191 protein-coding genes, 4 tRNA genes, 2 pseudogenes and 1 riboswitch are annotated in these 185,487 nt (G+C 64.0%); of the genes and pseudogenes, 101 read left to right on the top strand and 96 right to left on the bottom strand.

Going from position 1 to position 185,487, the window contains the following annotated elements:
• Positions 1-204: 204 nt before the first annotated feature.
• On the bottom strand, positions 205-1,326 hold the full coding sequence (locus tag F7P65_RS07300) for a serine hydrolase domain-containing protein (RefSeq protein ID WP_150291099.1): 1,122 nt from the start codon (positions 1,324-1,326) through the stop codon (positions 205-207).
• A 96-nt stretch (positions 1,327-1,422) separates the two neighbouring features.
• Here F7P65_RS07300 and F7P65_RS07305 point away from each other — a divergent pair, with 96 nt between their 5' ends.
• From F7P65_RS07305 to F7P65_RS07320, 4 genes are all read left to right on the top strand, one after another.
• A complete protein-coding gene (locus tag F7P65_RS07305) occupies positions 1,423-1,737 on the top strand; it encodes a hypothetical protein (RefSeq protein WP_150291100.1) in 315 nt (104 codons plus the stop codon).
• 38 nt (positions 1,738-1,775) lie between these two features.
• Positions 1,776-3,548 carry a DNA helicase RecQ gene (recQ, locus tag F7P65_RS07310; RefSeq protein ID WP_150291101.1) on the top strand — a complete coding sequence of 591 codons (1,773 nt, stop codon included), beginning with the start codon at positions 1,776-1,778 and terminating at the stop codon, positions 3,546-3,548.
• Positions 3,549-3,611: 63 nt separating this feature from the next.
• A complete protein-coding gene (locus F7P65_RS07315) occupies positions 3,612-4,040 on the top strand; it encodes a protein tyrosine phosphatase family protein (RefSeq protein WP_150291102.1) in 429 nt (142 codons plus the stop codon).
• 2 nt (positions 4,041-4,042) lie between these two features.
• Positions 4,043-5,227, top strand: a complete 1,185-nt coding sequence (locus tag F7P65_RS07320) for a BaiN/RdsA family NAD(P)/FAD-dependent oxidoreductase (RefSeq protein WP_150291103.1) — start codon at positions 4,043-4,045, stop codon at positions 5,225-5,227.
• 308 nt (positions 5,228-5,535) lie between these two features.
• Here the strand turns inward: F7P65_RS07320 and dmeF are convergent, their stop codons facing one another.
• Both dmeF and F7P65_RS07330 read right to left on the bottom strand, forming a co-directional pair.
• Positions 5,536-6,549 (bottom strand): CDF family Co(II)/Ni(II) efflux transporter DmeF, encoded by a 1,014-nt coding sequence (gene dmeF / locus F7P65_RS07325; protein ID WP_150291104.1) that lies wholly within the window; start codon positions 6,547-6,549, stop codon positions 5,536-5,538.
• On the bottom strand, positions 6,546-6,818 hold the full coding sequence (locus F7P65_RS07330; RefSeq protein WP_150291105.1) for a metal/formaldehyde-sensitive transcriptional repressor: 273 nt from the start codon (positions 6,816-6,818) through the stop codon (positions 6,546-6,548). Before F7P65_RS07330 ends, dmeF begins: the two co-directional genes overlap by 4 nt.
• A 168-nt stretch (positions 6,819-6,986) precedes the next feature.
• On the opposite strand from F7P65_RS07330, the gene F7P65_RS07335 reads away from it, so the two are divergent.
• Positions 6,987-8,468 carry a phytoene desaturase gene (locus tag F7P65_RS07335; protein ID WP_150291106.1) on the top strand — a complete coding sequence of 494 codons (1,482 nt, stop codon included), beginning with the start codon at positions 6,987-6,989 and terminating at the stop codon, positions 8,466-8,468.
• A gap of 14 nt (positions 8,469-8,482) precedes the next feature.
• Positions 8,483-9,064: an LOG family protein gene (locus F7P65_RS07340; protein WP_150291107.1), complete on the top strand. Its 582-nt coding sequence runs from the start codon at positions 8,483-8,485 to the stop codon at positions 9,062-9,064.
• A 124-nt stretch (positions 9,065-9,188) separates the two neighbouring features.
• On the opposite strand, the gene F7P65_RS07345 is transcribed toward F7P65_RS07340, so the two are convergent.
• From F7P65_RS07345 to F7P65_RS07395, 11 genes are all read right to left on the bottom strand, one after another.
• Positions 9,189-10,529: an ammonium transporter gene (locus F7P65_RS07345; RefSeq protein ID WP_150291108.1), complete on the bottom strand. Its 1,341-nt coding sequence runs from the start codon at positions 10,527-10,529 to the stop codon at positions 9,189-9,191.
• A gap of 11 nt (positions 10,530-10,540) precedes the next feature.
• Positions 10,541-10,879: a P-II family nitrogen regulator gene (locus tag F7P65_RS07350; RefSeq protein WP_013847864.1), complete on the bottom strand. Its 339-nt coding sequence runs from the start codon at positions 10,877-10,879 to the stop codon at positions 10,541-10,543.
• Between the two features lie 161 nt (positions 10,880-11,040).
• Positions 11,041-11,616 carry a DUF924 family protein gene (locus tag F7P65_RS07355; protein WP_150291109.1) on the bottom strand — a complete coding sequence of 192 codons (576 nt, stop codon included), beginning with the start codon at positions 11,614-11,616 and terminating at the stop codon, positions 11,041-11,043.
• A gap of 55 nt (positions 11,617-11,671) precedes the next feature.
• The gene (gene tldD / locus F7P65_RS07360; RefSeq protein WP_150291110.1) at positions 11,672-13,114 is read right to left on the bottom strand and encodes a metalloprotease TldD; all 1,443 of its coding nucleotides are present in this window, start codon (positions 13,112-13,114) and stop codon (positions 11,672-11,674) included.
• 45 nt (positions 13,115-13,159) lie between these two features.
• Positions 13,160-13,387: a zinc-finger domain-containing protein gene (locus F7P65_RS07365; protein WP_150291111.1), complete on the bottom strand. Its 228-nt coding sequence runs from the start codon at positions 13,385-13,387 to the stop codon at positions 13,160-13,162.
• A gap of 314 nt (positions 13,388-13,701) precedes the next feature.
• Positions 13,702-13,777 (bottom strand) — tRNA-Val (locus F7P65_RS07370).
• 86 nt (positions 13,778-13,863) lie between these two features.
• Positions 13,864-14,868 carry a MarR family transcriptional regulator gene (locus tag F7P65_RS07375; protein WP_150291112.1) on the bottom strand — a complete coding sequence of 335 codons (1,005 nt, stop codon included), beginning with the start codon at positions 14,866-14,868 and terminating at the stop codon, positions 13,864-13,866.
• A 239-nt stretch (positions 14,869-15,107) separates the two neighbouring features.
• On the bottom strand, positions 15,108-15,959 hold the full coding sequence (locus F7P65_RS07380) for a D-amino-acid transaminase (protein ID WP_150291113.1): 852 nt from the start codon (positions 15,957-15,959) through the stop codon (positions 15,108-15,110).
• A gap of 52 nt (positions 15,960-16,011) precedes the next feature.
• Positions 16,012-17,532, bottom strand: a complete 1,521-nt coding sequence (gene rpoN / locus F7P65_RS07385) for an RNA polymerase factor sigma-54 (RefSeq protein ID WP_150291114.1) — start codon at positions 17,530-17,532, stop codon at positions 16,012-16,014.
• A gap of 51 nt (positions 17,533-17,583) precedes the next feature.
• Positions 17,584-18,369 carry an LPS export ABC transporter ATP-binding protein gene (gene lptB / locus F7P65_RS07390; protein WP_150291115.1) on the bottom strand — a complete coding sequence of 262 codons (786 nt, stop codon included), beginning with the start codon at positions 18,367-18,369 and terminating at the stop codon, positions 17,584-17,586.
• A gap of 232 nt (positions 18,370-18,601) precedes the next feature.
• A tRNA-Leu gene (locus tag F7P65_RS07395) sits at positions 18,602-18,688 on the bottom strand.
• A 136-nt stretch (positions 18,689-18,824) separates the two neighbouring features.
• Here F7P65_RS07395 and F7P65_RS07400 point away from each other — a divergent pair.
• The gene (locus F7P65_RS07400) at positions 18,825-19,301 is read left to right on the top strand and encodes a hypothetical protein (RefSeq protein WP_150291116.1); all 477 of its coding nucleotides are present in this window, start codon (positions 18,825-18,827) and stop codon (positions 19,299-19,301) included.
• A gap of 9 nt (positions 19,302-19,310) precedes the next feature.
• Here F7P65_RS07400 and gltB read toward each other — a convergent pair whose 3' ends face one another.
• The 23 genes from gltB to rpsM all read right to left on the bottom strand — a co-directional run bounded on the left by gltB (position 19,311) and on the right by rpsM (position 45,266).
• A complete protein-coding gene (gene gltB / locus F7P65_RS07405) occupies positions 19,311-23,849 on the bottom strand; it encodes a glutamate synthase large subunit (protein ID WP_150291117.1) in 4,539 nt (1,512 codons plus the stop codon).
• Positions 23,850-23,948: 99 nt separating this feature from the next.
• Positions 23,949-25,400 (bottom strand): NAD(P)-dependent oxidoreductase, encoded by a 1,452-nt coding sequence (locus tag F7P65_RS07410; RefSeq protein ID WP_150291118.1) that lies wholly within the window; start codon positions 25,398-25,400, stop codon positions 23,949-23,951.
• A 165-nt stretch (positions 25,401-25,565) separates the two neighbouring features.
• Positions 25,566-26,375 carry an undecaprenyl-diphosphate phosphatase gene (locus tag F7P65_RS07415; RefSeq protein ID WP_150291119.1) on the bottom strand — a complete coding sequence of 270 codons (810 nt, stop codon included), beginning with the start codon at positions 26,373-26,375 and terminating at the stop codon, positions 25,566-25,568.
• Positions 26,376-26,530: 155 nt separating this feature from the next.
• Positions 26,531-27,457, bottom strand: coding sequence for a complex I NDUFA9 subunit family protein (locus F7P65_RS07420; RefSeq protein WP_162854562.1), 927 nt, complete (start codon positions 27,455-27,457; stop codon positions 26,531-26,533).
• 125 nt (positions 27,458-27,582) lie between these two features.
• The gene (locus F7P65_RS07425; RefSeq protein WP_150291120.1) at positions 27,583-28,161 is read right to left on the bottom strand and encodes a TMEM165/GDT1 family protein; all 579 of its coding nucleotides are present in this window, start codon (positions 28,159-28,161) and stop codon (positions 27,583-27,585) included.
• 18 nt (positions 28,162-28,179) lie between these two features.
• A riboswitch (yybP-ykoY riboswitch) is annotated at positions 28,180-28,369 on the bottom strand.
• A 33-nt stretch (positions 28,370-28,402) separates the two neighbouring features.
• Positions 28,403-28,774, bottom strand: coding sequence for a hypothetical protein (locus F7P65_RS07430; RefSeq protein WP_420853313.1), 372 nt, complete (start codon positions 28,772-28,774; stop codon positions 28,403-28,405).
• 118 nt (positions 28,775-28,892) lie between these two features.
• On the bottom strand, positions 28,893-29,456 hold the full coding sequence (locus F7P65_RS07435) for a hypothetical protein (RefSeq protein ID WP_150291122.1): 564 nt from the start codon (positions 29,454-29,456) through the stop codon (positions 28,893-28,895).
• An 8-nt stretch (positions 29,457-29,464) separates the two neighbouring features.
• Positions 29,465-30,016 (bottom strand): demethoxyubiquinone hydroxylase family protein, encoded by a 552-nt coding sequence (locus F7P65_RS07440; RefSeq protein ID WP_150291123.1) that lies wholly within the window; start codon positions 30,014-30,016, stop codon positions 29,465-29,467.
• Positions 30,013-30,498 (bottom strand): disulfide bond formation protein B, encoded by a 486-nt coding sequence (locus F7P65_RS07445; protein WP_150291124.1) that lies wholly within the window; start codon positions 30,496-30,498, stop codon positions 30,013-30,015. Before F7P65_RS07445 ends, F7P65_RS07440 begins: the two co-directional genes overlap by 4 nt.
• A gap of 70 nt (positions 30,499-30,568) precedes the next feature.
• Positions 30,569-31,918: a S41 family peptidase gene (locus F7P65_RS07450; RefSeq protein ID WP_150291125.1), complete on the bottom strand. Its 1,350-nt coding sequence runs from the start codon at positions 31,916-31,918 to the stop codon at positions 30,569-30,571.
• A gap of 397 nt (positions 31,919-32,315) precedes the next feature.
• Positions 32,316-33,551, bottom strand: coding sequence for a murein hydrolase activator EnvC family protein (locus tag F7P65_RS07455; protein ID WP_150291126.1), 1,236 nt, complete (start codon positions 33,549-33,551; stop codon positions 32,316-32,318).
• A gap of 87 nt (positions 33,552-33,638) precedes the next feature.
• Positions 33,639-34,061, bottom strand: a complete 423-nt coding sequence (locus F7P65_RS07460) for a 23S rRNA (pseudouridine(1915)-N(3))-methyltransferase RlmH (protein ID WP_150291127.1) — start codon at positions 34,059-34,061, stop codon at positions 33,639-33,641.
• A 41-nt stretch (positions 34,062-34,102) separates the two neighbouring features.
• Complete coding sequence (gene rsfS / locus F7P65_RS07465) at positions 34,103-34,492, bottom strand: ribosome silencing factor (RefSeq protein ID WP_150291128.1); 390 nt, start codon at positions 34,490-34,492, stop codon at positions 34,103-34,105.
• 12 nt (positions 34,493-34,504) lie between these two features.
• Positions 34,505-35,134: a nicotinate-nucleotide adenylyltransferase gene (locus F7P65_RS07470; protein WP_150291129.1), complete on the bottom strand. Its 630-nt coding sequence runs from the start codon at positions 35,132-35,134 to the stop codon at positions 34,505-34,507.
• Between the two features lie 144 nt (positions 35,135-35,278).
• Positions 35,279-36,712 carry a DNA recombination protein RmuC gene (locus tag F7P65_RS07475; RefSeq protein WP_150291130.1) on the bottom strand — a complete coding sequence of 478 codons (1,434 nt, stop codon included), beginning with the start codon at positions 36,710-36,712 and terminating at the stop codon, positions 35,279-35,281.
• A 62-nt stretch (positions 36,713-36,774) separates the two neighbouring features.
• Positions 36,775-37,959 (bottom strand): aminotransferase, encoded by a 1,185-nt coding sequence (locus F7P65_RS07480; RefSeq protein WP_150291131.1) that lies wholly within the window; start codon positions 37,957-37,959, stop codon positions 36,775-36,777.
• Positions 37,960-38,125: 166 nt separating this feature from the next.
• Entirely contained in the window at positions 38,126-39,685 is a 1,560-nt protein-coding gene (gene guaA / locus F7P65_RS07485) for a glutamine-hydrolyzing GMP synthase (RefSeq protein WP_150291132.1), read from the bottom strand.
• 134 nt (positions 39,686-39,819) lie between these two features.
• Complete coding sequence (locus tag F7P65_RS07490) at positions 39,820-40,344, bottom strand: hypothetical protein (protein WP_150291133.1); 525 nt, start codon at positions 40,342-40,344, stop codon at positions 39,820-39,822.
• Positions 40,345-40,409: 65 nt separating this feature from the next.
• On the bottom strand, positions 40,410-42,587 hold the full coding sequence (locus tag F7P65_RS07495; protein ID WP_150291134.1) for a prolyl oligopeptidase family serine peptidase: 2,178 nt from the start codon (positions 42,585-42,587) through the stop codon (positions 40,410-40,412).
• 111 nt (positions 42,588-42,698) lie between these two features.
• A complete protein-coding gene (rplQ, locus tag F7P65_RS07500) occupies positions 42,699-43,124 on the bottom strand; it encodes a 50S ribosomal protein L17 (protein WP_150291135.1) in 426 nt (141 codons plus the stop codon).
• Between the two features lie 120 nt (positions 43,125-43,244).
• Positions 43,245-44,309: a DNA-directed RNA polymerase subunit alpha gene (locus tag F7P65_RS07505; protein ID WP_150291136.1), complete on the bottom strand. Its 1,065-nt coding sequence runs from the start codon at positions 44,307-44,309 to the stop codon at positions 43,245-43,247.
• Between the two features lie 123 nt (positions 44,310-44,432).
• Positions 44,433-44,822: a 30S ribosomal protein S11 gene (gene rpsK / locus F7P65_RS07510; RefSeq protein ID WP_004208752.1), complete on the bottom strand. Its 390-nt coding sequence runs from the start codon at positions 44,820-44,822 to the stop codon at positions 44,433-44,435.
• Between the two features lie 75 nt (positions 44,823-44,897).
• On the bottom strand, positions 44,898-45,266 hold the full coding sequence (gene rpsM / locus F7P65_RS07515; protein ID WP_007707977.1) for a 30S ribosomal protein S13: 369 nt from the start codon (positions 45,264-45,266) through the stop codon (positions 44,898-44,900).
• Positions 45,267-45,587: 321 nt separating this feature from the next.
• Here rpsM and F7P65_RS07520 point away from each other — a divergent pair, with 321 nt between their 5' ends.
• Positions 45,588-46,133, top strand: a complete 546-nt coding sequence (locus tag F7P65_RS07520; protein WP_150291137.1) for a hypothetical protein — start codon at positions 45,588-45,590, stop codon at positions 46,131-46,133.
• Positions 46,134-46,694: 561 nt separating this feature from the next.
• On the opposite strand, the gene F7P65_RS07525 is transcribed toward F7P65_RS07520, so the two are convergent.
• Positions 46,695-48,206 (bottom strand): acetyl-CoA hydrolase/transferase family protein, encoded by a 1,512-nt coding sequence (locus F7P65_RS07525; RefSeq protein ID WP_150291259.1) that lies wholly within the window; start codon positions 48,204-48,206, stop codon positions 46,695-46,697.
• A gap of 129 nt (positions 48,207-48,335) precedes the next feature.
• Here F7P65_RS07525 and F7P65_RS07530 point away from each other — a divergent pair, with 129 nt between their 5' ends.
• Complete coding sequence (locus F7P65_RS07530; RefSeq protein WP_150291138.1) at positions 48,336-49,217, top strand: LysR family transcriptional regulator; 882 nt, start codon at positions 48,336-48,338, stop codon at positions 49,215-49,217.
• A gap of 17 nt (positions 49,218-49,234) precedes the next feature.
• On the opposite strand, the gene F7P65_RS07535 is transcribed toward F7P65_RS07530, so the two are convergent.
• The 3 genes from F7P65_RS07535 to F7P65_RS07545 all read right to left on the bottom strand — a co-directional run bounded on the left by F7P65_RS07535 (position 49,235) and on the right by F7P65_RS07545 (position 50,274).
• Positions 49,235-49,507, bottom strand: coding sequence for a 3TM-type holin (locus F7P65_RS07535; RefSeq protein WP_150291139.1), 273 nt, complete (start codon positions 49,505-49,507; stop codon positions 49,235-49,237).
• A gap of 12 nt (positions 49,508-49,519) precedes the next feature.
• Positions 49,520-50,059 (bottom strand): glycoside hydrolase family 108 protein, encoded by a 540-nt coding sequence (locus F7P65_RS07540; protein ID WP_150291260.1) that lies wholly within the window; start codon positions 50,057-50,059, stop codon positions 49,520-49,522.
• A 138-nt stretch (positions 50,060-50,197) separates the two neighbouring features.
• Positions 50,198-50,274, bottom strand: a tRNA-Pro gene (locus F7P65_RS07545).
• Positions 50,275-50,532: 258 nt separating this feature from the next.
• On the opposite strand from F7P65_RS07545, the gene yajC reads away from it, so the two are divergent.
• From yajC to F7P65_RS07585, 8 genes and pseudogenes are all read left to right on the top strand, one after another.
• Complete coding sequence (yajC, locus tag F7P65_RS07550) at positions 50,533-50,868, top strand: preprotein translocase subunit YajC (protein ID WP_150291140.1); 336 nt, start codon at positions 50,533-50,535, stop codon at positions 50,866-50,868.
• A gap of 8 nt (positions 50,869-50,876) precedes the next feature.
• Positions 50,877-52,478, top strand: a complete 1,602-nt coding sequence (gene secD, locus F7P65_RS07555; RefSeq protein WP_150291141.1) for a protein translocase subunit SecD — start codon at positions 50,877-50,879, stop codon at positions 52,476-52,478.
• A 17-nt stretch (positions 52,479-52,495) separates the two neighbouring features.
• Positions 52,496-53,482 carry a protein translocase subunit SecF gene (gene secF, locus F7P65_RS07560; protein ID WP_150291142.1) on the top strand — a complete coding sequence of 329 codons (987 nt, stop codon included), beginning with the start codon at positions 52,496-52,498 and terminating at the stop codon, positions 53,480-53,482.
• Positions 53,483-53,613: 131 nt separating this feature from the next.
• Positions 53,614-53,895 (top strand): MTH938/NDUFAF3 family protein, encoded by a 282-nt coding sequence (locus F7P65_RS07565; protein WP_420853310.1) that lies wholly within the window; start codon positions 53,614-53,616, stop codon positions 53,893-53,895.
• Positions 53,896-53,996: 101 nt separating this feature from the next.
• Entirely contained in the window at positions 53,997-55,109 is a 1,113-nt protein-coding gene (locus tag F7P65_RS07570) for a Ppx/GppA phosphatase family protein (protein WP_150291144.1), read from the top strand.
• Positions 55,106-55,777 (top strand): RlmE family RNA methyltransferase, encoded by a 672-nt coding sequence (locus tag F7P65_RS07575; RefSeq protein WP_150291145.1) that lies wholly within the window; start codon positions 55,106-55,108, stop codon positions 55,775-55,777. Before F7P65_RS07570 ends, F7P65_RS07575 begins: the two co-directional genes overlap by 4 nt.
• Positions 55,778-55,933: 156 nt before the next feature.
• Positions 55,934-56,572 (top strand): annotated as a pseudogene (locus tag F7P65_RS07580) (magnesium chelatase domain-containing protein); the annotation flags it as partial.
• A 97-nt stretch (positions 56,573-56,669) separates the two neighbouring features.
• The gene (locus F7P65_RS07585; RefSeq protein ID WP_150291146.1) at positions 56,670-57,443 is read left to right on the top strand and encodes a hypothetical protein; all 774 of its coding nucleotides are present in this window, start codon (positions 56,670-56,672) and stop codon (positions 57,441-57,443) included.
• On the opposite strand, the gene F7P65_RS22620 is transcribed toward F7P65_RS07585, so the two are convergent.
• On the bottom strand, positions 57,440-57,637 hold the full coding sequence (locus F7P65_RS22620) for a DUF5818 domain-containing protein (protein WP_420853311.1): 198 nt from the start codon (positions 57,635-57,637) through the stop codon (positions 57,440-57,442). The genes F7P65_RS07585 and F7P65_RS22620 overlap by 4 nt on opposite strands.
• 12 nt (positions 57,638-57,649) lie before the next feature.
• Positions 57,650-58,006: a hypothetical protein gene (locus F7P65_RS07590; RefSeq protein ID WP_150291147.1), complete on the bottom strand. Its 357-nt coding sequence runs from the start codon at positions 58,004-58,006 to the stop codon at positions 57,650-57,652.
• Between the two features lie 379 nt (positions 58,007-58,385).
• On the opposite strand from F7P65_RS07590, the gene F7P65_RS22330 reads away from it, so the two are divergent.
• On the top strand, positions 58,386-58,559 hold the full coding sequence (locus F7P65_RS22330) for an excalibur calcium-binding domain-containing protein (protein ID WP_150291261.1): 174 nt from the start codon (positions 58,386-58,388) through the stop codon (positions 58,557-58,559).
• A gap of 257 nt (positions 58,560-58,816) precedes the next feature.
• Here the strand turns inward: F7P65_RS22330 and F7P65_RS22625 are convergent, their stop codons facing one another.
• Positions 58,817-59,119 (bottom strand): helix-turn-helix domain-containing protein, encoded by a 303-nt coding sequence (locus F7P65_RS22625; protein WP_150291149.1) that lies wholly within the window; start codon positions 59,117-59,119, stop codon positions 58,817-58,819.
• Positions 59,120-60,394: 1,275 nt separating this feature from the next.
• Here F7P65_RS22625 and F7P65_RS07610 point away from each other — a divergent pair.
• From F7P65_RS07610 to F7P65_RS22630, 3 genes are all read left to right on the top strand, one after another.
• A complete protein-coding gene (locus F7P65_RS07610; RefSeq protein ID WP_150291150.1) occupies positions 60,395-62,815 on the top strand; it encodes a hypothetical protein in 2,421 nt (806 codons plus the stop codon).
• A 300-nt stretch (positions 62,816-63,115) separates the two neighbouring features.
• Positions 63,116-63,454, top strand: coding sequence for a hypothetical protein (locus F7P65_RS07615; protein WP_150291151.1), 339 nt, complete (start codon positions 63,116-63,118; stop codon positions 63,452-63,454).
• A 38-nt stretch (positions 63,455-63,492) separates the two neighbouring features.
• Positions 63,493-63,900, top strand: a complete 408-nt coding sequence (locus tag F7P65_RS22630; protein ID WP_420853314.1) for an HNH endonuclease — start codon at positions 63,493-63,495, stop codon at positions 63,898-63,900.
• A gap of 479 nt (positions 63,901-64,379) precedes the next feature.
• Here the strand turns inward: F7P65_RS22630 and F7P65_RS07625 are convergent, their stop codons facing one another.
• The 5 genes from F7P65_RS07625 to F7P65_RS07645 form a co-directional block, all read right to left on the bottom strand.
• Positions 64,380-64,868 (bottom strand): hypothetical protein, encoded by a 489-nt coding sequence (locus F7P65_RS07625; RefSeq protein WP_150291153.1) that lies wholly within the window; start codon positions 64,866-64,868, stop codon positions 64,380-64,382.
• 139 nt (positions 64,869-65,007) lie between these two features.
• Positions 65,008-65,208 carry a hypothetical protein gene (locus tag F7P65_RS07630; RefSeq protein WP_150291154.1) on the bottom strand — a complete coding sequence of 67 codons (201 nt, stop codon included), beginning with the start codon at positions 65,206-65,208 and terminating at the stop codon, positions 65,008-65,010.
• 131 nt (positions 65,209-65,339) lie between these two features.
• Positions 65,340-66,068: a recombinase family protein gene (locus tag F7P65_RS07635; protein WP_240334233.1), complete on the bottom strand. Its 729-nt coding sequence runs from the start codon at positions 66,066-66,068 to the stop codon at positions 65,340-65,342.
• Positions 66,069-66,355: 287 nt separating this feature from the next.
• Positions 66,356-66,901: a hypothetical protein gene (locus tag F7P65_RS07640; RefSeq protein ID WP_150291155.1), complete on the bottom strand. Its 546-nt coding sequence runs from the start codon at positions 66,899-66,901 to the stop codon at positions 66,356-66,358.
• A gap of 77 nt (positions 66,902-66,978) precedes the next feature.
• Positions 66,979-68,532 (bottom strand): recombinase family protein, encoded by a 1,554-nt coding sequence (locus F7P65_RS07645; protein WP_150291156.1) that lies wholly within the window; start codon positions 68,530-68,532, stop codon positions 66,979-66,981.
• A gap of 33 nt (positions 68,533-68,565) precedes the next feature.
• On the opposite strand from F7P65_RS07645, the pseudogene F7P65_RS07650 reads away from it, so the two are divergent.
• A pseudogene (locus F7P65_RS07650) lies at positions 68,566-69,447 on the top strand (YifB family Mg chelatase-like AAA ATPase); the annotation flags it as partial.
• A 133-nt stretch (positions 69,448-69,580) separates the two neighbouring features.
• Here the strand turns inward: F7P65_RS07650 and F7P65_RS07655 are convergent.
• Both F7P65_RS07655 and F7P65_RS07660 read right to left on the bottom strand, forming a co-directional pair.
• On the bottom strand, positions 69,581-70,720 hold the full coding sequence (locus F7P65_RS07655; protein WP_150291157.1) for a M23 family metallopeptidase: 1,140 nt from the start codon (positions 70,718-70,720) through the stop codon (positions 69,581-69,583).
• 198 nt (positions 70,721-70,918) lie between these two features.
• Positions 70,919-73,204 (bottom strand): putative bifunctional diguanylate cyclase/phosphodiesterase, encoded by a 2,286-nt coding sequence (locus F7P65_RS07660; RefSeq protein WP_150291158.1) that lies wholly within the window; start codon positions 73,202-73,204, stop codon positions 70,919-70,921.
• A 356-nt stretch (positions 73,205-73,560) separates the two neighbouring features.
• Here F7P65_RS07660 and rpsL point away from each other — a divergent pair, with 356 nt between their 5' ends.
• From rpsL to F7P65_RS07805, 29 genes are all read left to right on the top strand, one after another.
• A complete protein-coding gene (gene rpsL / locus F7P65_RS07665; protein WP_004208728.1) occupies positions 73,561-73,932 on the top strand; it encodes a 30S ribosomal protein S12 in 372 nt (123 codons plus the stop codon).
• A 13-nt stretch (positions 73,933-73,945) separates the two neighbouring features.
• Positions 73,946-74,416, top strand: a complete 471-nt coding sequence (gene rpsG / locus F7P65_RS07670; RefSeq protein ID WP_013847768.1) for a 30S ribosomal protein S7 — start codon at positions 73,946-73,948, stop codon at positions 74,414-74,416.
• A gap of 161 nt (positions 74,417-74,577) precedes the next feature.
• Positions 74,578-76,650, top strand: a complete 2,073-nt coding sequence (gene fusA, locus F7P65_RS07675) for an elongation factor G (protein ID WP_150291159.1) — start codon at positions 74,578-74,580, stop codon at positions 76,648-76,650.
• Positions 76,651-76,784: 134 nt separating this feature from the next.
• Entirely contained in the window at positions 76,785-77,975 is a 1,191-nt protein-coding gene (gene tuf, locus F7P65_RS07680; RefSeq protein ID WP_150291160.1) for an elongation factor Tu, read from the top strand.
• Positions 77,976-78,184: 209 nt separating this feature from the next.
• Positions 78,185-78,493 carry a 30S ribosomal protein S10 gene (rpsJ, locus tag F7P65_RS07685; RefSeq protein WP_007686587.1) on the top strand — a complete coding sequence of 103 codons (309 nt, stop codon included), beginning with the start codon at positions 78,185-78,187 and terminating at the stop codon, positions 78,491-78,493.
• A 276-nt stretch (positions 78,494-78,769) separates the two neighbouring features.
• A complete protein-coding gene (gene rplC / locus F7P65_RS07690; protein WP_150291263.1) occupies positions 78,770-79,525 on the top strand; it encodes a 50S ribosomal protein L3 in 756 nt (251 codons plus the stop codon).
• A 3-nt stretch (positions 79,526-79,528) separates the two neighbouring features.
• Positions 79,529-80,152, top strand: coding sequence for a 50S ribosomal protein L4 (rplD, locus tag F7P65_RS07695; protein WP_150291161.1), 624 nt, complete (start codon positions 79,529-79,531; stop codon positions 80,150-80,152).
• Positions 80,145-80,462, top strand: a complete 318-nt coding sequence (locus tag F7P65_RS07700) for a 50S ribosomal protein L23 (RefSeq protein WP_150291162.1) — start codon at positions 80,145-80,147, stop codon at positions 80,460-80,462. The genes rplD and F7P65_RS07700 overlap by 8 nt, the downstream gene beginning before the upstream one ends.
• Position 80,463: 1 nt before the next feature.
• Positions 80,464-81,300, top strand: coding sequence for a 50S ribosomal protein L2 (rplB, locus tag F7P65_RS07705; protein WP_150291163.1), 837 nt, complete (start codon positions 80,464-80,466; stop codon positions 81,298-81,300).
• Between the two features lie 5 nt (positions 81,301-81,305).
• Positions 81,306-81,584 (top strand): 30S ribosomal protein S19, encoded by a 279-nt coding sequence (rpsS, locus tag F7P65_RS07710; RefSeq protein ID WP_007686576.1) that lies wholly within the window; start codon positions 81,306-81,308, stop codon positions 81,582-81,584.
• Positions 81,584-81,970, top strand: coding sequence for a 50S ribosomal protein L22 (gene rplV / locus F7P65_RS07715; RefSeq protein ID WP_004208717.1), 387 nt, complete (start codon positions 81,584-81,586; stop codon positions 81,968-81,970). Before rpsS ends, rplV begins: the two co-directional genes overlap by 1 nt.
• Positions 81,971-81,974: 4 nt before the next feature.
• On the top strand, positions 81,975-82,670 hold the full coding sequence (rpsC, locus tag F7P65_RS07720; RefSeq protein ID WP_150291164.1) for a 30S ribosomal protein S3: 696 nt from the start codon (positions 81,975-81,977) through the stop codon (positions 82,668-82,670).
• A gap of 21 nt (positions 82,671-82,691) precedes the next feature.
• Positions 82,692-83,123, top strand: a complete 432-nt coding sequence (gene rplP, locus F7P65_RS07725; RefSeq protein WP_007686573.1) for a 50S ribosomal protein L16 — start codon at positions 82,692-82,694, stop codon at positions 83,121-83,123.
• A 3-nt stretch (positions 83,124-83,126) separates the two neighbouring features.
• Complete coding sequence (gene rpmC / locus F7P65_RS07730; protein WP_150291165.1) at positions 83,127-83,330, top strand: 50S ribosomal protein L29; 204 nt, start codon at positions 83,127-83,129, stop codon at positions 83,328-83,330.
• Positions 83,331-83,344: 14 nt separating this feature from the next.
• Positions 83,345-83,608: a 30S ribosomal protein S17 gene (gene rpsQ, locus F7P65_RS07735; protein ID WP_006960320.1), complete on the top strand. Its 264-nt coding sequence runs from the start codon at positions 83,345-83,347 to the stop codon at positions 83,606-83,608.
• Between the two features lie 177 nt (positions 83,609-83,785).
• Positions 83,786-84,154: a 50S ribosomal protein L14 gene (gene rplN / locus F7P65_RS07740; protein WP_007686569.1), complete on the top strand. Its 369-nt coding sequence runs from the start codon at positions 83,786-83,788 to the stop codon at positions 84,152-84,154.
• A complete protein-coding gene (gene rplX, locus F7P65_RS07745) occupies positions 84,154-84,465 on the top strand; it encodes a 50S ribosomal protein L24 (protein ID WP_150291166.1) in 312 nt (103 codons plus the stop codon). Before rplN ends, rplX begins: the two co-directional genes overlap by 1 nt.
• Positions 84,465-85,037: a 50S ribosomal protein L5 gene (rplE, locus tag F7P65_RS07750; protein WP_150291167.1), complete on the top strand. Its 573-nt coding sequence runs from the start codon at positions 84,465-84,467 to the stop codon at positions 85,035-85,037. The genes rplX and rplE overlap by 1 nt, the downstream gene beginning before the upstream one ends.
• Positions 85,038-85,089: 52 nt before the next feature.
• Positions 85,090-85,395 (top strand): 30S ribosomal protein S14, encoded by a 306-nt coding sequence (gene rpsN, locus F7P65_RS07755; RefSeq protein WP_007707881.1) that lies wholly within the window; start codon positions 85,090-85,092, stop codon positions 85,393-85,395.
• A 12-nt stretch (positions 85,396-85,407) separates the two neighbouring features.
• Positions 85,408-85,803, top strand: coding sequence for a 30S ribosomal protein S8 (gene rpsH / locus F7P65_RS07760; protein WP_150291168.1), 396 nt, complete (start codon positions 85,408-85,410; stop codon positions 85,801-85,803).
• Complete coding sequence (gene rplF / locus F7P65_RS07765) at positions 85,803-86,336, top strand: 50S ribosomal protein L6 (RefSeq protein ID WP_150291169.1); 534 nt, start codon at positions 85,803-85,805, stop codon at positions 86,334-86,336. The genes rpsH and rplF overlap by 1 nt, the downstream gene beginning before the upstream one ends.
• Before the next feature lies 1 nt (position 86,337).
• Entirely contained in the window at positions 86,338-86,703 is a 366-nt protein-coding gene (gene rplR, locus F7P65_RS07770; RefSeq protein ID WP_150291170.1) for a 50S ribosomal protein L18, read from the top strand.
• A 2-nt stretch (positions 86,704-86,705) separates the two neighbouring features.
• Positions 86,706-87,416 (top strand): 30S ribosomal protein S5, encoded by a 711-nt coding sequence (rpsE, locus tag F7P65_RS07775; protein ID WP_150291171.1) that lies wholly within the window; start codon positions 86,706-86,708, stop codon positions 87,414-87,416.
• A gap of 6 nt (positions 87,417-87,422) precedes the next feature.
• Positions 87,423-87,602, top strand: a complete 180-nt coding sequence (gene rpmD / locus F7P65_RS07780; protein ID WP_150291172.1) for a 50S ribosomal protein L30 — start codon at positions 87,423-87,425, stop codon at positions 87,600-87,602.
• A gap of 278 nt (positions 87,603-87,880) precedes the next feature.
• Positions 87,881-88,402, top strand: a complete 522-nt coding sequence (gene rplO / locus F7P65_RS07785) for a 50S ribosomal protein L15 (RefSeq protein WP_150291264.1) — start codon at positions 87,881-87,883, stop codon at positions 88,400-88,402.
• 189 nt (positions 88,403-88,591) lie between these two features.
• Positions 88,592-89,956 carry a preprotein translocase subunit SecY gene (gene secY / locus F7P65_RS07790; RefSeq protein WP_150291173.1) on the top strand — a complete coding sequence of 455 codons (1,365 nt, stop codon included), beginning with the start codon at positions 88,592-88,594 and terminating at the stop codon, positions 89,954-89,956.
• 45 nt (positions 89,957-90,001) lie between these two features.
• Positions 90,002-90,658, top strand: coding sequence for an adenylate kinase (locus F7P65_RS07795; protein WP_150291174.1), 657 nt, complete (start codon positions 90,002-90,004; stop codon positions 90,656-90,658).
• Positions 90,659-90,693: 35 nt separating this feature from the next.
• The gene (locus tag F7P65_RS07800) at positions 90,694-91,221 is read left to right on the top strand and encodes an SRPBCC family protein (RefSeq protein WP_150291175.1); all 528 of its coding nucleotides are present in this window, start codon (positions 90,694-90,696) and stop codon (positions 91,219-91,221) included.
• 97 nt (positions 91,222-91,318) lie between these two features.
• Positions 91,319-92,350, top strand: coding sequence for an acyltransferase family protein (locus F7P65_RS07805; RefSeq protein WP_162854559.1), 1,032 nt, complete (start codon positions 91,319-91,321; stop codon positions 92,348-92,350).
• A 51-nt stretch (positions 92,351-92,401) separates the two neighbouring features.
• On the opposite strand, the gene F7P65_RS07810 is transcribed toward F7P65_RS07805, so the two are convergent.
• Positions 92,402-93,172, bottom strand: coding sequence for a CsgG/HfaB family protein (locus F7P65_RS07810; protein WP_150291177.1), 771 nt, complete (start codon positions 93,170-93,172; stop codon positions 92,402-92,404).
• A 177-nt stretch (positions 93,173-93,349) separates the two neighbouring features.
• Between F7P65_RS07810 and lepA the strand changes: the two genes are divergently transcribed.
• From lepA to F7P65_RS07825, 3 genes are all read left to right on the top strand, one after another.
• The gene (gene lepA, locus F7P65_RS07815) at positions 93,350-95,155 is read left to right on the top strand and encodes a translation elongation factor 4 (protein WP_150291178.1); all 1,806 of its coding nucleotides are present in this window, start codon (positions 93,350-93,352) and stop codon (positions 95,153-95,155) included.
• Between the two features lie 87 nt (positions 95,156-95,242).
• On the top strand, positions 95,243-95,629 hold the full coding sequence (locus F7P65_RS07820; protein ID WP_150291179.1) for a PH domain-containing protein: 387 nt from the start codon (positions 95,243-95,245) through the stop codon (positions 95,627-95,629).
• 174 nt (positions 95,630-95,803) lie between these two features.
• Entirely contained in the window at positions 95,804-96,487 is a 684-nt protein-coding gene (locus tag F7P65_RS07825; RefSeq protein WP_162854563.1) for a hypothetical protein, read from the top strand.
• A gap of 2 nt (positions 96,488-96,489) precedes the next feature.
• On the opposite strand, the gene F7P65_RS07830 is transcribed toward F7P65_RS07825, so the two are convergent.
• From F7P65_RS07830 to rnd, 3 genes are all read right to left on the bottom strand, one after another.
• Positions 96,490-96,879 (bottom strand): DUF1801 domain-containing protein, encoded by a 390-nt coding sequence (locus F7P65_RS07830; protein ID WP_150291181.1) that lies wholly within the window; start codon positions 96,877-96,879, stop codon positions 96,490-96,492.
• A 212-nt stretch (positions 96,880-97,091) separates the two neighbouring features.
• Positions 97,092-97,388, bottom strand: coding sequence for an I78 family peptidase inhibitor (locus tag F7P65_RS07835; protein WP_150291182.1), 297 nt, complete (start codon positions 97,386-97,388; stop codon positions 97,092-97,094).
• Between the two features lie 11 nt (positions 97,389-97,399).
• Positions 97,400-98,566: a ribonuclease D gene (gene rnd / locus F7P65_RS07840; protein ID WP_150291183.1), complete on the bottom strand. Its 1,167-nt coding sequence runs from the start codon at positions 98,564-98,566 to the stop codon at positions 97,400-97,402.
• Positions 98,567-98,693: 127 nt separating this feature from the next.
• On the opposite strand from rnd, the gene aspS reads away from it, so the two are divergent.
• The 4 genes from aspS to F7P65_RS07860 all read left to right on the top strand — a co-directional run bounded on the left by aspS (position 98,694) and on the right by F7P65_RS07860 (position 103,009).
• A complete protein-coding gene (gene aspS, locus F7P65_RS07845; protein WP_150291184.1) occupies positions 98,694-100,478 on the top strand; it encodes an aspartate--tRNA ligase in 1,785 nt (594 codons plus the stop codon).
• Between the two features lie 78 nt (positions 100,479-100,556).
• Positions 100,557-101,339 carry a polyphosphate kinase 2 family protein gene (locus F7P65_RS07850; protein ID WP_150291185.1) on the top strand — a complete coding sequence of 261 codons (783 nt, stop codon included), beginning with the start codon at positions 100,557-100,559 and terminating at the stop codon, positions 101,337-101,339.
• A gap of 88 nt (positions 101,340-101,427) precedes the next feature.
• Complete coding sequence (locus F7P65_RS07855; protein WP_240334234.1) at positions 101,428-102,756, top strand: methyl-accepting chemotaxis protein; 1,329 nt, start codon at positions 101,428-101,430, stop codon at positions 102,754-102,756.
• A gap of 67 nt (positions 102,757-102,823) precedes the next feature.
• Positions 102,824-103,009 carry a dual specificity protein phosphatase family protein gene (locus tag F7P65_RS07860; protein ID WP_150291186.1) on the top strand — a complete coding sequence of 62 codons (186 nt, stop codon included), beginning with the start codon at positions 102,824-102,826 and terminating at the stop codon, positions 103,007-103,009.
• Between the two features lie 145 nt (positions 103,010-103,154).
• Here the strand turns inward: F7P65_RS07860 and greB are convergent, their stop codons facing one another.
• Positions 103,155-103,640, bottom strand: a complete 486-nt coding sequence (gene greB, locus F7P65_RS07865) for a transcription elongation factor GreB (protein WP_150291266.1) — start codon at positions 103,638-103,640, stop codon at positions 103,155-103,157.
• 21 nt (positions 103,641-103,661) lie between these two features.
• Entirely contained in the window at positions 103,662-105,698 is a 2,037-nt protein-coding gene (locus F7P65_RS07870) for a lytic transglycosylase domain-containing protein (protein ID WP_150291267.1), read from the bottom strand.
• Between the two features lie 157 nt (positions 105,699-105,855).
• Here F7P65_RS07870 and dapA point away from each other — a divergent pair, with 157 nt between their 5' ends.
• The 9 genes from dapA to F7P65_RS07915 all read left to right on the top strand — a co-directional run bounded on the left by dapA (position 105,856) and on the right by F7P65_RS07915 (position 118,043).
• Positions 105,856-106,734 carry a 4-hydroxy-tetrahydrodipicolinate synthase gene (gene dapA, locus F7P65_RS07875; protein ID WP_150291187.1) on the top strand — a complete coding sequence of 293 codons (879 nt, stop codon included), beginning with the start codon at positions 105,856-105,858 and terminating at the stop codon, positions 106,732-106,734.
• Positions 106,735-106,778: 44 nt separating this feature from the next.
• On the top strand, positions 106,779-107,261 hold the full coding sequence (smpB, locus tag F7P65_RS07880) for an SsrA-binding protein SmpB (RefSeq protein ID WP_007683053.1): 483 nt from the start codon (positions 106,779-106,781) through the stop codon (positions 107,259-107,261).
• Positions 107,261-107,854, top strand: a complete 594-nt coding sequence (locus tag F7P65_RS07885; protein ID WP_150291188.1) for a DUF2062 domain-containing protein — start codon at positions 107,261-107,263, stop codon at positions 107,852-107,854. The genes smpB and F7P65_RS07885 overlap by 1 nt, the downstream gene beginning before the upstream one ends.
• A gap of 49 nt (positions 107,855-107,903) precedes the next feature.
• Positions 107,904-110,330, top strand: a complete 2,427-nt coding sequence (locus tag F7P65_RS07890; RefSeq protein ID WP_150291189.1) for a hybrid sensor histidine kinase/response regulator — start codon at positions 107,904-107,906, stop codon at positions 110,328-110,330.
• A gap of 78 nt (positions 110,331-110,408) precedes the next feature.
• Positions 110,409-110,768: a response regulator gene (locus F7P65_RS07895; RefSeq protein ID WP_150291190.1), complete on the top strand. Its 360-nt coding sequence runs from the start codon at positions 110,409-110,411 to the stop codon at positions 110,766-110,768.
• 98 nt (positions 110,769-110,866) lie between these two features.
• Positions 110,867-111,940, top strand: coding sequence for a recombinase RecA (gene recA, locus F7P65_RS07900; RefSeq protein ID WP_150291191.1), 1,074 nt, complete (start codon positions 110,867-110,869; stop codon positions 111,938-111,940).
• Between the two features lie 202 nt (positions 111,941-112,142).
• Positions 112,143-112,973 carry an ImuA family protein gene (locus tag F7P65_RS07905; protein ID WP_150291192.1) on the top strand — a complete coding sequence of 277 codons (831 nt, stop codon included), beginning with the start codon at positions 112,143-112,145 and terminating at the stop codon, positions 112,971-112,973.
• Positions 112,870-114,462: a Y-family DNA polymerase gene (locus tag F7P65_RS07910; protein WP_150291268.1), complete on the top strand. Its 1,593-nt coding sequence runs from the start codon at positions 112,870-112,872 to the stop codon at positions 114,460-114,462. The genes F7P65_RS07905 and F7P65_RS07910 overlap by 104 nt, the downstream gene beginning before the upstream one ends.
• Positions 114,459-118,043 carry an error-prone DNA polymerase gene (locus tag F7P65_RS07915; protein ID WP_150291193.1) on the top strand — a complete coding sequence of 1,195 codons (3,585 nt, stop codon included), beginning with the start codon at positions 114,459-114,461 and terminating at the stop codon, positions 118,041-118,043. The genes F7P65_RS07910 and F7P65_RS07915 overlap by 4 nt, the downstream gene beginning before the upstream one ends.
• Before the next feature lie 249 nt (positions 118,044-118,292).
• Here F7P65_RS07915 and F7P65_RS07920 read toward each other — a convergent pair whose 3' ends face one another.
• Positions 118,293-118,541, bottom strand: a complete 249-nt coding sequence (locus tag F7P65_RS07920) for a hypothetical protein (RefSeq protein WP_150291194.1) — start codon at positions 118,539-118,541, stop codon at positions 118,293-118,295.
• On the opposite strand from F7P65_RS07920, the gene F7P65_RS21965 reads away from it, so the two are divergent.
• Positions 118,540-118,707, top strand: coding sequence for a hypothetical protein (locus tag F7P65_RS21965; protein WP_162854560.1), 168 nt, complete (start codon positions 118,540-118,542; stop codon positions 118,705-118,707). The genes F7P65_RS07920 and F7P65_RS21965 overlap by 2 nt on opposite strands.
• A 13-nt stretch (positions 118,708-118,720) precedes the next feature.
• Here the strand turns inward: F7P65_RS21965 and F7P65_RS07925 are convergent, their stop codons facing one another.
• Positions 118,721-119,116, bottom strand: coding sequence for a polyketide cyclase (locus F7P65_RS07925; protein ID WP_150291195.1), 396 nt, complete (start codon positions 119,114-119,116; stop codon positions 118,721-118,723).
• A 118-nt stretch (positions 119,117-119,234) separates the two neighbouring features.
• Here F7P65_RS07925 and F7P65_RS07930 point away from each other — a divergent pair, with 118 nt between their 5' ends.
• On the top strand, positions 119,235-119,696 hold the full coding sequence (locus tag F7P65_RS07930) for a GFA family protein (protein ID WP_150291196.1): 462 nt from the start codon (positions 119,235-119,237) through the stop codon (positions 119,694-119,696).
• On the opposite strand, the gene F7P65_RS07935 is transcribed toward F7P65_RS07930, so the two are convergent.
• Both F7P65_RS07935 and F7P65_RS07940 read right to left on the bottom strand, forming a co-directional pair.
• Positions 119,690-123,877, bottom strand: coding sequence for a translocation/assembly module TamB domain-containing protein (locus tag F7P65_RS07935; protein ID WP_150291197.1), 4,188 nt, complete (start codon positions 123,875-123,877; stop codon positions 119,690-119,692). The two genes, F7P65_RS07930 and F7P65_RS07935, sit on opposite strands and share 7 nt — an antisense overlap.
• On the bottom strand, positions 123,877-125,991 hold the full coding sequence (locus tag F7P65_RS07940; protein ID WP_150291198.1) for an autotransporter assembly complex protein TamA: 2,115 nt from the start codon (positions 125,989-125,991) through the stop codon (positions 123,877-123,879). Before F7P65_RS07940 ends, F7P65_RS07935 begins: the two co-directional genes overlap by 1 nt.
• Positions 125,992-126,129: 138 nt before the next feature.
• Between F7P65_RS07940 and recJ the strand changes: the two genes are divergently transcribed.
• The 4 genes from recJ to F7P65_RS07960 all read left to right on the top strand — a co-directional run bounded on the left by recJ (position 126,130) and on the right by F7P65_RS07960 (position 129,705).
• Complete coding sequence (gene recJ, locus F7P65_RS07945; protein WP_150291199.1) at positions 126,130-127,896, top strand: single-stranded-DNA-specific exonuclease RecJ; 1,767 nt, start codon at positions 126,130-126,132, stop codon at positions 127,894-127,896.
• Between the two features lie 124 nt (positions 127,897-128,020).
• Positions 128,021-128,096 (top strand) — tRNA-Glu (locus F7P65_RS07950).
• 115 nt (positions 128,097-128,211) lie between these two features.
• Positions 128,212-128,883 (top strand): peptidylprolyl isomerase, encoded by a 672-nt coding sequence (locus tag F7P65_RS07955; RefSeq protein ID WP_150291200.1) that lies wholly within the window; start codon positions 128,212-128,214, stop codon positions 128,881-128,883.
• 81 nt (positions 128,884-128,964) lie between these two features.
• Positions 128,965-129,705 carry a DUF72 domain-containing protein gene (locus tag F7P65_RS07960; RefSeq protein ID WP_150291201.1) on the top strand — a complete coding sequence of 247 codons (741 nt, stop codon included), beginning with the start codon at positions 128,965-128,967 and terminating at the stop codon, positions 129,703-129,705.
• A 366-nt stretch (positions 129,706-130,071) separates the two neighbouring features.
• Here F7P65_RS07960 and F7P65_RS07965 read toward each other — a convergent pair whose 3' ends face one another.
• Positions 130,072-130,257: a PspC domain-containing protein gene (locus F7P65_RS07965; RefSeq protein WP_150291202.1), complete on the bottom strand. Its 186-nt coding sequence runs from the start codon at positions 130,255-130,257 to the stop codon at positions 130,072-130,074.
• A 28-nt stretch (positions 130,258-130,285) separates the two neighbouring features.
• Positions 130,286-130,513: a hypothetical protein gene (locus F7P65_RS07970; RefSeq protein WP_150291204.1), complete on the bottom strand. Its 228-nt coding sequence runs from the start codon at positions 130,511-130,513 to the stop codon at positions 130,286-130,288.
• 136 nt (positions 130,514-130,649) lie between these two features.
• On the opposite strand from F7P65_RS07970, the gene F7P65_RS07975 reads away from it, so the two are divergent.
• Positions 130,650-131,555, top strand: a complete 906-nt coding sequence (locus tag F7P65_RS07975; protein WP_150291206.1) for a dienelactone hydrolase family protein — start codon at positions 130,650-130,652, stop codon at positions 131,553-131,555.
• Here F7P65_RS07975 and F7P65_RS07980 read toward each other — a convergent pair whose 3' ends face one another.
• Together F7P65_RS07980 and F7P65_RS07985 are read right to left on the bottom strand one after the other, a co-directional pair.
• Positions 131,556-132,101, bottom strand: a complete 546-nt coding sequence (locus tag F7P65_RS07980) for a peroxiredoxin (RefSeq protein WP_150291207.1) — start codon at positions 132,099-132,101, stop codon at positions 131,556-131,558.
• A gap of 14 nt (positions 132,102-132,115) precedes the next feature.
• Complete coding sequence (locus F7P65_RS07985) at positions 132,116-132,502, bottom strand: VOC family protein (RefSeq protein WP_150291208.1); 387 nt, start codon at positions 132,500-132,502, stop codon at positions 132,116-132,118.
• Between the two features lie 94 nt (positions 132,503-132,596).
• Between F7P65_RS07985 and F7P65_RS07990 the strand changes: the two genes are divergently transcribed.
• The 4 genes from F7P65_RS07990 (at position 132,597) to F7P65_RS08005 (ending at position 135,654) form a co-directional block, all read left to right on the top strand.
• Positions 132,597-133,070, top strand: a complete 474-nt coding sequence (locus tag F7P65_RS07990) for a hypothetical protein (RefSeq protein WP_240334236.1) — start codon at positions 132,597-132,599, stop codon at positions 133,068-133,070.
• Positions 133,071-133,182: 112 nt separating this feature from the next.
• Entirely contained in the window at positions 133,183-134,253 is a 1,071-nt protein-coding gene (recF, locus tag F7P65_RS07995; RefSeq protein WP_150291210.1) for a DNA replication/repair protein RecF, read from the top strand.
• A gap of 106 nt (positions 134,254-134,359) precedes the next feature.
• Positions 134,360-134,890 carry a CHAP domain-containing protein gene (locus tag F7P65_RS08000; RefSeq protein WP_150291211.1) on the top strand — a complete coding sequence of 177 codons (531 nt, stop codon included), beginning with the start codon at positions 134,360-134,362 and terminating at the stop codon, positions 134,888-134,890.
• 74 nt (positions 134,891-134,964) lie between these two features.
• Complete coding sequence (locus tag F7P65_RS08005) at positions 134,965-135,654, top strand: CHAP domain-containing protein (protein WP_240334237.1); 690 nt, start codon at positions 134,965-134,967, stop codon at positions 135,652-135,654.
• A 63-nt stretch (positions 135,655-135,717) separates the two neighbouring features.
• Here the strand turns inward: F7P65_RS08005 and F7P65_RS08010 are convergent, their stop codons facing one another.
• The 7 genes from F7P65_RS08010 to F7P65_RS08040 all read right to left on the bottom strand — a co-directional run bounded on the left by F7P65_RS08010 (position 135,718) and on the right by F7P65_RS08040 (position 140,674).
• Positions 135,718-135,993 (bottom strand): DUF3297 family protein, encoded by a 276-nt coding sequence (locus F7P65_RS08010; RefSeq protein ID WP_150291212.1) that lies wholly within the window; start codon positions 135,991-135,993, stop codon positions 135,718-135,720.
• A 32-nt stretch (positions 135,994-136,025) separates the two neighbouring features.
• Positions 136,026-136,883, bottom strand: a complete 858-nt coding sequence (locus tag F7P65_RS08015; RefSeq protein WP_150291213.1) for a S1 family peptidase — start codon at positions 136,881-136,883, stop codon at positions 136,026-136,028.
• A 4-nt stretch (positions 136,884-136,887) separates the two neighbouring features.
• Positions 136,888-137,310, bottom strand: a complete 423-nt coding sequence (locus tag F7P65_RS08020; protein ID WP_150291214.1) for a DUF350 domain-containing protein — start codon at positions 137,308-137,310, stop codon at positions 136,888-136,890.
• Between the two features lie 197 nt (positions 137,311-137,507).
• Positions 137,508-137,789 (bottom strand): hypothetical protein, encoded by a 282-nt coding sequence (locus F7P65_RS08025; RefSeq protein ID WP_150291215.1) that lies wholly within the window; start codon positions 137,787-137,789, stop codon positions 137,508-137,510.
• Between the two features lie 119 nt (positions 137,790-137,908).
• Complete coding sequence (locus tag F7P65_RS08030) at positions 137,909-139,150, bottom strand: SAM-dependent methyltransferase (RefSeq protein ID WP_150291216.1); 1,242 nt, start codon at positions 139,148-139,150, stop codon at positions 137,909-137,911.
• Positions 139,151-139,181: 31 nt separating this feature from the next.
• Positions 139,182-139,928, bottom strand: a complete 747-nt coding sequence (locus tag F7P65_RS08035) for a molybdopterin-dependent oxidoreductase (protein WP_162854564.1) — start codon at positions 139,926-139,928, stop codon at positions 139,182-139,184.
• Positions 139,929-139,930: 2 nt separating this feature from the next.
• On the bottom strand, positions 139,931-140,674 hold the full coding sequence (locus F7P65_RS08040; protein ID WP_150291218.1) for a cytochrome b/b6 domain-containing protein: 744 nt from the start codon (positions 140,672-140,674) through the stop codon (positions 139,931-139,933).
• A 409-nt stretch (positions 140,675-141,083) separates the two neighbouring features.
• Here F7P65_RS08040 and F7P65_RS08045 point away from each other — a divergent pair, with 409 nt between their 5' ends.
• Entirely contained in the window at positions 141,084-141,599 is a 516-nt protein-coding gene (locus F7P65_RS08045) for an outer membrane protein (protein ID WP_150291219.1), read from the top strand.
• Between the two features lie 54 nt (positions 141,600-141,653).
• Here the strand turns inward: F7P65_RS08045 and F7P65_RS08050 are convergent, their stop codons facing one another.
• The 3 genes from F7P65_RS08050 to F7P65_RS08060 all read right to left on the bottom strand — a co-directional run bounded on the left by F7P65_RS08050 (position 141,654) and on the right by F7P65_RS08060 (position 143,980).
• On the bottom strand, positions 141,654-142,094 hold the full coding sequence (locus tag F7P65_RS08050) for a hypothetical protein (RefSeq protein ID WP_150291220.1): 441 nt from the start codon (positions 142,092-142,094) through the stop codon (positions 141,654-141,656).
• Between the two features lie 108 nt (positions 142,095-142,202).
• Positions 142,203-143,462 (bottom strand): dual-specificity RNA methyltransferase RlmN, encoded by a 1,260-nt coding sequence (gene rlmN / locus F7P65_RS08055; RefSeq protein ID WP_150291221.1) that lies wholly within the window; start codon positions 143,460-143,462, stop codon positions 142,203-142,205.
• A gap of 47 nt (positions 143,463-143,509) precedes the next feature.
• Entirely contained in the window at positions 143,510-143,980 is a 471-nt protein-coding gene (locus F7P65_RS08060) for a hypothetical protein (RefSeq protein WP_150291270.1), read from the bottom strand.
• Between the two features lie 205 nt (positions 143,981-144,185).
• Between F7P65_RS08060 and dnaN the strand changes: the two genes are divergently transcribed.
• Both dnaN and F7P65_RS08070 read left to right on the top strand, forming a co-directional pair.
• Positions 144,186-145,298, top strand: a complete 1,113-nt coding sequence (gene dnaN, locus F7P65_RS08065) for a DNA polymerase III subunit beta (protein WP_150291222.1) — start codon at positions 144,186-144,188, stop codon at positions 145,296-145,298.
• 73 nt (positions 145,299-145,371) lie between these two features.
• A complete protein-coding gene (locus F7P65_RS08070; protein WP_150291223.1) occupies positions 145,372-147,981 on the top strand; it encodes an EAL domain-containing protein in 2,610 nt (869 codons plus the stop codon).
• Positions 147,982-148,098: 117 nt separating this feature from the next.
• Here the strand turns inward: F7P65_RS08070 and F7P65_RS21970 are convergent, their stop codons facing one another.
• The 3 genes from F7P65_RS21970 to F7P65_RS08085 form a co-directional block, all read right to left on the bottom strand.
• Positions 148,099-150,768, bottom strand: coding sequence for a TonB-dependent receptor (locus tag F7P65_RS21970; RefSeq protein ID WP_162854561.1), 2,670 nt, complete (start codon positions 150,766-150,768; stop codon positions 148,099-148,101).
• Positions 150,769-150,897: 129 nt separating this feature from the next.
• Complete coding sequence (locus F7P65_RS08080; protein ID WP_150291224.1) at positions 150,898-151,602, bottom strand: 2OG-Fe(II) oxygenase; 705 nt, start codon at positions 151,600-151,602, stop codon at positions 150,898-150,900.
• 28 nt (positions 151,603-151,630) lie between these two features.
• Positions 151,631-152,389 carry a class I SAM-dependent methyltransferase gene (locus F7P65_RS08085; protein WP_150291225.1) on the bottom strand — a complete coding sequence of 253 codons (759 nt, stop codon included), beginning with the start codon at positions 152,387-152,389 and terminating at the stop codon, positions 151,631-151,633.
• 127 nt (positions 152,390-152,516) lie between these two features.
• On the opposite strand from F7P65_RS08085, the gene pip reads away from it, so the two are divergent.
• Together pip and F7P65_RS08095 are read left to right on the top strand one after the other, a co-directional pair.
• Positions 152,517-153,458 carry a prolyl aminopeptidase gene (gene pip / locus F7P65_RS08090; protein WP_150291226.1) on the top strand — a complete coding sequence of 314 codons (942 nt, stop codon included), beginning with the start codon at positions 152,517-152,519 and terminating at the stop codon, positions 153,456-153,458.
• A 19-nt stretch (positions 153,459-153,477) separates the two neighbouring features.
• On the top strand, positions 153,478-153,801 hold the full coding sequence (locus tag F7P65_RS08095; protein WP_240334238.1) for a hypothetical protein: 324 nt from the start codon (positions 153,478-153,480) through the stop codon (positions 153,799-153,801).
• A gap of 26 nt (positions 153,802-153,827) precedes the next feature.
• Here the strand turns inward: F7P65_RS08095 and F7P65_RS08100 are convergent, their stop codons facing one another.
• Positions 153,828-154,394 (bottom strand): DUF1993 domain-containing protein, encoded by a 567-nt coding sequence (locus F7P65_RS08100; RefSeq protein ID WP_150291272.1) that lies wholly within the window; start codon positions 154,392-154,394, stop codon positions 153,828-153,830.
• Between the two features lie 35 nt (positions 154,395-154,429).
• Positions 154,430-156,613 (bottom strand): excinuclease ABC subunit UvrB, encoded by a 2,184-nt coding sequence (gene uvrB / locus F7P65_RS08105; RefSeq protein ID WP_150291227.1) that lies wholly within the window; start codon positions 156,611-156,613, stop codon positions 154,430-154,432.
• A 52-nt stretch (positions 156,614-156,665) separates the two neighbouring features.
• Here uvrB and F7P65_RS08110 point away from each other — a divergent pair, with 52 nt between their 5' ends.
• The 4 genes from F7P65_RS08110 (at position 156,666) to F7P65_RS08125 (ending at position 158,642) form a co-directional block, all read left to right on the top strand.
• Complete coding sequence (locus tag F7P65_RS08110) at positions 156,666-157,211, top strand: DUF3617 domain-containing protein (protein ID WP_150291228.1); 546 nt, start codon at positions 156,666-156,668, stop codon at positions 157,209-157,211.
• Complete coding sequence (locus F7P65_RS08115) at positions 157,208-157,498, top strand: HNH endonuclease (RefSeq protein WP_150291229.1); 291 nt, start codon at positions 157,208-157,210, stop codon at positions 157,496-157,498. Before F7P65_RS08110 ends, F7P65_RS08115 begins: the two co-directional genes overlap by 4 nt.
• A gap of 73 nt (positions 157,499-157,571) precedes the next feature.
• Entirely contained in the window at positions 157,572-158,072 is a 501-nt protein-coding gene (locus F7P65_RS08120; protein ID WP_150291230.1) for a DUF3617 domain-containing protein, read from the top strand.
• A gap of 96 nt (positions 158,073-158,168) precedes the next feature.
• Positions 158,169-158,642 (top strand): hypothetical protein, encoded by a 474-nt coding sequence (locus tag F7P65_RS08125; protein ID WP_150291231.1) that lies wholly within the window; start codon positions 158,169-158,171, stop codon positions 158,640-158,642.
• 4 nt (positions 158,643-158,646) lie between these two features.
• On the opposite strand, the gene F7P65_RS08130 is transcribed toward F7P65_RS08125, so the two are convergent.
• The 5 genes from F7P65_RS08130 to F7P65_RS08150 all read right to left on the bottom strand — a co-directional run bounded on the left by F7P65_RS08130 (position 158,647) and on the right by F7P65_RS08150 (position 165,168).
• The gene (locus F7P65_RS08130; protein ID WP_150291273.1) at positions 158,647-159,867 is read right to left on the bottom strand and encodes an MBL fold metallo-hydrolase; all 1,221 of its coding nucleotides are present in this window, start codon (positions 159,865-159,867) and stop codon (positions 158,647-158,649) included.
• A gap of 221 nt (positions 159,868-160,088) precedes the next feature.
• Positions 160,089-161,450 carry a methyl-accepting chemotaxis protein gene (locus F7P65_RS08135; protein WP_150291232.1) on the bottom strand — a complete coding sequence of 454 codons (1,362 nt, stop codon included), beginning with the start codon at positions 161,448-161,450 and terminating at the stop codon, positions 160,089-160,091.
• Between the two features lie 96 nt (positions 161,451-161,546).
• Positions 161,547-162,464: a DMT family transporter gene (locus tag F7P65_RS08140; RefSeq protein ID WP_150291233.1), complete on the bottom strand. Its 918-nt coding sequence runs from the start codon at positions 162,462-162,464 to the stop codon at positions 161,547-161,549.
• Positions 162,465-162,824: 360 nt separating this feature from the next.
• On the bottom strand, positions 162,825-164,345 hold the full coding sequence (locus F7P65_RS08145; protein ID WP_150291234.1) for a fumarate hydratase: 1,521 nt from the start codon (positions 164,343-164,345) through the stop codon (positions 162,825-162,827).
• 175 nt (positions 164,346-164,520) lie between these two features.
• Positions 164,521-165,168 (bottom strand): glutathione S-transferase family protein, encoded by a 648-nt coding sequence (locus tag F7P65_RS08150; RefSeq protein WP_150291274.1) that lies wholly within the window; start codon positions 165,166-165,168, stop codon positions 164,521-164,523.
• Positions 165,169-165,731: 563 nt separating this feature from the next.
• Here F7P65_RS08150 and F7P65_RS08155 point away from each other — a divergent pair.
• Entirely contained in the window at positions 165,732-167,666 is a 1,935-nt protein-coding gene (locus tag F7P65_RS08155) for a ribonucleoside-diphosphate reductase subunit alpha (RefSeq protein ID WP_205451991.1), read from the top strand.
• A gap of 61 nt (positions 167,667-167,727) precedes the next feature.
• Here F7P65_RS08155 and F7P65_RS08160 read toward each other — a convergent pair whose 3' ends face one another.
• Positions 167,728-167,976 carry a DUF2171 domain-containing protein gene (locus F7P65_RS08160; protein ID WP_150291235.1) on the bottom strand — a complete coding sequence of 83 codons (249 nt, stop codon included), beginning with the start codon at positions 167,974-167,976 and terminating at the stop codon, positions 167,728-167,730.
• 110 nt (positions 167,977-168,086) lie between these two features.
• On the opposite strand from F7P65_RS08160, the gene F7P65_RS08165 reads away from it, so the two are divergent.
• From F7P65_RS08165 to F7P65_RS08175, 3 genes are all read left to right on the top strand, one after another.
• Positions 168,087-169,142: a ribonucleotide-diphosphate reductase subunit beta gene (locus F7P65_RS08165; RefSeq protein ID WP_150291236.1), complete on the top strand. Its 1,056-nt coding sequence runs from the start codon at positions 168,087-168,089 to the stop codon at positions 169,140-169,142.
• An 89-nt stretch (positions 169,143-169,231) separates the two neighbouring features.
• Positions 169,232-169,432 carry a hypothetical protein gene (locus tag F7P65_RS08170; RefSeq protein WP_150291237.1) on the top strand — a complete coding sequence of 67 codons (201 nt, stop codon included), beginning with the start codon at positions 169,232-169,234 and terminating at the stop codon, positions 169,430-169,432.
• A gap of 174 nt (positions 169,433-169,606) precedes the next feature.
• On the top strand, positions 169,607-170,116 hold the full coding sequence (locus tag F7P65_RS08175; RefSeq protein WP_150291238.1) for a glycine zipper 2TM domain-containing protein: 510 nt from the start codon (positions 169,607-169,609) through the stop codon (positions 170,114-170,116).
• A gap of 34 nt (positions 170,117-170,150) precedes the next feature.
• On the opposite strand, the gene F7P65_RS08180 is transcribed toward F7P65_RS08175, so the two are convergent.
• Positions 170,151-170,684, bottom strand: a complete 534-nt coding sequence (locus F7P65_RS08180) for a thermonuclease family protein (protein ID WP_420853312.1) — start codon at positions 170,682-170,684, stop codon at positions 170,151-170,153.
• Between the two features lie 76 nt (positions 170,685-170,760).
• A complete protein-coding gene (locus F7P65_RS08185; protein ID WP_150291239.1) occupies positions 170,761-171,066 on the bottom strand; it encodes a hypothetical protein in 306 nt (101 codons plus the stop codon).
• 135 nt (positions 171,067-171,201) lie between these two features.
• Between F7P65_RS08185 and F7P65_RS08190 the strand changes: the two genes are divergently transcribed.
• The 4 genes from F7P65_RS08190 (at position 171,202) to F7P65_RS08205 (ending at position 173,241) form a co-directional block, all read left to right on the top strand.
• Positions 171,202-171,582 (top strand): RidA family protein, encoded by a 381-nt coding sequence (locus F7P65_RS08190; RefSeq protein WP_150291240.1) that lies wholly within the window; start codon positions 171,202-171,204, stop codon positions 171,580-171,582.
• Between the two features lie 5 nt (positions 171,583-171,587).
• On the top strand, positions 171,588-171,944 hold the full coding sequence (locus F7P65_RS08195) for an ArsC family reductase (RefSeq protein WP_150291241.1): 357 nt from the start codon (positions 171,588-171,590) through the stop codon (positions 171,942-171,944).
• Between the two features lie 99 nt (positions 171,945-172,043).
• A complete protein-coding gene (locus F7P65_RS08200) occupies positions 172,044-172,469 on the top strand; it encodes an RrF2 family transcriptional regulator (protein ID WP_150291242.1) in 426 nt (141 codons plus the stop codon).
• A gap of 115 nt (positions 172,470-172,584) precedes the next feature.
• Positions 172,585-173,241: an MBL fold metallo-hydrolase gene (locus F7P65_RS08205; protein WP_150291243.1), complete on the top strand. Its 657-nt coding sequence runs from the start codon at positions 172,585-172,587 to the stop codon at positions 173,239-173,241.
• A 3-nt stretch (positions 173,242-173,244) separates the two neighbouring features.
• Here the strand turns inward: F7P65_RS08205 and F7P65_RS08210 are convergent, their stop codons facing one another.
• A complete protein-coding gene (locus F7P65_RS08210) occupies positions 173,245-173,676 on the bottom strand; it encodes an MAPEG family protein (RefSeq protein WP_150291244.1) in 432 nt (143 codons plus the stop codon).
• Between the two features lie 213 nt (positions 173,677-173,889).
• Here F7P65_RS08210 and rpmF point away from each other — a divergent pair, with 213 nt between their 5' ends.
• The 5 genes from rpmF to F7P65_RS08235 all read left to right on the top strand — a co-directional run bounded on the left by rpmF (position 173,890) and on the right by F7P65_RS08235 (position 177,014).
• Positions 173,890-174,069, top strand: a complete 180-nt coding sequence (gene rpmF, locus F7P65_RS08215; protein WP_150291245.1) for a 50S ribosomal protein L32 — start codon at positions 173,890-173,892, stop codon at positions 174,067-174,069.
• 68 nt (positions 174,070-174,137) lie between these two features.
• A complete protein-coding gene (plsX, locus tag F7P65_RS08220) occupies positions 174,138-175,163 on the top strand; it encodes a phosphate acyltransferase PlsX (protein ID WP_240334239.1) in 1,026 nt (341 codons plus the stop codon).
• Positions 175,160-176,128: a beta-ketoacyl-ACP synthase III gene (locus F7P65_RS08225; RefSeq protein WP_150291247.1), complete on the top strand. Its 969-nt coding sequence runs from the start codon at positions 175,160-175,162 to the stop codon at positions 176,126-176,128. The genes plsX and F7P65_RS08225 overlap by 4 nt, the downstream gene beginning before the upstream one ends.
• A 151-nt stretch (positions 176,129-176,279) precedes the next feature.
• A complete protein-coding gene (gene ihfA / locus F7P65_RS08230) occupies positions 176,280-176,576 on the top strand; it encodes an integration host factor subunit alpha (RefSeq protein ID WP_150291248.1) in 297 nt (98 codons plus the stop codon).
• Between the two features lie 78 nt (positions 176,577-176,654).
• Entirely contained in the window at positions 176,655-177,014 is a 360-nt protein-coding gene (locus F7P65_RS08235) for a MerR family transcriptional regulator (protein ID WP_150291249.1), read from the top strand.
• A gap of 26 nt (positions 177,015-177,040) precedes the next feature.
• Here F7P65_RS08235 and F7P65_RS08240 read toward each other — a convergent pair whose 3' ends face one another.
• Genes F7P65_RS08240 through F7P65_RS08255 form a run of 4 tightly spaced genes read right to left on the bottom strand, consistent with a single transcriptional unit; the run spans position 177,041 to position 181,268 of the window.
• A complete protein-coding gene (locus tag F7P65_RS08240) occupies positions 177,041-177,562 on the bottom strand; it encodes a GNAT family N-acetyltransferase (protein WP_150291250.1) in 522 nt (173 codons plus the stop codon).
• A 7-nt stretch (positions 177,563-177,569) separates the two neighbouring features.
• Positions 177,570-178,112 (bottom strand): SixA phosphatase family protein, encoded by a 543-nt coding sequence (locus F7P65_RS08245; RefSeq protein WP_150291251.1) that lies wholly within the window; start codon positions 178,110-178,112, stop codon positions 177,570-177,572.
• Positions 178,109-180,859 carry an ATP-dependent DNA helicase gene (locus tag F7P65_RS08250; protein WP_150291252.1) on the bottom strand — a complete coding sequence of 917 codons (2,751 nt, stop codon included), beginning with the start codon at positions 180,857-180,859 and terminating at the stop codon, positions 178,109-178,111. The genes F7P65_RS08245 and F7P65_RS08250 overlap by 4 nt, the downstream gene beginning before the upstream one ends.
• 52 nt (positions 180,860-180,911) lie before the next feature.
• On the bottom strand, positions 180,912-181,268 hold the full coding sequence (locus F7P65_RS08255) for a PilZ domain-containing protein (RefSeq protein ID WP_150291253.1): 357 nt from the start codon (positions 181,266-181,268) through the stop codon (positions 180,912-180,914).
• Positions 181,269-181,476: 208 nt separating this feature from the next.
• Here F7P65_RS08255 and F7P65_RS08260 point away from each other — a divergent pair, with 208 nt between their 5' ends.
• Positions 181,477-183,057: a lysine--tRNA ligase gene (locus F7P65_RS08260; protein WP_150291254.1), complete on the top strand. Its 1,581-nt coding sequence runs from the start codon at positions 181,477-181,479 to the stop codon at positions 183,055-183,057.
• Between the two features lie 320 nt (positions 183,058-183,377).
• Here the strand turns inward: F7P65_RS08260 and F7P65_RS08265 are convergent, their stop codons facing one another.
• From F7P65_RS08265 to F7P65_RS08275, 3 genes are all read right to left on the bottom strand, one after another.
• Positions 183,378-183,848 (bottom strand): RcnB family protein, encoded by a 471-nt coding sequence (locus F7P65_RS08265; protein ID WP_150291255.1) that lies wholly within the window; start codon positions 183,846-183,848, stop codon positions 183,378-183,380.
• Positions 183,849-184,016: 168 nt separating this feature from the next.
• A complete protein-coding gene (locus F7P65_RS08270) occupies positions 184,017-184,694 on the bottom strand; it encodes a prolyl hydroxylase family protein (RefSeq protein ID WP_150291256.1) in 678 nt (225 codons plus the stop codon).
• Between the two features lie 113 nt (positions 184,695-184,807).
• The coding region (locus tag F7P65_RS08275; protein ID WP_150291257.1) for an RcnB family protein at positions 184,808-185,487 on the bottom strand (680 nt) is incomplete at its 5' end.

Here is a 185,487-nt window from a genome sequence, read left to right on the forward strand (position 1 = left end):
TCCAAGAAGGCGAGGCCACCTCAGTCAAGTGTGATAATTTCGTTTTATTTCAAATGTTTGTGGTACCAATTCGATGTCGTCCCCGGCACCATTATTTCCCGATTTTCATGTCAACGTCCTGAGGAATTTTCGGGCTTCGTTGGGAACAATTATCTGCCAGCTCGGGAAGAGCATCCGATCTGATGGATTCAGACGGAATATGCTCTAACGCGCATAAAGCGCTATTAGCTTGGCCAGGCCGTCCTTCACCGCGTCGCGCTGCTCCTTGGTGGGGGACATGCCCAGCCGCACCACGGTCAGCCGCTGCGATGGCGAGACCAAGAGATATTGACCGTCATGACCGACGCCGCCGAACAGGCTTCGCGGCGCGCGCCCCGGCATCAGCGCGCTGTCCGCGCTGTTCCGGTTGAGCCAGAGATGCGCGCCATAGGCCGCATTGCGAGGCGAGGGCGTGCGCATATAATCGATCCACTTTTCCGGCACGATCTGATGCCCGGCAATCCCACGTCCATGATTGCGCAGCAGTTCCCCGAAGCGCGCATAATCCCGCGCCGTCATATGCATGAAGCTGCCGCCGATCATCGTCCCGGCGGCATCATATTCGACGGTCAGGCTGGTGAGGCGCGCCGGAATTTTCAGCCGTCCATCGACGAACATCTGCATCGCCCGCCGCCGCACATCGGGATCGGCGCTGTCGGTCAGCATCCGCGTCATCAGGTCGGTGAGGATGATCGTGCTGCCGGTCGAATAGGAAAAGACCGTGCCGGGCGCATGGGCGAGCGGCTTCGCCTCGGCAAAGGCACCCATGTCCTGCGCCCCGTCGGTGAACAGCATCCGCACCGTGTCGGCTTGGGGCAGGGGTTCCGCATCCTCGACATGGTCGAGGCCGGAGGTCATCGCCAGAAGCTGCCGCAGGGTGATGCGCCCGCGCGGATCGCCGGGCTGGCCCCAGGCCGCCACCGGAACCGGCGAATCGAGCGCCAGCCGTCCGTCGGCGACCATCAGCCCGATCAGCACCGCCGTCACGCTCTTGCCCATGGACCAGGACAGCAGCCGGGTGTGCGGGCCGAAGCCCGGCGCATAGCGCTCGGCCACGACCTCGCCGTCATGCATGACGATCAGCGCCCGCGTCTCGCCGACGCTATCGTCGAACAGCGGATCGATGGCGGCCCCCAGCGCTGCTGCATCCACATCTGAATCGCCGGCGATATGGATGACCGGTTCGGGTCCTGCGGCGTGCACGGTCCACAGGCTGGCCGCCGCCAGCACCGCCAAAACGCCCCCGATCGCGCCAAGGCGCTTTACGCTGTCCCGCTCAAGCTTCATAAGCCGCGCCCTAGAGCATTTTCGAGGCGGGCGAAATGGTCCGCCGCCTTGGGAAGTGCGACATCGAACAATCCATGGTGCACAGGAAGGGGCAGCATGTCCGGCCGCCGGAAATGGACTTATGGGATCGTCATCGTGGCCCTGCTGCCGCTGGCGTTGCTTGTCTGGAATTGGAGCACCCTGCGCGCACGGGCCCAGGTCGGGGTGGGCTTCGGCGCGCGGGTCGCCTGCTCCTGCCGCTATGTCGAGGGCCGCTCGATGAAAAGCTGCCAGGGTGACAAGGAACCGGGCATGTGGGCCGTTTCGCTGAAGGACCTGCCCGAAGCGAAAGCCGTCAACGCCGCCGTCCCGCTGTTCGCCTCCCGCACTGCCCGTTATCGTCAGGGCTGGGGTTGTCTCCTCGAACCCTAAGCTGGCCCTCCGCCGATTGAGCCGTTAGAGCCGTCCCCATGCGTCCCTACATCCCCACACTCCTCCACGATGTTTTCGGTTTTCCGGGTTTCAGGGGCGTGCAGGAACAGGTGGTCGGCCGCATCATGAGCGGCCAGCCGACGCTCGCGATCATGCCGACCGGTGCGGGCAAATCGCTCTGCTACCAGCTTCCTGCCGTGGCGCTCGACGGCTGTTGCGTCGTCGTCTCGCCGTTGATCGCCCTCATGCACGACCAGCTACGCGCGGCGCAGGCGGTCGGCATCCGCGCCGCCAGCCTCACCAGCGTCGATGCCGACTGGCGCGAGACCCAGGACCGGCTGCGCAATGGCGACCTCGACCTGCTGTATGTCGCCCCGGAACGCGCCAGCGGGGAGGGGTTCCGCAACCTCCTGCGCAGCACGAAGATCGCCCTCTTCGCCATCGACGAGGCGCATTGCGTCTCCGAATGGGGCCATGATTTCCGCCCGGATTATCGTCTGTTGCGCCCGCTGCTCGACGAATTTCCGGATGTGCCGCGCCTTGCGCTCACCGCCACGGCCGATCATCACACCCGCGACGACATCCTCGTCCAGCTCGGCATCCCGCGCGAGGGCCTCATCATTGCAGGCTTCGACCGTCCCAATATCCGCTATGCGGTCCACCCGCGCGATGGCCTGCCGCGCCAGCTTTCCGACCTTATCGCCAGTCAGAACGGCCCCGGCATCGTTTACGCCCCCACGCGCGCCGCGACCGAGAAGCTGGCCGAAACCCTTGGCAAGACCGGCCGCCCGACCCGCGCCTATCATGCGGGTCTGGACCCGCAGGTGCGCGCCGCCAACCAGGCCGCCTTCATCGCCAGCGAGGATATGGTGATGGTCGCCACCATCGCCTTCGGCATGGGCATCGACAAGCCCGACGTCCGCTTCGTTGCCCACGCCGCCCTGCCCAAGTCGATTGAGGGCTATTATCAGGAATCGGGCCGCGCCGGGCGCGATGGCGAGCCGGCCGAGGCGCATCTCTTCTGGGGCGCGGACGATTTCGCCCGCGCACGGCAGCGGATCGGCGAACTCGACCCGACACGTCAGCAGGGCGAGCGCGCCCGCATCACGGCGCTCGGCGGGCTGGTCGAAACCGGCACCTGCCGCCGCGCCATCCTGCTCCGCCATTTCGGGGAAGATCCGCCGCAAGTCTGCGGCAATTGCGACAATTGCCTCAACCCGCCAGCCAGCATCGACGCGAGCCAGACCGCCCAGAAGTTCCTCTCGGCGGTCTACCGCACCGGCCAGAGCTTCGGCGTCGGCCATATCGAACAGGTGCTGACCGGCGCCGTCACCGACAAGATCCGCGAGCGCGGCCATGACAAAATCTCCGTCTATGGCATTGTCGAGGGCGAGGAAACGGCGCTGCTCCGTCCCGTCTCCCGCGCCTTGCTGGTGCGCGACGCGCTCCAGACCAATGAGCATGGCGGGCTGGCATTCGGCCCCAATGCCCGCCCCATCCTGCGCGGGGAGGAGGCGGTCAGCCTGGTCCTGCCGCCCCGCAGGGATCGCCGCCGCAAAAGCGCCCGCAATGGGAACGCTCAAAATCCGGTCGGCGATCCGCTGTTCGAAGCGCTGCGTAGCTGCCGCCGCGAACTGGCGCAGGAGGCGGGGGTGCCGCCCTACGTCATCTTCCACGATTCGACCTTGCGCGAAATGGCCGAGCAGCGCCCGACGAGCCTGACCGAACTCGGCCACATCAGCGGGATCGGCCAGCGCAAGCTCGATGCCTATGGGGATGCTTTCCTCGCGGCGATCCGTCCCTACGCCTGATCCTTTCCGCTTGAATCGACGGCCCCACAGGCGCATGGCATCGGCCAAGAAGGAGTCCCGCCCATGTTCCGCCAGATCACCAAAAGCCTCTATGTCTCCCCACAGATCAGCGTCGATCAGGTGGCGGAAGCCAAGGCGCTGGGCGTGACCATGATCGTCAACAACCGCCCCGATGACGAGGAACCGGGCCAGACCAACGGCGCGGAGATCGAAGCCGCCGCTCAGGCCGCCGGGATCGCCTATGCCGCCGTCCCCGTCGCCCATGGCGGCTTCGCCCCGTGGCAACTCGACGGCATGGCCGCCGCGCTCGATCAGGCGGGCGAAGGCAAGATTCTTGCCTATTGCCGCTCCGGCACGCGCAGCACCTTGCTCTGGGCGTTGACCCGTGCCCGTGCGGGCGATCATCCGGCCGCCCTTACCGAGCAGGCGGCATCGGCGGGCTATGACGTCACGCCCGTGCGCCAGATCATGGACGCGCTCGCCGCAGGCTGATCTTGTCCAACCCGTCCGACTCCTATGACGCCATCGTTCTGGGCGCTGGCGGCGCTGGCCTTATGTGCGCCGCCATGGCCGGTCAGCGGGGTCGGCGCATTCTGGTCATCGATCACGCCGACCAGCCGGGCAAGAAGATCCTGATCTCCGGGGGCGGGCGTTGCAACTTCACCAACATCGATACTGCGCCCGACCGCTATGTGTCGGCTAATCCGCATTTCGCGAAATCGGCGCTGGGCCGTTATACGCCGCAGGATTTCCTCGCCCTCATCGAACGGCACGGCATAGCCTGGCACGAAAAGACCCTGGGCCAGCTTTTCTGCGACCAGAGCGCCCGGCAGATCGTCGCCATGCTGCTGGCGGAATGCGAGGCGGGCGGCGTTACCCTGCGCCTCGATCATGCCATAGCCTCCGTCAGCCATGCGGATGGCCGCTACAGCGTCACCCATGGCGGCCGGACCGCCACGGCCCCCGCGCTGGTCATCGCCACCGGCGGCCCGTCCATCCCGAAGATCGGTGCGACCGGCTTTGCCTATGACCTCGCCCGTCAATTCGGACTGAAGATCGTTGAACCCCGTCCGGCGCTGGTTCCCCTGACGCTGGGCGGCGACGACCTGCTCTTCCGCGCGCTTTCCGGCGTCTCCACCGAGGTGATTGCCCGCCACGGCAAGACCGCTTTTCGCGAGGCGGCCCTGCTCACCCATCGCGGCCTGTCCGGCCCGGCGATCCTGCAAATCTCGTCCTACTGGCGTCATGGCGAGGCGATCGCCCTGGATTTCCTGCCCGACCAACCGCAGGGCTGGCTGACCGACGCCAAGCGCGAGCGGCCTCGCGGCACGCTGGCCAGTCTGTTGCGCAACCATTTGCCGGATCGTCTGGCCGACGCGCTTCAGGAACGCCTCGCACTCCCTGGCGATCTCGCTAATCTGCCCGACCGCAAATTGCAGGAGGCAGAGCGCCGCCTTTCGGCCTGGTCCTTCCTTCCCAACGGTACGGAGGGCTTTGCGAAGGCCGAGGTCACCATTGGCGGCATCTCCACCGCCGAGCTTTCCTCGCAGACGATGGAGGCGCGCCGCGTCCCCGGCCTCTACGCGATAGGCGAGGCCGTCGATGTCACCGGCTGGCTGGGCGGCTATAATTTCCAGTGGGCCTGGGCCAGCGGCTGGGCGGCGGCGCAGGCGATCTGACGCCCGCAGGACGCTGCAAAAAAAGAAGCCCCGGCGCAAGGGACGCCGGGGCTGTTCAGGGATTGTCCCGGCGGAGGGGGGAGGAAAGCCGGGACGCCACCAAAATAGGCACATCGAATTCAGTTTCAAGAAGCTACTGAAGAAAAGAAATATCGTCGGTCGCGGATCGAGGCCCATCTGCCCGGAAATGAACCCGTTCCGGGGTCATACCGAGGCGCGATGAGTTTGACTCATCGGACCTTGGTAAAGCCCGCGCGGCGCCTGAGCGAAACCCACTTGTGATCGGTCGAAGACCGAGCGCGATGGTATCAGACGGTTTCGACGGTCACATGCTCCATCCGGGGTAGGGCGTTCACGGCCTGCCGCACCGCCGCTGCGTCGGCGCCGGGGGCCAGGCTGATGATCGCGGCGTGGGCATGCGGTCCGAGCCGCCAGACGTGCAGGTCGCGAATCGTTGCACCTTCGGCCTCCGTCAGCGCCTTGATCCGCGCCATCAGGGCTGGTTCGGCGGTATCGAGCAGGATTCCGGAGGTGTCCTTCATCAATCCCCAGGCCCATTTCGCGATGACGGCGGAGCCGAGCAGGCCGACTGCCGGGTCCATCCACCACCAGCCCATATAGCGCCCGGCCAGCAGCGCGACGATGGCCAGAATGGAGGTCAGCGCATCGGTCAGCACATGCACATAGGCGGCGCGCAGATTATTGTCGGCATGGGTGTGGTGATGATCATGGCCCTGATCGTGCCCGTTCCCATCATGTCCGTTCTCATCATGCCCGTGATCATGGCTATGGTCATGGCCCAGCATCACCGCGCTGATCAGGTTGATGACCAAGCCCAGCACCGCCACGAGAGCGGCCTCCCCAAAGGCGACCGTCACCGGCTGGAACAGGCGCGTCGCCGATTCGACCGCGATGAACAGGGCGGTGAAGGCGAGGATGAGCGCCGATGCAAAGCCCGACAGGTCGCCCACCTTGCCTGTGCCGAAGGTATAGCGCGGGTTGCGCGCATGGCGCCGGGCATAGCTGTAGGCCGCTGCCGCCACCGCCATCGCGCCCGCATGGGTCGCCATGTGGAACCCGTCGGCCAGCAGGGCCATCGATCCGGTGATCCAGCCGAAGGCGATCTCCACCACCATGGTCGCGGCGGTCAGCCAGAGGACCCAGAGCGTCCGCCGGGCATTCCGGTCATGCCCGGCGGTCAGGTAGATATGGTCGAAATAATGGCTTATCTCGCCATCGCCATTGGTGAAGGCGGCGGGCAAGGCGAGAGAAGGCTCATGGGCATGGCCGTCATGGGGATGATGATCGTCGTGCATGCTCATTTCCCGTAGCGCCGGATCAGGGCCAACATTTCCTCCGCCGCTGCTTTCCGGGCCGCGTCGCTGATGCCCGGTCGCGCGACATGTTCCCGCATATGCTGCTCGATCAATTCTTCCATCAGGCTGCCGACCGCGCCGCGCACGGAGGCGACCAGTTGCAGCGTTTCGGAACAGCCGGCATCGCCCGTGAGTTGCCGCTCCACCGCGCCGATCTGCCCGGCGATCCGCCGCACGCGCGCCAACAGCTTGTCCCGATCCGTTATGATATGCATAGGATACCCCCCTATACTATATTCAGGCCGAAGACAATCCGGGCATTTTCCTCGGGTTGGCCTCTCCCTCCCCCGGACGCACAGGCATCTTGTGCGGGCGGCCCCCGGTCCCCATAAGGGGCGCCATGCGAGCCTTGATGAGCCCTTCAGCCTGATGAACAGGCCCTGATGAACAGGAAAGCGATTGTCATCGGTGCTGGCTTTGGCGGCCTCGCGCTTGCTGTTCGCCTGCAATCCGCCGGCATCGATACCACGCTGATCGAGGCGCGCGACCGGCCGGGCGGGTGCGCCTATATGTGGGAAAAGGACGGCTTCGTCTTCGACGCCGGACCGACCGTCATCACCGACCCCGATTGCCTGGGCGAGTTGTGGCGCCTGTCCGGTCGCGACATGGCGGAGGATGTGGACCTCGTCCCGGTTTCGCCCTTCTGCCGGCTGAACTGGCGCGACGGCACGAATTTCGACTATTCCAGCGACGACACCGCGCTCCGCGCCCAGATCGCCAAACTCAATCCAGAGGATGTGTCGGGCTATGAACGCTTCCTCGCTTATGCCGACAGGGCGTATGAGGAGGGCTATCGCAAGCTTGGCGTGGCCGCTTTTCCCGACTTTGCGGCGATGGTCCGGGCCGCGCCCGGGCTGGCCAGGAGCCAGGCCTGGCGCTCGATCCATTCGGTCGTCTCCTCCCATGTGAAGAATGAGAAGCTGCGGCAGGCGCTGTCCTTCCACACGCTGCTGCGGGGCGGCAATCCGTTGAAGGCCAGCGCCATCCATGCGCTGACCCACAAGCTGGAAAGGGATGGCGGGGTCTGGTTCGCGAAGGGTGGCACGAACCGTCTCGTCCAGGCGATGGCGACTCATTTCGAGCGGCTGGGCGGCATGCTGCGCCTGGCCGATCCGGCGGTGCAGATCGAAACCTATGGTGACCGCGCCGTCGCCGTGCGCACCGCGTCGGGCTGGCGAGGGGAGGCGGATGTGGTGGCGTCCAATGCCGATCTGATGCACAGCTATCGCGATCTTATCGGCCACCATCCGCGCGGGCAGAAACAGGCGGACAGGCTCGGCCGCAAGCGCTGGTCGCCCAGCCTCTTCGTCCTGCATTTCGGCATCAGGGGAAGCTGGCCGGGCATCCCCCACAATATGGTCCTTTTCGGCCCACGCTATGAGGGACTGTTGACCGATATTTACGATTATGGCGTGCTGCCGCAGGATTTCGCGCTCTACCTGCATCACCCGACCGTCACCGATCCGTCGATGGCGCCCGATGGTCATTCGACCTTCTCTGCGCTCGCCCCGGTGCCCCATCTGGGCAAGCTGCCGATCGATTGGAGCCAGTTCGCCCCGGTCTATGCCGAGCGTATCCTCGACGAGATCCAGCATCGCCTGATCCCCGACATCCGCGCGCGCATCGTGACCCAATTCCATTATGCGCCGCCCGATTTCCGCCACGACCTTTCGGCGCATCTGGGCAGCGCCTTCAGCCTGGAACCGACGCTGAGCCAAAGCGCCTGGTTCCGCGCGCATCATCGCGACGATGTCATTCCCAACCTTTATCTGGTAGGAGCCGGCACGCATCCGGGCGCAGGCATAGCCGGCGTGGTCGGCAGCGCCAAGGCCACCGCCGCGCTGATGCTGGAAGACCTTGCTTAACGATCGAAGGATGTATGAAGAGACTGGCTGTCTATTGCGGCTCGGCCACTCCGGCTGACCCCGCCTATGTCGATGCCGCCCGCCATGTCGGGCAGGTTCTGGCCCGGCGCGGTATCGGCGTCGTCTATGGCGGCGGTCGCCTGGGCCTGATGGGCGCGGTCGCCGATGCGGCGCTGGAAGCGGGCGGCGAAGTGATCGGCGTCATCCCCGAAGCGCTGGTCGGCGCCGAAGTCGCCCATCGCGGTTGCTCGGAACTCCACGTCGTCCAGACCATGCATCAGCGCAAGCAACTGTTCACCGACCTTTCGGACGGCTTCGTCACCCTGCCGGGGGGCGTGGGCACGATGGACGAACTGTGGGAAGCGATCAGCTGGGCGCAGCTGGGCTATCATCACAAGCCGGTGGGCCTGCTCAACGTCGCGGGTTTCTATGACCGGCTGATCGCCTTCAATCAGCATATGGTCGAAGCCGGCTTCATCCGGGCGCAGCATGCGAACATCCTGATCCACGCCAATGCCATCGAGGCGCTGCTCGATCATATGGCGGCCTATCAACCGCATGAAACCATCTTCGCGATGAAGGCCGACCGGCTCTGACAGGGCAGGCCGGCCGCTAAAAAAGGGACCGATACTTGCGTACCGGTCCCGAGGCATGTTCGCAGGAGGAACAGGGTGGGGCGGGCGGGCCGTGCCCCTTTCTGGGCGGCCCGCCCTGCCGAACTTAAGGGTTGTAGGCCCGCTCGCCATGTTCGCCGAGGTCGAGACCCTCATATTCGACTTCCGGGCTGACCCGCAGGCCGGTGAGCGCCTTGGCGATGGTAATGGCGATGATCGTGCCGACAGAAGCCCAGACGATGGTGGTCAGAACCGCTTCGATCTGGACGATCAGCTTGGCGCCCATGTCATAATCCGCAGCGCCCGGACCGCCCAGCGAGGGCGAGTAGACGATGGCGGTGCCGATGGCGCCGATCATGCCGCCGATGCCGTGGATGCCGAAGGCGTCCAGCGAGTCGTCATAGCCCAGCTTGGGCTTGAGGACGGTGACGGCGTAGAAGCAGATGACCGAGGCGACAGCGCCCAGGACGATCGCGCCGAACGGACCCGAGTTGCCGGCAGCCGGGGTAACGGCGACCAGGCCGGCCACGATGCCCGAGCAGAAGCCCAGCGCTGAAGCCTTGTGCCCGTTGACCCGCTCCGCGATCATCCAGAACAGCGCGGCCGAAGCGGTGGCGACGAAGGTGTTGATCATCGCCAGGGCGGCCGAGCCATTGGCTTCCAGCGCCGAACCGGCGTTGAAGCCGAACCAGCCGACCCACAGCAGGCCGGTGCCGACGCCGGTCAGCGTCAGGCTGTGCGGCGCCATCGGTTCCTTGGGATAGCCGATGCGCTTGCCGAGGATGAGGCAGGCCACGAGCGCCGAGACGCCGGCATTGATGTGGACGACGGTGCCGCCTGCAAAGTCCAGCGCGCCTGCCTTGAAGAACAGGCCGCTCGATGCCCAGACCATGTGCGCGATCGGGAGATAGGCGATGGTCAGCCAGATCACGGCGAACACCATCACGGCGGAGAATTTGATGCGTTCGACCACCGAACCCAACACCAGCGCGATGGTGATCGCGGCGAAGGTCATCTGGAAGCAGACGAATACATATTCGGGAATTGCGACGCCCGGAGTGAAGGTGGCCGCCTGCGAGGCGGGCGTGATGCCCTTCAGGAACGCCTTGTCGAAGGTCGAGATGAAGTTGCTGAGGCCGCTGGTATAATCCGGGCCGAACGCCATGGAATAGCCGTACACGACCCAGATCAGCATGGCGAGGCACGCCGCGGCGCCGATCTGCGTCATGACCGACAGCATGTTCTTGGTGCGGACCAGACCGCCGTAGAACAGCGCGAGGCCGGGCAGGATCATCGCCAGCACCAGCACGGTGGAGGTCATCATCCAGGCGGTATCGCCCTTGTCAATGGTGGCCGCGGGCGCGGCCTGTGCCCAGGCGGGCAGGGCGGCGAACAGCGACAGGCCCATGGCCCCCGCGATGCCGCAAAGCGTCTTGGAAAAGGTCATTCATTCCCCCCTTACAGAGCGGTTTCGCCGGTTTCGCCGGTACGGATGCGCACCGCCTGCTCGACATCGAGGACGAAGATCTTGCCGTCGCCAATGGCACCCGAATTGGCCGCTGCCTGCGTGGCTTCCACGACGCGCGGCGCGAGGTCGTCGTCGCAGACCACCTCGATCTTGATCTTCGGAACCATGTTGGTCGAATATTCGGCGCCGCGATAGATTTCGGTCTGCCCCTTCTGGCGGCCGAAGCCCTTCACCTCGCTGACCGTCATGCCGGCGATGCCGAGCGAGGAAAGTGCCTCGCGGACATCGTCAAGCTTGAACGGCTTGATGATAGCCATGACAAGTTTCATGTCGCCCCCCTCTAATGGTGTGCAGCGACATCTCCGCAAGGGCCGTGCCAATTTCGAAAAGGCGCGATGATACGGGGTTTTCCCACGGCAGCTCCTGCTGCGCCGCCGAAAAATTGGGCAGTGATCCTTGCCTGCCTAAAATTTAGGCAGCGTCCGCTGGCTTACCAGCTGGCCCCCTGGCGGGCCGCCTCCTGTTCTTCCGGAAGCGTCGGACGGCCGAGCAAGGCGTTGCGGTGGGGGAACCGTCCGAAATGCATGATGGTCGCATGATGCTGCCGCGCAAAGTCCAGCGATTGCGCGTCGCCAGCGCCCTCGAACAAAGTGAGCGACAGTGTCTGGTCGTCCAGATTTTCGCTGTGCTGGAAGGGCATGTAGAAAAACAATCGCCCCGCGCCGCCGATCTGGATGTCATAGCCCTGGGCGATGGCGCCGCGTGCCACGTCCCGCGCCAGTTCGTCCGTCGCAAAGGCTCGGGCCGAATGGCGAAACATATTGCGTGGCAACTGGTCGAACAGCAGCACCGCCGCCAAGGCGTCGTCGGCGCGTTCAAGGAAATCGACGGAGGGCAATGTGCGTTTTTCCGCCCACAAATGGCCGAACCGCGTCGCGCACTGTCGATCCAGCGCGGGGTCATGGCTCCACCAGCCCGCCTCGCCGACGCAATTGAACCAGAAATCCAGCAGCGCCGCGGCCCAGTCGGCCGTCACCGCATCATGACTGTCGGTCAACATGTTCATAACAGGGACAAAGATGGAAGCGTCGTCCGGTTCCTCAACCCACGGCGCGCGTGCCTCAGGTCGCCGTGCCGCCCACGGTCAGCCCCTCCATTAGCAGCGTCGGCTGGCCGACACCGGCCGGGACGCTTTGCCCTGCCTTGCCGCACATGCCGATGCCCTCGTCCAGCGCCCAGTCGTGGCCGATGCCGACCACCTTGGTCAGCGCGGTCGGTCCATCGCCGATCAGCGTCGCGCCCTTGATCGGCTCGCCCAGCTTGCCATTCTCGACCTTGTACGCCTCGGTGCAGGAAAAGACGAACTTGCCCGACACGATATCGACCTGCCCGCCGCCGAAGCTCTTCGCGAAAATGCCCGACTTCATGCGCGACAGCAGTTCCTCCGGGTCGTCCTTGCCGCCCTTGATGAAAGTGTTGGTCATGCGCGGCATCGGCGCATGGGCATAGCTTTCGCGGCGGCCGTTGCCGGTCGGCTCGACGCCCATCAGCCGGGCGTTGAGGCGGTCCTGCATATAGCCCTTGAGGATGCCGTCCTCGATCAGCACATTCTCACGGGTCGGCGTCCCCTCGTCATCGATGGAGAGCGAGCCGCGCCGGCTCAGGATCGCGCCGTCATCGACCACGGTGACGCCGGGAGCCGCGACCCGCTCGCCGAGGCGGCCGGAGAAGGCGCTGGTGCCCTTGCGGTTGAAGTCGCCCTCAAGGCCGTGACCGATGGCTTCATGCACCAGCACGCCCGGCCAGCCCGGCCCCAGCAGCACGGTCATCTCGCCCGCGGGCGCGGCCACCGAGCGCAGATTGACCCGCGCCTGTGCGAGTGCCTCGTCAATCGCCCGGTTCCAGATCGCGGGGTCCATCACCTGATCGTAGAGATAGCGTCCGCCGATGCCGAACACGCCGGTCTCGCGCCGACCGTTTTCCTCCAGGATGACGGAAACGTTGAGCCGCACCAGCGGGCGGATGTCGGTCGCGGTGAAGCCGTCGGCGCGCACGATCTCGACCACCGACCAGCTTCCGGCCAGGCTCACCGACACTTGCGCCACGCGCGGGTCGCGGGCGCGGGCGGCGGCGTCGATGGCGGCGCAGAGCGTGACCTTTTCGGCAAAGGGCACGATCTCCAGCGGATTGACGTCGGTGTAGAGGTGGCGGTTCGTATGCTGGGGCGGCGGGGCGGGCTGGCCCTTCGCCGGGTCAAGCAGCGTCAGTGTCTCGGCCGCGCGGCGGATCGCGGCTTCGCTGATGTCATTGGCATGGGCGAAGCCGGTCATCTCGCCCGATACGCCGCGCAGGCCGAAGCCCGCATCGGTCGAATAATCGGCGGTCTTCAGCCGACCGTCATCAAAGCCGAAACTCTCGCTCGCCCGATATTGCAGGTACAGCTCGCCATCGTCGCAGCTTTTGAGCGCTTCGGCGGTCAGGCGGCGCGCGCCATCGGGGTCGAGCAGGCCCGGGCGATAGAGCAGGCCACGGGCGTCAGTGAAGTGGGGAGCGGCATCGGTCATGCCGCCCGATATAGGAGCGGCAGGCTGCAAGCCCAACCGATTTGTTTACAGGCTGGCGCCCGAGGAAATATCCGGCAGCCCCGCAATTTCCGGCGTGTCGGCCGGCCCGCCCGCCAGCACGAAGCGGCGGTCGCAATAGCCGCAGTCGATATAGCCATGCTCGTCAATCTCAAGAAAGACGCGCGGATGGCCGAGCGCGGCGGGGATTTCGCCCGATCCGTCGCAGGAGACGCGGGACTTGGTGACTCGGATGATTTCAGGCGGCTGGATCATGGCGCCACCGATTAGCAGCGCTGACGGTGCGCTGCAATATCCCCGAAAGCCGGTTACATCAGCAACAGCGGCGGTCTTTTCTTGTGACACGGCTTTTTCGTCGCGACATCGACGGCCTTGCTTGGCGCTTCCCAATCCAGGCAATCGCGGGCGGCGGCCAGCGAAAGCGGAGACAAGATCAACAAGAGGGGCGCTATCGTACCGCCGAAAAGGACCGTGAGAGACATGGGATCGGGTGCCTCGCAAAAGCCTGACGGGCGGGACCATAAACCATCGGCGCCGTCCGGCAAACAGCTTTCGGAAAATGGAGGGGATGGTGGGCGATGACGGGCTCGAACCGCCGACATTCTCGGTGTAAACGAGACGCTCTACCAACTGAGCTAATCGCCCGATGTCCATGCTGACCGCAAGGCCGTCGGTGCGCGCCTATCTACGGCAATCCGCCCGCTGGTCAAGCCGCCAAAAGGCGATATTCGTCATGCGCACAGGAAACGGCGGCTGGCGGAGAACCAGTGGCCCATTGCCTCGGCGGTATGATCGGCCAGCGCGATGAACACGCGGCGCCCATCATGCGGATCGGCGTGGCGCCGGACAAAGCCCTTTTCGGTGAGCGTGCGAATCCAGCGCAAGGCCGTGGTCGGCGGTACGGCGGACGCGATGCACAGGCTGGACACCGACACCCGCTCATGGTCCAGCCGCGCCGCCAGCAGGTCCAGCAGCATGTCCCAGGCGGGATCGGCGAACAGGTCGGCGGGCAGGAAATCATCGCGCAGCCGCCTCGCGCGCAGCAGGTCGCGCACCTGCGCGGCGTCGATCTCCACGGCATCGGCATTTTTGTCCGCGCTGCCGATCGGTTCCAGCGCGGGCATGCCGATATAGTCGCTGGGCTCGTCTGAAATGCGCGGGCCAAGTTCGAAGGAGGGGGTGGCATGGCGGGGCCGCAGCGTCAGCGCCTCCAGCGTGCGGGCCAGGCGGCTCACCTCTTCGCTCAATTGCTGCAACCTGATGCCCTCGCTGTCCCGGTTCGCCTCATGGACGCTATGCGATTGCGCGCCGTTTGCGGCGGCGAGGAGGGCGGCGGCCAGATCGGCATGGGCGGGCATGCAGAGCAACTGGGTGCGATCGCTGCGGATGCAGGCATAGGCAAGGTCGATGGTATCCAGCCCCGCCACGATGATGACCGGCATGTCATTCTGCATCGCCAGCGTTTCGATCTGGACGAGCAGCCGCTCGACCATGGCATCCGGCGACGGACAGAAGCAAAGGATGACGTCGCAGCCGATCTGCACGTCCAGCCGCATCGACGCCTGATCCAGCGGCACCGCGCCCAGCAGGCGCAGGCCCGCTGCCCGGCTCAATGTTTCGGCATCGTCGAGATAGACGTCATCGGCCAGGATCAGCAGGCCTGGCCGCTCGTCCTTCGCGCCGAAGGGCTGATCCAGAAAGGCGCCGAAGCCGATATCCGATTGATCCGTTCCCATGCCCATCTCCCTGTGTTGGCCGCAGCTTATCGCAAAGGCGCCATTACGCAGCCAAACCCTTCTCCGATATGGAGAATTTAGCGCCGAACGACAGATTTCCAGCCTGCGTTTCGCAGGGCTGCCGTAGCGGAACACCGAAATGGAGCGTCCTTGACCGCCGAAATGGCGGAATCGGACTGCATCCGAAATGGATCAAGTTTTGCGTGATCCAGCCGCTTTTCTCGAATCTCAGGCCGGTTTCAGACCGCCGTGCGTCGGGCAAAGTCGATATAGAGCGCGCGCAGCCGCCTCGCGACCGGGCCCGGCGTGCCGTCGCCGATGGTCTGGTCGTCGATGGCCGCCACGGACTGGCAGAGGGTCGAGGCGCTGGTGATGAAGGCTTCGTTCGCCGTGAGCGCTTCCGCGACGGTGAAGGGGCGGCGGATGACAGCGATGCCGCTTTCCTCCGCCAGCGCGCCCAGCGCCGCGCCGGTGCAGCCCGCCAGCACCGCATGGCTATAGGGCCGGGTGACGATGCCCTCGTCCGTGACGATGAAGGCGGTGGAGGAGGCGCCCTCGGTCACGAAGCCGTCCTCGACCATCCAGGCTTCCTGGGCGCCCGCGTCGGCGGCGGCGCGTTTGGCCATGGCCTGGGCCAGCAATCCGACGCTCTTGATGTCGCGTCGCGCCCAGCGCAGATCGGGCATGGTCGCCACCTTTATGCCCTTGCGCACGGCGGGCACGTCCAGAAAGGGCTTGGCCTGGGTGAACATCACCAGCGTCGGCTGGATGCCGGGCGAGGGCAGGAAGTCGCGGGTCGCATCGGCGCCGCGCGTGATCTGAAGGTAGACCAGCCCCTCGCTCAGCGCGTTGCGGACCACCAGTTCCTTCTGCGCCGCCTCAATCTCCGCAAGAGAGAGCGGCAGGGCAATGCCGATCGCGCCGGTCGACCGTTCCAGCCGGGCGAGATGGGAGGCGCTGTCGACCAGCTTGCCGTCGATCACCGCCGCGACCTCATAAATGCCATCCGCGAACAGGAAGCCGCGATCCAGCACGGAAATCTGGGCTTGGTCCAGCGGCACGAAGCGGCCGTTCAGATAGGCGACGGACATGATGCGATCCCTTGCTATGAAGCGGGCCGTCTGGCTTCACGGGGCTTCGGGGTCAAGCCGCTTGCCCGCGCAACGCCTTCTGCCGCCGCCGCTGCACGGAGGAGCCGATGCCCATCGATTCCCGATATTTGGCGACGGTGCGCCGGGCAATGTCCATGCCCTTGGCGCGCAGCAGGTCGACCAGCGTGTCGTCGGACAGGATCGCATCGGGCGTCTCGGCGCCGATCAGCGCCTTGATATGACTCTTCACCGCCTCGGCCGACACTGCCCCGTCGCCGCCCGCTGCCGCGACGCCGCTGGTGAAGAAATATTTGAGTTCATAAAGGCCGCGCGGGCAGGACAGATATTTGTTCGACGTCACCCGGCTGACGGTCGATTCGTGCATCTGGATCGCGTCGGCCACCGCCTTCAGGGTCAAGGGTTTCAGATATTCCACCCCCTTGCGGAAGAAATCCTCCTGCTGGCGGATGATCTCGCTGGCGACCTTGATGATGGTCTTCTGCCGCTGGTCGAGTGCCTTCACCAGCCAGTTGGCGCTGGCCAGACAATCCGCCAACCAGGCTTTGGATGTCTTGTCCTGTGGGCCGGAAGCCAGTTCGACATAATAGCTGCGGTTGACCAGCAGGCGGGGCAGGGTGGCGCTGTTGATCTCGATCGCCCAGCCCTCGCGCGTGGCCTGCACGAACAGGTCGGGCGTCACCGGCGCGGTGCTGTCAGGGGAAAAGCGCAGCCCGGGCTTGGGATCATAGCCGCGCAGCTCGCGGATCATGTCCGCCATATCCTCCTCGTCCACGCCGCAGATCCGGCGCAGCTGGGGCAGGGCGCCCCGGGCGAGCAGGTCGAGATTGGCGAGCAGTTTCGCCATGCAGGGATCGTAGCGATCGGCGTCCTTCGCCTGCAGCGCCAGACATTCCGCCAGCGACCGCGCGCCCACGCCGCTGGGGTCGAAGCTGTGAATTACACCCAGCACATGCTCGACCCTCTGGAGCGGCACGCCCAGCGCATGGGCGGTCTCCAGCAGATTGGCCTCCAGATAGCCCGCTTCGCTGATCTGCCCGATCAACTGGGTCGCGATGAGCAGGTCCATGCCTGTCAGTGCGGCGCGGGCCTGATTCATCAGATGTTCCTGCAACCCCTGTTCGGGATTGGCGAAACTGTCGAAATCGGGCGCTTCGCCGCTGCCGGAGGAAAACAGGTCCATGCCGCTCGACCCGCCCGCAGGCCCCGCCATCCGGTCGCCCGGTCCATTGTCGATGAAGGTTTCCGCGCCATAATCGACGTCGAGTGGCGAATCCGCGCCGCCCAGCCCCTGCCCGATCAACTGGTCGCTTGCGCCGACCTCCGCCGCGACGGCGTGGGCCTCCACGTCCCGGTCGATGCCGTCGGCGGCGGGCGGCGCGACATCCTCGGCAGGACCGCCGGTTTCGAGCAGCGGATTCTTTTCCAGCTCGCCCGCAACAAAAGCCTCGATTTCCAGATTGGAGAGCGCCAGCAGCTTGATCGCCTGCTGAAGCTGCGGCGTCATGACGAGCGACTGGCTCTGCCGCAGGTCGAGGCGGGGTGCGAGCGCCATCAGCCGCTGCCCTTGCCGTCAAAACGGGGAAAGGGCCACGTGCCGGTCATGCTAGAGCGAGAAATTCTCGCCCAGATAGAGCCGTCGCACATCGGCATTGGCCACCAGTTCGGTCGGGCTGCCCGCGAACAGCACCTTGCCGTCATAGATGATGCAGGCGCGGTCGACGATTTCCAGCGTCTCGCGGACATTATGGTCGGTGATCAGAACGCCGATGCCGCGCGTCTTCAACTGCTTCACCAGATCGCGAATATCCGCGATGGAGAGCGGATCGATGCCGGCAAAGGGCTCGTCCAGCAGCACGATGGAGGGATTGGCCGCCAGCGCGCGGGCGATTTCGCAGCGGCGGCGCTCGCCGCCCGACAGCGCCATGGCCGAGGAATCGCGCAGGCGCGTCAGGCCGAACTCGCCCAGCAACTGCTCCAGCCGCGCGGCGCGCGCCTCCTTGTCGGGTTCGGCCAGTTCCAGCACCGCGCTGATATTCTGGGAGACGGTGAGGCCCCGGAAGATCGAGGTTTCCTGCGGCAGATAGCCCAGGCCCAGGATCGAGCGCCGATACATGGGCAGCCCGGTGATGTCCTGCCCGTCGAGGACGATGCGGCCATGGTCGGGCCGCACCAGCCCCATGACCGAATAGAAGCAGGTCGTCTTGCCCGCGCCATTGGGACCGAGCAGACCGACCACCTCGCCCTTGCCGACGGTGAGCGACACATCGGCCAGCACAACGCGCTTGTCATAGCTTTTGGCGATGGAGATGACGGACAGGCCCTCCCCCACCTCATGCGGGGCAAGGGGCGATGCCGGGGTTGTCTTGTCCTGCATCATCACGTCGTCCATCACATCATCCTTGCTGCCGGATGGTTAATCACGGGGCTGTGCCCTGTCCCCGCGCGGCAATTGGCAAGCTTTGTGCATGGGATTGCCGCCGGGGCAAGGGGAAAATGGTCTTTGCCGGTCCTTAAGGCCATGAACCGCGGCAAGATTGGGACTGGCCCGCCCGCTTTCAATGTCGATTGTCAGCCAAAACAGGCCTGCCCGAAGGCAAGGATCATCCCGATGGTTTGAAAAATGGTGCGGTCGAGAAGACTCGAACTTCCACGGCCTTTCGGCCACAACGACCTCAACGTTGCGCGTCTACCAATTCCGCCACGACCGCACATCAACAGGGAAACCGGCGTGGCCGGTGCCTTGGTAGGAGGCGGCCCTTAGCAAAGGCTATTTGGTCATGCAACAACCTATCTGCATCTGCGTTATTTTGGGTGGACAACAAATGGTGAGGGAAGGGTCATCCCATGTCTGCCCGCTTCTGGTTATTTTCCTCCGCTTGCGCGGGGGCGGCGCTGATCGGCGGCTATGGATTGGGTCTTTACGTCACCACGCCCCCCAGAGCGGCACTGGAAACGCCGTTGCCGCAAGCAGCGGTGGCGCAAGGCGCGCCCGATGATTCGGCGAGCCTGGCCGGTCCCGCCGTCATCGATTGCAAAGGCTGCGGGCCGACACTGGCCGACCGGCAAATGGCTGCGGATAGGGCGGGCTGGGACGGCATGAGCGATCCGGTGGTCCGCGATTATGCGGAGCAGGACGAAGCGATTCCGGTGGACGAAGGCGAATCCCCGCCGCCGGTCACGGCACGGACACTGCCCGCGGCGGTCGAACGCTTCGCGGCCGACGAGAGCGAGGATCGTCGGGAGCCGGTCAGGATAGCCCAGGTCCAGAACAGCAAAACGCCCGCCGAGGAAGCCCCGGCGGACGCTGCTTGGTCTTATTGATCCGTCCGCTTATTCGGCGGCGACCACTTCGGCCTGCGCATCGCTCAGCGGATGGGCCAGGCGGCTGACCATTTCCTTCGGGCAGACCTGCCAGAAATAGCGGCGCCAACGGTCCCAGTCGTCAAGGATGGTGTTCGACCATTTGCTGTCGGTCGCCACCGCATGCTGGGCGATCAGGGCCTTCAGCTCTCCCTCCCAATGGGCGCTTTCCAGCCGCTGCCAGACGATGCTTTCCGGATTGGCGCGCGTCGGGAAGCTGCCGTCCTCATCGAGGATGAAGGCCATGCCGCCGGTCATGCCCGCGCCGAAATTCGCGCCGGTCTTGCCCAGAATGACCGCCGTGCCGCCGGTCATATATTCGCAGCCATTGGCGCCGCAGCCCTCGACCACCACCTGCGCGCCCGAGTTGCGGACGGCGAAGCGTTCCCCGGCCTGACCCGCCGCGAACAGCTTGCCGCTGGTCGCGCCATAGAGGACGGTGTTGCCGATGATGGTGTTGTCCTTGCTCGACAGCGGGCTGGAGACGGTCGTGCGCACCGTGATGATGCCGCCCGACAGGCCCTTGCCGACATAGTCGTTGGCATCGCCGAAGACTTCCAGCTTGATGCCCTTGCAGAGGAAGGCGCCCAGCGACTGCCCCGCGCTCCCACGCAGGCGCACGGTCAGATGCCCATCGGCCAGCGTCGACATGCCGAATTTTTCGGTCACGGCGGCGGACAGGCGGGTGCCCACGGCGCGGTGCGTGTTGCGCACCGTATAGGTGAGCTGCATCTTCTCGCCGCGCTCGAACACCGCGCGGGCGTCCTTCATCATCTGCGCGTCCAGGCTGTCCGGCACGGCGTTGCGCCATTCGGTCAGGCTGAAACGGCGCTGATCGTCGGGTGCGTCCACCTTGGCGAGGATCGGGTTGAGGTCGAGATCGTCCAGATGCTCGGCGCCGCGATTGACCTGCTTCAGCAGTTCCGTCCGCCCGATCACTTCGTCCAGGCTGCGATAGCCCAGACGCGCCAGGATCTCGCGCACCTCTTCCGCGATGAAGGTCATGAGGTTGATGACCTTCTCCGGCGTGCCGGTGAACTTCTCGCGCAGCTTCTCATCCTGGACGCAGACGCCCACGGGACAAGTGTTGCTGTGGCACTGACGCACCATGATGCAGCCCATCGCCACGAGGCTCAGCGTGCCGATACCGAACTCTTCCGCGCCCAGGATCGCCGCGATCACGATGTCGCGGCCGGTCTTGAGCCCGCCGTCGGTGCGCAGCTTCACGCGGTGGCGCAGGCCGTTCAGCGTCAGCACCTGATTGGCTTCGCTGAGGCCCATTTCCCACGGCGTCCCGGCATATTTCACCGAAGTCTGCGGCGAAGCGCCGGTGCCGCCGACATGGCCCGCGACCAGGATGACGTCGGCGTGGGCTTTCGCCACGCCCGCCGCCACGGTGCCGATGCCGGCCTGGCTGACCAGCTTCACGCAGACGCGGGCGCGCGGGTTGATCTGCTTGCAGTCGTAGATGAGCTGCGCGAGATCCTCGATCGAGTAGATGTCATGGTGCGGCGGCGGCGAGATCAGCGTGACGCCGGGCGTCGCGTGACGCAGCTTGGCGATGAACTCGGTCACCTTGAAACCGGGGAGCTGGCCGCCCTCGCCGGGCTTGGCGCCCTGCGCGACCTTGATCTCGATTTCCTCGGCGCTGCCCAGATATTCGGCATGGACGCCGAAGCGGCCCGACGCGATCTGCTTGATCACCGAATTCGCATTGTCGCCATTTTCATAGGGCTTGAAGCGGTTCGCATCCTCGCCGCCTTCGCCCGACACGGCCTTGGCGCCGATACGGTTCATGGCGATCGCCAGCGTCTCATGCGCCTCGGGGCTGAGCGCGCCCAGCGACATGCCCGGCGTCACGAAGCGCTTGCGGATTTCGGTGGTCGCCTCGACCTCGTCGATCGGCACCGCCTCGCGGGCGAAGTTGAACTCCAGCAGGTCGCGCAGATAGACCGGCGGCAGATCGCGCACGCCGCGCGAGAATTGCAGATAGGTCGAATAGCTGTCGGTCGCGACCGAGGTCTGCAACAGGTGCATCAGCTGCGCCGAATAGGCATGCGTCTCGCCGCCATTGCGCTGGCGGTAGAAGCCGCCGATCGGCAGGCGCACCACCGCGCTGTCATGGGCGGTTTCGTGGCGCAGCTTCGCGCTGTAGTGGAGCGACTGATAGCCCTCGCCCGAAATCTTCGCGGGCATGCCCGGGAAGAGGTCGTTGACCAGCGCGCGGGACAGGCCGACCGCTTCGAAATTATAACCGCCTCGATAGGAGCTGATGACCGCAATGCCCATTTTGGACATGATCTTCAGCAGACCTTCGTTGATCGCGACGCGATAGCGTTCGAAGCAGGCGTCCAGCGCCAGGTCGCCGAACAGACCGCGCGCATGGCGATCCGCGATGCTGGCTTCGGCCAGATAGGCGTTCACCGTGGTCGCGCCGACGCCGATCAGCACCGCGAAATAATGGGTGTCGAGCGCTTCGGCGCAGCGCACGTTGATCGAGGCGTAGCTGCGCAGACCCTTGCGGACGAGATGGGTGTGGACAGCCGCCGCCGCCAGTACGCCGGCGATGGCGACGCGGTCCGCATTGACATGCTCGTCGGTCAGGAAAATCTCGGTGCGGCCTTCGCGCACCGCCTGCTCGGCTTCCTCACGGATACGGGCGATGGCGGCGCGAAGCTGCTCCTGTCCGCCCTCGGCCGGGAAGGTGCAGTCGATTTCCGCGACGGCCGGGCCAAAATGCCCCTTCAGCTTCGCCCATTCGGACGAGGTCAGCACTGGCGAATCCAGCACCAGCACATGGCTGTTCTGCGCGTCCTGCTCCAATATATTGTGGAGATTGGAGAAGCGCGTCTTCAGGCTCATCACGTACCGCTCGCGCAGCGGATCGATCGGCGGGTTGGTGACCTGGCTGAAATTCTGGCGGAAGAAATGGCTGATCGTGCGCGGCTTGTCGGAGATGACGGCGAGCGGCGTGTCGTCGCCCATCGAGCCGACAGCTTCCTTCGCATCCTCGACCATCGGGGCGAGGATCAGCTCCATATCCTCCAGCGTCAGATTGGCCGCGACCTGACGGCGGGTCAGCTCGGCCTTGTCCCATGCGGGCAAGGCAGTGGCCGCATCGCCCAGATCATTGACCGTCATGAAGTCCTTGATCAGTTCCGAATAGGGGCGTTCGCCCGCAATCTGGTCCTTGATCTCGCGGTCGTCGAAGATCACGCCTTCCTGCAGGTCGACGGCGATCATCTGGCCCGGACCCATGCGGCCCTTCCGCACGATGGTGGTTTCAGGCACCACGACCATACCGGTTTCCGAACCCACGATCAGCAGATTGTCGCCGGTCAGCGTGTAGCGCAGGGGGCGCAGCGCATTGCGGTCGACGCCCGCCACGACCCAGCGGCCGTCGGTCATCGCCAGCGCGGCGGGGCCATCCCACGGCTCCATCACGGAAGCGAGATATTCATACATGTCCGAATGCGCCTGCGGCAGTTCGGCGCTGGCCGACTGATAGGCTTCGGGGACCAGCATCAGTTTCGCGGTCGGCGCATCGCGGCCCGAACGGCAGATCGCCTCGAACACGGCGTCGAGCGCGGCGGTGTCGGAGGCCCCGGCCGGGATCACCGGCTTGATGTCCTCCGACTGCTCACCGAAGGCGAGCGAGGCCATCTTGATCTCGTGGCTCTTCATCCAGTTCTGGTTGCCGCGGATCGTGTTGATCTCGCCATTGTGCGCCAGCGTGCGGAAAGGCTGGGCCAGCCACCATTGCGGGAAGGTGTTGGTCGAATAGCGCTGGTGGAAGATCGCCACCCGGCTCTCGAACCGCTCGTCCTGCAGGTCGGGGTAGAAGACCGACAGCGATTCCGCGAGGAACAGGCCCTTGTAGATGATCGAGCGGCACGACAGCGAACAGACGTAGAAATCCTGAATCTGCGCGGCGATCACCTTCTTCTCGATCCGGCGGCGGATGAGGTAGAGGTCCTTTTCGAACTCGGCCTGATCGCGTTCTTCCGGCATGGGGCCGGCGATCATGATCTGCTCGATCTCGGGACGGGTGCGCTGCGCCTTCTCACCGATGACGGAGACGTCGACCGGCACCTGACGCCAGCCATAGATGGTGTAGCCGGCGTCGATGATCTCGGCCTCGACGATGGTGCGGCAGGTTTCCTGCGCCGACAGGTCGGTGCGCGGCAGGAAGATCATGCCCACGGCCAGACGGTTGGGCAGCGGCTTGTGGCCGGAATCGGCAATCGCATCGTCGAAGAAGCGCACCGGCAGGTCGACATGGATGCCCGCGCCGTCGCCGGTCTTGCCATCCGCGTCGACCGCGCCACGATGCCAGACCGCCTTCAACGCATCGATGGCCGAAGCGACCACGCGGCGGCTCGGGCGGCCGTCCGTCGCGGCGACCAGGCCGACGCCGCAGGCATCGCCTTCCATCTCCGGATGATACATGCCTTCGCGGGCCAGACGTTCACGCTCCTGCGCGCTCGCCATGAAGGGGGTGTGGGCCATCAATGCCTCCTCGTCGTTCCGTTCGGTTCGAGCTTGTCTCAAGACTATCGGTGCCACGTTCTCGACAAGCTCGAACCGAACGGGCTGAAATTTTGCGCTTTAGGCGGCGACCTTTTCGCTCGCCGCGACCTTGGCCTGCGCCTTGAGGTAACGGTGCATATGCTCGGTCACGTCGCGGCCGTCGCGGATCGCCCAGACGACCAGCGAAGCGCCGCGTACGATGTCGCCGGCGGCGAACACGCCGTCCATGCTGGTCATCATCGTCTTGTGATCGACGCGCAGCGTGCCCCAGCGGGTGACCGACAGGTCCTCCGCGCCGAACAGCCTGGGCAGTTCCTCCGGATCGTAACCCAGCGCCTTGATGACGAGGTCAGCTTCCAGCGTGTGCTCCGTGCCCGGATCGGCTTCCGGCGTACGGCGACCCGAGGCGTCGGGCTGGCCAAGACGCATTTTCGTCACCTTGACGCCGGTGACATGCTCCGTGCCCTCGAAGGCGATGGGGGCGGAGAGCCAGACGAACTCGACGCCCTCTTCCTCGGCATTGGCGACTTCGCGCTGCGATCCGGGCATATTGTCGCGGTCGCGGCGATAGAGGCACTTCACCGACGTCGCGCCCTGGCGGATCGCGGTGCGGACGCAGTCCATCGCGGTGTCGCCACCGCCGATGACGACGACCTTCTTGCCATTGGCGTGCAGCGAGCCATCCTCATGTTCCGGCACGGCATCGCCGAAACCGGCTTTGTTGGAGGCGATGAGGAAGTCGAGCGCCTTGACCACGCCCGGCGCGCCGACGCCCGGCGCCTTGATGTCGCGGGGCTTGTAGACGCCGGTGGCGATCAGGATGGCGTCGTGACGGGCGCGCAGTTCCTCCATGCTGGCGTCGCGGCCCACCTCGAAGCTCTCATGGAAGACGATGCCGCCGTCCTTGAGGCGCTGGATGCGGCGCATGACGACATCCTTTTCCAGCTTGAAGCCGGGGATGCCGTAGGTCAGCAGCCCGCCGGCGCGGTCGTGCCGGTCATAGACATGCACCTCATAGCCCGCAACGCGCAGATATTCCGCCGTCGTCAGGCCCGCCGGACCCGCGCCGATCACGCCGACCGACTGGCCGAGCGGGGCGCCGGGCACCAGCGGTTCGACCCAGCCTTCCTTCCAGGCGGTGTCGGTGATGTATTTTTCGACCGAACCGATGGTGACCGATCCGTGGCCGGAAAATTCGATGACGCAATTGCCTTCGCACAGGCGGTCCTGCGGGCAGATGCGGCCGCAGATTTCCGGCATGGTGCTGGTCAGGTTGCTGAGTTCATAAGCCTCGCGCAGCCGCCCCTCGGCGGTCAGGCGCAGCCAGTCGGGGATATGATTGTGCAGCGGGCAATGGGTCGAGCAATAGGGCACGCCGCATTGCGAGCAGCGTGACGCCTGCTCTTCCGCCTTGTCCAGAATGAAGCTGCGGCTGATTTCCAGAAAATCGTCGGCGCGATCGTCGGCCGAACGTTTCTCGGGATAGGCTTGGCCCGTTCCCACGAATTTCAGCATTGGATTGTCGGCCATGATGAGTCCCTGAAAATGATGTCAGGGGCGCACATAGCAGAAAGACCCGCAGAGTCACGTTGATTCTGCAATATAGGACAGTGAATGCGACCTAATTTACCGGATTTTTCCGCAGGAGCGAAGAAAGGCTGAAATTATCTTGCGTTAATTGGGTCCAATTCGGGACTATCTGAGCGAAAGCCATGCCAGGGCGGTGATGCCGGCGATGATTCGATACCAGGCGAACGGCGCGAATCCGTGCCGCGATACCAGGCCAACGAACCATTTGATCACCAGCACTGCGACCAGGAACGAGACGATGAAGCCGACGGCAATGCTGTCCCAGCCCACGGTGGCAGAGGTCAGTTTGTCGCCATTCTTCAGCAGTTCCAGCGTGGTTGCTCCCAACATGGTGGGAATGGCGAGGAAGAAGCTGAACTCGGCGGCAGTGCGCCGCTCGACGCCCAGCGTCAGCGCGCCCATGATCGTCGCGCCCGACCGGCTGACGCCGGGGATCATCGCCAGGCACTGGATGAAGCCGATGCCGATCACGCGAACAAAGGGGATGTCGGCGATGCCGTGGAAGCGGTTCTCCTTCACCATCCGCTCGATCGCCAGGATCGCGATGCCGCCGACGATCAGCGCCCAGGCGACGACTTTCGGCGCGCCCAGCAGGGCCTCGATATATTTGTGCAGCGCAAGGCCGATCACCGCCGCCGGGATGAAGGCGACGATAAGGTTGCGCAGGAACCGCCAGCTTGCCGGCTCCCGGCGCAGCAGGCCCATGCCGACCGCCCAGAAGGTGCGCCAATAGAGCACCACCACCGCCAGGATCGCACCGAGTTGGATGATGACGTTGAACATGGCCCAGGTGGACGAATCATAACCCAGCAATTCGCTCGCCAGAATCAGGTGGCCGGTCGAGGAAACCGGCAGGAATTCGGTCAGCCCTTCGACAATGCCAAGCAGGATGACTGTCAGATAGTGCAGGTCCATGGGTGGATCAGATCCTTGTGGGGCGAACAAAGGGAAGCCCTCCCCCGGACGGGGGAGGGCGTGAAGATGTCATAACCATTTGTGCAGAAGCGAAGAGCCCATGCAAGCCAGCCTGTCGCACGCCGTTGCCGGTCCGGCGGATCGGGCCGGGCCGATCAGGCCTGAACCCGCCCGGCAAAGCGTCCATGCTTGCGATAGCGGACCAGCCACTTCTCCGCGACGGCCGGCATCGGCGTGGGCGCAACGCCCAGATCGGCCAGCCCGTTCGCGCCGGTCGCAACGACATTGTCCTTGCCCAGCATCGCCAGCTGGTCGCGGGTAATCGGTCCGCCCGGCAGCATGGCGATCAGCGATGCGAGCGAGCCGGGAACCGCGCACAGGCTGCGCTCGCGACCGATGGTCTTGGCGATCCAGGCGTTGAGTTCCATCATGCTGTAGGTCTGCGGTCCGCCCAGTTCATAGGTTTTGCCGCCATAGACGCCGGGCTTTTCGGCGGCATTGACGATCGCCTGCGCGACATCCGCGACGTAGACGGGCTGGAATTTCGTCTGCGCGCCGATCACGGGGGCGACCGGGGCCAGGCGGATGATCTCCGCAAAACGGTTCAGGAACTGATCCTCCGCCCCGAAGATGATCGACGGGCGCAGGATGGTGGCATTGGGGAAGGCGGCCTTGACCGCTTCCTCGCCCGCGGCCTTCGACCGGCCATAGGCGGAGGGGCTGTGCGCATCGGCACCGATGGCGGAGATGTGAACCAGCGCCCGGACGCCCGCATCCGCCGCCGCCTGGGCGACATTGGCGGCGCCGTCATGATGGGACCCTTCGAAATCGCCGCTCAGCACGCCGACCAGATTGATGACGATATCGCTGCCGGCGATGGCGCGGGCGACGCTGGCGGGCTTGCGGATGTCGGCCGCGACGAATTGGGTCTGGCCAAGGCCCCCCAGCGGTTTGACGCGCACCGCCGCCGCCAGATCGCGCTGGGCGACGCGTACGCGGGCACCGCGCGCCATCAGGGCCTGTGCGACCTGTCGGCCCAGAAAGCCGCCGCCGCCGAACACCGTTACCAGACTGTCCTTCATCACGCGTCCAATGCCTGTCTTTTTGATAGGGATGCCTCTCGGCCATCCCGTCTTTCGCTGGGGGGACGACCGTTCGTCCTCCCCTTGCAACAGTGGCTGCCTGCTGACAACCGCCTTACGCCTTTTTAACCCATCCAGCCCTGCAAATCAGCAATCATCCACAGGCCAAGGCCCAGGAACAGCAGGGCCGCGCCGATCTGGAGCGCCCGCATCGGCACCTTCTTCGCCAGCACGTCGCCAAACAGCACGGCGGGCACATTGGCGATCATCATGCCCAGCGTCGTTCCGGCGGTGACGGCAAACACATTGTCGAAGCGCGCGCCCAACATCACGGTCGCCACCTGCGTCTTGTCGCCCATCTCGACCAGGAAGAAGGCGATCAGCGTGGTCATGAACACGCCCGCCCTGGACGGCGCCTTCAGCGGTTCGTCCTCATCGAACGTGTCGGGGATCAGCGTCCAGGCCGCCATGGCGATGAAACTGGCGGCGACGGCATAGCGGAACCAGGGCTGGTTCAGCACGCCCGCGACCGAATGACCGACCAGCGCGGCCAGGAAGTGATTGGCCAGCGTCGCGACCAATATGCCCAGGATGATCGGCACCGGCTTGCGGAACCGGGTAGCGAGCAGCATCGCCAGCAATTGCGTCTTGTCGCCCATTTCGGCGAGCGCAACGAGAGCGGTGGAGGTGAGAATGGCTTCCATGCAGTCTGTCCAGGGCCGGGCGACGATGAAAAGACACAATGCCACCGCCTTCCCCCGCCCGGCCGGACGGCGAAGATGGTGCCATTGGTCTCGCCCGATGCGAAGCCTGTGCTTCGTATCCCGCCCGCCATGACCTCTCGGCCAAATATGTTGACGAACGGCCCGTCCGAAAGGCCGGACGGCTGGCTACTCCCCAGATGACGAGGGGGCCTTTAAGGCAGATGGGACCGGGAGGCAAGGCTCATGGCTCGCCCTTGGATTCCTGCATGCGCCGTTCGGCGAACCATTGTTCCAGCGCCTTGGCGGTGCAGCCGGTAAAGCCGTTGCTGCCGATGGCCGAGCAACTGCCCGGCAGGGTCTGCCGCTGCACCTGCTCCATGGTCGCGACCTGGCTGCCCCACCCGGGACCGCCGACGATTTCGGGCTTCTCGCGCAGCTTCTTGGGAATGCGATAACGTTCGGATTCGGGCCGACGGGCGCAGACGACGATCTCATCGCCTTCGCCCTTGGGGCAGGGGTCGTTGCCGTAGACGACCAGATTGGTGATGCGTTCCGGCGGTTCGGCCCGGACCGGCGCGGTCAGCGCCAGCGGCGAGAGCAGCAGCGCTGCCATCAGGATGCGGGAAGAGGGGGTGCGCATCGATAAATTCCTCGTTGATCCCCTCTTCCACCGCCCGGATTGCCCGGTTCCGGCAGCCATGATTTCAGACGCCGCCAGGCGGCGAAACCCGTCAGGGCTTGGCCGCCGGGGTGGCCTGTTGCCCTTGTTGCTGCGCCTGTGCCTTTTCCTCGGCCACGGCCTGTGCCTCGATCGCCTTGCTCTCGGCATCGATGGTGGAGAGGCGCCGTGCCCGTTCCGCCGCGACCAGATCCTTCCAGCTGGCATTGTCCGCCTGCTGCCTTTCGGCCTTGGCAAGGCGCGCCAGTTGGGCGAAGCAGCCCGTTGCGCCGCCGCCGCCCACCGGCGAGCAGCTCTCCGTGCCGCTGCGGCCGACATATTCCATCGACTTCACCCGCTCGCCCCATGCCTGATGGCTGGGCTGGTTGGGATCGCCGCGCAACGGCTCGGGAATGCGATAGCGTTCTTCTTCGCCCTTGCGCGCACAGACGACGATGTCGCTGCCCTGGCTCTGCGGGCAGGGATCGTCGCCATAGACGATGACCAGATTGACCCGTTCCGATCCGGCCTGTCCGGCAGGGGCCTGTTCCTGCGGCTGGGCGGGACCCTGCTGCGCCAGCACGGGGGCGGCGGCGCCCAGCAAAAGCATGGCGGCGATCCTGTATGTCTTCATCATGCTTCTCCTCAGATCCGCTTCGACAGGGCGATGGCGGCACGACAGCCCAGTCTGATGGCGCCGGACAATAAGGGATAGGCCGGAGCCTGTTCCGCGCCATGGGCGATGGCGGTGTCGCGATGTTCCACTTCTTCCGCCTGAAAATCCGCGATGACGGCGGAGAGTTCCGGATCGTCCTGGCCCAGCTCCTTGAGCTGTTCGGCATAATGCCGGTCGATCTCTGTCTCGATCGCGGCGGTGCAGGCCATGGCGGCGCGCGGCCCGATTGCCGCCGTTACCGCGCCCAACGCGAAGCCTGCGACGTTCCAGATGGGTTGCAGCGCTGTCGGCGGTACGCCCCGGCGCGCGATCATGGCGTCGAAATGCTTGCGGTGCCGCTCTTCCTGCGCCGCCATGCCGGCGATGATGCGGGAGTCGGGATGACGGTCGCCCATCACGGCGAGTTGCCCGGCATAGATGCGGGTCGCGCCGAACTCACCCGCCTGATCGACGCGCAGCATGGACGCGCGCTGGGTATCGGTCACCCTATGGCCGGGACGGGGAAAATCCTTTGCGCTCATGCCTTGCTCCCTTTTTTGAGCAGCAGCACCAAGATGAGGAGCGCGGCCCCTCCCGACAAGAGGCCGTTATAGCCCGCCATCGAAATGCCGAACAGCTGCCATGGCGCCACGTCGCAGCGGGTGATCGGCGTTGCCATGATCTGGTTCAATATGTCGGTGGAACTGCCACCGGCGGGGCTGGTGGAACAGGCGGTGACACCCTGCCACCAGCCATATTCGACGCCGGCATGGAACAGGCCGATCATCCCGCCGATGCCGATGGCAAGGCCCGCAAGCCCGGTGAACAGCGCGCTGACGCAGATCTTGCCGCGCGTCGCATAGGCGATCGCCGCCAGCGGGATGGCGGCGAAATGCGCATAACGCTGCCACCAGCACATTTCGCACGGGTGCAGGCCGCCGATGAACTGGAAGGCATAGGCGCCCGCCAGCATGGCAAGGGGCACGATCAGCGCCAGGGCGCGGGCGAGGGGCAGGCTCTTCATATCGCTCGCTTAAACCGCGCGGAGCCTTTCGTCATGCTGAACTTGTGCCTGCATGACGAAAGGGATGGGGTCAGCGCGTCGCAGGCTTGCGTGCGGGCTGGGCTTGCGCGACAGCGGCGCCCGGCTTGGCGGAGAGGCGGGCAATGGTCTTCAGCGCATAGTCGAGCTGGAAGTCCTCAATCCCCTTCTTTTTCAAATCCTCCGCCGTCGCGGCGAAGCGCGGATCTTCCTTGATATCCTCTTCCAGCGCGGCATTGTCGGTCTTGATCTCGTTGATCAGGTGCCGACGCAGGTCGCTCTCGCGGAATTTCGGGCGATTCTTGTAATCGGGATCGGAAAGTTGCGGCACCTTCACATCCGGTTCGATCCCGCCTTCCTGCACGGAGCGGCCCGAGGGGGTGTAGTAGCGTGCCGTGGTCAGCTTGAGCGCGGTGGTGTTGGTCAAGGGGAGCATGGTCTGGACGCTGCCCTTGCCGAAGCTGCGCTCACCCATCACCAGCGCACGATGCTGATCCTGCAAGGCGCCCGCGACGATTTCGGAGGCGGAGGCCGAACCCGCATCGACCAGCACGATGACCGGCAGGCCCTTCGCATCGTCGCCCGGCTTGGCGTAATAGCGTTCGACGTCGCCCTTGTTGCGGCCGCGCTGCGAGACGATCTCGCCCCGCTCCAGGAAGGCGTCGCTGACCGAGACGGCCTCGTCCAACAGCCCGCCGGGGTTGGAGCGCAGGTCGAGGATATAGCCGGTCGGCTTGTGGCCCAGCGACTTGTCGATGCTGCGGATCGCCTGACGAAGGTCAGCGCCGGTATTGGCCGAGAAACTGACGATGTTGATGACGCCGATGCCGTTCTTCACTTCCCATTTCACCGGCTTGATCTGGATGATCTCGCGGGTCAGCGTCACTTCGATCGGCTTGTCGCGGCCGGTACGCACGATGGTGAGCTTGATCTGCGTGCCGGGCGCGCCGCGCATCTTGTCGACCGCCTCGTCCAGCGTGCCGCCATAGATGAGCTGCCCGTCGAGATGGGTGATATAGTCGCCCGCCTTGATCCCCGCGCGCCAGGCCGGGGTATCCTGCGTCGGCGCGATGACCTTGACCGCGCCATCCTCCTGCGTGACCGAGAGGCCCAGGCCGCCATAACTGCCCTCCGTCTGGGTCCGCAGATTCTGGAAATCGCGGGCGTCGAGGAAACTGCTGTGCGGATCGAGGCTGGCGAGCATGCCGTCGATGGCGCCCTTGATCAGCTTTTCATCGTCGACCTTCTCGACATAGTCGCTGCGGACCTTCTGGAACACGTCCATGAACTCATCGAGCGCCTTGTAGCTGCTGGCTTCCCCGTCGGCGAGCGCGGCCGTGGTGGCGGGGATGAGCGCGAGTGCGCCGAGGGCGATGGCGCCCCGGAAGAAATTGGATTTCATCGCTGTCCTTGAGTCCTGCATCGAGCGGTCAGTATAAGCGCTTTTCGGACAGAAGCAAAAGCGGGCGTCGTCCGATGGAGCCGAGCGATGAAGAGGATGCGACCGGCCCATGCAAAATGGCGATTTTTGCCGATTTCCTATCGGTCTCCGAACGGTTGAAACAGCAGGTCGCGACAGCATCGGACCGAGCCGCAGCCGGACAGGGAATTCGATCCGTTAGAGCATCGTGCGAAAAAGTGGGCGAGCCGGAGGCACGTGACTCCGAGCTCGGGTTTTTCGTAAAAAACGATGCGACAACAAAGGAGGTGAGCAAGCGGCCCGCGTCTGATTGAGCGCAGCTTGCTCTAGTCGTAGCGCAGGCCGGGCAAGACATCGCCCGTCCCTCGGCGGTCGCCTCTCAGCCCAGGCCCACCAGCGGCACGATGTCGACAGGACGGCCGTTGCGGCGCAGTTCTACGGTGATGCTGGGGCGGCCCGGCCCGGTATTGCCGATGGGATCGCCCTGCCGGACGCTGTCGCCGACCGTGGCGTGGAGGCGCAGCAGGCCGGTGATCAGCGTCGTCCAGCCGCCGCCATGGTCGATGATGACGATCTGTCCATAGCCGCGATAGGGGCCGGCGAAGACGATGCGGCCCGCCGTCGGCGCCACGGCCAGCGCGCCGGGCCGCGTCGCGATGGTAAGACCGCGCGAGCGGATGCCGCTTTCCGATACCTCGCCCATGCCGGTCACCAATTGCCCGACGACCGGCAGGCGGTAGGGCGGTGCAGCGCTGGGCCCGCGCGTCCGTTCCGGGGCGGGTGCGCGGACCTGGTCGGGGCGGGCGGGGCGCGGCACCGGGCCGGACAGGGCCGCCAGCCGGTCGCGCAGGTCGCCTGCTTCCTCCAACTTGTCCATTAGATCGACAATGTCGCGGGCCCGCTCGCCCAACGCCAAGGCGCGGTCGCTCTCCAGATCGGCATTGGCGCGATAATCCTGCGCGGCGAGCCGTTTTTGCGCCTCGAGCGTCTGGAGCGCCGTTTGGCGCTGTTTCAGATCCTGCTGGCTTTGGGTCAGCGAATCCGCCGCCTGCTCGGCTGTTGCCCGCAAGGCGCGGCTGCGGTCCAGTTCGGCGCGCAATCCGGCGGTGCGCTCGCGGATCACGGGCAGCACCTGCCCCAGCACGGCGCGCATGTGGATGGCGTCGCTGATTGATCCGGGCTGCACGAGCGCGAGCGCGAGCGGTCGCTGCGCCATCATTTGCAGCGCGGCGGTCAGGTGGACGACCGGCTCCTGCTTCGCGGCAAGGCGGGCGGCCTGCACCCGCTGGAGCCGGGCGATGATGGCGATACGGGCCTGCGCGGCCTGAATATCGGCTTCGGCCTGCTGAATGCGTGCGGCCATGGCGGCGGCGCGGCGACGGGCTTGCTCGGCTTCGTCGCGCGCGGCGGCGGCCTGTTGTTCAAGGCGTTCGGAGCGTTGGCGGGCGTCCTCCGACTGGCGGCGGGCGGTTTTGAGCGCGGATTGCTCTTCGGACAGGCTGGTGCCCCCGGTGCCGGACAGGATGATCACTTGGCCATCGGCGGCGGGCAGGCGTGGGGCGGCAAGGGCCGCCGCCCCAGCGAGGAATGTCGCGATGATCGCCGTCCGTTTCACCTGAAATGCCCCCCGCCAGAGCCGTGTTCGGCGCCGACTTTCCCTGACTAGGCAAAAATCCCCTGCCCTGTCGAGCGGCGATGGTCCCTAACCCTCACGATGATAGGGATGTCCGGCGAGGATCGAGCAGGCGCGCCAGAGTTGTTCGGCTAACATCGCACGGGCCATCATATGCGGCCAGGTCATCGCGCCGAATGCGATCAGCAGGTCGGCATTGTCCCGTTCCGCATCGTCGAAGCCGTCCGCCGCGCCGATCAGGAATCGGCATTCGCGCTTGCCTCCGTCGCGCCAGCTTTCGATGCGCCTGGCGAAATCCAGCGAGCCGAGTTGCTTGCCCTTTTCGTCCAGCATGACCGTGACGGTTCCGGGCGACGCGGGAGGCAGTTTGCCGCCCCGATCGGGCATTTCGGTGATTTTGAACGGCATGGTCAACCGCTTGACATAGCGGTCGACCAGATCCGCTTCGGGCGAGCGCCCGATCTTCCCGCGCGCGATGATGTGGAGGAGCATGACGCTCCCCCTATCCTTTCCTTGCGCGCTTGTCGAAGGGGTTAGGCCGTGCCCGCCACCGGCGCGTCGACGAAGCCCCACATCCGTTCCAGATTGTAGAAGCTGCGCACTTCCGGCCGGAACAGATGGACGATCACATCGCCGGCATCGATCAGCACCCAGTCGGCCACGGGCAGGCCCTCGACACGGGCGGAGCGCCCGGTCGACTGCTTGATCCGCTCGGCCAGCTTTTGCGCCATCGACGCGACCTGACGGGAGGATCGCCCGCTGGCGATCACCATATGGTCGGCAATGCTGCTCTTGCCTTCGAGGGGGATGGAGATGGTTTCCTGCGCCTGGTCATCGTCGAGCGATTTCAGGACAAGGTCGTGCAGGGCGGCAACGCTGTCGGCTCCAAGGGCCGTGTCGTTGGCGGGGTGCGGTCTGGTCAAAAGTGCTCCATTCTAGACGATCATCCGGCGCGTGAGCGGGTCACGCACACGCGTTTCACTATATTCGCGATGCCAGAGGGGGTCCGCCTGCCGCAGCAGGGTCGCCGATCTTGGATCAGGGCGAAAGCGCAAAAGCACGAGCGCCGGAAGTCTCCAATCCGTCCAGTCTGCACTCTGGCGCGCGGGCCGGACGAAGCGCCGCAGCCAGCTCATGGCCGGTGAGCCACGGGCGGCTTCATCATAACCGGGCCGGGCGATGACGGCAATGGGCATTATCCGGGCTATGCCGCGCCAATCCTTCCACTGACCGAATTGGGCGAGATTGTCGGCCCCCATCAACCAGATGAAACGGTGGCGGGGGTAGCGCTGCTGGAGCGCTTTGAGCGTATCGATGGTGTAGCGGGTTCCCAACTGGGCTTCGATCGCGGTGGGGCGGATGGGGTTGCGCCGCGCGACTTTTCGCGCGTTGGCGAGCCGAGCGGAAAGAGGCGCCATGCCGGCTTTGGGCTTCAAGGGATTGCCGGGAGACACCAGCCACCAGACTTCGTCCAATGCCAGCGCCTGGGCCGCGAACATGGAAATCGCGCGGTGCCCGCCATGGGCCGGATTGAAGGAGCCGCCGAGAAGCCCGATGCATTTCATGATTCGGTCCATGCCAGTTGCCACGGCTTTCGGCAAATTCCCCAAACCGGCATGGTTAATTATTACTTAGCAAACTAATCCGGCTGCGGAGGCTGCGATCTTGGCCAGATTTTGTTAGATAGCTAATATTTGTGAAACTGGAGGTCATTCCGCCGCATCTGGAAGGGCTTCCGGTAACGCCCGAAGGGCTTCGGCCGACGCTGGTTCGCGCACCAACGCTTCCACCGGCTCCAATTCTTCCAGCTCCTTGCCGCCGGTTTCGATATTGAGGTCGCGCAGCTTGCGGCCGGTCACTAGCACCCGGCTTTCGAAGCTGCCGACAAAGCTATTATAATCGCCAACCGCGCCGTTGAGCCGATTGCCCAGCTTCTTGAGCGATCCGGCGGCGGCCGCGAGCCGTTCGTAGAGTTCCTTGCCGAGCATGCCGATCCGCTTGGCTTCATCGGCCATCTTCTCCTGCCGCCAGACCGCCGCAACGGTGCGGGCGATGGCGATCAGATTGGTCGGGGTGGCGAGCAGCACCCGTTTCGCAAAGGCATGATCCCAAAGCCGGGGGTCATGTTCCAGCGCGGCGGAGAGGAAATGCTCCCCCGGGACGAACATGATGACATAATCGGGTGCTTCGTCAAACTGGTCGGCATAGGCTTTCCGCCCCAGCGTCTCGACATGCGCGCGCATCGCGGCGGCGTGGGCGGAGAGGAAGCGCTTCCTCTCCTCGTCGCCCTCCGCGCCATAGGCATCCTGATAGGCGTTCAGCGACACCTTGGCGTCAATCACCAGAGCCCGCCCGCCCGGCACGCGCAGGATCGCATCGGGGCGCAGGCGACCATTCTCACCCTCCACGCTCACCTCGGTCTGGAAATCGACATGTTCGCTCAGGCCGCAGGTTTCGAGGACGTTGCGCAATTGCTGCTCGCCCCAGCGCCCGCGCGCCTTGGGGGCGTGGCGCAGCGAATCGACCAGCCGCTGGGCCTCGGCGCGCACCGCTTCCTGCCCCGTCTTCATCGATTCGATCTCGCCGCGCAAAATGCCATACGCTTCGGTGCGCTGCTGTTCGATCTGCGTGATCTTCTGGTCGTAGCGCCGGATTGTCTCATTGACGGGGTGCAGCAACTGCTTGAGTTGCGCCTCGCTCTTCTCATGCGCCTGCGCCATTCGCTGGTCGGCGCGTTCGAGAAAATGGCTCTGCGCCTGATGCAGCAGCTTGCCGCCGATTTCGCTGAACTGCGCCGAAAGCTGCTCCTTGGCGTCTTTGAGCGCGGCGATCTGTGCCTCGAAAGCCTCCGCCCGCGCCTGCGTGTCCGATTGCAGCGCGGCCAGTTCCCGCGCCGCCAGTTCCCGGCCTGCGCGTTCCCCCTCCAACTTATGCGCCAGATCCGCAGCCTGCGCGGCGCGCTCCTGCGCCACCACCAGTTCCTGAAGCGCTGCGTTACGCTGAGCCGACGCCATGTCGAGCTTGGTCGTCAGATCGGCCTTTTCCGCCGCCAGGGGCGCAACCGCCTTGCCGCCGAACAGCCAGCCCAGACCCAGCCCCACGACCAGCGCAACGATGATGAAAATGACGGCCAGGCTGTCCATGAGCACCCCTTTTTGGAACGAAAGGTGAACCTAGCGGCGGGACGCGGTTCCCGCAAGCCTCCTCATGCCGTCGCGTGGACGGCGCGGAATGCCGCCAGTCGCGCCACCGCCTGATCGAGAATCTCGTCCGCCTTGGAAAAGCAGAGGCGAACGAGGTGGGTCACCGGGTCGGCGGGGTAGAAGGCGGAGATCGGAATTGCGGCGACGCCCGCTTCATCGACGATCCGCTCGCAGAAAGTGACGTCATGCATGGCGATGCCGGAGGCCGGGATGTCGATGGTGATGAACCAAGTCGCCGTGCAGGGGGTCACCACATAGCCCGCCTCTTGAAGCCCCGCCACCAATCGGTCGCGCGACGCTTGATAGCCCGCGCGCATGTCCGAAAACCAGCTTTCGGGCTGGGCAAGGCCCTCCGCCACGGCCCATTGCAGATGGGGCGGGGTGGTGAAGGTGAGGAATTGATGCGCGCGGGCGAGCAGGGTGGCGATGGGCGGTGCCGCGCACATCCAGCCGACCTTCCAACCGGTGACCGAGAAGATCTTGCCCGCCGAGCCGATCTTCACCGTGCGCTCGCGCATGCCGGGGAAGGCCATAAGCGGTTTGTGGGTGATGCCGTCGAAGGTGACATGCTCCCACACCTCATCGCAGATCGCGATCAGGTCGTGCCGGACGCAATAGTCCGCCAGCAGGGCGAGTTCGTCGTCGCGCAGGGCAATGCCGGTGGGGTTTACCGGATTGTTCATCAGCAGGAAACGGGTGCGGTCGGTGTGCGCCGCCTCCAGCGTTTCCCGGCTGATCCGCCATGCGGGCGGGGTGAGCCGCACGATCCGCGCCACGCCGCCCGCACGCTCGATGAGGGGCAGATAGGCGTCGTAGAGCGGCGCCAGCACCAGCACCTCGTCGCCGGGCCGGACCAGCGCAAGCAGGCTGGCGGCGATGGCCTCGGTCGCGCCGGAGGTGACGATGACGTCCTGAGGGCTGAGGTCGAGACGCTGGTGGCGGGCATAATGGGCCGCGATTGCTTCGCGCAGTTCGGGGACGCCGGCCATGGGCGGATATTGATTGGACCGGGTCAGCAGCGCATCGGCGGCGGCGCGGAGAAGCTCTTCCGGGCCCTGGGTGTCGGGAAAACCCTGACCCAGGTTGATCGCGCCGGTTTCCCGCGCACGGGCTGACATTTTCTCGAAGATGGTGGTGGGCATGTCCCGATAGACGGGATGGCCGAGATGGGGATCACGCGCGCTCATGGCACGGACATGCCGGTTTTTGGGAAGGGGGGTCAAGTTGTGCGGGATTGCCCCTCCGGCTTAAGCGGCTGGAAATCTCCCTTGGACGGTTTCGCGAGGGGGCTGCGGCACCTTGCAGTGCCGAATAAACCGGATCACCGTCCCCCGGACGGTCATTCGATCCGGTTTATTCCCATTCGATCGTGCCGGGCGGCTTCGAGGTGTAGTCGTAGACCACCCGGTTGATGCCCTTCACCTCATTGATGATCCGCGTCGCCACGCGGCTGAGGAAGGCGGCGTCGAAGGGGTAGATGTCCGCCGTCATGCCGTCGGTCGATGTCACGGCGCGCAGGGCGCAGACGCTGTCATAGGTGCGGTGATCGCCCATCACGCCCACGGTGCGGACCGGCAGCAGCACGGCGAAGGCCTGCCAGATCGCGTCATAGAGCCCCGCATTGCGGATTTCCTCCAGATAGATCGCGTCGGCCTTGCGCAGGATGTCGCAGCGGTCCTTGGCGACCTCGCCGGGGATGCGGATCGCAAGGCCGGGGCCGGGGAAGGGGTGACGGCCAACGAAAATCTCCGGCAGGCCGAGTTCGCGGCCCAGCACGCGCACTTCGTCCTTGAACAGTTCGCGCAGCGGTTCGACCAGCTTCATGTTCATGCGTTCGGGCAGGCCGCCGACATTGTGGTGCGACTTGATCGTCACCGAAGGCCCGCCGGTGAAGCTGACCGATTCGATCACGTCCGGGTAGAGCGTGCCCTGTGCCAGGAAGTCGGCGCCGCCGATCTTCGCGGCTTCTTCCTCGAACACGGCGATGAACTCGCCGCCGATGAACTTGCGCTTCTTCTCCGGGTCGGTGAGGCCCGCAAGGCCGCCCAGAAAGCGTTCCTCGGCGTTCACATGGACCAGCTTGATGCCATAATGTTCGCGGAACAGGCTGACGACCTGCTCGGCCTCACCCAGCCGCATCAGGCCATGGTCGACGAACACGCAGGTCAGCTGGTCGCCGATCGCTTCGTGGATCAGCACGGCGGCCACCGCGCTGTCGACGCCGCCCGACAGGCCGCAGATCACCCGGCCTTCGCCGACCTGCGCCTGGATATCCGCGATCTTGGTCGCGCGGAATTCGGCCATGGTCCAGTCGCCCTTGAGGCCGCAGACATGGCGCACGAAATTGGCGAGCAGCTTGGCGCCGTCGGGCGTATGGACGACTTCGGGGTGGAATTGCGTGGCGTAGAAGCGCTTTTCCTCATTCGCGGTGACGGCATAGGGCGCGCCCTCGCTGACTGCCACGACCTCAAAGCCGGGGGCGAGCTGCGTCACCTTGTCGCCATGGCTCATCCAGACCTGATGGCGCTCGCCCTCGGTCCAGAGGCCGTCGAAGAGCGCGCAGGTCTTCTTCACCTCGATGAAGGCGCGGCCGAATTCGCCGCTCTCGCCGCCTTCGACATTGCCGCCCAGCTGCTGCATCATCGTCTGCTGGCCGTAGCAGATGCCGAGAATGGGAATGCCCGCCTCGAAGAAATGCTGCGGGGCGCGGGGGCTGTCTTCCCACATTACCGAGGACGGACCGCCCGAGAGGATGATGCCCTTGGGCTTCAGCCGCTCAAAGGCTTCGGCGGCGCTGTTGAAGGGCGCGATCTCGGAATAGACCCCGGCTTCGCGGACGCGGCGGGCGATGAGCTGAGTCACCTGGCTGCCGAAGTCCACGATGAGAATGGAATCCTGTAGGGGCAGCGTCATCGAATCGCCTTTACTTGTCAGATCAGGGTTTAGGGATTCGCGCCCGGTTAGAGCGCTTGGGAGCCCTTGTCCAGCAAAGCCGCGTTATCGCCGCGCCTGGCGCCTCCCGCGCCGTGCCGAACCTTGAAAAGCGGCTAGCGGGCCATGCGCTCCTGTTGGAAATAGACGCTCGCGATCCGGCCGTTCCGTATCGAGCAGGTGAAATGCCGCATGGCGCCATCCTGCGCGCGCCAGCTGGAGCGGACTTCGGCGTCGCCCTCCACATCATAGCCGTTTGCGCTTTCACGCGGCGGCTGCATCTGCCGTATTTCGGCATAGCCGCCGTCGCGTTCGGCTTCGTCGCGGGCGGCGAGGGCGCAATCGTCGATGGCTGCGTCGCTTTCCGGGGCTAGCGCGGCGTCGTTGGGATCGTGCGCCCGGTCATAGCCCCCGGGCGCAGAATCGGGGGCCGAGGCATCCTGATCCGCGCCGACCACATCGGAAAAATCATCGTCGGCATGGGGTGGATCGGCCTGGTCTTCGGGTGCCTGCGCATCGTCCGGCAGATCGCCCTGATCCTGCGGATAGCGCAGCTGCGGCTGTATCTGCGCCGAAGCCGCGCCGCTCGCCAGCAGCGCCAGGGCCGTCAGCGATCCCGTCATCCATTGTGTCTTGTTCATGGCCCGCGTCCCTCAACCGGTTTGCCGGAGTGCTATGCCCGTTCGGCTGTCAGGGGGCTGAACGGCTATTTCGGTTCGTCGCGTATCGGCAAGCCGGTGAAATGCGCGGCAAAGGCATAGCTGTCGGCATATTCGGCGATCAGCTTGTCGATGGGCTTGCCCGATCCATGGCCGGCCTTGCTGTCGATGCGGATGAGGCGCGGTTTCGGCCCCAGATCGGCGGCCTGGAGCGCGGCGGCATATTTGAAGCTGTGCGCCGGGACAACGCGATCGTCGGTGTCGCCGGTGGTCACGAGGATCGCCGGATAATCCTTGCCGCCCATGATATTATGATAGGGGGAATAGGCATAGAGCAGGCGGAAATCCTGCGCATTGTCCGGCGATCCATAATCGTCGATCCAGTATCGCCCGGCCGTGAAGCGGTCGAAGCGCAGCATGTCCATCACCCCCACGGCGGGCAGCGCGGCGGCGAACAGGTCGGGCCGCTGGTTCACCACCGCGCCGACCAGCAGGCCGCCATTGGAGCGCCCCTCAATGGCCAGGCCGTCCTTCGTCGTATAGCCATTGGCCTTCAGATATTCGGCGGCCGCGATGAAATCGTCGAATACATTCTGCTTGTGGGCGAGGCGGCCCGCATCGTGCCACGCTTTGCCGAACTCGCCGCCGCCGCGCAGATTGGCGATGGCATAGGCGCCGCCCTGCTCCAGCCAGGCCATGCGCGTCGCCGAATAGCCCGGCGTCAGCGCGATGTTGAAGCCGCCATAGCCGTAGAGGATCGTCGGCGCGGGGGTTTTCGACAGGGCCAGCGCTTTCTTGCGGATCACCGTCATCGGGATCATCGTGCCGTCCTTCGACGGGTAGCTGATCTGCTCTATGCCATAGTCGTCCGGGTTGAACGGCAGGTCGGGCCGCGCGAACAGTTCATAACGCAGCGTCGCCGTGTCGAAGCGGTAGATGCTGGACGGCGTGGTGAAGCCGGAAAAGCTGAAGAAGGTTTCCGGGTCACCATCCCGCCCGCCAAAGCCCGCGGCCGTGCCCATGCCGGGCAACGGGACGTCCGCGATCTTGCGCCCGTCCAACCCGATCAACTCGGCCACCGTCTCAGCATCGGAGAGATAGGCAAGGATCAGCCTTTCCCCCACCAGCGACCCGCCCGCCAGCGTGTCCATCCGCTCGGCCACGACCTGTTGGCTGCTGCGGCTGGGACGGCGGGCGTCGATCGACACGACGCGCAGATGCGGGGCATATTGGTCGGTGATGAAGTACAGCGTCGGTCCCCGGCTGCCGATCAGCCGCCAGTCATTGGTGATGCCCTTGACCAGCGACCGCACCTTCACCTTGCCGCCGGTCAGTTCCGCGACATGCAGTTCCCGGCGCGGATCGGTGCCCTGGAAGCTGCTGATGACCAGCCAGCGGCCGTCCTGCGTGACCTGGCCTGTGTGGCTGAGTTTCGGCTGATCGGGCGTGGCGTAGATCCGCTGGTCCTGCGCCTGCGACGTGCCAAGCCGGTGGTAAAAAAGCTGTTGCGCCACAGCCGAAGACTGGAAGGTCGCCCGATCCTGCGGCGCGGCGAAGCGGGAATAGAAGAAACCCTGACCCCGCCCGTCCCAGGCCAGCTGCGAGAATTTCACCCATTGCACGACATCGTCGAGCGGCTTGGCGGTGGCGACGTCCAATATCTTCAGCGTGCGCCAGTCGCTTCCGGCCTCCTGCACGGCATAGAGCAGATAGCGACCGTCGGGGGAGGGCGCCCATTCCGCCAGCGCGTCCGATCCGTCTTTGGCCCAGTCATTGGGGTCGATGAGCAGGCGTTGCGGGCCGGTCAGCCCCTCGCGCATATAGAGCGGGGTCTGATTCTGAAGGCCCTTGTTATAGCCGTAGAAATAGCGGCCGCCTGCCTTGCGCGGGAGGGTGTAGCGACCATGGGCGAACAGCGCCTGCATCCGCGTCTTGAGGATGTCGCGGCCCGGCAGGCCGTCGATATAGCGGCGGGTCAGGGCGTTCTCCCGGTCCACCCAGTCGCGCACGGCAGGATCGCTGCGCAGGTCGTTTTCGAGCCAGCGATAGGGGTCGGTCACTTTGACGCCGAAATGGTCCTCGACCAGATCGAGCCGTCTGGCGGCGGGATAGTGCAGGGTGGTCGTCCTGACACCAGCCGCGAGGGCGGCGGCATCCGGCGCCGCGCGTACGGGGAGGGGGGCCAGCAGCAGCGACGCCAAAGCCAGGCAGCGAAGCCTGCGCATTCCGCTTTTCCCCCATCACCGTGAAAACAAACAAAACAGGCCGTGGCTCTTATCAAGCCACGGCCTGTCCTGAAATCAAATTACCACTTTCGCAAAAGCGGTATCAGCGGATCATGCCGCTTCCAGCTCGTCGGCATCGGCGCCCTGAACCGGACCGGAATCCTGACCCTTGGCATCGACGTCGCGATCGACCAGTTCGATGATCGCGATCGGCGCCGCGTCCGAAGCGCGGATGCCGGCCTTGATCACGCGGGTGTAGCCGCCGTTGCGATCCTTGTAACGCTCGGCCAGGACTTCGAACAGCTTGGTCAGCTGCGTGTCGTCCTGCAGACGGGCATTGGCCAGGCGACGGTTCGACAGGCCACCCTTCTTGGCGAGGGTGATCAGCTTTTCGACGTAGGGACGCAGTTCCTTCGCCTTGGGCGTGGTCGTCAGGATCTGCTCATGCTTGATGAGCGAAGCCGCGAGGTTGCGGAGCAGCGAGTTACGATGCCCGGCGCTGCGCTGCAGCTTACGATGACCAACCTTGTGACGCATGTGTCTTTCCTTCGTTCGTTAAGGGCCCGTTTCAGGTAGCCCAGACCAGGCGGTGTTCAGGGCCACCGCCCATCAGCCCATAAGAAACCGGGTCGGCGCATCGCCCCGACCCCGATCCTCTTAACTAAGCAGCTCCTGTTCGAGCTTCTTGGCCATTTCCTCGATATTTTCCGGCGGCCAGCCGGGAATGTCCATGCCCAGGCGCAGGCCCATGGACGACAGCACTTCCTTGATTTCGTTCAGCGACTTGCGGCCGAAATTCGGGGTGCGCAGCATCTCGGCCTCGGTCTTCTGGACCAGATCGCCGATGTAGATGATGTTGTCGTTCTTGAGGCAGTTGGCGCTGCGGACCGACAGTTCCAGCTCGTCCACCTTCTTGAGCAGATAGCGGTTGATCTGGTTCGCGTCGCTCTCGCCTTCGCTGGCCGAACCGCCAGCCGCAGCACCGGCAGCCGGAGCGGCGACGGGCAGCGCGTCCTCGAAGTGGACGAACAGCTGGAGCTGGTCCTGCAGGATGCGGGCAGCATAGGCCACCGCGTCTTCCGGCGTGACGGTGCCGTCGGTTTCGACGGTCAGCGACAGCTTGTCATAGTCCAGTTCCTGGCCGACGCGGGTGTTGTCCACCTTGTAGGCGACCTGGCGCACGGGCGAGTAGAGCGCATCGATCGGGATCAGGCCGATCGGGGCGTCCGCCGGACGGTTGGCGACGGCGGGGACATAGCCCTTGCCGATGTCAGCGGTCAGTTCCATGTTCAGGGTCGCGCCCTGATCAAGATGGCAGATCACCAGATCGGGGTTCATCACTTCGATGTCGCCGACGGTGGTGATGTCACCCGCGCGCACTTCGCCGGGGCCGGTGGCGGACAACTGGAGACGGCGGGGACCGTCGCCTTCCATGCGCAGCGCGACCTGCTTGATGTTGAGGACGATGTCCGTCACATCTTCGCGCACGCCGGCGAGCGAGGAAAATTCGTGGAGGACGTTCTCGATCTTGATCGAGGTGACCGCCGCGCCCTGAAGCGAGGACAGAAGAACCCGGCGCAGCGCATTGCCAAGCGTCAGACCGAAGCCGCGCTCCAGAGGTTCGGCGACGAAGGTCGCCTTGCGCTTGCCGTCGCCCGCCGCCTTGATCTCAAGGTTGTTGGGCTTCTTCAATTCCTGCCAGTTCTTCATGTTGACAGTCATGTATTTCCCCTGGGGATGGGGCCGAAACGCTTAAAATCCTGAACCCAACAGGACGTCCCGACCGATGCAGATGGGTAAGCGGGCGACGCGTCCGCCGCCCGCCAGTACCGAACGAGCCGGCGATTAGACGCGGCGGCGCTTGGAAGGACGCACACCGTTGTGCGGGATCGGCGTCACGTCGCGGATCGAGGTGATGTGGAAGCCGACGGCCTGCAGCGCGCGCAGAGCCGATTCACGGCCCGAACCGGGGCCCTTCACTTCGACTTCCAGGGTGCGCACGCCATGTTCGGCAGCCTTGCGGCCGGCGTCCTCGGCGCAGACCTGCGCGGCATACGGGGTCGACTTGCGGCTGCCCTTGAAGCCCATCATGCCGGCCGAGGACCACGAAATCGCGTTGCCCTGGGCGTCGGTGATGGTCACCATCGTGTTGTTGAAGCTGGCGTTGACGTGCGCGACGCCGGCCGAGATGTTCTTGCGTTCGCGGCGCTTAATGCGCTGAGGTTCGCGTGCCATTTTGCTCTATCCTACTGAAATCGTTTAAAAGCAGAAGTCGCCGGAGGGCCTGCCCGAAGGACTGGCCCTCAACGATTACTTCTTCTTGCCTGCAATCGGCTTCGCCTTGCCCTTGCGGGTGCGCGCATTGGTGTGCGTGCGCTGACCGCGGACCGGCAGGCCCTTGCGGTGACGCAGGCCACGATAGCAGGCCAGATCCATCAGGCGCTTGATGTTCATCGCGGTTTCGCGACGCAGATCGCCTTCGACGGTCAGGTCGGCGTCGATGGCTTCGCGGATCTGCAGGACTTCGGCGTCCGACAGGTCCTGAACGCGGCGGCTGTGGTCGATGCCCAGCTTGTCGGCGAGGTCGACGGCGGTCTTGCGACCGATGCCGTGAATGTAGGTGAGCGCGATGATCACGCGCTTGTTGGTCGGGATGTTGACACCCGCAATACGTGCCATGGTATTCTGTACTCCTGCTCCACGGGGCGGTTGGCGCCACCCCATCTCAAAGCGTCCGGGCCGAAATTCCTGCATAAGGATTTGCGGCCGATTCGATAGGCCCCAAGACGCAAAAAAGACGGCCAGTGCTGTTGCACCGCCGCTCGCCAGCGAATTGGGAAGGGCTGCCCTTAGCGATTCGGCCCTGGACTGTCAATGACGGGTGGGCGCAAAAGCGGTGAAATCCGGCGCTTCCTCGGGCTCGCCGCTTGATCGGAGTGGATGCCTCGTTCCGCCCTTTTCGGGTTGATGCCATCCCGTTCCCTGAGGCATGGAGGCGGGATGCGCTTCACTTTGCCTTCCGCCGCGCTGGCGACATCCTTCTTCCTGCTGGCTTCCTGCGTCGGCGCGCCTCAGCCGCCCACGGCTGGCCGGGCGCCGGCTCCGGTCCCGGCATCGAGGTCGGCGCCGCCGCCCGCGCCACCGCCGCCCGCTCCGGTCGAATGGCAGGACCGTGATACGACGTCCGGCGACTGGCGTTATCAGGTCGATGGCGCCGGATCGGTCGCGCTGTTCGGCGTCGATGCGCAAAGCAGCCTGTTCCTCATCCGCTGCGATAAGGCAGCGCGCCGCATCAGCCTGCTGCGCCCCGGCCCGGCGGGTACGGCGATGACGGTGCGGACCAGCTATGGCGCGGTGAGTTGGCCTGCGGCGGCGGCTGTGGGGACCGTCCCTGCGACGCAGGCGATCCGCGCGGCCAACGACGCGGCGCTCGACCGGATCGTCTATAGCCGGGGCCGTTTTGCGGTCGAAGTTCAGGGATTGCCCACACTGATCCTGCCAGCCTGGGCGGAGATAGGCCGCGTCGTCGAGGACTGCCGCGCCTAAGTTGCTGATTTCGGGAGGTTTCGGCAAATTTCGAAGCAAGTCGCCTGCGAAACGCGGACGTAGAAGTATGATTCGAAAAAAGAATTTTACAAGCCTTGAACATGCGGCCCGTCTGATTCACATATCATCTCATAGACGGCGAAGGACCATTATCCGGGAACGGCTATAGGGGCTTCAACTAGCGAAAGGAGGTGATCCGATGTCTCATGGTTCAGCAATGGGGTCGGTCAAGTCCATTCGGGGAACGCGCCGCTGAGCGACGCCTTTAGCGTCGGTTTTGCAGAAATCCGGTGATTGTCGACTGCGGTTCCGCAGGCGGAGTTCCGCGTCTGGAAAATAGCGCGATCAACGTTTCCCTTGGGCGGCACTTCCGGCCGCTGACCATGTCAATGATGGGCCGTCCGGGTTTATCTGCCCGGCGGCCCCTCTCATTTGGGGGTGCCGAGATTTCGGTCAGGCGGGCCTGCGTATGCGCTCGCAGGCCCGCCGGGCACGATGGGGATGAGGGATCGTCCGGTTCATGGGGGATGCAGGCCGAAAGAACCGGACAGGACTCTGCCTCTAGTCCCGCATCGTGCCGGTATCGATATAGCGCTGGTGCCAGGCCAATGCCTCGCCGGGCAGCATGGGCGACTGCAAGCCGAACGACCCGGCCAGCGCCCGCTTGAAATAGTCCTTCAGCATCGGCCGGAAGTCGGGATGCGCGCAATTTTCCATGATCCGTTCCGCCCGCTGCCGGGGCGCCAGCCCGCGCAGGTCAGCCAGTCCCTGTTCGGTCACGATCACCTGCACATCCTGGTTGATGTGATCGACATGGCTGCAATGCGGCACAATGGCGGAAATCGCGCCACCCTTGGCGGTCGAGGGCGTCATGAAGATCGAGAGGAAGGCGTTGCGCGCGAAATCGCCCGATCCGCCAATGCCGTTCTGGATGCGCGACCCCATCAGATGCGTCGAATTGACATTGCCATAGATATCCGCCTCGATGAGGCCGTTCATGGCGATACAGCCAAGCCGCCGCACCAGTTCGGGATGGTTGCTGATCTCCTGCGGCCGCAGGATCATGCGATCCCGGTAACGCCCCATGTCCGCATTCATCCGCGCCGCCGCTTCGGGACTCAGCGAAAAGGCCGTCGCGCTCGCCATGCGCAGCTTGCCCGCGTCGAGCAGGTCCAGCATCCCGTCCTGGATCACCTCGGTAAAGGCGACCATATCCGTGAACGGCGCGTCGATCAGGCCGGTCAGCACGGCGTTGGCGATATTGCCGACCCCCGACTGCAACGGCAGCAACGAAGCGGGCAGGCGGCCCTTCTTCACTTCATGGCTGAGGAACTCCAGCAGATGCGCGGCGATCGCCCGCGCCTTGTCATCGGGTGGGGTGAAGGGGGCGTTGCGGTCCGGCGCTTCGGTTTCGACCACCGCGATCACCTTGGCGGGATCGCAGCGGAAGGTCGGCTGACCAATGCGCTGATCCGCCCGTACAAGCGGGATCGGCTCGCGGTGCGGCGGCAGCGCCGTGCCGTAATAAATGTCGTGCATCCCTTCGAGTGCGGGATTCTGCCAGCGATTGACCTCCAGGATCACGCCCTTGGCCCGGTCGATCCAGCTCTTGTTGTTGCCGACCGAGGCGGAGGGGATCAGGTCGCCCTCGGCGGTGATCCCGGTCACTTCGATCACGGCCACGTCCAGATCGCCCAGGAAACCCTGCCACGCCATCGGCGCGACCTGGCTCAGATGCATGTCGAAATATTGCATCTGCCCTTTGTTGATCCGCTCGCGGGCGATGGGGTCGCTATTATAGGGCAGGCGGAATTCGACGCCATCGGCCTGCGCCAGCGCGCCGTCCAGTTCCGGTCCGGTGGAGGCACCGGTCCACACCTTCACCCGGAACGGATCGCCCGCGTCATGGGCAGCCGTCATCCGCGCGGCCAGCGCGAGCGGCACGGCCTTGGGATAGCCCGATCCCGTAAAGCCGCTCATCCCCACGGCCATGCCATTCTGGATAAGGGCCGCGGCTTCCTCGGCCGTCCGGCATTGGGCGGCCAATCCGGCATGGGCGATGCGGCGGGACATGCTTCGGTGGGGCATGGACATCCTCTTCTCCTCCTATCCGGCACGGCCGGGCGATAGGGTCGCTTCTGGCTTTTCGCGCCGTCAGACAATAAGGATTCGTCGCACAATATCTGTGCGGGAATCGTTCAAATGACGGATCTGTTGATCGCCATGCGGACATTTATGCGGCTGTGCGAGAAACCCAATTTCTCCCGTGTGGCGGAAGAAATGCACGCCAGTCATACCACGATTGCGCGCCGTCTGGACCAGGTGGAGGCCCATTTCGGCGCAACCCTGTTTCACCGCACCACGCGACGGCTGATCGCCACGGCGGAGGCGGAACGCCTGCTGGCCCATGCCCGGGCCATGCTGGATGCGCTTGATGTGGCAGAGCAGGATTTCGGTCCGGTCCGCAATGAGCCGCGCGGGCTTGTCCGGATCGGCCTCACCACCGCGCTGGGCCTTCATTATGTCGCGCGCCTGGGCGATTTGACCCGCCGCTATCCCGCGCTTCAGCTCGATTGCGCCATGACCGACTGGCAACGCGACGTCGTGGAGGAGCGGCTTGATCTGGCCCTGCGCGTCGGTCCGGTCAGCGACGACAGTCTGGTGGTCCATCCGCTCGGCAGCCTGCCGCGTCTGTTGGTGGCGGCCCCCGATTATCTTGCGGGACATGGCCTACCCGCTTCCGCCGAACATCTCTCCCGCCATGAATGCATCGCCTATGCCTATGGCGACGTGCCGGCCCGCTGGACCATAGATGGACGGGAGAGGGTGGTCAGCGGCACGTTCCGCAGCGACGGCAGCGAAGCGGTTCATCGCGCGGCCGTCAGCGGTCTGGGCATCGCCCTGCTCCCGGCGATTCGGGTGCAGGGCGATATCGAGACGGGGCGGCTGGTGCCGGTCCTGCCGGACAGCGTCATTGCCGCGCTCGACATATGGGCGGTCCATCCCTCGCACAAACGCCTGCCGCCGCGGGCGCGCGTGGTGCTGGATTTCCTGAAGGCCAATTTCCCCGGAGAGGCATTGTAGCAACGCTGCCGGAACGGCTACCGCTCCACGCCCCTCGCCTTCCCCCAGGCCCTGGCCGCGGTATAACCCAGATAGCCGGTGCCGAAGAGCGCGTAGAGCGGTTCCGGCAAGGCGCTGAAATAGGCCTGCATGGTGCGGATGATCGCCGCCGCCACGTCCGGTCGCACCCCGCCGACCAGCCCCAAAGGCACCGACCAGAGCAGCAATCCGTACATCACATAAAGAAAGGCCGGCCGCGCCCGCAGCGTCCACCGGTCCCCTCCGATTCGCCTGTGCCGCGCTGATGTCATGCGCCTGCCCTCCTAACCGATCCGGTTTGCGAGCCAGCCATAGAGAAAGGCCTCATTGGCCGGCCGGCTTTCCGCCAGAGCCAGATAGCGCTCCCCCTGCAAGGCTTCGACCGCCTTGAGCAGCACCTTTTCGCCCGCCTTGCCGCGCAGCTTCAAAAAAGCGCCCAGCGCCGCGAGGGTTCTTGCCCCTAAGGCCTGATCGACCTTCAGGTCGGGATAATCCTGTTCATTGCGATTGAGCGCATTGAGTGCGCGCTGAAGAAAGCCGCTGGCCGTCGCCGGCCCCATATTGACTGCCGTATCGAACAGTTCCTCGGCGATTGCGGGAGCCAGTTCCGCGACAAAGGCATAGCCCGGCTTTTCCCAATATAGCCGCCGATAAATCGCCTCCGCCACGCTGCGGGGCAGGGCGCGCATGTCGCCCCTATAGCCATTGGCCTGCGCCACGGCCTGCGTGATCCCGAAATGGGTTGGCCCGCCGCGATCCGCCCGATGATTGCTATAGCCACCCTCGCGCGCGATGACCTCATCGATCAACGTCGAAATATCCATGATACCGCCCTTCTCTGTGGAAAGACGGTCCATTTATCCCATTTGGTTCATTGTAGGACAGCGGAAAAGCGCGGTCAAACGCGAGCGAAACTTGGGGAATAAGGAGGGGAGGAAGGCTTCGCGGAGCCTTCGATAATTTGGTCGGGACGAGAGGATTCGAACCTCCGACCCCCACACCCCCAGTGTGATGCGCTACCAGGCTGCGCTACGTCCCGACCGGAGCGGCGCAATTAGAAGCAGTTTGGGGAATATGCAAGCGCTTCCATGCAGGCTTTTTGCGCTTTTGTCGGCAAATCCTAATCCGGTTGCCTCACCCGGCCCATCTGTGTTAGCCGCGCGCCCTTGATTTGCAGCGCTTTGCGGCTGCGAATGGCAAAAGGATTTTGCAGGCGCTTGCGTCTGCGAATGACAAAAGCATTTTGCAGGCGCTTTGCGGCTGCGACTGGACAGATAATAAGGCGAAAGTTCCAAGCATGTTCATATCTCCAGCCTTTGCCCAGACTGCGGGCGGGGAATCGTCCGGCGCCTCCATGTTGGTGCAGATGGCCCCGCTGGTCCTCATCTTCGTCGTCTTCTATTTCCTGCTGATCCGTCCGCAGCAGAAGAAGATGAAGGAGCATAAGGCCAAGATCGACGCCGTGAAAAAGGGCGATCAGGTCGTGACCGGCGGCGGTCTGGTCGGCAAGGTGGTGCGTGTCGACGAATTTTACGCCGAAGTCGAACTGGCGCCGAACATGAAGGTCAAGGCGGTGAAGTCCACCCTGACCGACGTGGTCGATCCCGCCACCGCCAAGCCTGCGAACGACTGAGCGGCCCGATGCTGAACTTCCCTCGCTGGGCGGTCGCCGGGATCCTGCTGCCGCTGCTGATCGGCATCTTCTGTTCCGTGCCGAGCTTCATGCCGGATTCGGCGGTCGAAAAGCTGCCCAAATTCATGCAGACCCGTGTGAATCTGGGCCTCGACCTGTCGGGCGGCAGCCATTTGCTGCTGGAAGCGTCCACGCAGGACGTCGCCAAGCAGCGGCTGACCAATATGGAGGAGCAGGTCCGCGCGGAACTGCGCCGGGGCGACACCAAAATCGCCATCGGCGACATTTCCAGCCGCGACGGGAAGTTGAGCTTCATGGTCCGCAACCCGTCGGAGGTTGATGCCGCTGTCGAGCGCATCCGGCCGCTGACGCAGGGCGCGGGCCTGACTGGCCAGCGCGACTTCAATGTCGAGGTGGTGAACAGTTCCACCATCGTCATCACGCCGACCCAGGCGGGGATCGACAATGCGGTCAAGGGCGCGATGGAAGTCGCGACCGAAGTGATCCGCAAGCGCATCGACGAAATGGGCACTCGTGAGCCGACGATCCAGCAGCAGGGCGACAATCGCATCGTCGTGCAGGTGCCGGGGCTTCAGAATCCCAAGGCGTTGAAGGACCTGCTCGGCCAGACCGCCAAGCTTGAGTTCAAGCTGGTCGACATCAACGCCAATCCCGCCGAGGTGGCGCAGGGCCGTGCGCCGGTGGGCAGCGAAGTGCTGCCTTATCCGGGCAATCCCGCCGGGCCGCCGGTGATCGCCGTCTACCGGCAGGTCATGGTGTCGGGCGAGGACCTGACCGACGCGCAACAGGGCTATGACCAGCGCGGCAACGCGCCCATCGTCAATATCCGCTTCAACGGTGCGGGCGGCCGCAAATTCGGCCAGGTGACGTCGCAGAATGTGAACCGGCCCTTCGCCATCATCCTCGACGGCAAGGTGCTCTCGGCGCCGAACATCAATGAACCGATTCTGGGCGGCTCCGCGCAGATCAGCGGCAATTTCACCGTGGAAAGCGCCAACCAGCTCGCCATTGCGCTGCGTTCGGGCAAGTTGCCGGTCGCGCTGACCGTGGTGGAGGAACGCACAGTCGGCCCCCAACTGGGCGCCGATTCGATCAAGGCGGGCCTCACCGCTTCGATCATCGCGGTGGTCGCTGTCGCCGCCTTCATGTTCGTGAGTTACGGCCGTTTCGGCGTGTATGCGAACATCGCCGTCGCCATCAACGTGCTGGTCATCCTCGGCGTGATGGGCATTCTGGGCGCGACGCTGACCTTGCCGGGCATTGCCGGTTTCGTGCTGACCATCGGCACGGCGGTCGACGCCAACGTCCTGATCTACGAGCGTATCCGCGAGGAACGGCGACGGGGACGCGGGGTCGTGCAGGCGATCGAACATGGCTATAAGGAAGCCAGCCGCACCATTTTCGAGGCGAACGTGACCCACGCCATCGCCGGCGGCATCATGCTTGCGCTCGGCTCCGGTCCGGTGAAGGGCTTCGCGATCGTGCTGCTGATCGGCATCGCGACCAGCGTGTTCACCGCCGTCACCTTCACGCGCCTGCTGGTGTCGCGTTGGGTCCGCGCCAAGCGCCCGACCGAAATCCACATCTGACGGGGCGGAGAGAGACTATGAAACTGCTTAAGCTCGTCCCCGACAACACCAATATCGGCTTCGTCAAGCTGCGCCACTGGGCCTTTGGCCTGACGGCGCTGCTGACGGTGCTGGCGGTCGGCGCGACTTTCTACAAGGGCCTCAATCTGGGCGTCGATTTCGTCGGCGGCCTGATGATCGAGGCGCGATTCCAGCAACCGCCGCCCATCGACAAGGTGCGCGGCGTGGTGGACCGGCTCGGCGTGGGCGATGGCTCGCTCCAGCAATTCGGCGATCCCAAAACGGTGCAGATCCGCCTGCCACTCCCCGAACAGGGCGGCGCGGGCGCGGCCAATGCCATTGTCGAAAAGGCGCGCAAGGCGCTGATGGCGGATTTCCCCGGCGTCGTATTCTCCCGCTACGACACGGTGTCGGGCAAGGTGTCGGGCGAACTGATCCAGAACGGCGTGCTGGCCGTGATGCTGGCGGTGGTCGGCATCGCGATCTTCTCCTGGTTCCGCTATGAGTGGCAGTTCGGCATCTCGACCTTCGTCGCGATCATGCACGACGTGCTGATGACGCTGGGCTTCTTCGCCATCACCCAGTTGGAGTTCGATCTGACGACCGTGGCGGCCGTGCTCACCATCGTGGGCTACTCCATCAACGACAAGATGGTGATCGACGACCGCATTCGGGAAAATATGCGGAAATACCGCAAGATGGACATGAAGGCGCTGATCGACCTGTCGGTCAACGAGACGCTGCCGCGAACCGTCATGACGTCGGTGACGGTGCTGCTGGCACTGGGCGCGCTGTTGCTGCTGGGCGGCCATGTGCTGCGCGGCTTCACGGCGGCCATGATGCTGGGCATCATCGTCGGCACCTATTCGTCGGTCTATGTGTCGTCCTCGCTGCTCATCAGCCTCGGCCTGTCGCCCGCAACAGCGGAAAAGAAGGCGAGCAAGACGAACATCGCGGCTCAGGCCGAACGCACGGGTCCGCGTGACGACGGAGCGCGGCCCTGAACGGCCAGGCGCCCGGAAAGGGACGATCGGGGATCGAACTGCGCCGCGATGAAACGGGGCAGGGGCCGATCGTCACCGGCTTTCAGGGGCGGGGCTTTCGGGTCAGGGACGATGTCTTTCCCGATGGCCTGTTGCTCTCGCCGCTGCGCGCTCTGGCCTGGCGTGAGGCGCCGGTCATCGACGCGCTGACGGCGGCGGATCTGGGCGATCTGTTCGATCTCGACCCGCTTCCCGAATTTCTGCTGCTCGGCACCGGCGCGGGGCTGCGCCAGCCGCCGCGTCCCTTCGTCCGCGCACTGGAGGCGAAGGGCATCGGCGTCGAGGTCATGGACAGCCGCGCCGCCGCTCGCGCCTGGGGCGTGCTGCGCGCCGAGGAGCGGTGGATCGTCGCGGCGCTGCTCCCGCTTATCTGAGGGCTTTCCCGCCCCTTCTTGCGCTTTCTTCTTCATCCGCTTACTCTTGGGGCAAGTTCCGGCGCTTTCCGGCGTTGGCGAAGAAGAAAAGAGATACGGCCATGGTGCAGCACAGCCGCCCATCGCCGCAGAGTTCCGGTCCGGCCGCCGGCGTTTCGGGTATCCGATCCGGTCAAGGCAATGGGAGCAAGGCTGCGGCCCTCACTCCCCCGTCGAAATCGCGGGGCCTTTTGCCTCATCCGCCGCGGGGTCGGCGATCCTATGCGGCGATCGATCTGGGGACCAACAATTGCCGTCTGCTGATCGCCAAGCCGTCGTCCGACGGGTTCATCGTCGTGGATGCCTTTTCCCGCATCGTCCGGCTGGGTGAGGGGCTGGCGGCGTCCGGGCGGATCAGCGACGCGGCGATCGATCGGGCGATTGCGGCCCTCGCGGTTTGCGCGGACAAGCTGCGCCGCCGCCATGTGACGCTGGCCCGCTCAGTTGCCACCGAAGCCTGCCGCCGCGCCGACAACGGGGCGGAATTCATCCAGCGGGTCTATCGCGAAACCGGTATCGCGCTCGACGTCATCAGCGCGCAGGAGGAAGCGCGGCTGGCGGTGCTGGGTTGCCATGCGTTGCTGGAACCGGGCGACGGCCCGGCGCTGATCTTCGACATTGGCGGCGGATCGACCGAACTGGTGCTGGTCGATTCCAATTGTTCGGGCGCGCCCCATATAGTCGATTGGGTGAGCGCCCCCTGGGGGGTGGTGTCGCTGACCGAGAGCGAGCCGTTCGACCATGCCGATCGAGCGGACCGGCTGGCCGCCTATGGCCGGATGCGGGCACGCGTGACGGAGGCTTTTGCCCCGCTGGCACGTCGTCTGCCGTCGCCGCAGCCCGACATCCGCCTGCTCGGCACCTCTGGAACGGTGACGACGCTGGCCAGCCTGCATCTTGACCTGCCGCGCTACGACCGGCAGGCGATTGACGGGCTGATCGTGCCCTCGACGTCGATGCGCGCGATTTCGGAACGGCTGTCCTCCATGCCGCTGGCGGAACGGCAGACGCTGCCCTGCATCGGCACGGAGCGGGCCGATCTGGTGGTGGCGGGCTGCGCCATATTGGAATCGATCCTCGATATCTGGCCAGCCCAGCGTCTGGGCGTGGCGGATCGCGGGATTCGCGAAGGCATATTGCGCGGTTTGATGGACCGCGATGGAGCAAGAATGTGAGAGGCACTGGTGCCGGCAAGGTGCGGGTCAAGACGGCGAAGGGGCGCACGGCCCAGTCGACCCGCTGGCTCGAACGACAGTTGAACGATCCCTATGTCCGCCGCGCCAAGGCGGAGGGGTGGCGCAGCCGCGCCGCCTTCAAGCTGATCGAACTGGATGAGAAATTCCACTTCGTGAAGGGATCGCGCGCGGTCGTCGACCTGGGCGTGGCGCCGGGCGGCTGGGCACAGGTGGTGCGCAAGCTTTGCCCCAAGGCGAAGGTGGTGGGGATCGACCTGTTGCCGACCGATCCGATTCCGGGCGTCACGCTCTTCCAGATGGACTTCATGGACGACAAGGCGCCGGACTTGCTGGCCGAGGCGCTGGGCGAAGCGCCCGATCTGGTCATCTCCGACATGGCGGCGAATACCGTGGGCCATGCGGCCACCGATCATCTGCGCACCATGGGATTGGTGGAGGCCGCGGCGATGTTCGCGGTGGAGAATCTGCGCAAGGGCGGCAGCTTCGTCGCGAAGGTGTTCGCGGGCGGGACGGATGCCGATCTGCTCGCCATTCTCAAGAGGCATTTCACCACGATCAAACATGCCAAGCCCCCCGCAAGCCGCAAAGGCAGCGTGGAATGGTATGTCGTGGCCCAGGGCTTCAAGGGGCGGCCGGAAGACGACTGATTGCTGCTAAGAGATTGAAACCCCGTCCTGTTCCTGCAAAGGCGCTGGAACGAGGCAAGTGGCTCGTAACAGCCCGGTTCTGCCGTTCGGGTCGCGGCGCTCCACAAATGGGGCAGCACGGACCGGACCGGATGGGCGCGGCAGGGGGGATACGCATTGGTTTCGACGGTATCGACGGTGGCCTATCTCGGGCTGGAGGCGCGCGGCGTGGAGGTCCAGTGCCAACTGGTGCCGGGCCTGCCCAATTTCATCGTCGTCGGCCTGCCGGACAAGGCGGTGGCCGAGAGTCGGGAGCGGGTGCGCAACGCCATCGCCGCCATCGGCCTGTCGCTGCCGCCCAAGCGAATCACAGTGAATCTCTCCCCCGCCGACCTGCCCAAGGAAGGATCGCATTTCGACCTGCCGATCGCGCTCGCCCTGTTGGGTGCGATGGGGGTGATCGATGCCGAGACGCTGGCGGGCTATGTCGTGGTCGGCGAACTGGGTCTGGACGGGCGGATCGCGCAAACGCCGGGGGTGTTGCTCGCCGCGCTCCATGCCGGGGAACGGGAATTGGGGCTTGTCTGCCCGGTGGCGCAGGGGGCGGAGGCGGCCTGGGCCGGTCAGGTGGAGGTGATCGCCGCGCCCGATCTGTTCAGCCTTCTGAACCATTTCAAGGGGACGGCCGCGCTGTCGCCGCCGCAACCGGGCGACGTCGCCCTGCCGATCCGCACAGCCGACCTGCGCCAGGTCAAGGGGCAGGAGACGGCGAAGCGCGCGCTGGAGATCGCGGCGGCGGGCGGACATAATCTGCTCCCGTTGTAACGTGAAGACCCTATGAATGACGTTGCCTCTGCTTGTTCGTCAAGATAGGCTGTTACGCAGCGAGAACGGCTGAAAGAAGCACGACACGATGAGCCAATGCGCAGCGCTTAAAATTGCCAAGGTCTATGATAAATTTCGCGGACAACAGAATACCAACATGGCAGACGGATGGTCGGCTGTGTTTTCTGCGCCAATAGGGTCAGCAGTTTTCTTTGAAGGCTTGCAGGGCGTGAGTGCTGCATTTCGGCGGTTTGAGTTCGAATTAGAAATGTCATCGGCATCTGACAGGGCCAAAGCTCTTTACGCTAAGGCCGCCGAGAGGTTGGAGCCATTTTCATTGGTCCAGCACCTTGGCGGAATGAACGTCGATCAGGTCAAAAAGCAGAGCGACTCTATAGACCTGATGTTTTTGGCTGCTGACGTGACACATGGTCTACCTGAAGCCGCCGTTAATCCTGTGACATTGGACACGATCAGTAACAGCCTGATGGAACTGCTGGCAGAGATTGACACTGTCGAAATGGATACGTCCCTGCGCCAGTTCCTCAAAGTGCAAATCGGAAATATGTTGCAAGCTGTCACTTGTTTTGACGCCATCGGGATCGAAGGGCTTTCCCGAATTTATGGTGCAACGGTTTCCGAAATCACGCGAGCCTGGGGAATGAAAGAGGCCAAGGAGCCATCCGCCCGGAATTGGATTTCTAAGGCCGGTAAGGCGCTAAAGCTCATCGGAGCAGGAGTCGTGTGGGTTGGCGCTGTAGCTGGCGGGGCGGATAGCGCGATTGAACACGGCACCAATCTACTTGAATTTGCGGGGGCCATTGAAGGCGATGCTGGCGCTGCTCAGGCCGCACAGCCCTAAATCAGCAGGCACTTATCGACCTCAATCACGTCGAAATCGACGCGATAGCCTGTAACCGTGACCCGCCGCCCCAGCATCTTTTCGATTTTCCGGGGAGCCTCAAGCCGCCACGCGCCTCCTCCAGGCATCTGCAAAATCAAACGGCCCTTGTCTGTTAGGAGTAAGCCGGTCTCCGATATAGGGCGGGGTCTCAAGCTCGCTGCCCCTCAGTAACTTTGCAGATCGCCGGTCGCGCTGGACAGGTCCGACTGCGCCGTATCTACTTCCCCGCTGGCAGACCGCACATCATCCACAACTTCGCGCCAGTTCTCTCCGTCGAAACGGGAGACCTGAGCCTGTAGCTCGCTGCTGGCTTGCGCAACTTGTTCGGCTTTGTCCTGGACCTCCTGGGCTTGTGAATGAGCCTCCTCTAGGTCCGATTTCGCTGTTTCTAGTTCCTCCTCAAGTTGGGAGACTTGACCCTCCAGTTCATCAATCCGCCCGTGCAAATCCGCCTTGGATTCCCCGCAAGAAGCCATCATGATGCACATTCCAGCCGTAATTGCTAAATCTCTGAGCCGCATGAATTCCCCCCTTCCACAGCTTGCCGATTTGTATGCCGTTACGCGTCGTTTACTGACAAGGGGCTAACGCAAGGATATGTCATTCAAAAAGCCCTTTCGCGCTCCTCCTGTCAGGCTGGGCGATTTCCATAAGGCACGGCGGAAGCGCAAGGCTCGCATGGAAGCGGTGAAGTTTATCGGCGTTGCGGTAGGGTCAGGGCTAGTCGGAGCTTTCGCCCTTCATGCTTGGGACGGCCAGAAAGAATCGGCTACTGCGCGGCCCGCTACGTTGCTGGCGGCTCCTGAAACGTCCTCATCTCCTGCCGAGCCTGAGCCGGTCCAATATGATCGCGGGACAATTTCAGAGGACCTTGACGCCCAACAGCCATCCTCAGCGGTAATGAGTGTTGCGCCCTCAGAGGAGACGGCTTCGCTGCCGTCTTGGTCATATCCCAACTGTCGCGCTGCTAGGGCCGCTGGCGCTGCTCCGGTTTACGCAGGTCAGCCCGGTTATGGGCCACATTTGGATAGAGACGGGGATGGAATAGGCTGCGAACCATATCGGGGACGTTAATCTTAGGAAAAAAGACAAGGCTAACTGTCGTTATCCCCATTTGGCGGATTAGCTTCATCAATAAGGCGCTGGACGGTCGCTATCGGCGTTTCGTCTTCCAACCGTATGAGGGCACCGCACTTACAGGCAGCGGCTTTGTGTAGCCGGATTTGGCGATAAGGCACATTGATCGCCGCGCCGCAACGTGGGCAATCGACCTGGGCCTGTATGTCGTCCAGTTCTGCTACCATGTGGACCCTATACGCTTATTGGATCGATCATTCCACCAGTAGCCGCTTGTCAGGCATCGACGCCGCAAGGTCCCCCGCGCTGATATTCCAAGCTCTCGCAAGCGCGTCCAGTTCAGCCCTGGATACCCTGTCCCCCGCACTGATCGCAGCCAGCCGAGCAGGAGCAATGCCGGTTTGTCGCGCCAGCTTCACGGCAGGCGTTAGTTTCTGCATCTGCCACGCGGCAAACCAACTGGACCCTGTGCGGATCATGTTGGCTACCGGATGATCCTGAGACCAAGAGTCCAGCAATCGGGGAATAGGCTGCTCTCCCTTCCTACGGCGGCTCATCGCTGCTCCCCGTAAGACCAAATCATCTCCTGTAGCTGGGCCTCATTGTAAGAGACGCCGCTGTTTCCCCAAGGCAGCGCATGGTTTCTACCGTCCTCCAGCCGTATCCTTGCCACGGCATCACAGGTCGCAAGCCATTCACCCTCCACGATGCCCAGGGAGTCCATAAGCGCCCCCAGGATAGCCATGCGGATCGAAAGCGCCTCAGCGGCAACGGCAGGGGGCTTGAGGCGCTGGAGAACTGCGAAACGCTCCAGGGAGGCGCAGCGGCTTTCCATTGGTCCCTGGGCATAAGCGAAGGCGTCAATCAGGAGGTCCCCCGTCAATTCCACAGCGTTTATTTGGTCGAGAGGGACCGTCCGTGGCGAAGGGATGGCGAGAGGGGCAGCAGCAGTCATCTTTCGATCCTCCAAGCGACTCAGGGCGTGGAGAGATTGTAGAACAAAAAGTGAACATAAGGAACGGGGATGGAGCGGGGAGGATTATACTGCCACCTTTCCCGATGGCGGTCCGGTCCTCATGTTCCTGTCGCTTCATGGGTGGGCGTTTCGCTTCAAAAGGTCCGGTCGGAAACATTCAAGTCTATTGGACGGGGACCCATGACACAGGCCTGAGCGGGGCCGAGCGTTTCCATCAAAAGAGGCGGGCCGTAACCATCGAAACAACGAGGCGGCGACCCGCGATCCATCTTGCAGATTGTTCCCCAATCAAACGGCCTGGAAACCCAGGACTGTCCGAGCAGATGGAAGCGTCACGAGGCCTGTGTTCTCTCTTAAAACAAGGGGTCCCGCGACTCTCGACCTTCCCAAGCAAGCCCCTTTCTGAAGGCCGCAGAAACCCTCAGGTCAATTCTGAAAAATGGCGGAAATCCGTTACTTCAGGAAATTGGAATATAATTACTCAATTATCGCTTAATGGAGTAATTTTGTTGCTCGATTTTCATGCCATTTCTGCGCGATTGCTGTGGGGCATAACCGATTGATTTAACGTTAGAAAATCAGAAAGTGGGCTAAAAGACGCATTATAGGAGCAATGCGCGGATTTTGCGCCTCCCGAAACACAGCGAAACTTGACGGATTGCTACCGCTCATTTCGCTCCAATCGCCGGTCCTCGTGACTGGCAATCAAAACCCATCCCTCTGCCTCACGAACGCATGACGATGCGAGGCCCAGGGCATCATTCATTCCAATTGGAAAATCCAACATGAAAAACCAACTGCGCGACCAGTTCGCGCCACCATGCTTCACGCCACCAGCCGAGGGCGTCCGTAACTAATGCCTGTCCTCGAAATCAATGGCCGCAAGGTTGAAGTGGACGATAGTTTCCTCGACCTCAGCCCTCAGGAACAAGAGGCCCAGGTCGATGAGATTGCCGCAAGCCTGCCTCCCGCTCCCAAGGCATCCTCTGGACCCGCAGGCAGGGCAATCGGTCCCCAAGTCGATCCAGCGCCAGCCGCCCAGCACGGCGACCAATTCATCCCCTACATTCCCGACGCTACCTCCTCCCCAGGCCAGGACCCTGCCTCAGACGCATGGATCGCTGAGCAGGAACGAAAGTTTCAGCAGGAGCAACAGGGAGGCCAGCGGACGCCCACTGATACAGGGGCACCCCCGCCAGCCGAGAAGGACAGGGGCAGTTTCCTCAACAGCGCCTTTCTGGGGTTAGGCGATGCACTGTCATTCGGAACGATTGATGAAATTACGGCTGGCCTGGGCACCGTCTTGCCAGGGTCAAAGACCTCTGTTTGGGACGGCAAGAACCTTTCAGACGCCTACAACGAAAACGTAGCGGATGAACGGCGCAAGCTGAAAGAAGCCTTTGACAACCATCCTATAGGTTTCATCGGTGGAGGCATCGCAGGGGGTCTTATCCCCGTTGCGGGAGCCGCCAACGCAGCCAGGGCAGCGAAAGGCACGACCAAGCTAGGGTCCATGATGGCCGCAGGAACTGGCTACGGCGCGGCTTACGGATTTGGTTCGGACGAAGGCGGTATTAGTGACCGTCTCGACGGCACGGCACTAGGCGCGGCTGGAGGAGCAGTCGGCGGCGCTGTCCTTCATGGCGCGGGCAAGGGTATCGCAAAGGTCGCTGAGCCGCTTATCGACAAGGCTCTGCCCAAAGTCGCAAAGGCCCGCTTCCTCGCTGAGCAGGCCAAGAATCCCCATGCAGCGACGGACGGGGAGATAGCTACCGATTTGGACCGCATTGTTAGGACGATCCAGACCGGCAAGGCAAAACGGAAGCTCCAAGATGCTACGCTGTCCAATCGGGTCTCTGAGCTTGAAGCATCATATCTGCCCAGAGCGGAAATCCAGAGCCTCGACCTTACGCCTTCCGTCAAGGCGCGGCTAAAGCTGGCAATGGACCGCAGGCATATCCTCAGCGATGATGAGGTCTCAGCCCTGAGGGACGGAAGCCCAGCAGGTGAAGCCGTAGCCAACGCTATTGAAAAGACCCGTCGCCTCAAAGCCCTTGTCCCCGATGGCGCTGAGACGCGAGGGTCCATGAAGAAGGTCCTAGCCGAGGCAGCAGGCTCAGCAGCCGGTTACAAGGTCGCGGGTCCTCTGGGCGGCGCTGTCGGTAGCATCGCAGGGCGCATGGCATCGGGAGGCGCTTCCCGCGACACAGCGGCAGCGGCAAGAGCGCTTGCGTCTCAGGCCCCGAAGTTTGCACAGCTTCCAGAGCTTGCCGCAGCCGCAGGCAATAGAGCCAAGGCGCGGGATGCCCTAGCGAAGCTCTCAGATGAGGCCAGGGATGCCCCATTCTTCGCCAAACGCGAAGCCGATGCAGTCAAGGCCCAGGCGGCAAACGATGCCGAACGGATGGCCCAGGAAGGGCGCAAAATCGGCATCGCTAACGCACGCGACGACATTGTTGGCGATGGAGGATTCCGCGCCTTCGCCTATGAACGGACAGGTCTACTGCCTTCGCAGCAGGACGCAGGGGCCTTGCGTCTCCTGAAGGACGGCACGATCAGCCCAGAGCAATTCAATGCCTTCCTTGCGGAACCGGACCGGCTCATGGCGGGGAATGCTGGCAATGCGATCGTAGACCGGCTGGCCTCTATGGCCGAAAAGGGAGCGCTGAATCGGGACCCGAAATGGGAGCCTAAGTCCAGAGTCCCGGCAGCGGCTGGAGAGCCACCAGCAATCTATAGCTCCCCTGATGTTGCTTCGCGCCCCTCTGTCGCGGGCGGCGAAGGGATGGCGGTAGATATTGGTGCAGCCGCCTCCCCGTCATGGAAGTCCACAGACCAGGGCATCACAGAGCCTCAGCGAAACTTTGCGAAGGCCTATGAAGCATGGTCCGATGAACTGGACAAGGCCAATCCAGACCGGGCCACGGTCGAAGCCTTGTATGCTGCGAAGGAGCAAGCGGGCCGGATGTTGGATGCCGACATTTTCAGGCAGAGCCAGCAAGCGCCATCGCCCATCCGCAACGTGGAAGCCTATCGCGCAACCGCCGCAGCAAACCAGGTCAGGGTCTCCAGCGCAATCGATGCCGTAAGGTCCGATAGCAGCCTGGACGATGGAGCGAAGAATATCATTTCCACCGCTGTCGCTTCCATCGGCAATACCTCCAGCCGCGACAAGGCCCAGGGCATCGCAACAGATGCTCTCGACCAATTGCCCGAAGGCCTGAGGGACAAGGCCAGGGCAACGCTCCAGCCGCTTGTCGCTCAAATCAAGCGGTAGTCAACCTATGCCCGTCAGATGCTCATGTGTCTGGCGGGCATCTTTTCATTCTCATTCCGAAACAACATGCCACCACCATCAAAATCGAAACCATCGCAGCCCGACGCTCCACCACCACCAGGGGCAGGGTCATTTCAATTCAACCGCAGGGACCATGCGCCACCAGAGGCGAAGAAAGCTCCCCGCAAGCAGCCATCATCCGTTGCGGATTTCGTTTCCCTGTCGTTCGCTGAGCCGCTCGTCCCGCAACGACTACAGTCATCGCCAACGGGACAATTCCATGCAAACGGAATCTGGGGGATGCTGGAGACTGCCGAGGAGCGCTCAGAATATGCCCGATGGCTCGCCAGCCGCAGAAAGCCTGAAAACATGGCGCGGCGAGGGCGTAGGCATGGAACGGCAGTAGGGTGGACCTGGAGGTCCGCTAAGGTCGCCAGAGCAGCGGCGACCATCGAAGCCGAGCAGCTCATTAAGAAGCTGATCGTCCAGGGCGCAATCGCGAAGGACGATACGCAGGGCATAGCAGCGACCAAAGAGGCATTGATCATGGTCCGCTGCCCAGGGGAGACCAGGGCCAGGCGCAGGGCCGCAAAGAAGCTCCTTGCCTTCTACGAGCCTGAGCTTGCGGGGATGCTGTAATGAGTCATCCACAAGCAAGACCCATGCGCTTTGTCGAAATGGACAGCGGATGTTTCTACAGCATCAGCCATAAGACAAACCAGGACGATTATCTCTATAAGACGTGGACGGTAGATGGAGAGAAAGTCAGGGAGGCTTTCCACCGATTCACCCTCAGGGCGCACAATGACCTGGACGCAATCCCCGATGGCTATGAGGTCGATCATATCTGTGGAAATCGACCATGCTGCAATCCCAAGCACCTAAGGCTGATCGAACGCAGTGACCACAAACGGGTCACGAACATGATGCGCTATGCTGACAGGCACGAACGGGCCAGGCTCCATTGGGAAACTCATCGCCATTCGCGCCGTGTGACAGGGGAGGAGCTTGGGGGGCTATTCGGCGTCGATCAGTCGTGCGCCTGCCGATGGATACGGGCATGGAAGGCTGAGGAAGCCGTTTAGCCTCCATTCCGTGGGTGAATTGCTGCCATCCCGGCATATCGCGGGGCGTCTAGCTACTTGGGTAGCTGACAGCCCTGCCTTGTGCCTGGGATGGGCCTTCCTGATCAATCTAAGGCTGTCCTCTATCGCCTCCCCGAGAAACTAGGCGCGACCGATGCGGGCGTGGCGAAATTGGTAGACGCGCCATCATGGGGACGGAAGGTCCTCAGGTCATTTCGTTTCGTGAGGATTGTGCAGCGGTCCAGAGGTGGGGCCGAGAGGGGAGACCTGGATTAAGACCTGAAAAGGAAAGACCTGTCTTAGCTGATCCATCGATCAAAGATTGACTGAGATTGGATACAGGGTCATTTCCAGGTCAGGCTCTAAGCCTATCCATATGTCATATCGACATACCGTATAACTTAGGTCTCCTATATGTCTCTCTATCCGTCATCCCTTGAGTAGACTAAAGATACTTTAGTTATACCGGGAACACAGTTTCAGAGGTCCATCGCCTGGGCCTTCGCATCGGTCGATAGGGCGAAATGCTGCCCATGGTCCGATGGGTCTATTCCATGCCTCTCGACCAGGGCCATGCCTGCCTGGGTCAGTCGCAGCCTTGTCGCTTTCCCTACAGGCCCAAAGCCGGTCCTGTCTGTGAAGGGTGGAAGCTCCTCGACCAATCCAGCCGCCAGGAGCATTTCGCGCACCAGGGCAAACATGCGATAGGATACAGCTTGCCGGGAAAAGGCTTCCCGCCTCATCGACCTCCAGGACCAACGCTCCAGGGCCGCAGCGCCGATCAGGTCGCACAGCATTGCCTCCAGGGCGAGCTTTACGCCTGCTAGGCGCTCCTCCCTCCGCTGCATCCCCTGGGGAGACAGCGTCGCCTCATGCACCTCCAGGATCGACGCGACCAGGGCCAGCGCCTGGGCCGAAATAGCTCTACCGTCCAGCGCCATCATGATCGCACGGTCCCGCTCCGCCATGCGTTCGGCTGGCGTGAGGTTCGCAATAGGCTTTGTCCAGGTAGAGGCGGGGAGGGTCAATTCAATAGGTCCGATGGAATAGCGAAGGGCGCGAAGGTCGATCCCCGCGCCCTACTGATTGTCGATCTGTGTTTTTGTGTCAGGCCGCAAGGGCCTGGGAAGCATAGCGAGGAGCCAAGGCGCTGTAGATAGCTGCGATCTGATCGAAATGGATGGCGACTTGCTCAGAGGGTCTACCATCCGCGCCCGGTTCGATCAGGATCAATGCACCTTCGCCCATGTCCCTTACGTCAATGGTCTCGTGCGTTTCAGATGCGACGGTAAAAGACATGTCGGTCAAGATTGTTCCCCCTTGGTAATGTTTTCGAGAAAGCTATTTAGAGTCAGCAAGATAGACTTCAAGATAAAAAGTGAGTGAATGAAAATATAACGTTCCACAATTGTAGAATATCGCTGATTGTGGAAAGTGATTTATCCCTCCATGACCCGCATTACTTGCGTTGCGGACCAATCGCCCCCGCGCCGCGTCTTAATGCCACGCTCATTCAGCTTTCCCGCAATGTCCCGCAGGCTTGTCGCGCCTTGGGCCTTCAGGCTCTCGACCTCCTGCCGAACGCGATCAGCGAAATCCGTCGCACGGCGCTGGCGTTCGGCAAGGCCCTGGGCCGGATCGACCTTCACGCCACGAAAGCCGCCCAGGACAGCGCCACGCTCCTTTGCGGCGGCAAGGGCTGCTTTGGTTCGCTTGGATGCTTCCTCACGCTCATGCTCTGCCATTGCTGCATAGATATGGATTGTGAGGCGCGTGGCGCTGGGCTGATCGCAGGCGATGAAATCGACCTTGGCTTCCATAAGCTGAGAGATGAAGGCCACGTTACGCGCCAGCCGGTCCAGCTTGGCGACCAGGAGCGTTGCGCCTGTCAGCTTCGCGTGACGCAAAGCCTTCGCCAATTCCGGTCTGTCGGTTTTCTTTCCGCTCTCGACCTCGACATAGAGCGGAGCAAGCAAGGTATCCTCAGGTTTCAGGAAGGCATTGATTGCGGCCTCTTGCGCCTCCAGGCCTAAGCCAGAGCGCCCCTGCTTCGCTGTCGATACGCGGGCATAAGCGACGTAGGTTGTCATGGCTGCATCCTCGTTACGTTTCAGTCGATGTTCGTTGACAGATATGTAACAGCAATGCTCCAGCTTGTGAATCCACAAAATTCATCGGGCAAATGTTTGTCGGGCATCGCCAGCCAGCCGCCGACTAATGGCAATAGCAGCGAGAGGCGGCAGGACCGGAGGACGCCAGGCGAGAGGCGAGGGGGCAGCGGATGGCGATGGGTCCCCCTTGGTTCATGGGTCCCTCCGCTACGGGTCCCTTCCCGCGCCGATACGGGTTCCCCCGGTCGGTCGATCTGATCGATTTCAAAATAACCGCTAAAGCTCTGGCTTGTTGGTTGTTGTTTAGACTTTGCAGAGCAGGGGAGAGGGCCTGAAAGTTTCCCTTATTTCAATTTCGCCTGAAGCTCCCGCGTTAGGTCCCGTAAGCATTGCAGGAAACGAACGGCGGTCTCTCCTTTATGCCCCGGCTGGCCGTCCTCACTAACCGAAAGATCAATAGGAATACGCACGTCCGTTCCGCCCTGTTTGCGATTGAACGCCACCTCCAGGCGATCATCCTCCGAGATGGAGGCCATAACGCTTTGGAAATTTTGATCGAAGGCGAAGGATGCCAACTTGCTCCCTGGGGTCTCCCCGTCACCGCCACCATAATAGCCAGAGGCCAGAGATTTGCCGTCTTTTCCGAAAATGGAAATTTGGGCGGGAGCATTAGGCGTGAGGCTGGTCCCCGCAGCATCTCTATCCCTCACCACCAGCTTTAGGCCTATAAACGGCTGGACCTGATCGCCCTTGTAACCATAGAAATAAAGGCTTCCTGCGATGGCTGACAGTTCGCCTTGCCGATAGACCCTATCGGAGACGCCAGCCTCAAATTCTAAGCCGCAGGCAATATTCCTCCCGCCGCTGGAAACGGGATAAGCCTTGGTCATGAACGTAAGGGACTGCTGAGCGTGAGCGGCTGTAGGCGCAAGGATCGCAGCGGCTAACAGTGGTAATAGCATAGCCTTCATTGTTCGTCCCCCTCTGTCGGCAGGGCGTAAGGCAAAGCCATGCTCCCCCCATGCAACCAATCAAATATCAACAATCCATCTCGATACTCTACCGTAACTTTCCGAAACACAAACCGCATAGCCTGATTGATTTCGGCTGCGTTGCGCTGCTCTCCTTCCAAGGTCGCCAAGACCTTAGCGATACGGGCCTGGACGGTCTGTCCCGCCGCCGCCGCCTGTCGCGCTTCCAAGTCTGCTAGGGTATCCCGCAGCGCCTCAAATTCAGTCTCCCGGTCTCTGATGGCTTTACCCAAGGCCGCCGACCCTCCAGCGTTTGCTGCCTGATCGATCAGCCGCTCTATTTGGTCCGATAGAGCGCCAAGCTCCAGGCGCTTGGTTTCAATCTCTCGGTCTAGCTCGCTATCCCGCTGTCCCGCTGGGGCGTCCCTCAGGCGCTCAGGGAGGCGCTCAACTATGGCATCCTCTACCAGGGAAACGGGGACGCTCCTGTATGTGCAGCCCGCTCCTCCCTTGGCTCGGACGCAAACGTATTTCGGTAGGCTCCTCGCGCCTTTATGCACTCGCGTCATTGTGCTGCCACAGATTGGACAGGAAGCGAGACCGGCAAGGATATTGGTTACAGGCGCAGAGGCATGGCGTCCCCGGCTCCTAGATCGAACGCCAGCCTTAAGGGCCTGAGCCTCGTTCCAAAGGTCCTCACTAATCGCGGCGGGATAGTAGTTCGCAACCGGCTCCTGGGGCAGGCGGGTCCTCTTGCCGTCAATATGCTCCAGCGTATGCGGCGTGTAGGTCCCTATGACGGCGGGATTCTCCAGTATCTTCGCGATATAGGACCGTTGCCACATCTTCCCGCGTCCCCAGGGCTTCACTCCCTCCCGGTTTAGACGCTTGGCAATCGAATCCTGCCCTGTGCCTGCTAGGGTCTCCTCAAAGATGCGCCGGACGATGGCGGACCGCTCAGGGATGGAAACCACAGCCTGAGCCTCTTGGTCCAGCCGCAGCCAAGCGGGGACGATGGCTGTCAGCGGCACCCCATCCGCCATCTTTTGCCGCTTGCCCTTCCAAGCCTCCTTAAGGCGTCGGGCCTTGGTCGCGCTCTCCTCGTTTGCTCGCATAAACGTGAGGAGCGAAACAAAGAGGTCCAAGGGGTCCTTATCCAGGCTGTCCCTGGAATATTCCCGACCGTCGATCAGTGTGACAACCGTTATCCCCCGGTCCGCTATGTCCTCCAAGGTCCGCAATGCGCGGCGGGCGTTCTGCCTAGAGAGACGATCCAGGCTTTCCACAAGTAAGAAGCTGCCAGCGGCAACCTCCCCGGAGCGCACGGCTTCAAGGAAGTAGCCGAGCATCCCGGTTTCCAGATTGTCACCCCGGAAAGCTGAGATGCCTAGATCATGAAACGTAAAAGTGTCGTCTAGGTCTAAGCCCTTCCGGCTGGCGTAATCCTCTGCCATCTGGGTTTGGCGTCGGAAGCTATCGCCTTTTTGCTGCTCAGGGGTAGAGAATCGAAGGTAGCTGTAAGCCTTGGGTTTCGTGGGAATATCGATCATCAACGGACCCTGTATCACTGGAGGTCCTCAGTCAATAACAGGCTGATGATCGGACCGCCGGGCGCGGGGAAATCGCTGATGGCGAACTGCCTGCCGGGCATCCTGCCCGAACTGACGCCGGGCGAGGCGTTGGAAACCTCCATGGTGGCGAGCGTGGCCGGCACGCTGGAAGGCGGGCGGATTAGCCGGGCGCGACCGTTCCGCAATCCGCACCACAGCGCATCCATGGCGGCGTTGGTCGGCGGCGGGCAAAAGGCGCGCCCGGGCGAGGTCAGCATGGCGCATCTGGGCGTGCTGTTCCTCGACGAATTGCCGGAATTTCAGCGCGCCGTGCTCGATTCGCTGCGGCAGCCGCTGGAGACGGGCGAAGTCACCGTGGCGCGGGCCAATGCGCATGTGACCTTTCCGGCGCGGGTGCAGTTGGTGGCGGCGATGAATCCGTGCCGCTGCGGACATCTGGGCGACCCGGCGCTGGCCTGTTCCCGCGCGCCGCGTTGCGCGGCCGATTATCAGGCCAAGGTGTCCGGGCCGCTTCTGGACCGCATCGACCTTCATGTGGAGGTTCAGGCGGTGACGGCGGCGGATCTGGTCCTGCCGCCGCCTGTCGAGGGATCGGTGGAGGTTGCCGCGCGGGTCGCGGCGGCGCGGGCGGTGCAGACGCGGCGTTATGCAAATTCTTCGGTCCGGACCAATGCCGAGGTGGATGGTGAGCGGCTGGAAGATGTGGCCGGACCGGACCAGACCGGGCGCGAACTGCTCGCGCAGGCGGCGGCGGCGATGAAGCTGTCGGCGCGGGGCTATACCCGGGTGTTGCGGGTGGCGCGGACCATAGCCGACCTCGAAGGAGCCGACCGGGTCGGGCGGGTGCATGTGGCGGAGGCGCTCAGCTACCGGCGGCGGGCGCCGGTGAACTGATCCAGTGAACTGATCCTGCCGGACTGGCCCCTTCTCACGCGTCGTTGCGATGACGATGGGCCGCCGCCGCAATCGGGATTTCAGAGCGATTGCCAAGCGATAGGAAATGATCGCTGGTTAAGAAATCGCCGCTCTAGCCCCGGTTGCCGATATCGGCGAGGCGGGCCGAGGCCACCTGCTGGATTTGGAGGACATCCTTGCGGGCCTCCAGAAAGCGGCGGGGGTTGATCGGATTGCCGTTCACGCGCACCTCGAAATGCAGATGCGTGCCGGTCGAGCGGCCGGTCGAACCCATGCGGGCGATCTTGTCGCCGCGCGCCACGCTCTGCCCGACACGGGCGGCGAAACCCGAAAGGTGGGCGTAACGGGTCAGGATGCCGTTGCCATGATCGACCTCGACCACGTTGCCATAGCCGCTGCGCTGGCCGACGAAGCTTACCTTGCCGGCGGCGGCGGCCAGGATCGGCTGGCCGTAGCTGCCGGGGAAATCGAGGCCCGCGTGAAAGGCGGCATGGCCATTGAACGGGTCGCTGCGATAGCCATAGCTGCTGCTGAGCATCGGGGTCGCGGTGGGCTTGCCGGAGGGGATGGCGAGCAGGCTGGCTTCCAGAAATTCCATGCGGGACAGGGCGCTGGAGAGTTTTTCGAACTCGCCCGGCATGGCGTCCTGGCCTTCCCACGGCACGAACGGACCGCCCTGGGCGCGGGCAGCGCTGCGGGCGAGGGCGTCGGGGTTGAGGCCGAAGCCGCGGATCGCGGCCGCGGCCTTGTCCGCCCGCTGTCGGACCGCGCCGGTCAGCAGCGCGGCGAACTGGCGCTGGCGCTGGTCGATGCGGAACAGCGGGGCGGCTTCGGGCGCGGCACTGATCCTGGTGTTGAGCGTGTGCGCGCCGCTTCTGGTTTCGGCGTCGGGCTTGCCGACCACCTGCTGCGCGGGGCCTTCACCTTCCTTGCCGAAATGGGTGCGGTAGAGGTCGTCCATGAAATCCTGCCGCTCCTTCAGCTCCTGCGCGAGTCGATCGACCGACTGGCGATAGGTAGCGACCTTGCTGGCAGTGCTCGCGACGGCCTTGCCCTCGGCGTTCAGCGCCGCGCGATCCTGTTCGATCCTCGCGCTGTTCAGGGCCATCGACACCGTGAGGGCGGCCCATCCGATCAGCAGCATGGTCAGGAGCCCGGCGGCGACGAGCTGCGCGCGGCGGGAAATGCGGATGAACTTCACCGTGCCGCCCGAGTGCAGGAAAATCTCCCGCTCCGGGCACAGGGCAGTCATCCTGGCCCAGAGGGCGGCGACCCCCTTCTTGCTCTGTTGCGACAATTGCGACCCCGCATGCGTTTTTTTCGGTGAAGGGGCCGCTAACAAAAGGAATCGAGTCGCGCGAATCCGGCACGGCGGACTCGTGACGAGTCGAAGCATGAACGGGGCGAAACGTGGAACCGGAGGTTGGGTTCCCGCTAAAGACGAAAAAAATCAGAGGGGCAGAACGTCGACCGCCTTCGTCCAGCCGAGCATCATGGGAACCTCCGCGGCCGGGGCGGCGGCGCCGAAGTGGAAGCCCTGGCCGAAATGACAGCCGCCCGCACGCAGATATTCGAGTTGCCGCACATTTTCGACCCCTTCGGCGACGGTACGGATTCCCAGGCTGTAGGCAAGGTTGAGCACCGTCCGCACGATGGCGGCGTCGTCGGGATCGGTTTCCAGATCGCGCACGAAACGCCGGTCGATCTTGATGATGTCGATCGGAAACTGCTTGAGATGCGAGAGCGAGGCATAGCCTGTGCCGAAATCGTCCAGCGCGATGGAAATGCCGGCGTCGCTCAAACGGTGCAGACTGCGCTCCACCACCTCGGCATTGCGGCCCAGGAAGACGGACTCGGTGACTTCCAGTTCGATCCGGCTGGTTGGGACCCCGGTGGCGGCGAGGGCATCGAGCAGCCGGTCGGGAAAGCTGCTGTCGTGCAGTTCGACGCCGGGCACGTTGATGGCGACATGGCCGAATTCCACGTCCCGGTCCTGCCATTCCCGGCAATCGGCCAGCACCTGCGCCAGCATCCGCTCCGTGATCGTGCGGCCCAGTTCGGAATGTTCGAAGGCGGCAGCGATTTCACCCGGCATGATGATCGATCCGTCGGGACGGACGCAGCGCAGCAGCGCCTCGAAGCCGATGACCCGCCCGGTGGCGAGGTCGACCTTGGGCTGATACCAGGGGGAGGGTGGGGCATGGATCAGCGCGTTGCGGGCTCGCTCCAGCATCCGCGCCTCCCGCTGCCAGCGCTCCAGCAGGCCGGGCTCGAAGAGGCAGGCCCGGCCCCGTCCGCCATTTTTCGCCTCATAAAGCGCGATGTCGGCATGTTTCATCAGGTCGGCAATGTCGCCCGCATGGTTGGGGAACAGCGCGACGCCCATGGAAACGCGGCAGTCTATGTCGCGTGTTCCGTGGCTCAGCGGCCGGTGCAGATGGCCTGTCATGCGGGCCAATATGGCGTCAAGGTCGGACGCGGTGCGCAGCCGGGTCAGCAGCACCGCAAATTCGTCGCCGCCCATGCGCGCCACCAGGTCGCCCGGCCGCACCGTATCGCGCAGCCGTTCCGCCACCGCGCAGAGCAGGACGTCACCGGCATCGTGTCCGGCGCTGTCGTTGATTCGTTTGAATTCATCGACGTCGATCAGCGCGACCGCCATCAGGCCGCCCGAGCGGCCTGTCGCGGCTGCCGCCTGCGCCAGCGTCGCCATGAAGTGTGAGCGGTTGGCAAGGCCGGTTAACGCATCGGTCATGGCGAGATGGGCGAGATGGCGTTCCGCTTCCTTGCGGGCGGTGATGTCGACGATGCTGGACAGGGTGCAATCCTCGCCCTGGACGGCGATGGGCCGGCAGGAGAGCAGCACGTCATGGATGGTATCGTCCCGGCTGACGATGCGGCATTCGACATTGTCGATATCCTGCCCATTGGCAATGCGGTCGCGCAGGCTGTGCTGCGTGGCGGCGCCTTCGTCCAGCATATGCACCTGCGAAATGTCGCCATCGGCGCCGAAGGCACCGGCCGCGGCGTCGTTGAAGCGCGCCACTGAGCCGTCGGGTCGGGTGACGAGCAGCGGGATCGGGACGCTCATGAACATCCGCTCCAGCGTCTCGCCATTGGCGGCCAGCGCGATGCGGGCGGCCTGCGCCGTCTGGCTCGCCGTCCATTCCTTGCGCTGGAGCCGGTTGGTGCGGGCAATCGCCAGCCACATCCCGCAATGCAGGATGAGCACCGCCATGATCATGCCGGGCACTGTCGGCGCGAAGGGAGCAGGGGCGAGATAGCCGATCAGCAGCAGCGTCGCGCAGCCCAGGCCGCCGCCGACATTGCCCCGGAAGCTGGTAGGCACCACCAGATAGAAGATCAGCGGCAGCATCACGAGCACGAAAATCGCGATGTCGCTGCGCGAGGAGACAAGGAAGGCGACGCCGACGGCGGTGACGAACTGCCAGGCAAAACAGATGCGCTCCACTGCCCGGAAATTGACCATCCGGCGGCAAAAGGACAGGCAGGCCAGCGACCAGAGAACCACCGCGACGCGGGCCGGGACGGCGACCCAGAAATGCGGCGTGCCGGCAAAACGCCAGTCGCTGAAGAGAAAGAGCGTGTTGAGGATGGCCGAGAGCAGGAAAAGCACGCGGGCATGGCGGCGCGACTCGGGTAGACGGTCTGCCTGAAAAGCAGCCTCCATGCCGGAATCCGTGAATTCCCCGGTGATCGTCGAAAGCTGGGTCACTTCATATCCATGCGCGCGCCCTCGTGGCGGCATCGCATCAAGATAGATTCGCTGTTCTTATCAATTCGCTAACGCTATTTTCTGCACGCCGGGCCGGCCTCCCGACGCGCGGGGTCGGCACCGTCCTTGACCCATTGGTCATGCATCGCTATAGGCGCGCCTGCTCAAAGGTCCGGTTAGGGTGGCTTGGTCTGCCCGCAACCCGGGTCTTCGGGTGCCAGAGCTGAACATTGCCGGTGCTCTTGCGGCTCCGGGCGGGTTTCCGCCGGGGCCTTTGCTGTTTGGAGACGATTCGGTCTCCGGGCAGCAGGAACGCGGGAATGCAGGTAAAGTAACTGAAAAAGGTGAAGGGCTTCATGCCAACGATCAACCAGCTGGTCCGCAAGGGCCGCGAGCTGCAGAAGACCAAGTCGAAGGTCCCTGCAATGGACGCGAACCCGCAGAAGCGCGGCGTTTGCACCCGTGTCTACACGACGACCCCGAAGAAGCCGAACTCGGCTCTCCGCAAGGTGGCGAAAGTGCGTCTGGTCAACCAGCGCGAAGTCATCACCTACATTCCGGGTGAAGGCCACAACCTTCAGGAGCACAGCGTTGTGCTGATCCGCGGCGGCCGCGTACGCGACCTTCCCGGTGTGCGTTACCATGTGCTGCGCGGCGTTCTGGATACCCAGGGCGTCAAGGACCGTAAGCAGAGCCGTTCGAAGTACGGCGCGAAGCGTCCGAAGTAAGGGAGACTAAAGCATGTCACGTCGTCGTCGCCCCGAAAAGCGCGTTATCCTGCCCGATCCCAAGTTCGGTGATATCGTGCTGTCGAAGTTCATGAACAGCATCATGCAGGACGGCAAGAAAGCCGTCGCCGAGTCCATCGTGTACGGTGCGCTCGAAACTGTCGAAGCGAAGTCCAAGAAGGACCCGATCGGCATGTTCCATGACGCGCTGAACAATGTGAAGCCCGGCATCGAAGTCCGCAGCCGCCGCGTCGGCGGTGCGACCTACCAGGTCCCCGTCGAAGTGCGCCCCGAGCGCGCCCAGGCGCTGGCGATCCGCTGGCTGATCACCGCTTCGCGCAACCGCAGCGAAACCACCATGGCTGCCCGTCTGTCGGGTGAGCTGCTGGATGCCGCCAACAACCGCGGCAATGCGGTCAAGAAGCGCGAAGATACGCACCGTATGGCGGAGGCGAACCGCGCTTTCTCGCACTATCGCTGGTAAGCATGATGGAACGGGCGCCTTCCGGTACCCGTTTCCTTTTGGAAATGCTCCGCAATTTCGGTCCGTTCGCCGGGGGTCTACCCATGGCGAACGGATTGGTTTAGGGGCCAGCCGCAAGACTCATTCACTCACCGCCGGCGCGCCGGCAACGGAGAAGCATCATGGCCCGCAGCCATCCGCTCGAACGCTATCGCAATTTCGGTATCATGGCGCATATCGACGCCGGCAAGACGACCACGACCGAGCGTATTCTTTACTACACCGGCAAGTCCTACAAGATCGGCGAAGTCCATGAAGGCGCCGCCACCATGGACTGGATGGAGCAGGAGCAGGAGCGTGGTATCACCATCACCTCGGCTGCGACGACCTGCTTCTGGAAGGATCACCGCCTCAACATCATCGACACCCCCGGTCACGTCGACTTCACCATCGAAGTCGAGCGTTCGCTGCGCGTGCTCGACGGTGCGGTCGCCGCGTTCGACGGCGTTGCGGGCGTGGAGCCGCAGTCGGAAACCGTGTGGCGCCAGGCGGACAAGTACAAGGTGCCGCGGATGTGCTACATCAACAAGCTCGACCGCACCGGCGCCAATTTCTATTATTGCGTGCAGACGATCATCGACCGTCTGGGCGCCACCCCGGCCGTCCTCTACCTGCCCATCGGCGCGGAGTCGGAGTTTGTCGGCCTGGTCGACCTCGTGCACGACCGCGCGATCATCTGGAAGGATGAGAGCCTGGGCGCCGAGTTCGAATATGTCGACATCCCGGCCGATCTCGCCGACAAGGCCGCCGAATATCGCGAAAAGCTGATCGAGCTTGCGGTCGAGCAGGACGACGCCGCGATGGAAGCCTATCTCGAAGGCAATCTGCCCGACGTCGACACGCTCAAGAAGCTGATCCGCAAGGGTACGCTGGGCCACGCCTTCGTACCGGTGCTGTGCGGTTCTTCGTTCAAGAACAAGGGCGTGCAGGCGCTGCTCGACGCGGTCGTCGACTATCTGCCCAGCCCGCTCGACATTGAGGACGTGCAGGGCCTCAAGCTGGACGGCGAAACCCCCGACAGCCGCGCGACCAGCGACGATGCGCCCTTCGCGGGCCTGGCGTTCAAGATCATGAACGACCCGTTCGTCGGCTCGCTGACCTTCCTGCGCGTCTATTCGGGTACGCTGACCAAGGGCAGCTATCTGAACTCGGTCAAGGACAAGAAGGAAAAGATCGGCCGTATGCTCCTCATGCACGCGAACTCGCGTGAGGACATCGACACCGCCTATGCGGGCGACATCGTCGCGCTGGCCGGCCTCAAGGAAACCACCACCGGCGATACGCTGTGCGCCGAGCGCCAGCCGATCATCCTGGAGCGGATGGAATTCCCCGAGCCGGTGATCGAACTGTCGGTCGAACCCAAGACCAAGGCCGACCAGGAAAAGATGGGCGTCGCGCTCAATCGTCTGGCCGCCGAAGATCCGTCCTTCCGCGTCACGACCGACCACGAATCGGGTCAGACCATCATCAAGGGCATGGGTGAACTTCACCTCGAAATCCTGGTCGACCGCATGAAGCGCGAGTTCAAGGTCGAGGCGAATGTCGGTGCGCCGCAGGTGGCCTATCGCGAATATCTCAAGAAGCCGGTCGACATCGACTATACCCACAAGAAGCAGTCGGGCGGCACCGGCCAGTTCGGCCGCATCAAGGTGAAGCTGACGCCGGGCGAGCGCGGTGCGGGCATCATCTTCAAGGATGAGATCAAGGGCGGTAACATTCCCAAGGAATATATCCCCGCGATCGAAAAGGGCATGCGCGAGACGGCGGCCACCGGTTCGCTCATCGGCTTCCCGATCATCGACTTCGAAATCCTGCTCTATGACGGCGCCTATCACGACGTCGACTCGTCGGCGCTGGCGTTCGAAATCACCGGCCGCGCCGCCATGCGCGAAGCGGCGCAGAAGTCGGGCATCACCCTGCTTGAGCCGGTCATGAAGGTCGAGGTCGTGACCCCGGAAGAATATCTGGGCGACGTCATCGGCGACATGAACAGCCGTCGTGGTCAGATCCAGGGCACCGACACCCGCGGCAACGCGCAGGTCGTCGAGGCGATGGTTCCGCTGGCCAACATGTTCGGCTATGTGAACTCGCTGCGGTCCTTCACCCAGGGTCGTGCGAACTATTCGATGATCTTCTCGCACTATGACGAAGTGCCGCAGAATGTGGCGGACGAAGTCAAGGCGAAGATGGCCTGAAGAATCCCGTGATCGATCCGGGCAACCGGGTCGGTTAGGGCTGGTAATCTGTAAATTTGCTGCTATGGACGCGCCTTCGCGAGGCGCGGCCGAGCGGTCAGACCAAAGCTGATTTGATTAGAAGGTAGGATAAAATGGCTAAGGCTAAGTTTGAGCGGAACAAGCCGCACTGCAACATCGGCACCATCGGTCACGTCGACCATGGCAAGACCTCGCTGACCGCGGCGATCACCAAGGTGCTCGCCGAAACCGGCGGCGCGACCTTCGTTGACTATGCCAACATCGACAAGGCGCCCGAAGAGCGCGAGCGCGGCATCACCATTTCGACCGCCCACGTCGAATATGAGACCGAAGCCCGTCACTACGCGCACGTCGACTGCCCGGGTCACGCTGACTACGTCAAGAACATGATCACCGGTGCGGCCCAGATGGACGGCGCGATCCTCGTCGTTTCGGCCACAGACGGCCCGATGCCGCAGACCCGCGAGCACATCCTGCTCGCCCGCCAGGTCGGCGTGCCGCAGCTCGTCGTGTTCATGAACAAGGTCGACCTCGTCGACGACGCCGAAATCCTCGAGCTGGTCGAGCTGGAAATCCGCGAACTGCTGTCGTCCTACGACTTTGACGGCGACAACATCCCCGTCATCCCCGGTTCGGCCGTCAAGGCGCTGGACGGTTCGAACGACGAAATCGGCAAGAACGCTGTTCTGAAGCTGATGGCTGCCGTTGACGAATTCATCCCGCAGCCGGAGCGTCCGATCGACAAGCCCTTCCTGATGCCGATCGAAGACGTGTTCTCGATCTCGGGCCGTGGTACGGTTGTGACCGGCCGCGTCGAAACCGGCATCGTCAAGGTTGGTGAAGAAGTTGAAATCGTTGGTCTGAAGGATACCCGCAAGACCACCGTGACCGGCGTCGAAATGTTCCGCAAGCTGCTCGACGAAGGTCGCGCGGGCGACAATATCGGTGCGCTGATCCGTGGCGTGGGCCGTGAAGAGGTTGAGCGTGGTCAGGTTCTGGCCAAGCCGGGCACCATCACCCCGCACACCGAGTTCGACGCGGAAGTCTATGTTCTGTCGAAGGATGAAGGTGGCCGTCACACCCCGTTCTTCGCGAACTATCGTCCGCAGTTCTACTTCCGCACCACCGACGTGACCGGCGAAGTGATCCTCCCCGAGGGCACCGAGATGGTCATGCCCGGCGACAATGTGAAGCTCGGCGTCAAGCTGATCGCTCCGATCGCCATGGACCAGGGTCTGCGCTTCGCCATCCGTGAAGGCGGCCGCACCGTCGGTGCAGGGGTTGTCGGCACGATCTCGAAGTAATATAGGACCGCAACGGCGCGAATCGCCTGATTCGCGCCGTTGAGGATTTTAACCGCCCCGGATCGTCTTTCTCCGGCTCTTGTGGAGCTAGAAGGGCAAGAAACGGGGCGGTAAATTTTTGATGGCGCATTTTCGTAAATCATCGGCTGCTCCGGCTGATTCATGAAAATGCTCTAAGTTTTTGGCTCTTTCGCATCGGTACAGGAACAATGGACAGCAACATCCGCATTCGCCTCAAGGCGTTCGACCATCGCGTGCTCGATCAGGCGACCGGCGACATCGCCGATACCGCCCGCCGCACCGGCGCCCTTATTCGCGGTCCGATTCCCCTTCCGACGCGCATCGAAAAGTTCACGGTCAACCGTGGTCCGCACATCGACAAGAAGTCGCGCGAGCAGTTCGAAGTCCGCACCTACAAGCGTATGCTTGACATTGTGCAGCCGACGCCGCAGACGGTCGACGCGCTGATGAAGCTGGATCTGGCTGCCGGCGTGAACGTCGAAATCAAGCTGGCCTAAAGGTCGGCAAGTCCCTGCTTTCCGCAAGGAGGGCAGGGTATCGGGCATTTCGGATATCCGGAAGCTCAAACGACACAAGGGATACCGCACGGCCCTTCCGGTGAACCGGAAAAGGCGCGTGGTCCTGGTCCCCCGTCGCTGTTCCCGAGTAGGGGGTGGCATCCAACCCGGACGGGGTGATCTATATTTGGGTTGGGCCGCGAAGGAGAGATCCTGAGCGGTTTTTTCGTTGGATACGCCCGCTGCTAAGGCGGGCCTCTATGGGAGTAATCAGTGATGCGCACAGGCGTGATCGCTAAGAAAGTCGGGATGACCCGTCTGTTCCAGGAGGACGGACGTCATATTCCGGTTACGGTTCTGGCCCTTGAGGGCAATCAGGTCGTGGCTCGCAAGGAAGTTGATCGTGACGGTTATGTCGCGGTTCAGCTCGGTGCGGGCGTCGCGAAGGTCAAGAATGTCGCCAAGCCGCAGCGCGGCCACTTCGCCAAGGCGGAAGTGGAGCCGAAGGCGCGTCTGGTCGAATTCCGTGTCGCCGAGGATGCGCTCCTCGACGTCGGCGCCGAAATCGCGGCCGACCACTTCATCGCCGGCCAGCTGGTCGATGTCGCCGGTCACACCCAGGGTAAGGGTTTTGCCGGTGCCATGAAGCGCTGGGGCTTCGGCGGTATGCGCGCCACCCACGGCGTGTCCATCAGCCACCGTGCCCATGGTTCGACCGGTAACCGCCAGGATCCGGGCCGCGTCTTCAAGAACAAGAAGATGGCGGGTCACATGGGTGACCGCGAGCGCACGCAGCAGAACCTCGAAATCGTCCGCACGGACGTCGAGCGCGGCCTGCTGTTCGTCAAGGGTTCGGTTCCGGGCGCCAAGGGCACCTGGCTGACCGTCAGCGACGCCGTCAAGGTGAAGCGCCCCGCGGATGCGCCGTACCCGGCCAGCCTGAAGCAGGCTGCCAACAGCAACAACGCTCCGGCTGAAACGCCTGCTGAAGAAGCAGTCGCTCCCGAAGCGACCGAAGGCCAGGAGGGCTAATCCATGAAGGTCAATGTACAGACCCTCGACGCCGCAGCCGCCGGTGAGCTGGAACTCGACGATGCCGTCTTCGGCCTCGAGCCCCGCGCCGACATTCTGCACCGCGTCGTCACCTGGCAGCTCGAAAAGCGTCGTGGCACCGCCCGCGGCACGCGCGAGCGTTCGGATGTCGCCCGCACCGGCAAGAAGTTCGGTCGCCAGAAGGGCGGCGGTACGGCTCGTCACGGCGATCGCCGCGCGCCCGTCTTCATCGGCGGTGGTAAGGCCCACGGTGCCCGCGTTCGTGACTTCAACCCCTCGCTGAACAAGAAGGTTCGCGCGCTGGGTCTGAAGATGGCGCTGTCGTCGAAGGTCAAGAGCGGTTCGCTCACCATCCTCGACAATCTGGACGTTGCCGAAGGCAAGACCAAGGCGCTGGTCGCCAACCTTGCCAAGCTGAACCTCACCAAGGTGCTGTTCATCGACGGCGACGCAGTGAACGTCAGCTTCGCGAAGGCGTCGGCCAACATCGTCGGCGTGAACCTGCTGCCGGCCGTCGGCGCCAACGTTTACGACATCCTGAAGGCCGATTCGCTGGTGCTCACCCGCGCCGCGGTTGAAAAGCTGGAGGCCCGTTTCAATGGCTAAGAAGCAAGCCGCGACCGTCGACAACCGTCATTACGACGTCGTTGTCGCCCCGCACATCACCGAGAAGTCGACCCTTCTCAGCGAAAATAATGCCGTGGTCTTCAAGGTGGCGGGCGATGCCTCCAAGCCGGAGATCAAGGCCGCTGTGGAAGCGATCTGGGGCGTTGACGTGAAAAGCGTCAACACGCTGGTCGCCAAGGGCAAGACCAAGCGCTGGAAGGGCAAGCCCTACAAGCGCACGGACGTGAAGAAGGCGATCGTCCGCCTGGCCGATGGCCAGTCGATCGACATCACCGAGGGAGTCCGCTGAGATGGCTCTGAAGCATTATAATCCGACGAGCCCGGCCCAGCGCGGCCTGATCCTCGTCGACAAGTCCAGCCTGCACAAGGGCAAGCCCGTCAAGGCGCTGACCGAAGGCAAGCGCAAGACCGGTGGCCGCAACAACAAGGGTCATGTGACCTCGCGCGGCATCGGTGGCGGTCACAAGCAGCGCTATCGCATCATCGACTTCAAGCGCCGCTTGTGGGATGTCGAGGGTACGGTCGAGCGTCTGGAATATGACCCCAACCGCACCGCCTTCATCGCGCTGGTCAATTATCCCGATGGCACCCAGGCCTATATCCTGGCGCCGCAGCGTCTGGCTCCCGGTGACAAGGTCATTGCGGGCAAGAAGACCGACGTGAAGCCGGGCAACGCGATGGAACTGGGTCAGATGCCGGTCGGCACGATCATCCACAACATCGAGATGAAGCCGGGCAAGGGCGGTCAGCTCTGCCGTTCGGCGGGCACCTATGCCCAGCTGGTCGGTCGCGATCGCGGCATGGTGATGGTGCGTTTGTCCTCGGGCGAACAGCGTTACATCCGTTCGGACTGCATGGGCACCATCGGCGCCGTCAGCAATCCGGACAATGGCAACACCAACCTCGCCAAGGCCGGCCGCAACCGCTGGAACGGCATCCGCCCGCTGACGCGTGGTGTGGCCAAGAACCCGGTCGACCACCCGCACGGCGGTGGTGAAGGCCGGACCTCGGGCGGCCGTCATCCGGTTACCCCGTGGGGCAAGCCGACCAAGGGTGCACGTACGCGCCACAACAAGGCAACGGACAAGTTCATCATCCGTAGCCGCCACGCGAAGAAGAAGAGGTAAGCGAGATGGCTCGTTCCGTCTGGAAAGGTCCGTTCGTGGACCTCAGCCTTCTGAAGAAGGCGGAAGTGGCGCAGGACGCCGGTGGCCGTTCGGGTCCGATCAAGACCTGGTCGCGCCGCTCCACCATCCTGCCGCAGTTCGTTGGCCTGACGTTCAACGTCTATAACGGCCGCAAGCATGTGCCGGTTTCGGTGAACGAGGATATGGTGGGTCACAAGCTGGGCGAATTCGCCCCGACCCGCTACTTCCCCGGCCACGCCGCCGACAAGAAGGGCAAGCGCTAATGAGCAAGGAAAAGGCTCCCCGTCGCGTCGCCGACAATGAGGCGCTGGCCGTTGGCACGCAGATCCGTGGTTCGGCCCAGAAGCTGAACCTGGTCGCCACGCTCATCCGCGGCCGCAAGGTCGAGGACGCGCTGAACATCCTCGCCTTCTCGAAGAAGGCGATGGCGGTCGACGTGCGCAAGGTGCTGGCTTCGGCCATCGCCAACGCGGAAAACAACCACAATCTGGATGTCGACGCTCTGGTCGTCGCGGAAGCATCGGTGGGCAAGAGCTTCACCCTGAAGCGCTTCCACGCCCGCGGCCGCGGCAAGTCGACCCGGATCCTCAAGCCCTTCAGCCGCGTGCGCATCGTCGTGCGTGAAGCTGGCGAAGAAGCGGAGGCGTAAGCACATGGGTCACAAGAGCAACCCGATCGGTCTGCGTCTGCAGATCAACCGTACCTGGGACAGCCGCTGGTTCGCGGAAGGCGCCGACTATGGCCGCCTGCTGCTGGAGGATCTCAAGATCCGCCAGTTCATCATGAAGAACCTGCCGCAGGCCGCGATCTCCAAGGTCGTGATCGAGCGTCCCGCCAAGCTGTGCCGCGTGTCGATCTACGCTGCCCGTCCCGGTGTCATCATCGGCAAGAAGGGCGCGGACATCGAGAAGCTGCGCAAGAAGCTGGGCAGCCTGACCTCTTCGGACGTCAGCCTGAACATCGTCGAAATCCGCAAGCCGGAAGTCGATTCGAAGCTTGTCGCTCAGGGTATCGCCGATCAGCTGGAACGCCGCGTGGCTTTCCGCCGTGCGATGAAGCGTGCGGTGCAATCGGCCCTGCGTCTGGGTGCCGAAGGCATCAAGATCACCTGCGGCGGCCGTCTGGGCGGCGCGGAGATCGCGCGCGTCGAATGGTATCGTGAAGGCCGCGTTCCGCTGCACACGCTGCGGGCGAACGTCGACTATGCCGAAGCCACGGCGCACACCGCCTATGGCGTTTGCGGCATCAAGGTCTGGATCTTCAAGGGTGAAATCCTTGGGCATGATCCGATGGCTACCGACCGGTTGATGCTGGAGGCTCAGACCTCCGGCGTGCGCCCGGCGCGCTGAGAATAAGGTAGGTATAGCGTCATGCTGCAACCGAAAAAAATGAAGTTCCGCAAGACCTTCAAGGGCCGGATCAAGGGCGACGCCAAGGGCGGTTCGGCTCTGAACTTCGGCGCCTATGGTCTCAAGGCCCTGGAACCCGAGCGCGTCACCGCACGTCAGATCGAAGCGGCCCGCCGCGCGATCCAGCGCCACCTTCGCCGTCAGGGCCGTCTGTGGATCCGCGTGTTCCCCGACGTGCCGGTGTCGAAGAAGCCCGCCGAAGTCCGTCAGGGTAAGGGTAAGGGTTCGGTCGAATATTGGGCTGCCCGCGTCAAGCCGGGCCGCATCCTGTTCGAACTGGACGGCGTACCCGGTCCGCTCGCAGCAGAGGCTTTCTCGCGCGCCGCGATGAAGCTGCCGATCAAGACGAAGGTTGTCGCTCGCCTCGGCGACACCTCCCACCTGGAGGGTTAATCCGTGGCGAATGTAGCTGACCTCAAGACCAAGTCGGATGACGAGCTGTCGACCGAACTCAACAACCTGAAGCGCGAGCAGTTCAACCTGCGTTTCCAGGCGGCCACCAATCAGCTGGAAAAGCCCAGCCGAGTGCGTGACGTCCGCCGGTCGATCGCGCAGATCAAGACCCTTCAGTCCGAGCGTTCGCGCTCGGCTGCGAAGTAAGAAGGAACTACACGATGCCCAAGCGCGTGCTGACGGGAACGGTGGTTTCCGACAAGACCGACAAGACGGTGGTGGTTCGCGTAGAGCGCAAGGTTAAGCATGCGCTCTACGGCAAGATCATCCGCCGCTCGAAGAAGTACCATGCCCATGACGAGGGCAATGTCTACAAGGAAGGCGAAACGGTCCGCATCGAGGAGACCGCTCCGATTTCCAAGCTCAAGACCTGGAAGGTCATTGAGCGCGTGGACACCCATAAGTCGCCGGAAACGGCTGCTTAAGGGGGCTCTTCCGGGCCTTTGGTAAAAAATGCGACGCGGGGCTGGCCTTTTCTGCGAGGAAAGGGTACAGGCCCGCGCTTCGCGTAGAGTCAAAGGCTCATCTGAGAGACTCTAGGCAACGAAATTCGGAACCGCCGGGAATTGTCCCGGTAGGCCAAATAAGAAGGAACCGGATCCATGATCCAGATGCAATCCAATCTTGACGTCGCTGACAACAGCGGCGCCAAGCGCGTCCAGTGCATCAAGGTGCTGGGCGGCTCGAAGCGTCGCTTCGCGAGCGTGGGCGACATCATCGTCGTCTCGATCAAGGAAGCTGCGCCTCGGGGCAAGGTGAAGAAGGGTGACGTGCATCGCGCCGTCATCGTGCGCACCGCCAAGGACGTGCGTCGCGCTGACGGCAGCGTGATTCGCTTCGACGGCAATGCCGCTGTGCTCATCAACAAGAACGAGGAGCCGATCGGCACCCGTATCTTTGGCCCGGTCGTTCGCGAACTGCGCGCCAAGAAGCACATGAAGATCATCTCGCTTGCCCCCGAGGTGCTGTAATGAGCGCTGCGAAGATCAAGAAGGGCGACAAGGTCGTCATCCTGGCCGGCAAGGACAAGGGCCGTACCGGCACCGTCCTGCAGATGTTCCCGAAGGACGACAAGGTCCTGGTGGAAGGCGTCAACGTGCACGCCAAGCATCGCAAGCCCGACCAGGCGAACCCGCAGGGTGGCATCGAGCGCAAGCCCGCGCCGCTCCACATTTCGAACGTCGCTGTCGCCGACAAGGATGGCAAGCCGACCCGCGTCCGTTTCGAGGATCGCGACGGCAAGAAGGTCCGCGTCGCCGTCAAGTCCGGTGAGGTGCTGTAATGAGCGACAAGTACACTCCGCGCTCGAAGGCGCAGTATGACGCCGAAATCGCCAAGACGATGACCGAGAAGTTCGGTTACGAAAACGTCATGCAGGTTCCGAAGATCGAGAAGATCACGCTCAACATGGGCGTCGGCGAAGCGACCCAGGACAAGAAGAAGGTCACTTCGGCGGCCGAGGAAATGGAACTGATCGCCGGTCAGAAGCCGGTCATCACCAAGGCGCGCAAGTCGATCGCGCAGTTCAAGCTGCGCGAAGGCATGCCGATCGGTGCGAAGGTCACGCTGCGTCGCGAGCGCATGTATGAGTTTCTTGATCGCCTGATCAACGTGGCTCTGCCCCGCGTGCGCGACTTCCGTGGTCTCAACCCGAAGAGCTTCGATGGTCGTGGCAACTATGCCTTCGGCATCAAGGAGCAGATTATCTTCCCCGAGATCAACTATGACCGCATCGACAAGGTGCGCGGCATGGACATCATCGTGACCACCACGGCGAAGACGGACGAGGAAGCGCGCGAATTGCTGCGTCTCTTCGGCTTCCCCTTCCCGCTCGAAGAGAAGCAGGCGGCCTGAACAGGTCCCGCTTCTCTCCCAAACGCTTAAGCTAAGGAAGAGAACTTAAGTCATGGCGAAACTGAGTTCGATCAACAAGAATGAGCGCCGCAAGAAGCTGGTGAAGAAATATGCCGGCCGTTATGCGAAGCTCAAGGCGATCGCGAATGATACCGCGGCCGATGACAGCGATCGTCTGATCGCGCGTCTGAAGATGGCGGAGATCCCCCGCAACGGCAATCCGACCCGCGTTCGGAACCGCTGCGAACTGACGGGGCGTCCCCGGGCCTATTACCGCAAATTCCGCCTCTGCCGCGTGCAGCTGCGTGATCTGGCCAACAAGGGCCTGATCCCCGGCGTCACCAAGTCGAGCTGGTAAGGATCATTTGAAATGGCATTGACCGATCCCCTGGGTGATATGCTCACCCGCATCCGCAACGGGCAGCAGGCGAAGAAGGACAGCGTGATGTCCCCCGCTTCGAAGCTGCGCGCCCGCGTGCTCGACGTGCTGCAGCGCGAAGGTTATATCCGTGGCTATTCCGAGGAACTGCTCGGCAACCACCCCGGCCTGCGCATCGAGCTGAAATATTTCGAAGGCGCGCCTGCTATCAAGCATGTCGCCCGCGTGTCCAAGCCGGGCCGCCGCGTTTACTCGGGTTCCAAGGAACTGCCGGTGATCCGCAACGGTCTGGGCATCACCATTGTCTCGACGCCTCGCGGCGTTCTGTCCGACGCTGAAGCGCGGGAACAGAATGTCGGCGGCGAAGTGCTGGCGGAGGTGTTCTGATGAGCCGTACTGGTAAAAAGCCGGTCGCCGTCCCCGCGGGCGTGACCGCCGCCATCGCCGACGGTCAGCTGTCGGTGAAGGGGCCCAAGGGCACCCTGGCCATTCCGCTGGCCGACGAAGTGACCTACAGCATCGAAGACGGTGTGATCGCCGTGAAGCCTGCCAACGACGGCAAGCGCGCCCGCGCTTTCTGGGGCATGCAGCGCACGCTGATCGCGAACCTGATCACCGGCGTGACCGAGGGCTTCTCCAAGAAGCTGCTCATCACCGGTGTCGGCTACCGTGCCAACTCGCAGGGCAAGACCCTGAAGCTGCAGCTCGGCTATTCGCATGACGTCGATTTCGCGATCCCCGAGGGGATCGAGATCAAGACCCCGGATAACACCACGGTCGAGATCAGCGGCATCGACAAGCAGAAGGTGGGTCAGGTTGCCGCCGAGATCCGCCGCTGGCGCAAGCCCGAACCCTATAAGGGCAAGGGTATCAAGTACGCCGGCGAGTTCATCTTCCGCAAGGAAGGGAAGAAGAAGTAAGATGGCAAAGCTTTCCCTCTTCGCGCGGCGTCGTCGCCGCGTTCGCACCGCGCTCAAGGCAGTGTCGGGCCACAAGCCCCGCCTCAGCGTCCACCGTTCGGGCCGTCACATCTACGCCCAGGTCATTGACGATGCGCAGGGCAAGACCCTGGCGTCGGCCTCGACCCTGGACAAGGATGTGGGTGCCAAGGCTCTGGGCAAGACCGGCGCCTCTTCCGAAGCCGCTGCCGAAGTCGGCAAGCGCGTCGCCGCCGCGGCGACCGCTGCCGGCGTCACCAAGGTCGTGTTCGACCGTGGTGGCTTCCTGTTCCATGGCCGCGTCAAGGCGCTGGCCGATGCGGCCCGTGAAGCCGGGCTGGAGTTCTGATCATGGCTGACGAAAACACCATTGAAGCCGGCGCCCCCACCGAGGGCGTCGAGGCGGCACCGACCGAAGGTCGTGGTCCCGGCCGTGGCCGTGGTCGTGGCGGCGACCGCAACCGTGGCGAGCGTGGCGGCCGTGGCCGTCGCGACGACCGTCGCGGCAACCGCGACGAGGAGCAGGGCGAAGAGCTGATCGAGAAGCTGGTTCACATCAACCGCGTCTCGAAGACCGTCAAGGGCGGTAAGCGCTTCGGTTTCGCTGCTCTGGTCGTCGTTGGCGACGGCAAGGGCCGTGCGGGCTTCGGCCATGGCAAGGCGCGTGAAGTGCCCGAAGCCATCAGCAAGGCGACTGCTTCGGCCAAGAAGGCGATGGTTCGCGTTCCGCTGAAGGAAGGCCGCACGCTGCACCATGACGGCCTTGGCCATTTCGGTGCGGGCAAGGTGACGGTTCGTTCGGCGCCTGCCGGTACGGGCATCATCGCTGGCGGTCCGATGCGCGCCGTGTTCGAAAGCCTCGGCGTCGCGGACGTCGTGACCAAGTCGAACGGCACGTCGAACCCCTACAACATGATCCGGGCGACCTTTGCGGCGCTGGGTGAGCAGGTCAGCCCCAAGGCGGTGGCGCAGCGTCGCGGCAAGAAGGTCGCCGACCTGCTTCGTCGCGGCGGTGCCTCGGCCGAAGTCGCCCAGGCCGACGCCGAAGCGATTGCGGAGTAAAGCAGCATGGCGAAGATCAAGATCAAGCAGATCGGTTCGCCGATCCGCCGCCCCGAAGCCCAGAAGAAAATTCTGATCGGCCTGGGTCTTGGCAAGATGCACCGCGTGGTGGAGCTGGAAGACACGGCGGAAGTCCGCGGTGCCATCGCCAAGCTGCCGCACATGGTGGCGGTGGTCGAAGGCTGAGCCTTCCGATCATCAAGGATTGAAGCGGGAGAGGGGGAAACCCCTCTTTCGTTTTTTTCGGAAGCGCGCTATGGGCGCGCATCCGAAATCCCGGCGAAGGCCGGGATCTCAGGCCGGATGGCGCGTCCTCTAGTGAGGAGACCCCCGGTTTCATTTGGTCGGGCGCGACCCTGAAAAGGGCGCATCAGGCCGCCAGCGGCCCCAGCCTTCGCTGGGGCTTCGGTTCGATCCATGAGGATCGAACCTCCGCGCGAACATAGCGAAAGCGAGTGCAGATTATGAAGCTCAACGAACTCAACGATAATGCCGGTGCCCGCAAGGGCCGGATGCGCGTCGGCCGTGGTATCGGCTCGGGCAAGGGCAAGACCGCCGGTCGCGGCCAGAAGGGTGCGAAGGCGCGTTCGGGCGTCAGCATCAACGGCTTCGAGGGTGGCCAGATGCCGCTCCACATGCGTCTGCCGAAGCGCGGCTTCAACAACATCTTCGCCAAGGATTACGCGATCGTGAACCTGGGCGCGGTGCAGAAGGCGATCGACGCCGGCAAGCTGGACGCCAATGCGACCATCGACCATGCGGCGCTGAAGGCGGCTGCTCTGGCCCGTGGCGGCAAGGATGGCGTGCGTCTGCTCGCCAAGGGCGAGCTGACCGCCAAGGTCAACCTGCTCGTTGCCGGTGCCTCGAAGGGCGCCGTGGAAGCGGTCGAGAAGGCTGGTGGCAAGGTCGACGTGATCGTCGTCGTTCCGGCTGCAGAAAAGGCGGCTGCCAAGAAGGGCAGCGCCAAGGCCGCCAAGAAGGCCTGATTTAAGCCGCTAAGGCTTGCAAGCATGGCCCCGCTGCCCGATATGGGTCGGCGGGGCTATGTGCATCAGGGGCTTTTCGTCGCATCGGCGGCAATATCCGGTTCGACAGCGCCCCGTCGCCCCGCTAAGGGGTTAGCGATTCCGCTCCGGGGCACGCATCCCGGCAAGATGTTTTGAAGGGCAGCCAAGATGGCATCGAGAGCCGACCAGCTCGCATCCAATCTCAGCCTGGCGAAGTTCAGCCAGGCGACCGACCTCAAGAAGCGCCTGTGGTTCACGCTGGGCGCGCTGATCGTGTTCCGCTTCCTCAGCTTCGTGCCGTTGCCGGGCGTCGATCCGACCGCCCTGTCGCAGCTTTACAAGCAGACCAATGGCGGCATTCTCGACATCTTCAACACCTTCTCGGGTGGTTCGCTCTCGCGCATGAGCCTGATCGCGCTCGGCGTGATGCCGTACATCACCGCGTCGATCGTGGTGCAGCTCGCCGCCAGCCTCTCGCCGCAACTCGCGGCGATCAAGAAGGAAGGCGAGAGCGGTCGCAAGAAGCTGAACCAATATACCCGCTACGGCACGGTCGGTCTGACGGCGGTGCAGGGCTATTTCATCGCCGTGGGCTTGGAAAGCTTCGGCGCGCAGTCGGGCGTGCAGGCGGTGGTCGATCCGGGCATCCTGTTCCGCGTCGCGGCCGTGATCTCGCTGATCGGCGGGACGATGTTCCTGATGTGGCTGGGTGAGCAGATCACCTCGCGCGGGATCGGCAACGGTGTGTCCCTCATCATCATGGCGGGCATCGTCGCGCAGTTGCCGGTGACGCTCAGCAATCTGTTCAAGTCGAGCAGCACGGGCGCGATCTCGGGCCTCATCATCTTCCTGGTGATCGTGCTGGGCTTTGGTCTGATCGCCTTCATCTGCTTCATGGAGCGGGCGCAGCGCCGGGTATTGATCCAATATCCCAAGCGCCAGACACGCCAGGGCATCATGCAGGCGGACCGCAGCCATTTGCCGCTGAAGGTCAACACCGCCGGCGTGATCCCGCCGATTTTCGCCAGCTCGCTGCTGCTGATGCCGCTCACCGTCTCGCAATTCGCCGGCAGGACCGTGGCAGGCGAGAGCAAGCTGGGCGACTTCGTGCTGACGCTGAACCAGTATCTCGCGCACGGTAGCCCGGTCTATATGGCGCTTTATGGCCTCGGCATCGTCTTCTTCTGCTTCTTCTACACCGCCGTGGTGTTCAATCCCGAGGAAACGGCCGACAATCTCAAGCGCAATGGCGGGTTCATCCCCGGTATTCGCCCGGGCAAGAACACCGAAAATTATCTCGACTATGTGTTGACGCGGATCACGGTGATCGGTGCGGCCTATCTGGCGTTCATCTGCCTGGTGCCGGAATTCGTCATCGCCCGGGCGGGCATTCCCTTCTATCTGGGGGGAACGAGCCTGTTGATCGTCGTCAATGTCACGGTCGACACCGTGACGCAGATTCAGAGCCACTTGCTCGCCCATCAATATGGGGATCTGATCAAGAAAGCGAAGCTGAAGGGGCGCCTGCGCTAAGGCAGCGCAAGGCGACAAGCGCGAATACAGGGGAGAATGCGCGACATGAATATCATATTGCTCGGCCCTCCGGGTGCCGGCAAGGGCACCCAGGCGACCCGTCTGGTGGACAGCCGCGGCATGGTGCAGCTGTCGACGGGCGACATGCTCCGCGCGGCAGTAAAGGCCGGGACCCCCATCGGCCTCAAGGCCAAGGCGGTGATGGAAGCCGGTGAACTGGTGTCGGACGAAATCGTGTCGGGCATCATCGGGGAGGCGCTGGATGCGCTGTCCGCTGATACGGGCGTCATCTTCGACGGCTATCCGCGGACCGAGGCGCAGGCCCTTTCGCTGGATGGCATTCTGGCCGACCGCAGCCGCACACTCGACCATGTGATCGAACTGGACGTGAACGAGGACGCGCTGGTCGAGCGTATCACCGGCCGTTTCACCTGCGCGACCTGCGGTGAGGGGTATCACGACAGCTTCAAGCAACCGAAGGTCGAGGGTACCTGCGACAAATGCGGTGGGCATGACTTCAAGCGCCGCCCCGACGACAATGAGGAAACCGTGCGCACCCGCATGGCTGAATATCGCGCCAAGACCGCGCCGATCCTGCCGATCTACGAAGCGCGCAATATCGTTTCGCGGGTCGACGGCATGGCCGACATGGACGATGTGACGGTCGCGATCGCCGCGATCTTGGACGGCAAGGCCGCCTGAGTTACGCTCTCCTTCCGTTCAAGGAGGAGAGGGTCATGCGACACGCAAAGCTTTTGCTATGGGCCGGTGCAGCGATGGCTGTTCCGGCCCATTCTTCTGTCACGGCCAGCAGCGATGTCGGTTTCGCGGTGGAAAACAGCGTGGAGATCGCAGCCGATGCGCCCACGGCCTATCGCCTGCTCGCACAGCCCGCCCGCTGGTGGAGCAGCGACCACACCTATAGCGGCCATGCCGCCAATCTCAGCCTCAAGCCGGTGGCAGGCGGCTGCTTCTGCGAAGCCCTGCCCAATGGCGGCAGCGTCGAGCATGGCCAGGTGATCTACGCCGTGCCGGACAAGCAGTTGCGGCTGACCGGCGCGCTGGGGCCGCTGCAGGCGGAGGCCGTGACCGGCACGCTGGACTTCACCATCGAACCTGTGGGTAAGGGGGTGCGGGTGGTCATGCGCTATGCCGCTGGCGGTTATCTGCGCATGGGCGGCGCGAAGATCGCGTCCGTCGTCGATAAGGTCCTTGCCGAGCAACTGGCAGGGCTCGCGCGGGCTGCGGAGGCGGGCAAGCCATGATGACCGACATCCCCGGGACGAAAAATGCAGGCAATCCCCGCTCTTAACCTTGATATTAACGGAATGGTTGCTGCTTTGTTGCTATGGCGCGGCCGTGATGGGGTCGCGCCGCACTTCTGGCCGTCTGACGGAACTGGACGCCTTGCGCGGCCTGGGCGCGCTGTGCGTGCTGGCCTTCCATTACTCGACGCGATTCCATGAACTGTTCCCGCAGGCGGCCCATGTGCCCTTCAGCTTCCTGGGCGGCAATTACCGGGTGCTGCTGTTCTTCGCCATTTCTGGCTTTGCGATCTTCTTCACGCTCGACCATATTCGCACCGCTGGCGATTTTCTGGTCAACCGCTTTGCCCGGCTCTATCCCGCCTATCTGGTCGCGATGCTGTTGACGCTGTCCATCGAATATCTGGCACGCATGAGCCAATTGCTGATCGGGCCGGCAGCGATCCTGGCCAATGTCACCATGTTGCAGGGCTTTGCCTTCCTGCCCGAAGTCGACGGCGCCTATTGGACGCTGACGGTCGAGATCGCTTTTTATGTCTGCATGCTGTCGCTGTGGAAATGGGCGGGTTTGAAAAAGCTGGAACCGATGCTGCTGGGCTGGCTGGCGCTGCGCTGGCTCTATGCGCTGTGGCCGGGCATGCCGGAGCGGATCGTGATGCTGCTGGTGCTGCGCTATGTGCCCTTCTTCATCATCGGCATGCTGTGCTATCGCGTCTGGTCGGGGCAACGGAGCTGGCGGCAGCAGGCGCCTTTTGCGGCGCTCGCGCTGCTGTCGGTCGCGACCATCGACAGCCCGGACATCATGTTGGCGGCGGTTATCCTGATCGGCGTGTTCGCAGCGCTGATTGCCGGGCGGCTGCGTTTTCTCCGCCTCCGTCCGCTCGTCTGGATGGGCGGGATCAGCTATAGCTTCTATCTGATCCATCAGCATGTCGGCTTCGTCGTAATGCTGAAAATGGCTGAGGCGGGCTATAGCCCCTGGGCTGGTTTCGCCGCCGCTTTCGCTGTCGCGCTGGGTCTGGGCACACTCATCAACCGCTTGGTCGAACGGCCCGCCGGAGAGGCGATCCTCGCTTGGTGGCGCCGCCGCCGGACCGCCTTGCCGGAGGCGGCGGTCAGCCCGACGTGAAAAAGGGGCGCCGCCGGACGATCCGGCCGCGCCCCTTCCCATAGTCCCAGATTATTGGGCGCGCGGCGCCGCCGCTGCCGCATTGGCGGGCAGGCCGCCGAGCTGCGTCACCAGCTTGGTATAGGCGTCGAGATAGGCGAGCACGATGACCTGGCCGATTTCGGTGTTTTGATAGCCGCCGCCGCCAGCCGCCGCGAAACCGCCCCACCATCCGGCGCCGCCGCCGCCGCCGAAGCTGAGGTCCGATTTGCGGGCATAGCCCTCGGTCAGCGCCTCTTCCTCGGTCGTGCGGGCGTTGACGATGGAGAGCGTCACATTGGCCTCGCTCTTCTTGACCGAGATGCCGCCGGCCAGCGCGCCGAAGGTCCGGCTGCCCAGGAAGCCGCCGAGCATGCCGCCCAGCGCATTGCCGCCCGAATTCTTGTTGGAGGAAACGATGTCGGGCTGGAGATAATAATCCGCCGCCTTGACCTGACCCTTGCCCAGGTTCGAACCCGCCTGAAGCTCGCCGGAATCGGCCATGGCGCGTTCCATGTTGCGGCTGGCCATGGCGCGCCCGCGGTTGACGATGCCGAAGCAGCCCGACTGCTGGATGAACACCTTGAGGATTGCCTCCGGGCTACCCAGATTCAACTCGCGCCACCACTGATTGTCCGGCTCGACGATCGCGACCGTGCCCAGACGACGGGTGCAATGGGGGATTTCGGCCGTTTTCTTGGCCTGCTGCTGCCGCGCGGACGAACCCTTGTCGGCCGCCATCGCAGGAGAAGCCGCGACAGCCAGACCGGCTGCGGCAGCGACGAATTTCGTGAACACACGCATGATCATGCACCCCTGAAAGTTGCTGAAGTCGTTTTAATTTTGGCGCCCCGATTATCGTCCAAAGCTCTAGCACAACCGCTATAGGGTGCAAGGAATGCGAATGGTTATCAGCCGGATTTCCATTGATGCGCGAGCGCCTGCTGACAGGCCCGCAAATGGCTGCTATCGGCGCGCTCCATGACCGACCTTTCGCACATCCGCAACTTCTCGATCATCGCCCATATCGACCATGGCAAGTCGACCTTGGCCGATCGTCTGATCCAGCGCACCGGAGGCCTCACCGACCGGGAGATGTCGGCGCAGGTTCTCGACAATATGGATATCGAAAAGGAGCGCGGCATCACCATCAAGGCGCAGACCGTGCGCCTCGACTATGTGGCGAAAAATGGCGAGACCTATGAGCTGAACCTGATGGACACGCCGGGCCATGTCGACTTCGCCTATGAAGTGAGCCGCAGCCTGGCCGCCTGCGAGGGGGCGCTGCTGGTGGTCGACGCCGCGCAGGGCGTGGAAGCGCAGACGCTGGCCAATGTCTATCAATCCATCGAGCATGACCATGAGATCGTGCCGGTGCTCAACAAGATCGACTTGCCCGCCGCCGAGCCGGAAAAGGTGCGCGCGGAAATCGAGGAGGTGATCGGTCTCGATGCATCGGAAGCGGTGCTGGCCAGCGCCAAGTCCGGCATCGGCATCGACGACATCCTCGAAGCCATCGTCGCCAAGATTCCCGCGCCCAAGGGCGACCGCAACGCCCCGCTGGAGGCAATGCTGGTCGATAGCTGGTACGACCCCTATCTGGGCGTCGTCATATTGGTGCGCGTCATCAACGGCGTCATCAAGAAGGGCCAGCAGATCAAGTTCATGATCGGCGAGACCGAGCATCTGATCGACCGCGTCGGCTGCATGCGGCCCAAGATCGAGCAACTGCCTGAACTGGGGCCGGGCGAGATCGGCTTCATCACCGCGCAGATCAAGGACATCAGCCAGACCCGCGTCGGCGATACCATCACGACCGTCAAGAATCCGGCCAAGGCGCCGCTGCCGGGCTTCAAGGAAGTGCAGCCGGTGGTGTTCTGCGGCCTGTTCCCGGTCGACGCCAATGATTTCGAGAAACTGCGCGATTCGATTTCGAAGCTGCGGCTGAACGACGCCAGCTTCTCCTTCGAGATGGAGACCTCGGCGGCATTGGGCTTCGGCTTCCGCTGCGGTTTCCTCGGCCTCCTCCACCTGGAGATCATCCAGGAGCGGCTGACCCGCGAATATGATCTCGACCTCATCACCACCGCGCCGTCGGTGGTCTATGAGATGCACATGAAGGACGGGGAGGTGAAGCATCTGCACAACCCGGCCGACATGCCCGATCCCAACCATATCGAGATGATCGAGGAACCGTGGATCGAAGCGGTGATCTACTGCCCCGACGAATATCTGGGATCGATCCTGAAGCTCTGCCAGGACCGGCGCGGTATCCAGAAGAACCTGACCTATGTCGGCGGTCGCGCGCAGGTGACCTATGAACTGCCGCTCAACGAAGTGGTGTTCGACTTCTATGATCGGCTGAAGTCGATCAGCCGGGGCTATGCCAGCTTCGACTATCATCAGATCGGCACGCGTGAGGGCGACCTCGTCAAGATGAGCATCCTCGTCAACAATGAGCCGGTCGACGCGCTGTCCATGATCGTTCACCGCAGCGCGGCCGAATCGCGCGGACGGCATATGTGCGAGCGGTTGAAGGACCTGATCCCTCGCCACCTGTTCAAGATCCCGATTCAGGCGGCCATCGGCGGCAAGGTGATCGCCCGCGAAACCATCGCCGCGATGCGCAAGGACGTGACCGCCAAATGCTATGGCGGCGACATCACCCGCAAGAAGAAGCTCCTCGAAAAGCAGAAGGAAGGCAAGAAGCGGATGCGCGAATATGGCAGCGTGCAGATTCCGCAGGAAGCCTTCATCGCGGCGCTGCGCATGGGGGATGAGAGTTAAGGCCGCTTATCCAAGGAGATAAGCGGGGTGACGTCTTGACGCTCATGCCCCTTCATGGTCAAGTCGCCGGGCATTGATGGAGGCGGCATGAGCGAGACATGGCTGTATGACGAGCATCCGGCGATGTTCCGCGCTCATCCGTTCCTGTTCATTCTGTTGCTGATTTCGGTCGTCGGCATCGTGGCGATCGGCGTGTGGTGGGTGCTCCATAAGGGCGAGCGGCTGGCGCTCAGCGACCGCGAAGTGCTGCTGGAACGCGGCCTGCTGGCGAAGCAGCGGACGGAGATCGCGCTGTCGAGCATCCGTAGCGTTCGCATCACCCAGACGCTGGGTCAGCGGATTTTCAATGTCGGCAATGTCGAACTGTTCAGCGCGGGGGACATGGCCGAAATCGCGATCAAGTCCATGCCGAGGCCGGATCGCATCCGGGCGATTGCGGCATCGCGCAACCTCGATCTGTTGCCGCAGCGATGATGGGAGTGATGGACGCTCTTGACTTGTCGCCATTTATTTCAACGATAGTGCCATAGCGAGAAGGGGCGCTTGGGAGCGCCCCCGGCCAGCAGGAAGGACGCCGAAGGAACGCCGGTCCGCGGATGGCGCGGGTCCGGGCTTGCCAAGGGGTCGTCGTGCATGGGCTTGCGTGTGATGCCGTCGCTGCTGGAACTGACCGCGCAGCAACAGGAGGAAATCCGGCAGGCCTGCGGGTTCGCCTGCGTCCGGTGCGGGGTGACGATCTACCGCTATCTGCGCTTGCCGGAGGGGCATGACGCGACCCTGCTTTGCCCGACCTGCCATGGGCTGGTGGAGGAAGGGCGGCTGGCACCGATGCAGGTGCTGGGCTTCCACAGCAATCCGGTCGTGCGGCAGCGCCATTTTTCGCGGGATCGTCTGCCCTTTTCGGCGGAATTGCCGTCGCTGATCATCGGCGGGTCCCGGCTGTTGCGGGACACGCCCATTCCCCTGATGCTGGAGGGCGAGCCGATCCTGATCTTTTCCCCGCCGCGCCGCAGCAATGGCGCGACCCGGATCAGCCTGCGCTTGGGCAATGCCGAGGGCGTACCGGTGCAGGTGGTGGACGGCAACGCCTGGCTTCCCGAGGATGGTAGCTGGCATTTCCTGCTGCGCGGCGACCGCTACAGCATGATGGCGGCGCGGGGCGATGGCCTGGCCGTGCTGCGGATCGTGGCGCGCAACCGGATCGCGGTGGAACATCTGCGCACCACCATAAAGGGTCGCCGGCTGGAGGTGACGCCCGATTGGCTGGAAATCGATGGCAAGCGCCATGTCGGACGAATCGGCAGCGGGACGCTGATAGGGTTGGAGTTCTGACGTCAGCCCTTTTTTCGGGCTTTGCTCAGGTTGAGCGCGACGGCGGTCCGGATGAGCGCCTGGAAGGCGGCGGCATCGATTGTCTCGCCTTCATGAATGTCGATGGCCCGGCGGGTATTGCCGTCGAGGCTGGCGTTGAACAGGCCGGAGGGATCGTCCAATGAAGCACCCTTGGCAAAGGTCAGCTTGACCGCCGCCTTGTAGCTTTCCCCGGTGCACAGGATGCCGCCATGCGACCAGACCGGCACGCCGCGCCATTTCCATTCCTCGACCGCTTCGGGATCGGCTTCGCGGATGAGTCGGCGGACCAGGCTCAGGGTTTCGCCGCGCCAGTCGCCCAATTCTCTGATCCGCGCGTCGATCCGCGCGGACGGCGATTCCGTGTCCTCCATGGAACGTCTCCTGCTTGTCCAACGGGTTGAAGGCTTAGCATAGAGAAAGGACGATGGCGTAGCGATGGTGCCGAGAGGGGCCTAACCTCAATGCGCCACCGCTACGCCGCCCTTTGGGGACCACCCGGCGGGCCGCCCAGCCGCAATCGGGGGGATCGCGACCGGTGCCGACAGGAATACGATTGGGACGCGGGGTTTATTCCATTGAAAATTCAGCCGCAGCGGGCTGAGGTGATCGTCATTCTCTCGTCATAGCTGACGGTCAGGCGGTCCGGGCGGAAATCCATGGTCATCGCCATGCCCGGCGCCCCCCAGCGCAGGATGCGTGCGCCCGATGCCTGGAGCAGTTCCGCGCCCAGGCTGGCACTGGCGGTCTGGCCGACGAAGCGGTCCAGCCCGTCATTCCTGCACGACCCTTCGGCGGTGGCGGGCGGGGTGGCCGGACCCTCCCCATTCGCCCCGGCGCAGGCCGTCAGCAGGGGAAGAAGGGCGAGCGCTGCCGTCCGCATGTCCTGTACTCCTATTCCGTCCGGGTCATTTTCAAACGGCCATTCTTGACCGCGAAGGCCAGGCGGCCCTCGACCAGATCGACCGCATCGCGGCCGAATTGCTCATAACGCCAGCCTTCGAGGATGGAGAGGTCCTCGCGCACGCCCGCCGCCAGAGCGTCGATATCGTCGCTGCGGGCGATCAGCCGGGCCGCGACGTTGATGTCGCGCGAGCGGATTTTCAGCAGCAGCTTGAGCAGATCGGCCACCAGCGCGCCGTCCTTGCCCAGGCCGGGGCGCTTGGGGTCGCGCTCCGGCATCTCGTCCTTGCCCAGCGGCTTGTGGTTGCCGAGCGCCAGCATCAGCCGGGCGCCGATGTCGTTGCTCTTCCAGGTGGCGCTGAGGCCACGCACCTTGCCCAGGTCCTCCTGCGAACGTGGCGGGTGGCTGGCGATGTCGGCCAGCGTCTCATCCTTGACGATGCGCCCGCGGGGCAGATTCTTGTCCTGCGCCTCGATCTCGCGCCAGGCGGCCAGCGCTTTCAGGCGGCCCAGTACATCGGGCTTGCGGCTGGCGATGCGGACCCGCTGCCAGGCGTCCTCCGGCTCGTTCACATAATTTTCCGGGTCGCTGATCCGCTCCATCTCCTGATCGAGCCAGTCGCCCCGGCCCGTGCGGCGCAGTTCCTCCAGCATCTTGGGGAAGATCTGGATCAGATAGGTGACATCGCCAATGGCGTAATCGATCTGCCTTTTGTCGAGCGGACGGCGCGCCCAGTCGGTGAAGCGCGCGCCCTTGTCGAGCTGAACCCCCAGCCAGGCATCGACCAGATTGCCGTAACCGATCTGCTCGCCCAGCCCCAGCGCCATGGCTGCGATCTGGGTGTCGAACATCGGATGCGGCGTCTTGCCGGTCAGGTTGTAGATGATTTCGAGGTCTTGCCCGCCTGCGTGAAAGACCTTCAGCACATCCTCATTATTCACCATCAGGTCGAGCAGGGGGGTGAGGTCCAGGCCGGGTGCCTTGGGGTCGATGGCGGCGGCTTCGTTCGAGTCCGCGACCTGCACCAGGCACAGGTCGGGCCAATAGCTGTTTTCGCGCATGAACTCGGTATCGACCGCAATATAGGGCGATTGGGCGATCCGGGCGCAGAATGAAGCGAGAGTCTTGCTGTCGGTAATCAGCGGATGGATTTGCATATGGTCTTCGATCTTATTATGGGCTGGCCCGTTGCGCACGGGCTCGTCAATGCTTGACAAGACCGCCCATAGCGGGGCCGCGACAATTTGTCATTTCCGTAAAACGAATCTGAAAGATCAAAACGCCATGCATGCCTATCGCACTCATACCTGCGGCGCCCTGACTTCGGCTGAGGTCGGTGATGAGGTGCGCGTATCGGGCTGGGTGCATCGCAAGCGCGACCATGGCGATCTGGTCTTCATCGATCTGCGGGACCATTATGGCATGGTGCAGATCGTCACCGAGGTCGACGGGCCGGTGTTCCAGGTGATCGAATCGCTCCGCGCCGAAAGCGTCGTGACCGTGACCGGCAAGGTCGTCGCCCGTTCGAAGGAAGCGGTGAACCCGAACCTGCCCACCGGCGAGATCGAGATTCGCGCGCTGGACGCGGTGGTCCTCTCCGCCGCCGCCGACCTGCCGCTGCCGGTCGCGGGTGAGCAGGAATATCCCGAGGATATTCGCCTGCGCTACCGTTTCCTCGATCTGCGCCGCGAGACGCTGCACGCGAATATCGTCAAGCGCACGAAGATCATTTCGGACATGCGCCGCCGCATGGAGGGCGTGGGTTTCACCGAATATTCGACGCCGATCCTGACCGCCAGCAGCCCCGAAGGCGCGCGCGACTTTCTGGTGCCGAGCCGCATCCATGCCGGGAAATTCTACGCCCTGCCGCAGGCGCCGCAGCAATATAAGCAGCTGCTGATGGTGGCTGGCTTCGACCGCTATTTCCAGATCGCGCCCTGCTTCCGCGACGAAGACCCGCGCGCCGACCGTCTGCCGGGGGAATTCTACCAGCTTGACCTCGAAATGAGCTTTGTCACCCAGGAAGACGTCTGGAACACGATGGAGCCGGTGATCGCGCAGGTGTTCGAGCAGTTTGCCGAGGGCAAGCCGGTGACTCCGGCGGGCAGCTTCCCGCGTATCCCCCATGCCGAGGCGATGCTGAAATATGGCTCGGACAAGCCCGACCTGCGCAACCCGATCCTGATCACCGACGTCACCGAACATTTCCATGGTTCGGGCTTCGGCATCTTCGCCTCGCTGGTGGAAAGCGGCAGCGTGATCCGCGCGATCCCCGCGCCGGGCGCTGGCGCGGGCAGCCGGAAATTCTTCGACGACATGAACAATTGGGCGCGGGCCGAAGGTTATTCGGGCCTTGGCTATATCAACATCAAGGAAGGCGTGCCGGGCGGCCCGATCGCCAAGAATCATGGCGAGGAACGCGCGGCGAAGCTGATCGAGGCTCTGGGCCTTGGCCCCAATGACGGCGTGTTCTTCGCGGCGGGCAAGGAATCGCAGGCCGCCAAGCTGGCGGGTCTGGCGCGCATCCGCGTGGGCGAGCAACTCGACCTGATCGACAAGGACCGGTTCGAACTCTGCTGGATCGTCGACTTCCCCTTCTACGAATATGATGAGGATACCAAGTCGATCGACTTCGCGCACAACCCCTTCTCCATGCCGCAGGGTGGGTTGGACGCGCTCGACAATCAGGACCCGCTGACCATCAACGCCTATCAGTACGACATGGTCTGCAACGGCTATGAGATCGCTTCGGGGTCGATTCGTAACCAGTCGCCCGAACTGATGGTCAAGGCGTTCGAGAAGGTCGGCCTCAGTCAGCAGGATGTGGAGGAGCGCTTCGGCGGCCTCTATCGCGCCTTCCAATATGGCGCGCCGCCGCATGGTGGCATGGCCGCTGGCGTGGACCGCATCGTGATGCTGCTCTGCGGCGCGCAGAACCTGCGCGAGATCACGCTGTTCCCAATGAACCAGCGCGCCGAGGACCTGCTGATGGGGGCGCCCAGCGCCGCCGAGTTCAAGCAGCTTCGCGAACTCAACATCCGCGTGGTGGAGCCGCAGGCCAAGGCCTGATCGCCTTTTTCCGCACTTGTGAAAGCCCCGTCCCTGTACTCTAACAGGGGCGGGGCTTTGCTTTTGCCGGAGAGACGGATGGCTATCGACCTTGCGGATTATGAGAAGGGCGCGAAGCTCAAGGGCGACTATGAGACGAAGCTGGCGGAACTCCAGCAGCGGCTCGCCAAGATCCAGGTCGCCCACATTATCCACGACCGGCGCAGCGTCATCATGCTGGAGGGCTGGGACGCGGCGGGCAAGGGCGGGATCATCAAGCGGATGACCGCCGAGTGGGACCCGCGCTACTATCAGGTCCACCCCATTTCCGCGCCCAATGAGGAAGAGCGCGACCATCATTTCCTCTGGCGCTTTTGGACGCGGTTGCCAGCGGGGCAGAATATCTCCCTCTTCGACCGCAGCTGGTACGGAAGGGTGCTGGTCGAGCGGGTCGAGGGCTATTGTTCCAAGGCCGAGTGGAAGCGCGCCTATGACGAGATCAACGCCTTCGAAAAGCAGCAGATCGACGCGGGCACCAACATCGTCAAGCTGTTCGTCCACATCACGCAGGAGACGCAGGACGAACAACTGGCCCAGCGGCTGGACACGCCGTGGAAGCGGTGGAAGACCGGCGCGGACGATTATCGCAATCGCGCGCGGCGCGCCGACTATCTCGACGCCCTGCACGACATGTTCCGCAAGACTGACACGAAACAGGCGCCCTGGCACGTGATCGACAATAATCATCGCAAGGCGGGGCGGATCGCGGCGCTGACCACCGTGGCCAAGCGATTGGAAAAGCTGGTCCCGATGGATTTTCCCGAGGCTGACCCCGAGGTGGTGAAGCTGGCTGCCAAGGCTTACGGCTACAAGTCGATCTAGAAAAAATCACGTGAAAACAGACATTTGTCACAAAACTGTCATGAAAATCTAACGGCTCGTTTACCATTATGGGCCTAATCGGACGCTCATGTCCGCGCCCCAGATGCTCGACCCGTCCTCGACCGAATCCCGGCCCTCCCGGCCGGCGGCCCTGGCGCTCGTCGCATCCAGTCCGGCCATCCGGCTGGGTCGGCCTCTCAGCGAGGCGGTCGACCATTTCCAGCATGATCCGGCGTTGCGCCTGCTGCCCGTGCTGGACGGTGCCGACCGGCCGGTCGGCGCGATCTATGAGCGCGATATGCGGCGCATATTGTTCAACCCCTTTGGCCATGCGCTGCTGCGCAATCCCAGTTTCGGCGGAAGACTGGACGATCATGTCAGGCCCTGCGCCACGGTCGAACGGAGCGCCAGCATCGAGACGCTGATCGACCTTTACGCCGCACAAGGGCAGGGATGCGAGGGACTGATCGTGACGGAGGCCGGTAGTTATGCCGGTGTGGCCGGCGGGCAGTTGTTGCTGAAGCTCGCGGCGGAGCGCGATGCGCGGGTGGCGCTGGCGCGGGTCGAGCGGCTGGAGAAGGTGACGGGGGAAAGCGCGACCTTCCGTGCCGACATTGAAACGCTCATCGCCGATCTGGTCGGCATGGCCGACATGCTGTCCCGCCTGGCCGAGGATGCGGCGGAACGGGCGGCGCATAATGGTCAGGCTTCGGCGGGCATGGCGGTGGCGGCGGCGCAGACGGCGGACAATCTGTCGGGCATTGCCGCGTCGGGACGGGAATTGGGGTTGCTGTTCCAGTCGATGGAAACCGAAGTGCGTGAGGCGGGCGCCGCTATCCGCGCGGCGGTGGAGCAGACGCGCTTGGGATCGGCCCAGACGCGGACGCTGACCACGCAGGCGGACGGGATTGGCGAAGTGACCGCGCTGATCGACGCCATTGCTCGGGCAACCTCGACGCTCGCGCTCAATGCCGGGATCGAGGCGGCGCGGGCCGGAGAAGCGGGGCAGGGTTTTGCGGTGGTCGCGCGGGAGGTCAAGTCGCTCGCCGGGCAGACCCGCGACGCGGCGGCGGAGATCGCCCGGCGGATCGATCATATCCGTGTCACCGTGGGCCATGTGGCGCAGGGCCATGCCCATATGGACGCCGCCATGGCGACGGCGGACCGGCTTTCGGCGTCTGTCTTCGAAGCGGTGGCGCGACACGGCGCCTTCAGTCAGGCGATTGCAGGCAGCCTTGGCGAAGCGGGCGAGGCGAGCGAGCATATCCGCACCAGCGCCAGCCGGATCAGCGCCAATGCGGGCGTCGCCGTCGATGGCGCGAAGGCCATGCGCAACGCCGCCAGCCAGTTGGCGCAGGAAGCGCATCGGCTGGACGACCGCGCCAGCGCCTTCATCCGCGTCATTCAGGCGGCTTGATGGGAAAAAGGCTGGTTTCGGTCGAAAATCCAGTTAGGCTTTCCTTCCAAAAAGAAGGAGAGGATGCATGCTCGTCATGTTCGTGGGCGCCGACCGGACCGAAACCGCCGTCAATGCTACGCAGGTCACCTTCGTTTCGTCGATTACCGATGGCACCCGCATCCGCTTCGGCGAGGGGCGCAGCGTCACCGTGGTCGAGCCGATCGCGGAAGTGATGGAGCGGCTCAACGTGGCATTGCGGCCGCATGATTAGAGCCTCGTGCGAAAAACTGGGCGAGCCGGAGGCACGTGACTCCGAGCTCGGGTTTTTCGTAAAAAACGATGCGATAACAAAGGAGGTGAGCAAGCGGCCCGCGTCTGATTGAGCGCAGCTTGCTCTACGCGTTGATCCGCGCCGCTCATTCGGGATAGCGGATCGCCATCACCTCATATTCCTTTTCTCCTGCGGGCAGCATCACCCGGCGCAGGTCGCCGACCGCCGCGCCGCGCAGGGCGCGGGCGATGGGTGTGCTCCAACCGATGCGGCCGGCGCTCACCTCCGTCTCGTCATTGCCGACCAGCGTCACGGTGCGGTGATGGTCATCCTCGTCCGCGATGGTGACGGTGGCGCCGAAAAAGACCTTGTTCTTGTCGGGTTGCTGCCGGGGGTCGACGACCTTGGCGTCCTTCATCTTGCGCGACAGGCGCTTCAACTGCCCGTCAATCTCGCGCATCCGCTTGCGGCCATAGAGATAGTCGCCATTTTCGCTGCGGTCGCCATTGCCCGCCGCCCAGCTCACCACCTCGACGATCCGGGGGCGCTCGATGCCCAGCAGCCGGTCATATTCGGCGCGCAGCTTCGCGAAGCCTTCGGGGGTGATGTAATTGGGCTGGGCGGTGCTCATGGCGCCGCCCATAGCGCATCCTTATCCCGGTGTCTGCTTGCCGAGATATTTGGACAGCGGCGTCGTCGTCCCGCGGAAGCGGGCGCGTTCGGGGTTCATCGCCTCGTACACCACGGCATTTTCCAACACGCGCTGCACATAATTCCTCGTCTCGAAGATCGGGATCTGCTCTATCCAGCGCAGCATGTCGGCGCCGGGCAGGCGCGGATCGCCATTGGCGGCGATCCAACGGTTCACATTGCCCGGCCCGGCATTGTAGGCCGCCACCGCCAAGGGATAGCTGCCGCCATAATAGTTGAGCATCCGTTGGAAATAGGCGGAGCCCAGCATGATATTGTAGCTCGGATCGTTGAGCGATCCGGCGTCATAGCTCATGCCCAGCTTCGTCGCCTGCTCGCGCGCCGTGCCGGGCATCAGCTGCATCAGGCCGCGCGCGCCCGCATGGCTGACGATCTGCCGGTCGAACTGGCTTTCCTGCCGGGCAATGGCGTGGACCATGGTCCAGTTATATTGCGCTTCGGACGGCACGGGCACGCGCGGGAAGGCGCTTTCGCCATAGCCGGAGAGGCCGCTGGAGACGGCGCGGCGGCCGACCATCACGCCCATGTCGGGGCGACCGATGCTCTTCGCCAGTTCGACCGCCAGATAATGGTCGGCGTCGCTGTCGGCATTGTTGGCGATGGCGCGGGCGAATTTGCTCTGATCCTCCCAATAGCCCATTTGGCCGAGCGCCTTCACCGCCCGGACGACCGAGCGGTTGGCAAAGGCGGTGCGCTCGGCAGCGGAAATCTCCACCGGGCGCTCGACGGCGGCCGGCGCCGGAATCGGGCGACCGAGGCGTTCCAGCGCGAGCTGGCCGTAAAACTGATCCGGGAAGACGGCGGCGCGGGCGAAATAGCTGTTCGCCGTGGCGGCATCGCCCGCTTGAAGCGCGGCGCGGCCCGCCCAGTAGAAGCCCTTGGACTGGGTCTGCGGCGACTTGGCGGCGGTGGCGTAGCGGCGGAACATCTCCATCGCGTCCAGCGGCTTGCCCAGATTGTAGAAGGCGGTCGAACCCGCCAGCCAGGCGAGGCTGGTATAATCGTCACGTTCGCCAATGGGGCGGGTGTTGACGTCGGTGCCAGGCAGATAGGCGTCGTCCAGCTTGCTGGCGATGCCGTAGGCGAAGCTCCACTGGCTGTCATTGGCGGCGGCGCGGGCCTGCGTCAGCAGCGTCTCATACCATTTTTCCGCGTCGCCGGGGCGGAAGGTCAGCGTCGGGCGATTGGCGAGATATTGACGGCCGGCGATCCAGTTGCCGGTGTTCAGCATCCAGCTTGCCTTGTCCGCGACGAAGCCCGCATCGGTCGCGCCGACGGCTTCGGCAAGCTGCATCTTCACGGCCGCGTCGGGCGCCTTCTGGCGGAAGGCGATGCGGGCCTCATAAACCGGACGCCGGGGGGGCGAAACATAGGCGAGCATCCGCTGCGCGCCCAGGATGTCGCCCTTCCACAACAGCGCGTCGGCGCGCAGGTCATGCTCGACCGAGGTCCAGCTCGATCCGAACAGCGAGAGCAGCCGCGACTCGTCATCGGGCGAGAGCGATCCGCCGATCCAGGCGTTGCGCGCGGCGATCCGCGCTTCGCCCATGCGATTCTGCTGCATCAGCGCCAGGGCATAGCGGGCGTTGCCGCTCGCGGTGCGGGGCGGGAAGCGGGTGAAGAAGGCGACGACCTGTCCCGGATCGTAGCTGTTGGGATTGATGCCGGTTTCCGCCAGCCGCCGCATCCGGTCTTCCCCCGGCCAGCCGGGATTGGCCATGATGAAGCTGGCATAGGTGGAAAAGCCGAGCGCATCGCTCTGTTGCAGGGCCCGCCACTGGCTGATCGTGCCGGAGACGGACGGATCGCTCGCCACGCCGATTCGGCTTTGCGCTTGCTGCCAGGGACTCGGCTCGGTGGAGCGCGGAATCGGCTGCACCACGGCGCCCGGCGGAAAGGCTGCGGGGGGCGTGGACAAGGGCGTTTCGGTCTGGGCGCTGGCGCCGGCGGTGAAAAGCAGAAGGGCAATCAGGGGCATACGGACCATGACAGTTTCAGAACAGGAGAGCGACAGCCTACTAGACATGATCGCAAATGCATCCTTATCAGGCCGTGAATGACGCGCTATAGCGCGCCGTTCGCGTGTTTAACGCTATAATGCCCCGGAATTCCGGTGAATTGAAGGAGTTTGTTGCATGTTTTCCGGGTCGATTCCGGCGCTGATCACGCCCTTCCGCGACGGAGCGGTCGATGAGGCGGCTTTCCGCGCCTTTGTCGACTGGCAGATCGACGAAGGCAGCAGCGGTCTGGTCCCCTGCGGCACCACCGGCGAAAGTGCGACGATGACGGTCGAGGAGCATAATCGCGTGATCGCCATCTGCGTCGATCAGGCGGCGGGACGGGTGCCGGTGATCGCGGGCTGCGGTTCCAATGACACGCGAATCGCGCTGGAGCATATGTTCGCGGCGCAGGCGGCGGGCGCCGATGCGGCGCTGGTGGTCGCGCCTTATTATAACAAGCCCAATCAGGAGGGGGTGTACCAGCATTTCGCCTATCTGGCCGAACGCTGCTCGCTGCCCATCGTCCTTTATAATGTGCCCAGCCGTACCATCACCGACATTGGCGTCCCGGTGATCCACCGTCTGTCGGAAGAATATCAGACCATCGTCGGCGTCAAGGATGCCACCGGGAATCTGGGGCGGGTCAGCGCACAGCGCCTCGCCTGCCGCCCGGATTTCTGTCAGCTTTCGGGGAATGACGAAACGGCTCTGGGCTTCAACGCAATGGGTGGCAAGGGCTGCATTTCGGTCACGGCCAATGTCGCGCCGCGCCTGGGCGCCGATTTCCAGAAGGCGATTGCGGCGGGCGACTGGGGTGCCGCGCTGGCGCTTCAGGATCGTCTCTACCCGTTGCACGATGCCCTGTTCAGCGATTCTTCACCCGGCCCGGTTAAATACGCCCTTACGCGCGTTCGGCCCGACATGTCCGGCGACCTCCGCCTGCCGATTACCTGGCCGTCGGAATCGAGCCGCGCCGCCGTCGACCGGGCGCTGGAGATTGCGGGACTGGTTTGATCGTTCCCCGCACCTATATGGTGAAGCGAGTTAGTTAGAGCATAATGGCCCGTCCCCGTCCCGAAGCCTTCGACAAGAAGAAGATCGTCGCCGAAAACCGGCGCGCGCGGTTCGAATATTTCCTGGAGGATGTGTTCGAGGCGGGCATCGCCTTGCAGGGCACGGAGGTCAAATCGCTGCGCTTTGGCGAGGGCAATATCGCGGAAAGCTATGCCGAGGTGAAGGGGGAGCAGGTGTGGCTGGTCAACAGCAACATCCCCGAATTCAGCCATGGCAACCGCTTCAACCATGAGCCCAAGCGCCCCCGCAAGCTGCTGCTGCACCAGCGGGAGATTGCCCGCATGCATGGCGCGGTGGAGCGCAAGGGCATGACGCTGGTTCCCTTGAGCATTTATTTCAATAGCCGGGGGAAGGCGAAGGTCGAACTGGCGCTGGCCAAGGGCAAGAAGACCCATGACAAGCGCGACACGATCAAGGAACGCGACTGGAAGCGCGATCAGCAGCGTATCATGAAGGCGCATCGCTGATGGACAATAGACTGTCCCGTTGGTGGCACGCCAATGCGCCGACCCGGGAGTCGCTGGAGCATAATCGTTTCCTTGCCCCTGTGGCGCATCGGGTGCTGGAGCCGTCGCTCTGGCGCTTTACCCGGCGGTCGGTTCCGCGCGGCGTGGCGCTGGGGCTGCTGGTTGGCATCTTCCTGCTGATCCCCGGCGTGCAGATTGCCGGCGCGGCCTTGCTGGCTTTGCCCTTTCGCGCGAATATCCCGCTGGCGGCGGCGATGACCTTCCTCTCCAACCCGGCGACGACGCCGCTGTTCCTGATGGCGTCGGTCTATATGGGCAATTGGCTGCTGGGGCGGACCGCCGACGCCTCCGGCTTCATGGCGCTGGTCGATAACCACGCATCGATCCGCGACTGGTGCGCCTGGCTTTTTTCGGAAGCGGCGCCCGCGATGCTGTTGGGATTGGCGCTGATTTCCCTCGCTTTTGCCGTTGTCGGCTATTTTTTGGCCGACTGGGTATGGCGCCATCGCATGGGCCGGAAATGGCATGCGCGCAAATTGAGGATTGGCAAGGCGCCGGAAAGCAGCGCATTGGAGGAAATCGCCTCCGCCTGAGAGGGGGAGCGAAACAAGTCCATTGTGAATGCAGGGGGATAGCCGGCTCGTGTCCGCGCGTATAATCAGGGATGGAGAAGCCTGGGCAGCCGACCGGCCGTCGCCTCTGGCCCTGCCCTTGCTCATCCTGCTCGCGCTGCTGTCGGCCGGACTGATCCTCTATGCGGCGGGAAGCTGGGCGCTGGGCGCCGGTTTCGGCGCCGCCGTTCTGGCAGGCGCGGCGCTGCTCGGCTGGTATCGGCGGCTCTATCCGCAAGCAGTGGCGGTGGGCGAAGCCGTGCCGGACTGGACCATCGCACGGGCGGCGGCCGATGCTTCCAACATGGCGATTGCCGTCACCGACCGGGCCGGGCGGCTGGTCTGCGCCAGCGACCTGTTCGGGGAATGGTTCCCCGGATTTCCGACGCCGCCGCAGATCACCGCCGATGCTGCCCTGTCCGACATTCTGGGCAATGCCGCCCGCGCCGCCTGGCGCGATGGCGACAGCCGGGTCGAGGGGATCGTGCAGGGCGCATTGCGACTGGACGCCTATATCTGCCGCACCGGCCGGTCGGAGGATTATCTGCTCTGGCGGTTCGCGCCGGTGCGTCAGCCGAGCGCGCTGGATGACGTGCATCGCCTGCTGACGGGGGATGCCGGCCGGCAATTGGGCGAGGCAGGGATCATGGCGGTGATGATCGGCGGCGAGGGTCGCATTCGTGCCGCCAACGGCGCTTTCCTGCTGCGCGCCGCCGGGCGGATCGACGCCAATATCACGGGGCGCGATTTCGCTGCTCATATGCGGGTGGACGACAAGAGTCGCCTGTTCCTGGCGCGGGAGGAATCGGGCGGCATTCCCCTCCGGTTGTTGCAGGTGCCCCTGAAGCGCGTGACGCAGCCCGTCGGCGCCCAATCGGGCGCGCAGGACGGGCCGATGCTGTTGCTGTTGATCGACGAACCGGCGGGCAATGCGGGCGGGACATCGGCGCTTTCCTATATCGAGACGCTGCTGTCGCTGTTGCCCTTCGGCCTTGCCATGGCGGATCGGGACGGGCGGGTGCTGTTCCTCAACAAGGCGTTTTCGCGGGCGGCGGGTCTCAAGGAGGGCGAAAAGCCGAGCTATCCGGGCGATCTGGTGGTGCGGGAGGATCAGGCGGCGGTGGCCGACGCGGTGCGGCGCTTCGCCGTCGGGCCGCAAATGTCGGGCGATGTGGCCGTCCGGATGCGTGAGCAGCCCGACGAGCCGATCGCGCTCAGCCTGGCCGGGGTACGGGGTCTGGGCGAGGCGGCAGTGCTGCTCAGCCTCAAGGATAATAGTGAGGAAAGCAAGCTCAAGCGGCAGGTGGCGCAGGCGACCAAGATGCAGGCCATCGGCCAGCTTGCGGGTGGCGTCGCGCATGACTTCAACAATATCCTGACCGCGATCATCGGCCATTGCGACCTGATGCTGATGCGCCATACGCCGGGCGACAGCGACTATGACGACATTCAGCAGATCAAGTCGAACAGCAATCGCGCGGCGGGGCTGACGCGGCAGTTGCTCGCCTTCTCGCGCCAGCAGACGCTGCGGCCGCAGATCCTGCAATTGCCGGACATTGTCGCGGACGTCTCCAATCTGCTGAAACGCCTGCTGGGCGAGAGCGTGAAGCTGGAAGTCACCCATGGCCGCAACCTCGGCGCGGTGCGAGCGGACCCCGGCCAGCTCGAACAGGTGATCGTCAACCTTGCCGTCAATGCGCGCGACGCGATGCCGGAAGGGGGGACGCTCAACATCCAGACCTATGCGGTCCCTGCCGCCAAGGTGCGCGAGATGCGGAGCGACATCTTGCCGCCTGCCGATTACACGGCGGTGCGCGTGTCGGATACCGGGCTGGGCATCCCGCCCGATATTCTCTCCAAGATTTTCGAGCCCTTTTTCACCACGAAGGAACTGGGCAAGGGCACGGGCCTCGGCCTCTCCACCGTCTACGGCATCGTCAAGCAGTCGGGCGGGTTCATCTTCGCCGAATCCGAACTGGGGCGCGGGGCGAGCTTCGTCATCTACCTGCCGGTCTATCAGGGCGCCGACGCAGAGCAGGCGGCGCAGCCCAAGGCGCCGGTCCGCCGCGCTGAAACCTGGGGCACGGGCACGGTGCTGCTGGTGGAGGATGAGGATATGGTGCGCGCCGTCGCGGAGCGCGCGCTCACGCGGCAGGGTTACAAGGTGCTGACCGCCAATGACGGCGAGCAGGGCCTGGAAGTTCTGAGCGGGGATGAGAAGATCGACCTGCTGATTTCCGACGTGGTGATGCCGAACCTCGACGGCCCCTCCATGGTGGCGCGGGCGCGGGCCAGCTATCCCGACCTGCCGGTGCTGTTCATGTCGGGCTATGCCGAGGAACAGTTGCGTAAATCGATTGACATCGCCAATGTGGCTTTTCTGCCAAAACCCTTTTCCGTCAGTCAGTTGGCGGAAGCGGCGCGGGATGCACTGGCGATGCGGCCGGCAGCGGAATGAACTTCTCCGCCGCCGGGGGATTATGCTGGTCGAAGGCCGCGCCAGGGGTGGTGAAAGGCAATATTGGGGACCGCAAGCATGTCTGACAGCAAGACCATCCTGGTTGTCGAGGATGAAGCCATGATCGGCATGATGCTGGAGGATTATCTCGACACGCTTGGATACCGGCTGCACGCCATTGCCGAATCGGTCGACGAAGCCTGTGCGCGGGCGCGCGAAGGCGGGTTCGACGCCGCCCTGCTCGACTGCAACTTGCATGGCGAGAAAAGCTGGCCGGTCGCCGACATATTGGCGCAGAGCGGCATTCCCTTCGTTTTCGCGACCGGCGGCATGGCGGACGATTTGCCGACCGGCCATGCGGACCGGCCGACATTGGCCAAGCCCTTCACCATCGGCGCGGTCGAACGGGCACTCAGCAAGGCTCTGGCAGCCAAATAGGAAAATTCCGTTCCCCTCTTGTTCGCGTAGAACAAATGGGATACATGGTGGCCACGCGCCACAGAATCGGCGTGTTCCGCTTGACAGGGGATAGGCCGATGACAGCAATGCTCTCACTCATCGATTCCAAGAAGACGGGGACAATGGACAGACAGAAAGCATTGGAAGCGGCCCTTTCCCAGATCGACCGTGCCTTTGGTAAGGGTTCGGCGATGAAGCTGGGCAGCCGCGAGAAGATCGAGATCGAGGCGATTTCGACCGGATCGCTGGGGCTGGATATCGCGCTCGGCATTGGCGGCCTGCCGCGCGGGCGCATTGTTGAAATCTACGGCCCGGAAAGCTCGGGCAAGACGACTTTGGCGCTGCACGCCATTGCCGAGGCCCAGAAGACCGGCGGGATTGCTGCGTTCGTTGACGCGGAACATGCGCTTGATCCGGTCTATGCCAAGAAGCTGGGCGTCGACATTGACGAATTGATCGTGTCGCAGCCTGACACGGGCGAACAGGCGCTGGAAATCGTGGACACGCTGGTGCGCTCCAATGCGATCGACGTGCTGGTGGTGGACTCGGTCGCCGCGCTGGTGCCGCGCGCCGAAATCGAAGGCGAAATGGGCGACAGCCATGTCGGCCTGCAAGCGCGCCTGATGAGTCAGGCGCTGCGCAAGCTGACCGGCTCCATTTCGCGCTCGCGCTGCCTGGTGATCTTCATCAACCAGGTCCGCATGAAGATCGGCGTCATGTACGGGAACCCCGAAACGACGACGGGCGGCAATGCGCTCAAATTCTACGCCTCGGTCCGCCTCGACATCCGCCGCACCGGCCAGATCAAGGATCGCGAGGACATCGTCGGCAACGCGACCCGGGTGAAGGTGGTCAAGAACAAGGTCGCCCCGCCGTTCAAGCAGGTCGAATTCGACATCATGTATGGCGAAGGCGTGTCCAAGATCGGCGAACTGCTCGACATCGGCGTGAAGGCCGGGCTGGTCGAGAAATCGGGCGCCTGGTTCTCCTATGACTCGATCCGCATCGGTCAGGGGCGTGAGAATGCAAAGACTTATCTCAAGGAACATCCCGAACTGGCGGATAAGCTGGAAAAGGCGATCCGCGGCAAGACCGAAGAGGTTGCTGAAGGGATGATGGCTGGACCCGAAGCGGAGGATGATGGCGAATAAGCGCTGATATGGCTCTCCGGCCAGATCAACCGGAGCGCCTCAGCGCGGCACTGCCCGCCTGCTGCTTCACGCACTGAAAAGGCCCGCTGCGCGACTGGTGCGGCGGGCCTTTTACCGTTGGGATGAGAATTCCTGGCCTCTCCTCATAACAATTGACAGCCATGCTGTCCGCGTCGAAAAGAACATATCAGGAACATTTGATATGATCGAGTCGGTGAACACCTTGTCTGCCCTGCGGCGGCGCATAGCATCGCTGGATAGCGTGGCTGCTACCGCCGCCGCGCGGGTGGCCACCGGCCATGTGTCGCTCGATCAGGCGCTGGGCGGCGGTCTTGCCTGCGGGCGGTTGCATGAATTGTTCGGAGGTGTCGAGGATGAAGGCGCGGCGGCGGGGTTGGCGCTCGGTTTTGCGCAGTTGCTGGCGCGGGACGGACCCTTGCTCTGGTTGCGCACGGCAGTGGCGGAGCGGGCGGGAGGTATGGTCTATGGACCGGGGTTGGCGGCGTTGAGCATGACGCCCGACCATTTGCTGATCGGCGTGATGGCGGGGGAAGCGATGCTGCTGCGCGCGGCGGTGGATGCGCTGCGTTGCCCGGCGCTGGGCGTATTGGTGATCGAATTGCGGGGACGGGCGCCGCTGCTCGATCTGACGGCCAGCCGGCGGCTGGCGCTGGCGGCGGAAGCATCGGGCGTGCCGGCGCTGATGCTGCGGATTGGCGGCGAACCCCGGCCCAGCGCCGCCGATACGCGCTGGCAGGTGGCGGCGGCGCCCTCCCGGCCCTTGCCGGGCAATGCGCCGGGGATGAGCGCTTTCGATCTGACCCTGTTGCGGCAACGGGCGGGATCGGACGGTCTGCACTGGCGGCTTGTCTGGGACAATGAGCGGGGCAGGTTTGGCGAAGCATATGGAGACGGGCGCGATGAACGCGATGACCATGGACAGAAAGGCGGAGGAGGCGGTCGGCCAGCGCCGCTATCTGGCGCTGTGGTTCCCCTTCCTGCCGATCGATCGGCTGCGGATCGCGCGGCCTGATCTCTGGAGTGGGCAGGGGGATGGTCCAGCGGTCGTCGTTGAGCAGGTGCGTGGTGCGATGCGGCTGGCGACGCTGGATGCCGATGCGTTGGCGCTGGGCCTGACGCCCGGCATGACGCTGGCCGACGCCCGCGCACGGGAACCGGATTTGCGCGTGTTCGACGCCGATCCCCATGTCGATCAGGATTGGCTGGAGCGGCTGTGCGATGGTTGCGCGCGCTATACGCCGATTGCGGCGCTCGATTCGCCCTTCGGCCTGATCCTCGACATCACCGGCTGCGCGCATCTCTGGGACGGTGAGGAACTTCTGGCGCGGGAGGCTGCGGACCGGTTGGAGCGCCACGGCATGCGGGTGCGCCACGCTTTGGCCGGAACGGCCGAGGGCGCCCATGCCCTGTGCCGCTTTCCCGTCGGCGCGGCGGCGGATGAGGATGCGGCCTTGCGCCGCCTGCCGGTCGAGGCGCTGCGGCTGGAGGAGGAAAGTGCCCTGGCGTTGCGCCGGGCCGGGCTGCGCACCGTGGGCGATCTGGCGGCGCGGCCCGCGGCGGTGCTGGCGTCGCGTTTCGGCGAAGAGGCCGTGGACGCGCTGCAAAGCCTCCTGGGTCTGGGGCGGCGGCCGCTTGCGCCCCGGCGGCAGCGGCCCGCGATCCGCATCGAGCGCCGCTTCGCTGAGCCCATGGGCAGCACGGCCTTTGCCCTGAAGACGCTGGAAGAAATGACGGCCGAGGCGGGCGAGCGTCTCAGCGAACGGGGGCAGGGTGGCAGGCGATTCGAGGCGGTGTTTTTCCGCAGCGATGGGCTGGCCTTTCCGCTGCGGGTCGAAACCAGCCTGCCGGTTCGCGACGCGCCCAGCATCATGCGGCTGGTGCAGGAGCGGATCGATGCGCTGTCCGATCCGCTCGATCCCGGTTTCGGTTTTGACATGCTGCGCCTCACCGTGCCGCAAGCCGAGCCGATGGCTCCGACCCAATTGGCGCTCGAAGGGGGCGAGGCACGCAAGCAAGAGAGCGTCGCGGCCTTGGTCGACCGGCTGTCGATCCGGGCGGGCCGGACGCGCATCCAGCGACTGGAACCCCGCGACAGCCATATTCCCGAACAGGCCCAACTCGCCCTTCCCGCTGTGGACGAAAGGGCGCCGGTCAACTGGCCGCAGCGGCAGGAGAAAGGCGATCCGCCGATGCGCCCGATCCATCTGTTCGACCCGCCTCAACCGATTGAGGTGATCGCCGAGGTACCCGACGGCCCGCCCCATCGCTTCCGTTGGCGCCGGGCAAGTCATGAAGTCACCCGCTATGAAGGGCCGGAACGTATCGCGCCCGAATGGTGGAAGGCGAAGGACGGCGCGCTGGAAGGGGAAAGCACGGGCCTGACCCGCGATTATTACCGGATCGAGGATGCGCGTGGGCGGCGCTACTGGATTTTCCGTCACGGGCTTTACGGCACGGAAACACAGCACCCGGTCTGGTATATCCATGGCCTGTTCGCATGAAACGGCATGGCAAAGGCCCCGATCCCGCCAAGCCCAAATCCACCGACCGGCGGGAATTGCATGAATGGGAGGCGACGCGCGAAAAGGCGGGGCGCAAACCCCCATCCGGCCGTCCGCCAACCGAAGCGCCGCCCTTTGCCGAACTGGTGGCGGCCACCAATTTTTCCTTTCTGCGTGGGGCCTCCCATGCCTCCGACATGGTGACACGCGCCATCGCTCTGGGTCTGGCCGGGCTGGGCATTGCCGACCGCAACACGGTCGCGGGCGTGGTCCGCGCCCATGTCGCGCGCAAGCGCTGGCCCGAACAGATGCGCGCCGCCCTGCTGGAGGCGCGCAAGGAGGCGGGGCTGCCCTTGGCATTGAACGAAGAGGAGGAGCGCGCCTGCCAGACCGACCTGCGTCTCATCGTCGGAGCGCGGTTGGTGTTTGTCGATGGGACGCCGGACATCGTGGCCTATCCCGCGACGCGGCGGGGATGGGGCGAACTCACCAAATTGCTGACCCTCGGCAATCTCCGGTCGGTGAAGGGCGATTGCATCCTGCGCTATGAGGATCTGACCGCTTATATCGACGATCTGTTGCTGATCGTGATGCCCTGTTCCTCCGCGACCGATCAGACGGCGCATCGCAAGCCGGTGGATTATGCCTTTGACGACCGGCCATCGAAGGAAACGGTCAGGCAGGGGCATCTCAGCCTCGTGCCCCAGCCGCGTCCGGCCGATCTGGACGCGTTGCTGGTCCGCCTGACGCGTCTTGCGCCGGGGCGGGTCTGGCTGGGCGCGACCCTTCGGCGCGATGGGCGCGATGCCCGGCGGCTGGCGGAGTTCCAGGCGCTTTCGGCGCAAAGTGGTGCGCCTTTGCTCGCGACCCTGGATGCGCTTTATGCGACCCCGGCACAGCGGCCTTTGCAAGATGTGTTGAGCTGCATCCGCGAAGGCGCGACCATTGCCAAGGCGGGCCGGGCGTTGGAGGCCAATGCCGAACGGCATATCCATGAAGCCGCGGAAATGGTCCGGCTGTTCCGCGATTGCCCGCAGGCGGTGGCGGAAAGCCTGCGCTTTCTGGATCAGATCCATTTCACGCTCGACCAGCTTGCCTATGAATATCCGCATGAGCCGGTGCCGCAGGGCTGGACCGCGCAGCAATGGCTGGAGGAACTGACCTGGTCCGCCGCCCATGCCCGTTATGGACCGCGCATCCCCAAAGCCGTTCGCACCTTATTGGAAGAAGAGTTCGAACTCATCGCCAAGCGCAACTATGCGGCCTATTTCCTGACCGTCCACGACATCGTCGCCTTTGCCCGGATGAAGGGCATATTATGTCAGGGCCGGGGGTCGGCAGCCAACAGCATGATTTGTTTCTTGCTGGGCGTGACCTCTGTCGATCCGTGCGAGCATGACCTGCTCTTTTCCCGCTTCGTGTCCGAAGAGCGCAACGAGCCGCCCGATATCGACGTCGATTTCGAGCATGAGCGGCGCGAGGAGGTCATGCAATATATCTATGAGCGCTACGGCCGCCATCGCGCGGGGATCGCGGCGACCGTCATCCATTACCGTTCGCGCAGCGCCGTGCGGGAAGCGGCGAAGGTGCTGGGCCTGAGCGAGGATGTCGCAACGCGCCTCTCCAGCACGGTCTGGGGCAGCTATTCGGGCGACATGGGCGATGCGCGGATCGTGGAGGCAGGCTTTGCGCTCGACAATCCGCAGATTGTGCAACTCAAGGCCATTGTCGACCAGTTGCTGCATCAGCCTTTTCCGCGTCACCTCTCTCAGCATGTCGGTGGTTTCGTGCTGACCCAGAACCGGCTCGACGAGACGGTGCCGCTGCATCATGCGGCGATGGAGGATCGCAGTTTCATCGAATGGGACAAGGACGACATTGACGCGCTTGGCCTGATGAAGGTCGATGTGCTGGCGCTGGGAATGCTCAGTTGCATCCGCAAGGCGTTCGACCTGATGCGCGAACAGGGGCTGGGCGACCATCAACTGACGGTCGATCTGGAGGCGGAGGACCCGGCCGTGTACGACATGCTGTGCAAGGGAGACAGCATCGGCGTGTTCCAGGTGGAAAGCCGGGCGCAGATCAACATGCTGCCCAGGCTGAAGCCGCGAACACTCTATGATTTGACCGTTCAGGTGGCGATCGTCCGGCCGGGACCGATCGAAGGCAATATGGTCCATCCCTATTTGCGGCGGCGATGCGGGGAGGAAAAGGTCGAATATCCCCGGCCATCGCCGCACCATGGGCCCGCCGATGAACTGGTGAAATTGCTGGGCGATACCTATGGGGTCCCGCTGTTTCAGGAGCAGGCGATGAAACTCGCCATCACGGCGGCGGGTTTCACACCGGCGGAGGCCGATGCCCTGCGCCGCGCCATGGCGACATTCCGCAATGTCGGCACCATCCATCATTTCCAGGAAAAAATGATCAAGGGCATGGTCGCGCGCGGTTATGAAGCGGAGTTCGCGAAACGCTGCTTCAAGCAGATCGAAGGCTTCGGCAGCTACGGCTTTCCCGAAAGCCATGCGCTGTCCTTCGCGCGGCTGGTCTATGTGTCGGCCTGGATCAAATGCCATCAGCCTGCCCTGTTCGCCTGTGCGCTGCTCAATTCGCAGCCCATGGGTTTCTACGCGCCCGCGCAGATCGTTCGGGATGCGCGGGACCATGGCGTGAGCGTGCATGATGCCGATGTGAACATGAGCGGGTGGGACAACAGCCTCGAACCGCTGCTGCGGTCCCGCAACAGCAGGCGCGGCGAGGGGGAGGGACGCGCCTTGGCGCTGCGGCTGGGGTTGCGGCAGGTCGATGGGTTTCGCGAGGATTGGGCGAGGCAACTGATCGTGGCGCGGGCCGCCGGGCTGTTTGCCACCATGGAGGATCTGGCGCGGCGGGCTGGCTTGCCGGCGCGGGCCTTGCGCCTGCTGGCGGATGCGGATGCCTGCCGGTCGCTGGGACGGGACCGGCGGGCGGCCCTGTGGGAAGCGCGACGGACGCCTTCGAATGAACTGCCTTTGTTCGCTGCCGCAAGAATGCGCGACATGCAGGCGCGGGAATTGGGCGAGGAGCCGGATGCGATGCTGCCCGCCATGGCCCTGTCCGAGCATGTCGCCACCGACTATGCGACGACGCGCTTGTCGCTCAAGGGGCATCCGATGCAGTTCCTGCGGCCGGTCTTCGCTGCCGAGGGGGTGCTGAGTTGCGCGCAGACGACGGCCGCGAAAAATGGGACGCTGGTGAAAACGGCGGGCGTCGTGCTGGTGCGGCAGCGGCCGGGCAAGGGCAATGCCGTCTTCATCACCATCGAGGATGAGACGGGCATCACCAATATCCTGCTCTGGGCGCGGCTGTTCGAGATGCAGCGCAGGCCGGTCATGGCCTCGCGGCTGATGCTGGTCGAGGGTGAAGTGCAGCGCAGCAAGGAGGGCGTCGTCCACCTGATGGCGAGCCGGGTGCATGATCGGACGGCGGAATTGTCGCGGCTTTCGGAGGCGCCGGCGGATGGGGCATCAAGGGCACGGCCCCGTTCCGCCAGCCATCCGCGCAATGTCCGTATCCTGCCCCAATCACGGGATTTTCATTGAGAGCAGCGGCCTCCCGGCGTGGCTTTGACCGGGAGGTGGCGGCGCTTAGAGCATCGTGCGAAAAAGTGGGCGCCGGTTTTTCGTAAAAACGATGCGATAACAAAAACTTAGAGCGCGCAGCCTGCGTCCGATTTAACGCAGCGCGCTCTAGAGCGGTTTTCGATCTGCCTCAGTCAGATCGGCAGCTTTATGTCTTTGTTTTATCGCGTTTCCTCAACAGCGATCATTTCCGATCGCTTGGAAATCGCTTTAACGTTCGGCAAGCTGCATGGCCGGCTTATGCGTGATCGTCAGACCGGCCTGGGCCCAGGCGTCGGCGGTGCGGCAGAGGGTCTGCGGCAGGATTCGGCTGGGATCGGCGACGCGCATGCAATATTTGCCCGTCTTCTGTTGGTAGGTGACCTTCCCCTCGCCGAAGCGCCCTTCATATTTGGCGAAGGCGGGCGTGGCAGCGGCGGTCATGGCGGCAGCGATGGCGAAAATGGCGACGGTCTTCATGAGCTTTTCCTTCCCTGATTTTCCCTGGATCGACCCGAATGCGGTCGTGCCCAAGCCATTGCAGGGGTCGTGCCAATTTCAGGAAAAGCCCATTTCCCGACCTGTTTTCAGAAAGAAAGCGAAATTTCTGGCGCGCGAAATCCCAACTATCCGTAAATTATTCTGATTTTCAGGAATGATTACCCTTCGATCAGGTGTTTCAGTGTCTTGAGGTCGCGATTGATCCATCGGATGTCGGCGGCGAAGCGCTCATCATCCATGCCCGGCTGGCGAAAGAGCGTCAGCATGACCTCCGCGCCATCGCCATTCCGGATCACGCGCAAGGGCACATGCACTTCCTCGCCCTGCCCGAGGTCGACATGATGATCCATTACGCCATAGGGATTATGCGGCGTGAAGCGGATGCGGATCGGGCCTTCCGGGCCGTCCGCCAGCCATTGCTCCCCATCCCGGCGAAGCGCCGATTCGGCAAGGCCCGAGGCCCATTTCGGGAAAAATTCCGGCTGCCAAATCCTGTCGTAAAGCGCCTGCCACTCATGATTGATCGTGATGCTGAAGGTGCGGGCGGGTAACATGGGGTATCTCCAATATATGCGCGCCGATTTCGACGGGCGGGTTGGACTGGATATCCCCCTCCACTCCAAGCTGCCAATTGTCCATGATGTCGAAGAGCGATTCCCACAGGAGGTCATCATGCCCATGCCCCCATTTCCCGTCGAAGGCGGTTGCCGTTGCGGCCGCGTCCGTTTCCGGCTGACCCAGGCGCCCTGGGTAGAGACGGCCTGCCATTGTTTCGGTTGCCAGAAAATGACGGGCAGCGCCTTTTCGACCACTTTGGTCATGCCCGCCGACGGGTTCGAACTGATCGCCGGAGACACGGTGATCGGCGGTCTCCATGGGCAGGATGTCCATCATCACCATTGCGACTGGTGCAAGGGGTGGGTCTTCACCAGACCGGCGGCGGACCTTGGCTTCGTCAATGTCCGCGCGACGCTGCTCGACGACGCAAGCTGGTTCGCGCCGTGGATGGAGACGCAGACCGCCGAGAAGCTGCCTTGGGCGAAAACCGGCGCGGCGGTCAGTTTCGACCGCTTTCCCGCCCAGGAGGATTATCAAGGCCTTGTCGCCCTTTATCGGGCCGAGCGGGTTCAATAATCCTTCGAATAGCGCAGATTGGCTGACGATCCCGCATTGGTGCCGGTCTTCGACAGCAGGCTGAGCGTCTTGGACAGAGAGATTTCGAGCTGGGTGGCGGTGAAGCCCTTGGGATCGGTAATCACCTCCACATAGATATTGTTGGAGATATGCTGCCCGACCGCGAGCGATGTGCCGCGCCCGGATTTTTCATCGCCGCTGACGATGCCGATGCGGTCGACGCCGGAGGCATTTTGCAGCTTGCCCATCGGGTTCAGTCCGCCGCTCCCGCCGCGCAGCCCGTTGAGCGCGGCGGCCAGCTGGATCGCCTGCGTCGCGGAAAGATTCGCGACATTGTCGCCGAACAGGATGCGGGACAATATCTCGTCCTGCGGCAGCGTCGGGGTGGAGACGAAGGCGATGTCGGGCCGTTGCGCCGTGCCGCCGACCGCGATGCCCGCCGTGACATCGCTGATCTTCGTTTCGGCACGGATCGCCAGTGTGGGATTCATCATCGGCCCGTTGAAGGTGATGACGCCCTGTTCCAGATCGAACTGGTGGCCGGAGAAGCTGTAGCGGCCGCGGATCACCTCGATCTTGCCGACCACGCGCGGGTCGGTGGCGGTGCCGGTGACGCGCATGTTCGTCTTCCATTCGGAATCGAGGCCCATGCCGGTCACGTAGATTTCGTTATCGGCGCGCACACGGATGTCGAGTTTCCAGTTTGTCGGCTTGGCTGCGGCCTGCCGTTCCGCCAGGCGCTGGTCGAGCAGGTCGGCGCCTTCGCCCTTGCGCCGCACGCCGGTGAGTTGGCGGATGTCGGCGCCGCCCTGCCAGGCGACGCGATAGCGGGTTTCGGGCAGCGACAGGTCGCCCTTGATCAGGCCGCCATTGGCCGGGCTGTTGGTGATGTTGAGCGTACCGCTGACGACGCTGGTGATCGCTTCGCTGCGGGCGAGGCGGGCGCGGTCCAGCTTCACCGCCAGATCCATGGGATAGCCGTTGTCCGCCGCCAGCCCGATCGTGCCGCTCGCTTGCACCGTGCCGTCGCCCGCGCGGCCGGAAAAGTCGCGCAGGTCGAGCCGGTCGTTGGTGAAGCGCCCGTCGAGCCGCATCTGCGTGACGCGGGTGCCGAACGTCTCATTCTCATAAGTCAGGGCATTGGCGCGGACCAGACCGTTGAGGCGCGGCGCGGTCAGCCGCCCGCTGAAGTCCGCGGCGACCGCAATCGGCCCGGTCAGTTGCTGGCCCGCCAGCCCCGCGAAGGAGAACAGCACATCGGCTGGCCCGGCATAGCGGATCCCGCCGCCTAACGGCGCCGACTGGAGCTGCTCGCTCCAACTCGCGCCCGGTCCGGGCGGGGCGAGCGTCGCGATGAAGCGGCCCAGCGTCGCATTGCCGCGCCGGATCAGCCCCCGCATGTCGCCGCCTGCGCTGGACAGCTTGCCCTCGATCGCCATCGACACCGGATCGGACGCGGCGGTCAGGCTGGAACGGCGGAAATCGCTGATGGCAAGTCGCGTGGTCGCGGTCGGGAAGGCCGTGCCGTTCTGCGCGAAGTCCAGCGTACCGGTGGCCTTGCCGCTGACGCCCAGCCCGGGCGTCGCCATGTTGACGATGGCAAGGTCGAAATCCTTGAAGCGCGCCTGCATCGCGGTCTGCTGGCCGAAACGGCCCGCCAGGTCGACCCGGCCCTGCGGCAGCACCAAGGTGGCGGGTTCAAGGCGATAGCCCCCCTTTTCGATGCGGATGATCGCGGGCTGGGCGAAGCGGAAGGGCACGTTGCTCGCCTTGCCCTCCAGCGCGACGGCATAGAGGGTGGGACGCAGCGCGGCGTTCATCGCGATGGAGAAGGGCACGCCGGTCGAACCGTCCGCGACCAACTGCGCCCGCCCGCGTCCGCCCTGATAGTCGATCCGCCCGCGCGCCTTGCGGACGATATAATCGCCATAGGCCGCGTTCGCCATCTGCAGGTCGGCGGTGATCCGCGGCCGCTGCGTCATCACCATGTTGGCCGTGACCAACGCCCGGCCGATCACGACATCGGCCTCGCCCGGCAGCTTGGCATTGCTGGCGGTGGCGTTGAGCTGGGCGCCCTGCGCCTTGCCCACCGCCGTCAGTCTGACGTCGCCGGTGATGCCGGAACCGTTCATCGCCAGTTGGCCGGTGAAGGGACCGGCGGCGCTCTGCTGCACCCGGCCGGTCATGTCGACCCCGGCGAAGCGGGCCTTGGCGATGTCGACGGTCAGCGGGCCTTTCGCGGTGCGGATCAGCACATTGGCGAAGAAGGGGCCATAGGGCGACCCGCCGGTGGTTTCGAGCCGGTATCCCGCCGCCTCGCCATTCAATTTGGCGACGACGTCATGCAGTTGCACGCCGATATTGGGGCGCGCGGCGCGCAGCACGGCCTGCGGGCGCTCCATCGTGCCGCGCACGGACAGGGCCAACGGACCATATTGGCGGGAGGATGCTTTGGCGTCGAAGGTGATCGCGCCATCCGTATCATAGCTGCCCGATCCCGAATGGACCTGAAAATTGGGCGCGGCGCCTTTCAGTCCGGCAAGGGTGAATTTCCCTTCCGGCGTCATGCCGATGCGTCCGGACATGACCGCATTGCCGCCCAGAAAATCCCGGACCGAGGCATTTTCCCACCGTGCCGTGCGCACGCCGAACTTGCCGTCCAGGCCGAAACCGCCTCTAGGTCCCGGCACCAGATGCACATCGGTGTTGAGGTTGACGATGCCGACGCCGTCAATCTTGTAATCATTGACCCGGCCCTTCAGCGCGCCGCGATATATGGCGTGGTCGAGGTCCGCGAGGACGATGGCGGTGGCGTCGACCCGGTCGCTGTCGATCTTGAGATTGTCGCTGATGAGCTTGCCCGCCGCATAGGCGAAGTCGCCCTTCACCCGCAGATTGTGCAGCAGGCCGCCCGCCGCCGCATTAAGCCCGGTGACGCGGCTGGCGGTCGCATTGACGGGAATGCGGATGCGGTCGGCATCGATCACCGCACGCCCGCTGGCCTTCAGATTCTCGATGCCCGTGGCGTCGAAGGCGAGTTGCTTTGCGGTGACGTCATAGTCGATGAAGGGCGTCGCCATCGGCCCGTCGAGGATCACGGAGGCGCGGACATCCCTGCCCTTCACCTTCTCCATGATTGCGCCGGGGGTGAGCAGGGCGGCGTCGATCCTGAGCGCGCTGAACTGGCTCTTGCCCAGGTCGATCAGGCCTTGCGCCGTCGCGGCAAGTGCCGGCGATTTCAGCGACCCTTTGAGGTTCACCCGGCGCTCGTTGACGCCCGCGAGCAGGTCCACGTCCAGTTGCGGCGTCGTCAGCCGGTCCACTGTTCCGGCGAACACCAGCCCCGGCCGCACCGGCCCCTTGGCGGTGAAATTGCCGTCACGGGCGGCGAGCGCGATATTCGCCAGCTCACCCTTGGCCGAGGACGCGACCAGGCGCCCGTCCCAGACCTGCCATGTTCCCTTGCCGTCCAGCGTCGCGGTGAAGCCGTCGGTCAGGCCGCTCATTGCCGCGATCACGCCGTTTTTGGGCGCAGTCAGCGTACCCTTCATGGCGAGGCGGTTTTGCGCGGGGACCGCGTCCAGACTCGCCTGCAAACGGTCGCCGCTGTCCACGACGGCATTGGCCGACAGGATCGCGCGGCCATCGGCAATATGGGTCACGCCGTCGATGGCGATCTCGCGCTTCTGGCCGATCACCGGCTTTGCGACCAGGAATTTGGCGATCTTCAGCCGGTCGACGTCGATGTCGAGGTCGGGCAGGATCGGCGCATTGGGGTCGGTCTTGGTGATATTGAATTGCGGGCTGCGCGCCAGCACCACCAGCGGGCTTTCCAGCAGCCGCACCGAAATATGGTTGTTGATGTAGCGGAACGGGTTCCACACCACATGCACTTCCGGGCTGACCGCGAAAATCCCCTTGGGATCGCGCAGCACCAGATTGCGGATCGTCATGTCATCGTAGATTGACCCGTCAATCCGCCCGACCTCGATCGCCATGCCGGATTCCAGCTTGAGCGCGGCGATCTGGCGGATCAGGAATGTCTTGCCCGGCTGGGTGTTGAGGAACAGCAAGAGCCCGGCGGCCAGCACCAGCAGGCCGACGAGCAGCCCGATCACACCCAGCACGATCTTTTGCCAGAGTGGGCGCGTTTCGCGAACGACGATGGTTTCCTCGGCCATCAGAAGGCCTGTCCGATGCCGATATAGAGCGCGAATTTGGACTCGCCCGGCTGCCGGTTGATCGGCATGGCGATATCGGCGCGGAAGGGTCCGAAATTGGTGTAGAAACGCCCGCCGACGCCGACGCCGTACCGGATATTGGAAAATTGCGGCATGGAACTTTCATAGACCTGGCCCGCATCGACGAAGGCGACCACGCCATAATCGCCGAAGCGGTAGCGGCCCTCGACCGCGAATTCATTGACGGACCGGCCGCCGATGGGATCGTTGTTCGCGTCCTTCGGCCCCAGTTCCTGATAGCCATAGCCGCGCACCGACCCGCCGCCGCCCGCATAGATGCGCCTCGACGGCGCCACATCGTCGCGCGCCACGCCGCTGATGGTGCCGACGCGCGCGCGCCCGGCGATCACCAGGCCGTCGGACACCGGATAATAGCCGGTAAGGTCGAAGGTGGCGCGGATATAGGGAGAGAAGCTGCCATGCAGCGACCCTTCCGGCTCCGCCCGCAGATTGGCGCGGAAGCCTTTGGTGGGGTTCAGCAGATCATTGGAACGGTCATAGCCAAGCTGCACCGGCAGGCCGCCGATGAAATAGGTCCGCCGTACCTTGTCCGCCGTCGCTGGGTCGACCACCACCTGCTCGTTGGTCAGCAATATTTCCGCGCCATAGCTGTAGGTCCAGCGTTTCTGGAAGATCGGCGTCGACTGGCGCGACCAGCTGACGTTCAGCCCGGCGGTATAGGCTTCATAGGCGTCGTAATTCTGGTGGTTGAGCGTGATGCCGGTCTGGAAGGTCTTGTCGCGCTTGCCCGCATTGGACCGGCGGAAGGTGCCCGACACGCCCTGCTCCTGCGTCCCCGCGATGACGCTGGCGATCACGGCGCCCTCGGGCGGGAAGAGGTTGCGATGGGTCCAGGTCCCTTCGGCGCGGAAGCCCTGGCCCGTGCCATAGCCCAGTTCGCCTGCCAGCGTGCGCGGCTTCCCCGCTTCCTGCGTTACATTCAGGTCGACATATTCGGTGCCGTCCGGGCCGGCCTCGTTGGTGCGCACCGGGTCTACCGAAACGCTGGAAAACAGCCCTGTCGCGACCAGCGCCCGGCGCAGATCGTCGACCTTGCGGCTGTCATAAAGCTCGCCCGGCTTGAAGCGGCTGATGACCGTCATATGATCGGCGCCGAACGCCTGTTTCTCGCCGGTCGTGGTGATGCCCCGGAACGACCCGCGCGGCCCTGTTTCGACCGGCAGCGTATAGTCGCCCGTCGCGGTCGCGGGATCGAGCAGGATGTCGCGCTGCCCCACCTTGGCGAAGGCGTAGCCATTTTCCGGCAGCTTCACGCCGACATTGGCCTCCGCCCCCTCGACCGCCGAGGCGACGATGAAATCGCCGGTCTTGAGCGGCAGGCTATCGCGGATCAGGCCCGGCGGCACGGTCGGCCCGGCATGGATGACGATGTCCCCGATCCTGTAACGCTTGCCCGGCGTGACCGAGACGACCGCCTTCAGCGCCCCTCCGCCCGCCTGATCCCCTGCTTGTTCCAACGTGGCGAGGGCGGTCGCGTCATAATAGCCTTCCGAATAAAGCAATCGCACGGCCAGCGCCTGATCTTCATGCGCGCGGTTCTGAAGCATGGCCGCGGTATCGGCCTTGCCCTTGCCCCCGACCAATGAAGAGGAATCGCGGAACGCATCCTCCAGCCCGGTCTTGCCGAAGCCTTCAATGGTCACGGCATAGCGCACCGCCTCGGTCTTTTCCTGCGGATTGGCGTCGGTCGCGACCTGCACCGGCACCTGCACCGTGTCGAGTGGCGGCAACGGCTGCGCCAGTTCGCGCTCCTCCTGCGGTTCGGTGGCGGGCGGCAGTTCCTGCGTCGTGCCGGCCTGCGGCATCTGCTGGTCGATCCAGTCATCGATCGACGGCAGGGGGGCGGTGCTCTGTGCAGGCGCCTCCCCGATTTTGGGCAAGCGCGCCTCGAACTCACTGTCTGGCAGGATCGGTTCCTCCTGCTGGACGGGAGGCGACGATGGTGGCGTCTGGGCCATCAGAGGGAGGGGGGGCGCCGCCATCATCATTAGACCCAAGGCTCGCCGATATCGCTTCGCCTGCCCTGACCCCATGGAAACCGCTTTGCCCCTTTTTGTCCGGCGCCCATTGTGGCCCGGAACTATCAATACGCGCAACAGCTTGCTTCGGTTCCGCCTGCGTCATGACGGCAAGCGCTTCCCTCCGAATCGCAACCCGTCTAGAGCCTTTGCATGACTATCGCGCTCAACATCACCCGTTCGATCCTCGGTCAACCCTGGCGGTGGCGCGGCGGCAATGCGGATGGGCGCGATCCGGGCTATCGGCCCGACGATCTGGTGACGCAATTGCTGCTGGCGCGTGGCTGTCCGCGCGACGCGGTGGAGGCGCACCGCAATCCCACCATCCGCCATTTCATGCCCGACCCCAGCCTGTTCCGCGACATGGACGCCGCCGCCGAGCGCCTGGCCGATGCGGTTGTCGGGCAAGAGGATGTCCGCATCTTCGGCGATTATGACGTGGATGGCGCGACCAGCGCGGCACTGCTGATCCGGCTGTTGCGCGACCTCGGGCTGGCAGCGCGTCCTTATATTCCCGACCGGCTGATGGAGGGCTACGGCCCCTCGGGCGAGGCGCTGGTGCGGTTGGCGGGCGAGGGCGCGACGCTGATCGTCACCGTCGATTGCGGCGCGCAGGCCTTCGACGCGCTGGCACAGGCGAAGGCGGCGGGCGTCGATGTGGTGGTGGTCGACCATCATAAATGCGCGGCCGCCCTGCCCGAAGCGCTGGCGCTGGTGAATCCCAACCGGCTGGATGAGGCGCAGGAAGCCGCCGCCCATGGCCATCTGGCGGCGGTCGGCGTGGCGTTCCTGCTGGGCGCGGCGCTGATCCGGGTGCTGCGCAAGCGCGGCTGGTTCGCGCAGCGGTCCGAGCCGGCGTTGATGGAGCTGCTCGACATTGTCGCGCTGGGCACGGTGGCGGACGTGGCGCAATTGAAGGGCCTCAACCGCGCTTTCGTGGCGCAGGGCCTCAAGATCATGGCGAAGCGACGCAATATCGGTCTTTCCGCGCTGATCGACGCCAGCCGCCTGACGCGAGCGCCGCTGTGCCATGATCTGGGCTTTGCGCTTGGCCCGCGCATCAATGCGGGCGGGCGCGTCGGCAAGGCGGATCTCGGCGTCCGGCTGCTCACCACCGAAGACCCGGCGGAGGCGGCGAAGATCGCGCAGGAACTCGACCTGCTGAACGAGGAACGCCGCGCCATCGAGGCGGCGGTGCAGGCGCAGGCCGAGGACCTGCTCGCCGCGCAGGGCAACCGCGCCGTGGCCTTGGTGTCGGGCGCGGGCTGGCATCCGGGGGTGATCGGCATCGTCGCGGGCCGCATCAAGGAGAAGGCTGGCCGACCCGCCATCGTCGTCGCCATCGATGAAGAAGGGACCGGAAAGGGGTCGGGCCGCTCCATTTCCGGCGTCGATCTGGGCGCGGCGGTGCTGGCGGCGAAGGACAGCGGCCTGCTGGTCGCGGGCGGCGGGCACGCCATGGCGGCGGGCCTGACGGTCGCGGCCGACAAGGTGGACGCGCTGGCCGACTTCCTCGACGACCGGCTCGCCGATGCCGTTGCCAGGGCGCGCGACGACCGCGCGCTGCTGATCGACGCGGTGCTGGCGCCGGCGGGGATCAATCCGGATTTCGTCGCCGCCATCGATGCGGGCGGTCCTTATGGCGCGGGATGGCCCGCGCCCCTGATCGCCTCCGGGCCGATGCGGGTCATCAAGGCGGATGTCGTGGGCAACGGCCATTTGCGGGCGATCATGGCGGGCGACGATGGCCGCTCGATCAAGACCATCGCCTTCCGCCAGGCCGAATCCGATCTGGGCCAGGCCATTCTAGGCGCGCCTCGCGACAGGCGCCTGTGGATTGCCGGGCGGGCGAAGATCGACGATTGGGGGCCGCGCCCCGCTGCCGAATTGCACCTGGAGGATGCCGCCTGGGCCGAGTGAGCTTTTTCCCGAAAACAAATTTGTGCGTCGCGTCATTTTCATGACGAAAAGGGGGTTGACCGCCGCGAAGCCTCCGCCTAATGCCCGCCTCGCTTCGCAGCGACGCCCACGCGGAACTGCATGTGGCCCCTTCGTCTAGCGGTCTAGGACGCGGCCCTTTCACGGCTGAAACACGGGTTCGATTCCCGTAGGGGTCACCACTTCCTTCACAGGAAAGCGGTGTAAATCAGGTGCTTATCGCCCTGTTGCGTCACGCGTGCTGGCGCTTTAGCCTTGGCTGACAATTCTCTCCTCTTGTGAGCGTGCTTTCTGCCGATGCGTCCTGTTGTTCTGCGTTTCCTTGCTTCGCTGCTTGTCTTGCTCCCCGGTTTTGCCTTTGCCCAGCCCGCCAACCGGCCCACACCCGGCCATACCCGCGTGGCGATCGAAACCTCGGTCGGGACCATCGTCGTGGCGACCGATGACCGTCGGGCGCCGATCACCTCCGCCAATTTCCTGACCTACGTCGATGACGGCCGTTTCGATGGCGTGACCTTCTATCGCGCGGCGCGGCGCAAGAGCGATCCGAAGCTGGGGCTGATCCAGGGCGGCATCGATACGGATGCGCGCCGGTCCCTGCCGCCGATTAAGCATGAGCCGACGACGCAGACCGGTATCCGGCATCTCGACGCGACGCTTTCCATGGCGCGGCCCAACCGCGCCAATTCGGCCATGGGCAATTTCTTCATCACGGTGGGTCCGACGCCGAACATGGACGCGCGGGGCGATTATATCGGCTACGCCGCCTTCGGCCATGTGGTCGCGGGGATGGATGTCGTGAAGCGGATCCTTGCCGTCCCGACCTGCTGCGGAGAGGGGCCGATGCGCGGCCAGATGATCATCAAGCCAGTCAATATCGTTCGCGTGAAGAGGCTCGATGGCACGCCGCATCCCACGCGTGGGGTGAAGCCCTGGTTGCTGGGTCTTCATCGCAAGGCCGCGCGCTGAGATCGCATTTCTCAAGCCGCGCTTTTCCTGCTGGCTCCGGCCGTTTTTTCTCATCAGAATGCCCGCGAAGGAGAAGCCGGGATGGGTGGAAAGATCAGGGTCGGCATTGGCGGTTGGGTCTTCGAACCCTGGCGCGGCACCTTCTATCCCGAAGGACTGCGGCAGAAGGATGAACTGGCCTATGTGGGCGAGCATCTGACCGCGACGGAGATCAACGCTACTTATTACAGCACGCAAAAGCCCGCCACCTTCGCCGGATGGGCCAGGACGGTGCCTGACGGCTTCCAGTTCGCGGTCAAGGCGTCGCGCTTCTGCACCAATCGGCGGGTGCTGGCCGAATCGGGCGACTCCGTCGCGAAATTCGTGAATCAGGGCCTGGTCGAACTGGGCGACCGTCTGGGGCCGATCCTCTGGCAATTCATGCCGACCAAGACGTTCGATGCCGCGGATTTCGGCGCCTTCCTGAAGCTGCTGCCGGCCAGTGTCGGCGGCGTGCCGCTGCGCCATGCGCTGGAGGTGCGGCATGAGAGTTTCGACGATCCCGCCTTTTTCGATCTGGCGCGGGCAGCGGGAGCGGCGGTGGTCTTCGCCGACCATCCTGAATATCCCGCGCTGCGGGGTCATGATGTCGGCTTTTCCTACGCCCGGCTGATGCGGACGGTGGAGGAGGAACCGGCTGGCTATGCGCCCGCAAAGATTGCCGACTGGGCCGCCATGGCAAAGGATCGGGCTGCAAGCGGCGACGCCTATGTCTTTTTCATCAGCGGCGCGAAGGTGCGGGCACCTGCGGCGGCGCAGGCGATGATTGTGGCTTTGACGTAACGGCGACTGTTGCATTTGCTGCAACTGCGAAGACGTCCTTTGCGATTGTTACGGATTTATGGCGGATGCATAGCGCGTTTGCCGACGAGGCAGTTTTAAAAGAACAACTTGCAGGACGAACGATATGCGACACACGGTTCAGGGCGTTGCCCTCATGGTGGCGGTTGGTGCGCAGCTGCTGACCTTCTATTCGGTGCTGTTTGCCTGATTGCAACAGGTCCGATTCGCCCGTCATTGACTGGCATATGAAAAGAGCCGCCCCGGACAGCGTCCAAGGGCGGCTTTTTTATGGGATCGCGACGGGCCTCCTGCAGGTCGCTCGAGATGCCGGCGCGGGGTGAGCCGGGAACTCAAACGCCGCGCGTATCAGCCCTTCGCCAGCCAGCCCGCCAGCAGGTAGGCGACCACGCCCACCGGCCCCAGAGCGCACAGCGTCAACAGCGCCACGGCAATGCGGATCAGCGTGACATCCATGCCGGTGCGGTTGGAAAGTCCGGCGCATACGCCCATAATCTTTCCATTGCGGCGGTCGAGGGTGAAGCTGTCGTTCATGAATCTGCCCTTCTTGAAGAGTATCGGATCAGGCGATCGGTGTGACCGGGACGGCGGCCCCAACGAAGAGGCTGGCGACGAGCAGCGCCCCGGCGAAAGCGAAAGCGGCGTTTTGAAGCTTGGCGAACATGATTGACTCCGTGAAATGTGCGGGGCCGGTCCATCCGGCCGTGATGCCGGGAAGATTGCAGGAGCCGTGCCAATTTGGATTTCGGCTGGAATTGCGCGGTTCTCGATGAGATGCGACCGTCTTCATGCCGTGAAAATTTCCATATTTCGGTGAAATTTTCCCGGAAATGGGAATAATTCAGGCGTCCATGGATTGAACCGAACGGCTTGCGCTGGGCGATGGGCGGATTAGGCTTGCCGCCATGGCTTGAGGAGAGACGCGCATGACCGACCGGCAGGATCAGCCCGACCGTTTGCCCGAGGACCGCAACTGGATCGCCACGACCGGACTCGATCGCCGCAGGCTGCTGGCCGGAGGCGCATTCGCCGCCGGTTTCGCCGCTGCCTGTCGGCCCATCGCCAGCAGCGCCATCCAGACCTCAGGCGAAGGGCTGAAGGAGGAGAGGGTGTCGATCGCGGCCAGCGACGGGTTTTCCATGCCTGCCTTTGTCGCTCGCCCTGCCGTCGCCCAGGCCGCGCCGATCATCGTCGTGGTGCATGAGATTTTCGGCGTCCATGAGTGGATACGCGACATGTGCCGCCGTTTCGCCCGGGCGGGCTATTATGCCATCGCGCCCGATCTGTTCTCGCGCCATGGCGATGCGACCAAAGTCGCGGATTTCAAGCAGCTGATCGCGACCATCGTATCCAAGGCGTCCGACGCGCAGGTCCTGGAGGACATCGACAGCAGCTTCGCCTGGGCGGGCAGCCATGGCGGCGACGGAAAACGGCGCGGCATCACCGGTTTCTGCTGGGGCGGGCGGATCGTATGGCTTTATGCCGCGCACAGCGCCCAACTGGATGCGGGCGTCGCCTTTTACGGACGCATCGTCAGCGAGAAGACCGAATTGCAGCCGCTCAGCGTCATCGAACAGGTGCGTGCGCTCAAGGTGCCGGTGCTCGGCCAATATGGCGCTCTCGACAAGGGCATTCCGGCCGCGGATGTCGACAGGATGAAGGCGGCGCTGATAAGCGCGGGCAAGGCGCCGCCGGACGCGATCACCGTCTATCCCGGCGCTGACCACGGCTTCATGGCGGATTACCGCCCCAGCTATAATGAAGCCGCGGCCAAGGCCGCCTGGCAGGCGACGCTCGGCTGGTTCGGCACCTATGTCAAGAAGGCGAAGTAGCTATTTCTGCTGCATCGCCTGCACGGCGGCCAGCGTGCTCTTCACATGGCCCGCATAGCTCATTTCGCTATGGACGAAGGCGATCCGGCCGCTGGGCGCAATGACATAGGAGGTGCGGTCGGTCATCCCCGGCCGCATCTTCAAAGCGACATCATAGCCCGACACGATCGTGGAACCGGCCGACGCCACCGCAAATTTGCCCGCGCATTCCTTGGTGGAAAAGGCGACCAGATCGTCCACGGGATCGGCCGACATGCCGATCACGGTGGCGCCCGCCTTCTTAAAATCCTCGATATGCTCGGCGAACTCGCGCGCTTCGGCGGAACAGCCGGGCGTGAAGGCCTTGGGGAAGAAATAGAGCACGACCGGCCCGCGCTTCAACTGATGCGACAGCGTCAGGGTGAAGGTCTTGCCCGCCAGCGCGCCGCGCGTGGTGAAGTCGGGGGCCTTGGCGCCCACGGCCAGCGCCGCCATGGCGCCCGATCCAGGCCCGGTCAGGGCGAGCGCCGTCACCAGGGAGGCAAGGGCAAGTTTCGCGCTTTTCATCATCGGCTTCCTCTTCAGTCAGGAGCAGGCGGCTCCCAGAGTTCAATGGCATGGCCTTCGGGATCATGGATGCGGGCGAAGCGCCCCACTTCCGGATGATCCCATTCGGCCTTGGTGATGACGGCAACATCGGCGACGCGCAAGTCCGCCAACAATCCGTCCAGATCGGACACGCGGAAATTGAGCATGAACGCCTTTTCCGCTGCGAAATAGTCGCTGTCGGCGGGGAAGGGCGCGAACACCAGCGGACCGCCCTGCACTGTCCATGTATGGATATTGGGCGTGACCTGTGGATCGGCGGAACAGCCTGCGCCCACGCCCAGATGCGTGCGATACCAGGCGGAAAGCGCTTCCGGGTTCTGCGCGCGAAAGAAAATTCCACCCATTCCCAGCACAGGCATGGCATATCTCCCTTGGCGAGAAGGGAGCATAGCACGGATGAATGGACAAAGCGCGACTGTCGGAACCCCTTGGCGAGGAAGCGGTTTTTCATCCATGCGCGCAATATTTCTCCTGCCGCTGCTCGCCCTGGCGGCCTGTGACGAGAAGAAGGACGACCCGCCCGGCGTCGTGACCAACATCGTCGATCAGGCGGCGCCGGAGCCAAGGCAGGCACCTGAGGCCGAAAACGCCCTCCGCACTGCCGAATCCGCGCCGCCACCCTCGTCCGTCGGTTCGACCATTCCGGCAAGCATCCAGGGGCGCTGGACCGGACTGGAGGAACGTTGCGACGAACGCGCGGCGGAGATGAAGTTGACGGTCACGCCCACCAGCCTGGTTTTCCTGGAGAGCGAGGGCAAGGTGACCGGCATGTCCCACGGCCCGGACGGCCGTATCCGCATCGATGCCGCCTTTACCGGCGAAGGGCAGAGCTGGAACAAGACGCTGGAACTGCGACCGTCCGCCAGTGGCCGCGAACTGACGGTGATCGATGACGGCCGGGCGGTGACGCGCAAACGGTGCGGCTAGAGCATCGTGCGCGAAAGTGGGAACCGATTCTGCGCATAAGTCGATACGACGACAAGGAACCAGTGCGCGCGAAACGCTTTCCCAACAGCGCCACACTGGCTAGAGCGGCGCGATGATCGGCCGTCTTACCCTGAGCGATTTCCGCAATCATGCGGATGCGCTGATCGTTCCCGATCACGCTTTCATCGTGCTGACCGGCGAAAATGGCGCGGGCAAGACCAACATATTGGAAGCCGTATCGATGTTGGCGCCGGGGCGCGGCCTGCGCGGCGCGGCCTTGCGCGACATGGCGCGGCAAAGCGGGGCAGGGGGCTTCGGCATCGCGGCGGAAGTGGACGGCGTGATGCTGGGGACCGGCGTTCTGGCCTCCGCCCCCGACCGGCGGCAGGTGCGGATCGGCGGCGTGTCTTCTTCCGCCAATGCGCTGGCGGATCATCTCGCCATCGTGTGGCTGACCCCGGCGATGGACCGGCTGTTCATGGACAGTCCCGGCGGGCGGCGGCGCTTTCTCGACCGGCTGACGCTGGCGCTCCATCCTGCCCATGCCGTGCACAGCGCCCGTTATGAGGCGGCGATGCGGGCGCGCAACCGGCTGTTGAACGATCTTCCCGGCGCTGACCCAAGTTGGCTGAGCGCGCTGGAAATCCAGATGGATGAGCATGGCGCGGCCATCGGGGCGGCGCGCGCCGATCTGGTCGCGCGCCTGAGTGCTTCGCTGGAGCGGCAGCCCGACCATCCCTTCGCCCGTCCGCTCCTGGTCATGGAGAGCGATGGGGGCGGCGACGAACCGTTGGGAGTTCGCCTCGCCCGCGAGCGCCGCCGCGATGCTGCCGCCGGGCGGACCCTGTCCGGCCCGCATCGTCAGGATCTGGCCGTCACCCACGCGGCCAAGGGGCAGGCCGCCGCGCTCTGTTCGACGGGCGAGCAAAAGGCGCTGCTGCTCTCGATCCTGCTCGCCCATGCCGCGCTGGTGACGGATCATCGCGGCCAACCGCCGGTGCTGCTGCTCGACGAAGTGGCGGCTCATCTCGACCCGTCGCGACGAGCTGCACTGTTCGAACGGTTGCGCGAAACCGGTGGCCAGGTCTGGATGACCGGCACGGAAGACAGCCTTTTCAGTGATTTACGCGAATCGACACGCTTCACCGTAACGGCGGGTCACGTTTTTCGTTCCGCAGGTTGACGCACCGCAACAACGACTCGTCGCTCGCTTCTTTTCAACGCGTCCGGCCTCTGCCCTAAGACCTTTCACGGGGTTAGTTCCTGAAAAATATTGGGGGTCGCAACGCATGATCGGTGGTTTTCGCGCTTTTGTCGCAGCGGCAACGCTCGCGCTCGGCGCCCTGATCGTGACCCCCGCCGCTGCTGGCACCCTCCAGTGCGTGCCTTTCGCCCGTCAGATTTCCGGTATCGAACTCTATGGCAACGCCAACACCTGGTGGGGTCAGGCCGATGGCCGCTATGACCGCGGGCATGAACCGCGCGTCGGCGCCGTTCTGGCCTTCGCCGCCAGCCGGTCCATGCCGGTCGGCCATGTCGCCATGGTCAGCAAGATCGTCAGCGACCGCGAAGTGCTGCTGACCCACGCCAACTGGTCCTATCGCGGCGGCATCGAGCGCAACGTCCGCGCCATCGACGTCTCGCCGAACAATGACTGGACCGATGTGCGCGTGTGGTACGGTCCGATCGGTGATCTGGGCGTGCGCTCCAACGCTGCCAGCGGCTTCATCTACGCGCACAAGTCGAACGACATGCCGGTGCAGATCGCCATGGCCGACCGCGCAACCGCCGGCAGCGACTCTGCCCGCGGTGCTTTCTGACATTTTAACCAGTTCCTAAGGGCTGCCGTCTAATCTCTTCGGCGGTGGGGCGATTCTGACGCTTTTGGGGTCGCATGAAATTGGGAACGATGCGCTGGGCGGCCTTGCTGCTGGCCAGCCTGACAACGACGCCTGCGTTGAGCGCGACGGTGCTGCAATGCGTGCCTTATGCGCGCATCGTGTCCGGCGTTCAGCTTTATGGCGACGCGCTGACCTGGTGGGACCAGGCGGAAAATCATTACCGGCGCGGCCACACGCCCCGCAAGGGCGCGGTGCTGGCCTTTCGTCCGGTCGGGCCAATGGTGCTGGGCCATGTCGCGGTGGTCAGCAAGGTGCTGGACGACCGGCGCATTCTGATCCGGCACGCCAACTGGTCGGTGCCCGGCGCGATCGAGGAAGATGTGCTGGCAATCGATGTGTCGGAAGACGGCGATTGGGGCGAGGTCCGGATCTGGCACAGCCCGACCGGCCAGATGGGTGCGCGGAGCAATCCGACCTTCGGTTTCATCTATCCCGACAAGCCGCAATTGCATCCCTTCCGGCCCGATCCGGCGCTGGGCGGCAGTACGCGCTTTGCCGGCATGGATATGCCCAAGGACGATCCGGAGGATGCGGAGGCGGTTTCGCTGCGCAAGGCTTCAGTGGCCCGCAAGCCGCGCCTGGCGATGGACATGCGCGCCATACGCTATGCCGATGCGACGCCTTCGGCGCGCTCGCTGAGGGACATCATCGCGGATGTGAAGCGCGAAGCCGCCTTGCGCTGAAATAAAAAGGCGCCGCCTCATCGTGGAGGCGGCGCCTTTTTCAAAACCCGGAAGAGGGCTTGTTTATTCGCCCTTCTCACTCGCTTCGTCAGCGCCTTCGGCGGCATTCTCGAACCAGGCTTCGACCGGGCCGGACAGCTTGATCGTCAGCGGTTGACCGTGGCGGTCGCGGGTCTTGCCCGCCGCGACGCGAATCCAGCCCTCGGACAGGCAATATTCCTCGACATCGTTACGGACCCGGTCCTTGAACTTGATGCCGATGCCGCGCTGAAGCACGTCCATATCGAAAAAGGGGCTTTTCGGATTGGTGGAAAGGCGGTCGGGAGGGGTATCGCTCATGATAGTTCTGATCCTGTGAATTTCGTCGCGGACTAGCGCTTTGGCCGCCCCTGCGTCAACACTCCCGGCGTTTCGTCGACATCGCAGTAGATTCGGCGGATCACCCCCTGCGCCAGCCAGGATTCGAAACGCCCCTGCGCATCGGCGGCATCCAGAAAGGGATAGGCGACCGGCCGGTCGCTCACCGCATGGCTGGCGGCGATCAGCCGCATCATGGCGTCGGGCGCCGTGGTCAGGATTCGCCCGCGCCGGTCGGTGGCCGCGCTGTTGACGCCCACGACATGGCCGTCCTCGGCAAAGACCGGCCCGCCGCTGATGCCCGACAAGGTGCCGTCGCCCATCGGAATCCGGCCATGTTCGGCCCAGGCGAGGACGGGCTGCGTTTCCTCGCTCGTTCCCCGCCGGGCGCGGGCGGCGCCGATCAGTTCCGATATCACCAGCGTCGGTTGCCCTGCCGGAAAGCCCATATGATAGCCGACCGATCCGGCCGGGGGCACCCGGTCCGACAGGGGTAGGGCATGGTCGCTGGCCAACCAGCTGCGCACCAGCGCCGCATCCGCTTCCCGGCTTTCGATCAGCCGCGAAACCGGCCGGGCGAAGCCGCCTTCCTCTATGCCCACGCGGGCGCAGCCATGGGTGACATGCCCGGCCGTCAGCCACGCGCCGCCGCGGTCCACGGCGAAAGTGGTGCCCATGCTGTCAGCGGGTGCTTCGCCCCGGTCCTCGATCACGAAGCTTTCATCGCTCCATTGCGGCAAGGGACGGCGGGGCGAGCGCGGGTCGAAGGTTTCGACATGGAGCGGCGGCGGTCGGGTGACTTCGCTGACCCACAGCAGCGCCAGGATGATGCCGAGCAGCGCTGGCAGACAGCCGAAGCGCCGGGGCCTCACCGGATCATCCCGCGATCGCGCCGGCGGTGAGACAGGCAATGGCGGCCTTCATCATCGCCAGGAAGATGGCGGCGGAGCGTTCATCGGCCTCGATCCGGGTGGACAGCTGCCCCAGCAGGAAATCGACGAAGCGAAAGGCGATGAGTTGCAGGATCAGCGTCACGCTGCCCCAGATCATGATGTCCCAGACATTGACCGATCCGGCGAGACAAAAGCCCAGCGGTACCGCCAGGCCGATGGCCGCGCCGCCCAACGAGATGGCGGCGGCGCTGTTGCCTGCGCGGATCAGCGCGAATTCATCGTGCGGGGTGATTCCCATGTAAAGCGCCAGTGCCGCCATCCAGGCCAGCGTCGCGCAGGCCAGATGCAGCAGGAAAATGGGCAGGCCCGACAGCAGGCTCTGAATGACGGGCATGGGATCGGTCATGCCATGAAGATGCCGCAAGCCGCCCGCCGGTTCAATCGGTGGGCGGCTTGCGCATCCAAAATCCTCCTCCATCGCTGAGAGGGGAAGGATTGAGCGCGCGCTGCGTGAAATGCCGGGCGCGCGCTCTAAGGTTTTGTTGTCGCATCGTTTTTCGCGAAAAGTCAGGTTCCACCTTTTCGCACGATGCCCTAGCGCGATCAGTTACAGATGCGCACCTTCACGCGCCGGTCGCGATAATGGCTATAGCGCCATTCGGTCCAGCAACGCTGGCGGTAATGGCCGCGCCAATAGCGCCGGTCGCCCCGCCAGTGACGGCGATCGTCATCCCGCCAGCCGCGCCTGTCGTCCCAGCGATGGTCGCCCCCGCGATAGCCGTCGCGATAACCGCCATAATATTGCGCCTGGGCAGGCGCTGCGCCGATGCCCATGGCGGTGATCGCCAGCCCCAGCGCGGCAGCGCCCTTCCACAAGATATTCATGTCTTCATCTCCTCACATGCATGCCCGTCGCTTGGGCGCCGGGGGTCATGAAGGGGGAAGATGCGCCGGATTGACTGAACCGTCCGGGAACGGTCCTGTCAGCCAATATTCATGGTTAATCAGCGGCCTCGCAACGCGGCCTCGGCCTCCAGCATATAATCGCGGGTGATCGGCAGGGACCGCCGGTCGCGGACATATTGGACCTGATAATTCACCATGCTGCCATGTTCGAACACGGTCGCAGCACCCGCAAGGTAGAAGGTCCAGAGGCGGAAGAAGCGCTCGTCATAGAGCGCCACGATGTCCGCCCTGTGCGCCAGGGTCCGCTTGTACCATTCGCGGATGGTGAGGCCGTAATGCATGCGCAGCACCTCGACATCCGTGACCATCAGCCGCGTGCCCTCGCTGCCCTGGATCATTTCCGACAAAGCGGGGATATAGCCGCCGGGGAAGATATATTTCTGGGTGAAGGCGTCGGTCATGCCCGGTCCGTCGACCCGGCCGATGGTGTGGATCAGCATCACCCCGTCCGGCGTCAGCAGGTCGCGGCATTTGTTATAGAAGGTGCGGTAATCCTTGGTCCCGACATGTTCGAACATGCCCACCGACACGATGCGGTCGAACGGCCCCTCTATGTCGCGATAATCGATCAGCTCGAAGCGGACATGGTCGGCGACGCCCGCATCCTGCGCCCGTTGCCGCGCGACCTTCAGCTGTTCTTCCGACAAGGTGATGCCGGTCACGTCCACGCCGCAGGTTCGGTGCAGATAGAGCGCCATGCCCCCCCAGCCGCAGCCGATGTCCAGCACCTTCATGCCGGGTTTCAGATGCAGCTTGGCGGCGATATGCGCCTTCTTGTCCTCCTGCGCCTGTTCCAGGCTGATGCCGGCCTCATTGACGGCATCGGGGAAATAGGCGCAGCTATATTGGCGGTCGCGGTCGAGGAAGAGCGCATAGAGGGCGCCGGACAGATCATAATGATGGGCGACGTTCGCCTTGGACCGGGCGCGATGGTTGGCGGCCCACAGCTTGCGCCGGATCGCCTTGAAGCCGCGCTTCACGGAGCCGAGATCGCTGATCGACTTGCCGCTTTCCCAGGCATTGTTCATGCGGATGAGCGAGATCAGTTCCATGATCCCGCCGCCCTCTATGGCGACGCGCCCGTCGATAAAGGCTTCGGCCATGCCGAGCCGCGGGTCCTTGATGATGTCGAACGGCACGCGCGCGTCGTGGAATTTCAGCGCCAGCGATGGAAATCCCGCTTTGGGCGCCCCGACCGTGATGGTCCTGCCGTCATGATAGTGGATGGTAAGCTGGCCTTGCGTAACCAGCCGCTTGATGACCCGATCGAACAGTTTCATGGGGTCACCCTGTCAGGTCGTTCCGCCGGCGTCAAATACCGGCGTACCAGTCATAACCGGCATGGTCCTCCCAATAGCCGCCCTTGCCCCCGCCAATGCCGTCCATGGTGGCAACCGCCTCAATCTGCATCAAATATTTCGCGTGCTTATAGCCCAGTTGCCGTTCCACCCGCAGCCGCAGCGGCGCGCCATTGGCGACCCGCAGCGGCTGGTCATTGAGCGCGAAGGCCAGGATGGTCTGCGGGTGGAAAGCGTCCGTCAGGTCGATGCTCTCATAATAGCCCTGGCCGCCGCCCATATCGTCGGCGCACCGGAAGACGATATAGCGCGCCCCATCCCGCAACCGGGCCGCATCGAGAATCTGGTTCAGCACGACGCCCCGCCATTTGCCGATGGCGCTCCAGCCCTCGACACAGTCGTGCCGCGTAATCTGCTCGCGATGGGGAAAGGCGCGCAGGTCGGCCAGCGACAGGGCCAATGGCCGCTCCACCAGCCCGCCGATCCGCAGCCGCCAGTCGGCAAAGCCGTTGCGCCACAGCGCTTTATATTCAGGAGTGTTGGGATTGGCGGTACCGTTGGGCCGGAAAAAGGGGGAGATCTGATCGGGCCGGAATTCGTGCGCCAGGGCATTGCGCGCCATCAGGCTGCGCTGGGCCCATTTGTGGAAATTCTCGGCGGAGAACAGCACCTCCCGGAAGGCTTCGTTCTTCGCCAGCCGGTCGCATCCCGCCAGCGTCGCGGCGGCGCCCAGCACCAGGGTCCGGCGGTCGAGGATCAGGCTCACCGCCCCTTCTCCGCATGCGTTTCCGGAATCCGATAGCGTCCGCTGATCATCGACCGGATTTCGTTCCCCGGCCCCGCCAGCAGCACCATCAGGATATGGACGAGAAAGAAGGCCAGCAGCGCAAAGGCCGTGATGAAGTGGATCGACCGCGCCGACTGCCGCCCGCCGAACAGTTCGACCAGCCACGGCCAGGCCGCGTTCATGCCCGGCGACATGGTGAGGCCGGTCAGGACGATGAGCGGCAATGCCAGGAAGATCACGCCGATATAACTGGCCTTTTGCAGCACATTATAATGCAGTGCCGCTTCGCCGGTCGGAAAGCGCAGCCGTGCATGATCGCGAATGTCCTGCCACACATGGCCGGGCGCCAATTCCCCGCGCCGGAAGGCAAGGTCCCGCGCCAGATGCCGGCCCAAGAGGCTCCAGAGCATGTAGAAGAGCAGCGCGAAGGCGAAGATCGGCGCGGCGGTCAGGTGCCAGTGCCGGGACATGGCCAGATTATAATGAGCGGGCAGGGTGATCCACCTGCCGAACCGTTCCAGCTCCAGCCAGGGATGGTCGAAATTCGCGCCATATTGCCCCCAATAGAGCCGGGGATGCGCGTTGAAGATGCCCAGCCCGCTGGTGAACAGCACATAGAGCAGCAGCGCGTTCAGCCAATGCCATAAACGCGTCGGCCATTTGTGGCGCAGCACCAGCCGCGGCGTGGCCTGCTCGCGATCGGATAGGGGGCCATCCATGGGAAACCGTTACTCTTTTGCACCGGTCAGGTCAAAAATGACGTTTCCGTTACAGGCTTGCCGCGCGTGCCCGGTTTCGTTCATCTGGGAGCCAGCTTGGGGAGTCTAAGCGCGCGTTCCGGTCAAAAAGGGGTGTTCTCGAATGCGGCCCCTTTTTTGCGTAAATCAACCTGTTGCGAAAAAGTCTCATATGATCGTAAAGTTCATATCCAACTTGCAACAAGAGCAATCACGTTACATATGCGCCTCGTCGGTGACGAATATCGCCGCACGCATGACGGGAGGAAAGCCGAATAACATCGGTGATCCATGGCGATGAAAGAGTAAAATCCCGACGCCACCCGTAGATAGAACAAAAAACGTCAGTCCTGTTCATGGATATCGGCGTTGCTCATTACATGAGGACTTTATGAAGACTGTGATTCTCGCAGCCGTTGCTGCCGCCGCTTTTGCCGCTCCCGCCTTCGCTCAGGACGCAGCGCCCTTCACCGGTCCGCGCGCGGGCGTCACCATGGGCTATGACAAGTTCGCTGGCCGTGACGGCTTCAGCTACGGCGTGAACACCGGTTTCGACCTGGCCGTGACCCCGAACATCACCTTCGGTCCGGAAGTGTCGCTGAGCGACAGCACCACCAGCCTGGCTGCCGGCGTGGAAGTCAGCCGTGACCTGGCCGCTTCGCTGCGCCTCGGCTACATCGTGACGCCGCGCGCTCTGCTGTTCGGCAAGGTCGGCTATGCCAACACCCGCGTCGAAGCGTCGAACAGCAACGCTGGCGGCTCGTTCGAAGGCGTGCGTTACGGCGGCGGCGTGGAATTCGCCGTGACCGGCAATACCTACATCTCGGCTGAATATCAGCGCAGCGAATATGAAGATGGCATCGGTGGCCGTGACGCGGGCGTCGTCGGCGTCGGCTTCCGCTTCTAATCCTTCGGGAATAGAGTTTGAGGAAAGGGCGGTCCCGCGTGGGCCGCCCTTTTCTTATGCACGCCTCTGCCATGCCGGGGGCAGGGGCTTCAAATCCGGCTCCACCCAGCCCCGTCGCGCCTCCACCGACATCAACCGCTCACGCGACCAATAAGCGAAGGGCCAGTCCTTGCCCCCCAGCGGCGAATCCATCAGCGCCGCCAACGCCGCCTGCGGCCGCACATCGCCGGGCAGGCCCGCCAGCACCGCCCGCGCCGCGCGCAGCGAGGCCTGCGTAATCGTCTCATGATAGCCCGCCGTATCGCTGTTCACCCCGCCCACGCTTTCATTATAGGCCGCGATCATTCCCGGCATGTCGCGTTCCGGCGCCAGATCGGGCCGCCGCAGCATCAGCCACAGCGCGGTCGCGAAATGCGCCTTGTGCGTCCAGTCTTCCCTGGCCAGCGTCCGCGCGCAAAAGCCCGTTGCGATCCGCTCAATCTCTTCGTCCGTCATCGTCCAACCTTTCCCATCCGCCCGAACGGACGGGGCAAAGAAAAACCCCGCCGTTCCGGGCGGGGTTTCGTCTCGCGCCATGAAGAGACGCGACCAATCAACCCCGCTCTATCCGAGCGCGGCTTGCTTCTCCGCGGCGAGGCGGTCCAACTCCGCCCTGCTTTTCTTTTCCGAAGCCGATTTGAGCTGCCCGCAGGCGGCCATGATGTCCCGCCCGCGCGGCGTACGCACAGGCGCGGAAATCCCGCCCTCGAACACGATGTCGGAAAAGCGCCTGATCCGCTCGGGCGTCGAGCATTCATAGTCCGTGCCCGGCCAGGGATTGAACGGGATCAGATTGACCTTGGCGGGCAACTTGTAGTGACGCAGCAGCCGCACCAGTTCGCGCGCATCCTCGTCGCTGTCATTCTTGTCCCTGATCATCACATATTCGAAGGTGATCCGTCGCGCATTGTTGGCGCTCGGATAGTCGGCGCAGGCCTGCAACAGTGCCTCAATGCCGTATTTCTTATTGAGCGGCACCAGTTCGTCGCGCACATCCTTGGTCACGGCATGGAGCGACACGGCGAGGTTCACGCCAATCTCCGCGCCCGCCCGCGCCATCATCGGCACCACGCCGGAGGTGGAGAGCGTGATCCGCCGCTTCGACAAAGCCAGCCCGTCGCCATCCATCACGACCTTCAGCGCGTCGCGCACATGGTCGAAATTATAGAGCGGCTCGCCCATGCCCATCATCACGATGTTGGTCAGCATCCGCCCGTCGGGGCTGTACTGCGATGCATCGTCGGCTTCATCGTCATTGGCCGACGCCATACTGCCCTTGGGCCATTCGCCCAATGCGTCGCGCGCCAGCATGACCTGTCCGACAATCTCGCCCGGCGTCAGATTGCGCACCAGCCGCATCGTACCGGTGTGGCAGAAGCGGCAGTTGAGCGTGCAGCCCACCTGGCTCGACACGCATAGCGTCCCCCGGTCCGCGTCCGGGATGAACACCATCTCATAATCCTGCCCGTCATCGGAGCGCAGCAGCCATTTGCGCGTGCCGTCGCTCGACACCTGCGCTTCGACCACCTGCGGACGGCCCACCACGAAGCGCTCCGCCATCCAGCCGCGCATCGGCTTGGCAAGGTCGGTCATGGCGTCGAAATCCGTCTCGCCACGATGATAGAGCCAGTGGAACAGCTGTTTGGAGCGCAGCTTCGCCTGCTTGGCATCGAGCCCGGCTTCCTCCAGCACGCCCTTGATCTGCGGGCGCGACAGTCCCATCAGGTCAACGCGCCCATCCTCGCGGGGCGTCACGGCGCGGGGTACGGGCACAGGGTCGATAAGGCCGGGAATCGGCATCAAGGGGTTGGCGGCTGTCTGCATGGCCGCGCCCATAGCCGATTTCCGCGCATTTTTAAAGCGGCGGGATTCTACCGCATCCGCGCGCAGCCCAGGGCCGCCGCATCGATCGCCGTCGCCGCCCCGCGCAGCGCATAGGTGTCGGCAAAACCCCGGCCCCCCGCATCCCGCGTCTGCACGCTCATGCCGGTGGCCGATCGCATCGCCGCGATGATCGCCGCGTCGGCCCGCGCATCCGGCGCCCAGGCGTCGACCTGCCCCGCCACCAGCGTAAAGCGCCGGTCGCCCACATTCAGGATCACCGCCGCATCCGCGGCCCGCATCCGGCTCAGGCGGAAATGCACCTGCCCGCGCACCTGCTGCCGCGGCCAGCTTCCGACTGCGGCAAAGCCCGCCGACTGCGCCGCGACCGGCATGGCGATGGCATAGCAGCGTGGACCACCGGATTGGGACCCGGATTGAGACAAGGCCGGATCGCGAAACGCGCCCCAGGCCTCGAACACGCCCAGCGAGTCCCGCGCCTGCGCGGCCGCGCCGATCATCGTCAGGGGGAGGGCGAGGGGCCATAAGCGTTTCACATTCCCGGCAAAGCGCAAGCCGTTCCTTTTTGCAACCCCAGGCGAAACGAAAGGCTCAGCGAATGCTTGCAGGGGCCGCAACAGCGGCTATGAAGGACCATCCATCATTGTCGCCCGGATTCGACCGTCTCCGGGCTTTGCGCAGAAAAGAAACGGACAGATCAGGGACATGAAGGCCACCATCGAACGCGCAACGCTCCTCAAGAGCCTCAGCCATGTCCAGTCGGTGGTTGAGCGGCGCAACACGATTCCGATCCTGTCCAACGTGCTGATCGAGGCGTCGGCGGACGGCGCGATCAAGCTGATGGCGACCGACCTCGACCTCCAGATCGTCGAGAGCGTGTCCGCGCAGGTCGAACAGCCCGGCGCGACCACCATTTCGGCGCACACCCTGTTCGACATCGCCCGCAAGCTGCCCGAAGGCAGCCAGGTCTCGCTCCACGCGGCCGAGGGCAAGATGCTGATTCAGGCGGGCCGCGCCCGCTTCAACCTGTCGACCCTGCCGCGCGACGACTTCCCGGTGATCGCGGAAGGCGACCTGCCGACCAGCTTCGAACTGCCGGCCGAGACGCTGAAGCAGATCATCGACAAGACGCGCTTCGCCATTTCGACCGAAGAGACGCGCTATTATCTGAACGGCATCTATTTCCACGTGTCCGATGATGGCCAGCCGGTGCTGAAGGCAGCCGCCACCGACGGCCACCGCCTCGCCCGCGTCACCGTGCCGCGTCCCGACGGCGCCGACGGCATGCCGGGCATCATCGTGCCCCGCAAATGCATCGGCGAACTGCGCAAGCTGCTCGATGAGGTCGAAGGCTCGGTCCAGATCAGCCTGTCGGCGAGCAAGATCCGCTTCGGTCTGGGCAGCGCGATCCTGACCAGCAAGCTGATCGACGGCACCTTCCCGGATTACAGCCGCGTCATTCCGACCGCCAACGACAAGCTGCTCAAGATCGACCCGCGCAGTTTCGAAGAAGGCGTGGATCGTGTTGCCACCATCGCCACGGAAAAGACCCGCGCGGTCAAGATGACGCTGGAGCGGGACAAGATCGTCCTGTCCGTCACCAGTCCCGAGAACGGCACGGCGGCCGAAGAGGTGCCCGGCGCCTTCCAGGGCGAGGGCTTCGACATCGGTTTCAACGCGCGCTATCTGCTCGACATATTGAACCAGATCGACAGCGAGACGGTCGAACTGCATCTGGCCGACGCCGCCGCACCGACGCTGATCCGTGAAAACGACCGCAGCCCGGCGCTCTACGTGCTGATGCCGATGCGGGTCTAAAGGGCGGAAAAAAGGGCTATTCTGCCGCCGGACAGGTAAGCTTCTTTCAATAACTGCCCATTACGCAGGGACCATGGCTTCCCTGCGGACCAATTTGGCGGAACTGCACGCGCGGCGGATGGATCTCGTCGCCGCCCTCGGACTGACCGAGGGCGGAGCAGGGGTCGATGCCTCCTGGATTTCCGGCACCTTCGTCCACATCGCCCGGCTCTGGCCGCTGATTCTGCTGGGCAAGCTGTGCATCACCGCGCTGTTGCATGTCCCCTTCTACGAACCGGGCAATATCGGCCACGCCATTGCCCTGTCCGCCATGCTGCTGGTGGATGGCGTCGCCATCGTCGTGCCGCGCGGCGCCTGCTTCCAACGGTTGCGGCCCCACCATCAGAAATGGCTGATGCTGCCCATGGTGCTGCTGTCGGGCCTGACCTTCAGCCTGATGCTGGGCCCATCCTTGATCGCGGGTCCGCTGTCGCGCAATCTCGCGGCGGAAATGGCGGTGGCGCTGATGGCGGTGTCGATTTTCGGCGACCGGCGGCTGTTGGGCGTCAGCTATTTCACCGGTTTGCTGATCGCCTCGCTCGCGCATTGGGGGGATTTCGCGCAGGTCGGGCTGCTGATCAGCTGCATCGCGGCGATGCTGATCGCGGCGCTGCGTCAGGCCCATGCGGACATGAACCGCGCCATCGCCTTCTACCAGCGGGACCAGTGCGCCCAGCGGTCCGACCGGTTGCTGCATGAATATGAGCAGTCGGGCCGCGGCTGGTTCTGGGAAACCGACCGCCATGGCTGCATCGCCTATATTTCCGACACGCTGGCGCGCACGCTGGACCGGAGCAACGACGCGCTGATCGGCCGCCCGATCACGGAGATCATCCGCCCCGGCGACCGGCAGGACGGCGATGGCGAGCGCACCCTGGGCTTCCACCTGTCCGCCCGTACCGGCTTTGCTGAAATTCCGATCCGCGCCGCGATGGCGAAGGATGAACGCTGGTGGTCGATTTCGGGCCAGCCGGTGTTCAACGACTATGGCCAGTTCCACGGCTTCCGGGGCAGCGGCACGGACCTCACCGAGATGCGCCGCAGCCAGGCCGAAGTGCATCGGCTGGCCCAATATGATTCGCTGACCGGCCTTGCCAACCGCGTGCAGATGATGCGCTCGCTGGAGCAGGCGGTGGCGGGCACGAACGGCCAGCCCCGCGACTGCACGCTGATGATGCTCGACCTCGACCGGTTCAAGACGGTCAATGACACGCTCGGCCATCCGGCGGGCGATGCGCTGCTGCGTCAGGTCAGTCAGCGGATTCAGCGGGTCGTCGGCGACAAGGGCCTTGTCGGCCGGCAGGGCGGGGATGAATTCAAGATCCTGCTGCCGGGCCGCCCCGACCGGATCCAGCTCGATCATCTTGCCCGCGCGATCATCACCGACGTGTCGCTGCCCTACCAGATTGAGGGCGTGGCCGTCGTGATCGGCGTGTCGATCGGCATTTCCTTCTGTCCCCAGGATGGCGTGACCGCCGATGCGTTGATCCGCAATGCCGACCTTGCCCTCTATGCGGCGAAGGGCGACGGGCGCGGCGTCTATCGCTTCTATTCGCCGGAGATGCACGCCGATGCCGAGGACCGCCGCCAGTTGGAAGCCGACCTCCGCCACGCGCTGATCGAGGATGGGCTGCACCTCGTCTATCAGCCGGTGGTATCGTCCAAGACCGAACGCATCACCGGCTATGAAGCGCTGTTGCGCTGGCAGCATCCGGTGCGCGGCGCGATTTCGCCGGAACAGTTCGTGCCGATTGCCGAGGAAAGCGGCCTGATCGGTCCGATCGGCGACTGGGTGTTGCGCACCGCCTGCCGCGATGCCGCGCAATGGGATGAGGGGGTGCGCGTCGCCGTCAACGTGTCGCCGATCCAGTTCGCCAATCATGGCCTGCCTTCCATCGTCATGAACGCGCTCGCCGCATCGCAACTGGCACCGGAGCGGCTGGAACTGGAACTCACCGAAAGCGTGTTCCTGAGCGACGGCGACGGCACGGAATCGATGTTCGCCCGGCTCAAGGGGCTGGGCGTGCGTCTGGCGCTCGACGATTTCGGCACCGGCTATTCCTCGCTCGGCTATCTGAAGACCGCGCCCTTCGACAAGATCAAGATCGACCAGAGCTTCGTGCGCGGCGCCGCCATCCGGGGCAGCCGCAACAGCGCGATCATCAAGGCGATCGTCGGCCTGGCCGAGGCGCTGGGCATGGACACCACGGCGGAGGGCGCCGAAACCCGGGACGAGCTGGACCTGATCCGCCAATTGGGATGCAGCCATATTCAGGGCTATATCTATGGCCGCCCGCTGCCCGCGCAGGAGGTGCTCGCCCAGCAGCAATGTCATGGCGGCTATGCCGTCCCGCAGGGCTTCCAGTCGAGCCGGGCCGCGCGCCGGACGATGCTCCGCACCGTGGCGGTGTATCATGACGGCCAGGTCCATACCGGGCGAATCCGCAATATTTCCACCACCGGCGCGCAGATCGAAGGGCTGTGGAACATCCCCGAGGGCACGCTGCTGGCGGTTGAACTCAGCGAAGGCCGGACGGTCAACGTCATCGCCCGCTGGTCGAAGGAGGACCGGCTGGGTGTCGAGTTCACCCAGTCGATCGACCTGGCCCATGAGCCCGCGACGCCGCGGGCGCTGGCATCCTGATCCCGGACGCCAGCCTTATTTCAAGTCGCTGAGATGCTGATGCATCACGACTGGGAAACGCTCAAGCGCCGCGCGGGCTTTATCAGGTCCGATGCGTGAACCTCATCGGACCTGGCATTAGAAGAACAGCTTGCGGAAGCTGATCGTCACCACCCGCCCCAGCGGGTCGAGATAGCCCGATTGGTACCGGACCGGCGTGATCCCGTTCGCATCGGTCACGTCGCGCCGCTGGTTGAACAGATTGTCGATCCCGATCGACACGCGCGCGCCGCGCAGGAAGGGATGCTGCTTCACCAGCCCCGGCATCTGCCCGAGATTGGCGAAGAGCCGCAGGTCCACCGTCGCCAGACTGCCGAAGTCCAGCCGCGACGCCCCGCCCGCCGTGCCGTTCAGGGCGCCGTCGACATGGGTGCCGCTTTCCCAGTCGACGCTCAACCGCGCGCCCAGGCCGTTATTGGTATAGCCCATGCGCGCATTGATCTCATGCCGTGGCTGGCCGCCCGACGATCCGGTAGCGCCGCCGTTCAGCAGGTCGAGTTCCGGTACGCCCGGCGCGATCAGGATACTCTCGGTGAAATGCCAGGTGTGATAGAGGCTGAAGCTCAGCCGCCCGCCCCCGCCGCCTCCACCGCCGCCGCGTCTGCCGCCAAACCCGCCCGGTCCGCGCCCGCCGCCGCCAAAACCGCCGCTTCCCGGTCCCTGTCCCCCTTCGCTGCGTGGACGGTCGCCGCCATCCTGCCCTTGGGGCGCCTGATTGCCCTGACCGTCGCCGCGATTGCCGAACAGGCCGCGCAGGTCCTGCAATTCCTTGGGCCGCTCCTCGGGCTTGGCACCCGCCGCCCGCCATGCCTCGACCACCTTCTGGATATGCGATTTGAGCGGAATGGAAAGGTCGAAGCCCCAGCGCAACTGCTCGCTCTGCGACCGCAGATAATTGATCGGCCGCGCGTCGATCTGCACCAGATTGCCGTCCTCATCGCGGACGAAGCGCTGCGAGAAGGCGGCTTCAATGGCTGGTGACGGCGTTGGGAAGGCGGAGATCGGATTGCTCGTCCGGCTGTTGGTATAGGTGGCCGTCAGCGTGAGGTTGGGTTTTTCGAACGGCTTGATATTGGCGCTCAGGCGGAACTGGTCGCGCACGCTTTCCTTGAGGCTGGCATTGCCGCCGCTAAGCTGGTTCACGAACACCGTCTGCCCGGTCGCATAGTCGAAGACGGACATGTTGGGCGTCGAAATCAGCGGATCGGTGATCTGCTGCCCCGTCGGCGCGGCGCGATCCTGATTGGCGGACACCAGCAATTGCACCGCAGGCACCGGCCGCCAGCGCATGCCGTATCCCAGCGTCGACAGCGTGCCGAAATCGGAATAATGCTGCGCCGCCGCGTTCATATTGACGCCGATGTCGCCCACGACGCCCAGCACGCCCTTCGACCGGCTGGTGAGCGGCACGTCCAGACTGACCTGTCCGCTGCCGATCTGCCGGTCATAGCTGGAATTTCGTGCGATGCCCGACCGGATCGACGAGCTATCGAAGCCATTGGCCGATCCGCCGACGCGCACCGACGTCGTCACCGCACCCGCCGGCAGGTCGAACAGCGGCCCGGACAGCAGCAGGTCGCCCTGGATCGCCTGAGACTGCGCGCGCGCCCGGTCGATCACATGGGTGGAAAACAGGCCCGGCGCGAAGCTGCCGAAGGGGTCGGCCCCGCCATTGATCGCGCTCTGGATCAGGGCCGGATCGACGCCGCGGTCGGTGGCGGTGCGGGTGTTGGAATAATCGCCATTGCCGGTGAAGGACCATTGCCAGCCCCGGCCCAGCATCCCGTTCAGCGTCATGCCGAAATGGCCGGTCGTGCCCTTGATCTGCTGCCCCAACTGGCCTGTCTGGCGCAGATAGCGATAGAAGCTCGCCTCATCGGTGAAGGGCGAGAAGGGATTGCCGGCCAGCAGCGTCAGCTGCGCCGCCTGAAATCCTTGCAGGCTGTCGCTATCCGACAGTTCCACCCGCCCGTTGACGGTCAGCGACACCTTGCCCAGCGCGCGGGCCAGCGTCGCGTTGACCGCCAGATTCTCCGTCGCCGGGCTGAGCGTGCGATGATTGGCAAGCTGCGGCCCGGTCATATCATTCTCGCCGACCAGGAAGGCGGCCAGCCCCGATGTCTGATTGGCCTTTTCTCCCTGCACCGTCGGCACGACGCCGCGCTCGCTTTCCAGCAGCGATGCGGCGGTCTTGTACTGCATGTCCAGGGTGAAGCGATTATCGCCCCGGATGCGCAGCACGCCGCCTTCCGCCGACCCGTTTTCCCGCCCGCCCTCGGTGGTCGTACCGGCGCGCAGGTCCACGCTTTCGGCGCGGAACCGCTGGCGCAGCACGATATTCACCACTTTCTGCGTCGGCGCATAGCCATAGCTGAGCGCCGTTTCTTCAGGCAATATGTCGACCCGCGCCACCGCTTCGGAGGGGATGTCCTGAATCTCCGAGAAGCTGGAAATCCGCTTGCCGTTGAGCAGGACGACGGGCGTGCCGTTGGTCTGCGGCGACAATTCGGTGATCATCTCCGCGATGGAGGTGACGCCCAGCGCCCGGACATCGGCGGGGGAAAGCTGCTGTTCCGGCTTGATATTGCCGACCACCGCGCCGCGCTGCGGCTGGCCGGTGACGATGATCTCGTCGGCGTCGTCCATCTGCGCGACGGGGCCCTTGGCCTCCTCGGTCTGCGCCATCAGCGCGCCGGGCGCGGCGCCGAACATCAGTGGAAACAGCAGGCAGGCGAAGGATGGTCGCACTTTTTACCCCTTGAGATTGGAAGACCCTGAAGCCTCCCCTCTAGGGGGGAGTTGTCGCAAAATTCTGGCAATGCCCTTAAAGATTTGTCGCAAAATGTAATCCGGCATTTTGTGCCGGACGGGCAGGGATCACGCCGCGTCGTGAAAGATGATGCCCAGCGTATGGCGCACGCCCGACAGCAGCCGGCTGACGCCATGGCGCATCTGCACCCGGTGGACGCCGCGCGCGCCGATGACCGGCCGTTCCCGCACCGGGAAAACCACTGCATCGCCTTGGGCAAGCGGCACGACCTCGGGCCGCGACTGCATGCGGGGCCGTTGCTCGGTCAGGACGAAGGCGCCGCCGGTAAAGTCCCGGTCCGGCGCGGAGAGCAGGATCGCCGCCTGAAGCGGAAAGACATGCGGCCCATAGACATCCTGATGCAGCGCGTTCCAGTCCCCCGCTTCATAGCGCAGCAGCAGCGGTGTTGCCTTGTCCTGTCCGCCGAGCGCGCCGCGCGCCAGGAAATCGGCATGGCGCGCCGGATAGATCTCGTCTTGGCCCAGCATCGCCGCCCAGCGATTGGCGACCTGCGCCAATGCGGGATACAGCATTTCCCGCAGCGCCGCGACCGGCGCGGGCAGGGGATAGTCGAAATAGCGATAGCGCCCCCTGCCATAGCCATGGCGCGCCATCACCACCTCCTTGCGGAACAGGCGCGGATGATCCCACAGCGCGATCATCTCGGCGCATTGGTCGGGGGAGAGCAGGGCAGGCAGGCGCGCGGCGCCGTGCAGGTCGAGATCGGAAAGGTCCATGCCCGTCAGGGTGACGCCGCCGCGTCCCCCTGTCATCCCGCCGCTTGCGCTCAAAGGGCCTGCATCATTTCGGCTTGCGGAAGCGGAACAGGAAGCGGTCGGTCTTGCCGCGAATGGCGGGATCGAACACAGTCTTGCTATGGTCGTCCTGCGGATTGGCGAGCAGCGGGCTTTCCCCATCCAGCAGGAAGCCGGCCTTGGCGAAGTCCGCCTTGACCACCGCCGGATCGATCCGATGCAGCCTGTCGACAATGGCGCGGGTGTCCCCCGCAGGCCCGGCATGATCGATCACCCCGACAATCCCGCCCGGCCGGGTCGCGGCATAGAGCGCCTTCACGAAGGCGGCCGGATCGGACCGGGGAATGCCCATCTTCTCCGACTCCCAGTAAAGGTCGTGATAATTGAGGTTGATGAGGGTGAAGTCGAAACTGTTCGCGGACGCGGTGAAGCCCTCGAACTTATAGCTCACCCATTTCACCTCCGGCCGTCGCGCCTGAAGCGCCTGCCATTTCTGCTGGCCTTCGGGCTTGGCCGTGAACTGGCTCGGCTCGAAGCCCGTCACCTTGCCCTTGGGTCCTACGACATCGGCCATGATCTCCGCCCAATAGCCCGATCCGGTCACGATATCGGCCGCCTTCATGCCCGGCTTCAGGCCCAGAAAGGCGAGCGTTCCGGCAGGCTTGCGGCCTTCGTCCAGCGCCTTGGCCTCGGCCGGGCGCTTGGGATCGGCCAGGGCGGCGGCATAGTCGGGCGCCTTCGCCATGGCGGCGAGCGGTGTTGCAAGGGCAAGGGTGGCGCAGAAAAGGACAAGGGCAGAACGCATCGGAAACCCTCCTATCTAGGATGGGGCGGACCATGCACCTTCGTCCGTGGGCGCTCAAGCGTCTCTGTCGAAACGGATCGCGCGTCTGTCGATTGCATTGCCCGTCAGACTTTCTACACCTGAAGCCATGCGCACGCTCTACCCGCCTGTCGAACCCTTCGCCTCCGGTCATCTCGATGTCGGGGACGGCCACAGCCTCTATTGGGAACGCGCCGGCACGCCCGGCGCCAAGCCGGCTGTCTTCCTCCATGGCGGTCCCGGCGGCGGCATTTCGCCCGACCATCGCCGGCTGTTCGACCCGGCGCGCTATGACGTCCTCCTCTTCGACCAGCGCGGCTGCGGCCGTTCGACGCCCCACGCGGAACTGGAGGCCAACACCAGCTGGCATCTCGTCGCGGACATAGAGCGCCTGCGGGAGATGATGGGCGTTGACCAATGGTTGGTCTTCGGCGGAAGCTGGGGGTCGACGCTGGCTTTGTCCTATGCCCAGACCCATGCCGACCGCGTGACCGAACTGGTGCTGCGCGGCATCTTCACCATCCGCAAACAGGAAATCGACTGGTATTATCAGCACGGGGCCAGCCGCATCTATCCCGACAAATGGGAACGCTTCGTCGCGCCCATCCCGGAGGCCGAGCGCGGCGACCTGCTCCACGCCTATCGCCGCATCCTGACCGGCGACGATCGCGCGGAGCGGATCGCCGCCGCCAAGGCCTGGAGCGTCTGGGAAGGCGAAACCATCCGCCTGCTGCCCGATGAAGCGCTCTCCGCCACCCATGAAGCCGATGATTTCGCGCTCGCCTTCGCGCGCATCGAAAATCATTATTTCGTCCATGGCGGCTGGCTGGAGGAGGGGCAACTGATCCGCGACGCGGGCAAGCTGGCGGCCATTCCGGGCGTGATCGTCCAGGGCCGCTATGACATGGCCTGCCCCGCGGAGACCGCCTGGGCGCTGCACCGCGCGTGGCCGCAGGCGCGCTTCGAAATGATCGAGGGGGCGGGCCATGCCTATAACGAGCCGGGCATTCTCGACGCCCTTATCCGAGCCACGGACGCCTTCGCGGCGTGATCAACAGGAAAGACAGTGCATGCGGAAAATGATCGTATTGGCTGCGATGTTCAGCCTGATGTCCTGCGGCGAAAGCAGCGACCAGACCCCCGCCAGCCCGCAGGCCGCGCCCGAAACCGGCGCGGCGGCCGAGGTCGCGAAGCTGGATGAGAGGTTGCGCAACGGCGTGCTGGAAAAGGCGATCAAGGCATCGGGCGCGTTATGCCCCAGCGTCACCAGTTCCGAACGCGCCGAGGTGCGAACCGGGGTCAAGGGCTGGAAAGCCGCCTGCGACAACGGGACCGCCCATCTGATCGAAATTCACGCCGATGGCACGGCCAATGTGACCAGCCGGACTTATTGAGAAAAGACGGCCCCGCCGGTCGACAGCTATTGCGAAGGCATCGTGCCGGGCCGCAAATGGGCAAACATATGCGCGACATAGTCGGCCTTGCCCAGATTGACGCCCTGGGCGCGCAGGATCGCATAGGCGATCATCACGTGGAAATAAAATTGGGGAAGAGTCCAGTCGCGGGCATATTGCTGCGCGGTGAGATCGAAGATCATGCCGTTCGCCAGGTCATGCGCAATCTGTCCGTCGGAGACCGTTTCGCCCGTTTCGCGCGCCAGCGATTGCACGAGCGCGATGGCTTCGCCGATCCGCGCCTGCGCATCAGCCAGTGAGCCGGGATGCTCGCCGCCATTGCGGCCTTCGTTTAGCAGGATGCCGATCGATGGTGGAAAGGCCTCTCCCCTGATCCGGAACATGCCTTCCATGGCCTGCACACAGGCAAAGCGGATCTGTGTGGAGAGGGGAAACATGTCAGGCGCAAGACGCGCGGACAGCAGCGCCTCGGCCTGTTCCGCGCCCATCTGCGCCTGCGCCTTGCCGATCCAGTTCGACAATGCCTGCAACATTTGCACATAGGTGGGCGCAAGGCAGTTCATCAACGTCACGATATTCCCCTTTTCCATCAGTTCCGGAGGCGATGTTACCGCCCGAACTTCTTCTGCACCTTCCCGTAGCGCAATTTCCGCGTTCCGGGCTTCCCCTCGGTCGCGCGTCCTCGCGGCGCCGCCACCTGCTGCTCGGCGGGCAAGCCCAGTTCTTCCGCCTCCAGCTTGCGGATTTCGTCGCGGATGCGCCCCGCCTCCTCAAACTCCAGATCCGCCGCCGCCGCGCGCATCTTCTTCTCCAGATCCTCGATATAGGCGCGGAGGTTGTGCCCGACGAGATGCGGCCGGTCCTCCAGCCCAGTCTCGACCGTGACCTGATCCTTGGACGCGACATGGGCGATGATGTCGCTGATATTCTTCTTCACCGTCTGCGGCGTGATGCCATGCTCGGCATTATATTCCATCTGCTTTTCGCGCCGCCGCGAGGTTTCATTGAGCGCTCGCTCCATCGACCCGGTGATCCGGTCGGCATAGAGGATCACCCGCCCGTCGACATTGCGCGCCGCGCGCCCGATCGTCTGGATCAGCGAGGTTTCGGAGCGCAAAAAGCCCTCCTTGTCCGCATCGAGAATCGCCACCAGCCCGCATTCGGGAATATCCAGCCCCTCGCGCAGCAGGTTGATGCCGATCAGCACATCATAGACGCCCAGCCGCAGATCGCGGATCAGTTCGATGCGCTCCAGCGTCTCGACGTCCGAATGCATGTAGCGGACCTTGATCCCCGCTTCATGCATGAACTCCGTCAGGTCCTCGGCCATCCGCTTGGTCAGCGTCGTGACGAGCGTGCGGTAGCCCTGCGCCGCGACCTTGCGGCATTCGTTGATGAGGTCGTCGACCTGATCCTCGACCGGCTTGATCTCGACCGGCGGGTCGATGAGGCCGGTGGGTCGGATCACCTGTTCGGAGAAGGTGCCGCCGGTCTGCTCCATCTCCCACGGCCCCGGCGTCGCGGAGACGCTGACCGTCTGCGGTCGCATCGCGTCCCACTCGTTGAAGCGCAAGGGCCGGTTGTCGATGCAGCTCGGCAGGCGGAAGCCATATTCGGCCAGCGTGATCTTGCGCCGATGGTCGCCCCGCGCCATCGCGCCGATCTGCGGCACGGTCTGGTGGCTCTCGTCCACGAACAGCAGCGCATTCTCCGGCAGATATTCGAACAGGGTCGGCGGCGGCTCGCCCGGTAGGCGACCGGTCAGGAAGCGCGAATAATTCTCGATCCCCGCGCACGATCCCGTCGCCGCGATCATCTCCAGATCGAAGTTCGTTCGCTGTTCCAGCCGCTGGGCCTCCAGCAGCTTGCCCTCGGACGTCAGTTCCTTCAGCCGTTCGGTCAGTTCGAAACAGATCGCCTCCATCGCCTGCTTGAGCGTCGGCCCCGGCGTGACGTGGTGGCTGTTGGGAAAGACCTTCACATAATCGAGCGACGCGATCTTCTTTCCCGTCAGGGGGTCGAACTCGACAATCTCCTCGATCTCATTGCCGAAGAAGCTGACCCGCCACGCCGTATCCTCATAGTGGGAGGGGAAAATCTCCAGATTATCCCCCTTCACCCGGAAATTGCCGCGCGCAAAACCCGCATCGTTGCGCTTGTACTGGAGCGCGACCAGCTTGCGGATAATCTCCCGCTGGTCCTCGATCTGGCCCTTTTTCATCGAGAAGGTCATGGCGGAGTAGGTTTCGACCGACCCGATGCCGTAGAGGCACGACACCGACGCCACGATCAGCACATCGTCCCGTTCCAGCAGCGCGCGGGTGGCCGAGTGCCGCATCCGGTCGATCGCCTCGTTAACGCTGGACTCCTTCTCGATATAGGTGTCCGACCGCGGCACATAGGCTTCGGGCTGGTAATAATCATAATAGCTGACGAAATATTCGACCGCGTTTTCGGGGAAGAAGCTCTTGAACTCCCCATAAAGCTGCGCCGCCAAAATCTTGTTCGGCGCCAGCACCAGCGCGGGCCGCTGCAATGCCTCGATCACCTTCGCCATGGTGAAGGTCTTGCCGGAGCCGGTGACGCCCAGCAGCACCTGATCCTTCTCGCCCTGAAGCGCGGTGTCCACCAGTTCGGCGATGGCGGTCGGCTGGTCGCCCGACGGCTCATAATCCGACACCAGCTTGAACGGTCGTCCGCCCTCGCTCTTTTCCGGGCGCGCGGGGCGGTGGGGGACGAAGCCTTCGTCGGTCTGCGGCTCGTCCAGCGTGGTGCGGATTTGAATTGTCATCGCCGCTTGATATGGTCCCGCCCCAGGCGGGGTGCAACAGGGAGGATTTTCAATGCGCAAAACTGTGTGGGGCCTGATGGGAGCAACGGCTTTGCTGGCCGCCTGCGGCGAGAAACCAGCCGGTTCCGGCCAGCCCCAGACCCGGGAGGAGGTCAAGCAACAGGTCGAGAAGGTCCAGCTCAAGCCCGGCCAGTGGGAGGGCAGCTATGAACTCATCGACATCGACATGCCGAACATGCCCGGCGGCGGCGCCCAGATGAAAGAGCAGATGAAAAAGATGATGAGCCGCACGGCCATCAAATATTGCGTCTCGCCTGAAGAAGCGGCCAACCCCAGCGGCAAGATGTTCTCCGGTCAGGAGAATAAGGACTGCACCTATAAGGGCTTCGACGCCAGCGGCGGATCGGTGAAGGGCGAGATCAGCTGCAAATCGTCGCAGGGCGGCACGATGAACGCCGTCATGTCCGGTGACTATGCGCCGGAAAGCTATGCCATGCACATGGACATGAAGATGACCGGCGCGCCCAACGGCATGAACATGAGCATGAAGGCCAAGACGTCGGGCAAGTGGATCGGGTCGGCCTGCACGCCAAAATGAGTGATCAAAGCCCGGCTTGCTGGCTTTGCGGCCGGCCGCTGGGCAAGCGTGTCGAATGGCATCATCCGCTGCCGAAAAGCCGGGCCAAAAATCGGGACGATCGGGGCACCGTACCCGTCCACCCGATCTGCCACCGCGCCATTCACGCGCATTTGAGCAATGCCGACCTTGCCCGCGCCTATAGCGATGCCGATGCGCTGCGCGCTCATCCTGGCCTTGCCCGCTTCCTCGGCTGGGTCGCGAACAAGCCCGCCGATTTTCACGCCCCCACCCACAAGAAGCGCTGACCAGATTTTTCTTGCGCTTTTCGTGACTTGGCGCGAGCCTCCATATTGTTCCAAAGAGAACAGGGGAGAGGATATGCGAAAGATGGTGCTGGCGGCGCTGCCGCTTGGGCTGATGACTCTGGCCGCCTGCGGAAACAAGGCGGAACCTGAACCCGAAACGGTCGAAGCGCCGATAGTGATGAAAGCGGGCGAATGGACGTTCACCCGCAAGACCACCGGCTATAACACCCCCACCGTGACCCCGGCCGAATATCAGGCCGCGCTCAAGCAGACGAGCGAGGACAAGAGCTGCATCGCCGTCGATGCGGGGGGCTTGCCCGACGCCAATGCGCTGGCCGGCGCGGAGGGCAAGGATTGCAGCTACAAGGACAAGCTGATCCACAAGGGGCGGTTGATCGCCACCCTGGCCTGCACTTCGGGCAAGGGCACGTCGGAGATCGCGCTGGAGGGCAATTTCACCGCCGACACGCTGACATTGGGCAGCACCATGACGAAGACGGAGGGCGGCCAACCCGTCCTGCGCACCCAACATGACCTCACCGGCAAGCGCACCGGGGAATGCGCCAAAGGCTAAACAGCCGGCCCGCAAGGGAAAATCGAACCTGCGCCGGGCTGCGATTCATGCGATGGTCATGGGCGACATCATCTCGTTGAGACGGGGAGTCGTTCCATGCTCTTTCACCTGTCGATCGCAGCCCGGGACCCGCGCCATGTCGCGCAGGTCATCGCGCAATTCTGGCGTGGGGAGGCCTTTTCCTTCCCGCCCGTCACCCCCGGCAGCTGGATCGCGCTTGCAGGCGACGATCGCGGCACGGCGATAGAGGTCTATCCGCTCGGCACCGTCCTGCGCGAGCCGGAGGGCGATGCCGACAGCTTCGGCGAACGGACGCAGCAGGCCGGCTACACCGCCACCCATGCCGCCATCGCCACGGTGCTGAGTCAGGAGGAGGTGTTTGCCATCGCCGCCCGCGAAGGCTGGTCCGCCAAATATCGCAAGCGGGGCGGGAGCTTCGGTGTGATCGAACTGTGGATCGAGGGGCGCCAGATGGTCGAACTGCTGACGGAGGACATGCAGGCCGAATATCTGGCGACGGTGACGACCGACGATTTCCGCGCCATGCTTCAGGCGATGGCGTCCGCCTGATCGATTATTCCAGCGCCCCGATTGCCCGCCGGTCGCAACGCTTCTTGCCTGGCGTCATCGGCGAATAGCCTGGCACCAAAATCGACTGCCCGATCCTGAGCGGCGCGAAACGCTGCCGCGCAATCCCTTCGCAGCGCAAATAGAGTTCCAGCATCCTGGGCGGCGTGTCCCATTTCTCGTAGGACAGGCGGAACGTCCCCCAATGGATGGGGATCGCGGTCGAGGCTTTCAGTTTTTCGAACAACTGCACCGCCTGTTCCGGCCCGATATGCGAGTCCGATTGCATCTGCCCGTGCCAGAAGCGGAAGGCGCCGATCGGGATCATCGCCAGACGGATCGGCCCCAGCCGTGCCGCTTCCTGGGGCCAAGCCATGTCGCCGGCTCCGGTATCGCCCGCGAAGAAGATATTCCCCGCCCGCGTCTCGATCACGAAGCTCGACCACAGCGCCCGTCGGTTGTCCGTGCCCCAGCGGCTGCTCCAATGATGGTTGCGCAGGACATGGACGCGATAATCCGGGCAATGCTCGTAATTTTCGCATTGGATGACGGTCTCTCCGCCCAGCCCGCTCAGCGCCGCCCCGCTGATCGACTGGCCCCAATCCAGCGCGGTCGACGGAATGCCATGGTCGCGCAGGATCCTGTCGTTACCCAGGCTGGTGACGATCTTCGGCCGGTCCCGCTCCCACAGCCTTTTCAGCGTGGGAATATCCATATGGTCATAATGATTGTGGCTGATGATGATGAGGTCGATCTTCGGCAGATCGTCGAAGCGCACCCCCGGCTGCGCCACCCGCTTCGGCCCCAGCGGAGGCAGCGGGCTGGCATGGTCCGACCAGATCGGGTCGGTCAGGATATTGATCCCCGCCGCCTGCACCAGCACCGTCGCATGACCCACCCAGGTCGCTACCATCCCCCTGGGCGCGGCGAAGGCGGGGGGGCGCGAGGGTTTTACCGCGACCGAATCGGGCCATTCGGGCCGGTCGTCCTGACCCAGCAGCCAGCGCGCGATGAAGCCGTGCCGGTTGCTCCCCGGCGGCGAGGAGAAAGTGATTTCGCCATCGGGGTTGAAGAAGCGCGCACCGTCATAATGGCGGCTGACCGGCCCCTCATAATAGATGCGGTCGAGGAAGGGCGGAACGATGGTGACCGCCAGACACAGGGCGATGACCGCGAACAGCAGCGCAACCCCCGCGCCCTTCAAGATTTTTCCGACGATGCGGCGCATGCCGTCTCCCGCTATGATGACGGGCATGGACATAGCGCGGATCAGTGTCTCGGCAAGAGCTTAGGGCTTGTTTGGGAATCCGGCTAAAGCGGATTTGCGGTGCAGTGTCGGAAATGCGCTTTCGCGCATTTTCCAAACAAACCTTCTTATACCATCGTGCTCGGTCTTCGACCGATCACAAGTGGGTTTCGCTCAAGCGCCGCGCGGGCTTAACCTTGGTATTAGCCCTGATCCTGATAGGCCATCTGCAAAATCCCCCAATGCCGCCCCCGCACATGGATAGAGGCGATCACCTGCTTCAGCAGGATGACATTTCCCTCGGCGGTCAGGCGGCGATATGCCTTGATGCAGAAGGGCTGGGTGATCTTGCTCTGCTCGCGCGTGTCGGGGAAATCGAAGATGACCCCCTGGCGCGAAAATTCCATGTTCCAATTGTCGTCGCCGGGCCGCTGGGGCTGCGAACGTTCGGGCATGGCGACCGCGCCGAAGCTGTTGCGGTCGGTGAAGGTCATGCCGAACAGCCCCTTGAAGGCGCGCGCCTGTTCCTGATGCAACCGCGCTGCGGGGATCAGCACCGCCTGCACCGGATGACTATATTGCACCGGATGCGTGCCGGGGATGGGCGCGTAGAATTCGCTGAACAGCGCGCTTTCGGTCAGGCGGCCATCGCCCAGCGCGCGCTCCAGCTCCTCGCTCACCGTCCGCGCCGCGTCCAGGCAGAAGTCGATATAGGGCGAATCGGGAATATCGACGCCGCTCTCCGCCACCAGTTGCAGCAGCTGGTTGGTGTCGTCGCTGGCGGTGGTGATCCGCCCGGACAGCCTGTGCAATCCGCCCGCATTGTCGGTCGACGTGCTGGCCAGCGCCAACAGGCCGCCGCGAATTTCGCCCGCCGATCCGACCATGGAGGCAATGCGCTGCGCCACCGTATCGCTGTTGCTGGACAGGTCGTCCATCAGGCTGCCCAGCCGCTCCACCAGCAGTTCGATATTCTTAGTGTCGCTCAGCGCCGTGCGCGCGGTTTCGGCGCCATGGGTAATGCCCTCCAGCATCTTCCCCGCCTCGCCGGTCAGGGCGCCGATCGACTGGTCGATGGTGTGCGTCGCCGCCGCGGTTTCCTGCGCCAGCTTCTTGACCTCCGCCGCGACCACCGCAAAGCCGCGCCCGGCATCGCCCGCCCGTGCCGCCTCGATAGTGGCATTCAGCGCCAACAGGTTGGTCTGGCTGGCAATGCCGCTGATGACGCTGGTGACATGGGCGACGGTCTTGAGCGCCTGGCGAAAACCGTCGAGCTGCTCATGGATGCTGCCCACCCGTTCGATCAGATGGACGAAATTGGCGTTGGCGTCCGATAGCTGGCGCCCCGAATCATGGATGATGCCGCGCGCGGCGACCGCCTTCTCCCGCGCGTCCTGCCCGGCCAGCGCCACGCTGTCGCCATCGCGCGACAATTGCTCTGCCGCGCCGCCGATCGCCTCGATCGTGCTGGCCTGATGGGTGACGCGGTCAGCCAGTTCGCTGATGTCCGCCTGCAGGTCGAGCGTGCGGATGCCAAGGTCGCCGGACAGTTTGGCCACCTTCATCACCGCTTGTTCGACGTTCCGGATTCTTGCCTGATTTGCCACGGGAGAACAGCTATCGGACGCTGGTAAAATATCCGTTAGCGATGCTTCGGATCGTCAGAACGCTCCTATCAGGGCCAGTACCACGCCGCTCGCGACCAGCATCAGCCCCATGACCTCGCTGCGCGCCATGCGCTCGCCCAGATAGAAATGGCCGAAGCCCAAGGTGAAGGCGACCTCGATCTGGCCGACGATCCGCACCAGCGCGACCGGCGCGGTGGCGAAGCCGGTGAACCAGCAGGCCGATCCCAAGGCGGACAGCAGCCCGACCTGCCCCGACACGCGCCAGTTGCGAAAGATTTTCCCCATCTGCTCCGGTTCGCGCAGCAGCAGGAAACCGCCCTGCATCGCGGTCTGCAACGCCACCGTCACCACCAGCACGATCAGCGCCGCCAGGATCGGATCGCTCCCTCCCACTTCCTGCGTTGCCCGCCGCACCCCGATGGCGGTCAGCGCGAAGAAAAAGCCCGAAGCAATGCCGCACAGCGCCGCAGGCTGACCCAGCGCGCGCAGGAAATCGGGCGGTCCCATCCGTCTGCCCCCGGTCGACAGCAGCATGACGCCGATCACCCCGCAGCCGATCCCCGCCCAGGCGAGCGGATGCAGCCGCTCCCCCATCAGCAGGAAGGAGAGGATCGCGCCCTGCACCGCCTCCGTCTTGGAATAGGCGGTGCCGACCACGAAATTGCGATGGGCAAAGGCCATGATGAGCAAATTGGTCGCGATGATCTGCGCCAGACCGCCGCCGAGGCAAAAGAGCAGGAACAGCGGCTGTGGGGAGGGGAGGGCGCCGGCAAAGAGCAGCCGGTACCCACCCAGCAGCAACAGGGTGAAGGGCAGTCCGTACAGATAGCGCACCAGCCCCGCCGCGTTGACGGACAGGTCCTGGCTCACTCGCCGCTGCACTGCGGTCCGCCAGGCCTGCGTGGCCCCTGCCAGCAAGGTCGCCGGCAACCAGATCGAAAAGCTCAACATGCGCGCGCTATAACGGGAATGACGCGCCTGTCATCCCATGTTGCTGTCCTGCCACAGTGAGACGCATGGTATACACCCGTCCAGCATCGAAGGGCGATTTCGAAGGCGGCTGCGGATCGGCTACACCGCGCCCGGCGGGCGCTTTGACGCAATGTCACGCCTCAAGGGCATGATCGAAAAACTATATGGCGGCGGTCTTCAACGAACCGCGCGTCATCGGCGTGTCGCTCGGCGGCAAGCTCTGAGGAAGAGGGGCGGGGAAGCGCGCTGGCCGGCGCATCCCCGTCCCAAATTCGCGGACAATGAAAAACGCGCCGTCCGTGACCGGGCGGCGCGTTTTTTTACACAGTCGAAGGGCGATCACGCCCCTTCGAGCAGATGCTCCTTCTTGATCTTTTCCTGCCACACCAGCGGGGCGAGGCGGTGGACATTCTGGCCTTCGCTATCCACGGCGACGGTCACGGGCATATCCTGCACGTCGAACTCATAAATGGCTTCCATGCCGAGGTCTTCGAAGCCGACGACCTTCGCGCCCTTGATCGCGCGGGCAACGAGATAGGCCGCGCCGCCGACCGCCATCAGATAGGCGCTCTTGTGCCTGGCGATGCTGTCGGTTGCCGCCGGACCACGCTCGGCCTTGCCGACGCACGCGGCCAGACCTTGCTCCAGCATCATGTCCATGAACTTGTCCATGCGCGTCGCGGTCGTCGGACCGGCCGGTCCCACCACCTCGTCGCGCACCGGATCGACCGGCCCGACATAGTAAATCACGCGGCCCGTGAAATCGACCGGCAGCTGCTCGCCACGCGCCAGCATGTCCTGAATGCGCTTGTGCGCCGCGTCGCGCCCGGTCAGCATCTTGCCGTTCAGCAGCAGACGGTCGCCATGCTTCCAGCTCTGCACCACTTCCGGCGTCAGATTGTCGAGATCGACGCGGATCGCTTCCTTGCTCGGCTTCCAGTCGACCTGCGGCCATTCGGAAATCTTCGGCGCTTCCAGATAGGCCGGACCCGACCCGTCGAGCGTGAAATGCGCATGGCGGGTCGCCGCGCAATTGGGGATCATCGCCACCGGCTTGCCCGCCGCATGGCAGGGATAGTCGTAGATCTTGACGTCGAGGATGGTCGAAAGCCCGCCCAGCCCCTGCGCGCCGATGCCGAGCGCGTTGACCTTGTCGAAAATCTCGATGCGCAGCTTCTCGATATCGTTCTGCGGCCCGCGTGCCTTGAGTTCACCCATGTCGATGGGCTCCATCAGGCTTTCCTTGGCCAGCGCCACGGCCTTTTCCGCCGTGCCGCCAATGCCGATGCCCAGCATGCCGGGCGGGCACCAGCCCGCGCCCATTTGCGGGATCATCTCCAACACCCAGTCGACGATCGAATCGCTGGGGTTCATCATCTTGAACTTGGTCTTGTTCTCCGAGCCGCCACCCTTGGCCGCGACGTCGACGATGACCTTGTTGCCTGGCACCATCTCGACATTCAGCACGCAGGGCGTGTTGTCCTTAGTGTTCTGACGCGAAAAGGCCGGGTCCTTCAGGATCGACGCGCGCAGGCGGTTCTCCGGGTTGAGATAGGCCTTGCGCACGCCCTCATCGACCACGTCCTGCATGGAGCGGCTATTGTCGTCCAGGCGGCAGTCCATGCCCCATTTGACGAAGACGTTGACGATGCCGGTGTCCTGGCAGATCGGGCGATGCCCTTCGGCGCACATGCGGCTGTTGGTCAGGATCTGGGCGATGGCGTCCTTCGCCGCCGGATTGGCTTCGGCGTCATAGGCTTTGCCCAGCGCGCGGATATAATCCATCGGATGATAATAGCTGATGAACTGGAGCGCGTCGGCAACGCTCTCGATCAGATCGGCGGTCTTGATGACGGTCATCTACCCAAAGTCCCTATTTGAGCATGTTCACGGAAGTGAAGATGCTCGGTTTTTATGGCCGCATTTTCCCAGCCGTTGACCGTTAAACGGTCAACTCGAAAATGCTTTGGCGGCCCGCGCTGCAAGGCGGGTCCATGCAGGCGCGGCTATAGGCTTTTGGCTGCCTGAGTCCAGATCACCCGTCGGCGAAGGGGAAGAGATGCCACCATGGCTCCTTCTCCCGCAGCACCCGCGCAAAGCTCTCCCGCGCCTCCAGCCGGTCGAGATAGGCCGCCAGCCCCGGAAAGTCCCCGCGCATCGGCACGATCCTGTCGGCATAGAAAAGCGCCGGCGCCGCCGCGCAATCGGCGAGCGTGAATTCCGCCCCCGCCGCCCAGCGCCGCCCCGCCATCCGCGCTTCCAGCAGCGCATAGGCCTTGCCCAGCGAGGCCCGCGCCTGCGCGACGCCGAAGGAATCGCGCGCGACCCCTTCGGGCCGGATGCGATCCCCGACGCAGGTCTGCACCGGCGTCATCACATAATTGTCGAACAGCCGGTCCATCAGCCGCACTTCCAGCGCGGCATCGGCATCCTGCGGGATCGGACGGAAGGAGCCGCCGCCCTGCTGGCCCAGATATTCGACGATGATGCTGGCCTCTGCCACGGTCCTGTCCCGTACCTCGTCGCGCAGCACCGGGAATTTGCCGATCGGCCAGAGCTTGAGCCACGCCTCCGCGACCGCCGGATCTTCCAATATCCGCCCCTCGAACGGAGTCGCATTCTCGTAGAGGGCGATCAGCACCTTCCAGCAATAGGAGGAGAGGGGGTGATAATAGAGAATCATGGCGGCACCTCTGAACGGAATCGCGATTTTCCGGTCATCCTGCCATGTCCGGGGCATCCTTATCACCCCCCAAATATGGATATCCCGCCCGGCTGGCCCTGGTTCGCCATACCATATCTTGTCACCGAACCGTCATGCGCCGTGCGGGTCGAGAGCCCGTCTCCAGCATTTCCGTGGCAAGCCAAATTTATTTTAAAACCCAAATTGTTCCCCTTGCCTTTTGGGAAGCCAAGGAAAGTCCATGCGTCGCTGCGGCGCGACGCGCATCCCGACCGGCCGGATGCGGCGATCGGCCGCTTTGGGAGTCCCCGAACCGTCATTTACCCTCTTGCAAGGAAACGCGGCTGTGGCACTATCCCTTGTATCAGGTTAACGGGGGTTACCCTACAGATTGTGATCGCAGGCATCGGGTCAGTTCCCGAGGCAAGGGTGTTTTTGTCCTTGCGATTCGCTCTGCGGGCCCCATCTCCGTGCCTGGGCGGGTCGATGATGATAAGTTCTTTCGGCCTGGCCGGCAGCGGCTTGACCGAATCGAACGAAACAGGAACATTCGGGGGCTGGTCATGGATTTTCGAGATAGCGAACAGGTGAGTGCAAGCGACGTGGCAACGGTGATGGACGAAGTGATCGAAACCCCGGCTGAAAAGAAGAAGGCGGCGCCCGCCGAACCCAAGGCCGCGCCCAGCTCGTCCACCGTGCTGGAGCGCCGCTTCGCCGTCGTGACCGACGCCAGCCGCGACGCGCTGCTGACCGAGTTCGGCAAGGAAACGTTGCAGGACCGCTATCTGCTGCCCGGCGAGTCCTATCAGGACCTGTTCGCCCGGGTCGCCGCCGCCTATGCCGACGATGCCGACCATGCCCAGCGCGTCTATGACTATATCTCGCGCCTGTGGTTCATGCCCGCCACGCCCGTCCTGTCGAACGGCGGCACCGGCCGCGGCCTGCCGATCAGCTGCTATCTGAACAGCGTCGACGACAGCCTGGAAGGCATCGTCAACACCTGGAATGAGAATGTCTGGCTCGCCTCGCGCGGTGGCGGCATCGGCACCTATTGGGGCAATGTGCGCGGCATCGGCGAGCCGGTCGGCCTCAACGGCAAGACCAGCGGCATCATTCCCTTCGTCCGCGTGATGGACAGCCTGACCCTCGCCATCAGCCAGGGCAGCCTGCGTCGCGGCTCGGCCGCCTGCTATCTCGACATCTCCCACCCGGAGATCGAGGAGTTCCTGGAAATCCGCAAGACCAGCGGCGACTTCAACCGCAAGGCGCTGAACCTGCACCACGGCGTCCTGCTGACCGACGAGTTCATGGAAGCGATGCGCGACGGCAAGGAATTTGCCCTGCGCAGCCCCAAAGACGGCTCGGTGCGCGGCAGCGTCAACGCCCGCGCCCTGTTCCAGAAGCTGGTCGAGGTTCGCCTCGCCACCGGCGAACCCTATATTGTCTTCAACGACACCGTGAACCGCACCATGCCCAAGCATCACCGCGATCTGGGGCTCAAGGTGTCGACCTCCAATCTCTGTTCCGAAATCACTTTGCCGACGGGTCGCGACCATCTCGGCAATGACCGGACGGCGGTCTGCTGCCTTTCGTCCCTGAATCTCGAAACCTGGGACGAATGGAACAAGGACCCCCGTTTCGTCGAGGATGTCATGCGCTTCCTCGATAACGTGCTGCAGGACTATATCGACCGAGCGCCGGACGAAATGGCGCGGGCGAAATATAGCGCCGAGCGCGAACGGTCAGTGGGCCTGGGGGTGATGGGCTTCCACTCATTCCTCCAGGCCCGGGGTTTACCGTTTGAAGGCGCGATGGCGAAAAGCTGGAACCTGCGCATCTTCAAGCATATCAGCGAAAAGGCGGCCGAAGCCTCGATGCAACTGGCGGTCGAGCGCGGTCCGTGCCCGGACGCCGCAGACATGGGCGTGATGGAGCGTTTCAGCTGCAAGATGGCGATCGCGCCGACCGCGTCGATCAGCATCATCTGCGGCGGTACGTCGGCCTGCATCGAGCCGATCCCGGCGAACATCTACACGCACAAGACGCTGTCCGGCAGCTTCGCCGTCAAGAATCCCTATCTGGAAAAGCTCCTCGTCGAAAAGGCGAAGGATAGCACCGCCGTCTGGAATTCGATTCTGGAACGGGGCGGCTCGGTCCAGCATCTCGACTTCCTGTCCCAGGAAGAGAAGGACACGTTCAAGACCAGTTTCGAGATCGATCAGCGCTGGCTGCTCGAACTGGCCGCCGACCGCACGCCCTATATCGACCAGGCGCAGTCGCTGAACCTGTTCATCCCGGCGGATGTGGAGAAATGGGACCTGCTCATGCTCCATTATCGGGCATGGGAACTGGGTATCAAGTCGCTCTACTATCTCCGCTCCAAGTCGGTGCAGCGCGCCGGCTTCGCGGGCGGGGTCGAGGCGGACAACACCATCGACGCCCCGAAATTCGAAATCGGCGAAAGCACTGACTATGACGAGTGCCTCGCCTGTCAGTGAGCTTCGGGAAAAGCGGCGCGGGACCACGGGTCCCGCACCCTTTTCCTCGCGTCGATCCGGCTTATTCGGTCGCTTCGAAAGTCGCCGCATTGGCCGCCGTCGCCGACAGGCGGACGGTGTCGCCTTCGACCGCCGCCACCAGGCCGCCATCGATATAATGATGTTTGGCGCCCTGGCCATCCGGTCCCTGCGGACTGTCGGCCTTGGTCAGCTTGATGCGGTCGCCATCGACATGATCGACGGTGCCGATATGCACGCCGTCCGCGCCGATAATATTCATATGTTCCTTCACCTGAGTCAGATCAGCCATGTTCATTCTCCTGTATCGGTTCTGACTCAACGCATCATTCGTCATCTGGTCGCGCCGTCCGCCCGCCGTCCGTCTTCTTATTCGCTCTTTCAGGCCCAAGGATAACCGTCATGCCTCTTCTTCAAGCCAGCAAGGTCTACAAACCCTTCGAATATCCCTGGGCCTATGAATTCTGGAAGCGCCAGCAGCAGCTCCACTGGCTGCCGGAAGAAGTGCCGCTGGGCGAGGATTGCCGCGACTGGGCGCAGAAGCTCTCCGACCACGAACGCAATCTGCTGACGCAAATCTTCCGCTTCTTCACCCAGGCCGACGTGGAAGTGCAGGACTGCTACCACGAAAAATATGGCCGCGTGTTCAAGCCGACCGAAGTGAAGATGATGCTGACCGCCTTCAGCAACATGGAAACGGTCCATATCGCGGCTTACTCGCACCTGCTCGACACCATCGGCATGCCCGAAACCGAATATTCGGCCTTCCTCCAATATAAGGAGATGAAGGACAAGCATGACTATCTCGCGCAATTCGGCGTCGACACGGACGAGGACATCGCCAAGACGCTGGCCATGTTCGGCGGCTTCACCGAGGGGCTTCAGCTCTTCGCCAGCTTCGCCATGCTGATGAACTTCCCGCGCTTCAACAAGATGAAGGGCATGGGCCAGATCGTCACCTGGTCGGTCCGCGACGAAACGCTCCACTGCGAAGGCATCATCAAGCTGTTCCATGCCTTCGTGAAGGAACGCGACTGCCTGACCAACTCGGTCAAGGAAGACATTATGGACATGTGCCAGAAGACGGTGCGGATTGAGGATGCGTTCATCGACCTCGTCTTCGAAATGGGCCCCGTCCCCGGCATGACGCCCAAGGACATCAAGAAATATGTCCGCTACATCGCCGACTGGCGCCTGGGGCAGCTGGGCCTCAAGCCCATCTACATGATCGACGAGCATCCGCTCCCGTGGCTGACCCCGCTGCTGAACGGCGTGGAGCATGCCAACTTCTTCGAGACCCGCGCGACGGAATATTCGAAGGGCGCGACGCGCGGCCAGTGGAACGACGTCTGGGACGCGTTCGACCGCCGCGCCAAGCTCAAGGGCGGCGCAGCGGCCAACGCCGACGAAAGCGGCGACCCGGATATGTTCAAGGTAGCCGGAATCGCGGCGGAATAAGCGGAAAAAGGCAAAGGCGGCACGGTGTTCCGGGCCGCCTTTCGCCCTGTGGCAACCGGAAATTCACTTTTTGCACGCATTATCGATCCATGTTCGGCGTGCGTCTTTCCTCTCTCTTCACCAGTCGCTGGATGGCGCTGCTCTGGGCGGTGCTGGTGATCCTGACGGCGATCCAGTTCGTTGGTACTTCCGATGACGGCGCGGACGGGAAGAGGGCGGGGCAGGGGAGCAATTCCGCTCCCGATGTCGTCGCCGATCCGCAGAAGGCCCTGATCGACGGCGCCCTGTGATAATTTGCGGTGACAAATGGGCAGCCCGGGCAAACCGCTTTCCTGAGACGCCCTGCTCCTAACCAGAGGTCGCGCCTGACAACGGCATGAACGGATTGTTTTGTTCCGTTCATGCAACGTTTATGCCGGTCGGCGGTTATGTTTCCATCCCAACCATTTGAGGGAGCATGACCGATGAAGTTCACTTTGAAAGCCGCTTTCGCTGCCTTGTCGCTCGGCGCCGTGACGCTGAGCGCAGCCCCTGCTGCAGCCGATCCGCCCCCTTGGGCGGGTCATGGTCGCGGCCATGACGATCGCGGTCGCGGCGACTGGAAGCATGACGGCCGTCACGACAATGGCCGCCGGACGGCCTGGACCCGTCCCGGCCGGGTCATCTACAATTATGACTGGAACCGCCCGGATCCGCGTTATGGCCGCTATTACCGCGCCGACCGTTATTATCGCGGCGGTTACGAGCCGATCCGCGTGACCCGCAACACGCGCATCTATCGCGGTTATGACGACCGCTATTATTGCCGCCGTTCGGACGGCACCACGGGCCTGATCGTCGGCGCAGCGCTGGGCGGTCTGCTCGGTGGGCAGCTCGACCGAGGCTATTCGAACACCGCCGGGGTGCTGATCGGTGCGGGCGCGGGCGCGCTGCTCGGCCGGGAGATCGACCGTGGCGGCCTGAACTGTCGCTAAGAGCATGAGGGGAGGGGGGCTTGTCCTCCCTCCCTCAACACCAGGGATGCCGGGCGCCATCCCACTCCCGCGCCAGCCCTTCGGCCACAAGCGTCTCGCCAATCGACGCCCCGCCGCGTGTCACCACCCGCAGCGCCCGCCCATAACGATCGGTATCCCGGTCGCCGCTCTCCAGCGAGAATGGGCCCGCATTCATCAACAACTGCAAGCGTTGCGTGGCGCGCGCGCCCAGCGCCGCCTCCTCCGCGCACCGGGGGTCATGCGTCTCGGGCGCGTCAATGTCCATCACCCGCACCTTTTCGCCGTGGAACCAGAATGTATCGCCGTCGACCACGCAATTGGTCCCGCCGCCGGTGTGGCAAAAGCCGAATTGCGCCGAAAGGACGTCCCGTGCCGTCTGCGCCACCGGCTCGCGCCGACCCAGGCGCTGCGCCACGTCGGGGCCGAACCAGCCCAATCCCGCCCCGATCAGCAAGCCGCCCGCCAGCAGCGTAGCGAAGGACCGGTTTTTCGCCTTCGCCCGCCGCGCTCCGCGAGGCGACGCCATATTGTCCCATTTCCGTTTCATGACGACGCCATAACGAAATTGCGTGCCGCCGTCTCGGGAAGAAGGGGGCGATCCGTCTCGGGATCAGGGCGTCGCCCTAATCCTCATCTTCCGTGGGGCCGAGGCTCTCCTCCTCATCGTCCATTTGCGGTTCGCCCGCGAAGGCGTCGTTATCGATGCGGCCGGATCGGTTCATCTCCTCCATGCGCTCCACCAGATCGGGCGTGTCGTCGGGCAGGATCTGCGCCGGGTTCGCCTTGCCGCCGCGTTCGCTATCCTCCGCAAGGTCGGTCGATCGCGCACGGGCCGCATCGGCCACATCCTGCGCCTGCGATCCAGCGTCGGCCTGCTCGCTATTTTCTTCGTCCATGTCGGGAAAACGGTCCTTGCCGGATTGTGCCATGGGAATTCTCCTTCCTCCCTCCCAACGGCCCGCCACGGAGCACGTTCCCGCCCCGGATAAAAGGTTCTGGACAGCGCAAGGCCGACCGGGCAAGAGCCGCTGCGATCCTTTCCGCACCGCAAAACAGGGAATCTCATGCCCCGCCAGCTCATTTCCTCCGGCTCGCCCTTTGAGGCGCAGGTCGGCTATTCGCGCGCCGTCGTCCAGGGCGACTGGTGCTTCGTCGCCGGCACCACCGGCACCGATCCCGATACCAAGGCCATGCCCGAATCCGTCGTCGATCAGGGCAGGAACGCGCTGAAGGTCATCGGCAAGGCGCTGGAAGACGCCGGCTTCTCCTTCGCCGATGTGGTCCGCGTCACCTATTATATCACCGACCCTGCCTATTGGGACGTTCTGGGCGAAGCGACCGCGCCGGTTTTCGGGGACATTCGTCCCGCGGCGAGCTGCGTCGTCGCCGGTCTGATCAAGCCGGAAATGAAGATCGAGATCGAAGTCACCGCGTTCAAAGGATAACCGCCATGCTCACCATGTACGGCATCAAGAATTGCGACACGATCAAGAAGGCGCGCAATTTCCTCGACAATAGCGGCAAGGCCTACAGCTTCCATGATTACAAGGTGTCAGGCGTCGATGAAGCGGCGTTGCGCGGCTGGGTCGGCGAACATGGCTGGGAAACGATCCTCAACCGCTCCGGCACGACCTTCAAGGCGCTGGATGCCGGCGACAAGGCGCATATCGACGCCGACAAGGCAGTGCTGCTGATGATGAGCAACCCGTCGATGATCAAGCGCCCGATCCTGGACCTGGGCGGCCGCACCATCGTCGGCTTCAAGGCGACGACCTATGAGGACGCGCTGGAGGCGGTGAAGGCATGAGCTTCTGGAGGATGCCGCGAATGGCGGCATCCTCCTCTTCCACGGCATCGACGCCCTGAGCGGCTTGTCAAATGCCAAGGGGAAGCGAATAACAGACCCATGCTTTCGCAGAAGACCCGTTACGCCATCCGTGCCCTCCAGCATCTCGCAGACCGTTACCGGCAGGGGCCGGTGCCCCTGAACGAGATCGCCACGCGGCAGAATATCCCTTCCAAATTCCTGACGGTGATCCTGTCGGAACTGGCGCGGGAGGGTTTGGTGGCGACCCAGCGCGGGCGCGATGGCGGCTATTGGCTGGCCTTGGCGCCGGTCGACATCAGTTATGGCGACATCGTGCGGCTGACGCGCGGCTCGCTGGCGCTCACGCCCTGCGCCAGCCGGTTCGCGCATGAGACCTGCACCAACTGCCTGCCCGAATCGGAATGCCGCCTGCATCGGGTGATGCTCCGCGTGCGCGACGAAACCGCGAAAGTGCTGGACAGCATCAGTCTGGCGGAACCCTTCGCGACCGAGGAAACCGGCTAGGATTGTCCAGCGCCTGCGGGCTCGCCCCAGGCTGGCGGTTTGTTCAGCACCTGCGGCTTCGCCACAGGCTGGGGGGGGGCTTGCGCTGCGCCTGCGGCTTCGCCACATCGGCGGCATGACGACTCCGCCCCTCAAAGCCGCCCTCATTCCCGTCACGCCGCTTCAGCAGAATTGCACGCTCTTCTGGTGCACGGCGACCAATCGCGGTGCTTTCGTCGATCCGGGCGGCGATCTGCCGCTGCTGAAAAAGGCGGTGGAGCAGCATGGCGTCACCATCGAGAAAATCCTCGTCACCCATGGTCATATCGACCATTGCGGCCAGGCGGGCATCCTTGCGCGCGATCTGGGCGTGCCGATTGAAGGCCCGCATGAAGCGGACCGCTTCTGGATCGACCGGTTGGGCGAAGACGGCCAGAAATATGGGGTGCTGGGCGAAAGCTTCGAGCCTGACCGCTGGCTGCATGACGGCGATCGGGTGACGGTCGGCGATCTGACGCTGGACGTCTATCACTGTCCCGGCCATACGCCCGGCCATGTGGTGTTCCACCATGCCCCCAGCAAGCTCGCCATCGTCGGCGACGTGTTGTTTCAGGGGTCCATCGGCCGAACGGACTTTCCGAAGGGCAATCATCAGGACCTGATCGACGCGATCACCGGCAAGCTCTGGCCCCTGGGCGGCGACACGGCGTTCGTGCCCGGTCATGGCCCGATGAGCAATTTTGCCCATGAGCGTCGGACGAATCCCTTCGTGGCGGACGCTGTCCTGGGCTGATCCCTATCGAATCATCGCCATGGCCGGCGGCGCGGGAACCTCACGCGTCGCGCCATAGGCGACATAGAGGGCCGTCACCGCCAGGCCGATCATCACGGCCCAGGTCATCAGCGCGCCGCCCGCGCGCCCAATGGTCGGCTCGTCCGCGTCCATTCCGAAGCCATGTCCGATTCGCGCGACCACCAGCACCAGCGCGGCGCCCCAAAGTCCCATCGACGCCCCGGTCGCCAATTCCACCAGCCCGAAGAGAATCAGCGTCATCGGCACATATTCGGTGAAATTGGCATGGGCGCGCATCCGTCTGGCCAGCAGCGCATGGCCGCCATCGCCATGCAGCGTACTGGCCGACAGCCTGATGCGCGCGCAGCGAATCCCCAGCCACATGTTGAGCAGCGCGCAGGCCGCCGCCAGGGTCAGTGTGATCGGCAGCAACATCCTTTATCTCCCCCTTTATCCGATATCCGCAGAATAAGGAGGAGCGGCCGGGCGGCAAGGGGGCAAGAAGGACTTGCGCCCCTGCCAAAAAACGCTATAGGCGCAGGGCTTCGCGATCATCCGGGCCGCATGGGTCTGCGGCGCCGTTGGCGTCGGCATCCATCGGATACGGCCAGTCGCACTAACAGATCAATTATGGAATAAGGTGCCGACATGGCTGTCCCCAAGAGGAAAACGTCCCCGTCCCGCCGTGGCATGCGTCGCAGCCACGATGCGCTGCGCGTCGAAGCATTCCAGGAATGCTCGAACTGCGGCGAACTGAAGCGTCCGCATAATCTGTGCGACGCCTGCGGCCATTATAACGGCCGCGAAGTCATCGCCGTCGGGGCCTGACGCCTAAGAATTTCTCCTGAAAAGGGTGCGTTAACTTGTCCAGCCAACCGCGAATCGCAATCGACGCGATGGGCGGGGATGAAGGCGTGCGGGTGATGATGGCGGGCGTGGCGCTCGCCCGTCACCGTCATGAAGGACTGCGCTTCACCCTTTTCGGAGACGAGGCGCGGATCAAGTCCGCGCTCGATCATCACCCCAATCTGCGTGCCGCGTCGGAAATCGTCCACGCGCCCGACGTGGTGGATTCGGGCGACAAGCCCAGCGTTGCCATCCGCAAGAAGACCAGCTCCATGAGCATGGCCATCGCGGCGGTGAAGGCGGGCGATTGCGGCGCGGCCGTATCGTCCGGCAATACCGGCGCGCTGATGGCGATGGCGAAGCTGGCGCTGCGCACCATGCCCGGCATCGACCGGCCGGCCCTGGCGGCCATGCTGCCGACATTGGGCGAAAATGACGTGGTCATGCTCGACCTGGGCGCCAACACCGAATGTGATGCGCGCAACCTCGTGCAGTTCGCGGTGATGGGCGCAGCCTATGCGCGCATCGCGTTCGAGCTTGAATCACCGCGCGTCCGGCTGATGAACATCGGCACGGAGGAGATGAAGGGCACGGAGGAAATCCGCGACGCCGCCGCGATCCTGCGCGCAGCGACCAGCCTGCCGCTTTCCTTCGAGGGCTTTATCGAAGGCGACAAGATCGGCCGGGGCGACGCCGACGTCATCGTGTCGGACGGTTTTTCCGGCAATGTCGCGCTCAAGACGGCGGAGGGCACGGCCCGTTTCGTCACCGACCTGCTGCGCACCGCCTTCACCAGTTCGATCCGTTCGAAGCTGGGCTTCCTGATCTCGAAGCCGGCCATGCATCTCCTGAAGCATCATCTCGACCCCAACAACCATAATGGCGCGGTTTTCCTGGGCCTCAACGGGGTGGTCGTGAAGAGCCACGGCAGCGCCAATGACAAGGGCGTGGCCAATGCCGTCCATGTCGCCGCGCGCCTGCTGGAAGAAGACATCACCCGGCGCATTGCCGCCGATATGCACGGGATCGAGGGACTGACCCCGCCCCCGTCCAAGATGGAGCTGTCCGCAAAGTGATCCGCCGATCCGTTCTCCTCGGCACCGGTTCCGCGCTTCCGGTCCGTCAGGTCAGCAACGCCGAACTGGCGCAGACCGTCGACACGAGCGACGAATGGATCGTCGAGCGCACCGGCATTCGCACCCGCTATATCGCGGGCGAGGGGGAGACCACGGCGACCCTTGCCACCGACGCGGCGCGGGCTGCGCTGGATGCGGCTGGTCTGACGGCGCAGGACATTGACCTGATCGTCCTTGCGACGGCGACCCCCGACCAGACCTTCCCCGCCACCGCGACGCTGGTGCAGGCCGCGCTGGGCATTGACGACTGCGTGGCGTTCGACGTGGCGGCGGTCTGTTCCGGTTTCCTTTATGCCGTTGGCGTGGCCGACAGCATGATCCGGTCCGGCGCCGCGCAGAGAGCGATCGTCATCGGCTCGGAAACCTTCAGCCGTATCCTCGACTGGGAAGACCGGACCACCTGCGTCCTGTTCGGCGACGGCGCCGGGGCGGTCGTGCTGGGTGCGGAGGAGAGCGCCGATGGCCGGCGCGGCATTCTCGCGTCGAAACTGCATGCCGATGGCCGCCACAATCAACTGCTCTATGTGGACGGAGGTCCGTCGACCACGCAGACGGTCGGCAAGCTGCGGATGAAGGGGCAGGAGGTCTTCCGCCATGCCGTCACCAACCTTGCCTCGGTGCTGACCGAGGTGATGGAAACGGTGGGCATGACGGCGGCGGATATTGACTGGCTGGTCCCGCATCAGGCGAATGCCCGTATCCTCGACGCCACCGCGCGCAAACTCAAGCTGTCGCCGGAAAAGGTGGTCATGACCGTCGACCAGCATGCCAATACCTCCGCCGCGTCGGTCCCCTTGGCGCTGGACCTTGCCATGCGGGACGGCCGCGTTCAGCCGGGCGATCTGCTCGTGCTGGAGGCAATGGGCGGCGGTTTTACCTGGGGCGCGTGCGTCCTGCGGGTCTGATCGCGCGTTCCGCATCGCTATCTCCCCCATTTTTCACGCTTTTCCAGGCATTTCGGCAACCCCTTATCTTGCCGAATCACCCAAAATCGCGCACATTATCCGGTGATCACCCGCATTTTAGGCTCGACGGGTGTCAAGGTGGGGAAGTGCGATGAGCGTTACAGGGACTCTGACGCGCGCGGATCTCGCGGAGAGCGTGAACCGTCATATTGGCCTGTCGCGGGCCGAAGCGGCGACGTTGATCGAATCCATATTGGAACATATGTCTTCCGCGCTTGAACGCGGAGAGAATGTGAAAATCTCCAGCTTCGGCACCTTCGTTCTGCGCGACAAGACGCAGCGCATGGGCCGGAACCCGAAAACGGGCGTCGAAGTGCCGATCGAACCGCGCCGGGTGCTGACATTCCGCGCCAGCCAGACCATGCGGGATCGCGTCGCCCATATGTAAGGGGCGGCAACGCTCCTCCAAAATTGCCCTTTCTCCGGAGGTTGACCTTGGCGCCGCTAAGGGTGCAACATTGCGCCTATGGAAAAAGCAGAGGGCGCATTTCTGACGATCAGTGAGCTGGCGAGCGAACTCGCTCTCCCGCAGCATATCCTGCGGTACTGGGAGACACGCTTCACCCAGCTCCGGCCCCTGCAACGCTCGGGCAATCGGCGCTATTACCGGCCCGACGATGTGGCGTTGGTCCGCCGCATCAATCATTTGCTGAATGTCGAGGGGTTCACGGTCAAGGGCGCGCAAAAGGCGCTGGCCGATGGCGGAGGCGATCCGTCGCCGGCAGAACCGGAGCAGGTGCGGAATGGCGAATCCGCCCCCGGCGCTGATTTGCTCCCGCGTCTGGAAGCGATCCGGGCGACGCTGGCGAAGGCGATCGGCGAATAGAGAAGATGTGCCGGGTGGCGGGATAATCAGTCCACCGGCGCAGCGTAAATCCTATCCCGGAACGGCACGTCGCCGACCATGAAGACCGTCTCGCCCGCTTCGATGAAGCCGTGCCGCGCATAGAAGCGCTGCGCCCGCGCATTGGCTTCATAGACCGCCAGCAGCAATCGCCTTGCCCCGCGCTGTCGTGCTTCGTCCATGATGAGGGCCATCAGCGCGTCGCCGTTGCCGCCGCCCTGCCAGCCCGAGAGCAGATAGATACGCTTGAGTTCGAGATCGTTCGGACCCGTTTCGATCGGCAGGTCAGGCGGCGTCAGCAGAGCGTAGCCCACGGGCGCGCCCAGCGGCGTTTCCCCGATCAACAATGTCTGGTCCGGATCGGCAAGCGCCGCTGCGTAATAGGGTTCCCCATGCGCGGTCCGGACATGCGCGATCAAGGCATCTCCGGGGTGGTCATGGGCAAAGCTGGCGAGGAAGGTCGCCCCGCCCAGCAGCGAAAGCGCCGCGGCATCGCCCGCCTGCGCCCGCCGCCAGAGGATCGGCGTCATGCCCGGCTCAACGCGATCCCGGGCCCAGCGCGGGGTCGAGGTCGCGCGGCCGGGTAAAGCTGGCCAGAGTGGCGATATTGGGCTTCGCCTCGCTCCAATGGTCGATGGGCAGCTCCATGACCGCGATGGACGCGGTCGGAAACTTCACTTCCACATCCTCGCGCAGGGTGCTGGCCCCATTGTCGGGCACGAGGTCGAGGATCAGCTCCTCCAGCCCCGGATTATGCCCCGACATCAACACATGGGCGGCGCTGTCGGGCAGATCGCGGATCACATCGAACAGCGTCGGCGCGGAGGCGAGGTAAATGCGCCGGTCCCAATGCGGATCGATCACCTCGCCATAGCCGATGAAAAAACTGTCCAGCGTTTCCACCACGCGCACCGCGGGGGAGGCGACGACCATGTCGAAGCGCATGGCGCGCGCCTTGGCGAACTCGCCCATCACGATCGCCGCCTTTTCCCCACGGCGGTTGAGCGGCCGGTCGAAGTCCCGCGCAACCGGATCGTCCCAATCGGACTTGGCGTGACGGAACAGGATCAACCGCTTCATTTTTGCTCCAGGTCGTGGATGCCGGATTCGAGTCCCAGTTGCCCTAACGCCATGCCGCCGCCAAGGCCAGCGCCGGAATGGGCGTTTACCGACAGGATCGCTTCATCCAGCGTCAGCCGGCGGATCGGCGTGCCGGGCGGAAAGGCGCTGAGCAACCGGCTGGGCATGGCGGCGGACAGGATGACGAAGCTGCCCCGATCCTCCGCCCGCCGGATCAGCCGCCCGAAAGCCTGCGCCATGCGCGCCCGGATCAGCCGGTCGTCATAGGCGCTGCCGCCGCCCGCCAGCTTGCGCGCGGCATGCAGCACCGTGGGCTTGGACCAGGGCACGCCCTCCATCACCACCAGCCGCAGCGAATGGCCGGGCACGTCCACGCCATCGCGCAGCGCATCGGTGCCGAGCAGCGAGGCGCGGGGATCGTCCCGGAAAATATCGATCAGCGTGCCCGTATCCATCGGGTCGACATGCTGCGCGTAAAGCGGCAATCCCGTCCGCGCCAGCCGGTCCGCGATCCGCGCATGGACCGCGCGTAGCCGCCGGATCGCCGTGAACAGGCCCAGGGTCCCGCCACCCGCCGCCTCGATCAGCCGGGCATAGGCGCCCGACAGCGCGGCAATATCGCCGCGCTTGATGTCGGTCACGATCAGGACCTCCGACCGACCCGGATAGTCGAAGGGGCTGCTCGCCTCGAACTGCTCCGCGCCGCGCGGGAGATGGCGCGCGCCGCTGCGGCTTGTCGCATTGTCCCAATCGCCGCCGCCCTTGAGCGTCGCGGAGGTGATGAGCACGCCCTGCGCCGGTTTCAACACTGCCTGCGCCAGCGGCCGGCTTGGGTCCAGCCAGTGGCGGTGGATGCCGATGTCATATTCCCGCCCCTCGATCCGCTCGACTGCCAGCCAGTCGACATAATCCGCATCCGCCGGTCCGCCGATCCGCGTCAGCAGCGCCAGCCAGGCGGTCACCAGATCGCGCCGCCAGCCGAGCGAAGCAATGGCCCCCTCGACCCGCGCCCGCGCGGCGCCGTCCAGCCAGTCGGGCGCGTCCTCGATCACGGCCTCCATCCGCTTGCCGAGATGGGTGAGGGGGCGCAGCAGGGCGTCCAGTGCCCGCGCCGCTTCCTGCGCCGCCTCGACCAGAGCGCCGTCCGGCTCGGCCAGTTCGGTCTCCAGCCCATAGCCCGCATCGGCCTCGCCCGTGTCGGCGGCCCGCGCATAGACCGTGCCGCGCACGGCTGCGAGCAGTTCTTCGACTGGCCCGAACGGCTCACCCGCGACGATCCGCTGCAACCACTCATCGGCGGGGAGCGCCCGTGCGGCCTCCGCCGCCGCGCGGATGGCCTCGCCGCCCTGTTCGTCATAGCTGGCGAGATCGGAGAGCCGCGCCGCCAATCCCCGCCGTCGCCCGCGCGCATTGCCCTCCGGCCCCATCACCCAGCGGCGCAGCTCGATCGCCTCCTGCCCGGACAGGGCGACGGAGAAAGTCGAATCTGCCGCGTCGAACAGATGATGACCTTCGTCGAACACGATGCGCTGCGGTGCCTGTCCCGTCTCCCGCCCCCGCGCCGCGTTGATCATCACCAGCGCATGATTGGCGATGACGATATCCGCATCCGCCGAGGCCCGCGCCGACCGCTCGATGAAGCATTTGCGGTAATGCGGACAGCCCGCATAGATGCACTCGCCGCGCCGGTCGGTCAGTGCGGTCGAGCCGTTGCGCCGGAACAGGGTCGGCAACCAGCCGGGCAGGTCGCCGCCGATCATGTCGCCGTCCTTGGTGAAGGCGGCCCAGCGCGCCACCAACTGCGCCAATATGGCTGCGCGGCCTGAGAAACCGCCTTGCAGCGCGTCCTCCAGATTCAGCAGGCAGAGATAATTTTCCCGTCCCTTGCGCACCACCACCCGCCGTGCCGCCACGGCGGGATCGGGGAAGAGGCGCAGGCTCTCCCGGTCCAGCTGCCGCTGCAAGGCCTTGGTATAGGTGGAAATCCACACCGTTCCCTGCGCTTCCCCGGCCCAGAGCGAGGCGGGGGCGAGATAGCCCAAAGTCTTGCCGATCCCCGTGCCGGCCTCGGCCAGCAGCATATTGGGCTGGTCGCGATGCGCCTTGGGCCGGAACACCTCCGCCACTGCCGCTGCATAGGCGCGCTGGCCGGGCCGCGCTTCGGCGCCCGCGCCAGTCAGTTGTTCCAGCCGCGCTACCACGGCGTCGGATTGCAGCGCCACCGGGCGCGGAGCGGGGCGGGGCGGTGTCTCCTCCCATTCCGGCAGCTTGGAAAAGAGCCAGCGCTCGGCTTCCTTGGGTCTGGCGATGCGGCTGGCAACCAGCGGCGCCCAGGGCCAGCGTAGGCGGTGCAGCGATTGCGCCGCGGTCCAGCCGCCCTCCCGCTCGGCCCAGGCCGGGGAATCGAGCGTTTCCAGCAGCGCGCAGGTCGCCGCCTGCAACAGTTCGGGAATATCCGCTTCGCTGGTCGGGCGGGGCAGGTTCAGCGCTTCGGCCAGCCCCTTGGGCGTGGGCACCAGAAAGCGGGCGGGATGGATGAAGGCCCAAAGCTCCAACAGGTCGAGGCCGTTCAAATCGGGATAGCCCAGCCGCTGCCCGGTCAGGGGCGCATTCAGCAACAGGGTTGGCGTTTCCGCCGTCCGGGCAATCGCCGTGCCCTTGGCGACGGCTTGCGTGTCGGTTCCCTCCCTCAGCCAGATGCCGCCATGGCTGGCGTGGAGGGCGGGCAGGGCGGCGGGATCGATCACCCGCCCGGCTTAGGCGAACGGGAACAAAAGGGAAACCTGAAATCCGGCTTTTTCAGCCGAATCGACGTCCGAATCCACCCGTCGGGCGCGTCCCCGGACTCCGGGGTTGGAAGGCCGTCGGCGCCAGCCTTGCTGCGCGGGCCAGTTCCAGCCGGTCGAACAGCGGACCATCGTTCAGTTCATAGGGGAAGCGAAGGCCCATCCGGTCTTCTTCCGACCATTGCACCATGGCGAAGACCACATGCCCTTCATAATCGATCTGGCATTGGCTGCGCGCCGGCAGGCCGCAGCCCGCAATCTGGGCGCCGCCCTCGCTCAAATCGACGATCGTTCCTTCCAGACTGTCGAGCACCGTGGTCACGATGACCGGAATATCGACGGCTATTCTGTGACGGCTGCGCGGCTGCATAGTCCCTCCTGAGCCCCCTAAGCTCTCGATAAATATGACTCATCAGGGTTAATCAAAGTTAAATGGGGTGGCGCGAAACCCACCATTCGTCTCCGCTTTGGCACCAAAAATCCTTTTCTTTTGGCCAGACCGGACTCTTGGGTCGGCCGCATTTTTCGAATCGTCAGATGTTTCCATCTGACTTGAAAATGCTCTAGGGGCTTGCCGCATGACCGTGTCCGACATCATCCGCACCGCCGCGCAGGCGTCCAAAGCCTGGCCCTATGAGGAAGCCCGCAAGCTCCTGAAGCGCTATCAGAACGGCGCGCCCGACAAAGGTCATGTGCTGTTCGAAACCGGTTATGGTCCGTCGGGCCTGCCGCATATCGGCACGTTCAACGAGGTCCTGCGCACCACCATGGTCCGTAACGCCTATCATGCGCTGTCGGATATTCCGACCCGCCTGATCGCGTTCAGCGACGACATGGATGGCCTGCGCAAAGTGCCGGACAATGTTCCGAACCAGGCGATGCTGGCCGAGCATCTGGGCAAGCCGCTGACGCAGGTGCCTGATCCGTTCGAGAAGTTCGAGAGCTTCGCGCATCACAATAATGCGATGTTGCGGGAATTTCTCGACCGTTTCGGCTTCGATTATGAGTTCGTTTCGGCCACCGACCGCTACAGGTCGGGCGGGTTCGACGACGCGCTGAAGAATGTCCTGCGTCATTATCAGGACATTATGGACATCATGCTGCCGACGCTGCGCAAGGAGCGGCAGGCGACTTATTCGCCCGTCCTGCCGATCAGCCCGAAGAGCGGTATCGTGTTGCAGGTGCCCGTCGAGGTAATCGACGCCGACAAGGGCCTCGTCCGCTTCGAGGATGAGGGCGAGGTGATCGAACAGTCGATCCTGTCGGGCGGCGCAAAGCTGCAATGGAAGGTCGACTGGGCGATGCGCTGGGTCGCGCTGGGCGTCGATTATGAGATGGCGGGCAAGGATTTGATCGATTCGGTCACGCAATCGTCCAAGATCTGCCGCGCTTTGGGCGCTCGCCCGCCCGAGGGCTTCAATTACGAAATGTTCCTCGACGAAAAGGGCGAGAAAATCTCCAAGTCCAAGGGCAATGGCCTCAGCCTGGAGCAATGGCTGACCTATGGCCCGCAGGAAAGCCTGGCCTTCTACGCCTTTCGCGAGCCGAAAAAGGCGAAGCAGCTGCACATGGGCGTCATCCCTCGCGCGGTCGACGAATATTGGCAGTTCCGGGGCAATTATCCCAAGCAGGCGGTCGAGCAGCAGCTCGGCAATCCGGTGCACCATATCCATGACGGCAAGCTGCCGCAGGGTGATCTGCCGGTTACCTTTGGCCTGCTGCTGAACCTTGTGGGCGTGATGGGCGATGCCAGCCGCGAACAGGTTTGGGGCTATCTCCAAAATTATGTCGCGGACGCCAATGCCGAAACCTATCCGGAACTGGATGCGCTGATCGGCCATGCGCTGGCCTATCATCGCGATTTCGTCGCCCCGACACTCCAGCGCCGCGCGCCGCACGCGAACGAGGCCGCCGCGCTGCGCAAGCTGGACGAGGAACTCGCGGCGTTGCCCGAAGGCGCTTCGGCGGAGGATATTCAGAACATCGTCTATGCCATCGGCAAGGACGAGACCTATGGCTTTGCCGAACTCCGCGACTGGTTCAAGGCGCTCTACCAGACGTTGCTGGGCGCCGATCAGGGACCGCGCATGGGCAGTTTCATCGCGCTCTACGGCATTGCCAACAGTCGCCGGCTGATCGCGGAAGCCCTCGCTGCCTGAGCGTAAGGCAAGGGGAACATTTCACCGGCTCAAACGTTTCGTTTCATGGTCCACCCCCTTTCGGACTGATGGCGCGTTTCGCGCGCCATCGGCCGCGCTTGCCCGGCAACGAGCGGCGCGGCCACTGGGGAAAGAGATGGGACCAAATGCGCCATAGCGCAAAAGGAAACGGCCCCTGAGCTACCCAGGGGCCGTTTCGTTATTTTAGAGCGCGCTGCGTTAAATCAGATGCAGGGCGCGCGCTCTAAATTTTTTGGTCGCATCGTTTTTCGCGAAAAGTCGGGTTCCACCTCTTCGCACGACGCTCCAGGCTGGGCGGCTTACCAGAAGAAGCCGCGATGAACTTCCATCACCCGGCCGGTCCGGACATTGACCAGCAGCACGTCATTATAATGCCTCACCCATTGCAGGTTCGCGCCCGCCCGGGGCAGCCGATAGCGATAGGGGTCCGAGATATAATAGCGCGAGCTGTAATAGGCCGGCTTGAGGCGCGCGCCGACATCCCAGCGATTATAGCGGAACGGCGCCCGCCAGTTGCCGCCGCGATAGACGTCGCGGTGCGATTTGCGATAATCGCGCCAATCTTCCCGCAACTCCTGCCGGGCGTCGCGCACGTCCCGGCGCGCCTCGCGCACATCGTGGCGGCTGCCGTGGCGCTGCGCTGCCTGCAGGTTGCGCTGTTCGTGGCGCAGGTCGCGGGCGCTGTCGCGCACTTCGGCGCGCGACTGGGCCATGGCGGCGCCTGGAATGACGCTGGCGGCCATCAGGCCCAGTATGATCAGTTTACGCATAGCTTTTCTCCCGTATCTGGCGGCGGATGCCGGTGGGAGGGGAGTAACTGTTTCCCGCCCGTTCCGGTTCCGCCGGCCACGAAGGCAGATATGGCTGGGCGCGCCTGAACGGGTCGGGAATGAAATAGTCAGGAAACAGTCATTTATGTCGCACTTTGTATCAGCGGATCAGGGTTTCCACGGCCGTTCCCGGAACCATTTGGTGACGACATATTTGGTGCCCGTTTCCACAGGCCGGGCGGCATGCAGGCTGAAGCGGTTGGGCGCGCCGTCGCGGTCCATATTGTTCCAGATCAGGATCATGCCCTCGACCGGCGGCACCATGAAGCCGCATTGGGGGAAATGCGTTTCCCCGCCCGCTTCGACCGGGGAGAGGTAGATCATCGCCGTCCAGCTGCGCTGTCCGCCGGTTTTCAGCATCGCCGGCCAATAGCTGGCGGTCACCGGGAAATAGTCGCAATGGACCTTATATTCCTGACCCGACTGGTAGCGCTGGCCCTGCAAAGTCTCGCCATGGTCTGCCGCGATCCCCATCAGCGCGCAGATGCGGTCGCTGACGGCGCCGACCAGCTTGTCCCAGGGGCTGAGATTGCAACTCGCGCTGGTGCGGTAATCGGCATTGGCGCTGCCCGAAAACAGCGTCGAGGGTTGCGCGCCTTCGTCGATCAGGGCCCGCAAGCCCGCGCATTCCTCCGGGCTGAGGAAATCCTGCCGCCCATAGATTTCGAGGTCCGGCGCGTCGATCCGGCTCACCATCGGGTTGCGGTCCAGCCGCGCCCGCACCGTCTCGCCGATCCGCGCCCGGGCGGCCGAGGCCACGCCGCCATCGTCAACAATCTCGCTCATGCCGCCCTCCTGCCACCGCGCGGCGTCCGCACGCAAATGAAAAGGGCCCGGAGCGCATGGCTCCGGGCCCAGTGGTTCCTGAAGGCCAATTCAGGAGGCTGACTCTTCCGGTCCTACCAGAAGAAATCGTAGATCACGTCGACCACATAGCCGTCACGGATGTCGACCAGCAGCGCATCGTCATAATAACGGACCCAGCGCAGCGAGCCGTAAGCGGGCGGCAGGCGGTAATAATAGGGATCGTCGATCCAGTAGCTGTTCGAATAGAGCAGGCTGTTCAGGTAGATCCCGATGTTGAAACGCGAATAGCCATAGCTCCATCCGCGCGGCGCATAATAGCGCCCGATCCGGTAGCGGTCGCCATAGCGCGAACGATAGCTGGACCAGTCATAGCGCCGGTCATTGCGCCAGCCGCTGTCCCAACGGCGCTGCCCTTCCCAACGGGACCGGTCGTCGAACCGCCGCCCGTTGTTCCAGTTATTACCGCTCCAGCCGCCGCGCCGGTCGTTATTGTCCCACCGCCGGGCGTCGGTCCGGTCATCGCGCCGATCATTGCCACGCTGGTCGACCCGCCAGGCCGGGCGATTGTCGTTCCGGTTGCGGTCGTTCCAGTTGCGGTCGTTCCGGTCGTCGCTGCGCGGCATGGTGACGACGCGCGGCCCGCCCCTGTTGCCGCGGCTTTCCGCAGCGGGACCGCGCTGCTCGCCGCGCCATTGCGGCTGGGCCGGAGGCTGTGCTTGCGGTTGCGCTGCGGGCGCGGGCCGGTCGTTGCGCTGCCACGTCGGTGCCCGCC

Origin of the sequence: Sphingobium estronivorans (genome assembly GCF_008692605.1) — a bacterium.
In the GTDB taxonomy this organism is placed as follows: Bacteria; Pseudomonadota; Alphaproteobacteria; order Sphingomonadales; family Sphingomonadaceae; genus Sphingobium; species Sphingobium estronivorans.

Excerpts from the sequence above, each read along its gene's own strand:
- F7P65_RS07300 (WP_150291099.1), bottom strand. The coding sequence starts at position 1,326 with ATGAAGCTTGAGCGGGACAGCGTAAAGCGCCTTGGCGCGATCGGGGGC.
- F7P65_RS07305 (WP_150291100.1), top strand. The coding sequence starts at position 1,423 with ATGTCCGGCCGCCGGAAATGGACTTATGGGATCGTCATCGTGGCCCTG.
- recQ (WP_150291101.1), top strand. The coding sequence starts at position 1,776 with ATGCGTCCCTACATCCCCACACTCCTCCACGATGTTTTCGGTTTTCCG.
- F7P65_RS07315 (WP_150291102.1), top strand. The coding sequence starts at position 3,612 with ATGTTCCGCCAGATCACCAAAAGCCTCTATGTCTCCCCACAGATCAGC.
- dmeF (WP_150291104.1), bottom strand. The coding sequence starts at position 6,549 with ATGAGCATGCACGACGATCATCATCCCCATGACGGCCATGCCCATGAG.
- F7P65_RS07330 (WP_150291105.1), bottom strand. The coding sequence starts at position 6,818 with ATGCATATCATAACGGATCGGGACAAGCTGTTGGCGCGCGTGCGGCGG.
- F7P65_RS07335 (WP_150291106.1), top strand. The coding sequence starts at position 6,987 with ATGAACAGGAAAGCGATTGTCATCGGTGCTGGCTTTGGCGGCCTCGCG.
- F7P65_RS07340 (WP_150291107.1), top strand. The coding sequence starts at position 8,483 with ATGAAGAGACTGGCTGTCTATTGCGGCTCGGCCACTCCGGCTGACCCC.
- F7P65_RS07345 (WP_150291108.1), bottom strand. The coding sequence starts at position 10,529 with ATGACCTTTTCCAAGACGCTTTGCGGCATCGCGGGGGCCATGGGCCTG.
- F7P65_RS07350 (WP_013847864.1), bottom strand. The coding sequence starts at position 10,879 with ATGAAACTTGTCATGGCTATCATCAAGCCGTTCAAGCTTGACGATGTC.
- F7P65_RS07355 (WP_150291109.1), bottom strand. The coding sequence starts at position 11,616 with ATGAACATGTTGACCGACAGTCATGATGCGGTGACGGCCGACTGGGCC.
- tldD (WP_150291110.1), bottom strand. The coding sequence starts at position 13,114 with ATGACCGATGCCGCTCCCCACTTCACTGACGCCCGTGGCCTGCTCTAT.
- F7P65_RS07365 (WP_150291111.1), bottom strand. The coding sequence starts at position 13,387 with ATGATCCAGCCGCCTGAAATCATCCGAGTCACCAAGTCCCGCGTCTCC.
- F7P65_RS07375 (WP_150291112.1), bottom strand. The coding sequence starts at position 14,868 with ATGGGAACGGATCAATCGGATATCGGCTTCGGCGCCTTTCTGGATCAG.
- F7P65_RS07380 (WP_150291113.1), bottom strand. The coding sequence starts at position 15,959 with ATGTCCGTCGCCTATCTGAACGGCCGCTTCGTGCCGCTGGACCAAGCC.
- rpoN (WP_150291114.1), bottom strand. The coding sequence starts at position 17,532 with ATGGCGCTCGCACCCCGCCTCGACCTGCGGCAGAGCCAGTCGCTCGTC.
- lptB (WP_150291115.1), bottom strand. The coding sequence starts at position 18,369 with ATGGACGACGTGATGATGCAGGACAAGACAACCCCGGCATCGCCCCTT.
- F7P65_RS07400 (WP_150291116.1), top strand. The coding sequence starts at position 18,825 with ATGTCTGCCCGCTTCTGGTTATTTTCCTCCGCTTGCGCGGGGGCGGCG.
- gltB (WP_150291117.1), bottom strand. The coding sequence starts at position 23,849 with ATGGCCCACACCCCCTTCATGGCGAGCGCGCAGGAGCGTGAACGTCTG.
- F7P65_RS07410 (WP_150291118.1), bottom strand. The coding sequence starts at position 25,400 with ATGGCCGACAATCCAATGCTGAAATTCGTGGGAACGGGCCAAGCCTAT.
- F7P65_RS07415 (WP_150291119.1), bottom strand. The coding sequence starts at position 26,375 with ATGGACCTGCACTATCTGACAGTCATCCTGCTTGGCATTGTCGAAGGG.
- F7P65_RS07420 (WP_162854562.1), bottom strand. The coding sequence starts at position 27,457 with ATGAAGGACAGTCTGGTAACGGTGTTCGGCGGCGGCGGCTTTCTGGGC.
- F7P65_RS07425 (WP_150291120.1), bottom strand. The coding sequence starts at position 28,161 with ATGGAAGCCATTCTCACCTCCACCGCTCTCGTTGCGCTCGCCGAAATG.
- F7P65_RS07430 (WP_420853313.1), bottom strand. The coding sequence starts at position 28,774 with ATGGCAGCGCTGCTGCTCTCGCCGCTGGCGCTGACCGCGCCGGTCCGG.
- F7P65_RS07435 (WP_150291122.1), bottom strand. The coding sequence starts at position 29,456 with ATGATGAAGACATACAGGATCGCCGCCATGCTTTTGCTGGGCGCCGCC.
- F7P65_RS07440 (WP_150291123.1), bottom strand. The coding sequence starts at position 30,016 with ATGAGCGCAAAGGATTTTCCCCGTCCCGGCCATAGGGTGACCGATACC.
- F7P65_RS07445 (WP_150291124.1), bottom strand. The coding sequence starts at position 30,498 with ATGAAGAGCCTGCCCCTCGCCCGCGCCCTGGCGCTGATCGTGCCCCTT.
- F7P65_RS07450 (WP_150291125.1), bottom strand. The coding sequence starts at position 31,918 with ATGAAATCCAATTTCTTCCGGGGCGCCATCGCCCTCGGCGCACTCGCG.
- F7P65_RS07460 (WP_150291127.1), bottom strand. The coding sequence starts at position 34,061 with ATGCTCCTCCACATCATCGCGCGCGGGAAGATCGGGCGCTCGCCCGAA.
- F7P65_RS07470 (WP_150291129.1), bottom strand. The coding sequence starts at position 35,134 with ATGAAATGCATCGGGCTTCTCGGCGGCTCCTTCAATCCGGCCCATGGC.
- F7P65_RS07475 (WP_150291130.1), bottom strand. The coding sequence starts at position 36,712 with ATGGACAGCCTGGCCGTCATTTTCATCATCGTTGCGCTGGTCGTGGGG.
- F7P65_RS07480 (WP_150291131.1), bottom strand. The coding sequence starts at position 37,959 with ATGAGCGCGCGTGATCCCCATCTCGGCCATCCCGTCTATCGGGACATG.
- guaA (WP_150291132.1), bottom strand. The coding sequence starts at position 39,685 with ATGACGCTGCCCCTACAGGATTCCATTCTCATCGTGGACTTCGGCAGC.
- F7P65_RS07490 (WP_150291133.1), bottom strand. The coding sequence starts at position 40,344 with ATGAACAAGACACAATGGATGACGGGATCGCTGACGGCCCTGGCGCTG.
- F7P65_RS07495 (WP_150291134.1), bottom strand. The coding sequence starts at position 42,587 with ATGCGCAGGCTTCGCTGCCTGGCTTTGGCGTCGCTGCTGCTGGCCCCC.
- rplQ (WP_150291135.1), bottom strand. The coding sequence starts at position 43,124 with ATGCGTCACAAGGTTGGTCATCGTAAGCTGCAGCGCAGCGCCGGGCAT.
- F7P65_RS07505 (WP_150291136.1), bottom strand. The coding sequence starts at position 44,309 with ATGACTGTCAACATGAAGAACTGGCAGGAATTGAAGAAGCCCAACAAC.
- rpsK (WP_004208752.1), bottom strand. The coding sequence starts at position 44,822 with ATGGCACGCGAACCTCAGCGCATTAAGCGCCGCGAACGCAAGAACATC.
- rpsM (WP_007707977.1), bottom strand. The coding sequence starts at position 45,266 with ATGGCACGTATTGCGGGTGTCAACATCCCGACCAACAAGCGCGTGATC.
- F7P65_RS07520 (WP_150291137.1), top strand. The coding sequence starts at position 45,588 with ATGCGCTTCACTTTGCCTTCCGCCGCGCTGGCGACATCCTTCTTCCTG.
- F7P65_RS07525 (WP_150291259.1), bottom strand. The coding sequence starts at position 48,206 with ATGTCCCGCCGCATCGCCCATGCCGGATTGGCCGCCCAATGCCGGACG.
- F7P65_RS07530 (WP_150291138.1), top strand. The coding sequence starts at position 48,336 with ATGACGGATCTGTTGATCGCCATGCGGACATTTATGCGGCTGTGCGAG.
- F7P65_RS07535 (WP_150291139.1), bottom strand. The coding sequence starts at position 49,507 with ATGACATCAGCGCGGCACAGGCGAATCGGAGGGGACCGGTGGACGCTG.
- F7P65_RS07540 (WP_150291260.1), bottom strand. The coding sequence starts at position 50,059 with ATGGATATTTCGACGTTGATCGATGAGGTCATCGCGCGCGAGGGTGGC.
- yajC (WP_150291140.1), top strand. The coding sequence starts at position 50,533 with ATGTTCATATCTCCAGCCTTTGCCCAGACTGCGGGCGGGGAATCGTCC.
- secD (WP_150291141.1), top strand. The coding sequence starts at position 50,877 with ATGCTGAACTTCCCTCGCTGGGCGGTCGCCGGGATCCTGCTGCCGCTG.
- secF (WP_150291142.1), top strand. The coding sequence starts at position 52,496 with ATGAAACTGCTTAAGCTCGTCCCCGACAACACCAATATCGGCTTCGTC.
- F7P65_RS07570 (WP_150291144.1), top strand. The coding sequence starts at position 53,997 with ATGGTGCAGCACAGCCGCCCATCGCCGCAGAGTTCCGGTCCGGCCGCC.
- F7P65_RS07585 (WP_150291146.1), top strand. The coding sequence starts at position 56,670 with ATGAGCCAATGCGCAGCGCTTAAAATTGCCAAGGTCTATGATAAATTT.
- F7P65_RS07590 (WP_150291147.1), bottom strand. The coding sequence starts at position 58,006 with ATGCGGCTCAGAGATTTAGCAATTACGGCTGGAATGTGCATCATGATG.
- F7P65_RS22330 (WP_150291261.1), top strand. The coding sequence starts at position 58,386 with ATGAGTGTTGCGCCCTCAGAGGAGACGGCTTCGCTGCCGTCTTGGTCA.
- F7P65_RS22625 (WP_150291149.1), bottom strand. The coding sequence starts at position 59,119 with ATGAGCCGCCGTAGGAAGGGAGAGCAGCCTATTCCCCGATTGCTGGAC.
- F7P65_RS07610 (WP_150291150.1), top strand. The coding sequence starts at position 60,395 with ATGCCTGTCCTCGAAATCAATGGCCGCAAGGTTGAAGTGGACGATAGT.
- F7P65_RS07615 (WP_150291151.1), top strand. The coding sequence starts at position 63,116 with ATGCTGGAGACTGCCGAGGAGCGCTCAGAATATGCCCGATGGCTCGCC.
- F7P65_RS22630 (WP_420853314.1), top strand. The coding sequence starts at position 63,493 with ATGGACAGCGGATGTTTCTACAGCATCAGCCATAAGACAAACCAGGAC.
- F7P65_RS07625 (WP_150291153.1), bottom strand. The coding sequence starts at position 64,868 with ATGGCGGAGCGGGACCGTGCGATCATGATGGCGCTGGACGGTAGAGCT.
- F7P65_RS07640 (WP_150291155.1), bottom strand. The coding sequence starts at position 66,901 with ATGACCAAGGCTTATCCCGTTTCCAGCGGCGGGAGGAATATTGCCTGC.
- F7P65_RS07645 (WP_150291156.1), bottom strand. The coding sequence starts at position 68,532 with ATGATCGATATTCCCACGAAACCCAAGGCTTACAGCTACCTTCGATTC.
- F7P65_RS07655 (WP_150291157.1), bottom strand. The coding sequence starts at position 70,720 with ATGACTGCCCTGTGCCCGGAGCGGGAGATTTTCCTGCACTCGGGCGGC.
- rpsL (WP_004208728.1), top strand. The coding sequence starts at position 73,561 with ATGCCAACGATCAACCAGCTGGTCCGCAAGGGCCGCGAGCTGCAGAAG.
- rpsG (WP_013847768.1), top strand. The coding sequence starts at position 73,946 with ATGTCACGTCGTCGTCGCCCCGAAAAGCGCGTTATCCTGCCCGATCCC.
- fusA (WP_150291159.1), top strand. The coding sequence starts at position 74,578 with ATGGCCCGCAGCCATCCGCTCGAACGCTATCGCAATTTCGGTATCATG.
- tuf (WP_150291160.1), top strand. The coding sequence starts at position 76,785 with ATGGCTAAGGCTAAGTTTGAGCGGAACAAGCCGCACTGCAACATCGGC.
- rpsJ (WP_007686587.1), top strand. The coding sequence starts at position 78,185 with ATGGACAGCAACATCCGCATTCGCCTCAAGGCGTTCGACCATCGCGTG.
- rplC (WP_150291263.1), top strand. The coding sequence starts at position 78,770 with ATGCGCACAGGCGTGATCGCTAAGAAAGTCGGGATGACCCGTCTGTTC.
- rplD (WP_150291161.1), top strand. The coding sequence starts at position 79,529 with ATGAAGGTCAATGTACAGACCCTCGACGCCGCAGCCGCCGGTGAGCTG.
- F7P65_RS07700 (WP_150291162.1), top strand. The coding sequence starts at position 80,145 with ATGGCTAAGAAGCAAGCCGCGACCGTCGACAACCGTCATTACGACGTC.
- rplB (WP_150291163.1), top strand. The coding sequence starts at position 80,464 with ATGGCTCTGAAGCATTATAATCCGACGAGCCCGGCCCAGCGCGGCCTG.
- rpsS (WP_007686576.1), top strand. The coding sequence starts at position 81,306 with ATGGCTCGTTCCGTCTGGAAAGGTCCGTTCGTGGACCTCAGCCTTCTG.
- rplV (WP_004208717.1), top strand. The coding sequence starts at position 81,584 with ATGAGCAAGGAAAAGGCTCCCCGTCGCGTCGCCGACAATGAGGCGCTG.
- rpsC (WP_150291164.1), top strand. The coding sequence starts at position 81,975 with ATGGGTCACAAGAGCAACCCGATCGGTCTGCGTCTGCAGATCAACCGT.
- rplP (WP_007686573.1), top strand. The coding sequence starts at position 82,692 with ATGCTGCAACCGAAAAAAATGAAGTTCCGCAAGACCTTCAAGGGCCGG.
- rpsQ (WP_006960320.1), top strand. The coding sequence starts at position 83,345 with ATGCCCAAGCGCGTGCTGACGGGAACGGTGGTTTCCGACAAGACCGAC.
- rplN (WP_007686569.1), top strand. The coding sequence starts at position 83,786 with ATGATCCAGATGCAATCCAATCTTGACGTCGCTGACAACAGCGGCGCC.
- rplX (WP_150291166.1), top strand. The coding sequence starts at position 84,154 with ATGAGCGCTGCGAAGATCAAGAAGGGCGACAAGGTCGTCATCCTGGCC.
- rplE (WP_150291167.1), top strand. The coding sequence starts at position 84,465 with ATGAGCGACAAGTACACTCCGCGCTCGAAGGCGCAGTATGACGCCGAA.
- rpsN (WP_007707881.1), top strand. The coding sequence starts at position 85,090 with ATGGCGAAACTGAGTTCGATCAACAAGAATGAGCGCCGCAAGAAGCTG.
- rpsH (WP_150291168.1), top strand. The coding sequence starts at position 85,408 with ATGGCATTGACCGATCCCCTGGGTGATATGCTCACCCGCATCCGCAAC.
- rplF (WP_150291169.1), top strand. The coding sequence starts at position 85,803 with ATGAGCCGTACTGGTAAAAAGCCGGTCGCCGTCCCCGCGGGCGTGACC.
- rplR (WP_150291170.1), top strand. The coding sequence starts at position 86,338 with ATGGCAAAGCTTTCCCTCTTCGCGCGGCGTCGTCGCCGCGTTCGCACC.
- rpsE (WP_150291171.1), top strand. The coding sequence starts at position 86,706 with ATGGCTGACGAAAACACCATTGAAGCCGGCGCCCCCACCGAGGGCGTC.
- rpmD (WP_150291172.1), top strand. The coding sequence starts at position 87,423 with ATGGCGAAGATCAAGATCAAGCAGATCGGTTCGCCGATCCGCCGCCCC.
- rplO (WP_150291264.1), top strand. The coding sequence starts at position 87,881 with ATGAAGCTCAACGAACTCAACGATAATGCCGGTGCCCGCAAGGGCCGG.
- secY (WP_150291173.1), top strand. The coding sequence starts at position 88,592 with ATGGCATCGAGAGCCGACCAGCTCGCATCCAATCTCAGCCTGGCGAAG.
- F7P65_RS07795 (WP_150291174.1), top strand. The coding sequence starts at position 90,002 with ATGAATATCATATTGCTCGGCCCTCCGGGTGCCGGCAAGGGCACCCAG.
- F7P65_RS07800 (WP_150291175.1), top strand. The coding sequence starts at position 90,694 with ATGCGACACGCAAAGCTTTTGCTATGGGCCGGTGCAGCGATGGCTGTT.
- F7P65_RS07805 (WP_162854559.1), top strand. The coding sequence starts at position 91,319 with ATGGGGTCGCGCCGCACTTCTGGCCGTCTGACGGAACTGGACGCCTTG.
- F7P65_RS07810 (WP_150291177.1), bottom strand. The coding sequence starts at position 93,172 with ATGCGTGTGTTCACGAAATTCGTCGCTGCCGCAGCCGGTCTGGCTGTC.
- lepA (WP_150291178.1), top strand. The coding sequence starts at position 93,350 with ATGACCGACCTTTCGCACATCCGCAACTTCTCGATCATCGCCCATATC.
- F7P65_RS07820 (WP_150291179.1), top strand. The coding sequence starts at position 95,243 with ATGAGCGAGACATGGCTGTATGACGAGCATCCGGCGATGTTCCGCGCT.
- F7P65_RS07825 (WP_162854563.1), top strand. The coding sequence starts at position 95,804 with ATGCCGTCGCTGCTGGAACTGACCGCGCAGCAACAGGAGGAAATCCGG.
- F7P65_RS07830 (WP_150291181.1), bottom strand. The coding sequence starts at position 96,879 with ATGGAGGACACGGAATCGCCGTCCGCGCGGATCGACGCGCGGATCAGA.
- F7P65_RS07835 (WP_150291182.1), bottom strand. The coding sequence starts at position 97,388 with ATGCGGACGGCAGCGCTCGCCCTTCTTCCCCTGCTGACGGCCTGCGCC.
- rnd (WP_150291183.1), bottom strand. The coding sequence starts at position 98,566 with ATGCAAATCCATCCGCTGATTACCGACAGCAAGACTCTCGCTTCATTC.
- aspS (WP_150291184.1), top strand. The coding sequence starts at position 98,694 with ATGCATGCCTATCGCACTCATACCTGCGGCGCCCTGACTTCGGCTGAG.
- F7P65_RS07850 (WP_150291185.1), top strand. The coding sequence starts at position 100,557 with ATGGCTATCGACCTTGCGGATTATGAGAAGGGCGCGAAGCTCAAGGGC.
- F7P65_RS07855 (WP_240334234.1), top strand. The coding sequence starts at position 101,428 with ATGTCCGCGCCCCAGATGCTCGACCCGTCCTCGACCGAATCCCGGCCC.
- F7P65_RS07860 (WP_150291186.1), top strand. The coding sequence starts at position 102,824 with ATGCTCGTCATGTTCGTGGGCGCCGACCGGACCGAAACCGCCGTCAAT.
- greB (WP_150291266.1), bottom strand. The coding sequence starts at position 103,640 with ATGAGCACCGCCCAGCCCAATTACATCACCCCCGAAGGCTTCGCGAAG.
- F7P65_RS07870 (WP_150291267.1), bottom strand. The coding sequence starts at position 105,698 with ATGCCCCTGATTGCCCTTCTGCTTTTCACCGCCGGCGCCAGCGCCCAG.
- dapA (WP_150291187.1), top strand. The coding sequence starts at position 105,856 with ATGTTTTCCGGGTCGATTCCGGCGCTGATCACGCCCTTCCGCGACGGA.
- smpB (WP_007683053.1), top strand. The coding sequence starts at position 106,779 with ATGGCCCGTCCCCGTCCCGAAGCCTTCGACAAGAAGAAGATCGTCGCC.
- F7P65_RS07885 (WP_150291188.1), top strand. The coding sequence starts at position 107,261 with ATGGACAATAGACTGTCCCGTTGGTGGCACGCCAATGCGCCGACCCGG.
- F7P65_RS07895 (WP_150291190.1), top strand. The coding sequence starts at position 110,409 with ATGTCTGACAGCAAGACCATCCTGGTTGTCGAGGATGAAGCCATGATC.
- recA (WP_150291191.1), top strand. The coding sequence starts at position 110,867 with ATGACAGCAATGCTCTCACTCATCGATTCCAAGAAGACGGGGACAATG.
- F7P65_RS07905 (WP_150291192.1), top strand. The coding sequence starts at position 112,143 with ATGATCGAGTCGGTGAACACCTTGTCTGCCCTGCGGCGGCGCATAGCA.
- F7P65_RS07910 (WP_150291268.1), top strand. The coding sequence starts at position 112,870 with ATGACCATGGACAGAAAGGCGGAGGAGGCGGTCGGCCAGCGCCGCTAT.
- F7P65_RS07915 (WP_150291193.1), top strand. The coding sequence starts at position 114,459 with ATGAAACGGCATGGCAAAGGCCCCGATCCCGCCAAGCCCAAATCCACC.
- F7P65_RS21965 (WP_162854560.1), top strand. The coding sequence starts at position 118,540 with ATGAGCTTTTCCTTCCCTGATTTTCCCTGGATCGACCCGAATGCGGTC.
- F7P65_RS07920 (WP_150291194.1), bottom strand. The coding sequence starts at position 118,541 with ATGAAGACCGTCGCCATTTTCGCCATCGCTGCCGCCATGACCGCCGCT.
- F7P65_RS07925 (WP_150291195.1), bottom strand. The coding sequence starts at position 119,116 with ATGTTACCCGCCCGCACCTTCAGCATCACGATCAATCATGAGTGGCAG.
- F7P65_RS07930 (WP_150291196.1), top strand. The coding sequence starts at position 119,235 with ATGCCCATGCCCCCATTTCCCGTCGAAGGCGGTTGCCGTTGCGGCCGC.
- F7P65_RS07935 (WP_150291197.1), bottom strand. The coding sequence starts at position 123,877 with ATGGCCGAGGAAACCATCGTCGTTCGCGAAACGCGCCCACTCTGGCAA.
- F7P65_RS07940 (WP_150291198.1), bottom strand. The coding sequence starts at position 125,991 with ATGGGGTCAGGGCAGGCGAAGCGATATCGGCGAGCCTTGGGTCTAATG.
- recJ (WP_150291199.1), top strand. The coding sequence starts at position 126,130 with ATGACTATCGCGCTCAACATCACCCGTTCGATCCTCGGTCAACCCTGG.
- F7P65_RS07955 (WP_150291200.1), top strand. The coding sequence starts at position 128,212 with ATGCGTCCTGTTGTTCTGCGTTTCCTTGCTTCGCTGCTTGTCTTGCTC.
- F7P65_RS07960 (WP_150291201.1), top strand. The coding sequence starts at position 128,965 with ATGGGTGGAAAGATCAGGGTCGGCATTGGCGGTTGGGTCTTCGAACCC.
- F7P65_RS07965 (WP_150291202.1), bottom strand. The coding sequence starts at position 130,257 with ATGAACGACAGCTTCACCCTCGACCGCCGCAATGGAAAGATTATGGGC.
- F7P65_RS07970 (WP_150291204.1), bottom strand. The coding sequence starts at position 130,513 with ATGAAGACGGTCGCATCTCATCGAGAACCGCGCAATTCCAGCCGAAAT.
- F7P65_RS07975 (WP_150291206.1), top strand. The coding sequence starts at position 130,650 with ATGACCGACCGGCAGGATCAGCCCGACCGTTTGCCCGAGGACCGCAAC.
- F7P65_RS07980 (WP_150291207.1), bottom strand. The coding sequence starts at position 132,101 with ATGAAAAGCGCGAAACTTGCCCTTGCCTCCCTGGTGACGGCGCTCGCC.
- F7P65_RS07985 (WP_150291208.1), bottom strand. The coding sequence starts at position 132,502 with ATGCCTGTGCTGGGAATGGGTGGAATTTTCTTTCGCGCGCAGAACCCG.
- F7P65_RS07990 (WP_240334236.1), top strand. The coding sequence starts at position 132,597 with ATGCGCGCAATATTTCTCCTGCCGCTGCTCGCCCTGGCGGCCTGTGAC.
- recF (WP_150291210.1), top strand. The coding sequence starts at position 133,183 with ATGATCGGCCGTCTTACCCTGAGCGATTTCCGCAATCATGCGGATGCG.
- F7P65_RS08000 (WP_150291211.1), top strand. The coding sequence starts at position 134,360 with ATGATCGGTGGTTTTCGCGCTTTTGTCGCAGCGGCAACGCTCGCGCTC.
- F7P65_RS08005 (WP_240334237.1), top strand. The coding sequence starts at position 134,965 with ATGAAATTGGGAACGATGCGCTGGGCGGCCTTGCTGCTGGCCAGCCTG.
- F7P65_RS08010 (WP_150291212.1), bottom strand. The coding sequence starts at position 135,993 with ATGAGCGATACCCCTCCCGACCGCCTTTCCACCAATCCGAAAAGCCCC.
- F7P65_RS08020 (WP_150291214.1), bottom strand. The coding sequence starts at position 137,310 with ATGACCGATCCCATGCCCGTCATTCAGAGCCTGCTGTCGGGCCTGCCC.
- F7P65_RS08025 (WP_150291215.1), bottom strand. The coding sequence starts at position 137,789 with ATGAATATCTTGTGGAAGGGCGCTGCCGCGCTGGGGCTGGCGATCACC.
- F7P65_RS08030 (WP_150291216.1), bottom strand. The coding sequence starts at position 139,150 with ATGAAACTGTTCGATCGGGTCATCAAGCGGCTGGTTACGCAAGGCCAG.
- F7P65_RS08040 (WP_150291218.1), bottom strand. The coding sequence starts at position 140,674 with ATGGATGGCCCCCTATCCGATCGCGAGCAGGCCACGCCGCGGCTGGTG.
- F7P65_RS08045 (WP_150291219.1), top strand. The coding sequence starts at position 141,084 with ATGAAGACTGTGATTCTCGCAGCCGTTGCTGCCGCCGCTTTTGCCGCT.
- F7P65_RS08050 (WP_150291220.1), bottom strand. The coding sequence starts at position 142,094 with ATGACGGACGAAGAGATTGAGCGGATCGCAACGGGCTTTTGCGCGCGG.
- rlmN (WP_150291221.1), bottom strand. The coding sequence starts at position 143,462 with ATGCAGACAGCCGCCAACCCCTTGATGCCGATTCCCGGCCTTATCGAC.
- F7P65_RS08060 (WP_150291270.1), bottom strand. The coding sequence starts at position 143,980 with ATGATCGGCGCGGCCGCGCAGGCGCGGGACTCGCTGGGCGTGTTCGAG.
- dnaN (WP_150291222.1), top strand. The coding sequence starts at position 144,186 with ATGAAGGCCACCATCGAACGCGCAACGCTCCTCAAGAGCCTCAGCCAT.
- F7P65_RS08070 (WP_150291223.1), top strand. The coding sequence starts at position 145,372 with ATGGCTTCCCTGCGGACCAATTTGGCGGAACTGCACGCGCGGCGGATG.
- F7P65_RS08080 (WP_150291224.1), bottom strand. The coding sequence starts at position 151,602 with ATGACAGGGGGACGCGGCGGCGTCACCCTGACGGGCATGGACCTTTCC.
- F7P65_RS08085 (WP_150291225.1), bottom strand. The coding sequence starts at position 152,389 with ATGCGTTCTGCCCTTGTCCTTTTCTGCGCCACCCTTGCCCTTGCAACA.
- pip (WP_150291226.1), top strand. The coding sequence starts at position 152,517 with ATGCGCACGCTCTACCCGCCTGTCGAACCCTTCGCCTCCGGTCATCTC.
- F7P65_RS08095 (WP_240334238.1), top strand. The coding sequence starts at position 153,478 with ATGCGGAAAATGATCGTATTGGCTGCGATGTTCAGCCTGATGTCCTGC.
- uvrB (WP_150291227.1), bottom strand. The coding sequence starts at position 156,613 with ATGACAATTCAAATCCGCACCACGCTGGACGAGCCGCAGACCGACGAA.
- F7P65_RS08110 (WP_150291228.1), top strand. The coding sequence starts at position 156,666 with ATGCGCAAAACTGTGTGGGGCCTGATGGGAGCAACGGCTTTGCTGGCC.
- F7P65_RS08115 (WP_150291229.1), top strand. The coding sequence starts at position 157,208 with ATGAGTGATCAAAGCCCGGCTTGCTGGCTTTGCGGCCGGCCGCTGGGC.
- F7P65_RS08120 (WP_150291230.1), top strand. The coding sequence starts at position 157,572 with ATGCGAAAGATGGTGCTGGCGGCGCTGCCGCTTGGGCTGATGACTCTG.
- F7P65_RS08125 (WP_150291231.1), top strand. The coding sequence starts at position 158,169 with ATGCTCTTTCACCTGTCGATCGCAGCCCGGGACCCGCGCCATGTCGCG.
- F7P65_RS08130 (WP_150291273.1), bottom strand. The coding sequence starts at position 159,867 with ATGCGCCGCATCGTCGGAAAAATCTTGAAGGGCGCGGGGGTTGCGCTG.
- F7P65_RS08135 (WP_150291232.1), bottom strand. The coding sequence starts at position 161,450 with ATGAAGGTGGCCAAACTGTCCGGCGACCTTGGCATCCGCACGCTCGAC.
- F7P65_RS08140 (WP_150291233.1), bottom strand. The coding sequence starts at position 162,464 with ATGTTGAGCTTTTCGATCTGGTTGCCGGCGACCTTGCTGGCAGGGGCC.
- F7P65_RS08145 (WP_150291234.1), bottom strand. The coding sequence starts at position 164,345 with ATGACCGTCATCAAGACCGCCGATCTGATCGAGAGCGTTGCCGACGCG.
- F7P65_RS08150 (WP_150291274.1), bottom strand. The coding sequence starts at position 165,168 with ATGATTCTCTATTATCACCCCCTCTCCTCCTATTGCTGGAAGGTGCTG.
- F7P65_RS08155 (WP_205451991.1), top strand. The coding sequence starts at position 165,732 with ATGGATTTTCGAGATAGCGAACAGGTGAGTGCAAGCGACGTGGCAACG.
- F7P65_RS08160 (WP_150291235.1), bottom strand. The coding sequence starts at position 167,976 with ATGGCTGATCTGACTCAGGTGAAGGAACATATGAATATTATCGGCGCG.
- F7P65_RS08165 (WP_150291236.1), top strand. The coding sequence starts at position 168,087 with ATGCCTCTTCTTCAAGCCAGCAAGGTCTACAAACCCTTCGAATATCCC.
- F7P65_RS08170 (WP_150291237.1), top strand. The coding sequence starts at position 169,232 with ATGTTCGGCGTGCGTCTTTCCTCTCTCTTCACCAGTCGCTGGATGGCG.
- F7P65_RS08175 (WP_150291238.1), top strand. The coding sequence starts at position 169,607 with ATGAAGTTCACTTTGAAAGCCGCTTTCGCTGCCTTGTCGCTCGGCGCC.
- F7P65_RS08180 (WP_420853312.1), bottom strand. The coding sequence starts at position 170,684 with ATGAAACGGAAATGGGACAATATGGCGTCGCCTCGCGGAGCGCGGCGG.
- F7P65_RS08185 (WP_150291239.1), bottom strand. The coding sequence starts at position 171,066 with ATGGCACAATCCGGCAAGGACCGTTTTCCCGACATGGACGAAGAAAAT.
- F7P65_RS08190 (WP_150291240.1), top strand. The coding sequence starts at position 171,202 with ATGCCCCGCCAGCTCATTTCCTCCGGCTCGCCCTTTGAGGCGCAGGTC.
- F7P65_RS08195 (WP_150291241.1), top strand. The coding sequence starts at position 171,588 with ATGCTCACCATGTACGGCATCAAGAATTGCGACACGATCAAGAAGGCG.
- F7P65_RS08200 (WP_150291242.1), top strand. The coding sequence starts at position 172,044 with ATGCTTTCGCAGAAGACCCGTTACGCCATCCGTGCCCTCCAGCATCTC.
- F7P65_RS08205 (WP_150291243.1), top strand. The coding sequence starts at position 172,585 with ATGACGACTCCGCCCCTCAAAGCCGCCCTCATTCCCGTCACGCCGCTT.
- F7P65_RS08210 (WP_150291244.1), bottom strand. The coding sequence starts at position 173,676 with ATGTTGCTGCCGATCACACTGACCCTGGCGGCGGCCTGCGCGCTGCTC.
- rpmF (WP_150291245.1), top strand. The coding sequence starts at position 173,890 with ATGGCTGTCCCCAAGAGGAAAACGTCCCCGTCCCGCCGTGGCATGCGT.
- plsX (WP_240334239.1), top strand. The coding sequence starts at position 174,138 with ATGGGCGGGGATGAAGGCGTGCGGGTGATGATGGCGGGCGTGGCGCTC.
- ihfA (WP_150291248.1), top strand. The coding sequence starts at position 176,280 with ATGAGCGTTACAGGGACTCTGACGCGCGCGGATCTCGCGGAGAGCGTG.
- F7P65_RS08235 (WP_150291249.1), top strand. The coding sequence starts at position 176,655 with ATGGAAAAAGCAGAGGGCGCATTTCTGACGATCAGTGAGCTGGCGAGC.
- F7P65_RS08240 (WP_150291250.1), bottom strand. The coding sequence starts at position 177,562 with ATGACGCCGATCCTCTGGCGGCGGGCGCAGGCGGGCGATGCCGCGGCG.
- F7P65_RS08245 (WP_150291251.1), bottom strand. The coding sequence starts at position 178,112 with ATGAAGCGGTTGATCCTGTTCCGTCACGCCAAGTCCGATTGGGACGAT.
- F7P65_RS08255 (WP_150291253.1), bottom strand. The coding sequence starts at position 181,268 with ATGCAGCCGCGCAGCCGTCACAGAATAGCCGTCGATATTCCGGTCATC.
- F7P65_RS08260 (WP_150291254.1), top strand. The coding sequence starts at position 181,477 with ATGACCGTGTCCGACATCATCCGCACCGCCGCGCAGGCGTCCAAAGCC.
- F7P65_RS08265 (WP_150291255.1), bottom strand. The coding sequence starts at position 183,848 with ATGCGTAAACTGATCATACTGGGCCTGATGGCCGCCAGCGTCATTCCA.
- F7P65_RS08270 (WP_150291256.1), bottom strand. The coding sequence starts at position 184,694 with ATGAGCGAGATTGTTGACGATGGCGGCGTGGCCTCGGCCGCCCGGGCG.